General features: G+C 64.2%; 203 protein-coding genes, 6 tRNA genes and 1 riboswitch (2 of these 210 cut by a window edge). Of the genes, 90 read left to right on the top strand and 119 right to left on the bottom strand.

The window, feature by feature from the left end; genetic code table 11:
- On the top strand, positions 1-72 hold the 3' end of the coding sequence (guaD, locus tag ACS13N_RS03685) for a guanine deaminase (RefSeq protein WP_438930404.1). The gene continues 1263 nt to the left of window position 1, outside the view; only the last 72 of its 1335 coding nucleotides appear in the window; its start codon lies beyond the left edge, outside the window; it ends in the stop codon at positions 70-72.
- Between the two features lie 13 nt (positions 73-85).
- A riboswitch (yybP-ykoY riboswitch) is annotated at positions 86-204 on the top strand.
- Positions 205-324: 120 nt separating this feature from the next.
- Entirely contained in the window at positions 325-894 is a 570-nt protein-coding gene (locus ACS13N_RS03680) for a TMEM165/GDT1 family protein (protein WP_438930403.1), read from the top strand.
- A 34-nt stretch (positions 895-928) separates the two neighbouring features.
- On the opposite strand, the gene ACS13N_RS03675 is transcribed toward ACS13N_RS03680, so the two are convergent.
- The 3 genes from ACS13N_RS03675 to uraH form a co-directional block, all read right to left on the bottom strand.
- Positions 929-1549: an HAD-IB family hydrolase gene (locus tag ACS13N_RS03675; protein ID WP_438930402.1), complete on the bottom strand. Its 621-nt coding sequence runs from the start codon at positions 1547-1549 to the stop codon at positions 929-931.
- 196 nt (positions 1550-1745) lie between these two features.
- Positions 1746-2993 carry a urate hydroxylase PuuD gene (locus tag ACS13N_RS03670; protein WP_438930401.1) on the bottom strand — a complete coding sequence of 416 codons (1248 nt, stop codon included), beginning with the start codon at positions 2991-2993 and terminating at the stop codon, positions 1746-1748.
- 19 nt (positions 2994-3012) lie between these two features.
- Entirely contained in the window at positions 3013-3366 is a 354-nt protein-coding gene (uraH, locus tag ACS13N_RS03665) for a hydroxyisourate hydrolase (protein ID WP_438930400.1), read from the bottom strand.
- Positions 3367-3753: 387 nt separating this feature from the next.
- Between uraH and ACS13N_RS03660 the strand changes: the two genes are divergently transcribed.
- The 7 genes from ACS13N_RS03660 (at position 3754) to ACS13N_RS03630 (ending at position 11051) form a co-directional block, all read left to right on the top strand.
- The gene (locus tag ACS13N_RS03660; RefSeq protein WP_438930399.1) at positions 3754-4509 is read left to right on the top strand and encodes a GntR family transcriptional regulator; all 756 of its coding nucleotides are present in this window, start codon (positions 3754-3756) and stop codon (positions 4507-4509) included.
- 99 nt (positions 4510-4608) lie between these two features.
- Positions 4609-6018 carry a nucleobase:cation symporter-2 family protein gene (locus tag ACS13N_RS03655; RefSeq protein WP_438930398.1) on the top strand — a complete coding sequence of 470 codons (1410 nt, stop codon included), beginning with the start codon at positions 4609-4611 and terminating at the stop codon, positions 6016-6018.
- A 16-nt stretch (positions 6019-6034) separates the two neighbouring features.
- Positions 6035-7453 (top strand): 8-oxoguanine deaminase, encoded by a 1419-nt coding sequence (locus ACS13N_RS03650; protein ID WP_438930608.1) that lies wholly within the window; start codon positions 6035-6037, stop codon positions 7451-7453.
- Positions 7454-7564: 111 nt separating this feature from the next.
- The gene (puuE, locus tag ACS13N_RS03645) at positions 7565-8539 is read left to right on the top strand and encodes an allantoinase PuuE (protein ID WP_438930397.1); all 975 of its coding nucleotides are present in this window, start codon (positions 7565-7567) and stop codon (positions 8537-8539) included.
- Complete coding sequence (gene uraD, locus ACS13N_RS03640) at positions 8536-9057, top strand: 2-oxo-4-hydroxy-4-carboxy-5-ureidoimidazoline decarboxylase (RefSeq protein WP_438930396.1); 522 nt, start codon at positions 8536-8538, stop codon at positions 9055-9057. Before puuE ends, uraD (ACS13N_RS03640) begins: the two co-directional genes overlap by 4 nt.
- A 303-nt stretch (positions 9058-9360) precedes the next feature.
- On the top strand, positions 9361-9843 hold the full coding sequence (gene uraD / locus ACS13N_RS03635; protein ID WP_438930607.1) for a 2-oxo-4-hydroxy-4-carboxy-5-ureidoimidazoline decarboxylase: 483 nt from the start codon (positions 9361-9363) through the stop codon (positions 9841-9843).
- A gap of 137 nt (positions 9844-9980) precedes the next feature.
- On the top strand, positions 9981-11051 hold the full coding sequence (locus tag ACS13N_RS03630; RefSeq protein ID WP_438930395.1) for a porin: 1071 nt from the start codon (positions 9981-9983) through the stop codon (positions 11049-11051).
- A 207-nt stretch (positions 11052-11258) separates the two neighbouring features.
- Here ACS13N_RS03630 and ACS13N_RS03625 read toward each other — a convergent pair whose 3' ends face one another.
- Both ACS13N_RS03625 and ACS13N_RS03620 read right to left on the bottom strand, forming a co-directional pair.
- A complete protein-coding gene (locus ACS13N_RS03625) occupies positions 11259-13580 on the bottom strand; it encodes an NADP-dependent malic enzyme (protein WP_438930394.1) in 2322 nt (773 codons plus the stop codon).
- A 304-nt stretch (positions 13581-13884) separates the two neighbouring features.
- Positions 13885-14538 carry a DUF4136 domain-containing protein gene (locus tag ACS13N_RS03620; RefSeq protein WP_438930393.1) on the bottom strand — a complete coding sequence of 218 codons (654 nt, stop codon included), beginning with the start codon at positions 14536-14538 and terminating at the stop codon, positions 13885-13887.
- Between the two features lie 155 nt (positions 14539-14693).
- Here ACS13N_RS03620 and pepN point away from each other — a divergent pair, with 155 nt between their 5' ends.
- From pepN to ACS13N_RS03605, 3 genes are all read left to right on the top strand, one after another.
- Positions 14694-17396, top strand: a complete 2703-nt coding sequence (gene pepN / locus ACS13N_RS03615; protein ID WP_438930392.1) for an aminopeptidase N — start codon at positions 14694-14696, stop codon at positions 17394-17396.
- Between the two features lie 52 nt (positions 17397-17448).
- Entirely contained in the window at positions 17449-18456 is a 1008-nt protein-coding gene (locus tag ACS13N_RS03610) for a class 1 fructose-bisphosphatase (protein ID WP_438930391.1), read from the top strand.
- Positions 18457-18528: 72 nt separating this feature from the next.
- Positions 18529-18604: transfer RNA gene (locus tag ACS13N_RS03605), tRNA-Thr, on the top strand.
- A 59-nt stretch (positions 18605-18663) separates the two neighbouring features.
- On the opposite strand, the gene lysM is transcribed toward ACS13N_RS03605, so the two are convergent.
- Positions 18664-19149 (bottom strand): peptidoglycan-binding protein LysM, encoded by a 486-nt coding sequence (gene lysM, locus ACS13N_RS03600; RefSeq protein WP_199029109.1) that lies wholly within the window; start codon positions 19147-19149, stop codon positions 18664-18666.
- Positions 19150-19437: 288 nt separating this feature from the next.
- Between lysM and ACS13N_RS03595 the strand changes: the two genes are divergently transcribed.
- Positions 19438-20484, top strand: coding sequence for an extracellular catalytic domain type 1 short-chain-length polyhydroxyalkanoate depolymerase (locus tag ACS13N_RS03595; protein WP_438930390.1), 1047 nt, complete (start codon positions 19438-19440; stop codon positions 20482-20484).
- A 9-nt stretch (positions 20485-20493) separates the two neighbouring features.
- Here ACS13N_RS03595 and ACS13N_RS03590 read toward each other — a convergent pair whose 3' ends face one another.
- The 3 genes from ACS13N_RS03590 to gcvA all read right to left on the bottom strand — a co-directional run bounded on the left by ACS13N_RS03590 (position 20494) and on the right by gcvA (position 22353).
- The gene (locus ACS13N_RS03590; RefSeq protein WP_438930389.1) at positions 20494-20802 is read right to left on the bottom strand and encodes a hypothetical protein; all 309 of its coding nucleotides are present in this window, start codon (positions 20800-20802) and stop codon (positions 20494-20496) included.
- Between the two features lie 105 nt (positions 20803-20907).
- The gene (locus ACS13N_RS03585) at positions 20908-21345 is read right to left on the bottom strand and encodes a YXWGXW repeat-containing protein (protein WP_438930388.1); all 438 of its coding nucleotides are present in this window, start codon (positions 21343-21345) and stop codon (positions 20908-20910) included.
- 72 nt (positions 21346-21417) lie between these two features.
- Positions 21418-22353 (bottom strand): transcriptional regulator GcvA, encoded by a 936-nt coding sequence (gcvA, locus tag ACS13N_RS03580; RefSeq protein ID WP_438930387.1) that lies wholly within the window; start codon positions 22351-22353, stop codon positions 21418-21420.
- A 142-nt stretch (positions 22354-22495) separates the two neighbouring features.
- Here gcvA and ACS13N_RS03575 point away from each other — a divergent pair, with 142 nt between their 5' ends.
- The gene (locus ACS13N_RS03575) at positions 22496-23329 is read left to right on the top strand and encodes an EamA family transporter (protein ID WP_438930386.1); all 834 of its coding nucleotides are present in this window, start codon (positions 22496-22498) and stop codon (positions 23327-23329) included.
- A 22-nt stretch (positions 23330-23351) separates the two neighbouring features.
- On the opposite strand, the gene greB is transcribed toward ACS13N_RS03575, so the two are convergent.
- Positions 23352-23915, bottom strand: a complete 564-nt coding sequence (greB, locus tag ACS13N_RS03570) for a transcription elongation factor GreB (RefSeq protein ID WP_438930385.1) — start codon at positions 23913-23915, stop codon at positions 23352-23354.
- 125 nt (positions 23916-24040) lie between these two features.
- Between greB and ACS13N_RS03565 the strand changes: the two genes are divergently transcribed.
- Together ACS13N_RS03565 and ACS13N_RS03560 are read left to right on the top strand one after the other, a co-directional pair.
- Positions 24041-24117: transfer RNA gene (locus ACS13N_RS03565), tRNA-Arg, on the top strand.
- Positions 24118-24340: 223 nt separating this feature from the next.
- Positions 24341-24417, top strand: a tRNA-Arg gene (locus ACS13N_RS03560).
- A gap of 155 nt (positions 24418-24572) precedes the next feature.
- Here the strand turns inward: ACS13N_RS03560 and ACS13N_RS03555 are convergent.
- The 4 genes from ACS13N_RS03555 to ACS13N_RS03540 form a co-directional block, all read right to left on the bottom strand.
- The gene (locus ACS13N_RS03555; protein WP_438930384.1) at positions 24573-26999 is read right to left on the bottom strand and encodes a RelA/SpoT family protein; all 2427 of its coding nucleotides are present in this window, start codon (positions 26997-26999) and stop codon (positions 24573-24575) included.
- A 249-nt stretch (positions 27000-27248) separates the two neighbouring features.
- Positions 27249-27452: a DNA-directed RNA polymerase subunit omega gene (gene rpoZ / locus ACS13N_RS03550; protein WP_004630929.1), complete on the bottom strand. Its 204-nt coding sequence runs from the start codon at positions 27450-27452 to the stop codon at positions 27249-27251.
- Positions 27453-27589: 137 nt separating this feature from the next.
- Positions 27590-28255 (bottom strand): guanylate kinase, encoded by a 666-nt coding sequence (gene gmk / locus ACS13N_RS03545; protein ID WP_438930383.1) that lies wholly within the window; start codon positions 28253-28255, stop codon positions 27590-27592.
- A 26-nt stretch (positions 28256-28281) separates the two neighbouring features.
- Positions 28282-29217, bottom strand: coding sequence for a YicC/YloC family endoribonuclease (locus ACS13N_RS03540; protein ID WP_438930382.1), 936 nt, complete (start codon positions 29215-29217; stop codon positions 28282-28284).
- A gap of 157 nt (positions 29218-29374) precedes the next feature.
- Between ACS13N_RS03540 and ACS13N_RS03535 the strand changes: the two genes are divergently transcribed.
- The 6 genes from ACS13N_RS03535 (at position 29375) to ACS13N_RS03510 (ending at position 34298) form a co-directional block, all read left to right on the top strand.
- Positions 29375-30400 carry a serine/threonine protein kinase gene (locus ACS13N_RS03535; RefSeq protein WP_438930381.1) on the top strand — a complete coding sequence of 342 codons (1026 nt, stop codon included), beginning with the start codon at positions 29375-29377 and terminating at the stop codon, positions 30398-30400.
- A gap of 108 nt (positions 30401-30508) precedes the next feature.
- Positions 30509-31423 (top strand): PP2C family protein-serine/threonine phosphatase, encoded by a 915-nt coding sequence (locus ACS13N_RS03530; RefSeq protein ID WP_039597809.1) that lies wholly within the window; start codon positions 30509-30511, stop codon positions 31421-31423.
- A 95-nt stretch (positions 31424-31518) separates the two neighbouring features.
- Complete coding sequence (gene rph / locus ACS13N_RS03525; protein WP_438930380.1) at positions 31519-32241, top strand: ribonuclease PH; 723 nt, start codon at positions 31519-31521, stop codon at positions 32239-32241.
- Positions 32242-32252: 11 nt separating this feature from the next.
- Complete coding sequence (gene rdgB, locus ACS13N_RS03520) at positions 32253-32858, top strand: RdgB/HAM1 family non-canonical purine NTP pyrophosphatase (protein WP_438930379.1); 606 nt, start codon at positions 32253-32255, stop codon at positions 32856-32858.
- Between the two features lie 6 nt (positions 32859-32864).
- Entirely contained in the window at positions 32865-34133 is a 1269-nt protein-coding gene (gene hemW, locus ACS13N_RS03515) for a radical SAM family heme chaperone HemW (RefSeq protein WP_438930378.1), read from the top strand.
- Positions 34134-34208: 75 nt separating this feature from the next.
- Positions 34209-34298 (top strand) — tRNA-Ser (locus tag ACS13N_RS03510).
- Between the two features lie 20 nt (positions 34299-34318).
- Here ACS13N_RS03510 and ACS13N_RS03505 read toward each other — a convergent pair.
- Positions 34319-35476: an FAD-dependent oxidoreductase gene (locus tag ACS13N_RS03505; protein ID WP_438930377.1), complete on the bottom strand. Its 1158-nt coding sequence runs from the start codon at positions 35474-35476 to the stop codon at positions 34319-34321.
- On the bottom strand, positions 35469-35909 hold the full coding sequence (locus ACS13N_RS03500) for a hypothetical protein (RefSeq protein ID WP_438930376.1): 441 nt from the start codon (positions 35907-35909) through the stop codon (positions 35469-35471). Before ACS13N_RS03500 ends, ACS13N_RS03505 begins: the two co-directional genes overlap by 8 nt.
- A gap of 156 nt (positions 35910-36065) precedes the next feature.
- Between ACS13N_RS03500 and ACS13N_RS03495 the strand changes: the two genes are divergently transcribed.
- The 3 genes from ACS13N_RS03495 (at position 36066) to ACS13N_RS03485 (ending at position 38514) form a co-directional block, all read left to right on the top strand.
- The gene (locus ACS13N_RS03495; protein WP_438930375.1) at positions 36066-36914 is read left to right on the top strand and encodes an AraC family transcriptional regulator; all 849 of its coding nucleotides are present in this window, start codon (positions 36066-36068) and stop codon (positions 36912-36914) included.
- Between the two features lie 67 nt (positions 36915-36981).
- Complete coding sequence (locus tag ACS13N_RS03490) at positions 36982-37614, top strand: DUF2968 domain-containing protein (RefSeq protein WP_438930374.1); 633 nt, start codon at positions 36982-36984, stop codon at positions 37612-37614.
- Between the two features lie 186 nt (positions 37615-37800).
- Positions 37801-38514: a hypothetical protein gene (locus ACS13N_RS03485; RefSeq protein ID WP_438930373.1), complete on the top strand. Its 714-nt coding sequence runs from the start codon at positions 37801-37803 to the stop codon at positions 38512-38514.
- Positions 38515-38552: 38 nt separating this feature from the next.
- On the opposite strand, the gene pcp is transcribed toward ACS13N_RS03485, so the two are convergent.
- The 8 genes from pcp to ACS13N_RS03445 form a co-directional block, all read right to left on the bottom strand.
- On the bottom strand, positions 38553-39200 hold the full coding sequence (pcp, locus tag ACS13N_RS03480) for a pyroglutamyl-peptidase I (protein ID WP_438930372.1): 648 nt from the start codon (positions 39198-39200) through the stop codon (positions 38553-38555).
- A gap of 77 nt (positions 39201-39277) precedes the next feature.
- Positions 39278-40312 (bottom strand): TRAP transporter substrate-binding protein, encoded by a 1035-nt coding sequence (locus ACS13N_RS03475; protein WP_438930371.1) that lies wholly within the window; start codon positions 40310-40312, stop codon positions 39278-39280.
- Positions 40313-40455: 143 nt separating this feature from the next.
- Positions 40456-41412, bottom strand: a complete 957-nt coding sequence (locus tag ACS13N_RS03470) for a DUF979 domain-containing protein (RefSeq protein WP_438930370.1) — start codon at positions 41410-41412, stop codon at positions 40456-40458.
- A 3-nt stretch (positions 41413-41415) separates the two neighbouring features.
- Positions 41416-42141 carry a DUF969 domain-containing protein gene (locus tag ACS13N_RS03465; protein ID WP_438930369.1) on the bottom strand — a complete coding sequence of 242 codons (726 nt, stop codon included), beginning with the start codon at positions 42139-42141 and terminating at the stop codon, positions 41416-41418.
- A 61-nt stretch (positions 42142-42202) separates the two neighbouring features.
- Entirely contained in the window at positions 42203-42946 is a 744-nt protein-coding gene (pxpA, locus tag ACS13N_RS03460) for a 5-oxoprolinase subunit PxpA (RefSeq protein WP_438930368.1), read from the bottom strand.
- 19 nt (positions 42947-42965) lie between these two features.
- Positions 42966-44051: a biotin-dependent carboxyltransferase family protein gene (locus ACS13N_RS03455; RefSeq protein ID WP_438930367.1), complete on the bottom strand. Its 1086-nt coding sequence runs from the start codon at positions 44049-44051 to the stop codon at positions 42966-42968.
- Entirely contained in the window at positions 44048-44695 is a 648-nt protein-coding gene (pxpB, locus tag ACS13N_RS03450) for a 5-oxoprolinase subunit PxpB (protein ID WP_438930366.1), read from the bottom strand. Before pxpB ends, ACS13N_RS03455 begins: the two co-directional genes overlap by 4 nt.
- A 261-nt stretch (positions 44696-44956) precedes the next feature.
- Positions 44957-46171: a multidrug effflux MFS transporter gene (locus tag ACS13N_RS03445; RefSeq protein WP_438930365.1), complete on the bottom strand. Its 1215-nt coding sequence runs from the start codon at positions 46169-46171 to the stop codon at positions 44957-44959.
- Between the two features lie 510 nt (positions 46172-46681).
- Between ACS13N_RS03445 and ACS13N_RS03440 the strand changes: the two genes are divergently transcribed.
- The 5 genes from ACS13N_RS03440 (at position 46682) to ACS13N_RS03420 (ending at position 51945) form a co-directional block, all read left to right on the top strand.
- Positions 46682-48196 carry an ABC transporter ATP-binding protein gene (locus ACS13N_RS03440; RefSeq protein WP_438930606.1) on the top strand — a complete coding sequence of 505 codons (1515 nt, stop codon included), beginning with the start codon at positions 46682-46684 and terminating at the stop codon, positions 48194-48196.
- A complete protein-coding gene (locus ACS13N_RS03435) occupies positions 48189-49298 on the top strand; it encodes an ABC transporter permease (RefSeq protein WP_438930364.1) in 1110 nt (369 codons plus the stop codon). The genes ACS13N_RS03440 and ACS13N_RS03435 overlap by 8 nt, the downstream gene beginning before the upstream one ends.
- A gap of 22 nt (positions 49299-49320) precedes the next feature.
- The gene (locus ACS13N_RS03430) at positions 49321-50241 is read left to right on the top strand and encodes an ABC transporter permease (protein WP_438930363.1); all 921 of its coding nucleotides are present in this window, start codon (positions 49321-49323) and stop codon (positions 50239-50241) included.
- 71 nt (positions 50242-50312) lie between these two features.
- Entirely contained in the window at positions 50313-51470 is a 1158-nt protein-coding gene (locus ACS13N_RS03425; protein ID WP_438930362.1) for a BMP family ABC transporter substrate-binding protein, read from the top strand.
- A 166-nt stretch (positions 51471-51636) separates the two neighbouring features.
- Positions 51637-51945 (top strand): YkvA family protein, encoded by a 309-nt coding sequence (locus ACS13N_RS03420; protein WP_438930361.1) that lies wholly within the window; start codon positions 51637-51639, stop codon positions 51943-51945.
- A 9-nt stretch (positions 51946-51954) separates the two neighbouring features.
- Here the strand turns inward: ACS13N_RS03420 and ACS13N_RS03415 are convergent, their stop codons facing one another.
- Genes ACS13N_RS03415 through ACS13N_RS03400 form a run of 4 tightly spaced genes read right to left on the bottom strand, consistent with a single transcriptional unit; the run spans position 51955 to position 55119 of the window.
- On the bottom strand, positions 51955-52929 hold the full coding sequence (locus tag ACS13N_RS03415; RefSeq protein ID WP_438930360.1) for a quinone oxidoreductase family protein: 975 nt from the start codon (positions 52927-52929) through the stop codon (positions 51955-51957).
- The gene (locus tag ACS13N_RS03410; protein ID WP_438930359.1) at positions 52926-53357 is read right to left on the bottom strand and encodes a methylglyoxal synthase; all 432 of its coding nucleotides are present in this window, start codon (positions 53355-53357) and stop codon (positions 52926-52928) included. The genes ACS13N_RS03415 and ACS13N_RS03410 overlap by 4 nt, the downstream gene beginning before the upstream one ends.
- A gap of 9 nt (positions 53358-53366) precedes the next feature.
- On the bottom strand, positions 53367-54158 hold the full coding sequence (locus tag ACS13N_RS03405) for an SDR family oxidoreductase (RefSeq protein WP_438930358.1): 792 nt from the start codon (positions 54156-54158) through the stop codon (positions 53367-53369).
- 22 nt (positions 54159-54180) lie between these two features.
- Positions 54181-55119, bottom strand: a complete 939-nt coding sequence (locus ACS13N_RS03400; protein ID WP_438930357.1) for a DMT family transporter — start codon at positions 55117-55119, stop codon at positions 54181-54183.
- A 184-nt stretch (positions 55120-55303) separates the two neighbouring features.
- Here ACS13N_RS03400 and ACS13N_RS03395 point away from each other — a divergent pair, with 184 nt between their 5' ends.
- Positions 55304-56785, top strand: coding sequence for an NCS1 family nucleobase:cation symporter-1 (locus ACS13N_RS03395; RefSeq protein ID WP_438930356.1), 1482 nt, complete (start codon positions 55304-55306; stop codon positions 56783-56785).
- A 73-nt stretch (positions 56786-56858) separates the two neighbouring features.
- Entirely contained in the window at positions 56859-57509 is a 651-nt protein-coding gene (upp, locus tag ACS13N_RS03390; RefSeq protein ID WP_438930355.1) for a uracil phosphoribosyltransferase, read from the top strand.
- A gap of 103 nt (positions 57510-57612) precedes the next feature.
- Here the strand turns inward: upp and ACS13N_RS03385 are convergent, their stop codons facing one another.
- Both ACS13N_RS03385 and ACS13N_RS03380 read right to left on the bottom strand, forming a co-directional pair.
- Positions 57613-57765, bottom strand: a complete 153-nt coding sequence (locus ACS13N_RS03385; protein WP_438930354.1) for a DUF3149 domain-containing protein — start codon at positions 57763-57765, stop codon at positions 57613-57615.
- A gap of 159 nt (positions 57766-57924) precedes the next feature.
- Positions 57925-59502 carry a helicase HerA-like C-terminal domain-containing protein gene (locus tag ACS13N_RS03380; RefSeq protein WP_438930353.1) on the bottom strand — a complete coding sequence of 526 codons (1578 nt, stop codon included), beginning with the start codon at positions 59500-59502 and terminating at the stop codon, positions 57925-57927.
- Positions 59503-59685: 183 nt separating this feature from the next.
- Here ACS13N_RS03380 and ACS13N_RS03375 point away from each other — a divergent pair, with 183 nt between their 5' ends.
- The 8 genes from ACS13N_RS03375 (at position 59686) to rng (ending at position 66940) form a co-directional block, all read left to right on the top strand.
- Entirely contained in the window at positions 59686-60411 is a 726-nt protein-coding gene (locus tag ACS13N_RS03375; protein ID WP_064802317.1) for a YebC/PmpR family DNA-binding transcriptional regulator, read from the top strand.
- Positions 60412-60495: 84 nt separating this feature from the next.
- Entirely contained in the window at positions 60496-61764 is a 1269-nt protein-coding gene (gene purD, locus ACS13N_RS03370) for a phosphoribosylamine--glycine ligase (protein ID WP_438930352.1), read from the top strand.
- Between the two features lie 149 nt (positions 61765-61913).
- A complete protein-coding gene (gene hemF / locus ACS13N_RS03365) occupies positions 61914-62822 on the top strand; it encodes an oxygen-dependent coproporphyrinogen oxidase (RefSeq protein ID WP_438930351.1) in 909 nt (302 codons plus the stop codon).
- Positions 62819-63529 (top strand): nicotinate-nucleotide adenylyltransferase, encoded by a 711-nt coding sequence (locus tag ACS13N_RS03360; RefSeq protein ID WP_438930350.1) that lies wholly within the window; start codon positions 62819-62821, stop codon positions 63527-63529. Before hemF ends, ACS13N_RS03360 begins: the two co-directional genes overlap by 4 nt.
- Before the next feature lie 64 nt (positions 63530-63593).
- Positions 63594-64235 (top strand): ribosome silencing factor, encoded by a 642-nt coding sequence (gene rsfS, locus ACS13N_RS03355; protein ID WP_438930349.1) that lies wholly within the window; start codon positions 63594-63596, stop codon positions 64233-64235.
- 21 nt (positions 64236-64256) lie between these two features.
- A complete protein-coding gene (gene rlmH, locus ACS13N_RS03350) occupies positions 64257-64727 on the top strand; it encodes a 23S rRNA (pseudouridine(1915)-N(3))-methyltransferase RlmH (RefSeq protein WP_027680941.1) in 471 nt (156 codons plus the stop codon).
- On the top strand, positions 64724-65347 hold the full coding sequence (locus ACS13N_RS03345) for a Maf family protein (RefSeq protein ID WP_438930348.1): 624 nt from the start codon (positions 64724-64726) through the stop codon (positions 65345-65347). Before rlmH ends, ACS13N_RS03345 begins: the two co-directional genes overlap by 4 nt.
- A 123-nt stretch (positions 65348-65470) precedes the next feature.
- Positions 65471-66940 carry a ribonuclease G gene (rng, locus tag ACS13N_RS03340; RefSeq protein WP_438930347.1) on the top strand — a complete coding sequence of 490 codons (1470 nt, stop codon included), beginning with the start codon at positions 65471-65473 and terminating at the stop codon, positions 66938-66940.
- Between the two features lie 24 nt (positions 66941-66964).
- On the opposite strand, the gene ACS13N_RS03335 is transcribed toward rng, so the two are convergent.
- From ACS13N_RS03335 to mdlC, 4 genes are all read right to left on the bottom strand, one after another.
- On the bottom strand, positions 66965-68356 hold the full coding sequence (locus ACS13N_RS03335; protein WP_438930346.1) for an MFS transporter: 1392 nt from the start codon (positions 68354-68356) through the stop codon (positions 66965-66967).
- 182 nt (positions 68357-68538) lie between these two features.
- On the bottom strand, positions 68539-69474 hold the full coding sequence (locus ACS13N_RS03330; protein ID WP_438930345.1) for a ketopantoate reductase family protein: 936 nt from the start codon (positions 69472-69474) through the stop codon (positions 68539-68541).
- Positions 69475-69481: 7 nt separating this feature from the next.
- Positions 69482-70966, bottom strand: coding sequence for an aldehyde dehydrogenase (locus tag ACS13N_RS03325; protein ID WP_438930344.1), 1485 nt, complete (start codon positions 70964-70966; stop codon positions 69482-69484).
- Entirely contained in the window at positions 70966-72555 is a 1590-nt protein-coding gene (gene mdlC, locus ACS13N_RS03320; protein WP_438930343.1) for a benzoylformate decarboxylase, read from the bottom strand. The genes ACS13N_RS03325 and mdlC overlap by 1 nt, the downstream gene beginning before the upstream one ends.
- Positions 72556-72656: 101 nt before the next feature.
- Here mdlC and ACS13N_RS03315 point away from each other — a divergent pair, with 101 nt between their 5' ends.
- A complete protein-coding gene (locus ACS13N_RS03315; RefSeq protein ID WP_438930342.1) occupies positions 72657-73556 on the top strand; it encodes a LysR family transcriptional regulator in 900 nt (299 codons plus the stop codon).
- Between the two features lie 6 nt (positions 73557-73562).
- Here ACS13N_RS03315 and ACS13N_RS03310 read toward each other — a convergent pair whose 3' ends face one another.
- Positions 73563-74159, bottom strand: a complete 597-nt coding sequence (locus tag ACS13N_RS03310; protein ID WP_438930341.1) for a peroxidase-related enzyme — start codon at positions 74157-74159, stop codon at positions 73563-73565.
- 52 nt (positions 74160-74211) lie between these two features.
- Complete coding sequence (msbA, locus tag ACS13N_RS03305; protein WP_438930605.1) at positions 74212-75879, bottom strand: lipid A export permease/ATP-binding protein MsbA; 1668 nt, start codon at positions 75877-75879, stop codon at positions 74212-74214.
- Positions 75880-76169: 290 nt separating this feature from the next.
- Between msbA and ACS13N_RS03300 the strand changes: the two genes are divergently transcribed.
- The gene (locus ACS13N_RS03300) at positions 76170-76952 is read left to right on the top strand and encodes a glycosyltransferase family 25 protein (protein WP_438930340.1); all 783 of its coding nucleotides are present in this window, start codon (positions 76170-76172) and stop codon (positions 76950-76952) included.
- 16 nt (positions 76953-76968) lie between these two features.
- Here the strand turns inward: ACS13N_RS03300 and ACS13N_RS03295 are convergent, their stop codons facing one another.
- From ACS13N_RS03295 to dnaE, 5 genes are all read right to left on the bottom strand, one after another.
- On the bottom strand, positions 76969-77811 hold the full coding sequence (locus ACS13N_RS03295; protein WP_438930339.1) for a glycosyltransferase family 2 protein: 843 nt from the start codon (positions 77809-77811) through the stop codon (positions 76969-76971).
- On the bottom strand, positions 77798-78571 hold the full coding sequence (locus tag ACS13N_RS03290; RefSeq protein WP_438930338.1) for a glycosyltransferase family 2 protein: 774 nt from the start codon (positions 78569-78571) through the stop codon (positions 77798-77800). Before ACS13N_RS03290 ends, ACS13N_RS03295 begins: the two co-directional genes overlap by 14 nt.
- A 12-nt stretch (positions 78572-78583) precedes the next feature.
- Positions 78584-79864, bottom strand: coding sequence for an O-antigen ligase family protein (locus ACS13N_RS03285; protein ID WP_438930337.1), 1281 nt, complete (start codon positions 79862-79864; stop codon positions 78584-78586).
- Entirely contained in the window at positions 79864-80928 is a 1065-nt protein-coding gene (locus ACS13N_RS03280) for a glycosyltransferase (protein ID WP_438930336.1), read from the bottom strand. Before ACS13N_RS03280 ends, ACS13N_RS03285 begins: the two co-directional genes overlap by 1 nt.
- 84 nt (positions 80929-81012) lie before the next feature.
- Complete coding sequence (gene dnaE, locus ACS13N_RS03275) at positions 81013-84558, bottom strand: DNA polymerase III subunit alpha (protein ID WP_438930335.1); 3546 nt, start codon at positions 84556-84558, stop codon at positions 81013-81015.
- 150 nt (positions 84559-84708) lie between these two features.
- Between dnaE and ACS13N_RS03270 the strand changes: the two genes are divergently transcribed.
- Positions 84709-85557, top strand: coding sequence for a sulfurtransferase (locus ACS13N_RS03270; protein ID WP_438930334.1), 849 nt, complete (start codon positions 84709-84711; stop codon positions 85555-85557).
- Complete coding sequence (locus ACS13N_RS03265; RefSeq protein WP_438930333.1) at positions 85554-85679, top strand: hypothetical protein; 126 nt, start codon at positions 85554-85556, stop codon at positions 85677-85679. The genes ACS13N_RS03270 and ACS13N_RS03265 overlap by 4 nt, the downstream gene beginning before the upstream one ends.
- Positions 85680-85743: 64 nt before the next feature.
- On the opposite strand, the gene ACS13N_RS03260 is transcribed toward ACS13N_RS03265, so the two are convergent.
- Both ACS13N_RS03260 and ACS13N_RS03255 read right to left on the bottom strand, forming a co-directional pair.
- Positions 85744-86316, bottom strand: a complete 573-nt coding sequence (locus ACS13N_RS03260) for a flavodoxin family protein (RefSeq protein ID WP_438930332.1) — start codon at positions 86314-86316, stop codon at positions 85744-85746.
- 78 nt (positions 86317-86394) lie between these two features.
- Positions 86395-87093, bottom strand: a complete 699-nt coding sequence (locus tag ACS13N_RS03255) for a pirin family protein (RefSeq protein ID WP_438930331.1) — start codon at positions 87091-87093, stop codon at positions 86395-86397.
- Between the two features lie 106 nt (positions 87094-87199).
- Here ACS13N_RS03255 and ACS13N_RS03250 point away from each other — a divergent pair, with 106 nt between their 5' ends.
- Together ACS13N_RS03250 and gluQRS are read left to right on the top strand one after the other, a co-directional pair.
- Positions 87200-88102, top strand: a complete 903-nt coding sequence (locus ACS13N_RS03250; RefSeq protein WP_438930330.1) for a LysR substrate-binding domain-containing protein — start codon at positions 87200-87202, stop codon at positions 88100-88102.
- 67 nt (positions 88103-88169) lie between these two features.
- Entirely contained in the window at positions 88170-89114 is a 945-nt protein-coding gene (gluQRS, locus tag ACS13N_RS03245) for a tRNA glutamyl-Q(34) synthetase GluQRS (protein ID WP_438930329.1), read from the top strand.
- A 51-nt stretch (positions 89115-89165) separates the two neighbouring features.
- Here gluQRS and ACS13N_RS03240 read toward each other — a convergent pair whose 3' ends face one another.
- The gene (locus ACS13N_RS03240; protein WP_438930328.1) at positions 89166-90647 is read right to left on the bottom strand and encodes a DEAD/DEAH box helicase; all 1482 of its coding nucleotides are present in this window, start codon (positions 90645-90647) and stop codon (positions 89166-89168) included.
- Positions 90648-90901: 254 nt separating this feature from the next.
- On the opposite strand from ACS13N_RS03240, the gene ACS13N_RS03235 reads away from it, so the two are divergent.
- Complete coding sequence (locus tag ACS13N_RS03235; protein WP_438930604.1) at positions 90902-91717, top strand: MBL fold metallo-hydrolase; 816 nt, start codon at positions 90902-90904, stop codon at positions 91715-91717.
- On the opposite strand, the gene ACS13N_RS03230 is transcribed toward ACS13N_RS03235, so the two are convergent.
- Positions 91701-92411: a TetR/AcrR family transcriptional regulator gene (locus ACS13N_RS03230; protein ID WP_438930327.1), complete on the bottom strand. Its 711-nt coding sequence runs from the start codon at positions 92409-92411 to the stop codon at positions 91701-91703. The genes ACS13N_RS03235 and ACS13N_RS03230 overlap by 17 nt on opposite strands.
- A 201-nt stretch (positions 92412-92612) precedes the next feature.
- On the opposite strand from ACS13N_RS03230, the gene ACS13N_RS03225 reads away from it, so the two are divergent.
- Genes ACS13N_RS03225 through ACS13N_RS03215 form a run of 3 tightly spaced genes read left to right on the top strand, consistent with a single transcriptional unit; the run spans position 92613 to position 98965 of the window.
- Positions 92613-94316, top strand: coding sequence for an AMP-binding protein (locus ACS13N_RS03225; RefSeq protein ID WP_438930326.1), 1704 nt, complete (start codon positions 92613-92615; stop codon positions 94314-94316).
- A 15-nt stretch (positions 94317-94331) separates the two neighbouring features.
- Complete coding sequence (locus tag ACS13N_RS03220) at positions 94332-97649, top strand: carboxyl transferase domain-containing protein (RefSeq protein WP_438930325.1); 3318 nt, start codon at positions 94332-94334, stop codon at positions 97647-97649.
- A gap of 38 nt (positions 97650-97687) precedes the next feature.
- A complete protein-coding gene (locus tag ACS13N_RS03215; RefSeq protein ID WP_438930324.1) occupies positions 97688-98965 on the top strand; it encodes a branched-chain amino acid ABC transporter substrate-binding protein in 1278 nt (425 codons plus the stop codon).
- Positions 98966-98969: 4 nt separating this feature from the next.
- On the opposite strand, the gene ACS13N_RS03210 is transcribed toward ACS13N_RS03215, so the two are convergent.
- From ACS13N_RS03210 to rpoD, 8 genes are all read right to left on the bottom strand, one after another.
- On the bottom strand, positions 98970-99998 hold the full coding sequence (locus tag ACS13N_RS03210) for an MBL fold metallo-hydrolase (RefSeq protein ID WP_438930323.1): 1029 nt from the start codon (positions 99996-99998) through the stop codon (positions 98970-98972).
- 126 nt (positions 99999-100124) lie between these two features.
- Entirely contained in the window at positions 100125-100634 is a 510-nt protein-coding gene (locus ACS13N_RS03205; protein WP_438930322.1) for a hypothetical protein, read from the bottom strand.
- A 108-nt stretch (positions 100635-100742) separates the two neighbouring features.
- Positions 100743-101234 carry a hypothetical protein gene (locus ACS13N_RS03200; RefSeq protein ID WP_438930321.1) on the bottom strand — a complete coding sequence of 164 codons (492 nt, stop codon included), beginning with the start codon at positions 101232-101234 and terminating at the stop codon, positions 100743-100745.
- A gap of 112 nt (positions 101235-101346) precedes the next feature.
- A complete protein-coding gene (locus tag ACS13N_RS03195) occupies positions 101347-102171 on the bottom strand; it encodes an OmpW/AlkL family protein (RefSeq protein ID WP_438930320.1) in 825 nt (274 codons plus the stop codon).
- 86 nt (positions 102172-102257) lie between these two features.
- Positions 102258-103517: a DUF2957 domain-containing protein gene (locus tag ACS13N_RS03190; RefSeq protein ID WP_438930319.1), complete on the bottom strand. Its 1260-nt coding sequence runs from the start codon at positions 103515-103517 to the stop codon at positions 102258-102260.
- 75 nt (positions 103518-103592) lie between these two features.
- Positions 103593-105188: a DUF2957 domain-containing protein gene (locus ACS13N_RS03185; protein WP_438930318.1), complete on the bottom strand. Its 1596-nt coding sequence runs from the start codon at positions 105186-105188 to the stop codon at positions 103593-103595.
- Between the two features lie 694 nt (positions 105189-105882).
- A tRNA-Ile gene (locus ACS13N_RS03180) sits at positions 105883-105961 on the bottom strand.
- A 122-nt stretch (positions 105962-106083) separates the two neighbouring features.
- Positions 106084-108342 carry an RNA polymerase sigma factor RpoD gene (rpoD, locus tag ACS13N_RS03175; RefSeq protein WP_438930317.1) on the bottom strand — a complete coding sequence of 753 codons (2259 nt, stop codon included), beginning with the start codon at positions 108340-108342 and terminating at the stop codon, positions 106084-106086.
- 61 nt (positions 108343-108403) lie between these two features.
- On the opposite strand from rpoD, the gene ACS13N_RS03170 reads away from it, so the two are divergent.
- Positions 108404-108796, top strand: coding sequence for a hypothetical protein (locus ACS13N_RS03170; RefSeq protein ID WP_438930316.1), 393 nt, complete (start codon positions 108404-108406; stop codon positions 108794-108796).
- A 92-nt stretch (positions 108797-108888) separates the two neighbouring features.
- Here the strand turns inward: ACS13N_RS03170 and dnaG are convergent, their stop codons facing one another.
- The 3 genes from dnaG to ACS13N_RS03155 form a co-directional block, all read right to left on the bottom strand.
- Positions 108889-110688, bottom strand: a complete 1800-nt coding sequence (dnaG, locus tag ACS13N_RS03165; protein WP_438930315.1) for a DNA primase — start codon at positions 110686-110688, stop codon at positions 108889-108891.
- Positions 110689-110728: 40 nt separating this feature from the next.
- Entirely contained in the window at positions 110729-111178 is a 450-nt protein-coding gene (locus tag ACS13N_RS03160) for a GatB/YqeY domain-containing protein (protein ID WP_252684493.1), read from the bottom strand.
- Positions 111179-111310: 132 nt separating this feature from the next.
- Positions 111311-112534, bottom strand: a complete 1224-nt coding sequence (locus ACS13N_RS03155) for an NAD(P)/FAD-dependent oxidoreductase (RefSeq protein ID WP_438930314.1) — start codon at positions 112532-112534, stop codon at positions 111311-111313.
- 94 nt (positions 112535-112628) lie between these two features.
- On the opposite strand from ACS13N_RS03155, the gene tsaD reads away from it, so the two are divergent.
- On the top strand, positions 112629-113672 hold the full coding sequence (gene tsaD, locus ACS13N_RS03150) for a tRNA (adenosine(37)-N6)-threonylcarbamoyltransferase complex transferase subunit TsaD (RefSeq protein WP_438930313.1): 1044 nt from the start codon (positions 112629-112631) through the stop codon (positions 113670-113672).
- 45 nt (positions 113673-113717) lie between these two features.
- Here tsaD and folE2 read toward each other — a convergent pair whose 3' ends face one another.
- The 4 genes from folE2 to ACS13N_RS03130 form a co-directional block, all read right to left on the bottom strand.
- On the bottom strand, positions 113718-114524 hold the full coding sequence (gene folE2 / locus ACS13N_RS03145) for a GTP cyclohydrolase FolE2 (RefSeq protein ID WP_438930312.1): 807 nt from the start codon (positions 114522-114524) through the stop codon (positions 113718-113720).
- Between the two features lie 243 nt (positions 114525-114767).
- Complete coding sequence (gene dxs, locus ACS13N_RS03140) at positions 114768-116678, bottom strand: 1-deoxy-D-xylulose-5-phosphate synthase (RefSeq protein WP_438930311.1); 1911 nt, start codon at positions 116676-116678, stop codon at positions 114768-114770.
- Between the two features lie 64 nt (positions 116679-116742).
- Positions 116743-117642: a polyprenyl synthetase family protein gene (locus ACS13N_RS03135; RefSeq protein ID WP_438930310.1), complete on the bottom strand. Its 900-nt coding sequence runs from the start codon at positions 117640-117642 to the stop codon at positions 116743-116745.
- On the bottom strand, positions 117639-117926 hold the full coding sequence (locus ACS13N_RS03130) for an exodeoxyribonuclease VII small subunit (protein ID WP_438930309.1): 288 nt from the start codon (positions 117924-117926) through the stop codon (positions 117639-117641). The genes ACS13N_RS03135 and ACS13N_RS03130 overlap by 4 nt, the downstream gene beginning before the upstream one ends.
- A gap of 424 nt (positions 117927-118350) precedes the next feature.
- Here ACS13N_RS03130 and ACS13N_RS03125 point away from each other — a divergent pair, with 424 nt between their 5' ends.
- The 3 genes from ACS13N_RS03125 (at position 118351) to ACS13N_RS03115 (ending at position 121451) form a co-directional block, all read left to right on the top strand.
- Entirely contained in the window at positions 118351-119448 is a 1098-nt protein-coding gene (locus tag ACS13N_RS03125; protein WP_438930308.1) for an aromatic ring-hydroxylating oxygenase subunit alpha, read from the top strand.
- 96 nt (positions 119449-119544) lie between these two features.
- Complete coding sequence (locus ACS13N_RS03120; protein ID WP_438930307.1) at positions 119545-120534, top strand: DMT family transporter; 990 nt, start codon at positions 119545-119547, stop codon at positions 120532-120534.
- A 29-nt stretch (positions 120535-120563) separates the two neighbouring features.
- Positions 120564-121451 (top strand): sulfurtransferase, encoded by an 888-nt coding sequence (locus tag ACS13N_RS03115; protein ID WP_438930306.1) that lies wholly within the window; start codon positions 120564-120566, stop codon positions 121449-121451.
- 74 nt (positions 121452-121525) lie between these two features.
- Here ACS13N_RS03115 and ACS13N_RS03110 read toward each other — a convergent pair whose 3' ends face one another.
- From ACS13N_RS03110 to polA, 4 genes are all read right to left on the bottom strand, one after another.
- On the bottom strand, positions 121526-122332 hold the full coding sequence (locus ACS13N_RS03110) for a ZIP family metal transporter (RefSeq protein WP_064802240.1): 807 nt from the start codon (positions 122330-122332) through the stop codon (positions 121526-121528).
- Between the two features lie 156 nt (positions 122333-122488).
- The gene (locus ACS13N_RS03105; protein WP_438930305.1) at positions 122489-123367 is read right to left on the bottom strand and encodes a dienelactone hydrolase family protein; all 879 of its coding nucleotides are present in this window, start codon (positions 123365-123367) and stop codon (positions 122489-122491) included.
- A gap of 105 nt (positions 123368-123472) precedes the next feature.
- Positions 123473-124798, bottom strand: coding sequence for an NAD(P)/FAD-dependent oxidoreductase (locus tag ACS13N_RS03100; RefSeq protein WP_438930304.1), 1326 nt, complete (start codon positions 124796-124798; stop codon positions 123473-123475).
- Between the two features lie 179 nt (positions 124799-124977).
- Positions 124978-127794: a DNA polymerase I gene (gene polA / locus ACS13N_RS03095; RefSeq protein ID WP_438930303.1), complete on the bottom strand. Its 2817-nt coding sequence runs from the start codon at positions 127792-127794 to the stop codon at positions 124978-124980.
- A gap of 4 nt (positions 127795-127798) precedes the next feature.
- Between polA and ACS13N_RS03090 the strand changes: the two genes are divergently transcribed.
- The 4 genes from ACS13N_RS03090 (at position 127799) to ACS13N_RS03075 (ending at position 131097) form a co-directional block, all read left to right on the top strand.
- Complete coding sequence (locus ACS13N_RS03090; protein ID WP_438930302.1) at positions 127799-128707, top strand: TIGR00730 family Rossman fold protein; 909 nt, start codon at positions 127799-127801, stop codon at positions 128705-128707.
- Between the two features lie 83 nt (positions 128708-128790).
- Positions 128791-129213, top strand: coding sequence for a hypothetical protein (locus ACS13N_RS03085; RefSeq protein ID WP_438930301.1), 423 nt, complete (start codon positions 128791-128793; stop codon positions 129211-129213).
- Between the two features lie 91 nt (positions 129214-129304).
- Entirely contained in the window at positions 129305-130309 is a 1005-nt protein-coding gene (locus tag ACS13N_RS03080; protein WP_438930300.1) for a homoserine kinase, read from the top strand.
- Positions 130300-131097: a BPSS1780 family membrane protein gene (locus ACS13N_RS03075; protein WP_438930299.1), complete on the top strand. Its 798-nt coding sequence runs from the start codon at positions 130300-130302 to the stop codon at positions 131095-131097. The genes ACS13N_RS03080 and ACS13N_RS03075 overlap by 10 nt, the downstream gene beginning before the upstream one ends.
- Positions 131098-131121: 24 nt before the next feature.
- On the opposite strand, the gene ACS13N_RS03070 is transcribed toward ACS13N_RS03075, so the two are convergent.
- Positions 131122-133485, bottom strand: coding sequence for a UvrD-helicase domain-containing protein (locus ACS13N_RS03070; protein WP_438930298.1), 2364 nt, complete (start codon positions 133483-133485; stop codon positions 131122-131124).
- A gap of 154 nt (positions 133486-133639) precedes the next feature.
- Here ACS13N_RS03070 and ACS13N_RS03065 point away from each other — a divergent pair, with 154 nt between their 5' ends.
- On the top strand, positions 133640-136516 hold the full coding sequence (locus ACS13N_RS03065; RefSeq protein WP_438930297.1) for a valine--tRNA ligase: 2877 nt from the start codon (positions 133640-133642) through the stop codon (positions 136514-136516).
- 39 nt (positions 136517-136555) lie between these two features.
- Entirely contained in the window at positions 136556-137428 is an 873-nt protein-coding gene (gene galU, locus ACS13N_RS03060; RefSeq protein ID WP_438930296.1) for a UTP--glucose-1-phosphate uridylyltransferase GalU, read from the top strand.
- A 126-nt stretch (positions 137429-137554) separates the two neighbouring features.
- On the opposite strand, the gene ACS13N_RS03055 is transcribed toward galU, so the two are convergent.
- The 3 genes from ACS13N_RS03055 to ACS13N_RS03045 form a co-directional block, all read right to left on the bottom strand.
- A complete protein-coding gene (locus ACS13N_RS03055) occupies positions 137555-138550 on the bottom strand; it encodes a hypothetical protein (RefSeq protein WP_438930295.1) in 996 nt (331 codons plus the stop codon).
- A gap of 470 nt (positions 138551-139020) precedes the next feature.
- Entirely contained in the window at positions 139021-139239 is a 219-nt protein-coding gene (gene infA / locus ACS13N_RS03050) for a translation initiation factor IF-1 (protein ID WP_004631109.1), read from the bottom strand.
- Between the two features lie 360 nt (positions 139240-139599).
- Positions 139600-139893, bottom strand: a complete 294-nt coding sequence (locus tag ACS13N_RS03045) for a hypothetical protein (protein WP_039597728.1) — start codon at positions 139891-139893, stop codon at positions 139600-139602.
- A gap of 314 nt (positions 139894-140207) precedes the next feature.
- Between ACS13N_RS03045 and ACS13N_RS03040 the strand changes: the two genes are divergently transcribed.
- Entirely contained in the window at positions 140208-141314 is a 1107-nt protein-coding gene (locus ACS13N_RS03040; protein ID WP_438930294.1) for an endo alpha-1,4 polygalactosaminidase, read from the top strand.
- Here ACS13N_RS03040 and pobA read toward each other — a convergent pair.
- Positions 141292-142533 carry a 4-hydroxybenzoate 3-monooxygenase gene (pobA, locus tag ACS13N_RS03035; RefSeq protein WP_438930293.1) on the bottom strand — a complete coding sequence of 414 codons (1242 nt, stop codon included), beginning with the start codon at positions 142531-142533 and terminating at the stop codon, positions 141292-141294. The two genes, ACS13N_RS03040 and pobA, sit on opposite strands and share 23 nt — an antisense overlap.
- Positions 142534-142652: 119 nt before the next feature.
- On the opposite strand from pobA, the gene ACS13N_RS03030 reads away from it, so the two are divergent.
- A complete protein-coding gene (locus ACS13N_RS03030; RefSeq protein ID WP_438930292.1) occupies positions 142653-143630 on the top strand; it encodes a LysR family transcriptional regulator in 978 nt (325 codons plus the stop codon).
- A 140-nt stretch (positions 143631-143770) separates the two neighbouring features.
- On the top strand, positions 143771-144940 hold the full coding sequence (locus tag ACS13N_RS03025) for an ABC transporter substrate-binding protein (protein ID WP_438930291.1): 1170 nt from the start codon (positions 143771-143773) through the stop codon (positions 144938-144940).
- Positions 144941-144953: 13 nt separating this feature from the next.
- Here ACS13N_RS03025 and ACS13N_RS03020 read toward each other — a convergent pair whose 3' ends face one another.
- The 10 genes from ACS13N_RS03020 to ACS13N_RS02975 form a co-directional block, all read right to left on the bottom strand.
- On the bottom strand, positions 144954-145655 hold the full coding sequence (locus tag ACS13N_RS03020; RefSeq protein ID WP_438930290.1) for an ABC transporter ATP-binding protein: 702 nt from the start codon (positions 145653-145655) through the stop codon (positions 144954-144956).
- On the bottom strand, positions 145648-146421 hold the full coding sequence (locus ACS13N_RS03015; protein ID WP_438930289.1) for an ABC transporter ATP-binding protein: 774 nt from the start codon (positions 146419-146421) through the stop codon (positions 145648-145650). The genes ACS13N_RS03020 and ACS13N_RS03015 overlap by 8 nt, the downstream gene beginning before the upstream one ends.
- Positions 146418-147452 carry a branched-chain amino acid ABC transporter permease gene (locus tag ACS13N_RS03010; RefSeq protein ID WP_438930288.1) on the bottom strand — a complete coding sequence of 345 codons (1035 nt, stop codon included), beginning with the start codon at positions 147450-147452 and terminating at the stop codon, positions 146418-146420. Before ACS13N_RS03010 ends, ACS13N_RS03015 begins: the two co-directional genes overlap by 4 nt.
- The gene (locus tag ACS13N_RS03005; protein ID WP_438930287.1) at positions 147449-148318 is read right to left on the bottom strand and encodes a branched-chain amino acid ABC transporter permease; all 870 of its coding nucleotides are present in this window, start codon (positions 148316-148318) and stop codon (positions 147449-147451) included. Before ACS13N_RS03005 ends, ACS13N_RS03010 begins: the two co-directional genes overlap by 4 nt.
- An 82-nt stretch (positions 148319-148400) precedes the next feature.
- Positions 148401-148796, bottom strand: a complete 396-nt coding sequence (gene pcaC / locus ACS13N_RS03000) for a 4-carboxymuconolactone decarboxylase (protein WP_438930286.1) — start codon at positions 148794-148796, stop codon at positions 148401-148403.
- Positions 148789-149601, bottom strand: coding sequence for a 3-oxoadipate enol-lactonase (gene pcaD / locus ACS13N_RS02995; RefSeq protein ID WP_438930285.1), 813 nt, complete (start codon positions 149599-149601; stop codon positions 148789-148791). The genes pcaC and pcaD overlap by 8 nt, the downstream gene beginning before the upstream one ends.
- A 22-nt stretch (positions 149602-149623) precedes the next feature.
- The gene (locus ACS13N_RS02990; protein ID WP_438930284.1) at positions 149624-150985 is read right to left on the bottom strand and encodes a 3-carboxy-cis,cis-muconate cycloisomerase; all 1362 of its coding nucleotides are present in this window, start codon (positions 150983-150985) and stop codon (positions 149624-149626) included.
- A gap of 7 nt (positions 150986-150992) precedes the next feature.
- Complete coding sequence (pcaF, locus tag ACS13N_RS02985) at positions 150993-152195, bottom strand: 3-oxoadipyl-CoA thiolase (RefSeq protein ID WP_438930283.1); 1203 nt, start codon at positions 152193-152195, stop codon at positions 150993-150995.
- A 29-nt stretch (positions 152196-152224) separates the two neighbouring features.
- Positions 152225-152887: a CoA transferase subunit B gene (locus tag ACS13N_RS02980; protein WP_438930282.1), complete on the bottom strand. Its 663-nt coding sequence runs from the start codon at positions 152885-152887 to the stop codon at positions 152225-152227.
- On the bottom strand, positions 152884-153573 hold the full coding sequence (locus ACS13N_RS02975) for a 3-oxoacid CoA-transferase subunit A (protein WP_438930281.1): 690 nt from the start codon (positions 153571-153573) through the stop codon (positions 152884-152886). The genes ACS13N_RS02980 and ACS13N_RS02975 overlap by 4 nt, the downstream gene beginning before the upstream one ends.
- Positions 153574-153887: 314 nt before the next feature.
- Here ACS13N_RS02975 and ACS13N_RS02970 point away from each other — a divergent pair, with 314 nt between their 5' ends.
- From ACS13N_RS02970 to ACS13N_RS02945, 6 genes are all read left to right on the top strand, one after another.
- On the top strand, positions 153888-154679 hold the full coding sequence (locus ACS13N_RS02970) for an IclR family transcriptional regulator (protein ID WP_438930280.1): 792 nt from the start codon (positions 153888-153890) through the stop codon (positions 154677-154679).
- Between the two features lie 90 nt (positions 154680-154769).
- Positions 154770-155372, top strand: coding sequence for a hypothetical protein (locus tag ACS13N_RS02965; RefSeq protein ID WP_438930279.1), 603 nt, complete (start codon positions 154770-154772; stop codon positions 155370-155372).
- A 397-nt stretch (positions 155373-155769) separates the two neighbouring features.
- Complete coding sequence (locus ACS13N_RS02960; protein WP_438930278.1) at positions 155770-156615, top strand: ABC transporter substrate-binding protein; 846 nt, start codon at positions 155770-155772, stop codon at positions 156613-156615.
- A gap of 58 nt (positions 156616-156673) precedes the next feature.
- On the top strand, positions 156674-157369 hold the full coding sequence (locus ACS13N_RS02955; RefSeq protein WP_438930277.1) for an amino acid ABC transporter permease: 696 nt from the start codon (positions 156674-156676) through the stop codon (positions 157367-157369).
- Between the two features lie 2 nt (positions 157370-157371).
- Complete coding sequence (locus ACS13N_RS02950; RefSeq protein WP_438930276.1) at positions 157372-158064, top strand: amino acid ABC transporter permease; 693 nt, start codon at positions 157372-157374, stop codon at positions 158062-158064.
- A complete protein-coding gene (locus ACS13N_RS02945) occupies positions 158061-158810 on the top strand; it encodes an amino acid ABC transporter ATP-binding protein (protein ID WP_438930275.1) in 750 nt (249 codons plus the stop codon). Before ACS13N_RS02950 ends, ACS13N_RS02945 begins: the two co-directional genes overlap by 4 nt.
- 71 nt (positions 158811-158881) lie before the next feature.
- Here ACS13N_RS02945 and ACS13N_RS02940 read toward each other — a convergent pair whose 3' ends face one another.
- The 9 genes from ACS13N_RS02940 to ACS13N_RS02900 form a co-directional block, all read right to left on the bottom strand.
- Entirely contained in the window at positions 158882-159808 is a 927-nt protein-coding gene (locus ACS13N_RS02940) for a glutamate/aspartate ABC transporter substrate-binding protein (protein ID WP_438930274.1), read from the bottom strand.
- A gap of 103 nt (positions 159809-159911) precedes the next feature.
- Positions 159912-161180, bottom strand: a complete 1269-nt coding sequence (locus ACS13N_RS02935) for a D-amino acid dehydrogenase (protein ID WP_438930273.1) — start codon at positions 161178-161180, stop codon at positions 159912-159914.
- A 150-nt stretch (positions 161181-161330) separates the two neighbouring features.
- Positions 161331-162701, bottom strand: a complete 1371-nt coding sequence (gene pelG, locus ACS13N_RS02930) for an exopolysaccharide Pel transporter PelG (RefSeq protein WP_438930272.1) — start codon at positions 162699-162701, stop codon at positions 161331-161333.
- Positions 162701-164308, bottom strand: coding sequence for a GT4 family glycosyltransferase PelF (gene pelF, locus ACS13N_RS02925; RefSeq protein WP_438930271.1), 1608 nt, complete (start codon positions 164306-164308; stop codon positions 162701-162703). The genes pelG and pelF overlap by 1 nt, the downstream gene beginning before the upstream one ends.
- On the bottom strand, positions 164305-165291 hold the full coding sequence (locus ACS13N_RS02920; protein WP_438930270.1) for a tetratricopeptide repeat protein: 987 nt from the start codon (positions 165289-165291) through the stop codon (positions 164305-164307). Before ACS13N_RS02920 ends, pelF begins: the two co-directional genes overlap by 4 nt.
- Positions 165292-165308: 17 nt before the next feature.
- Complete coding sequence (locus ACS13N_RS02915) at positions 165309-166763, bottom strand: PelD GGDEF domain-containing protein (protein WP_438930269.1); 1455 nt, start codon at positions 166761-166763, stop codon at positions 165309-165311.
- Positions 166763-167323: a transporter gene (locus tag ACS13N_RS02910; RefSeq protein ID WP_048934655.1), complete on the bottom strand. Its 561-nt coding sequence runs from the start codon at positions 167321-167323 to the stop codon at positions 166763-166765. The genes ACS13N_RS02915 and ACS13N_RS02910 overlap by 1 nt, the downstream gene beginning before the upstream one ends.
- Positions 167324-167414: 91 nt before the next feature.
- Positions 167415-171461, bottom strand: coding sequence for a tetratricopeptide repeat protein (locus ACS13N_RS02905; protein WP_438930268.1), 4047 nt, complete (start codon positions 171459-171461; stop codon positions 167415-167417).
- Positions 171448-174288, bottom strand: a complete 2841-nt coding sequence (locus ACS13N_RS02900; protein ID WP_438930603.1) for a bifunctional glycoside hydrolase 114/ polysaccharide deacetylase family protein — start codon at positions 174286-174288, stop codon at positions 171448-171450. The genes ACS13N_RS02905 and ACS13N_RS02900 overlap by 14 nt, the downstream gene beginning before the upstream one ends.
- Positions 174289-174791: 503 nt before the next feature.
- On the opposite strand from ACS13N_RS02900, the gene ACS13N_RS02895 reads away from it, so the two are divergent.
- Positions 174792-176108: a hemolysin family protein gene (locus tag ACS13N_RS02895; protein ID WP_438930267.1), complete on the top strand. Its 1317-nt coding sequence runs from the start codon at positions 174792-174794 to the stop codon at positions 176106-176108.
- Here the strand turns inward: ACS13N_RS02895 and ACS13N_RS02890 are convergent.
- From ACS13N_RS02890 to ACS13N_RS02880, 3 genes are all read right to left on the bottom strand, one after another.
- Positions 176048-176533 carry a carboxymuconolactone decarboxylase family protein gene (locus ACS13N_RS02890; protein ID WP_438930266.1) on the bottom strand — a complete coding sequence of 162 codons (486 nt, stop codon included), beginning with the start codon at positions 176531-176533 and terminating at the stop codon, positions 176048-176050. The two genes, ACS13N_RS02895 and ACS13N_RS02890, sit on opposite strands and share 61 nt — an antisense overlap.
- A complete protein-coding gene (locus tag ACS13N_RS02885; protein ID WP_438930265.1) occupies positions 176463-176981 on the bottom strand; it encodes a MerR family transcriptional regulator in 519 nt (172 codons plus the stop codon). Before ACS13N_RS02885 ends, ACS13N_RS02890 begins: the two co-directional genes overlap by 71 nt.
- Positions 176982-177124: 143 nt before the next feature.
- Positions 177125-177355, bottom strand: coding sequence for a signal peptidase (locus ACS13N_RS02880; protein WP_438930264.1), 231 nt, complete (start codon positions 177353-177355; stop codon positions 177125-177127).
- A gap of 395 nt (positions 177356-177750) precedes the next feature.
- Here ACS13N_RS02880 and ACS13N_RS02875 point away from each other — a divergent pair, with 395 nt between their 5' ends.
- On the top strand, positions 177751-178026 hold the full coding sequence (locus tag ACS13N_RS02875) for a hypothetical protein (RefSeq protein ID WP_021195584.1): 276 nt from the start codon (positions 177751-177753) through the stop codon (positions 178024-178026).
- A 97-nt stretch (positions 178027-178123) separates the two neighbouring features.
- Here the strand turns inward: ACS13N_RS02875 and ACS13N_RS02870 are convergent, their stop codons facing one another.
- Complete coding sequence (locus tag ACS13N_RS02870; protein ID WP_438930263.1) at positions 178124-179860, bottom strand: alkaline phosphatase family protein; 1737 nt, start codon at positions 179858-179860, stop codon at positions 178124-178126.
- Positions 179861-180075: 215 nt separating this feature from the next.
- On the opposite strand from ACS13N_RS02870, the gene ACS13N_RS02865 reads away from it, so the two are divergent.
- The 3 genes from ACS13N_RS02865 to ACS13N_RS02855 all read left to right on the top strand — a co-directional run bounded on the left by ACS13N_RS02865 (position 180076) and on the right by ACS13N_RS02855 (position 182371).
- Positions 180076-180870 carry a MipA/OmpV family protein gene (locus tag ACS13N_RS02865; protein WP_438930262.1) on the top strand — a complete coding sequence of 265 codons (795 nt, stop codon included), beginning with the start codon at positions 180076-180078 and terminating at the stop codon, positions 180868-180870.
- 33 nt (positions 180871-180903) lie between these two features.
- Positions 180904-181626: a haloacid dehalogenase type II gene (locus tag ACS13N_RS02860; RefSeq protein ID WP_438930261.1), complete on the top strand. Its 723-nt coding sequence runs from the start codon at positions 180904-180906 to the stop codon at positions 181624-181626.
- A 274-nt stretch (positions 181627-181900) separates the two neighbouring features.
- Positions 181901-182371 carry a hypothetical protein gene (locus tag ACS13N_RS02855; protein WP_438930260.1) on the top strand — a complete coding sequence of 157 codons (471 nt, stop codon included), beginning with the start codon at positions 181901-181903 and terminating at the stop codon, positions 182369-182371.
- A 75-nt stretch (positions 182372-182446) separates the two neighbouring features.
- Here ACS13N_RS02855 and ACS13N_RS02850 read toward each other — a convergent pair.
- The 6 genes from ACS13N_RS02850 to speB all read right to left on the bottom strand — a co-directional run bounded on the left by ACS13N_RS02850 (position 182447) and on the right by speB (position 188129).
- Positions 182447-182536: transfer RNA gene (locus tag ACS13N_RS02850), tRNA-Ser, on the bottom strand.
- 81 nt (positions 182537-182617) lie between these two features.
- Positions 182618-183934, bottom strand: coding sequence for a serine--tRNA ligase (gene serS / locus ACS13N_RS02845; protein WP_438930259.1), 1317 nt, complete (start codon positions 183932-183934; stop codon positions 182618-182620).
- Between the two features lie 75 nt (positions 183935-184009).
- A complete protein-coding gene (locus tag ACS13N_RS02840) occupies positions 184010-185317 on the bottom strand; it encodes a replication-associated recombination protein A (RefSeq protein WP_438930602.1) in 1308 nt (435 codons plus the stop codon).
- A gap of 85 nt (positions 185318-185402) precedes the next feature.
- Entirely contained in the window at positions 185403-185717 is a 315-nt protein-coding gene (locus ACS13N_RS02835; RefSeq protein WP_438930258.1) for a helix-turn-helix domain-containing protein, read from the bottom strand.
- Positions 185718-185818: 101 nt separating this feature from the next.
- On the bottom strand, positions 185819-187126 hold the full coding sequence (locus tag ACS13N_RS02830) for an MFS transporter (RefSeq protein ID WP_438930257.1): 1308 nt from the start codon (positions 187124-187126) through the stop codon (positions 185819-185821).
- Between the two features lie 43 nt (positions 187127-187169).
- Positions 187170-188129, bottom strand: coding sequence for an agmatinase (speB, locus tag ACS13N_RS02825; protein WP_438930256.1), 960 nt, complete (start codon positions 188127-188129; stop codon positions 187170-187172).
- A 130-nt stretch (positions 188130-188259) separates the two neighbouring features.
- Here speB and ACS13N_RS02820 point away from each other — a divergent pair, with 130 nt between their 5' ends.
- Positions 188260-189156 carry a LysR family transcriptional regulator gene (locus ACS13N_RS02820; RefSeq protein WP_438930255.1) on the top strand — a complete coding sequence of 299 codons (897 nt, stop codon included), beginning with the start codon at positions 188260-188262 and terminating at the stop codon, positions 189154-189156.
- Between the two features lie 16 nt (positions 189157-189172).
- On the opposite strand, the gene ACS13N_RS02815 is transcribed toward ACS13N_RS02820, so the two are convergent.
- The 3 genes from ACS13N_RS02815 to ACS13N_RS02805 form a co-directional block, all read right to left on the bottom strand.
- The gene (locus ACS13N_RS02815; RefSeq protein ID WP_438930254.1) at positions 189173-189592 is read right to left on the bottom strand and encodes a hypothetical protein; all 420 of its coding nucleotides are present in this window, start codon (positions 189590-189592) and stop codon (positions 189173-189175) included.
- 35 nt (positions 189593-189627) lie between these two features.
- Complete coding sequence (gene lolA, locus ACS13N_RS02810; protein WP_438930253.1) at positions 189628-190275, bottom strand: outer membrane lipoprotein chaperone LolA; 648 nt, start codon at positions 190273-190275, stop codon at positions 189628-189630.
- A 100-nt stretch (positions 190276-190375) separates the two neighbouring features.
- Positions 190376-192721, bottom strand: a complete 2346-nt coding sequence (locus tag ACS13N_RS02805) for a DNA translocase FtsK (RefSeq protein ID WP_438930252.1) — start codon at positions 192719-192721, stop codon at positions 190376-190378.
- A gap of 212 nt (positions 192722-192933) precedes the next feature.
- Here ACS13N_RS02805 and trxB point away from each other — a divergent pair, with 212 nt between their 5' ends.
- From trxB to ACS13N_RS02790, 3 genes are all read left to right on the top strand, one after another.
- A complete protein-coding gene (gene trxB, locus ACS13N_RS02800) occupies positions 192934-193890 on the top strand; it encodes a thioredoxin-disulfide reductase (protein ID WP_438930251.1) in 957 nt (318 codons plus the stop codon).
- Between the two features lie 114 nt (positions 193891-194004).
- Positions 194005-194670: a Smr/MutS family protein gene (locus ACS13N_RS02795; protein ID WP_438930250.1), complete on the top strand. Its 666-nt coding sequence runs from the start codon at positions 194005-194007 to the stop codon at positions 194668-194670.
- 43 nt (positions 194671-194713) lie between these two features.
- Positions 194714-195337 (top strand): trimeric intracellular cation channel family protein, encoded by a 624-nt coding sequence (locus ACS13N_RS02790; protein WP_438930249.1) that lies wholly within the window; start codon positions 194714-194716, stop codon positions 195335-195337.
- A gap of 35 nt (positions 195338-195372) precedes the next feature.
- On the opposite strand, the gene glnK is transcribed toward ACS13N_RS02790, so the two are convergent.
- From glnK to ACS13N_RS02775, 3 genes are read right to left on the bottom strand one after another with little or no spacing between them, the layout of a single operon-like run.
- The gene (glnK, locus tag ACS13N_RS02785; protein ID WP_039597077.1) at positions 195373-195711 is read right to left on the bottom strand and encodes a P-II family nitrogen regulator; all 339 of its coding nucleotides are present in this window, start codon (positions 195709-195711) and stop codon (positions 195373-195375) included.
- A gap of 14 nt (positions 195712-195725) precedes the next feature.
- Positions 195726-196352, bottom strand: coding sequence for a class I SAM-dependent methyltransferase (locus tag ACS13N_RS02780; RefSeq protein WP_438930248.1), 627 nt, complete (start codon positions 196350-196352; stop codon positions 195726-195728).
- 19 nt (positions 196353-196371) lie between these two features.
- Positions 196372-198009 carry an NAD+ synthase gene (locus tag ACS13N_RS02775; RefSeq protein WP_438930247.1) on the bottom strand — a complete coding sequence of 546 codons (1638 nt, stop codon included), beginning with the start codon at positions 198007-198009 and terminating at the stop codon, positions 196372-196374.
- Positions 198010-198064: 55 nt separating this feature from the next.
- Here ACS13N_RS02775 and ACS13N_RS02770 point away from each other — a divergent pair, with 55 nt between their 5' ends.
- Positions 198065-199279: a GNAT family N-acetyltransferase gene (locus ACS13N_RS02770; protein ID WP_438930246.1), complete on the top strand. Its 1215-nt coding sequence runs from the start codon at positions 198065-198067 to the stop codon at positions 199277-199279.
- Positions 199280-199347: 68 nt separating this feature from the next.
- Here ACS13N_RS02770 and ACS13N_RS02765 read toward each other — a convergent pair whose 3' ends face one another.
- On the bottom strand, positions 199348-199545 hold the full coding sequence (locus ACS13N_RS02765) for a hypothetical protein (RefSeq protein ID WP_438930245.1): 198 nt from the start codon (positions 199543-199545) through the stop codon (positions 199348-199350).
- 303 nt (positions 199546-199848) lie between these two features.
- The gene (gene ppa / locus ACS13N_RS02760; RefSeq protein WP_021195606.1) at positions 199849-200376 is read right to left on the bottom strand and encodes an inorganic diphosphatase; all 528 of its coding nucleotides are present in this window, start codon (positions 200374-200376) and stop codon (positions 199849-199851) included.
- 158 nt (positions 200377-200534) lie between these two features.
- On the opposite strand from ppa, the gene ACS13N_RS02755 reads away from it, so the two are divergent.
- Together ACS13N_RS02755 and ACS13N_RS02750 are read left to right on the top strand one after the other, a co-directional pair.
- On the top strand, positions 200535-201971 hold the full coding sequence (locus ACS13N_RS02755) for an aldehyde dehydrogenase family protein (RefSeq protein ID WP_438930244.1): 1437 nt from the start codon (positions 200535-200537) through the stop codon (positions 201969-201971).
- A 37-nt stretch (positions 201972-202008) separates the two neighbouring features.
- A complete protein-coding gene (locus ACS13N_RS02750; protein ID WP_438930243.1) occupies positions 202009-202767 on the top strand; it encodes an SDR family oxidoreductase in 759 nt (252 codons plus the stop codon).
- Between the two features lie 40 nt (positions 202768-202807).
- Here ACS13N_RS02750 and ACS13N_RS02745 read toward each other — a convergent pair whose 3' ends face one another.
- From ACS13N_RS02745 to ACS13N_RS02725, 5 genes are all read right to left on the bottom strand, one after another.
- Positions 202808-203584, bottom strand: coding sequence for a fimbrial biogenesis chaperone (locus tag ACS13N_RS02745; RefSeq protein ID WP_438930242.1), 777 nt, complete (start codon positions 203582-203584; stop codon positions 202808-202810).
- A gap of 29 nt (positions 203585-203613) precedes the next feature.
- Positions 203614-204591, bottom strand: a complete 978-nt coding sequence (locus tag ACS13N_RS02740; protein ID WP_438930241.1) for a fimbrial protein — start codon at positions 204589-204591, stop codon at positions 203614-203616.
- Between the two features lie 42 nt (positions 204592-204633).
- Positions 204634-207210 carry a fimbria/pilus outer membrane usher protein gene (locus ACS13N_RS02735; RefSeq protein WP_438930240.1) on the bottom strand — a complete coding sequence of 859 codons (2577 nt, stop codon included), beginning with the start codon at positions 207208-207210 and terminating at the stop codon, positions 204634-204636.
- A gap of 96 nt (positions 207211-207306) precedes the next feature.
- A complete protein-coding gene (locus tag ACS13N_RS02730; RefSeq protein WP_438930239.1) occupies positions 207307-208050 on the bottom strand; it encodes a fimbrial biogenesis chaperone in 744 nt (247 codons plus the stop codon).
- 92 nt (positions 208051-208142) lie between these two features.
- Positions 208143-208676: a fimbrial protein gene (locus ACS13N_RS02725; RefSeq protein WP_438930238.1), complete on the bottom strand. Its 534-nt coding sequence runs from the start codon at positions 208674-208676 to the stop codon at positions 208143-208145.
- Positions 208677-209020: 344 nt separating this feature from the next.
- Here ACS13N_RS02725 and ACS13N_RS02720 point away from each other — a divergent pair, with 344 nt between their 5' ends.
- The 3 genes from ACS13N_RS02720 (at position 209021) to ACS13N_RS02710 (ending at position 211313) form a co-directional block, all read left to right on the top strand.
- On the top strand, positions 209021-210343 hold the full coding sequence (locus ACS13N_RS02720) for an MFS transporter (protein WP_438930237.1): 1323 nt from the start codon (positions 209021-209023) through the stop codon (positions 210341-210343).
- A gap of 165 nt (positions 210344-210508) precedes the next feature.
- Positions 210509-210775, top strand: a complete 267-nt coding sequence (locus ACS13N_RS02715) for a PepSY domain-containing protein (protein WP_438930236.1) — start codon at positions 210509-210511, stop codon at positions 210773-210775.
- A 16-nt stretch (positions 210776-210791) separates the two neighbouring features.
- A complete protein-coding gene (locus ACS13N_RS02710) occupies positions 210792-211313 on the top strand; it encodes a cytochrome b/b6 domain-containing protein (protein WP_438930235.1) in 522 nt (173 codons plus the stop codon).
- 31 nt (positions 211314-211344) lie between these two features.
- Here the strand turns inward: ACS13N_RS02710 and ACS13N_RS02705 are convergent, their stop codons facing one another.
- From ACS13N_RS02705 to hemC, 3 genes are read right to left on the bottom strand one after another with little or no spacing between them, the layout of a single operon-like run.
- Positions 211345-212538 (bottom strand): heme biosynthesis protein HemY, encoded by a 1194-nt coding sequence (locus ACS13N_RS02705; protein WP_438930234.1) that lies wholly within the window; start codon positions 212536-212538, stop codon positions 211345-211347.
- A gap of 2 nt (positions 212539-212540) precedes the next feature.
- A complete protein-coding gene (gene hemDX, locus ACS13N_RS02700) occupies positions 212541-214616 on the bottom strand; it encodes a fused uroporphyrinogen-III synthase HemD/membrane protein HemX (protein WP_438930233.1) in 2076 nt (691 codons plus the stop codon).
- Between the two features lie 15 nt (positions 214617-214631).
- A complete protein-coding gene (hemC, locus tag ACS13N_RS02695; protein WP_438930232.1) occupies positions 214632-215648 on the bottom strand; it encodes a hydroxymethylbilane synthase in 1017 nt (338 codons plus the stop codon).
- Positions 215649-215808: 160 nt separating this feature from the next.
- Here hemC and ppc point away from each other — a divergent pair, with 160 nt between their 5' ends.
- The gene (ppc, locus tag ACS13N_RS02690) at positions 215809-218826 is read left to right on the top strand and encodes a phosphoenolpyruvate carboxylase (protein ID WP_438930231.1); all 3018 of its coding nucleotides are present in this window, start codon (positions 215809-215811) and stop codon (positions 218824-218826) included.
- 7 nt (positions 218827-218833) lie between these two features.
- On the opposite strand, the gene ACS13N_RS02685 is transcribed toward ppc, so the two are convergent.
- Positions 218834-220261, bottom strand: coding sequence for an MFS transporter (locus tag ACS13N_RS02685; RefSeq protein ID WP_438930230.1), 1428 nt, complete (start codon positions 220259-220261; stop codon positions 218834-218836).
- A 125-nt stretch (positions 220262-220386) separates the two neighbouring features.
- Here ACS13N_RS02685 and ACS13N_RS02680 point away from each other — a divergent pair, with 125 nt between their 5' ends.
- Positions 220387-221271, top strand: coding sequence for a LysR family transcriptional regulator (locus tag ACS13N_RS02680; RefSeq protein ID WP_438930229.1), 885 nt, complete (start codon positions 220387-220389; stop codon positions 221269-221271).
- A 31-nt stretch (positions 221272-221302) separates the two neighbouring features.
- On the opposite strand, the gene ACS13N_RS02675 is transcribed toward ACS13N_RS02680, so the two are convergent.
- Entirely contained in the window at positions 221303-221908 is a 606-nt protein-coding gene (locus tag ACS13N_RS02675) for a ferritin-like domain-containing protein (protein ID WP_438930228.1), read from the bottom strand.
- Positions 221909-222108: 200 nt separating this feature from the next.
- Between ACS13N_RS02675 and ACS13N_RS02670 the strand changes: the two genes are divergently transcribed.
- The 3 genes from ACS13N_RS02670 (at position 222109) to argH (ending at position 224986) form a co-directional block, all read left to right on the top strand.
- On the top strand, positions 222109-222756 hold the full coding sequence (locus ACS13N_RS02670) for an RNA polymerase sigma factor (protein ID WP_438930227.1): 648 nt from the start codon (positions 222109-222111) through the stop codon (positions 222754-222756).
- Positions 222756-223475 carry an anti-sigma factor gene (locus ACS13N_RS02665; RefSeq protein WP_438930226.1) on the top strand — a complete coding sequence of 240 codons (720 nt, stop codon included), beginning with the start codon at positions 222756-222758 and terminating at the stop codon, positions 223473-223475. The genes ACS13N_RS02670 and ACS13N_RS02665 overlap by 1 nt, the downstream gene beginning before the upstream one ends.
- Positions 223476-223570: 95 nt before the next feature.
- Positions 223571-224986 (top strand): argininosuccinate lyase, encoded by a 1416-nt coding sequence (gene argH, locus ACS13N_RS02660; protein WP_438930225.1) that lies wholly within the window; start codon positions 223571-223573, stop codon positions 224984-224986.
- A 102-nt stretch (positions 224987-225088) separates the two neighbouring features.
- Here argH and ACS13N_RS02655 read toward each other — a convergent pair whose 3' ends face one another.
- From ACS13N_RS02655 to ACS13N_RS02645, 3 genes are all read right to left on the bottom strand, one after another.
- Positions 225089-225598 (bottom strand): hypothetical protein, encoded by a 510-nt coding sequence (locus ACS13N_RS02655; protein ID WP_438930224.1) that lies wholly within the window; start codon positions 225596-225598, stop codon positions 225089-225091.
- A gap of 179 nt (positions 225599-225777) precedes the next feature.
- Complete coding sequence (locus ACS13N_RS02650) at positions 225778-226365, bottom strand: TetR/AcrR family transcriptional regulator (RefSeq protein ID WP_438930223.1); 588 nt, start codon at positions 226363-226365, stop codon at positions 225778-225780.
- Between the two features lie 225 nt (positions 226366-226590).
- Positions 226591-226717, bottom strand: the 3' end of a protein-coding gene (locus ACS13N_RS02645; protein ID WP_438930222.1) for an Orn/Lys/Arg decarboxylase N-terminal domain-containing protein. 2153 nt of this gene lie beyond the right edge of the window; the window shows 127 of its 2280 coding nt (coding positions 2154-2280); its start codon lies beyond the right edge, outside the window; it ends in the stop codon at positions 226591-226593.

The raw sequence follows: 226717 nt of genomic DNA, 5'->3' as shown, positions 1-226717 counted from the left end.
GAAGACCGCGCGGTATCCGCCACCTATATCCAGGGCGAACCCGCCAAGTTTGCGGTTGGCGCCAACGCCTGATCCTCTTATAATCCCCGCTTCCATTGGGGAGTAGTCGCCCGAGGTTGAGACCTCGGGGGCCACGTCAACAGACTTGACCACCGCTGCAACGGCAGGTGGTTATGGCGTGGTCAGCAGCCACTCAGGGTGCCCAGTATCGAAAGATGCGTGACACCTTGGTGACGCGCCTGGCGAGACCGATGACACACCTCTGCGGATAGGGCCGGCAGCGGTGCGTCATTGGTTCGCACACGGCCCGGACACCACAAGAACATGGAAGCCTTTCTCGTCTCCACCGGTATCGTCGCCCTCGCGGAAATCGGCGACAAGACCCAACTGCTGTCGATCCTGCTGGCCGCGCGTTTTCGCAAGCCAGTGCCGATCATCATCGGCATCTTCGTCTCCACCTTGGTCAACCACGCACTCGCCGGTGCCGTTGGCGGTTGGATCACACATGTGCTCGGTGAGAACGTGTTGCGCTGGATTCTCGGCGCCGCCTTTATCGCCATGGCCGGTTGGATGCTGATTCCCGACAAACTCGATGACGAAGAAGCCCCCAAGGACACGCGCGGCCTGGGCATCATCGGCACCACCATCGTCGCGTTCTTCTTTGCCGAGATGGGAGACAAGACGCAGATCGCCACCGTGGCGCTGGCGGCGCGCTTCCATGACATCGCGTGGGTAGTCGCCGGTACGACCTTCGGCATGATGCTGGCCAACGTGCCCGCGGTGCTGATGGGCAACAAGTTCGCGTCGCGCATGCCCATCAAGCTGGTGCATCGGATTGCTGCGCTGATTTTCCTAGTGTTGGGTGTGCTGGCGCTGCTGGGCGTGGGCAAGTAAATCGGTAGCGACTGCGGTGCGGGCCGTCGATCTTTCAACGATCGATCGGCGGCATCGCGCCATGCCCGCGAATCCACGCCCAATTGGCGAGCTCGGCCATTTCTTGATCGCCACGACTGTCGCCATAGGCAAACAATTTCAGTGGTGGACGATCCGCCCACCACTGCCGCAACCGCACAACCTTCTGCGGCCCCCAACAGTTCTCACCATCGAGCTGACCGGTAAAACGATGCTGCTCGAATGCCAACTCAGTCGCCAGCACGGCGTCGAAGCCGGCGGTGACCGCCCATTTCTTCAGATAGAGCGACGGCGATGCACTGACCAACACCAGTGCATGACCCCGCATCCGGTGTTCTTGGATACGTAGCAACATCTCCGGCCGCACGAGGTGTGCAAGATGCCTGTCGACAAAGCGCTGCGCCCATTGATCGAGCACGGATTCCTCGATGGGCCCCAGCGCAAACCATGCAAACTTGGCCTTGGCCGCACCGCGTGAGATCAGCCCGATCTTCATCGCGCCGATCCAGGGCAATGCGCGCAGCCCAGCCCACAAAAAGCGCCGAGCACCAACCGCCCGCCAGACGAAATGGCGAAAACTGTCGGCGGTCGTGATGGTGCCGTCGAAATCAAAGGCGGCGATGATGCGGTCGGTCATAGGCGAGAGCCGAACGAAAATGAATGGCCCGGAAGATAGCAGACGTGCGGGCAGCGTGACGACCACCCGCAATCGGTGTGCGACCGGCAAAAAAAACGGGGCCGTAGCCCCGTTCAACCCTCACCGGTCATGTCACCCGCTAGGGAACGAATGACATGCTCCGATAAACCTCTCTGTTGTCGATCCGGCGTGCGCCTCAGTTGGTCTTGGCGCCGCCTTCAAACCACTTGGCGATGATCGCGCGCTCGTCGTCGGTGATGTTCGTGACGTTACCCAGCGGCATCAGCTTCTGCTGCACGGCCTGCTGATACACAAGCTGCGCATGCTTGACCAGTTCGTCCGGCGTATCGAGCAACACGCCCTTGGCCGGCGAAGGCATCAGGGTAGGATGAGCCGAGTGACATTGGTAGCACCGCGCGGTAAGGACTGCCTGTACTTTGGCGAAGTCGGAGCCGCCAGCGGCTGCCGGAGTGGCCGCCGCCGCGGTACCTGCGGCTGCCGCAGCCGGAGCGCTTTCTGCCACAGGAGCCGCCGGACGCGATACCGGAGCCAGCCACACCGCCACACCCAGCAGCACAGCCACGCCTGCTGCCGGATACGCCCAGTTCACCACGCCCTTGTGCTTCAGGATGAAGAACTGACGGATCAGCACGCCAGCCACCATGATCAGGATCAGCACAGCCCAGTTGTACTTGAAGGCGTACGTCATGCTGTAGTGGTTCGACAGCATCGCGAACAGCACCGGCAGCGTGAAGTAGGTGTTGTGCACGCTGCGCTGCTTGCCGCGCTTGCCGTGGATCGGGTCCGGCTTTTCGCCAGCCTTGAGCGAGGCCACCACCTTGCGTTGCCCCGGGATGATCCAGAAGAACACGTTGGCGCTCATGATGGTCGCGATCATCGCGCCGATCAGCAGGAATGCCGCACGGCCCGAGAACAGGTGGCATGCCGCAAACGCAGCCAGCGCCACATAGATCGCCACCAGAATGCCCACCACGCGGTCGTTCTTGCCGAACACGCGGCAGATGGTGTCATACACCAGCCAGCCGACCACCAGGAAGCCGAGCGCCAGCAGCACCGCCGTCGTCGCCGTCATGTCGAACACGCTGCGATCGATCATGTAGACGTTGGCATTGAACAGGTACACCACCGTCAGCAGCGCGAAGCCCGACATCCAGGTGGAGTACGACTCCCAGTAGAACCAGTGCAGATGATCCGGCAGTTGCTTCGGCGCCAGCAGGTACTTTTGCGGGTTGTAGAACCCGCCGCCGTGCACGGCCCACAGTTCACCGTCGACGCCCTTGTCTTTCAGGTCCGACGCTTCCGGTTTGGTCAGGCTGTTATCGAGCCAGACGAAGTAGAACGACGAACCGATCCACGCGATCGCGACGATCACGTGCAGCCAACGCAAGAGCAAGTTGGCCCAGTCGAGGATATAGCCTTCCATGATTCGCTCCCCTCCGCCCTTAGCTGCCGCGATAGGTCGAATACGACCACGGCGAGACGAGCAGCGGCACGTGGTAGTGCGCGCTGGTATCGGCCACGCCAAAGCGCAGCGTTACCACGTCGAGGAACGCGGGCTCGGGGAGTTTGACGCCGGCTGCGCGGTAGTACTCGCCCACGCCGAAGTCCAGTTCATAGACGCCAGCTTGGAGCGCGTCGCCTTCCAGCAGCGGCGCATCGCAACGGCCATCGTGATTGGTGCGAACCGATTTCACCGGTTGGCGTTGATTGTCGACAATCTTGAACAGAGCGATCGCCAGGTTTTGACCCGGCGTGCCTGCAGCGGTGTCGAGCACATGGGTAGTCAAGCGTCCCATTTGTCTTCCTCTGTAGTTCGAATTTTCAGAAGCGCCGCTGCCTCCACTTGCACCTCGCGCCGAACCCTTTTTTCCCATGTGGGATAAGGGCTGGCACCGGGGCCCGCTCGGTACGTGCTGTGCACGCATCCCGGCGCGCGTCCAGCCGGTTTACGCCTGCCCTCCATCTGGGGAGGAGCATGCCAAACCGGCAAAGCCGTCGCTCGTCCTGGGTTCCGACTCCTTGTCTCCGCCGTGTCCCTAGACCGGTCTTGAAACAGGGATTTCCCTAGTTTGTCGGATTCCCGAACGCATTTTGTTGACAATATTGAAGGTGCCCACGAATAATTGTCAACAGATTTTCGCAGTTGCTTATGCTGCGTTGCGTTACTTAAAGGCGGGTCTGCCATGTCCAAAAGTCTCAAGCTGGTCTCCTCCGAAACGGTGTCGAAGTCGGGCGCCAAAGCATCGGGAGCAACGCGTATGTCGGTCGAAGAACGGATGTACCACGAGATCTACGACGCGATCATGGAGCACCGCCTGCCCCCGCGCACCAAGCTGACGGAGCATGCGCTTTGCGAAATCTATGCCACCGCACGTCATACGGTGCGCAAGGTCTTCTCTCAACTGGCCGCGGATGGCCTGGTTGATCTGGAACCGAATCGCGGTGCCTTCATCGCCGCGCCTTCCATTGATGAAGCGCACGCCATGTTCGAGCTGCGCCAGATCCTGGAGCGCGCCGTGCTCGACAAGGTCGGCCACAGCCGCAATCCCAAGGCGGCCATCGCGCCCCTGGTGGAACTCGTCAAGCAGGAACGGCAGGCCTTCGTCACGCAGGATCGTCCGCGCTGGATTCGCCTGTCGGCGGAGTTTCACGTGGCGCTGGCCGAACAGTCGGGCAACCCGCTGGTGGTGGAAATGATGCGCCGCCTGGTGTCGCGTACCACGCTGATGATTGCCAGCGTAGAAGCCCCGGGCAACAACGCCTGCTCGTTCGACGAACACCTCGACATCCTCAATGCGCTGGAGCGCGGCGACGCCGCTGCTGCCCAGGCCCACATGGCCCAGCACTTGCAATGCTGCGCAGACCGCGTGCGCCCAGAGGCGCCCGCTGATTTCGATCTGCGCACGGTATTGGGCCCGCGCGGCACGGAGAAAGGCTAAGTCTAGAACCGGTTTTGCTGTATTGGGCGAGCTGGCACGACAGAGGCCGGCCGCCACAAGCCGGACGCCCGTCCGGCTCACCACCCGAAGGAGACCTTCATGACAAGCAGCACCATCGCCGCCCCCACGGCGGATCTCACCAATGAGCGCGTGGCGTACGGACGCCTGCTCGCCTTGGGCCTGCAACATGTATTGGTGATGTATGCAGGCACCGTGGCGGTGCCGCTCATCGTGGGCGGCGCACTACATCTGCCCAAGGAGCAGATGGCTTTCCTGATCAATGCCGACCTGTTTGCAGCCGGTCTTGCCACGCTCATCCAGGCGTTCGGCATTTGGAAGTTCGGTATCCGCATGCCCGTCATGATGGGCGTGACCTTCGCCTCCGTCGGCCCGATGATCGCCATCGGCACCGATCCCACCATTGGCTTGCTGGGCATCTATGGCGCGGTGATCGCGGCGGGGATATTCGGGATCATCGTCGCCCCGCTCATGGGGCGCGTGCTTGGGCTCTTCCCGCCGGTGGTAACGGGCACGGTCATCACGCTGATCGGCATGTCGCTGATGGGCGTGGGCATCAACTGGGCCGCAGGCGGCCAGCCGACGAAGAAGGCTGTGGTGGACGGCGTGCTGCAGACGGTGCCGAACCTGGAGTACGGCAACCTCGGCAACCTGGCCATCGCGGCAGCTGTGCTGGTCATCATCCTGTTGCTGACGAAGTACGGCAAAGGCCTGATCGGCAACATCGCCGTGCTGCTGGGCATCGTGATCGGCACGTTCATCGCCATGGCCTTCGGCAAGGTGAACTTCGCCGGCATGGCCGATGCCGACTGGGTGGCCGTCATCACGCCGCTGCACTTCGGCATGCCGACCTTCCACTTCGGCGCCATCGCCTCGATGTGCATCGTGATGATGATCACGCTGGTGGAATCGACCGGCATGTTCCTGGCGCTGGCCGAGATCACCGGCAAGAAGCTCTCCACCGATGACCTGACCCGTGGCCTGCGCGCTGACGGCCTGGGCACCGTGATCGGCGGCGTGTTCAACACGTTCCCGTACACCTCGTTCTCGCAGAACGTGGGCCTGGTGACCGTGACGGGCGTGCGCTCGCGCTACGTGGCAGCCATGGGCGGCATCATCCTGATCGTGCTGGGCCTGTTCCCGAAGATGGCGCACATCGTGGCTTCGGTGCCGTCCTTCGTGCTGGGCGGTGCGGGCATCGTGATGTTCGGCATGGTGGCTGCAACTGGCGTGCGCATCCTGGGCTCGATCGATTTCAACAAGTACCGCCACAACCTGTTCATCGTGGCCATTTCGATCGGTTTCGGCATGATCCCGACGCTGGCCCCGACGTTCTTCCAATACCTGCCGCATTGGCTGGAGCCGGTCACGCACAGCGGCATCGTGCTGGGCACGCTGGTCGCCGTCACGCTGAACCTCTACTACAACGGCATGCAGTCCGCCGAGCACGCCATGCGCGACGCTGCTGCCAACACCCACGGCACGGAGTGATCGGATGACCGAGCGCATGAACCCCACTGTCACGCAGAACGACCCGCTCCTGATCGCCCGTCATGCCGACGTGCTGGTCACCATGGATGCGCAACGCCGCGAGATCCCCGACGGCGCCCTGGTGGCGCGCGGTGGCGTGATCGAATGGGTGGGCGCCACGGCCGATCTGCCGCCGCAGTATCGCGATGCGATCGGTCAACCCAACGTGCGTGTGATGGAGCTGCGTGACCACGTGGTCACGCCCGGCTTCGTCAACACGCACCACCACATGTATCAGAGCCTGACGCGCGCCCTGCCCGCCGCGCAGGACGCTGAGCTGTTCGGCTGGCTCACGAACCTGTATCCGGTGTGGGCGGGCCTCACGCCCGAGATGGTGCGTGTGTCGACCCTCACCGCGATGGCGGAACTGCTGCTCTCGGGCTGCACGACTTCCAGCGACCACCTGTACCTCTACCCCAACGGCAGCCGGCTGGATGACTCCATCGAAGCCGCGCAGCAGATCGGCATGCGCTTTCACGCCGCGCGCGGCAGCATGAGCGTCGGCCGCAGCCAGGGCGGGCTGCCGCCGGACCGCGTGGTCGAAGGCGAAGAGGCCATCCTCAAGGAAACGCAGCGCCTGATCGAAACCTGGCACGACGCCGATCGCCATTCCATGCTGCGCCTGGTGGTGGCACCGTGCTCACCCTTCTCGGTCTCGCGCGATCTGATGCGCGAGTCGGCCAAGCTCGCGCGCAGCTACGGCGTGTCGATGCACACCCACCTGGCCGAGAACGACAACGACATCGCCTACTCGCGCGAGAAATTCGGCATGACGCCGGCCGAGTATGCGGAAGACCTCGGCTGGGTCGGCCACGACGTCTGGCATGCGCACTGCGTGAAGCTCGACGCGCACGGCATCGACGTGTTTGCACGCACTGGTACCGGCGTGGCGCACTGCCCGTGCTCGAACATGCGCCTCGCCTCGGGCATTGCGCCCATCCGCACCATGCGCGATGCCGGCGTGCCGGTCGGCCTGGGCGTAGACGGCAGCGCCTCGAACGACGGCGCACACATGCTCGGCGAAACACGCCAGGCGATGCTGCTCGCGCGCGTCGGCTTTGGCCCCGCGGCGATGAGCGCGCGTGAAGCGCTGGAAATCGCCACACTTGGTGGCGCCCGCGTACTCAACCGCGACGACATCGGCGCGCTCGCCCCCGGCATGTCCGCTGACTTTGTCAGCTTCGACCGCCATCAAGTCAGCTTTGCCGGCGCAGACCACGACCCGGTCGCCGCGCTGGTGTTCTGCGCCCCGTCCAACGTGGCGCACAGCGTGATCAACGGGCGCGTGGTCGTCGAAGACGGCCGCCTGACCACGCTGGAACTCGACGCCCATCTCACGGTTCACCGGAGGCTCGCGCTGGAACTGGCGCAGGCTGCCCGGGCAGTCCCGGTCTGACGTGATGGCGCTTCTTCTCGTTCATGACACCTCGGTGATGTCGTGAATTCGAAAAACCGCATTCCGCAGTCTGGCCGGTGTTGTATGAAGTCTCCTCGACATGAAAAAACCATGACAAACAATAACTACCCGCGCGATCTCATCGGATACGGCAAGAACCCGCCCAATGCCAATTGGCCGGGCGGCGCGCGCGTGGCCCTGCAGTTCGTCCTCAATTACGAAGAAGGCGGCGAGAACTGCGTGCTGCACGGCGATGCCGGCTCCGAGCAATTCCTCTCCGAGATCATCGGTGCGGCCGCCTACCCTGCTCGCCACATGAGCATGGAGGGCATCTACGAATACGGCTCGCGTGCGGGCGTGTGGCGCATCCTGCGCGAGTTCGAGAAGCGCGGTCTGCCGATGACGATCTTCGGCGTGTCGATGGCCCTACAGCGCCATCCGGACGTGACGCAAGCCTTCGTTGATCTGGGGCACGAGATCGCCTGCCATGGCTGGCGCTGGATCCACTATCAGAACATCGACGAAGCCACCGAGCGCGAGCACATGCGCATCGGCGTCGAGATCATCCGCCAGATGACCGGCAATGCACCACTGGGCTGGTACACCGGCCGCGATAGCCCCAACACGCGCCGTCTGGTGGTCGAGCACGGCGGCTTCGCCTACGACGCTGATTACTACGGCGACGACCTCCCCTTCTGGACCGAAGTGGAAACCTCGGCCGGCCAGACCAAGCCGCATCTGGTGGTGCCGTACACGCTCGACACCAACGACATGCGCTTTGCGAGCCCGCAAGGCTTCAACACGGCCGACCACTTCTATCAGTACCTGAAGGACGCCTTCGACGTGCTGTACGAGGAAGGCGACCCCAACGGCCTCGCCCAGCCGAAGATGCTGTCGATCGGCATGCACTGCCGCCTGCTGGGCCGCCCGGGGCGCTTCCGCGCACTGCAGCGCTTCCTGGATTACGTGCAATCGCATGACAAGGTCTGGATCTGCCGACGCATCGACATTGCGCAGCATTGGATCCAGAACCACCCCTACGGCCAACAACCGGCCAAGCAACCCGTTTTGAGCACCGCAGCATGAGCCAGACCACGTATTCCCTCTCCCAGCTCAACAGCATGGACGCAGCACAATTCGTGCAAGTCCTGGGCGGCATCTACGAGCACTCGCCGTGGGTGGCCGAGCAAACCGCCACGCAGCGCCCGTTCGCCTCGGCCGATGCGCTGAAGGCTGCCATGCGCAACGCCGTGGATACCGCTGGCATTGACCCGCAACTTAAGCTCGTGCGCGCTCACCCGGAGCTGGCAGGCAAGGCCGCCGTGCGCGGTGAACTGACCGCCGAGTCGACGCGTGAGCAAAGCGGCGCAGGCCTGAACCAGTGCACGCCAGAAGAGTTCGCACGCCTGCAGGCGCTCAACGCCCAGTACAACGAGAAGTTCGGCTTCCCGTTCATCCTGGCCGTGCGCGGTTACGACCGTCACGGAATCATCGACAACTTCAGCAAGCGCGTTGAAAACGACCGCGACACTGAACTGCGTACGTCGCTGGAACAGATTCATCGCATCGCCGGTTTCCGTCTGAACGATTTGATTTCAGGCTGACAGCACGACGCTGCAAATGTAGCGAGCACGGGGCGCTGCCCGGCCGGAATGCCTGACCGGCCGGTCCGCGATTGCACCAGAGAGTGCAGCGTGGTGTGCGGCACAAGACCTCACACAGGAGACAGAAACATGCAGTGGATCATCAAGCGCAGTGTCGCGACGCTTGCAGTAGCGTCCGCGTTCGCGGTGTTGAGCGCAGGCGCCATTGGCCAGTCGCCCGCACCGCAGCCCGTTGAGCAGCCCAGTCAGCAGGCGAGCGCCAAGAAAGCGCACGCCACCTACTCCGTTGCGCAACTCAATGCGATGGACAACACGCAGTTTGTGCAGGTGCTCGGCGGTGTCTACGAACATTCGCCGTGGGTTGCCGAGCGTGTCGCTGCGCAACGCCCGTTTGCCTCGGCCGACGCGCTACGCGCAGCCATGCGCAGCGTGGTCGCCAACGCTGGCGAAGCCCAACAGCTCAAGCTCGTACGCGCCCACCCAGAGCTAGCTGGTCGTGCCGCCGTGCGCGGCGAAATGACGGCCGCCTCCACTCGCGAGCAAGGGGGCGCAGGTTTGAACCAGTTGACACCCGAGGAGCTTGCACGCCTGCAAGACCTCAACAAGCGCTACCAAGAGAAATTCGGCTTTCCGTTCATCATGGCCGTGCGCGGCTATGACCGGAACGCCATCTTCGCGGCCTTGGACTCGCGGCTAAACAACGACCGGGAAACCGAGTTGAAAAACTCGCTGGAGCAGGTGGACCGTGTGGTCGGTTTCCGCCTCAACGATTTGATTTCAGGTTAATCAGTACAAAACGCTGTGGGCGCGGTGTCATGGGGCATGGGACACCGCACGGCATGGAACCTGACCAGCCGGCCTGTGACCGCATCAAAGAATGCAGCACAGCCCACAGTGATCTTCAACAACAAAGGAGGTAGCAAATGCAGTCGAAATTCAAGCGTGGCGCGGCCGCGCTCGCAGTGGCATCCGCGCTGGGAGCCTTGAGCGCCGGTGCACAAGCGCAGTCGTCCGTCACACTGTACGGCCAGGTGGATGCCTGGGCCGGCATGACCAAGAACCTGGGCGCGTCTGACCGCGCAGCGGTTGTCAACTCGGGCGGCATGTCGACGTCGTACTGGGGCATGAAGGGCAGCGAAGACCTGGGCAACGGTCTGAAAGCCATCTTCACGTTGGAAGCGTTCTTCCGCCCCGACACCGGCAAGGCCGGTCGCTTTGACGGCGACACGTTCTTCGCCCGCAATTCGTTCGTGGGCCTGCAATCGAACTCGTGGGGCTCGATTAAGCTTGGCCGCCTGACGCCGCCGTACTTCGTCTCGACGATCCTCTTCAACCCGTTCGGCGATTCGTACACCTTCTCGCCCATGGTGTTCCACACCTACCTGGGCAACGGCCGAACGGGTGCAGCCGGCATCTCGGGCCTGGTGGGCGATTCAGGCTGGAACAACGCGATCATGTACTCCACGCCGGACTTCAACGGCCTGACCGGCAACGTCATCTACGGCGCGGGCGAGCAAGCCGGCCACAACGGCCAGAACAAGTGGGGCGGCAACTTCCTCTACTTCCACGGCAACTTCGCAGCCACGGCGGCGTTCCAGCAAGTGCGCTTCGATTCGAACCCGGGTGACCTGAACGCATTGGTGGCCGGCTTCCAACGTCAGTCGGCGGCGCAACTTGGCGCTACGTATGACTTCGGCGTGGTCAAGCTGTACGGTCAGTACCAGTACATCAAGAACACGATCGCCACGGGCGATGCGAAGAGCAATGGCGGCCAACTGGGTGCGTCGATTCCGCTGGGCGCAGGCAGCATCCTGGCGTCGTACGCCTACACGAAGACCTCGGGTGCAGCGGACGTGAAGCGCAACACCTGGGCAATCGGCTACGACTACTCGCTGTCCAAGCGCACCGACGTGTACGCCGCGTACTTCCGCGACAAGGTGTCCGACCTGAGTTCGGCTGACACCTTCGGCGTGGGCATCCGCGCGAAGTTCTAAGCGGTTGCTTTCCTTGTCACCGCCCGCGTATCGACAGCGCGGGCGGATCATTCAAACGGCGTTCCGGGCTCGGGCGCCGTTTTTTTTTGCCCATCGCCCCCCTTATCCCGAACCCGCCATAGAAAAACGGCGCCTGAATTGCTTCAGGCGCCGCTGTTCATTCGGGCCACCGCACGCGGCGGCAGCCCAGGTTTGGCAGTCAACCGATCAACGGTCCGCCGACACGTCTGCCACCGCCAGTGCCGTCATGTTGACGATACGGCGCGATGTGGCCGACGGGTTCAGGATGTGCACCGGCTTGGCCGCTCCCAGCAGGATCGGGCCCACCGTCACGCCCTGCCCGCCCGTCATCTTGAGTACGTTGAACGTGATGTTGGCCGCATCCAGCGTCGGCATCACCAGCAGGTTGGCGCTACCGGCAAATGCGCTCTTGGGCAGGAAGTGGTGACGGATATCTTCCGACAGCGCCGCATCGCCCTGGATCTCGCCTTCCACCTGCAGCTCGGGCACCTCAGCCTTCAGCAGGTCATACGCCGCACGCACCTTGCGCGCCGACGCGCTCTTCGACGAACCGAACATCGAGTGCGACAGCATTGCCACCTTCGGCTCCTGACCAAAGCGGCGCACTTCTTCCGCGGCCAGCTTGGTGATGTCGGCCAGCTCTTCAGCGGACGGGTTCTCGTTGACGAACGTGTCGGTGATGAACAGCGTGTGCTTCTCGAGCATCAGGCCGTTCATGGCGGCGAACACCTTGGCGTTCGGGGCCAGGCCGATCACGTCACGCACGTGCTCCAGGTGCGCGTCGAAGCGGCCAACCGTGCCGCACAGCATCGCATCGGCATCGCCCAGGCGCACCAGCATCGCGCCGATCAGCGTGTTCGAGCGGCGCAGTTGCGACTTGGCCATGTCCGGCGTCACACCGTTGCGGCCCATCAGCTCGTGGTAAGCGGTGTGGTACTGATGGAAACGCGGGTCATCTTCCGGGTTGATCAACTCGAAATGCACGCCCGGCTTCAGGCGCAGGCCTGCCTTCTGGATGCGCATCTCGATCACGTGCGGGCGGCCGATCAGGATCGGGTGGGCCAAGCCTTCGTCCACCACCGTCTGCACGGCACGCAGCACGCGCTCTTCTTCACCTTCGGCATAAACAACACGCTTCGGGTTGGCCTTGGCCGCCGAGAACACCGGGCGCATAGTCAGGCCCGTGTGATACACGAAGTCGCTCAGTTGGGCGCGATAGGCGTCCAGATCCTTGATCGGGCGCGTGGCCACGCCGGACTCTTCCGCTGCCTTGGCAACCGCCGGGGCGATCTTCTCGATCAGGCGCGAATCGAACGGCTTCGGAATGATGTAGTCCGGGCCGAAGTTCAGGTCCTGGCCGGCATAGGCCTGGGCCACGGCGTCGTTCGTTTCGGCTTCGGCCAGTTCAGCGATGGCCTTCACGCACGCCAGCTTCATGGCTTCCGTGATCTTGGTGGCGCCGCAATCGAGCGCGCCACGGAAGATGTACGGGAAGCACAGCACATTGTTGACCTGGTTCGGGTAGTCCGAACGGCCCGTGGCGATAATGCAGTCCGGGCGCGCGGCCTTGGCCACTTCCGGGCGGATTTCCGGCTCAGGGTTGGCCAGCGCCAGGATGATGGGCTTCGGTGCCATGGTCTTGACCATGTCGGCTGTCAACACGCCGGCAGCCGAGCACCCCAGGAAGACGTCGGCATCGCGCACGATGTCAGCCAGCGTACGAGCCGAGGTGTCCTGCGCATAGCGCGCCTTGTTCGCCTCCATCTTGGCGTCGCGGCCAACGTAGATCACGCCCTTGGAGTCGACCACGTAGACGTTCTCGCGCTTGACGCCCAGGCCGACCATCACGTCCAGGCAGGCGATTGCCGCAGCGCCGGCGCCCGACACCGCCACCTTCACCTTGGCGATGTCCTTGCCAACCACCTTCAAGCCGTTGAGCAGCGCCGCCGACGAGATGATCGCCGTGCCGTGCTGGTCGTCGTGGAAGACGGGGATGTTCAGGCGGTCACGCAGCTTCTGCTCGATGTAGAAGCACTCCGGCGCCTTGATGTCTTCGAGGTTGATACCGCCCAGCGTCGGCTCCAGCGAGGCAATGATGTCGACCAGCTTGTCCGGATCGCGCTCGGCCAGTTCGATATCGAACACGTCGATGCCGGCAAACTTCTTGAACAGGCAGCCCTTGCCTTCCATCACCGGCTTGCTGGCCAGCGGGCCGATATCGCCCAGGCCCAGCACGGCTGTACCGTTGGTGATCACGCCGACAAGGTTGCCGCGCGAGGTGTACTCGGCCGCCAGCGCCGGATCCTGCTCAATCGCCAGACACGGATACGCCACGCCCGGCGAGTACGCCAGCGACAGATCACGCTGGTTGATCAACGCCTTGGTCGGGCGCACCTCGATCTTGCCGCGCGTCGGGGCGCGGTGGTATTCAAACGCGGCGCGGCGCAGTTCGGCCTCGGCGCCTTGGTCTTGGGAATCGGGCGAGGCGTCGTGAAGCTTGTCGTTCATGTCGATGAATCCTGATGGAGCCTGAGGAGGAGTTCCGCAGATGAGACGCACATGCGCTCAGGCAGAAACTCCCTGAGACGAAGTGGCAAAAAACAGTGGAAACAGAGAGAAACCGGGAGCGAGGCCGCACGCGTTGCGGGGCACCGTCAGGAGGGTAGCGACGGGGCGCGGGCAGCGCCGGCCAGGGGTGGCGGTCGGCGCGAGATGGGATGGAGTGACAACGCTCAAGCGGGGTACGGCTGGCGGCCTACAAATTAGGTCGTACATTCTAACGTAGACCGCCTGCCAAACCCACTCGGGCACACTACTTAGCCGCTGGTTTCACCGATGGATCAACGGGCAGTTCCACGAGGATGGGCTGCGCATTTGGTGCCGGGAAATTAGCGAACGCGCTGCGGACGAGGTACGGCATCACCGCGGTCAGCGAACCGTCCCCGCCTTGGGTCTGCGCGGTCACCTGATAGACACGCTTGCCCGATGCCGCTTCTTCAATTTCGACGTGATAGGCATAGAACGGCACTTGCACATTGGTGTCGACATACTGCGGACCCCATGGGCCCCAGGGCCCCCACGGACCACGCCACGGCCCCCACGGGCCGGGGCCCCAGTACGGATCGGGGTACACGGGCTGGCGCACCTGCACCAGGCGCATGGCGGTCGAATAATCCAGGCGGACCAAGTAGCGTGCGCCCGCACGTGGCGCACTGGTAAAGCCATGCGCGGCCAGTTGGTCGGACGTCCAAGCCTCGTAGGTCTGGCGCTCCAGGTCGTTTTGCTGCGCTGCAGTGTGCTCAAACGCGTAGGTGCGCGGCGGCGCGTCTTGCCAGCCGGGCTGCTTGAACGCCGTGACCTGGCTGGTGACGGTGCTGGCGCAACCCGCCAGCAGGCTGGTGGCCATCAGCGCACCGGCTATCGGCCAGATGCCGGATGCTTTGATCCTCTTGGCCCAATTCCACATAGAACCCCCCCCCCAAATCTCCAATCAGACAGATTTCGGCGCACACGCAAAGCGTTGCAGCCAACCTTTTACTCAGAGTCCCCCTGCGCGCCGAAGATTCCCGCCAAGCGCCTGAGTACAATGGTCTTTTGCGTTCCGCTACGAGGATGTTACCGATGTTGCGCACCGATACCGCCGTGACGATTTACCGCAAGGATTACGCCGCCCCCGCATTCCGCATCGATGAAGTGGCCCTGGAGATCGACCTCGTGCCCGAGCGCACCCGCGTCGTCAACCGCATGCGCATGACCCGCACGGACGCCGGCAAGCCGCTCGTGCTGGTGGGCGAAGGGCTGGAACTGGCGGGCGCAACCGTCGACGGCCAAGCCCTGTCTGGCTTGCAGGCCAATGGCGACACGCTCACCATCGATACCGTGCCGGCCGACGTCGGCACCAGCTTCACGCTGGAACTCACGACGTACTGCAACCCCGCGGCCAATTCGTCGCTGATGGGGCTGTACGTTTCCAACGGCAACTTCTTCACGCAGTGCGAGGCCGAGGGTTTCCGCAAGATCACCTACTTCCTCGACCGCCCGGACGTGATGACGGTCTACACCGTCACGCTGCGCGCCTCGAAGGCGGACTACCCGGTGCTGCTGTCCAACGGCAATCTCGTGTCGGAGCGCGACCTGCCGGATGGCCGCCACGAAGCCGTGTGGCACGACCCGTTCAAGAAGCCGTCGTACCTGTTTGCGCTGGTGGCGGGCAAGCTCGAATGCATCGAAGAGCGCATCCAGTCCGCGTCGGGCAAGGAAAAGCTGCTGCAGGTGTGGGTCGAATCGCAAGACCTGGGCAAGACGCGCCATGCGATGGATTCGCTGATCCACTCGATCCACTGGGACGAGCGCCGCTTCGGGCTGGAGCTGGATCTGGACCGCTTCATGATCGTCGCCGTGGGCGACTTCAACATGGGCGCGATGGAGAACAAGGGCCTGAACATCTTCAACACGAAGTACGTGCTGGCCAATGCGGAGACCGCCACCGACGTAGACTTCGCCAACATCGAATCGGTGGTCGGCCACGAATACTTCCACAACTGGACGGGCAACCGCGTCACCTGCCGCGACTGGTTCCAACTGAGCCTGAAGGAAGGCCTGACGGTGTTCCGCGACCAGGAGTTCTCCGCCGACATGGCCGCACTTGCAGGCAATGAAGCTGCTGCCGCAAGCGCCCGCGCCGTCAAGCGCATCGAAGACGTCCGCCTGCTGCGTCAAGCGCAATTCCCGGAAGATGCCGGCCCGATGGCCCACCCGGTGCGCCCCGACAGCTACGAAGAGATCAACAACTTCTACACCGTCACGGTGTACGAAAAAGGCGCCGAAGTGGTGCGCATGTACCAGACCCTGCTCGGCCGCGACGGCTTCCGCAAGGGCATGGACCTGTACTTCCAGCGCCACGACGGCCATGCCGTCACCTGCGACGATTTCCGCGCCGCCATGGCCGATGCCAACGGCCGCGACCTCACGCAATTCGGCCGCTGGTACAGCCAGGCCGGCACGCCGGTCGTTGCCGTAGAAGGCCACCACGATGCGGCCACGCACACCTACACACTCACGCTGCGCCAGCGTTGCGAGCCGGTCGGCATCGAAGTGAACAGCGGCATCCAGAAGCAGCCGTTCCACATTCCGTTCGCCGTGGGCTTGATCGACAGCCAGGGCCGCGACCTGCCGTTGCGCTTGCGCGGCGAAACCGCATCGCCCTCGCCCGCGACCACGCGCGTGCTCGACTTCACCGAGACCAAGCAGACCTTCGTGTTCGAAGACGTGGCCGAGGCACCGCTGCCCTCGCTGCTGCGTAATTTCTCGGCGCCGGTCGTCGTCGAATACGGCTACACGACCGAGCAGCTCACGTTCCAGCTCGCGCACGATTCCGATCCGTTCAACCGCTGGGAAGCCGGCCAGCGCCTCGCCACCGACACGCTGCTGCGCATGGTGGCTGACATTCAGCACGGCCGCGCGCCGGTGGTCGACCCGGCGCTGGTGGAAGCGCTGCGCGCGGTGGTAGCAGACAGGTCCCTCGACCCCGCCTTCCGCGAGCAGATGCTGATCCTGCCGGCCGAGAGCTACCTGGCCGAGCGCATGGACGTGGCCGATCCGGCAGCCATTCACACCGCACGCCGCACGCTGCGCCGCACGCTGGCGGAAAAGCTCAACACCGAGCTGACGCACGCCTATCAGGACAACCAGACCGAAGGCGCCTACACGCCCGATGCCGTATCCGCCGGCAAGCGCGCGCTCAAGAACATCGCGCTCGGCTATCTGGTGGAAACCGAAGCCCCTGAAGCGCTGGCCCTGGCCGAACAGCAATACGCCCGCGCCACCAACATGACCGACCGCATGGGCGCCCTTTCGGCGATGGTCGCCAGCTACGCCCCCGGCCGTGAGGCCGCGCTGGCCGACTTCTACACGCGCTTTGCCGACGACGCGCTCGTCATCGACAAGTGGTTCTCGCTGCAAGCCGTGCAGCCCGGCGGCGCCGGCAAGCCGACGCTGGAAACCGTGCGTGCACTGATGGCGCATCCGGCCTTCACGCTGCGCAACCCGAACCGCGCACGTTCGCTGATCTTCAGCTTCTGCTCGGGCAACCCCGCGCAGTTCCACGCGGCTGATGGTTCTGGCTACGCGTATTGGGCAGAGCAGGTGCTAGCGCTCGACGCGATCAACCCGCAGGTGTCCGCACGCCTGGCGCGCGCGCTGGACCGCTGGCGCAAGTACGTGCCGGCGCTGCGCGACGCCATGCAGGACGCGCTCAAGCGCGTGGCGGCCCACCCGAGCCTCTCGCGCGATGTGCGCGAGATCGTCGGCAAAGCGCTGGCGTGATGCAGTCTGTTACCCAGTGTGTCGTAAAATCGCGCCCGTCTCAGGAGAACCCATGAAGCGCATCAACCTCACCCGCTACCTGATCGAAGAGCAGCGCGAACACAACACCATCCCGGCCGAGCTGCGCTTGCTGCTCGAAGTCGTGGCGCGCGCCTGCAAGGCGATCTCGCACAGCGTCAACAAGGGCGCCCTTGCCGGCGTGCTCGGCTCGGCCGGCACCGGCAACGTGCAAGGCGAAACCCAGCAGAAGCTGGACGTGATCGCCAACGAAGTCCTGCTCGAAGCCAACGAATACGGCGGCAACCTGGCCGCCATGGCCTCGGAAGAAATGGAATCGTTCTACGAGATTCCGCACCGCTATCCGAAGGGCGAATACCTGCTGCTGTTCGATCCGCTCGACGGCTCGTCCAACATCGACGTGAACGTGTCGATCGGCACGATCTTCTCGGTGCTGCACATGCCCAAGGCCGGCGAAACCGTCACCGAGGCTGATTTCATGCAGCCCGGCGCCAAGCAGGTCGCCGCTGGTTACGCCGTGTACGGCCCGCAGACCACGCTGGTGCTGACCGTCGGCAACGGCGTGCACATGTTCACGCTCGATCGCGAAGTCGGCAGCTTCATCCTGACCAGCCGCGACGTGAAGATCCCCGCCGACACGAAGGAATTCGCCATCAACATGTCGAACATGCGCCACTGGGCCCCGCCCGTGCGCCGCTACATCGACGAATGCCTGGCCGGCACTGAAGGCCCGCGCGGCAAGGATTTCAACATGCGCTGGATCGCCTCGATGGTGGCCGACGTGCATCGCATCCTCACGCGCGGCGGCATCTTCATGTACCCGTGGGACAAGCGCGAGCCGGGCAAGGCAGGCAAGCTGCGCCTGATGTACGAAGCCAATCCGATGGCGTTCCTGGTGGAACAGGCCGGCGGCGCGGCCACCAACGGCGAGCAGCGCATCCTCGATATCCAGCCGGAGAAGCTGCACCAGCGCGTGGCAGTCGTCCTGGGTTCGAAGAACGAGGTGGATCGCGTCACGCAGTACCACCTTGAGGCCAAGTAACGACGTTTGACGGTGTTTTTCAGCGATTGTTGCAGGGCGCCAAAAAGTTCTGTTAGAATCGCTGTTTCCGACGCCGCTGTAGCTCAGTCGGTAGAGCAGCGCATTCGTAATGCGAAGGTCACCAGTTCGATTCCGGTCAGCGGCACCAGAATTCAAAAAGCCCAGTCTTCATCGACTGGGCTTTTTGCTTTGGTTCTAAAGAACCGATCAGGCGGCCGGGATGCGCAGCTTCTGCCCCGGATAGATCTTGTTCGGGTCCGACAGCATCGGCTTGTTCGCCTCGAAAATCACCGGGTACTTGTTGGCATCGTCGTAGAACTTCTTGGCGATGGCCGACAGCGTATCGCCGCGCTCCACCGTGTGCCATTGCGATTCTTCCGACTCGGTGTTGACCGACATCTGGTCATCCACCGACTTGATACCGTCGACGTTGCCGCAGCACAGGATGATCTTCTCGCGCGTGGGCTGATCAGGCGCCACACCAAACACCTTGGCGGCATCGCCTTCCACTTGCACCGACAGTGCGGTGGCGCTCAGACCCTGCTGAGCAATGTAATCCTGAATCGCCTGGCCCTTGGCATCGTCGGCTGCCTTGGCGGCATCTGCGTCTGCGGATGCATCAGCGGGCGCAGCTGCGGCGCTACCGTGGAACAGCTTTTCGCCAGCTTCTTTGATGAAGTCAAAAAAACCCATAACGACCTCCATAAGTACACAACGGGGAACGGAAAAGCATCAGGCGCGTGACAGTTGGGGCGCGCCCGTCGCCGCAGTGTAGCCGCTCACATGCGGTGTCTCCATGACAGGCCGGGCGCAAATGCAAACTTTGCTGCACGCAGAACATGCAGTTACACCGATTACTTCGCGTTGCTGCGGCGCAGCAAATTCACTGGCACAATGGTCCGTAATCCGAACCTACAATGCGCCGGAGGGAGCGCATACTGCCGCCCCGCCCGAGCCCCCGCCACCATGCACCGTACGTGGATGAAGTCCATCTCCCGGCTGGTTGACGCGTTGACCACACCGGATTTCGGTCGCCAGTCGTGGCCGCCCAAGCCGGTCAAGCCACCCAAAGCCGGCACCCGCCGCGACGGCTCTCGTCGCGTGCGCGTGCCCGCCGTACCGACGCCTACCGCCGGCACCTTTGCACGCGAGCAATTCATCTACGAGCCCGAATCACCCGCCGTGGTGGCACGTCGCCCGGAATACTGGCTCTACACACCGCCCACGCGCGGGAGCAAGCCACCCGCGCTGATGGTGATGCTGCACGGCTGCAAACAATCGGCCGAAGTGCTGGCACACGGCACGCGCATGAATGCGCTGGCGGACCGCGAGGGTTTCATCGTGCTGTATCCGGAGCAGCCGCGCCGCGCGCATCCGCAATGTTGCTGGCACTGGTACGACCCCGAGCACGTGGGTGCGCGCGAGGCGGACGGCATCTGTCGGCTGATCGAACAAACGCTGAAACAGACCGGCGCCGACCCTTCACGCGTGTATCTGGCAGGGCTGTCGGCTGGCGCAGGATTGGCTGGCCTGATGGCGCTGCGCCATCCGAAATTGTTTGCCGCGCTGGCGCTGCACTCCGGCCCGGCACTGGGCATCGCGCGCACCCCCGCCTCGGCGTTGAACCTGATGCGCCGCGGCGCCCGCGTGGATCCGCTCGATGCGCTATCGGCGGTGGTGGACGTGGCCACCTACCCCGGCATGCCGACGATGATCCTGCATGGCCTGCGCGATGACGCCGTCAACCCGGCCAACCAGGCGCAATTGGCCTCGCAGTTCCGTGCGCTGAACCACCTGGGCGATGCTGCCGGCATGTCTCGCGAAACCTCGCGCGGCGACGGGTTCGTCCTGCGCAACGACATGCGTAACGGTGAATGCGTCGTCAGCCTATGCCAACTCACAGCAACCGGCCACGCATGGAGCGGCGGCGACCCACGCTATGCCTTCCACGCACCCGGGCCGGATGCGACCTGGCTGTGGTGGCAATTCGCGCGACGCCACGCACGCGAAGCCGCGCTGGCTGCGTAGGATGGTTCATCAGAGATCAATCGACTGCTGAACGCCACCACGCCCCAGCAGCTCGTCGATCAGGCCGTAGCCGCGCGCGAGGCCGGCATCCTCTGCCACTTCGCGCGTCGGCAATGGGCGCTCGTCATGCGAATGCGCAACCAGCGTTTCGACGGCCGTCGGGTCTGCGCCTGATTCGCAGATGCGCACGACGAAATCCCACAGCGCTGGCGCCTCAGCACCACCCTTGCCCGCCGGGCGCGCTGCACGCGGGATGGCCAGTACGTACACGTCGAAATCCTTGTACACCTCGGTGCGCCAGTTCGATTCCACGGTCATGTTGCCTCCTCGGAGCGCCGGCATGTCGTGGCACAGTGTGTCGACATTGAAAGCGCGCCCGAAAAAAAATACAGGCCGGTACATGACCGGCCTGTCTTCACAGCATCAGCATTCGCCCTTCTTGGCGTGACCCGGAGGGCAATGGTAACGATCATCGCGGTCGCGACGACCGTGGTCCCAGTCGCGATCCCGATCACGGCCACGCCAACGGCCATCATCGCCGCGATCCCAACCGCCCTCATGCATCTGCCAACCGCGCGGACCTTGCTCCCAACGCGGCTCGCGCCAGTGATAGCCGTCACGGCCGTGCTCACGATAGCCGCGACGCCAGACATAGCGACCATCGCGCCATTGCCAGTAACCCGGCACCCATACGTAGCCCGGCTCCATGACCGGCACGGGTTCATATTGCGGCGGCGGCGGCGCATACGTCGGACCAATCTGCACACCAATGGACACCTGCGCCTGCGCGGGCAATGCGATCGACGCCACCACACCGGCCGCAGTCAGGCATGTGGCGAGAATCCATGCGTTCTTCTTCATCTGAGACCTCCTTCCTCTGCAATCGAGCTTGATTCGATCCTAGCATCGGCCTGCGCCGCGATCTCTAGGGTGTTACGCGGCGTTACCTTCGTTACCGGATGCCGAAATTGTGTTCACGTTTGCGTGACGCGGCCCGCGCGCCTCTTCAAGCCATGCACAGAACGCCTGCACCACCTCGTCGCCGAGATTGCGTGCCGGGCAATACCAGTAGTAGCTGCGCGCGGCCAATGCCAAATCTGGGAACGGTGCAATGAGACGCCCTTCCTCCAGGTCTTCTGCGATGAGCGCCGACGGCCCCATCGCCACCCCAAGCCCATCAATGGCGGCCTGGATCGATAGGTAGAAATGCTCGAACGTGAGCGCATGCGCGGGCCGCAGGTTGGGCACACCTGCCAGCACGAGCCAGCTCGGCCAGATCGAAGGCAGCGTGTCGGAATGCAGCAGCGTGTGTCGCCGCAAATCCGACGGCGCCACCAGCGGCGCGCGCTTGAGCAGTGCCGGACTGCATACGGGAAAGCGGCTTTCACCCAGGAAGCGCCCTGAACGAAAGCCCGCATGGATTTCCGGCCCGCCGCGGATGATCACGTCGAAGTTGTCGGGCAGATCTTCAATCTCCTCAATGGACGTGGTTAGTCGCACCTCCACGCGCGGAAACCGCATCTGAAAGGTCGATAGACGCGGAATCAACCAGCGCATCGTGAAGGTCGGAATGCTGTTCACGCGCAGGATGCGCGCCGCATCGCGATCGCGCACCGACTGGCTGGCCGCGCTGATGCGATCCAGCGCCACACCAATCTCCGAGAGGTAACGCTGCCCCGCGTCAGTCAACTCCACACGCCGGTTCAGGCGCCGGAACAGCGGCACATCCAGCCACGCTTCCAGCACCTGAATCTGCCGGCTGATCGCGCCATGCGTGACGCTCAACTCTTCGCCGGCACGCGTAAAGCTCAGGTGGCGCGCCGCAGATTCAAACGCGCGCACGGCATTCAACGGGGGCAGCTTGCGCATATCGCGTGAGTTTTTTGCACAGATCAGGTCAGTATATATCGATTGTTGATCACAATCCGTGCCGATACGCTGTCGCCTTCTTGCTCATCCCGATACATCATCGGGTGAGAAAAATCGACTCGACTTCGTCTGCCCTCCCATCGTGACCCCCGTCGTCATCGCCCTGGTTCTGTGCGCCGCCCTGCTCCATGCTTCATGGAATGCGTTGCTGAAAAGCGGCTCCGACCGCCTGCGCGCAATCACGCTGATGACGCTGGCTTCCGGGGTGGCCGCCATCCCGATGGCAGTCGCACTTCCGCTACCGGCCCCGGCTGCCTGGCCATACGTTGCGTTGTCTGCCGTGCTCCACGTCGGCTACAACGTGTTCCTGGCACGGGCCTATCGGTTTGGGGAGTTCGGACAGGTGTACCCAATCGCACGCGGCTCGTCGCCACTGCTGGTGACGATGGGCGCCGCACTGTTTGCGGGTGAGATGCCCGGCGCGATTGCGCTCGCCGGCGTCGTCCTGGTAAGCGCCGGCATCCTGAGCCTGGCACGTGGCCGCAAGGCAGACCTCGGCTCCACGCTCGCCGCCCTCACGACCGGCGTGTTCATTGCGTGCTACACGGTGTGCGACGGCATTGGCGCACGGTTGGCGGGTAATGCGAACGCGTATTCGGCATGGCTATTCATGCTCGACGGCCTGCCGATGGTGCTGCTGTATCGCGTGTGGAAGGGCCCGTTGAACGTCGACGTGCGCGATGCCGATACGCTCAAGGCCTTCGGCGGCGGCGTGGTCTCGCTCGTCGCCTACGGCATCGTCATCTGGGCCGTGACGCTCGCGCCAATGGGGCCGGTATCCGCCCTGCGCGAAACGTCGGTGGTGTTTGCCGCGTTGCTCGGCCGCCTCTTCCTGAAGGAATCGCTGACTGCGCGGCGCCTGTCGGCGTGCTCGGTCATTGCCTTCGGCGCCTACTGCCTCGGACACCCGGCATAAGCACGGCGCGCATGCGGCGCGTTCAAGCAGCGCGCGGCGGGTATTTGACTTCGAGGATGTCGATCTGCTCAACACCCGCAGGCGTGCGCAACGGTACCGTATCCCCCTCGCGCGCCTTGATCAGCGCACGTGCAATCGGAGAGATCCAACTCACGCAGCCCTTATCAAGATCGACCTCGTCCATACCGACGATGGTGATGGTTGTTTCGTCACCGGCCTGGTTGATGTAGGTGACCGTGGCGCCAAAGAAGATCTGATCGTTATCGCCCTGCAGACTGGCGTCGACCACTTCGGCTTTCTCAATGCGGCGTGTGAGGAAGCGGATGCGGCGATCGATCTCGCGCAGGCGCTTCTTGCCGTAGAGGTAGTCCCCGTTCTCGGAGCGATCGCCGTTCGATGCGGCCCACGATACGATGCCGACCACTTCAGGTCGCTCCGTGTCGATCAGGTGCATCAACTCCGTGCACAAGCGCTCGTAGCCGGCGGGCGTGATGTAGTTCTTGGAGCCCGGTGGCAGAGGCGCGGTGCCCTCCGGCAGATCATCTTCATCGTCGCCGGAGTCTTCCCGGACGAAAGCCTTGTTCATGGTGCGAGCAACGGTTGTTCAGGACTCCATTATAGAAAGTTGGCCCTATCGACGCCCCCGCCAAGAAAAAGTGAAGAAGGGGGTTCACAAGATCGAAAATCTCTGTATAATTTCATTTCTCGGTTGCGGCTGTAGCTCAGTTGGATAGAGTACTTGGCTACGAACCAAGGGGTCGTGGGTTCGAATCCTGCCAGCCGCGCCAACCCGATAAGAACAAAAAGGGCTTCCAGAAATGGAAGCCCTTTTTGCTTATCCGCTTGCTTGTCACCTCTTAGCAGCAAACTGCGCACGAGCCACAAGCGCGAGGCGTCGATAAGAAGAACGAGCGCAACAAGTCTCCCCTCCTCATTGCATCATGCATGTCGCAATGCATGATTCGCCACTAGACTCTCCGCGGATCACATGTATAATCGCGCCCTTCGGTTGCGGCTGTAGCTCAGTTGGATAGAGTACTTGGCTACGAACCAAGGGGTCGTGGGTTCGAATCCTGCCAGCCGCGCCACCTGATAAGAACGAGAAGGGCCTCCAGAAATGGAAGCCCTTTTTGTTTGCCTGTGCGCCACGCAACACAGAAGCGATGTGCTGCGCGCGCGGGTCACAAACAAAAAAGGCGAAGCCAGCCGGCATCGCCTTTTTTGCGTCTGCGTCCTACGCTAGCTAGTCGCCACGGTCTCGCGCAATCCGGATCACATCGGGGTTGCGCCGCAACGCCCGCATCACGTCGGCTAGATGCACACGGTCGTGCACCTGGATCAGGAAGGTCATGTACGTCGCCTCCTGATCGCCCTCCTGTTCCATCGACACGTGCGCCACGTTGGCATCAGCCGAAGTCAGGTCCGCCGCCACGCGCGCGAGAATGCCCTTCGTATTGCGCACCAACACCTTGATTGATACGTCGAACGCGCGCGTGGTGTGCTCTGCCCACATGACGTCGATCCAGTGCTCTGGATCCTTGCTGTGCAGACGCTTGGCCACGCGGCATTCCTGCGCATGGATCTGCAGCCCTTCACCCTTGCCGATATAGCCCACGATGGAATCGCCGGGGATCGGCCGGCAGCACGACGAAAACACCATGGCCATGCCTTCATCACCGCTGACGGTGACGGCGGGCGCCTCTTCATTGGCAAAGGTGTGCACGGCAGCCATCAGAGCCTCGTCACCCTCGTGCCCGCCCTCTTGCAGCACGATCTCGATGCGGCGCGCGATCACAGCCGGCACACGGCGGCCAAGCGCGAGGTCCGCAAAGACATCTTCACGCGTCTTGTTGCCGGTCCACTGCACGATGCGCTCCCACACCGGCGCAGGTACCGCCTTCATGTCGATGCCGAGCTGGCGCAGCGCCTGCTCCAGCAAGCGCTCGCCAAGCTGAATCGCTTCGTCAAGCTTGGCGGTCTTGAGGAAATGGCGGATCGCCGCGCGCGCCTTGCCGGTGCGCACGAACGTGAGCCACGCCGGGTTCGGCTTCGAGTACGGCGCCGTCACCACTTCGACGATGTCACCGTTCTTCAGCTCCGTGCGCAGCGGCAGCAGCTCATTGTTGATCTTGACCGCCACACACTGGTTGCCCAGATCGCTGTGCACCGCGTAGGCGAAGTCCAGCGCCGTAGCGCCGCGCGGCAGTGCGCGGATCTCGCCCTTGGGCGTGAACACGTAGACGGCATCCGGGAACAGGTCGATCTTGACGTGCTCCAGGAACTCCTGCGAATCCCCCGTCTGGCTCTGAATATCGAGCAGCGACTGCAGCCACTGGTGCGCCTGCTGCTGTGCGCGATCGGGCTCGTCGTGGTGTTGCTTGTACATCCAGTGCGCGGCCACGCCGGCTTCCGCAATCTGGTTCATCTCGCGCGTGCGGATCTGGAACTCGACCGGCGTGCCAAACGGCCCCACCAGCGTCGTGTGCAGCGACTGGTAACCGTTGATCTTCGGGATCGCGATGTAGTCCTTGAACTTGCCGGGCATCGGCTTGTACAGACTGTGCAGCGCACCCACGGTCATGTAGCACTGCATCTGCGTATCGACCACCACGCGGAAGCCATACACATCCAGCACCTGCGAGAACGACAATTGCTTGTCGTGCATCTTGCGGTAGATGCTGTAGAGCGTCTTCTCGCGCCCGGTGAGTTCCGCCGGGATGCCAGCATCAGCCAGTGCGCGTTGCGCCGTCTCAAGAATGCGCGTCACCACCTCACGGCGGTTGCCTCGCGCGGCCTTCACGGCTTTCTCGAGTGTCGCGTAACGGAATGGCGAACCGATACGGAAGCTCAGTTCCTGCAGCTCCCGATACGTCGTATTGAGGCCGAGTCGGTGTGCGATCGGCGCGTAAATCTCCATCGTCTCGCCCGCGATGCGGCGGCGCTTTTCGGGCGGCACGTGGTCGAGCGTACGCATGTTGTGCGTGCGGTCGGCCAGCTTGACGAGAATCACGCGCACATCGCGCGCCATCGCCAGCAGCATCTTGCGGAAGCTCTCCGCCTGCGCCTGCTCGCGACTCTGGAATTCGAGCTTGTCCAGCTTGGTCAGGCCGTCGACCAGTTCCGCGACTTTGGGGCCGAACTTCTCGGCCAGCTCGCTCTTCGTGACACCCTGATCTTCGATCACGTCGTGCAGCAGCGCTGCCATGATCGATTGCACATCCAGCTTCCAGCCCGCGCAGATCTCTGCCACGGCCACCGGGTGCGTGATGTACGGCTCGCCGCTCTGGCGATACTGGCCGAGGTGCGCCTCGTCGGAGAAATGAAACGCTTCCTTCACCAGCTTGATATCAGCCGGCTTCAGATACGACGACAGCTTCTCGGTCAGCCCTGAGATGGAGACGACCTGCTGACGCGGTGGCGTAGCCGGCTGCGAGGTTGGGCCGAACAGATGCCGATAGGTCTGCTCCAGCACCGCATCGATGAAGAGCTTGTCGCCGGTCGCGTCAGGATTGGCCTCTTGCGCGGCACCTTCAGCTGCTTGCGCCTTGGGCGTTTTGGGCGCTTTCGGCACTAGCGCAGACCGCTCGCCTACCAGGTCCGCACCACGCGGGTCAGGCAGGTTCGGCGCCCCCGTGCGAGGCGACGCGGGGCCGGAAGCGGAAGTCGGCATGGAAACGAAGGAAGCGGTGGAAGACCCAGGCAGCGGTGTGGAAGCACTCGCCGCGTCCGACGCGTTGCCGGACGACTCCACCGGCGGCACGTTGTGCTCGTGCGTGGCGGAGCGTTGATCCCTGGGCGAAGAAGAAGCGGGCGAGGTAGGCATGCCGGGGTCTTGTGCGTTCGCGGCTTTCACATCCATGAAAGATCGCAAGAACGATCAGTGACCAAGGCAGCGTACCACGCCAGGTAATGCGTCAGCTCAGGACGGAACCTTCTTGAGCATCTCGATACCGACTTGACCGGATGCGATTTCGCGCAGCGCGGTCACGGTCGGTTTGTCCTTGGCATCGACCTTGGGCGTGTGGCCCTGCACCAACTGACGCGCGCGGTACGTTGCGGCCAGCGCCAGTTCGAAGCGATTCGGAATCTGTTTCAAGCAATCTTCGACGGTAATACGCGCCATGAAAACTCCACCTGGTGGCAAATCTTGTTGATCTCGGTATTTTAGCAGCAGCGCGGCACTCGGCCCGGATTGCACCTTGGCGCGGGCGCTACCACACTTTTACAAAAGCGCCGGAAAACACCGACGCTTCAGGTCGTTCAGTGAATGCCCAGCTCGACGAAAAGCTCGCCGTGGCGCGCCTTCTGCGCACCAAAGCGCAGGCGTGTGGCCTGCACCACTGTGCGCAATTCAGTGAGCGCGATTTCGAACACTTCGTTGATGATGATGAAGTCGGCCTCGGGCGCATGTGCCATCTCGGAACCCGCAGCAAGCAGGCGGCGCACGATCACGTTCGGTTCGTCCTGACCGCGCTTCTTCAGGCGATCTTCGAGCGCCGTGAGCGACGGCGGCAGGATGAATATCTCGACTGCATTGGCAAAACGTTTGTGCACCTGCTGCGCGCCTTGCCAGTCGATCTCAAGCAGCACGTCGGTACCGGCGCGCATCTGTTCTTCGATCCACACGCGCGAGGTGGCGTAGTAGTTGCCATGCACCTCGGCCCATTCGAGAAACTCGCCGCGGTCACGGCAGGCCTTGAACTCATCGACGGTCATGAAGTTGTATTCGCGGCCGTGCTGCTCGCCGGGGCGCGGCTGGCGCGTGGTGGCCGAGACCGACAGGCGAATCGACGGGTCCTGCGCCAGCAGCGCATTCACCAGCGTCGACTTGCCGGCGCCGGACGGTGCCACGACCATGAACAGGCTGCCCGGGAAATGGTTCTCGATGGGCGTATCGACGGCAGAGTGCGCTTGAGGGGATGGCATGTTCTGGTTCTGTTGTTCTAGGGGTGTTATTCGAGGTTCTGGACTTGCTCGCGCATCTGCTCGATCAGCAGCTTGAGCTCCATCGACGCATCGGCCAGTTCCTTGGCGGCAGCCTTGGAGCCCAGCGTGTTCGCCTCGCGGTTGAGCTCCTGCATCATGAAATCCAGGCGCTTGCCGAGCTGGCCGCCCTTCTCCAGGAGATGGCGTGTTTCGCGCAGGTGCGCCTGCAGGCGCGAGAGTTCTTCAGCGATGTCGATACGGATGCCGTAGACGGTGGCTTCCTGGCGGATACGCTCGGACAGCTCGTCGCGCGTGAGGGCGGGCGTGCCTTCAGGCGCTGCCAGCCCAAAGGCCTCGCGCAGGCGCTCGGTCAGCTTGTCCTGATGTTGCTGGATCAGGTTCGGCACCATGGGCGACAGCTCTTCAACGATCTTGAGCATGGCGTCAACGCGGTCCAGCAGCATGGCCTTGAGCGCTTCGCCTTCGCGGCGACGAGATTCCAGAAGTTGCTTGAGCGCCTCTTTGGCGGCGTCGACAACGGCTTCGCGCAGCGCATCCTGGGTCAGCTCGGGTTCAGCCAGCACGCCGGGCCAGCGCAGGATTTCGCCCATGCGCAGCGAGCCCGACGCAGGCAGATAGCGCGTGACTTCCTGTTCCAGCTTGGCCAACTGTTGCAGCACGCCGACATTGAGCGCCGCGACGTCGCTGGCCGCTTCCTGGCGTTGCAGGTTGATCCGGCATTCCAGCTTGCCGCGCGACAGTGCGCTCATGAGCATCTCGCGCAGGGCCGGCTCGAAGGCGCGGCACTCTTCCGGCGCGCGGAAGAACAGGTCGAGAAAGCGCGAGTTGACGGTGCGGAACTCGACCGACACGGTGGCGACGTTTCCGCTCGGTGCACCATGGGCGTCGGTAAAGGCTGCCTGGCGTGTAGCAACGCCGTAGCCGGTCATGCTGTGGATCATGAGATCGAGGTGTCTTCCTAGGAGTGCTGGATGCCCGGCGTGCCGAAACGCATGCTGCGGCACGCTGAGAATTGGCGGGGAATCCCCCACCTTTTGTCGCTTTACAACGTGTGGACGGGTCAGGGAAAATCCGACAGCCATTTCGCCACACAAACCCATGACAGAGTCAAAAGGCTCAGGACAGCCACGCAGTGCACCGTTGCCGGTCGGCACCCTGCTGTCCAATTACCGTATTGTAAAGAAGTTGGCCAGCGGGGGGTTCAGCTTCGTCTATCTCGCCACCGACGAGCATGGGACGCCGGTGGCCGTGAAGGAATATCTGCCGTCTTCGCTGGCCCGTCGCTCGCCCGGCGAGTTGATTCCCGTCGTGCCGGAAGAAAGCGCGAGCGCGTTCCGTCTCGGGCTCAAGTACTTCTTTGAAGAAGGCCGCTCGCTCGCCCGCATTTCTCACCCCGCCATCGTGCGCGTGCTCAATTTCTTCCGGGAAAACGGCACCGTCTACATGGTGATGACGTACGAGCAGGGCAAAACGCTGCAGGAGCACATCCTCAACGCGCGCCAGCAAGGCAAGCTCAAGATGCTGCGCGAGCGCTTCATCCGTCAGGTCTTCCATGACCTGATGAGCGGCCTGCGCGAAGTCCATATCCACAAGCTGCTGCACCTCGACATCAAGCCGGGCAACATCTACCTGCGCGAAGACCATTCGCCGATCCTGCTCGACTTTGGCGCCGCGCGGCAGACGCTCACCGCAGAGGCCTCACGCTTCCAGCCGATGTACACGCCGGGTTTTGCTGCACCGGAGCTGTACCGCAAGCACAACGAGCTGGGCCCGTGGACGGACATCTACAGCATCGGCGCGACCATCTATGCCTGCATGGCCGGCACGCCGCCGCAGGAAGCCACGCAGCGCGAGAAGGACGACAAACTGGAGGAAGGCCTGGAGCGCCTGCGCAAGGTCTACACGGCCAGCCTGATCGATCTGGTTGGCTGGTGCCTGAAGATGAAGCCGGAAGAGCGCCCGCAGAGCGTGTTCCGCCTGCAGAAGGTACTGCGTGAAGAAAGCAACGCGCTGACCGAGCTGCAAGCCCTGACCGCCGTCACCCAGGGCGGCCCAGTGCCGGAAGAAAAAGAGGCGTTGACGACGCGTTTCATGAGCCGCCTGTTGCGCCGCCGGGACAGTTGAGCACGCAGTTGCCCGCTGTAGGCGGAGTATGATTCCAAAACGGTGCAGCGCTGATCGTCGGGACCAGCCGTCACACCAAATACCCTCACCGAATACTCAATAGCCGCAATGCGATTCTCGGTCTATCAAGAAAGCAAAAAAGGCGCTCGACGCGTCAACCAGGACCGCATGGGGTACTGCTTCACGCGCGATGCCATGCTGATGGTGCTGTGCGATGGCCTGGGTGGACACTCGCTGGGCGAAGTCGCAGCCCAACAGGCGCTGCAGACCATGGCACGCCAGTTCCAGCGTCACGCACGCCCGTCGATCCGCAATCCGCACGACTTCCTGCACGAGAGCATCATGCTCGCGCACCGCGACATCCACCGCTATGCCGAAACCAACGGCCTGCCGGATGCGCCGCGAACCACTATCGTCTGCGCGCTGGCGCAGCGCGGCTCGCTGCATTGGGCGCACGCGGGTGATTCGCGCATGTACCTGATGCGCAAGGGCGAACTGGTGACGCGCACACGCGATCACTCCAAGATCGAGAACCTGCTGCAGCAGGACCGCGTGCTGCCAATGCAGGTAGCCAACCACCCTGAGCGCAACAAGATCTACAACTGCCTGGGCTCGCCCAACCTGCCGCTGATCGACATTGGCGGCCCGACCAACCTGGAGCCGGGCGACGTCGCCATGCTCTGCTCCGACGGCCTGTGGGGCAGCGTGCAGGAAGACGAACTGGTCGACACCTGCACGAGCTTCTCGGTCACGCAGGCAATTCCGGAACTGATCGCCCGCGCGCTGCGCAATGCCGGCGACACCGCTGACAACACCACCGCCATCGCCATGATGTGGGAGCTGGACGCGGTGACCACCACGCAGGATTCGGTGCAGACCGACACCCTGCCGCTGAACGCCTTCACCACGTCTATCCTGGATGCACCCAGCGGTGAATCGGGCCTGATGTCGGAAGAGGAGATCGAGCGCTCCATCGCCGAGATCCGTGCCGCCATCGACAAGACCAGCAATCTGACGCGCTGAGCGTCTCCGAGCCGTCCTCAACCGGCCCGCCCTGCCGAGCGCAGCGCGGGCCGGTATCATGTCGGGCTATCCGTTTTCTCAAGCGAGACCCCCACATGCGTCCCAGCGGCCGTCAGCCCGACCAACTCCGCCCCGTCACCCTCACCCGCCACTTCACGCGCCACGCCGAAGGCTCGGTGCTGGTGTGCTTTGGCGACACCCAGGTGCTCTGCACGGCCAGCGTGCTGCCCAAGGTGCCGCCGCACAAAAAAGGCAGCGGCGAAGGCTGGGTGACCGCCGAATACGGCATGCTGCCGCGCTCGACGCACACGCGCTCCGACCGCGAAGCCGCACGCGGCAAGCAAACCGGCCGCACGCAGGAAATCCAGCGCCTGATCGGCCGCGCGATGCGCTCGGTGTTCGATCTGGCCGCGCTGGGCGAATACACGATCCACCTCGACTGCGACGTGCTGCAAGCGGACGGCGGCACGCGAACAGCCAGCATCACCGGTGCATTCGTGGCGGCGCATGACGCCATCTCTGCCATGCGCGCAAAGGGCCAGTTGCCCGAGGGCGCACAGCCGATACGCGACTTCGTCGCTGCGGTGTCGGTGGGCGTGGTCGACGGCGTGCCGGTGCTCGATCTGGACTACCCGGAAGACTCCGCCTGCGACACCGACATGAACGTCGTCATGACCGGCAGCGGCGGCTTTGTGGAAGTGCAAGGCACGGCTGAAGGCACGCCCTTCACGCGCGCCGAGATGGACGCGCTGCTGGGCCTGGCCGACCAGGGCATCCGCACGCTGATCGGCCTGCAGAAACAGGCGCTGGGCCTGTGAGCAAGGTCGCCATGCGCAAGATCGTTCTCGCTTCCAATAACGCCGGCAAGCTGACGGAGTTCAATGCACTGCTCGCGCCCCTCGGGTTCGACGTGACGCCGCAGGGCGCGCTCGGCATTCCCGAGGCGGAGGAGCCCTACGCGACCTTCGTCGAAAACGCGCTCACCAAGGCGCGCCACGCGAGCCGTGCTTCGGGCCTGCCCGCACTGGCAGACGATTCCGGCATCTGCGTGCACGCGCTGGATGGCGCGCCGGGCGTGTACTCCGCGCGCTATGCGCAACTGGCCGGCGAAGAGAAATCGGACGCCGCCAACAACGCTCGCCTCGTGCGCGAACTGGCTGGCAAGGTCAACCGCGGCGCACACTATGTTTGCGTACTGGTCTACGTCCGCCACGCCGATGATCCGCAGCCCATCATCGCCGAGGGCAACTGGTTCGGCGAGGTGATCGACGCACCGCGCGGCGACGGCGGCTTCGGCTACGACCCATATTTCCTGCTGCCCGATCTCGGCAAGACTGCCGCTGAGTTGTCCAAAGCGGAAAAGAACAGTGTGAGCCATCGCGCACAAGCGCTCGCGCAACTGGTCGAGCGGCTGCGCCTGTTTGAGAACGCCTGAGTTTCGATGATCCCGATTCACCCTGCCGGCGCAGCCAAGATGCCTTCCGCAACCGCTGCTGAGACCGGTGACAAAGTCACCTCCGTCTTCCTACAGCCGGGCAAGATCAGCTTGCCAGGCTCGCCGCCGCTGTCTCTGTACGTGCACGTGCCATGGTGCGTGCGCAAGTGCCCGTACTGCGATTTCAACTCGCATGCGGAACCCGATCAGGGCATTCCGGAAGAACGTTTTCTCGCGGCCGTGCGGCAGGACCTAGAGGCAGCCCTGCCGATGGTCTGGGGCCGTCATGTGCATACGATCTTCATCGGCGGCGGCACACCCAGTTTGTTATCGGCGCAGGGGCTAGACCGGCTGCTGTCGGACATCCGCATGCTGCTGCCCGTCGATGCCGACGCCGAGATCACGATGGAAGCGAACCCTGGCACGTTCGAAGCCGAGCGCTTCCGCAGCTACCGCGCCAGCGGCGTGAACCGCCTGTCGATTGGCATCCAGAGCTTCAACGACGCGCACTTGCAGGCGCTCGGCCGTATCCACAGCGCCGCCGAAGCGCGTGCGGCCATCGACATCGCCCGCGCGCACTTCGACAACATCAACCTCGATCTGATGTTTGCCCTGCCCGGCCAGACACTCGCCGAGTGCGAGGCCGATGTGGAAGCCGCGCTGTCGTTCGATACCAACCACGTGTCGCTGTACCACCTGACGCTGGAGCCGAACACGTACTTCGCCAAGTACCCGCCCGCGCTGCCGGATGACGACACGGCGTTTGCGATGCAGGACTGGATTCACGCACGCCTCGCAGCAGCGGGATACGAGCACTACGAGGTGTCTGCGTACGCCAAGGCGGGCAAGCGCTGCAAGCACAACCTGAACTACTGGCAGTTCGGCGACTACCTCGGCATCGGGCCGGGCGCGCACGGCAAGCTGAGCTTTCCGCACCGGGTCATCCGCGAGATGCGGCACAAGCATCCGGACACGTATCTGCGCCAGGCCGAAAGCGCAGGTGGCGCAGCGGTCGTCCAGGAGCAGCGCGAAGTCGACGCGGCTGATCTGCCGTTCGAGTTCATGCTCAACGCGCTGCGGCTGACGGAAGGTTTCCCGGTCACGCTGTTCCAGGAACGCACCGGCCTGCCGCTTCGCACGATCGAGCGCGAACTCGATGCCGCTGAACAACGCGGCCTGCTCTCGCGCGACCATGTGGCGATCCGCCCAACCGAGTTGGGACAGCGATTCCTGAACGATCTGCAGGAATTGTTCTTGGCCGACGACGAAAACTAACGGTTACCCGGTGCCAAGTTGCGCCGGGTACCGTTACAATGGCGGCCTTGCGCGCAACGTGCATGGAAGTCCCAAGGAAGCGTGGCCGAGTGGTTTAAGGCAGCAGTCTTGAAAACTGCCGATGGGGTGACCCATCCGTGAGTTCGAATCTCACCGCTTCCGCCAGTCTCTTTTCCACCTCCCTTTCAAGCCACCGCCCCGAGCAGCACATCTGTGCCTTTTCGCGATGCCTCAATCGCGCGGGCAGTCGTCTCTCGCAGCACGGCCTCGTAACCGGCGATTGCCGCATCGAGCCCCACGCGTCTCTGCCGCACCTCACCCAGCCACGCCGCCAGATTGGCCGCGTCCGCCAGGGCCGTGTTGGCGCCCAGGCCCCCTGCAGGGCTCATCGCGTGAATTGCATCGCCAAGCAGGGTGACGCGGCTGCTGGCCCATGGTGCCAAAGGCTGCGTGGCGCGCACCGGCAGCATGACGGTCGCAGTCGCATCCCCGTAGGCAAACAGCGCACGCAGCCCCCGCGCCCAGCCTAGGGAGAGCGCGGCGATGCACGCATCGGCACTGCCCCCCACACCCAGCCGATGGTTCTGTGCAATTACCGCCCAGTACAAATACGGCTCCACGTCGCTCAGCCCGGCCTGGAGCTGCGCAGGCGACACGGCAAAACGCATGGCATCGATGATCACCGCCTGCGCATCGCCAAAGACGATCGTCGTATTTCCCAGCAACTGATCGTCGATGCGCGCCAGCGCGGCGGGCGTCAGATACGTCTTGCCGTAAATGACGGAGGCGTCGGTCAATACGGGTTCAGCCTCCGGCAGCCGCTGCGCACGCACGCCTGAGTGCACGCCATCGGCGCCGACCAGCACGTCGGTGACAAGCATAGAACCGTCGCCGAACGTCACCTCGATGCGCCCGTCTTCGCGCAGCCGGTGGCGAACATGCCCGTGCCCGAAGTGCACCCACTTGCCGATGCCGTCGAACAGCACCTCGCGCAAGGTCTGGCGATGGGCATTCAGGTCTGCTGGCTCGTCAGCATCGTCATCACGCCACGACTCGACCCAGCGGCCGCCAACAGGGCGCAGATGCGGATCAAGCAGATTCACGCAGCGCGCCGGCACGGCGCACGTCTTGCGGAACAACGTGTAGCGCGCCGGCGGCAGGCAGGCCTCCAGCGCCCGCTGCCCAGCGGCATCGATGCGGATGCGATAACCCTGCGGACGGCTGCCCATGGCGGCATCGCGCTCGAACACGTCGAAAGCGATGCCGCGGCGGCGCAGCCCCTGTGCGAGACACAGTCCCCCCAGTCCCGCACCAATGATGGTCACATGCAATGGTTCAGACATCGGCCCACTCCGCAAACGGCATCGATTGATCGGAACCCTCACCCAGCGCGCGTCGGGCGACATCCAGGGCCACGTCAAAACTGGCGACGACCACCATCGGCACCTTGAACGCCTGCACAGCGATCACCGCCTGCGCACGCACGGCCAGCCGCTGCACAGGATCGGGCTCGACGTGCACCAGCGCACGGCACTGTGCGGCCAGCGGTGCCTTGTTCTCCTTCAGCCAGATGGCGCGCAACCGGCGATCTTCGTGCGCCTCGTCTGCCTGCTGAACGCCGTGGATCACCACAAACGGCTGGCTGCGCGCCAGCAATGCGTCCATCTCACGCGCCCACTGCGGCGCATACCCGGGCGCCTGGGCGCCACTGCGCAGCATCACGATCGGCCATGCCGAGATGTCGTAGATGCGGAATGTGTCCAATGTTTCTGCCATGTTTCCCCCTGCTGGGATTGCGGTACATGAGTGGCCCCTGTGGGCCGTGGGGTCACTATCGCGCAGCGCAGCAAAGACGTGATAACGTGGTTTGGACAGAAACTATTGAAAACTCGCCAACCGAACATGCGTGCCCAGCCCCGCTCCAGCGACGCCATGCCAGCCCGCCCCATGGCCGAGCTGATCACCCTCAAGGCCTTCAGCGAACGCACCGACGGCCCGGAGATCGTCGCCGTGGTGGGTACCGCCGAGAGCAACGACCGGCTCCAGTTCGGCACGCGTGAAGTCGACTGGCATAGCCATCTGCGCGGCCAGATCTTCTGTGTGGACAGCGGCCTGATGCACGTGCGTACACGCCATGGCTCGTGGATCCTGCCACCGCATCGCGCCGGCTGGATTCCACCCGGGGAGATGCACAGCGCCACCATCAGCGGTGTGATGAGCGGCTGGTTCGTGCTGGTCGCGCCCGCGTGCTGCGCCGATCTGCCCGACCGGCCGTGCGTCGTGGGCATCAGCGACGTCATGCGCGCGCTTGTGCGCCGCGCCGTCACCTGGCCGGTGGACGACCTCCTGACACCGGAATGCCAGCGTATCGCCGCGGTGCTGCTCGACGAGCTGCGCCACGCCCCGCGTGAGCCGCTGCACCTACCGCTGCCCACCGATCGGCGCCTGGCACGCATCGCGCAAAGTCTTGTCGACGCCCCAGGTGACACGCGCACGCTGGAAGCCTGGGCAGAATGGGCCGGCGTGTCGCCACGCACGGTCAACCGGCTGTTCCTGGCGGAAACCGGTATCGGCTTCGCACAATGGCGCCGCCAGGCTAGGCTGGTACATGCGCTCGAACGTCTGGCCGCCGGTGAACCGGTTGCCAACGTAGCTGACGCACTGGGTTACGCCACGCCCAGCAACTTCATCGCCATGTTCCGGCAGTACTTTGGGCAATCCCCCGCGCGCTACTTCGGACGACGCGAATTGTCTGCTGCCGCATCCGCTGACGATGCGTAACTGATCCCACCGGAATCCGCAGGCAAAGCTGATATAGTCGCACCGGCTCCGATTTCTGATTCTTGCGATGTCTCTCGTCTTCCGCCGAACCGTTCTCATGTTTGCTGCCGCAACTGCAGTTGCAGGCACCGGATTGGCCCATGCCCAAACTGCGGCACCGCAAGCGCCGGCCGCCGTCACGGCTGCCTCTGCCGGCACCGTGGCCGAGCTGCAGCAGCTCCTGGCGCAGAAGCGCCTGACCGAACTGCGCACCACCTATAACGGCGACTACGGCACGAGCCTGCTGCTGGTCAACGAAGACACCACCGCCTACGTCGCGCTGTCGTATCGCAAAGAATTGTGGCGCGTGTACAAGTTCGCGTCGGTAGCACCGGCCGAAGGCGCATACGACACCCTGGCGCGCCAGACTCGTGTCTGGGCCGAAGATGACCTGCGCCGCGCCGTCACCGCCGGCCAGAAGGCCCAGCTCGAACGCGAAGCTCAGGCCGCAGAGCAACGTGCCGCCTCGCTCGGCCAGGAAGTCCGCATCATGCAAGCGCAGCGCCAGAAGATGCTGGAAGAACAGCAGACGGTGCGCCAGCAAACCCAGGCGCTGGACGTCGAGCGCCGTGCCTACAAGGCACAGGTTGACTCGCTGCAACGGCAGATTCGTCTGCTGGAAAAACAGCTCAACGATCCTGGCTGGACGCCCGCTCAGTAAGACCCCCGACTCCGTTTTCCCTAGCCTGCGGTACACATGCCGCGGGCTGGCGGCCGCCCTGTCGCCGACACAGTACGCAACAGATTTAGGATAAGTCTGATCGACCGCCTCCCGACAGGCTCTTAGCATGTCGACTGTTCCCGCAAGCGGCCAGTGCGCCCTCTGCGGCTATCAGCGGAGGCGGGCGTGGATTCTCTCAACTTCACCATCGACGGCGACCTGGGCCTGCCGGGCTTCGTGCGCGTGCCACCGCCGTTTGGCACGCGGCGTGACGCGGTGCGGGCGATCCACGCCACGCTGGCTCGCGTAGAAGACGAGGCTCGGTTAGCCACAGCTGCAGTCGAGCGCCATGCGCTACGTGCCCGATGGCGCCAGCGTTTGACGGTGGTCGCTATCGGGGTGGCGTGCACAGCGGTCGCGGCGCTGATCGGCTTGCATACAGGCAAGCGTCAGCACCCCCTACCTCACGTCGACCAGGTGCAGCACGCTGCCATCGCGCAGGTGCCCACGCCAAGCGCATCACCGGAAGTGTTTGCAACGGACACCGCACCGGCCGTCGCTGCCGGCGCAACAGCGGACAGGCTTGAAGCCGCAGCGGGTAAGACCGAGGCCGTACCTGCTGTCACCGCGGCGGCTACACCGCAGACGCAAGCGGCGCCCGCACCCGCCCTCTCCAAGCCACTGGCGACGGCCACCAAGCCGCGTACGCTTGCGCGTGGTGCCGGCCGTACGGCAGCACCGGTGACCCCGGCGCGACCGGCCGCCAGGACCTACGATGCGCCGGTGGCGATCGAAAGCTACGGTGCACTGGACGATGCGACGCCGGCCACCTCCGGCTTTGTCACACCGGGGACTTCGGCGCATATCGAACTGCAACGCCACACGCGCCTGACCGACTGATCCGGCATGCTCCACCACCCCAAACGGGCGGCGGCTGCCTAGTGCAGTTGGCCGCCCGTTTCGCGTACGTCGTGCAGCGTGCGCAGCGTCGTCTCGATGGCGATGCGCAGCCCGGCGACAATCGTGTCATGCGCCATGCTCGGCTGCCCCGGATGCTTGGCCGCCTGCGACGGCAGATACGGGATGTGGATGAAGCCGCCACGCGTGGGCAGCTTGTGACGGGCGATGACATGCATCAGCCCATAGAAGACGTGGTTGCAGACGAAGGTTCCCGCCGTCTGTGAGACCGACGCGGGAACACCGCCCGCGCGCAGTTCGCGCACGATGGTCTTGATCGGCAGGGTCGAAAAATACGCCGCCGGCCCATCACTTGCGATGGCGATGTCGATGGGCTGCTTGCCAGCGTTGTCGGCAATGCGCGCATCGTCCACGTTGATGGCGATGCGCTCGATGGCCATCTCGGACCGGCCGCCGGCCTGGCCCACGGCGATCACCACATCCGGCTGCAGCGTCTGCAGCAGCTTGCCGAGCACCTTGTTGGATTCGCCAAAGATGGTCGGCAACTGGCGCGCGATGATCTCGGCGCCAGCGATCCCCTGACCGTCGAGCGTGCGCACGGCTTCCCACGACGGGTTGAGGGGCTCGTTCTCGAACGGATCAAAACCGGTGACGAGGACGGTAGGCATGACGTTCTCCTGCAACTACGTAAGACAAAAACGATGATAAACGTCTGTCGAACATCATGCCCAAGTGCGCGTTGGCGTCAGTTCGCCTTGCTGCGCTTGTTCTCGAAGTTCAACAGGATGTCGACTTCTTCCGTGCCCGCCGTATGCAGCCATTCGCGTGTCAGACGCTCGCCCAGGCGGCGCATGTCGCCCTGCAGGTTCACGTCGGGGTTGAGCACGCGCACGCCGCTCTTGGCGAGTTCGGCTTCATCGCGCTCGTAGGTCTGGCGGCTCGAATCCCAACCGCGCGCCTCGTAGTCCTTGGCCAGCTTCAACACGGTCTGCTGGGTGGCGGGCGGCAGCTTGGCAAAACGCGCTTCATTGACGAACACGGCGTTCTTCGGAATCCACGCGTTGACCTTGTAGTAGTAGGTCAGGCGCTGGCCGGCCTTGGTTTCCAGACCGGTCGACGGCGAGGTGACCATCGTGTCGATACGCCCGGCGCCGATGGCGGCGGCCAGGTCGGCTGCCTCCACCTGCACAGCCTGCGCACCGTACAGCTCAGCGATGCGTTTTTGCGCGGCGTTGTACGTGCGCAAACGATGGCCCTTCAGGTCAGACAATCGGGAAATCGGCGTTTCGGAATACAGGTTCTGCGGTGGCCAGGGCACGGCGTACAGCAAGCGCAGGCCATTGGCCTTCATCAGCGCCTCAATGCGGCTGCGCGAGGCATCCCACAGCAGGCGCGCGTCGTTGTAGCCCGAGACCACGAAGGGAATCGAATCCACACCGAACAGCGGATCGCGCTGGGCCAGTGTGGAGAGCATCACCTCGCCCGCTTCAGCCTTACCGTCTTTGACGCCGTCAAAGATCGCGGCGGCCTTTAGCAGCGTGCCGTTCGGGGACACTTCGAACTTGAGGCTGCCGTTGGTGGCCGTGTTCACGGCGCTGGCAAAGGCCTGCAGGTTTTGCGTATGGAAATTGACGGCCGGATACGGCGTGGCCACGCGGAACGTTTCGGCGTGCGCCTGCGTAACAGACGTCAGCGAGATCAGCGACAGAGCGCTGGCTGCAAGAACACTAAGGAAGCGGCGTCCCGACACGGAACGGCCGCTCGTCATCTGGCTGCTCATGAATCCCCCCGGAGAAGAGCGCGATGCGAGGTCGACGACCGCACACCCCGATACCCTCCCCGGGCGGCGATCACGTTGGGTGGCGCACGCCGACAACCGATCCGCCGACGTGACGCACACCGCACGCGATGCATTAGACACGATTAGTGCAGCATCAGGAAGTAGAGCAACACGATATTGGCTGCAAGCAACAGTAGCGCGGTCGGGACTTGCGCTTTGATCACAGCGTTCTTATCGGACAGTTCCAGCAGTGCGGCCGGCACGACGTTGAAGTTGGCCGCCATCGGGGTCAGCAGCGTGCCGCAGTAGCCCGAGAACATGCCGATGGCCGCCATGACCGCCGGGTTGGCATGGAACACGCCCACCAGGATCGGCACCCCCACGCCGCCCGTCATGACCGGGAAGGCCGCAAAGCCATTGCCCATGATGACGGTAAACAGCGCCATGCCCACGCAGTAGACGATCACCGCAACCAGGCGATAGTCCATGTTGATGTAAGCGGTGGTCAGGTGCGCCACGGCCTTGCCCACACCCGCGTCGGCAAAGACCAGGCCCAGCATGGCCAGCATCTGCGGCAGCACCAGCGCCCAGCCAAGCGATTCCGTCAGCCGGCGCGATTCACGCATGGCTTGCACCGGCGTATCACGCGTCAACCAGCAAGCCAGCGCGAGCGAGATGATGCAGCCCAGGCCCAGCGAGACGAAGGTCTGGTTCTTCGGGTCCAGCAGCAGATCGCCGCCGATCTTGATGTCCTTCAGGAACACGCTGCCAATGACGGTGACCACCGGAATGGTCAGCGCCGGAATGAAGAGACGGTTGCCCAGGCGCTTGGCCGATGCGCGGCGTTCTTCCACCGGCAGTTCGCCATGCTTGCCCAGCGTCACGCCGCCCATGCCAGCCAGCAGCGCCATCACCACGGCGCCCGCGCCCACCACGATCGGCGGAATCTTGTCGCCGACCAGGAAGATCACGGCGAAGATCGCCCAGAACAGGCCCGTGGTCCAGCGACGCGGGTGGTCCTTGTCGGCAAAGGTCATCAGCGCGGTAATCGTCAGGATGATCCCGGCCAGCCAGTACAGATAGTTGATCGACAGAATCATGGCTTACCCCTGCTTGGCCGCGGCCGTGTTGGTGTTACCAGCAGCGCCCATCTCACGGGCCAGCCAGCCGTCCAGGCGCTTGAGGCGCACGGCATGGATCAGGAACGCGCAGACCGCGGTCGGGATCCCCCACACGGCAATGTGCAGCGGCTCCACGTCAATGCCCGAGCCGAGCAGGAACGTGTGCATCAGCGCGATGGCGCCGAAGGCCACGAAAATGTCTTCGCCGAAGAACAGGCCGACGTTGTCGGTCGCGGCGCAGAACGCCAGCAGGCGCTCACGCACCGGTGCCGGCAGCTTGCCGAAGCGGTTCTCGGCAGCGCCTTCGGCCATCGGGGCCAGCAGCGGACGCACCATTTGCGGATGGCCGCCGAGGCTGGTCAGGCCTGCCGCAGCCGTCAGCTCGCGCACGGCGAGGTAGACGATCAGCAGACGACCCACCGTGGCCGATTGAATGCGCGCGATCCAGTTCTGCGCGTGTTCACGCAGGCCGTGGCGCTCGAGCAGCCCCACCACTGCCAGCGGCAGCAGGATGATCAGCGGCAACGTGCGCGTTTTGATAATGCCCGTCCCGATCGCCGTCAGGATTTGGTCAATGGACATCGATGCCGCAAAACCGGTGGCGATGGCGGCCACGGCCACCACCAGCATCGGATTAAATCGCAGGACGAACCCCGCGATGATGACGACCACCCCGATCAGCGGCCATAGATTCACTGCCGTACTCATGTGGTGTTTCCTCCCCCCAAGTTGCTAAAAAAAGCCCCGCATGGAAGGTGCGGGGCGTGCTTCAGGCACCGGCGCCGACAGCGATCCCTTCGCTGCCGAGCCGTTCCCGGATGCGTCGCGCGAACGCCAGCGCGTGTGCGCCGTCGCCGTGCAAACAAACAGTTTGCGCGTGGATTGGAACCCACGTGCCATCAATCGCCTTCACGCGCTGTTCGCGCACCATGGTCAGCGTCTGGTCGAGTGCAGCGGCTTCGTCGTCGATCAGTGCGCCGGGCGTGCCGCGTTTGACGAGCGAGCCGTCGGCGTTGTAACCGCGATCAGCAAACACTTCTTCCTTGGCTTGCAGGCCCAGCTCGCGCGCGGCCTTGACCAGCTCACCGCCGGCAAGACCAAACACCACCAGCGAAGGATCGAAATCACGCACCGCGCGCACGATCGCTGCCGCCAGCGGGCGGTCACGCGAGGCCTGGTTGTACAGCGCGCCGTGCGCCTTCACGTGGGCCAGCTTGCCGCCCTGCGCACGCACGATGGCCGACAGGCCGCCGATCTGGAACAGCACGCCGGCGTAGATCTCGTCCGGAGGCAGGTGCATCTCGGTGCGGCCAAAGTTCTCGCGATCCGGAAAGCTCGGATGCGCGCCGATCGACACGCCTTCGCGCAGTGCCCACGCGGTGGTCTGGCGCATCGTGTTGACGTCGCCAGCGTGCCAGCCGCAGGCGATATTGGCAGAGCTCACCAGCGCAAGCAGCGCCTCGTCGTTGTCGCAACCCTCGCCGAGGTCGGCGTTCAGATCAATCGTGGTCATGATGTTGTCTTCCGATGCTTCAGGCATTCAGTCGCGCGCTGGGTAGCGTTTTGGCGGTACGCCGCGCGGTCGACAGAATGCCCTGGCGCTGCCAATCCAGCGCGGTTTCGATTTGCTGCAGATAGCGCGTCACCTCTGCGCGCGCGGCTTCGGCCTCTTCCAGCGTCACGCGCTCGAAGCGGATGCGCGTGCCCAGTGGAATCTGCGCCAGGCGCCATTGATCGGCCAGGATGACACTGCCGATCTTGGGGTAGCCACCGGTGGTCTGCGCGTCGGCCATCAGCACGATGGGCTGGCCCGATGGCGGCACCTGGATCACGCCCGGCACCACGCCGTGCGAGAGCAGATCGCCGCTCTGCTGCTTCTTGCGCTTGAGTTCCGGCCCTTGCAGGCGGAAGCCCATGCGGTTGCTGTTGGGGGTGAGCGTCCAGTCCGATTCCCAGAACGCGGCTTGCGCGTCGGCCAGGTAGTCGTCGTATTCCGGCCCCGGCAGCACGCGTATCACTGGGCGCATGGACTCACCGCTGCCTTGCGTGCGGTCGAACGTCCAGCGCGCGGCCTTCACGGCAACGGCGTCCTTGCTGATGTCGGGGGCGTGCGAGGTATCGGCGGGCAATACGGGCAGCCTGTCGCCGTCCTTGAGCGGGCGGCCTTCAAAGCCGCCAAAGCCCGCCTTCAGGTCAGTGCTGCGCGAACCCATCATCTCCGGCACATCGATGCCGCCGGCTACACACAGGTACGCACGCACGCCGCCCTGCGCCACACGCAAGGTCAGCGTCTGGCCGCGCTGCACGGGGATGGCGCGCCAAGCGTGCACGGGCGTGCCGTCCAGCGTGGCACGGCAATCGGCGCCCGTCAGTGCGATCAGGCCGTTGGCCTGGAAGCGCAGCGTCGCGTTGCCGAGCGTGAACTCGATGCCGGCCGCATCACTGCGGTTGCCGACCAAGCGGTTGCCCACATACAGCGACAGCGGGTCGAGCGCACCCGCCGTGCACACGCCAAAGCGGCGATAACCGGTGCGGCCCAGATCCTGCACGGATGCGAGCACGCCGGCCCGCACGATCTCGATCATGGCTTGAGCGGATTGGGATTGGCGGGGGCTCATGTGCGCACCTTCGAGGCAACGAAACGGATGCGGTCTCCGGGTGCCAGCAGCGTGGGGGGATCGCGCTGCGGCAGGAAGAGCGCCGCATCCGTGCGGCCAAGCAGTTGCCAGCCGCCGGGGGACGCGGCCGGGTAGATGCCCGTTTGCTCGCCGCCAATGCCAACCGAGCCGGCAGGCACGGCCATGCGGGGCTCCGCGCGGCGCGGCGTGGCAAGCGATTTGTCCAGGCCGCCCATATAGGCAAAGCCCGGCTGGAAACCGAGGAAGTAGACGATGTATTCAGGCGCGGTGTGGCGGCGCACGACTTCGGCAGGCGTCAGGCCGGTGTGCTTGGCAACGTCACGCAGGTCGGGGCCATCGTCACCGCCATAGGCGACTTCAATGTCGACCAGCTTGCCGTCGGCCACCAGTGCTTCGCTGTCCTCCCACGCTTCGCGCAGCAGGGTTTCGAGCACGCGCGCGTCGGCCATCGGGCCAAACACGAGCGTGAGGTTGTTCATGCCGGGCACCACGTCAATCACGCCTGCCCAGTTGGACGCGCGCGAGGCCATGGCCCAGATACGCTGCTGGCAATTCAGGGTCGCCGGCGGTGGCACTTCGCACAACAGCGCCAGTTCGCCCAGCCGGTGAATCGTGCACTGCAACTTAACCCCCGGTCTCGAAAGCACGCTCGTTGCGACGTGCGGATGAAAACGAAAGCGATACGTTAATAAAACGTTGATAAATTCTGTATAAGAAGTAACCCTTAGACGCGCAGGGCCCGGTCGCGTCTGATCGTGGTCCGGTGCCCTCATGATAGGCGTCGGACACGATCAGCGTGACTGGCATGTTATGCCAAAGTCATATGAAAGGATGAAGACGCCTCTAGATCAAGAGGCGTAGATGCATAGTGGGAATCGCGGGAATCAGGCGCCGGACACTTCGCGCGTGGCGCGCAGCCCCAGGATAAGCGCCCCGACGGCACAGATGGCCATCATGCCCAGCAGCGGCAGCGCGCTCTGACCGATGGCCGCGACCACCGTGCCCGTCACCATGCCCAGGCCGAACTGCATGGCACCCATCAGCGCCGAGCCGGTGCCGGCGCGCGCACCCTGCCCCGCCATCGCCAGCGCGCCTGTATTGGGCGAGATGCAGCCGATCGATGCGATGTAGCAAAACAACGCCACCAGCACGAGCGGCAGCGGCGTGAACCCAGCCGCCGCAGCCGCCGTCGCCAGCACGCTGGTCACGACCGGAATCCACAGCGCCCGGCGCAGCACGCGTGCCGGCGAATACTTGCGCACCAGCCGCACGTTCACGCGCGAGGCCGCGATCATTCCCGCAGCATTGCTGCCGAATACCCAGGCGTAGTGCGACGGCGACAGGCCATAGCCGTCGATCAGCACGAACGACGACACGGTGATGTAGGCAAACATGCCCGACAGGAACACCGCGCCGCACCACATATAGGCGGCGTAGTGGTGGTCGCGCAGCAGCTCCCAGTAATCACGCAGCACATGGCTGACCGCCAGCTTGCGGGCTTTCTCCGGGGCCAAGGTCTCGCGCATCAGATAGTGCACCGCCAGCAGCGACAGCACGCCGAAGGTCGTCAGCAGCGCAAAGATGATCCGCCACGAACCCACTTGCAGTACCGCCCCGCCGATCATCGGCGCGAGGATGGGCGCCACGCCCATCACCAGCATCAGCGTGGAATACGCCTGCGCGGCACCGGCCGGGTCCATGCGGTCACGCACGGCCGCGCGCGCGATCACCATGCCTGCGCAACCGCCAAAGCCCTGCACGCCGCGCAGCACGGCCAGCATGGTGGCGTCCTTGGCAAACGCGCAGCCGATCGAGGCCGCCACGTACATCGCCAGGCCGATGTAGAGCGGCGGCTTGCGGCCAAAGCGATCGCTGGCCGGGCCGTAGATCAGTTGGCCGATTGCCAGGCTGATGAGGAAGACCGTCAGCGTGAGCCCTGCCGCGGCCGACGAGGTATTCAGGTCGCGCGCGATGGTCGGCAGGCTCGGCAGATACATGTCGACCGACAGCGGGCCAACGGCAGTCAGCATGCCAAGCAGCAGGAGCCAGCCAGGAATCGGACCGGGCAGGCGGGATCGTGCGGGAGCGGGAGCAGTCATGGGAGGGAAACACAGCGCGGCAGTGGACATGACATCCCTGCCGAAGCAAACCGCGAACTGTAGCGCAAAGTAACAGATCGCGCCCAGGCACCGGGTAGGTGCATGCCGCCGGCCACTCGGCCCGTCCGCCCCACACGGGGGACACACACGCAACCTGCATACCCCGACATAACAAGCTGATGACCGCAAATCGGCCAAATCGGGCCGGCACGGGATTTGCACTCTCACCCCCCTCGTGAGAGGCAGGTGTAAACACGCTCCACACGCGCCGTCCGCGCCATCTGGCGTTGCGCCGGAAGATATAATTCATGTTTGATGAAAAGCATCACCAACCCATGATGATTGCTGCGATGCGTCGGCGCGAATCTGCGACGGCATCGCCTGTTGTGAAGTGTCGTCAACGCCCATAAGAGACCGCCTCCGCCAGAGCCTTGCGCTCGCGGTGAGCGGCACGAAACCACGAGCCCATCTGTTGTGACACCACTCCCACCGCGCCTGTCGCTGACAGGCATGACCAAGCGCTACCCGAGCGTGGTCGCCAACGACGGCGTGAGCCTCACCGTCGCGCCGGGCGAGATCCACGCCGTGCTGGGCGAAAACGGCGCCGGCAAATCGACGCTGATGAAGATCATCTTCGGCGCCGTGCAGCCCGACGCCGGCGAGATGTTGCTCGACGGCCAGCGCGTCGAGATCGCCAACCCGCATCAGGCGCGCGCGCTGGGCATTGCCATGGTGTTCCAGCACTTCTCGCTGTTCGACACGCTCACGGTGGCCGAGAACATCCTGCTCGGCCTGCCCACAGGCACCGACCTGCGCGACGTGGCCGAACAGGTGCGCACCACCGGCGACAAGTACGGCCTGCCGCTGGAGCCGCATCGCCATGTGCACACACTGTCCGTGGGCGAACGCCAACGCGTGGAAATCGTGCGTGCGCTGCTTACCAAGCCGCGCCTGCTGATCCTCGACGAGCCGACTTCGGTGCTGACACCGCAAGCCGTCGAGAAGCTCTTCGTCACGCTGCGCCAGCTCGCGGCCGAAGGCACCAGCATCCTCTACATCAGCCACAAGCTCGACGAGATCCAGGCGCTGTGCCATACCGCCACGGTGATGCGCATGGGCAAGGTCACGGGCGTGTGCGATCCGCGCCAGGAAACGGCAGCCTCGCTCTCGCGGATGATGATCGGCGGCGAGCCTCCGCGCGAACTGCGCGCGCAGACCACGCCGGGCGAAGTGCGCATGGAAGTGGCTGGTCTGTCGCTGCCCAAGGCACACGCGTTTGCGACCGAGCTGCGCGACATCGCGCTGCAATTGCGCAGCGGCGAGATCGTCGGCATCGCGGGCGTGTCGGGCAACGGCCAACAGGAGTTGCTGGCCGCGCTGTCGGGCGAAGACACGCGTGCTCCTTCGCAAACCATTTCCATCGGCGCCGAGCCGGTCGCCAAGCTGGACCCACGTGCGCGTCGCAAGCGCGGGCTGTCGTTCGTGCCGGAAGAGCGCCTGGGTCGCGGCGCGGTGCCGTCGCTATCGCTTGCTGCCAACACGCTGCTGACGCACCAGCGGGCGCCGCAAGTGCGCGGTGGGCTGATCGACAAGACCGCCGCCGCCAAGCTGGCCGCCAAGATCATCCAGCGCTTCGGGGTGAAGGCCGGCGGGCCGGACGCCCTGGCCAAGAGCCTGTCGGGCGGCAACCTGCAGAAATTCATCGTCGGCCGCGAAATCGAATGCGCGCCGCGCGTGCTCATCGTCGCGCAACCCACCTGGGGCGTGGACGTAGGCGCCGCAGCGCAGATCCACAACGAAATCCTCGCGCTCAAGGCCGGGGGCTGCGCCATCCTGATCGTGTCGGAAGAACTCGACGAACTCTTTGCGCTGTGCGATCGCCTGCACGTGATCGCCAATGGGCGCCTCTCCCCTTCCACCCCCACGCACGCCACCGACCGTGAACAGATCGGCCTGTGGATGAGCGGCATGTGGGACAAGACCGGTGCAGCTTTGACCACGACTTCGGAGGTGGCCCATGGCTGATGTCATGCATGGCAGCCGCCTGGCGCTGCCCATCTCGCTGGAGCTGCGCGCGATTCCGTCGCGCACCATGGCCTACGCCTCGCCGCTGATCGCGCTGGTGCTAACGATGGCGTTCGGCCTGCTGCTGTTCGCGCTGCTGGGCAAGGACCCGGTGGCCGGCCTGCGCGTGTTCCTGGTCGAGCCGCTGGTCAGCAAGCGCGCGATCGGCGAGGTGCTGCTCAAGACCGTGCCGCTGGTGCTGTGTGCGCTGGGGCTGTCGGTGTGCTACCGCGCCAACGTGTGGAACATCGGTGCGGAAGGGCAACTGATCGTCGGCGGCATCTTCGCGGCGGCCACGATCATCTATTTCGATACGCCCACACCGGCGATCCCGGGCGGCTTTGCACTGGTGCTCGCCATCATCGCGGGGCTGGTCGGCGGGGCGTTGTGGGCGGCAATCACCGCCCTGCTGCGCGATCGCTTCCACGCCAACGAGATCCTCGTCTCGCTGATGCTCACGTACATCGCGCAGTTGCTGCTGCTGTACGTGGTCAACGGGCCGCTCAAGGACCCGAACGGCATGAACTTCCCGCAGTCGATCGTGTTCGACAGCGCGTTCGTGTTGCCTACGCTGATGGCGGGTACGCGCCTGCACGTCGGCTTCCTGTTCATGCTGGTGATGACGGCGGTGATGACGCTGTTCGTGTTCCGCAGCTTTGCGGGCTATCGCCTGCAGGTGGGCGGGCTGGCACCGCAGGCGGCGCGCTATGCGGGCTTCTCGTCGCGCAAGGCGCTGTGGACGGCGCTGTTGATCTCCGGCGGGTTGGCAGGCATTGCCGGCGCGTTCGAGGTAACGGGCCCGATCGGGCAGTTGCTGCCGTCCATCTCCCCCGGCTACGGCTTTGCCGCCATCGTGGTGGCCTTTGTCGGCCGCCTGAATCCGGTGGGCACCGTGCTGGGCGCGATCGTGATGTCGCTGTTCTACATCGGCGGCGAACTCGCGCAATCGCGCCTGGGGTTGCCGTCGGCCATTACCGGGGTGTTCCAGGGCATGCTGCTGTTCTTCCTGCTGGCCTGCGACACGCTCATCGAATACCGCCTGCGCTGGCGCGCACATCACTGATCGGGCTGAGAGAAACAGAAACATGGAAAGTCTTGCTCCCCTGATCGCCGCGTCGATCAACGCCGGCACCCCGCTGCTGCTGGCTGCATTGGGCCTCTTGATGAACGAACGCTCCGGCGTGCTCAACCTGGGCGCCGAGGGCATGATGCTCGTGGCCGCCGTGGTCGGCTTCATGGTCGGCTACCAGACGCAGATTCCGCTGCTGGGCTTTGCCGCCGGCGCGATTGCCGGCATGGTGATGGCCGCCCTGTTCGCCTGGCTCGCGCTGGTCCTGGTGACGAATCAGGTCGCCACGGGCCTCGCGCTGTCGATCTTCGGCACCGGGCTGTCGGCCTTCATGGGCCAGCGCTTTGTCGGCATGTCTTTGCCGGCGCAGGCGCACGGCATTCCTGGGTTGGAGTCGATTCCGTTCGTGGGCCCTGCCCTGTTCGCGCACCACTGGATGGTCTATTTCAGCCTGCTGCTGTGCGGCGCCATCGCGTGGTTCCTGTTCAAGACACGCGCGGGCCTGACGCTGCGCGCGATCGGCGAATCGCCAGAGTCTGCGCATGCGCTGGGCTATCCGGTGCGCACCATCCGCTTTGGCGCGCTGCTGTTCGGCGGCGCGTGCTGCGGGCTGGCGGGCGCGTACCTGTCGCTGGTCTACACGCCGATGTGGGTCGAGAACATGGTCGCCGGGCGCGGCTGGATCGCCCTCGCGTTGACCACCTTCGCCACCTGGCGCCCGATGCGCATCCTGTTCGGCGCGCTGCTGTTCGGCGGCGTGACAATCCTGCAGTTCCACCTGCAGGGGATCGGCGTGTCGGTGCCGTCGCAGATTCTGTCGATGCTGCCGTTTGCCGCGACGATCGTCGTGCTGGCCATCATCTCGCGCAATCCGGACTGGATCCGTCTGAACATGCCGGCGTCGCTGGGCAAGCCGTTCCGCCCCGGTTCTGCCTAAGCTGTCTGCATTCCGCTTTTTTTTGCTTCAAGCTTCAACACAGTCAACGAGCCACACAACAGGAGAAATCGATGAACGTTACCCGCAGGATCACGCTGGCCGCGCTGGCCGCCGGCGCTGCCCTCACCCTCTGGGGTTGCGGCAAGTCCAACGACAACGCGGGCGGCAATGCCGCTCCGGCCGCATCGTCGGCCCCGGCTGCTGCCGCACCGGCACCGGCCAATGAGCCGCTGAAGGTGGCGTTCGTCTACGTCGGCCCGGTGGGCGATGCAGGCTGGACGCACGCCCACGACGACGGCCGCAAGGAAGTCGAAGCCAAGTACGGCGACAAGGTGAAGACCAGCTTCGTCGAAAGCGTGCCCGAGAGCGCCGCCGATGCCGAACGCGTGTTCCGCGACCTCGCCACGCAAGGCAACAAGGTCATCTTCGGCACCAGCTTCGGTTTCATGGAGTCGATGCTCAAGGTCGCCAAGGAATTCCCGGACGTGAAGTTCGAGCACGCCACCGGCTTCAAGACCGCCGACAACCTCGGCCAGTACGACGTGCGCACGTATGAAGGCGCGTACCTGGCAGGCGTGGTGGCCGGCAAGCTGAGCAAGTCGGGCAAGCTGGGCGTGGTGGGTTCGGTGCCCATCCCCGAGGTGATCCGCAATATCGACTCGTTCACGCTGGGCGCGCGCAGCGTGAACCCGAAGGCCACGACCCGCGTGGTGTGGGTCAACAAGTGGTTCGATCCGGGCAAGGAGCGTGAAGCGGCAACCACGCTGATCGGCCAAGGCGTCGACGTGCTGATGCAGAACACCGACTCCGCCGCCGTCGTGCAGACCGCGCAGGAAAAAGGCGTCTACGCACTCGGCTGGGACAGCGACATGACCAAGTTTGGCGAGAAGGCCCACCTGGCTGCCTCGATCAACAAGTGGGGCGTGTACTACACCAAGGTCATCGGCGACGTGCTTGAGAACAAGTGGAAACCGGAAACCGTGTGGTGGGGCCTGAAGGAAGGCGCGATCGATCTGGGCGCGTACAACGCCGTGGTGCCGGAAGACGTGAAGACGCTGGTCGAGACCCGCAAGAAGGGCATCATCGACGGCTCGGCTCCGATCTGGAAGGGTCCGCTGAAGGACAACACCGGCAAGGAAGTCCTGCCCGCCGACAAGGTTGCCGACGACGGCTTCCTGCACGGCATCAAGTTCTACGTGGAAGGCGTGGAAGGCAAGATTCCGGGCTAAGACCACCCCGCTGCAACAAGAAGCCGGCACCTCGCGAGAGGGCCGGCTTTTTTCATGGGCGTTGGACGCTCAAATCTTGAAAACCGGGCCGTTTCCCCAAGCTGATACGATGGTCCGCCGGTCGATTCACCTCATGTGACGCCGGCTTTTCATCAAGGAGCCCGCGATGTTCGGACGACTCTTCCGCCTGTGGAGCGTAGTGCGCAATGACGTGCGCCTGCTGTGGTTTGCGCTGCGCCATCCGGGCGCACCGTGGTGGCTCGCGCCTGCTGCGTTGCTGCTGGTGGGCTATGTGGTATCGCCGATTGATCTGATTCCGGACTTCATCCCGGTGATCGGCTGGATGGACGACATCGTGCTCGTCCCGCTGGCCCTGCACTTTCTGCTACGCGCCCTGCCCGAACGCGTGCGCGAAGATGCGCGCTTTGCCGCCGCCCGGCGTCGAGTGTCGCCAACCGGGCCGAGCGGGCGGTAACGCCACTTCTTACGGCAAGAGGATCGTCGAACCGGTCGTCTTGCGCTCTTCCAGATCGCGGTGCGCCTGCGCCGCGTCCAGCAGTTCGTAGCGCTGGTGGATCTCGATCTTCACCTTGCCACTGCCCACCACGTCGAACAGGTCGGCCGCCATCGGCTCCAGCAGATCGCGTCGCGCCGTGTACGTCATGAGCGTCGGGCGCGTGAGCTTGAGCGAGCCCTTCGCACCCAGCACGCTGATGTCGAACGGTGGCACCGGCCCCGATGCATTGCCATAGCTCACCATCATGCCGCGCGGTGACAGGCAATCCAGCGACCCCGTAAACGTGTCCTTCCCGATACCGTCGTAGACCACCGGCACGCCCTTACCGCCGGTGATCTCACGCACGCGCTCAGTGAAATTCTCGCGCGTGTAGACGATGGTGTGGTCGCAGCCGTGCGCGCGAGCCAGTTCTGCCTTGGCGTCGCTGCCAACGGTGCCGATCACCGTGGCGCCCAATGCCTTGAGCCACTGGCAGGCAATCAGGCCCACGCCGCCGGCCGCCGCGTGGAACAGCACCGTATCGCCCGGCTGCACGCGGTAGCTGTCGCGGATCAGGTATTGCGCGGTCATGCCCTGCAGCATCATCGCCGCGCCGGTTTCGAAATCGATGGTGTCCGGCAGGCGCACCAGGATGTCGGCCGGCATCGTGCGCATGGCGGCGTAGGCGCCGGTCGGGCGGCCCGCGTAGGCAACACGGTCGCCCGGTTTGACGTGGGTCACGCCCTCGCCCACCGCCTCCACCACACCAGACGCTTCCATGCCGATGCCGCCCGGCAGCGGCTGCGGATACAGCCCCGTGCGGAAGTACACGTCGATGTAGTTCAGGCCGATGGCGTGCTGGTTGATGGTGGCCTCGCCGGGGCCGGGCCGGGGCACGTCAACATCGACGTACCGCATCACTTCCGGGCCGCCGGTTTCAAAAATGCGGATGGCTTTCGTCATGCGTGGATCTCCTTCGGGTCAGGCTGCACCAGTTGCAGGGCGGACATCACCAGATCGGCGGTCGCCAGGTTGGTAGCACAGGGAATGTTGTGGACGTCGCAGGCGCGGACCAGCGCGTTGATGTCGGGTTCGTGCGGCTGCGGCGTCATCGGATCGCGCAGGAAGATGACGGCATCGACGCGGCCTTCGGCAAGCTGTGCGCCGATCTGCAGGTCGCCGCCCCACGGGCCGGACAGCATGCGCTGCACGGACAGGCCGACTTCCGCCTCCAGCCGGCCGCCGGTGGTGCCGGTCGCCAGCAAATCGCATTGCGCCAAGTAGGCCTGATGCGTCTGCGCAAAGGCGATCATGTCGTCTTTCTTGTGGTCGTGCGCGATCAGGGCAATGCGGCGCTTTTTCGCTGCGCCTTCGGGCGTAATGGTGGTCATGGTCTGGGCTTAGAAAGTGCCTGGGAAAGCGCCGCCATCCAGCAGGATGTTCTGCGCGTTCAGGTAACCCGCGTGCTGGCTGCAGAGGAAGGCGCATACGGCGCCGAATTCGGCCGGCTGGCCGAACCGCCGCGCTGGGTTGCCCTGGCGCTTGCGGTCAAAGTTGTCTTCTGCGCTGATGCCGGACGCTTTGGCGCCAGCCTCCAGCGTTTTGGTCAGACGGTCGGTCTCGAACTGGCCAGGCAGCAAGTTGTTGACAGTCACGCCGTGCTTGGCCACCTCGCGCGCGAGACCTGCCACAAAGCCGGTCAGGCCCGAGCGCGCGCCGTTGGACAATCCCAGCACATCAATCGGCGCCTTCACCGCACCGCTGGTGACGTTGATGATGCGGCCCCAGCGGCGCTCGATCATCTGGTCGACAGTTGCCTTGATCAGGTCGATGGGTGTGAGCATGTTGGCGTTGAGCGCGGCATTCCACGCATCACGATCCCAGTCGCGGAAATTGCCCGGCGGCGGACCGCCCGCGTTGTTGACGAGGATGTCGGGCGAGCCGCCCAGGCGCTCGCAGGCAAGCAGTGCTTCGGCCCGGCCTTCCGGCGTGGTGATGTCGGTGGCGACCGCTTCAACGCGGACACCATGTGCGCTGCGAATACGCTCGGCTGCTGCCAGCAGTGCTTCAGCGCCACGGGCGACGATCACGACATCCACACCCTCTGCCGCCAGCGCATCAGCGCAGGCGAAGCCCAATCCCTTGCTCGCGCCGCATACCAATGCGCGCTTGCCCTTCAGTCCCAGGTCCATCCTGTCTGACTCCTTGTGATCGTTATTTGGATTGGCTGCTCAGTCGGCTGGCATCACGCGACAGCAGCGCCATGCCGGCCAGCACCAGCGCGCTGCCAGCGATCTGCCACACCGTGATCGGCTCACCCAGCAGCCACCAGCCCAGCAATAGCGTCGACATCGGTCCGATCATGCCCGCCTGCGACGCCACCGGCGCGCCCACACGCGCCACCGCCATCATCGTGAGCGTAACCGGCGCCACCGTACAGAACACTGAATTGATGGCCGACAGTCCGTACACCTGCCAAGGCAGCACCAGCGCCGACACCGGCCGCAGCACCAGAAATTGAATGATGCAGGCCACGGTAGACACACACATGGCATAGGCCACCAGCCGCATCGACCCCACGCGCTTGACCAGCTCACCGCTGGCCAGCAGATAGATACCGTAGCTGATGGCGCTGGCGAGTACCAACCCGCCGCCCAGCCACACGTTGTTGCCGCCCAGGTTCAGGTCGTGCGCGAACACCAACACGATGCCCGCGTATGCCAACGCCAGAGACACCCATTGCAAGCCGGTGATGCGGCGCTTGAACACCGTCGACGTAATCAGCAGCACGAACGACGGCGTGAGGAACAGAATCAGCCGCTCCAGCCCCGCCGTGATGTATTGCAGGCCCAGGAAGTCGAGAAAGCTGGAGAGGTAGTAGCCGATGATGCCCAGGCCAACAATGCGCCAGCGATCCGACGGAGCCAACGGCGCCGCGCGTCGCGACTGCCACCACCCCATCGCCATGAACAGCGGCGCGGCCAGCAGCATCCGCAGGGTGATGACCATGACGGCATCCACCTGATAGCGGTACATCAGCTTGGCAACGATGGCCTTGGCAGAGAACAGGACGGCGCCCACCGAGGCAAGCAGCAGGCCGCCGGTGTCGGTGGTTCGTGCGGAGTTGGAAGACGCAGAAGACGCGGTGGTCACAACGGAGCGCGAGAGAGGCGCAGGACGTGTTGGAGGGCGCCGTCGATTGTATTGGAATTCAACAAAACGTTCCGACGACAGGTGCGCTGCACGTGGCACGGCTTTCGCTTGGGCGCACCCCGGACCGCCGTACAATCGCGCCTGCATTCCGAATATCTACAACGACAACGGATTCCACATCGAAATGAGCCAAGCCACCTCCCCCGCCTTCTCCGCGGGCGTCACCACCGGCACACCCGACCCGACCCTCTGGAACGAGGACCTCAACCCCACCCCGCAGGCCGCCCGCACCTGGACAGCCACCAACTACGCCGCACTGTGGATATCGATGGTGGTATCGGTGCCGGCCTACATGCTGGCCTCGGGTCTGATGAGCGAGGGCATGAACTGGTGGCAGGCCGTGCTGACGGTGTTCCTGGGCAACCTGATCGTGCTCGTGCCGATGGTGCTGGTGGGCCACGCGGGCACCAAGTACGGCATCCCCTTCCCCGTGCTCGTGCGGGCATCGTTCGGCGTGCGCGGTGCGCAACTGCCGGCCATCCTGCGGGCCATCGTGGCGTGCGGCTGGTTCGGCATCCAGACGTGGCTGGGCAGCCAGGCCATCTACACGATCCTGAACGTCGTCACCGACAACATGCTGGTGGGCAGCAACATTCCCGGCCTGGGCATCAACCCCGGCCAAGCGTTCTGCTTCCTGCTGTTCTGGGCGCTGCACATCTGGCTGATCACCAAGGGCCTGGAATCGATCAAGCGCTTCCAGGCGCTGGCCACGCCGCTGTTGATTCTGGCGGCGCTGGGCCTGGTCTGGTGGGCCTACGTCAATGCGGGCGGCTTTGGCCCGATGCTGTCGGCGCCGTCGGCATTTGCGGAAGGCGGCAAGCGTGCCGGCGAGTTCTGGGGCTTCTTCTGGCCTTCGCTGACCGCCATGGTCGGTTACTGGGCCACGCTGGCGCTGAACATTCCCGACTTCACCCGCTTCGCGCGCAGCCAGCGCGATCAGCTCGTCGGCCAGGCCATCGGCTTGCCGCTGCCGATGGGGCTGCTGGCGCTGGTGGCGGTGCTCGTTACGTCGTCTACCGTGGTCATCTACGGCCAGGCCATCTGGGACCCGGTCACGCTGGCCGGCAAGATGACGGGGCCGTCGGTCATCGTCGCGCTGCTGGCGCTGATCACCGCCACGCTGATGACGAACATCGCCGCCAACGTGGTGTCGCCGGCATATGACTTCTCGAACCTCGCGCCGCATCGCATCTCGTTCCGCATCGGCGGCTACATCACGGCGGGCATCGGCCTGGCGATGATGCCGTGGAAGATCCTGGAGACAACCAAGGGCTACATCTTCACGTGGCTGGTCGGCTATGGCGCGCTGCTGGGCCCGGTGGCCGGCATCATGATGGTCGACTACTTCCTGGTGCGCCGCACCGTGCTCAAGACCGGTGAGCTGTTCCGCGTGGACGGCCCCTACGGCTACGGCAACGGCTGGAACGGCCGCGCCATCGTCGCGCTCATCATTGGCGTGCTGCCGAACCTGCCGGGCTTCTTCAAGCAGGCGGGCTTCGTGGCCAGCGTGCCGGACGTGTTTGAGGCGCTGTACACGTATGCGTGGTTCGTGGGGCTGGCGATTTCGGCCGTGGTGTACATCGTCCTCATGCGCGGCCGCCGTTAAGCTTTACCTGACCATCGGCTCAAGGGGCGCGCCGGTACAATGCGCCCCACTACCGAATCCCTCGCTGTCCGCCATGAAACAAGATCCGCGCTTTCCGAACCTGTTCATCCTCAATCACCCGCTGATCCAGCACAAGCTGACGCACATGCGCGACAAGGACACGTCCACGCGCACGTTCCGCGAGCTGCTGCGTGAGATCACGCTACTGATGGGCTACGAGATCACGCGCAACCTGCCGCTGACCAACCGCCACATCGACACGCCGATGGGCCCGATGGACGCCCCCGTCATCGCCGGCCGCAAGCTGGCCGTGGTGCCGGTGCTGCGCGCAGGCGTGGGCATGAGCGACGGGCTGGTGGAGTTGATCCCGTCAGCGCGCATCGGCCACATCGGCGTGTACCGCGACGAACACCATCGCCCGGTGGAATATCTCGTGCGCCTGCCGGATCTGGAAGACCGCACCTTCATCCTGTGCGATCCGATGGTCGCCACCGGCTACTCGGCCGTACACGCGATCGACGTGATGAAGAAACGCGGTGTACCTGATGAGAACATCCTCTTCCTGGCGCTCGTCGCCGCACCGGAAGGCGTGGAGGTGTTCCAGAAGGCGCATCCGGGCGTGAAGCTGTTCGTGGCGTCGCTCGATTCGCACCTGGACGAGCACGCCTACATCATCCCCGGCTTGGGCGATGCGGGCGACCGCCTGTTCGGCACGAAGAACTGATCGCACTGCGTTGTACGCAAACAAAAACAGCCGGCATTGCCGGCTGTTTGCTTTGGTGCACGCGATGGCTGCGAAGTGGCGGGGGAGCCGGTGGCGGCACTGATCAGGCTTGGCGCTGCCTGGCGGCGCGCTCTTCTTCGCGCATCTTGCGCACGAAAAGGCGCCAGAAAAACGCGCCCATGCCGATGAGAAAGCCGATGACGGCGAGGCTCGCCAGGCCGGTATCGGTCGTGAACAAGATTTTGAGTGCGGTCATATGCCAGATCTCCCGGATTGAGGGCCGCGGCACCGGATGATGCCTCGGCCCGATGTAGTCTAGGGAGACCGGCGCGCCAGGTATTGCGTGCGGTCAAGCGCAGGGGCGGTCTCATCCTGCGCACGGCTTGTTACCTGACGAAGGTCAGAAACGCTCAGCTCAGCGCTTCTTCGAGCCCCCCAGGATGCTGCCCAGTACGCCGCGCACGATCTCGCGCCCGATGGTCGAGCCGATCGTGCGTGTTGCCGATTTGGCCAGCGTTTCGACGATCGAATCGCCGCGACCGGTACGGCCCGTGCCCTTGGTCAGGATCGAGCCAACCTCGCCGAGCCAACCGCTGCCCTCTTGCGCGGGTGCGGGTGCGGGTGCGGGTGCGGGGGCCTGTGTGGATGCCGAACCTGAGGAGGCACCGAAATCCGTGCCGATAGACCCTGGTGCCTGCGCAGGTGCTGCCCCGCCCGTCGCCACGCGCCCGGTCAGGATTTCGTAGGCGGATTCGCGATCGATTGCCGTGTCATAGCGCCCCGCCACCAGCGAGTTGGCAAGCAGCGCACGGCGCTCGTCGTCCGAGATCGGTCCGATGCGCGATGCGGGCGGCACGACAAACGCACGCTCCGTAATCTCCGGGCGGCCACCTTCATCCAGCATGGAGATCAGCGCCTCGCCCACAGCCAATTCGCCGATGGCCTGTTCGATGCTGAACTCCGGGTTCGCGCGCATCGTGGTGGCCGCCGCCTTCACGGCCTTCTGATCGCGCGGCGTGAAGGCGCGCAATGCATGCTGCACGCGGTTGCCGAGCTGACCGAGCACGGTGTCGGGCACGTCGGATGGATTCTGCGTCACGAAGTACACGCCCACGCCCTTGGAGCGGATCAGCCGCACCACCTGCTCCACTTTCTGCAGCAGCGACGGCGGCGCGTCGTTGAACAGCAGGTGCGCCTCATCAAAGAAGAACGCCAGCTTGGGCTTGTCCAGATCGCCCACTTCCGGCAGGTGCTCGAACAGCTCGGAGAGCATCCACAGCAGGAACGTCGCGTACAGCTTGGGCGCGTTGAGCAGCTTGTCAGCCGCAAGGATGTTGATGACGCCCTGGCCGCGCACGGTCTGCATCAGGTCGTTGATGTCGAGCATCGGCTCGCCGAAAAACTGGTCGGCGCCCTGTTCTTCCAGCGCGATCAGGTTGCGCTGGATGGCCCCGATGCTGGCCGACGAGATGTTGCCGTACTTGTTCGTGTACTCCGACGAGTGCTCGCCCACGTGCTGCAGCATCGCGCGCAGGTCCTTCATGTCGAGCAGCGCGAGGCCGGAGTCGTCTGCAATCCGGAAGACGAGATTCAGCACACTGGTCTGAATGTCGTTCAGCTCCAGCATGCGAGACAGCATCAGCGGGCCCATGTCGGACACGGTCGCGCGCACGGGGTGGCCCTTCTCGCCGTACACGTCCCACAGCGTGACGGGGCAGCCGGCCCATTGCGGCTCTTCCAGGCCGCGCTCCTGCAGGCGCGCCTTGAGCTTGTCGTTCGACTGGCCGGGCTGCGAAATGCCGGTCAGGTCACCTTTGACATCAGCCAGGAAGACCGGCACGCCGATCTTCGACAGGCCCTGTGCAATGGTTTGCAGGGTGACGGTCTTACCGGTGCCGGTGGCGCCGGTGATCAAGCCATGCCGGTTGGCGAGCTGGGGAAGAAGCATCAGCTCAGCTTTGGCGTTCTTGGCAACGAGGATGGGATCGGTCATGAGGTTCTGACGAGGATCAATCGGGGGGATGCCACACCCGCGGCTCGACCAGATGGACGGGGCGGCGAGCGTGTGCAGCATGCTAAAATCTGCGACCGATTATAGAGCGTGCAGGTGGCGTCAAACCGCCATCTGGGCGCCAGATTCCACAGCATTTCCACCGCATTCCGCTCGGAGAGTTTCATGGCCGGTCATTCCAAATGGGCCAATATCAAGCATAAAAAAGCCGCTGCCGACGCCAAGCGCGGCAAGATTTGGACGCGCCTGATCAAGGAAATCACCGTGGCGGCCCGCCTGGGCGGCGGCGATGCCGATTCCAACCCGCGCCTGCGTCTGGCCATGGACAAGGCCACCGACGCCAACATGCCCAAGGACAACATCCAGCGCGCCATCCAGCGCGGCGTGGGTGGCCTGGAAGGCGCGAACTACGAAGAAATCCGCTACGAAGGCTACGGCATCAATGGCGCCGCCATCATCGTCGACTGCCTGACCGACAACCGCACGCGCACCGTGGCTGAAGTCCGCCACGGCTTCGACAAGTACGGCGGCAACATGGGCGTCGCCGGCTCGGTGGCGTTCCTGTTCGACCACGTCGGGCAGTTCATCTTTGCCCCGGGCACGCCGGAAGACAAGCTGATGGACGCCGCGCTCGAAGCCGGCGCCGACGACGTCGTCACCCATGAAGACGGCGCGCTCGAAGTCATCTGCCCGCCGCATGATTTCACCAAGGTCAAGACTGCACTGGAAGCCGCCGGCTTTAAGGCGGAGCTGGCCGAAGTCATCATGAAGCCGCAGAACGAAGTCGAGTTCACCGGCGAAGATGCGGTCAAGATGCAGAAGCTGCTCGACGTCCTGGAAAACCTGGACGACGTGCAGGAAGTCTTCACCAACGCGGTCATCGGGGAATAAGCCCGAGACGCGCGCACAACGGCGATCGAACCAACCGATCGCCGTTTTTGTTTTTCAGATTTCGAATCTTTAAGCAGGTACAGCATGAAAGTGATGGTGGTCGGTTCGGGCGGTCGAGAGCACGCCCTGGCATGGAAGCTGGCTCGCTCGCCCAAGGTGCAGGTGGTGTATGTAGCGCCGGGCAACGGCGGCACGGCACTCGACAAACGCCTGCAGAACGTGCCGATCACGGACCCGGAAGTGCTGGCCGCCTTTGCCGAGCGCGAAGGCATCCACTTCACGGTGGTGGGCCCGGAAGCGCCGCTGGCTGCCGGCATCGTCGACCTCTTCCGCGCCAAGGGTCTGCGCATCTTCGGGCCGACCAAAGCGGCTGCACAGCTTGAATCGTCGAAGGATTTCGCCAAGGCGTTCATGCATCGCCACGGCATTCCGACTGCCAAGTACCAGACCTTCAGCGATGCAGCGCAAGCGCACGCCTACATTGACCAGGAAGGCGCCCCCATCGTCATCAAGGCCGACGGCCTGGCTGCCGGCAAGGGCGTGGTGGTGGCCATGACGGCCGAAGAAGCGCACAGCGCCATCGACATGATGCTGGCCGACAACCGCCTGGGCGACGCCGGTGCGCGCGTGGTGATCGAAGAATTCCTGGCCGGCGAAGAAGCCAGCTTCATCGTCGTGTGCGATGGCAAGAACGTGGTGGCGCTGGCGACCAGCCAGGACCACAAGCGCCTGCTCGACGGCGACGCCGGCCCCAACACGGGCGGCATGGGCGCCTACTCGCCCGCGCCGGTGGTCACGCCCACGCTGCACGCCCGCACGCTGCGCGAGATCATCATGCCGACCATCCGCGGCATGGAAAAAGACGGCATCCCCTACACCGGCTTCCTGTACGCCGGCCTGATGATCGACGCCGAAGGCAACCCCAAGACGCTCGAATTCAACTGCCGCATGGGCGACCCGGAAACGCAGCCGATCATGGCGCGCATGAAGACCGACCTGTACGACGTGCTCGACCGCGCCATCGACGGCAAGCTCGACGGCATGGAGCTCGACTGGGACCGCCGCACCGCGCTGGGTGTGGTGATGGCTGCCCACAACTACCCGGACACGCCGCGCAAGGGCGACGTCATCACCGGCATCCCGAAAGAGACGGAAGACAGCGTGACCTTCCACGCCGGCACCACCCTCAAGGATGGCGTACTGACCACCAATGGCGGCCGCGTGCTGTGCGTCGTTGGCCTGGCCGACACCGTCAAGGCCGCCCAGCGCGCCGCGTACGGTGCGATCGAGCAGATCCAGTTCGACGGCGCCCAGTACCGTACCGATATTGGCCACCGTGCCATTCGTCACTAAACCTGCTAGTTGACCGCGCCAATGCCCCCAATAGGGGGCAGGCGCGGCATCCGTCACCCAGGGTGATCCCCACCAAGCCCCAAGCGGCTCGCCCGCTACAATGGTGACAACCGCATGACTCGGCCGCACGAACGGCCCCTCCCGACCTGATGGATACCCAAGCCGTCCGCGCCTACCTGCTGGACCTACAGGACCGCATCACCACCGCTGTCGGCGCACTCGACGGCGGCACCTTCGCCACCGACGCGTGGGATAAGCCGCCCACCGAGCGCCTGCGTGGCAGCGGCCGCACCCGCATCCTGGAAGGCGGCGCGCTGCTGGAGCGCGGCGGCGTCGGTTTTTCGCATGTGATGGGCGACACCCTGCCCCCCTCGGCCACCGCCAACCGGCCCGAACTGGCCGGGCGTGGTTTCGAGGCGATGGGCGTGTCGCTGGTCTTCCACCCGCGCAACCCGTACGTACCGACGGTGCACATGAACGTGCGCTGCTTCGTCGCCGTGCGGCCCGATGCCGAGCCCGTTTGGTGGTTCGGCGGCGGCATGGACCTGACGCCCTACTACGGCTTCACCGAAGACGCCACGCACTTCCACCGCACCTGCCAGGGCGCCCTCGCCCCCTACGGCGACGAGCTGTATCCCCGCTTCAAGCAGTGGTGCGACGACTACTTCTATCTGAAGCACCGCAAGGAAGCGCGCGGCATCGGCGGCATCTTCTTCGACGACTTTGCTGAGCTCGGCTTCGAGCGCAGCTTCGAGATGATGCGCGCCGTTGGCGACGCCTTCCTGCCCGCCTGGCTGCCCATCGCCGAGCGACGCCACGCCACGCCCTATGGCGACACCGAACGCGACTTCCAGGCCTACCGCCGTGGCCGCTATGTCGAATTCAACCTGGTGTTCGACCGCGGCACGCTGTTCGGCCTGCAAAGCGGCGGCCGCGCGGAATCGATCCTGATGTCGATGCCGCCCGTGGCCAACTGGCGCTACGACTGGCAGCCCGAACCGGGCTCGCCGGAAGCGGTGCTCTACACCGATTTCCTGCCGGCGCGCGATTGGGTATGACGCTTCCCACGTTCGTGCGCCCCGACCTCGACCGTCCCTATCGCCTCGGCTTGCTGGGCGGCACGTTCGATCCGCCGCACGTCGGCCACATCGCCCTGGCCGAACTGTGCATCGCCCGGCTCGACCTGGATGAACTGCTGTGGATTCCAACCGGCGTGTCGTGGCAAAAGGCCGCCGACATCACGCCCGCCCCGCTGCGCTTCGCCATGACGCAACTGGCCGCCAAGGCGGTACGCGGCGGGCGCGCCCGGGTTCACGTCAGCAGCATGGAAGTCGACCGCCACGGCCCGAGCTACACCATTGACACCGTGCGCGAATTGCGCGGCGTCTACGGGCCGGAAACCTCGATGGCGTGGCTGATGGGCGCTGACCAGCTCGTCGGCCTGGACACCTGGCATGGCTGGCAAGACCTGTTCGAATACGTGCATCTGTGCGTCGCCACGCGCCCCGGTTTCGACCTGAACGCCTTGCATGTGCCAGTGCAGCATGAACTCGATGTGCGCCGAGGCGACACGGCATTGGTACAATGCGCACCCGCCGGTCACATGTGGATCGACCAGACCCTGGCCGTCGACCTGTCGTCCACCCGCCTGCGCCAGCAGCTTGCCACCGGCGCGCGCTGCGACGCCGACCTGCCCGCCGGTGTCGCCGACCTGATCCAATCGCATTCGCTGTACCGCCGTGCCAATGGCACGGTCAGTGCCTGACCGCGCTTCCCAAAGCGCTTTTTTGACCTTTTTTCTCGCCTTTTAAACGTTCTTCTCACTCAGTATGGATATTCGCAAACTACAACGCGTGATCGTCGACGCGCTCGAAGACGTCAAGGCGCAAGACATCAAGGTCTTCAATACGACGCACCTGACCGAACTGTTCGACCGCACGGTCATCGCCAGCGGCACGTCCAATCGCCAGACCAAGGCCCTGGCCGCGTCCGTCCGAGACGCCGTCAAGGAAGCCGGCGGCCACGTCATCGCCGTGGAAGGCGAAGACGTGGGCGAATGGGTGCTGGTCGACTGTGGCGACGCCGTGGTCCACATCTTCCAGCCGCAACTGCGCCAGTACTACAACCTGGAAGAAATCTGGGGCGACAAGCCGGTGCGCGTCGAACTCGGCGGCACCAGCAAGCGCGGTCTGCCCAAGGCCAGCGAAGGCTACGACGACGAGGAAGACGAAGCCGAAGAGGTCACGCCGGCCAAGCGTCGTACCACCAAGCCGGCGCTGGCCGGTGAGCGCCCAACCAAGGCAGCGGCACCGACCAAGAAGGCTCCCGCCAAGACCGCTGCCAAGAAGCCTGCCACCAAGCGCGCAGCCGGCACCGGCAAGCCCGCCACGAAGGTCGCAAAAACAGCCGCCGCAAAAACGGCGACCAAGACGGCAGCCAAGCGCGCTCCGGCCAAGAAGCGCGCGGCGTAACCTCGCGCAGGCAGTCTCGCCATGCAGTTGTTGATCGTTGCCGTCGGGCACAAGATGCCGTCCTGGATCGAGGACGGCTTCTCTGAATACGCCAAGCGCATGCCGCCCGAGCTGCGCATCGAACTGCGCGAGATCAAGCCCGAGCAGCGCTCGGGCAGCCGCACCGCCGCCACCGTCATGCAGCTTGAGGCCGCGCGCATTGAAGCCGCGCTGCCCAAAGGCTGCCGCATGATCGCGCTGGATGAGCGCGGCAAGGACCTGACCACAGTCGCGCTCGCCGAATCCCTCACCGGCTGGCAACAGGAAGGCGGCGACATCGCCTTCGTGATTGGCGGCGCAGACGGGCTCGACCCGGCGCTCAAAGCCAAAGCTCGCACGCTGATCCGCCTGTCGAGCCTGACGCTGCCGCACGGCATGGTGCGCGTGCTGCTGGCCGAGCAGCTCTATCGCGCGTGGAGCATCACGCAGAACCACCCATACCACCGCGTATGACCATGGATGCCCCGGGCGCGCCACACCTCTATCTCGCCTCGCAAAGCCCGCGCCGGCAGGAGTTGTTGCGCCAGATCGGCACGCGCTTCGAGCTGCTGCTGGCCGATGGTGATGAGGATGCCGAAGCGCTCGAAGCTGTGCTCCCCGGCGAAACGCCCGACGACTACGTCCAGCGTGTCTGCGCATTAAAGGCGCAGGCCGCGGTGCGCCGCCGCATTGCCCGCAACCTCCCTGCCCTGCCGATCCTCACATCCGACACCACGGTGTGCCTGGGCGGCGAGATTCTCGGTAAACCCACGGACGCCGCCGACGCCCACCGCATGCTGCGCGGCATGTCCGGTCGCGAACACCGCGTGCTGACCGCCGTCACCGTCGTCAAAGCCGATGGCACGCCCATGCACGCGCTGTCCATTTCCGACGTGCGCTTTGCCGTGCTGACCGACAACGACATCGCCCGCTACATCGCCAGCGGCGAGCCGTTCGGCAAGGCTGGCGCGTACGGCATCCAGGGCCGCGCGGCCGCCTTCGTGGCCCATATTTCGGGAAGCTATTCGGGTATCATGGGCCTACCCTTGTTCGAGACTGCCGCACTGCTCGCACAGGCGCAGATCACGCTGTAACTCGCCCCTGACCGGCCGCTGACGCACGCCCCGGACAGCGTGCGGGGGCCGGTTTCAAGACACGCTTCGGGCAACCTGTTCAGCCCAGAGGCGGGTGCTGAAACCCGCTCTCCAGGTATCCCCATGTCCGAAGACATCCTCGTCAATATCACGCCGCAAGAAACGCGCGTGGCCATCGTCCAGCAAGCCGCCGTTCAGGAACTCCACATCGAGCGCACACTTACGCGCGGCCTGGTTGGCAACATCTATCTCGGTAAGGTGGTGCGCGTGCTGCCGGGCATGCAGTCGGCCTTCATCGATATTGGGCTGGAGCGCGCGGCGTTCCTGCACGTGGCCGACATCTGGCACCCGCGCGATGCCAAGGACGCACCGCCCACGCCGCAGGTCGCGATCGAGAAAACGCTCTTCGAAGGCCAGGCGCTGATGGTGCAGGTCATCAAGGACCCGATCGGCACCAAGGGCGCGCGCCTCTCGACGCAGGTCAGCATTGCCGGCCGCACGCTGGTGTATCTGCCGCAGGACCCGCACATCGGCATCTCGCAGAAGATCGGCAACGAGGCCGAGCGCGAAGCACTGCGTGCTCGCGTGACAGCCATGGTGCCAGCCGACGAGCGCGGCGGCTTCATCGTGCGCACCATCGCCGAAGAGGCGAGCGACGAAGAACTCGCCAACGACGTCGCCTACCTGCGCAAGATCTGGGCGACCATCCGCCACAACGCCACCACCCTGCCCGCCCCGTCAATCCTGTACCAAGACTTGAACCTCGCCCAGCGTGTGCTGCGTGATTTCGTGACGGACGAAACGCGCAGCATCCAGGTCGATTCGCGCGAGAACCATCAGAAGCTCGTCGAGTTTGCGCAGGAATACACACCGGCCGTGGTCGAACGTCTGACGCACTACACCGGCGAGCGGCCGATTTTCGACCTGTACAACATCGAAGCAGAAGTCGAGCGTGCACTATCGCGCCGGGTCGATCTGAAATCGGGCGGCTACCTGATGATCGACCAGACCGAGGCGATGACGACCATCGACGTCAACACCGGCGGTTACGTGGGCGCGCGCAACTTCGACGACACGATCTTCAAGACCAACCTGGAAGCCGCGCACACCATCGCTCGGCAACTGCGGCTGCGCAATCTGGGCGGCATCATCATCATCGACTTCATCGACATGGAGTCGGCGGAGCATCGCGATGCGGTGCTGGCCGAGCTGCGCAAGGCGCTGTCGCGTGACCGCACACGCATCACGGTCAACAGCTTCTCGCAGCTTGGGTTGGTGGAGATGACGCGCAAACGTACGCGGGAATCGCTGGCGCACGTGCTGTGCGAGCAGTGCCCGGTGTGCCAGGGCAAGGGGCAGGTGAAGACGCCGCGCACGGTGTGCTACGACATTCTGCGCGAGATCATGCGCGAGTCGCGGCAGTTCAATCCGCGCGAGTTCCGCATCCTCGCGTCGCAGTCGGTGATCGACCTGTTCCTGGAAGAAGAGAGCCAGCACCTTGCGATGCTGGGGGACTTCATCGGCAAGCCGATCTCTCTGCAAGTGGAATCTTCGGCGGCCAGCCAGGAGCAGTACGACATCATCTTGATGTAGCACTGCCCAAAGCGAGCACGACCGCTACGGTTTGGCGGGGCTGCCGTGCGGCACCGGTGCGGCGGTAACCATATGGGTGGCGCGCGCGGTCAACCGTGGAATCTGCTCCCGCATCACCAGCAATGCGCCCAGCACCACCAGCATGGCGATCCCCAGCATTGCCAGGTAAGCGCTCGAACCACCTGCCGTGATGACCATGGCACCGGCGAACGCGCTCAAGATCGCGCCCAGACGCCCGAACGCCACGGCTGAGGCAGTGCCGGTAGCGCGCACTGCCGTCGGGTAGACGAACGCGCATAACGCATACATCGTCGACTGCACCGCGTTGACGAACAGGCCATGCAAGCCCAAGCCGACGATCAACAATTGCGTGCTCTGCCGGGCATCCACCCCCTGCATGGCGAACGCGCTCAGCGCGGCGCCGATGCAGCACAGTGCCATGGGCCAGCGCGAACCCCAACGCGCAATCGCCACAGCACATACAAGCGCGCCAATCACGCCACCCAGGTTGTAGGCCGTCAAACCTTGCCCCGCCACGGCCACACTCAACCCCTCCGAGGCCAGCATGGTCGGCAACCAGCTGAACGCCGCATACACCGCCAGCAGGCACATGAAGAACGCCGCCCACAGCGCCACCGTGTCACGCGCCTGCCCCGGTGCAAAGAGCGAGCGGAAGCCCGCGTGCTGGATGACTTTCTGGCCGGCTAAATCGATAAACGTGGCATCTGCCGGCGTGGTGCGCTCCATACGCGTCAGCAGCTTCGCCAATTGCGTCCAGTGTGACTGGCGACGCGCCAGGAACCGAGGCGACTCCGGCAGCGCGGCAACGAGCACGAAGCCGAGTACCAGCGGCAACGCGCCGCCAATCCAGAACAACCCGCGCCATCCGTAGATTGGCAGCACATGGCCGGCAAACATCCCCGCCAGCATGCCGCCCAGGGGCACGCACACGATGGTGGCGGTCACGGCCAGCGTGCGACGCCGGGCCGGTGTGAACTCCGCCGTCATCGTCGTCGAGCTTGGCAATGCGCCGCCAATGCCCAGGCCCGCAATGAAGCGCAGCGCGGCGATCGTCGCCACGTTGGGTGCGAAGCCGATCATGCAGGTCGCCACACCAAACACGAACACGCTGCCGATCAGGGCCCAGCGTCGTCCGAAGCGATCGGCAAACAAGCCGGCCAGCGCGCTGCCGATGCCCATGCCGATCAACCCGGCCGCCACCGCCGGCGCAAATGCGTTACGCGTGATGCCCCACTCCTTGATGAGCACGGGGATGGCAAAGCCGATCAGCTGGCCATCAAATCCATCCATGACGATGGCAAACGCCGCAAGCAGCACGGCGGCCTTCTGGGCAAATGAGAATGGCCCATCGTCCAGGACACTGCCGATGTCGATGGGCGCGCGATCCTGGCTCATGTCGGCCTCCCTTCGGAGGTTGAACGGCCGCAGGGCCAATCCGTCGCGTACGCCTGTGCAAGCGCGCTAGACGCGCCCGCCAGTCTGAAGCAGCACAGCATGTGGTTGTCTCCATTGGGCTGGCGTCTGCGCGCCATTTATTTAACATGTTAACAATATAGGCGGACCCGCCTCCTGTTCAACTAGGGTGTTTGCGGATGCGTGGGTTGCGCTTGCACCAGTCGCACCAACTGCATCAGCGTCTCGGTGTGTGGCACGCGCACGCCATGGCGGCGCGCCGCCACAATCACGGCCCCGTTGATCGACTCGATCTCCGTCGGGCGTCCTGCAAGTACGTCCTGCAGCATCGACGGCTTATGCCCGCGATGCGCGACGATGGCATGGCGCACGTTGTCGCTTACCTTGACGGCATCGACGCTGACACCGCTCGCGCGGGCCACCGCCAGCACCTCTTCAACGATGGTCAGAGCGAGTGCCGGCCCGTCCTCCACCGCACCCAGCGCATCGACTGGGCGGTTGAGCACCGTGCACAGCGGATTGAGTGCCGCATTGAAGGCGACCTTCTCCCAGACGGCGCCCCATACGTTGGCGTCCACCCGGCACTGCAAGCCCGCGTCGGACAATGCATGTACGACTCGTTCCAGCATCGGCCGATCGGCGCCGTCCGCCGTCATCATGCGGATCACACCGGCGCCATGCGAGCGCACGTGACCGGGCCCCGCCAGATCCGCTGGCCACGTCGTCACGCCAACGAGGATGCGTTCCTGCAGCACCACCGAGCCTAGCGCCTCCACGTTGCCCAGACCGTTCTGCAACGTCAGCACATAAGTAGACGGCCCGATGAGTTGGCGCACACTCGCCAGTGCGGCACGCGTATGCATTGCCTTCGTGAAGACGATCAGCAGATCCGGCACCTGCGTTGCCTGGCTCGGGCGAAGCACCTGCAAGTTGCGCACGCAACGGTCGCCCGCACCGGTTTCCAGTCGCAAGCCGTGAGTGGCAATCGCACCGAGGTGCGCGTCGTTGATATCGAGCAGCGTGACCTGCTCGCCCGTTTCCGCCAGCACCCCACCGAACAGCGAGCCCATGGCGCCCGCACCAAGAATGGCAATCTTCATGCGCATCTCAGAACGGATAGTGACGCGGCGTGGTCTGCACTGTCATCCACCGCAACTCAGTGAACTCGGCCACGCCCGCACTGCCACCAAAACGCCCGAAGCCGCTCGCCTTGACGCCACCAAACGGCATCTGCGCTTCGTCATGCACGGTCGGACCGTTGATGTGGCAGATGCCGGATTCGACACGACGTGCCACGTTCATGGCACGCGCCACGTCGCGGCTGAAGACGGCGGACGACAGGCCGTATGCATTGTCGTTGGCGCACGCGATGGCAGCATCATCACCGCTCACACGCACGATGCCCTTGACCGGACCAAACGACTCTTCTGCGTAGATCAGCATGTCGGGCGTGACGTGATCGAGCAGCGTGGCGGGCATCAACGTGCTGGTGGCCTTGCCGCCGCACAGCAGCTTCGCGCCCTTGGCGAGCGCATCGTCGATCAGGTGATTGCAGCGTTCGACCGTGCTCATGTCGACCACCGAGCCGAGCACCGCCGGCCCCTTGCGCGGATCCCCCAGCGGCAGCGAAGCGGCCTTGGCGGCCAACTTGGTGACAAACGCATCGGCGATGGCCTCATCGACGATGATGCGTTCGGTGGACATGCAGATCTGGCCCGAGTTGGCGAACGCACCGAACGCTGCGCCGTCCACCGCAGCATCAATGTCCGCATCGGCCAGCACCAGCAGCGGCGCTTTGCCGCCCAGTTCCAGCACGGCAGGCTTCAAATACGTTGCACACGTCTGCGCGATGATGCGTCCCACGCGCGTCGAGCCCGTGAAGTTGACACGCCGCACTGCCGGGTGCGCAATCATCGCTTCCACGATGGCGCCGGCATCGGCTGGCGCGTTCGTCACGAAGTTGACGACGCCCCTGGGCAGCCCCGCTTCCTGCAACGCTTCGATGATGAGTCCGTGCGTGGCAGGCGATATCTCCGAGCCCTTGAGCACGACGGTATTGCCGCACGCCAGCGGCAGCGCGATCGCACGCACGGCCAGGATGACCGGTGCGTTCCACGGCGCAATGCCGAGCACCACGCCCGCAGGCTGACGCACCCCCATCGCAAGGCTGCCAGGCACGTCGGAGGGGATGATCTCGCCGGCGATCTGCGTGACCATGGCAGCCGCCTCCTGCAAGCCGCTGGCGGCAAGGTGCACGTTGAAGCCTGCCCACAATACGGAGGCGCCAGTCTCCGCAGCCATGGCAGCGGCAAACGCTGCACCCTTGGCTTCGAGCGCCTGTGCAGCGCGCATCAGCAACGCGCGACGCTCAGTCGGCCCCATGGCAGCCCAGCCGGGGAACACCGCAGCAGCGGCATCGACAGCGCGGCGTGCATCCTCCACCGTGGCCGCCGGCGCGCGCGTTGCGACAGAACCATCCAGCGGGTTGCGACGCTCGAAAACCGCGCCATTGCCGGCTTGCACGCGCTCGCCGTTGATCAGCATCGAGATGATTTGCGTCCCCTCCAGCGGGGCGACATTCGTGTTCGTCATCAGGCAATCTCCACTTCAATCAAAGTTGGTCCGGTGGATTGCAGCGCGGTGCGCAGCGTGACCTCAAGCATTTGAGGGTCGGTCACGCGCTCGCCGGCACAGCCCATGGCGCGGGCCAACCCGACGAAGTCGATGCCGTGCAGGTCCGTGCCCTGCACTGGGTCATTGGGTGCGAAGCCGAATACCGGCGCAAAATCCTGCAGGGCAGCATAGCGACGGTTGTTCAGGATCACGAACGTCATGGGCAATTTGAGCAGCGATGCGCTCCACAGCGCCTGGATGGAATACATGCTCGATCCATCGCCAATCAGGCCGATCACACGCGTACCCGGCTTGGCGAGCGCCACACCCACAGCGGCAGGCATGCCGTAGCCCAATCCCCCGCTATCCATGGTGTAGAAAGCCCCCGCGCGACGCATCGGCAGATACGCCTGCATGACGGAACGCGCACTGGGTGCCTCTTCAACGACGATGTCTGCTTCGCCGCGCACGGCATCGAGCGCCTGCAGAACGAAGGCGGTTGACATGGGAGACGTCGGCTCCGCTCGCGGCGATTTGACGCGGGGTGCCGGCAGCGGCCGAGCGGGAGGCGCGGGCCTTGCGAGCAAGTCCTGCACACCGAGGCGGATGTTGCCGACTGCCGAGATGCCCTCGGGCGTCCACGAAGCCGTGGCTGGATCATCGACCAGTTGTACAAGCCTGGCACCCACCGGCACGTGCGGCCCGTGCCCTTCCACGTGATACGTGAACGCCGGCGCGCCAAGCGCGAACACCACGTCGTGCCCCTGCAGCAGCGCGACAATTTTTCCGCGCATGGCCGGGAGGAAACCGGCGAATAGACGGTGGTCTTCCGGAAAGGCGCCACGCCCCGCCATTGGCGCTGTGAACACGCGTGCGTTATGCGCCTCGGCCAACTGCACAACGGCATCCCAGGCGCCTGCCCGGTCCACTGCTGCGCCCACGACAAACGCCGGCCGCTGCGCCGCATCCAGCGCGTCACCAATGCGCGCGAGCGTTGCGGGATCAGGCCGCACCGCGTACGCCACTTCATGCACGGCGACAGGCTCGGTCAGTTGATCCCAGTCATCAACGGGGATCGACACCAGCACAGGCCCGCGCGGCTCCTGCATGGCGACGTGATACGCGCGGGCCAGCGCCAGCGGCACGTCCTGCGCACGTGCCGGCTCGATGCTCCATTTGACGTACGGCTTGGGCAGCTCGGTCGCCTGATTGGAGGCGAGAAACGGATCGAACGGCAGGATGGACCGCGCTTGCTGCCCTGCGGTGATCACCATCGGTGTGCGGTTCTTGAAGGCCGTGAAGATGTTGCCCATCGCGTTGCCGACACCGGCCGCCGAATGCAGGTTCACCAGCGCGGCGTTGCCAGTCGCCTGCGCGTAGCCATCGGCCATGCCGACCACCACGGCCTCCTGCAGGCCAAGGATGTAACGGAAGTCTTCCGGAAAGTCGCGGAACATCGGCAGCTCGGTCGAACCCGGATTGCCGAACACGTGGGTCATGCCAAGCCGGCGAAGCAGCTCGATCGTGGCGTCGCGCACCGTGACAAGCGCGAGCGAAGTGCGGGTCATGCAGCGTCTCCTTATGTTTCGCCTTGCATTGGCCGCTCAGTATGGGAGTCGCCCACCTTGCGCGATATTGAATTTTTAGGAGAAAGTCATTACCTTTTTGCATGCCTTTCGATCTGCGCCAATTGCGCGCCTTCACCACCATCGTCTCGGCCGGCAGCCTCGGGCGCGCGGCAGAGGTCCTGCACGTCACCCAGCCGGCGCTTAGCCGCATCATCAAGCGGCTGGAGGACGAGGTCGGTGCGCCGCTGTTCGAGCGGCACTCCAAGGGCATGCAGCTCACCGTCATCGGAGAGGCGCTGCTGCCGCACGCCACACTGCTGCAGCGCGAGGCCGATTACGCACGTGAAGAGATCGATGCGATGCGCGGGCTCGCCAAGGGCACCATCCGCGTGGGCGCGGTGGGCAGCATCGCGAGCTACGTCCTGCCGCTGGCGGTCGGCACGGTGGTGGCCCGCTGGCCGAACCTGCGTGTGGAGATTCTGGAAGGCGTGTGGGACCGGCTGGCCGAGGGACTGGTCAAGCACGAGATCGACCTCGCGCTCTCCATGGCGATGCCAGATACAGACGAGATCATCGCGATTGCCGACTGCCGCTGGGAAGACGCGAGTTTCGTGGTCGCGTCGCCGGAGCACCCGTTGCGCAAGCGCCCTGCCCTGACACTCGCCGATACGATGTCTGCGCCATGGGCCATCCCGCCGCGCGGCACCGGCCCGTACGAGCACATGCGGCAGGTGTTCGAGGCAGCCGGCCTGGGGCTGCCCAACATCGTGGTGGAAACACGCTCGGTCACGGCGCTCAAGAGCCTGGTGGCACGCTCGGGCTTCCTGAGCTGGATGGCCGAGCCGATGATCGACGCCGAACGCCGCGCCGGTGTAATCGAACCGCTGCAGATTCCCGGGCTGGCGGCGCGCCGCACGCTTACCGCGTTTCGGCGCCGCCACGGCATCCTGCCCAGCCCCGCCGTCAAGCTGCTCGAAGCATTGCGCGAACTGACGGCCTAGCGCTGCCTATTTCTTCTCGCGCGGCAGACGCCCCATCAGGAAGAACTCTTCGTTCGGCCGCATCGAAATCACGTTCGCCATGCGGTTCGACAAGCCGAAGAAGGCCGTGATGCCGGCGATGTCCCAGATGTCCTCATCGTCAAAGCCATGCACCCGCAATGCGTCGTAGTCGGCTTCATTGACCGTGTGCGAGGCGGTGCAAACCTTCATCGCAAAGTCGAGCATGGCGCGTTGGCGCGCGGTGATGTCGGCCTTGCGGTGGTTGACGGCAACCTGATCGGCCACCAGCGGATTCTTCTCGTAGATGCGCAGGATGGCACCGTGCGCAACCACGCAATACAGGCACTGGTTGGCGCCGGACGTGGCCACCACGATCATCTCGCGCTCACCCTTGGTCAGGCTGCTGCCTTCGCGCAGCATGAGTGCATCGTGGTAGGCAAAGAACGCGCGGCACTCGTCGGGCCGGTGCGACAGCGCAAGGAAGACGTTCGGCACAAAGCCGGTCTTCTCCTGCACCTCGAGGATGCGCGCACGGATGTCTTCGGGAATATCGGCCAGTTCAGGAACGGGGAACCGGCTGATGGGCGGCGTGGTGGTCGTCATGATGTCTCCTTTGGTGTGAGCATCACGAGCACGCCGCCCGGAAGTGAACTGCTTACTGAGTGGCGAACTGGATGCGATGCAGTCCAGCATACAACCCATCGCGGTCGATGAGTTCACGGTGCGTGCCGGCCTCGGCAATCTTGCCGTGCTCCAGCACGATGATGCGGTCAGCGTTTTCGATGGTCGACAGGCGGTGTGCGATCACCAGCGTCGTGCGGCCTTCCATCAACCGTTCGAGCGCAGCCTGCACCTGGCGCTCGGATTCCGAGTCCAATGCGGACGTCGCTTCATCCAGGATCAGGATCGGCGCGTCTTTGTAGATGGCGCGCGCAATCGCCAAGCGCTGGCGCTGGCCGCCAGACAGCTTCGAGCCGTTATCGCCGATGTTGGTGTCAATGCCTTCCGGCAGGTTATCCACCATGTCCGTCAAGTAAGCGGCTTCCAGTGCACGACGCACGCGCGCCATGTCGATCTCGGATGCGTCACGCGCGCCATACGCCACGTTGGCGGCGATGGTGTCGTTGAACAGCACCACGTCCTGGCTCACGAAGGCGATCTGGCGACGCAGATCCTGCAGCGACAGGTCAGCCAGCGCGTCGCCGTCGAGCGAGATCGTGCCCGAGGTCGGATCAAAGAAGCGCGGCATCAGGTTCACCAACGTGGTCTTGCCGCTGCCGGAGGGGCCAACAAGCGCAACCACTTCACCTGGCTTCACATGTAGGTCAACATTGTCGAGCGCGGCCTTGCCATCCGCGCCGTAGCGGAAGGTCACACGATCGAAGCGGATGTCGCCGCGGGCGCGGTCGATGTGCTTGCCGCCCTCCTGGGGCTCGATCGGCGTATCGATCAGACCGAAGATGAACTCGGCGGCAGTCAGGCCACGCTGCAGGGGTTGATTCACGTCCGTCAGGTGCTTGAGCGGCGAGATCAGCAGCAGCATCGCCATCACAAAACCGGTAAAGCCACCGACCGTCGTCTGGTTGGCCTGCGCCTGCATCATGGCGATCGCCAGGATGATGGACAGCGCCAGCGCCGCCAGGAACTGCGTCACCGGTTGATTCAGGCCACCGGCCACGGCCACGCGCATGGCATAGCTGCGCAGGCGATTGGTCATGGCGTTGAAGCGCAGCGATTCGTAAGCCTCGCCGCCGTGCAGCTTGACGACCTTGTAACCACCGACGGCCTCTTCCACCACGTAGGCAGCCTGGTTGGTCAGGTTCTGGCTCTCGCGGTTGAGCGAGCGCAGGCGGCGGTTGATACGCGACATCAGCAGGCCGATGATTGGCAGGATCACCGCAACCACCAGCGTCAGGCGCCAGTTGGTATAGAAGAGGAAGACCAGCAGCGCCAGCACCGTCATCGAGTCGCGCACCATCGTGATGAACACGCCGGTCAGCACCTGCAGGACCTGGTTTACCTCGAAGATCACCGCGTTGATGATCGACGCCGCCGTGTTCTGCTGGTAGTACGACGCCGGCGCCTGCAGCAGCCGCTCGAACATCTTCACGCGCAGGTTCAGCAGCACCTTGTTCGACACCAGGCTCAGCAGGTACGTGGATGCAAACTGCGCCACGCCGCGCACCACGGCAATGCCTACCAGCATGGCCGGCACCTGCCACAGCTTGCCGGCGTATTCACCGCCAAAACCCTGGTCCAGCAGGTCTTTCACGACCTTGGGGATGATCCCTTCCGTGGCCGCCACCACGCCCATGGCAACCATAGACAGAATGAACGCGGTGAGCTCAGGACGCAGGTACGTCCACAAGCGCTTGAGCAACGGCTTGGAGGGGTCTTGATGGTCAGACTTTGCTTGTATACTCACGGCGTTTTCAAATAAGGGTGGGCAGATTGCACCGCATTGCAACGGGCACTGCCGACAACATGTGCACGGCGCGCCTGCCATCCAACGGATGGGCGACCCGGCATTTTACGGCAATCGTCTGTTTCGGCCCATCCTGGCAGCACAATCCACAGCCAAGGCGCCATTGCCGCGTCACCTGATTCCTCCGCATGAGTTCGCGCGTTCCCACGTTCTTCATCAACCTCGAGCATGACGTCAGCCGACGCGAAGCGCTCGAAGGTCAACTCGACGCACTTGGCCTGCCGCACACGCGCTTTCCCGGCGTGTACGGCAAAGCACTCCCGGCCGACCAGCTGGCGCGCCACTACGATCACACCCGCGCCGTAGCCGAAAGCCGCGAACTGACCGTCGGCGAAGTCGGCTGCGCCCTGAGCCACCTGGGCGTCTACCGCGCGATGCTGGAACAGGATCTGCCCTACGCGCTCATCCTGGAGGATGACGCGAAACTCGGGCCGGACGTACCTGCGGTACTCGATGCACTGGTACAGCAGGTCTCACCGGACGAGCCCGTGGTGACGCTGCTCACGTATATCAACCGTTACTACAAACGCAGCGCAAAGCCGCTCGATGCCAGCCACGACGTGGTAAAGCTGGCGAACTACCAGTGGTTGGCGCACGGCTATTTCGTTACGCGCGCAGCGGCCAAACGCATGGTCGAACAGCTCTACCCCGTGTGGCTGGCGGCCGACTACTGGCACAAGTTCGAGCGCGAAGGCATCGTGCAGATGCGCGCGGTCGTGCCGTACGTGATCAGCGTGCAGGATTTCGACAGCGGCTCCAACCTGGAAGCCGATCGCGCCATCAAGAGCCGCGAAGCCGATGAGGAGCGATGGCTCAGCCACCGCCTTCACCTGATCTTCGTGCACAAGTTCCTGTATCAGATCTTCGTGCGGCCGTTCCGCGGGATCGCCAAGCAGAAGAAGACGTGGTGAGCGCCGAGGCGCCAGTTCAGGCGCCTTGTCCGCGCAACTCTGCCAACCCCGCCTCCGCGCGGATGACATCCGTATTGCGACGCGCCATCATGCGCCGGTAGTTGGGGCTTTCCTGCTCGCGGGATTGTTCGCGGTGCCACAGGTGGAAGACCTCGGTGGCGCAGAAACCGCGCTTGCGCCGGACGCCTGCGTTGTACAGGCGCACGGCCAGGTCCGCATCTTCATGGCCCCAGCCGACGAAGCTCTGGTCGAAGCCGTTCACGCGCTCGAAATCGCTGCGCCAGACGCCCAGGTTGCAGCTCTTGATGCCGCGCAGGCTGGTGTCCTTGAACGTGCGCGGCAATGGCAGGCCCGGTACCAGCAACGGCAGGAACTTGTTGATGCGGCCAGCGCGCCAGGCACTGAACCAATAGGCGAGATCCTTCAACTGGATGTCGGTTTGCTGCGCGACAACCTCTCGCGTCATCTCCTCGCTCAGCAGGATGCGGCTGCCGGATAGCAAACGTCCCGGCTCTGCCAGCGCCCGATGCCGGGCGACGAAGTCCGGGCGCGGCACGCAATCGCCATCGAGAAAGACGAGGTAGTCGGCATCGGTAGCTAGCACACCGCGATTGCGGATTTCCGCCGCGCGGAAGCCGTCGTCGGGGTGCCAGACATGGCGCAGCGGATACGTTGCCGTCTTGGCAGCGGTTTCTACCGCCAGACGTGTTTCGTCACGCGAGCCATCGTCGGCGACGATCACATCAAAGGCGGTGTCCGTCTGCGCACCGCAACCGGCCAGTACGCGAGCGAGCGCATCGGGGCGGTTATACGTCGTGACGATCAGAGCGACACGATGCGGGCATTCAGCGCTTGCCATGACGGTGCAGCATCATCAGCTTGATATAGCGGTAGTACGTGCCCTCTGCGTTGGACACGGCCAGCATGAAGCCTTCCGCGCCATCCAGGAAACCGCGCTGGATGATGTAGGTCCGAATGAACGCCCACAGCCCGTGACCGATCGCACTGCCCAGCGATGCACGCTTGCCCTTGGCATAGGCTGCGGCAGCACCGGCCGTCGAGTAATCGTTGGCCTTGTCGAGCGCAGCCTTCAGATCGGGAATCGAGTAGTGGATGATCGGCGCCTGAAAATCGCCGACGGTGCCCTGAAACACCAGATGCGAGTGCACCGGCGCATCGAAGAACGTCACCTGCTCACGCTTGAAGAAACGGCGGATGCGGTCCGGCCACCAGCCCGAATGCTTCATGAAGCGGCCGCAGAAGCTGGAGCTACGCGGCATGGAATACACCGTATGCGTGCTGCCCGATTCAAGCACGGCGATCATCTCGGCGCGCAGTTCAGGGCTGATGCGCTCGTCGGCATCCAGCGACAGGACCCAATCGGTGCGCGCCTCGCGCAGTGCGCGGTTGGACTGCTCGCCATAGCCCGGCCAGTCCGTTTCGAACACACGTGCACCCAGCTCGCGGCAGATGTCTTGCGTGCCATCCGTGCTGCCGGAATCGAAAACGATGACGTCATTCGCCCAATCGCGCACCGAGCGGATGCAATCGCCGATGTCGGCGGCTTCATTCTTGGCGACGATGATGACGGCGAGCGTGGCTCGATTGGATGCGGGCATGCGAAGACGATCTCAGAGAACAGGGTTGGCGCCAAGCTCTTGGCGGCGCCGGTGGATATGCGCGGTGAACACGGCCACCATCACGCTGTAGAACACCACGGTCTGCGCGATGATGAGCATCACCTCGGTCAGCCCAAACAGCATGAAACCAACGCAGAGTGTGAGGCCCATGGCCCCGGTGGTCCGGAGGACGCGGTCATCGCACAGCGCGGCGCGCAGGAAGTACGCGGCAGGCACCAGATACAGCGCCAGCAATGCGCCAATGCCCAGCACGCCAAGCGTGGCGCCATTGTATAGAAGTTCGTTGTGGGCATGCTCGAAGGCGGTGGCCTCCTGCGTGATCACACCTTCGGCATGAATCGCCTGCAAGCTATTGTGAAACTGGCCCCGGCCGACGCCAGCCAGCGGGTGATGCGTGAGCATCAATGTGGCCGCCTTCCAGAGTTGGAAACGGACGCCGATCGAAGTGTTGGCACGGCCAGCCTCGTAGGCATGAATATCATTCACCGCCTCATCAAAGCGAGCACGGACGATACTCGACGACACACTGACGGCCGCCAGCAATGCAAAAAACGCCAGCAACGCAATGACTCGCTTCTTCCAACTGACATGGCGCAGCGTCATCACGGCAATCAGCAGCAGCACCGGAATCGCAATCCAGCCGCCTCGGGACTGCGACAGATAGGACGCGTAGAGCCCTGCAGCGCCCCCCACCAAACGCAACGCGATGAGCTGCCAACCGTCATTGCGTGCCCAGCCGATGGAGATTAGCGAGAACAACCCCAGGAGCAGCGACACGTTGCCGAAGGGAATGGTGTTGGAAAAGGCACCCACCATATTCGGCCGATCTCCGCGCAGTTCCAGATACGCCCACACGGCTGACGCAATGGCACCGGCTACACAGCCCCACTGCACATTCTGCAATCGTCCAGGCTGCAGTTGTAGCAGCCCAAACAACACGAAACCAAATAGCCACAGCCGTCCATAGGCAAACGGCACACCGCGTGGCGCCGCCGGATTCAGCAGCGAACTTATCAGCATTGCTGTTGGCATTGCCGCCATAGCCAGAATCAGCCAGCGATGCTCGTGCCACATCGCACGCATCCGCCCCATCAACTCCGAAGGCGTCGCTAACATCAACCAAAGCGCTGTCGCCAACAGAAGCAAGAACGCCACAAACGCGGCGCTGTGTACAGACAACATGAAAGCCGGCAGGACGGTAATCCCCAGCACGGCTAGACCGACCGGCACGCTGGAGACCAGTGACCGGCCGCGTTGCACTACCCCAGTCATCACAGTGCCCCCACGCCGGGTGCCAAAGCTAGCAACGCGTCAATGTGGGCGCGGATGCCCGGGTCATAACGCAGATGCTCGCGCGGGTTAGCCAAGCGCGCCTGCCCGGCCTGCGCACGTTCCACCGCCGCCTCGATGGTGCGGGCAAGCGTGGCCGGATCGTTCACGTTGAAGGTCGGCGCGCCCTCGTCGGAAATCACCTCGGTACAGGCGATGTTGCTCGCCAGCACGGCGGGCGTACCGCACAGCACGGATTCCACCCCGATCAATCCGAACGGCTCGTAGTGCGAGGCAAGGATCGTATAGTCCGCCGCCCGATAGACGTTCTCGATGTCCTTGCGATAACCGAGGTAGCGGATGTTGGGCGAGGTTGACGACACCGGCCGCCCGATCACCGCCAGCTGTACCGGCAGGGTTGTCTTGGAGAAGAACGCCTCCAGCATCGGATAGCCCTTGCGCTTGTGGCTCGACGACGGAAACACGAAGGTAATGCGGTCACGGGCGAAACCCAACTCGTCACGCAGGCGCTGGCGCTCAGCCTCATCCACCAGCGAGAACTTGGCCTCGCTCACCGGCGGGTACACCGTCTTCACCTTGGCTTCAGGAATATCGTAGTAGTCGAGCACCTCCTGCGCCATCAGCTTCGAGTGCGCGACGATCACGTGCGAGCGCGCGTAGTCGCGACGCTCCAGCGCGATCTGCTGGCGATCCCAGAAGGCCGGCGCCTTGGGAAAGCTCTTGAGATAGCCGATATGTGTGCCACCGCAGATGGCAATGTCCGATGCCCCGGTGCGATTGCATCCGATCATCAGGTCGACATGCTCGCGTTTGGCCAGATGGCGCACCAGCCAGCCGAAGACATGGTCGTTGAGCTTGCCCGTCAGCTTGCGCGTGGGCAGTGCGATGGCCTTGACCTGGGCATATTCAGGAAGCGCCTTATCGACTGTTTTGGCGAAGAACACGGGACGGATGGCGCGCTCATGCAGGCCGCGGACCAGATCCATCGCATAGCGCTCGCTACCGCCGCTGTAACCCAGCGCGTTGCACGAGATTCCGACATTCATGGGTGCTTAGGGTGTAATCGTGTGAAGTCTGCTGTGGTGCCGGGCCCGCGCCCGGCGAGGGCGCCCCCAGGCACCCTCTTCGAATCAGTCGTACATCGTGAGTACGTTCTCGGCATCCAGCGCCTGACGCAGCGCCGCGATCGCCTCCTCGCTTGGCACGATGCGCCAAGCATCGCCCAGCACAGCCTCGCAGCGAGCCTGCTCGCCGATATAGCTGATACGCACTGGTAGGCCCTCATCCGGGCGAAGCGGTCCACCCGCCAGATGCGGCGTAAGTAGATCCCGCAACTTGGCGGGTGTCGAATTGCCGTTCATCGACAGCCGAATGGCGCGGGCAAACTTGGCGCGCGCCTGGGTCATGTCCATGACCGACTCGGCCGTCACGCGCACGCCGCCGGTGAACATGTCATGGCGAGCGCTGCCCTGCACGATCAGCACTTCGTCTTCCTTGAACAGCGCACGGTTGGCTTCGAAGACTTCGTTGAAGACCGTCACTTCGGTCGCTTCGCTGGCGGAGCCGTCGTCGAGCATGACGATCAGCATCTTGCCGCGCTGGGTCATCTGCGTACGCTGGCCGACGATCACGCCGGCCACTGTCTTGTTGCGTGCGTCGCGATTGCCATAGCCGCCGCCCCCACCGCCGCCGTTGCCCTTGTTCGTCACTTCCTGGGCAAGATCAGCAAGCGTCGTACGTGCAAAGCGGCGTACTTCGTCACGGCATTCGTCGAACAGGTGGCCCGACAGGTAGAAGCCCAGCGCCTGCTTTTCTTCCTGCAGCTTGCGCTTGGTGGTCCAGGCCGGCTCATCGACAAGCTCCGGACCATGCTGCTCGGCGTCGTCACCGCTCATCAGGTCGAAGAGCGAGACTTGGTTGGCAGCGGCCGCCTTCTGTTCTGCCGCCTCCATCGCCAACCCGATCGAGGCCAACAACTGTGCGCGGTTGTCGTTCAGGCTGTCGAAGGCGCCGGCACGCACCAGCGCTTCGATCGTGCGGCGATTGACCTGGCGGCGGTCTACTCGCTCGCAGAAATCGAACAAACTCTTGAACGGACCCGCCTCTTCCCGCGCGCGCAGGATATCTTCAATGGCACCCTGCCCGCTGCCCTTCACCCCGCCCAGGCCGTAGCGAATGGTCTTGGCATCCGTCGGCGTGAAACGGTACAGGCTGGCATTGATATCCGGCGGCAGCACCTTCAGGCCGTTCTTGCCGACAGCATCGTCGTAGATGATCTTCACCTTGTCGGTGTCGTCCATGGCGAGCGACATGTTGGCTGCCATGAATTCGGCCGGGTGATGCGCCTTGAGCCACGCGGTGTAGTACGCCAGCAGCGCATACGCCGCCGCGTGCGACTTGTTGAAGCCGTAGCCCGCGAACTTCTCCATCAAGTCGAAGATTTCGTCGGCCTTTTCGGTAGTCAGGCCATCCTTGGCCGCACCCGCGCGGAACAGCGCGCGGTGCTCGGCCATTTCTTCGGCCTTCTTTTTACCCATCGCGCGGCGCAGCAAGTCGGCGCCGCCGAGCGAGTAGCCGCCCACGATCTGCGCCATCTGCATCACCTGCTCCTGGTAGACCATGATGCCGTAGGTCTCCTTGAGCACCGGCTCGACGCGCGGGTCCGGGTACTCCACCTTCTCGCGGCCGTGCTTACGCGCGCAGAAGCTGGGGATCAGGTCCATCGGGCCTGGGCGATACAACGCCACGAGGGCGATGATGTCCTCGAAGCGGTCAGGCTTGGCGTCCTTCAGCATGCCCTGCATGCCGCGGCTTTCCAGCTGGAACACGGCGACCGTGTTGGCCGTCTTCAGGATGTCGAACGCCGGTTTGTCGTTCAACGGAATATGGCTGCAATTCCAGTCCGCCTTCGACGGATCGAGCATGCGGATGTAGCGCTCGGCCCAGTCGAGGATGGTGAGCGTGGTCAGGCCCAAGAAGTCAAACTTGACCAGGCCGACGGCTTCCACGTCGTCCTTGTCGTACTGGCTGACGACGCCGGCGTCTTCGCCGCCCTGCGTGTAGAGCGGGCAGAAATCGGTCAGCTTGCCCGGGGCGATCAGCACACCACCCGCGTGCATACCGACGTTACGCGTCATGCCTTCCACACGCTGGGCGAGTTCCAGGAGCTGTTTGACTTCTTCTTCGTTGGCTTCGCGCTCGGCCAGCAGCGGCTCTTCCTTCTTGGCTTCTTCCAGCGTGACGAGCTTGCCCGGCTTGAACGGGATCAGCTTGGCCACACCGTCGACAAAGTTGTAGCCGAGGTCGAGCACACGGCCGACGTCGCGCACCGCAGCCTTGGCGGCCATGGTGCCGAAGGTGGCGATCTGCGAGACGGCGTCCTTGCCGTACTTCTCTTTCACATACTGGATGACGCGGTCGCGGCCGTGCTGACAGAAGTCGATATCGAAGTCGGGCATCGACACACGTTCCGGGTTCAGGAAACGCTCGAACAGCAGGTTGTACTTGAGCGGGTCCAGATCGGTAATGCCCAGCGCGTACGCCACCAGCGAGCCTGCGCCCGAACCCCGGCCCGGCCCCACGGGCACGCCGTTGTTCTTGGCCCAGTTGATGAAGTCCGCCACGATCAGGAAGTAACCCGGGAAGCCCATCTTGATGATGGTGCCGGTCTCGAACTCCAGGCGGGCGTAGTACTCCGCGCGCTTGGATTCGCGCACCGCCTCGTCAGGGAACAGCACTTCCATGCGTTTCTCGAGGCCTTCCTTGGCGAGCTGGACAAGGTAGTCGTCCAGCGACATGCCGTCAGGCGTCGGGAACAGCGGCAGCTTGGGCTTGCCCAGTTCCAGCGTCAGGTTGCAGCGCTGCGCGATCTGCACCGCGTTGGCCAGCGCAGACGGGATGTCGGCAAACAGCGCGCACATCTCGTCCTGCGTCTTGAAATATTGGTCCGTCGTAAAGCGCTTGGTACGACGCGGGTTGGCAAGCAGCTCGCCTTCCGAAATGCACGTACGCGCTTCGTGCGCCGTGAAATCGTCCGGCGTCATGAACTGCACCGGATGCGTGGCGACCACTGGCAGGTGCATGGCCGCAGCCAGCTTCACAGCCTGTTGGACGTAGGCTTCGGTGCCGGCATGGCCTGCGCGCTGCAATTCGATGTAGAACGCGCCCGGAAACACGCGCGACCAGTTCGTCGCCAGCTTGTGCGCCAGCGCTTCGTTGCCGTTGGCCAACGCCATGCCGACATCGCCCGCCATGCCACCAGACAACGCCAGCAGACCCGTGGCAAGCGGCGCATCCTCTACGCCCGGCTCGTCAAACCATTCGGGGGCAATTTCCGCGCGGCCGCGATGCTGGTTGGTCAACCACGCCCGCGCCAGCAACTGGCACAGGTTCAGGTAACCCTGCTTGTTACGCACCAGCAACAGCAGGCGCGCCGGTTTGTCGCGCTCTTCGTGATTGGTGATCCACACGTCGGCGCCGACGATAGGCTTGACGCCCTTGCCGCGCGCTTCCTTGTAGAAGCGCACCAGGCCGAAGGCATTGGCGAGGTCGGTCAGCGCCAGGGCGCCCATGCCATCTTTGGCGGCGGCCTTGACGGCATCGTCCAGACGGACATTGCCATCGACGACGGAGTATTCGGAATGGAGACGGAGGTGGACGAAGCGCGGCGAATTCATCCGCGTATTGTACCGGGTGCCACCTTCCGTAAAGCATTTGCCGCGCGCCGGATTGACCATCAGCAACCCCGCATCGATGCTTGGGCCGCTATAATTTCGGCTTACAAATCAACGGGTTATCCAGGCGCCTCAAAAATGGCGCGGCAGCACATGCAGATCGTCAATATTTCCGCTTACAAATTCATCACCCTCGATGACCGCGAAACCCTGCGTCCGGCGCTGCTGGCCGAATGCCGGGCGCGCGAGCTCAAGGGCACTGTGCTGCTGGCGCCTGAGGGCATCAACATCTTCCTGGCCGGCTCGCGCGAGGCCATCGACGGCATCGTCGGCTGGCTGCGCGCCGACCCGCGCTTTGCCGATCTGGCCCCGAAGGAAAGCCTGTCCGACCACCAGCCGTTCCGCCGCCTGCTGGTGCGCATGAAGAAAGAAATCATCACCATGCGCCACCCGCTGATCCGCCCGGAAGATGGCCGCGCACCGTTCGTCACGCCGCCGGATCTCAAGCGCTGGCTCGACCAGGGCCATGACGACGAAGGCCGCCCGGTGGTGATGCTCGACACGCGCAATGACTATGAGGTGGCGGTTGGCACCTTCAAGAACGTCGTCGAATACAACCTGAAGAAGTTCACTGAGTTCCCGCCCGCCATTGCTGCGCACAAGGACGACTTTGCCGGCAAGACGGTCGTGTCGTTCTGCACCGGCGGCATCCGCTGCGAAAAGGCGGCAATCCACATGCAGGAGGTCGGCGTCGAGCGCGTGTACCAGCTCGAAGGCGGCATCCTCAAGTACTTCGAAGAAGTTGGCGGCGACCACTACGATGGCGACTGCTTTGTCTTCGACCACCGCACAGCGCTCAACCCGGAGTTGCTGCCGGCTGGCCCCAAACAGTGCTTTGCCTGCCGCGCCGTGGTGACGCCGGAAGAACAGCAATCGCCCAATTACATCCCTGGCCAGCGCTGCCCGCATTGCGCCGAGCACCAGGCCCAGGCTGCTGCATGAAGCGCCTCGCCGCCGCCCTCCTCGCCATGACGCTGTGCCTTGCGGCATTGGGCGGCTGCTCGACCAGTTGCGCTGGCGGCTCGAACCGCGGCATGTTCTGCGGAACCGGCACGCGGTTCTGATCCCCCCACCACAGCCAACAAAAAACGCCGGACATGCCGGCGTTTTCCTTTACGCGGTCCGTGCTTACCGGCGGCCGAGCACAAACTGGTTCGTGACAGCGGCAATGCGCTCACCAAACAGCTTGGCGGTTTCCAGGTCGCCCGGCAGCGGGCCTTCTTCGGGGCTGGCATCCGACGGCGATTGCGCCAGCGCGCCACCGAAGCCGGCCAGGAAGTTGATGTCGTTTCGCGTGGCCGCCTTGCTGTTGGCCGGCATCATGCCCGTGCCCACCCAGATCATTCCGTGCTGCTGCGACAGCGTCCACAGGTACTGGATCGACGAATACTTGTCGCCGTTCATCGACGCCGAATTCGTGAAACCTGCGGCGATCTTGTCCTTCCATGCGCCCGTGAACCACGCCTTGGACGAGGCATCGGCGAATTTCTTGAAGTCGCCCGACACGCCACCCATGTAGGTCGGCGCACCGAAAACGATGGCGTCAACACCAGCCAGCAGCGCCCAGGTGTCATCGTTGACGTCCGTAACCGAGATCAGGTGCGCCTCGGCGCCAGCGTTCTGCACGCCCGCAAACACGGCCTCGGCCTGCTTCTTGGTGTGGCCATAACCGCTGTGATAAACGACTGCAACTCGTGCCATGGGAATCCTCTTGGGGTTGGGGTAACGGCGGGGGAAAACAGACAAGAAAAACGGCGCACAGAGCGTGCGCCGCGAACATTACGGCAGATCGAACACCAGCACTTCGCTATCCTCACCGCCGGAAAGCGTCACCGCGCCTTCCTGCGTTAGCTTGGCTGCATCGCCGCCCGACAGCGGCTTGCCGTTGACGGCGACTTTGCCGCGCACGACGTGCACATAGGCGCGACGGCCATCGGCGATGGGCAGCGTGGCGGCCTCAGTGCCGTCGAACTTGCCGGCATACAACGCCATGTCCTGATGCACCTTGACCGAGTCGTCGCGGCCATCGGCACTGGCAATCAGGGCGAGCTTGCCGCGCTTGGCCGCCGCATCGAAGTGGCGCTCTTCATAGCCGGGCGTGAGGTTCTGCTGCTCGGGCAACACCCAGATCTGCAAGAAGTGCGTGGTCTGATCCTGCGCATGGTTGAACTCGGAGTGACGCACGCCAGTCCCAGCCGTCATGCGTTGTACGTCGCCGGGGCGCAGCACGCTGCCGTTGCCCATGCTGTCCTTGTGCGCCAGCTCGCCGTCGAGCACGTAGCTGATGATTTCCATGTCGCGGTGGCCATGTGTGCCGAAGCCCATGCCGGCGGCGACGCGGTCTTCATTGATGACGCGCAACGGCCCGAACTGGACGTGTTCCGGGTCCATGTAATCGGCAAACGAGAAGCTGTGATACGACTTCAGCCAGCCGTGGTCTGCGTAACCGCGGTCTTGAGAGGGGCGGATTTCAATCATTTTGATGAATCTCCTATCAAAATTGCTGCGTTGATGTGTGAATGGTACGCAGATTGGCTATAGTTGCGCGGTACGGCTTTGATTCATTTCATCAAAAATTCTGAATATGGCGCTGTCGCTGGAATCCCTGGAAGTCTTGGACGCGATTGAACGCAAGGGCAGCTTTGCCGCCGCCGCGCATGAACTTGGCAAAGTGCCGTCCGCGCTCACGTATGTCGTGCGCAAGCTGGAAGACGATCTGGATGTGCTGCTGTTCGACCGTCGCCGCCACCGCGCAGAACTGACGCCCGCCGGCCGCGCGCTGCTCGATGAAGGCCGCCACCTGCTGCAGGCCGCCGATGACCTGGCCCGCCGCGTCAAACGCCTGGCCACCGGCTGGGAGGCCACGCTGACCATCGTGCTGGACAACTTGGTGTATTTCCGCGCACTGCTGCCGGTCATCCAAGACTTCTACGCCGAGAACACCGCCACCCGCCTGCGCTTCAGCCGCGAGGTCCTGGGCGGCACGTGGGATGCACTGCTCTCTGGTCGCGCCGATCTGCTGTTGGGTCCCGCGCATACGGCGCCGGTGCAGGGTGTGCAGACGCGCACGCTCGGCGCCATTCCATTCGTCTTTGCGGTGGCGACGCACCATCCGCTCGCGCAGGTGCAGGAGCCGGTCCCCGCAGCGGCCATCGCGCGCCATCGCATCGTTGCGGTGGGTGATACGTCACGCAATCTGCCGGCACGCACGATTGGCGTCATGGCGGGCCAGGACACGCTGGTGGTGCCGACCATGGATGACAAGATCCAGGCGCAGATCCGAGGATTGGGCTGCGGTTGGCTGCCGGTGCCGCTGGCGCAACCGTATCTGGATTCCGGCGTGCTGATCGCCAAAGAAACGACCGAAGATCGCCGCCTCGGCACATTCCAGGTGGCGTGGCGCAACAACATGCGTGGCAAGGCGCTGCAATGGTGGGTGGAGAAGCTGGAAGACCCGCGCCTGGCGCAGGCGCTGTTGATGCAGTAACGGCAACCAGCAGAGGCAACGAGGCAAAATCGCGCAAAATAGCGACATCCGCGCCTGGAGCTTTGCGTTGTCCCAAGCCAATCTCGATTTTCCCGACACTTCCGTCGCGCCGGCGCGCGGCACGTACCGTGGCCGCTTCGCACCCTCGCCTACGGGGCCGCTGCATATCGGCTCGCTGGTCACTGCGCTGGCAAGCTGGATGGATGCGCGTGTGCACGGCGGCACGTGGCTCGTGCGCATTGAAGACATCGACTTCCAGCGCAACGTGCCCGGCGCCGATCGCGACATCCTCGCTGCACTCGAAACGCTTGGCCTGGCCCCCGATGAGGCGCCGCAATGGCAGAGCGCACATCTGCACCGCTTCGAAACCGCGCTGGCACAACTGCAGGCCGTCGATCGCCTCTACCCGTGCGGCTGCACGCGTCGCGAGATTGCCGATTCCGTCACCACCATCGATGCGAACGGGCGCCTGCGGCATCAGACGCTCATCTACCCGGGCACCTGCCGCAACGGCTTGAACGGGCGCCAACCGCGCGCCTGGCGCGTGCGCGTGCCGGAGGCCGACACCGCCACAATCTGCTTCAACGACCGCTGGCAAGGTACGCAGTGCCAGAACCTGGCCGAAGCCGTGGGCGACTTCGTACTCAAGCGCGCCGATGGCATGTGGGCGTATCAGATTGCAGTGGTGGCAGACGATGCCGCACAGGGCATCACCGATGTCGTGCGTGGGGCGGATCTGCTCGACTCGACGCCGCGCCAGATCTATCTGCAGCAACTGCTCGGACTCCCACCCGTGCGCTATATGCACGTGCCAGTAGTGGTCAACGCTGACGGTGAAAAGCTCAGCAAGCAGACCGGCGCGCGTGCCATCAACCGCAGCCAGCCGCTGGCCGCACTGACTGAAGCGGCACGGCATCTAGGGCTGGAGATTCGGGCGGGAGATTTGGAGGGGTTTTACCGGGACGCTGTCCCGGCCTGGGCCAATCGCCTTGCACGATTGGCAACCGCGTGATCCCGGCGGCACGACTGCTGCAATGTCGGCCGCCGTTTTCAACAGCCTGGCTTAGCGCTTGCGCGGCACGCCACCGAGGAGTGCAGCGATCGGACGCTTGGCGCTGCGCGGGTGACCGGCCGGTTGCGCCGGCTTGGCAGCCTCTGCCGACTCTGCCGGCACAGCGGATTCGTACGGGCGGTTGAAGAACGGATCATCCGATGGGCGGAACGCAGGACGCACGATGGTGTGATCCAGCACGCGGGCGCCGTTGCGCTCATCGCGCTCGCGGGCGCGGCGGACTTCACTGCGGGCACGCTTCTCATCGCGCTCGCGGCGCTCACGGTCACGAGCCTGTTCGCCGGTCGGGTCGAAATCGGTCAGTTGTTCGCGCGGCAGACTGCGCTTGATCAGCTTTTCAATGTCGGCCAAGAAACGTTCGTCACCTGGCGCAAACAGCGAGAGAGCATCGCCCGAGGCACCGGCACGGCCCGTACGGCCAATGCGGTGCACGTAGTCTTCGGCATTGAACGGCAGGTCAAAGTTGATCACGCACGGCATCTGCGAGATGTCGAGGCCGCGCGCGGCCACATCGGTGGCGACCAGTACGTCGACGGTGCCTTGCTTGAAGGCTTCGAGCGTTTGCATACGCTCGGTCTGCGTCTTGTCACCGTGGATGGCGTTGGCGTTGATGCCTTCGCGTTCCAGCGCGCGCGCCAGACGCGAGCAGCCGATCTTGCTGTTGGAGAACACGATGCACTGGCGCGGCAGGCCTTGGTCCGCACGCTGCTTCAACAGATGCACGAGCGCGGCCTGCTTGTGGTTGTCGGGCACCGTGTAGATGACCTGGCGGACGTTCTCTGCGGTGGCATTGCTGCGCGCCACTTCGATCGTCTGCGGATGACGCAGATAGCTGGAGGCCAGCTTCTTGATCTCGGGCGAGAACGTGGCCGAGAACAGCAGCGTCTGGCGATGCGCCGGCAGCAGGTTGATGATGCGCTGCAGGTCGGGCAGGAAGCCCATGTCAAGCATGCGGTCGGCTTCGTCCAGCACCAGCATGCGCACCTGCGAGAGGTTCACGCTGCGCTGCTGCACGTGGTCGAGCAGGCGGCCCGGCGTGGCGACGAGGATTTCCACGCCACGACGCAGTTGCTCGGTCTGCGGATTCATGTCGACACCACCGAACACAACGGCGCTACGCAACGCCGTGTACTTCGCGTACTTGGCGACGTTGTCGTACACCTGGTCGGCAAGTTCACGCGTGGGCGTGAGAATCAGCGCCCGCACCGGGTGGCGTGCCGGCGACGCGCTCGTATTGGCGTCGGGCAGCAGGTTGTGGATGATCGGCAGCGAGAAGCCGGCGGTTTTGCCGGTGCCCGTTTGCGCGGCGCCCATGACGTCGCGGCCGGCAGTGACCACCGGAATGGCGGCAGCCTGGATGGGCGTGGGCTTGGTGTAACCGCTTTCGGTCAGCGCGCGGAGGACGTCCGGATGCAGGCCGAAGCTGTCGAATGTCACCGATTCATTGGCCGGTGCTTCAGACGCTTCAGACATCGTTGCAGTATTCATAGGGGAGATGCGGCATGCCGATTGGCATGGCGGCGCGCCAGACCCAAGCGGAAAATCCCGCGTGCGGCTCGCGCAAAGCGTTAAAAATCAAAAGTTTATCACGTGAGACCTGTCCCAGGACGGATGATCGGCACGCCCAGGCCAACGCCGACACCACACCTGCCTTGACACGGATCAAGTGCGTCGGGCATGCGCTGCGCCACCATCAGGGCATTCCAACCTGCGCCCCGCTCTCTCCGATGGTCACCACGCTCTATGAAACGCCCTCGCATGTCTGCCTGATGTTTTCCGATTTGGTCGACGATCACGATGACCTGCCCGTGCAGACCAACCAGTTCCTGATCGTCGATCACGGCCACGGCGCGCTGATCGACCCAGGCGGCCAGATGACGTACAACGCGCTCTATCTGGCGATGAACAGCTACTTTCCGCCCAAGCAGCTCGACTACGTGCTCGCCTCGCATGCGGACCCGGACATCGTCGCCTCGGCGGGACGATGGCTCACGAGTTCAAGCTGCGACATCCTGATCTCGCGCGTGTGGGAACGCTTTTTGCCGCACTTCTGCAATGTGGGCAAGACCGAGGGCCGCATCGTGCCGATTCCGGATACGGGCATGGCGATCCCGCTGGGGCAGTCGCACCTGCTGGCGGTGCCGGCGCATTTTCTGCACTCGGAGGGCAATTTCCAGTTCTACGATCCGGAGTCGCGCATCCTGTTTTCGGGGGACCTGGGGGCATCGATGGTGCACGCCAACGTGGCCGCCAAACCGGTGGAGGACTTCGACGCGCACCTGCCGCTGATGGCGCCCTTCCACCGCCGCTACATGAGCGGCAACCGGGTGTGCCGTCTGTGGGCTCAGATGGTGCGTGGGCTGGATATCGAATGGATCGTGCCGCAGCACGGCCAGGCTTTCCGCGGGAAGGCCATGGTCAATCGATTCATTGATTGGGTGGAAACGCTCGACTGCGGCATCGATCTGATGACGCCGGAGATCTTCCGCCTGCCCGCCATGCCCAAGACACCGGCAGGCGCGGCGCTCAAGACGCGGGCGTAGCCGCCGGGCTGGGGGCTGCCGGCAGGATGATCTTCATCATGGCGCTCGACAATTCGTGCGCCAGCACACCGGCGTCGATGCGCGACGGATCGTGCCACGTGTACATGAAACCCATCACGCCGCCCATCGAGTGCGCGGCGACGCGCGCATCGCCAAAATCGAACACACCGGCACGCTTGCCCTCATCCAGCAAGGCATAGAGATCGCGGTAGTAGCCGCGCGACATGCCATGCAGCCATTCCACCGTTTCGGGGCGCAGGTATTGCCGGTCACGGTAAGTGAGCGCTGCGGCGTAGTGGCAGTCGATGCAGCGGCGCGCCATCTCCAGCAGGCAGGCCTGCAGGCGCTCCCGCACGGGCAGCGCCGGGTCGGCCGTCTCACGAATGGCTGACAGACAGATCTGCGCAGCCTCGCGGCACAGGATGTCGAAGATCTCGTACTTGTCGGTGAAGTAGTAGTACACCGCCGGCTTGGTTACACCCAATGCGCTGCACAGGTCACTCATCGTCATACCCGCATAGCCCTTGGTAAAGAAGAGCTGGGCGGCGGTGTCGAGAATCTGCCGGCGGCGGGCCTCTTGGCGCTCGGCAATATGCGGGCGCGTAGCTGGCGGTGTGACGCCTGGGGCTTCGGGAGCCTCGGTTTCAGCAGACGATTGCACGTCAGAAACGGCAGATTTGCGGACGATGGACATGGTGCGCATTCTCGCATGCCGCCTTTGGATTCGCCGTGGTGTCTGCGCATCTGAGCGGCATCACGCCGTTGGAATGCTTGACGCATCAAGCGGCGCTTTCTATATTTCTACCCATTGGTATAAAAAATTACCTATCAGTATAGATAGCGCGGCGCCACTTTGCGCACGCACTGCACAACCCAACGGAGACAAGCTTTGGCGATGGACGAGTCCGAGTATCTCGGCCGCGTTCGCGCGCTCTGGGCGCGCGCATGGCCGGTCGATACCCCCCGCGAGCCTCACTACCCGATCGGGCGCGCACCCCTCACCGAATATCTGCGCCACTGGGCGCGCACCACGCCAGACAAGCCGGCGATCCATTTCTACGGGCACGACACCACGTTCGCCCAGCTGGATGATCTGTCCGACCGCATTGCCGCTCTGCTCGCGCAGCACGGCATTGGCGTGGGCGACCGGGTGGCGGTGTTCCTGTCGAACTGCCCGCAGTTCAATGCGGTGTTCTTCGGCATCCTGAAACTGGGCGCCGTGTACGTGCCGATCAGCCCGCTGTCGCAGCGCGCCGAGCTGATGCATGCGCTCACCGATGCCACCCCGCGCGCCATCGTCACGCTGGACCGCCTGATGCCGCTGGTGCGCGACGTACGAGCCGAGACATCGCTCGAGCACATCTTCGTAACGCGTTATGCGGATGTCGTTCCCGCGCAGCCGACACTGCCGCTTCCAGCGATGCTGACCGAGCCGCCGCTGGCCTGCGACGACGCGATCGACCTGCTGCCCGCACTGGCACAGACCACGCCGATCGCCCTGCCGCCCGTCTCGCTCGACGCCACGGCCGCGCTCAACTACACCGGTGGCACCACCGGTCTGCCCAAGGGCTGCATCCACACGCAGAGCGACATGGTGGACATGGCTGCCGCGTTCTCGGCCGTGTCGCTACGTGCCGATACCGACACCGTCATTCTCAGCTTCTACCCGCAGTTCTGGATTGCGGGCGAGAACACCGGACTCATCCTCCCCGTCTTCCTTGGTGTGCCGCTGGTTCTGCTCGCGCGCTGGGATGCCGAGGCCTTCATGGCCGGCGTACAGCACTACCGCGTGACCAACGGTTCGATGCTGGTCGACAGCGCGGCCGAGGTGATGGCGCACCCGCGCGTGCATACGTACAACCTGCGCTCGCTGCGACACACTGGGGTGTCGTCGTTCGTGAAGAAGCTGAACCCCGAATACCGCCGCGCATGGCGCGAACTGACCGGCTCGATGATGGCCGAGAGCGCCTGGGGCATGACGGAAACGCAGACCTGCAACAGCTTCACGGTCGGCATGCAGACGGACGATTTCGACCTGCGTTCGCAGCCAATCTTCGTGGGCCTGCCGGTGCCGGGCACCGACTTCAAGATCTGCGATTTCGACACGCACGCGCTGCTGCCCATCGGTGCCGAAGGCGAGTTGTGCGTGCGCACGCCAACGCTGCTCAAGGGCTACTGGAACAAGCCCGAAGCCACCGCGCAGACACTGCGCAACGGCTGGTTCCACACCGGCGACATCGGCTGCATCGACGAGCACGGCTACATCCACTACCTCGGCCGCCGCAAGGAGATGCTCAAGGTCAACGGCATGAGCGTGTTCCCCGCGGAAATCGAAGCCATGCTCGGCAAGCACCCGGCGGTGCTCGGCTCTGCCGTGGTGGGCCGCGCCGATGAACAACGCGGTCAACTCCCCGTCGCCTTCGTGATGCTGCGGCCCGAAGCCATCGGCACGCTGGACGACGCCACGCTCACCAGCTGGTGCCGCGAGAACATGGCCGTCTACAAGGTGCCCATCGTGCGCATCGTCGATGCCCTGCCGCTCACCGCCACCGGCAAGGTCCGCAAGCAGGATCTCGCACCGCTCGCAGAACAGCTCTAACCCACGCTCCGCTCCATGACGTTTCGCAAACTGCTGATCGCCAATCGCGGCGAGATCGCCATTCGCATTGCCCGTGCGGCCGCCATGATTGGCTTGCCTTCCGTGGCGATCTATTCCGAAGACGACGGCGACGCACTGCACGTGCTCCGCGCTGATGAAGCCGTGCCCTTGCCCGGCACCGGCCCGCGCGCCTACCTCGATGGCCAGGCCATCCTCGCGGCCGCACGCGCCGTGGGCGCCGATGCCATCCACCCCGGCTACGGCTTCCTGAGCGAGAACGCCGCGTTCGCGCGCCAGTGCGCACAGGCCGGCGTGCAGTTCATCGGACCGGCACCGCACGTGCTCGACCTCTTCGGCGACAAGGCCCGCGCACGTGCGCTGGCACATGAGGCAGGCATCCCCATCGTCAACGGCACGCGCGGCGCGACTTCACTCAAAGATGCGCAAGCGTTCTTTGCCGCGCTGCCGCCCTCGCACGGCATGATGATCAAGGCCGTGGCCGGCGGTGGCGGGCGCGGCATGCGTGCTGTACATGAAGCACAGGCGATTGTCGAGGCGTATGCGCGTTGCGTATCGGAAGCCACCGCCGCATTCGGCAGCGGCGATGTGTATGTCGAAGCGCTGGTGCCCGCGCCACGCCATATCGAAATTCAGATCGTGGCCGATGCGCAGGGCAATGTCTCGCACCTGGGCGAACGCGAATGCAGCCTGCAGCGCCGTCACCAGAAGCTGATCGAGATCGCGCCCAGCCCGGCGCTGGACGATGCGCTGCGCGCGCGCATCGCTGATGCGGCCGTCACACTCGCCAAGGCCTCGGGCTACTGCGGCATCGGCACGTTCGAGTTCCTCGTGGAAGGCGCCGGCACACCGCACGCCACGTTCTACTTCATGGAGGCCAACCCACGCGTGCAGGTCGAACACACCGTCACGGAGATGGTGACGGGCGTCGATCTGGTGGTGACGCAACTGGCGCTGGCGCAGGGGGCATCGCTCGCGGATTTGGGGCTCGATCAGCCGATCACGCCGCGCGGTCATGCCGTACAGGTGCGCATCAATGCAGAGACGCTCGATGCGTCGGGCCAGCCGCACCCTTCCACCGGCACGCTCACCGCGTTCGAGCCGCCCAACGGCCCCGGTGTGCGCGTCGACACCTGCGGCTACGCCGGCTACCGCCCCAACCCGCGCTTCGATTCGCTGCTGGCCAAGCTGATCGTGCACGCGCCGCGCGGCACCTATGCGCAGACCCTGGCGCAGACGTACCGCGCGCTGTGCGAGTTCCGCATCGAAGGGTTGGTGACCAACAAGCGCCTGCTGCAAGACTTGCTGAGTGATGCACACGTGCAAGCCAACGCCGTGCACACGCAGTTTCTCGACGAGCGCTTGGCCGAACTGGTGACCGCCAGCGATGGTGCGCATCCCGCGCTCCATGCCTCTGCTGGTGCTGCAGCCGACCCCGAGACCGAGTCGGGCGAATCGCTGCTTGACGCGTTGCCGGACGATGCCGAACTGCTGACCGCACCCATGGACGGCGCGCTGATCCAGCTCAACGCCCAACCCGGCGACGCCGTGGCGCGCGGGCAAGTGCTGGCCGTGATTGAAGCGATGAAGATGGAGCACGTGGTACTCGCGCCGGCATCTGGACAGGTACTGCAGGTGTGCGCGCAACCCGGCGCCACGGTGCGCGATGGCCAGCCGCTGGTGGCACTGCTCCTGAGTGATGCGGAACATCACGCCGAGTCCGCTGACGCCGAGATCGACCTCGACCGCATCCGCCCCGATCTGCAGGCCGTCATCGACCGCCATGCCTTCGGCCTCGACGAACACCGCCCCGACGCTGTCGCCCGCCGCCGGAAGACCGGCCAGCGCACCGCACGCGAAAACATCGCCCACCTGTGCGACGCCGACTCCTTCATCGAATACGGCGCGCTGGCCATCGCCGCGCAACGTCAGCGGCGCGCGCTCGACGACCTGATCCGTTCGACGCCGGCCGACGGCATCATCACCGGCATCGGCACCGTCAATGGCATGCACTTCCCCGACCAGGACGCGCGCTGCATGGTGCTCGCCTACGACTACACCGTGCTGGCGGGCACGCAGGGCACCTTCAACCACAAGAAGACCGACCGCGCGCTGGAACTGGCGCAGCAATGGAAGCTGCCCGTCGTGCTGTTTGCCGAGGGCGGTGGCGGCCGGCCGGGCGATACCGAAAAGCGCGGCGTCAGCGGTCTGGATTGCCCGACGTTCATCCACTTCGCGCGGCTGTCGGGGCTGGTGCCGACCGTCGGCATCGTGTCGGGCCGCTGCTTTGCCGGCAACGCAGCGCTGCTCGGTTGCGCCGACGTGATCATCGCCACGCGCGACGCGACCATCGGCATGGGCGGCCCGGCCATGATCGAAGGCGGCGGCCTGGGCGTGTACGCGCCCGAAGAGGTGGGCCCCGTCAACATGCAGGCGCCCAATGGCGTGATCGACGTACTCGTCGAAGACGAGGCCGAAGCCGTGGACGCCGCTCGCCGCTACCTGAGCTACTTCCAGGGACCACTCACCCAATGGGAAGCCGGCGACGCGCGCCACCTGCGTCACGTGATCCCCGAAAACCGCATGCGCAGCTACGACATGCGCGCCGTGATCGAAGCCCTGGCCGACACCGGCTCGGTGCTGGAGCTGCGGCAGGCGTTCGGCGTCGGCATCATCACCGCGCTGATCCGCATCGAGGGCCGCGCGTTCGGTTGCATCGCCAACAACCCGCGCCATCTGGGCGGGGCCATCGATTCAGCCGCGGCCGACAAGGCGTCGCGCTTCATGCAGCTGTGCAACGCGTTTGATCTGCCCATCGTCTCGCTGTGTGACACGCCGGGCTTCATGGTCGGTCCCGAAGCGGAGAAGACGGCCACCGTACGCCATGTCAGCCGCATGTTCGTGACGGCCGGCAACCTGCGCGTGCCCTTCTTTACCGTCGTGCTGCGCAAGGGCTACGGCCTGGGTGCGATGGCGATGGCGGCCGGCGGTTTCCACGCGCCGTTCTTCACGGCGTCATGGCCGAGCGGCGAGTTTGGCGGCATGGGCATCGAAGGCGCCATCCGCCTCGGCTACCGCAAGGAACTGGAAGCCGTAGCAGACCCCGCCGAACGCGAAGCGCTGTTCCGCAAGATGGTCGACGCCGCCTATGAAGAAGGCCGCGCCCTCAACATCGCCAGCTATCTGGAGATCGATGCGGTGATCGACCCCGCCGACACGCGCCGCTGGCTGTTGCGCGGGCTGCAATCGGCGCCGCCCGCACCGCCGCGCCACACGCGCGACCCGGCCACGCGCCGCTTCATCGATACCTGGTAGACGAGAAGACAGAACGCCCCACACAACAAGGAGGAGACATGCCCGCATCGACCCGCTTTGCCCGTCCGTTGTCCGCGCTGGCCTGCGTGACTGCGGTGCTATTTGCACCGCTGGCAAACGCCGCAGATCCGGCACCGATCAAGGTGGCGTTCATCGACCAGTTGAGCGGGCCTTTGTCGAATGTGGGCGAGCAGTTCCTCGCCAATCTGAAACTCGGCATTGACGATGCCAACGCGCAGCCGCAAGGCGTGTTGAACGGCGCGCGCTACGAGCTGACCACCTATGACAACAAGCTGTCAGCGCAGGACAGCCTCTCCGCGTTGCAAAGCGCCATCGATGCCGGCGCAAAGATCGTCTTCACCGGCGGGTCTGGCTCATCCGTAGTGGCCGCCATGGTGGACGCGGCCACCAAGCACAACGAGCGCAACCCAGACAAGCGCGTGCTGATCATCAACTACGCTTCGATCGACCCCGACCTGACCGGCGCGCACTGCAGCTTCTGGCATTTCGCGACCGAGGCCAACACCGCCATGAAGATGCGCGCGCTGGCCAACTTCGTGAAGACGCAGCCTGACATCCGCAAGGTCTATTCGTTGAACCAGGACTACGCGCATGGTCGGCTGTGGGCGTCACTGGGCAAACAGATGATCTCCGCCGCGCGGCCCGACGTGCAGTTCACGGGGGAAACGCTGCACCCGATCGGCAAGGTGAAGGACTTCGCGCCCTATGTCTCAAAGGCCAAGGCAACCGGCGCGGACACGCTGCTCACCGGCAACTGGGGGCAGGACCTGAACCTGCTCGTCAAGGCGGACGGTGACATGGGCTACGACGTGCGCTATCTCAACCACAGCGGCGCGGGTGCACCGGGCACGGTGCTGGCGGTGTCGCAAGCCAAGATCGGTAAGGTGACGTGGGTGTCCGAATGGACGCCCGGCAACGGCAACGCACAACTGATGCAGATGGATGCGCGCGTGCGCCAGACGCCGGCCGGGGAACACTTCGCGCCGCGCACCGTGCTCTCCGTCGAACTGGTCACCGACGCCATCCGCAAGGCCAACTCCACCGACCCGCTCAAGATCGCGCTGGCGCTGGAGGGCATGCAGAAGCAGAGCGTCCTGGGCGAGGTGACGATGCGCAAGGTTGATCACCAGTTGCTGCTGCCACAGGTGGTATCGACGATTGCGCCGGTGGACGGCAAGACCGTCAAGGTCGGCTACGACGGCACGCAGTGGGGCCACAAGACCGAAAGCACGACCGCCGCCAAAGATCTGGACCTGCCGACCACTTGCAAGATGAAGCGGCCGGCAGGCGTGTGACGGCTTAGTCTGCGCGGTCCGTACGCAAGGGGCCGTACTCGATGGGCACCCACGCGAAGGCACGACCGTCCTTGCGCACGTGTCCGAGGCCGGGGAACGGCAGGTGCGCCCCGGCCACCCAGAGCTTGTCCTGCGCCGCTTCGGCAAACAGCTTGCGGCGCGAGGCAACGGCCTGCTTCTGGTTCACGTCGTACTCGAACGCAACCTCGGGGTGCAGGAACTGCACGGCGTGGCTGTGCACGATGTCCCCCCACACCAGCAAGCTTTTGCCCTTGGAGGCGAACAGGTAGCCGCTATGGCCCGGCGTATGACCGTTGGCGACCACCGAGCGCACACCCGGCACCACCTCATCGCCAGGCTTGAATTGCTTGAGCTTGCCGGCTGCTGCATACGGCGCCACCGAATCGCGCGCCATCTTGAAGAACGGCTGCATGTCCTTGGGCTTGGAGGCAGCAATCGTTTCGCTCAGCCAGAAATCGGCTTCCGGAGCGGCCACGTAAACCTGCGCGTTCGGAAAGGCGGGTTGCCCTTGCGGTGTCAACAAGCCACAGGCGTGATCCGGGTGCAGGTGGGTCAGCAGTACGGCGTCGATCTGCTCGGGCTGATAACCCGACGCGCGCACGTTGCCGGCCAAGCCACCCATGGTCGGCCCAAAGCACGTGCCCGACCCGGTATCGACCAGAACGCGCTGGCTGCCCGTATCAATCAGATAGCCATTCACCGCCGTCTGCATGCCGGGCGTGCTCGACACGAACATCCGCGCCAGCAGGCTCTGCACAGATTGCGCGCTCATGCCCAGCAACGTCTTGGCGGGCAAATCAACGTAGCCGTCATAGAGCGCGGTCACGACGTCGTCGCCAAGTGCCATGCGGTAGTAGCCGGGCACTTGAGCGCGTTGTAGCGTGGCGGTGGGTGCGGCCGCTGCTGATGTTGCAGCAGGCGCCGAGGTCTGGGCGTGGGTGCATCCGATGGACGCGGCCAACGTGATGGCGCATGCAATCCGTTGAACGGCAGGCGTGGCGAGCAAACGCATGTCTTGGCTCCTGGGGGAAAACCGCTGCCCCGTTGCAGCGGCGGAAGCCGGATCATGCCACTCCCAATGCACATGCGTTGTCGCTATTAGCGACAGGGGTATTGCTTCATTCCGAAACGCACGGCATTACTGAACGAAAAACCTGGGCGACGTTGATAGCGTTCCCCAGGTGGTGCAGTCCGGAGTAAGGAACGTATTGTTGTTGAACGTCATGGACGAAGCACTGTTGTTCCAACTCAAAATCACCCTGTTCGGGCCACACGAGCCCAACAGCGCGATGGAGACCTCCATTCTGTTGATCGTCAGTTGCGTTGCATTGTCGAACTGCCCCGTCCATGGCTGAACGTGACTCGCCACACCGCTCAGCAAAGCGCACGGCCCGTTGCCGCTGTATGTCGCGGAAGTGATCTCCACGGAGCCAGCTGATGTCACCGTCCCAACCACAGTGGCAAGGCACTGCATGGAAACCGAGCCCTTGTAGAAGGCAACCGGACCCCACGCCGTAAAGCTCTCACCGGTCAGGCTCATCGGCTGACCATCGGCTCGAACCACGGTCGCCGCCACAGCCGGTGCGGCACCCGCCATCGACAGACTCAACGCAAGCGCTGTCGCTACAACCATTCGCATGTTGTTCATGGTCTTGAGAAATCGGGAAGAATGAAAAAGAAAAGGCCCGACATGCCGGGCCTTTGCTTCATGCCGATCAACCGCGGCTGCGCAACCGCAGGTCAACCGGGCACGTGCTTATTGCACGTGGAACGCCGGCGTGGACACCACCTTGCCGTCCACCGTACAGTCCGGCGTCAACGTGGCATTGCTGAACGTCAACGACGATTCCAGGTCGTTCCAGGTCGTCACGACCTTGCTGGGGCCGCAACTGCCCAGCAGGAATACGTTGACGCCAGCGTTGTTGATCGTCAGCTGCGTGGTGGAGTCAGCCTGCCCCGTCCAGGGCGTGGCACCGCTGATGAAACCGCAGAGCGTACCGCCCGTGAACGACGTCGACGTGATGTTGACGACGCCGGTGGGCGTGATCGTGCCGGTAAAGGTGGCCTGGCACTGCGCGACGGTCGAGCCCTTGGTAAGGTTGGTCGAGCCGGTGACCGAGAACGGCTCGCCGCTCGGGTTCATCGGCTGGTTGTCCGCGCGCGTTACGGTCACGGCAAATGCGGGTGTGGCTGCTACGGTGGCAAGTGCGAGTGCAACTGCAAGAGATACGACTTTACGTGTGCTCATTTATTGCCTCACTAGAACTGACGGTTGAAACCGCCTTAAGAATGCGGCGCAAACAGGTTCCCGCTCGGTTCACGCCGCGCCAATTAGCCAGGCGCAGACAGCCGACGTCTGGCTAAAACTTGTACGACACCCCAATGAACGTGACGAGCGGATTGGCCTTGAGCGTGGTCTTGGTGGTGGCCAGCGTGGTGCCGTCCGCCGCCTTGATCACGGTAGCCGCTTCCGTCTTGAGCGGCATGTACGACACCGTGGCCGTCAATGCCCAACGATCGGTAATGGCATAGCTCGCGCCCAGGTTGAAGATGGCCGACCACGACGCCGACGATTTCCCCTCCACATACGTCGGCCCGGGCTTGCCGGCCCCCGCCGCCAGCACGCTGCCCAGCTCACGGTTCACCGCCGCCGCGAAGTTGGGGTTCAGCTCGATATTGGTGAAGAAGCTGTAGACCACCCCCACACCCACGAACGGCCGGAACTTCGACTGTGCGTGCCCGAAGTACCACTGCAGGATGACCCCAGGGCTCCACTGGCGTGCCTTGCGCACCGCAGGCTGGTTGGACGGGTCATCCAGATCGACGTGGCCGAGTGCACCCGCCGGCCCAGGCGCGCGGATCACGCCGTGCCCGGTCAGCTTGAATTCGGGCGGCACGCCGGCAATGGTGGTCAGCGCGATGTTGTCGGTAAAGAAATGCGTGAGCGTGAGGCCCAGCGTGTTGGCGTTGCTCACGCGCAGCCCGCTGTTGGGCGACGTAAAGCTGCCCGGCATGCGTAGCGGATCGTTGATCGGCGCGTTGATCACGCTGGTGGTCAGGTTGTTGCTCGAGTCCTGCGGCATGATGTGGAACCAGCCCACCGTTGCCACGTTGTCACCCGCCTGCTGCGCCATGGCCCCTGCGGATGCGCAGGCCGCCACCAATGCGACAGTCAGTTTCTTCATGATGCTTCCTCCTGTTGTTCTGAGCGGGGCGCGGCGCGATGTTGGGTCAGGCTGGCCGCGCCCCGTGGCGTGTTATTCCGGAAACGTCACTGCACGAAGGCGCCCACGGTGAAGTACGGGTTCTTCGTATCGCTCATATCCAGGAAGCCGAAGGTCTTGCCAGTGAAGATCAGCTTGCCGGTCGGGGCCGAGCCAGCCGGTGCGCTCGTCTGCGTGGTGCGGATCACGCCGGGTACCGATTGCGTGAAGTCCAGATTCAGCGGACGCGTGAGCGCAGCCTGCGACGCGTTGAACGGATCGAGCATCGTGGCCTGTGCACCCATCAGCGCGGTGGCGCGATAGTTGAACGTGCTGTCCACGCCCGTGTACTCGCCGTTCTGCGAACCCAGCGCGATGTTGGTGGTCGGCGCCAGGAACGAGATGCCGGACTCGTCGTCCGCCACGGGCGGGCCGGCAGTCAGATTCGAATTGGCAGCCCCCACGCGGATGAAGATCGGCACGAGCTGGTTGTACAGCTTGCCCACGATCAGCACGCCCTTGCCGGCCTTGCTCGGGTCAAGCGATGACAGCGTGGCCGGCACCTGCGGCTGGTAGTTCAGCGTGGTGAAGGCAGACGCGTCCGCACGCAGCGTCAGCTTCTGGTTGACCGTCGCGCTGGAGGTCAGGCACGCACCGCCGTTCTTCACGCCCAGGTTGTCGCACTCGGTGTAGGTGCCGTCCGCGTTGATGGTGAAACGCGCATCGACTGCCTGCTGCGAGAAGTTCTGCGACGGCACCTGGTGGTAGCCGAGCTGGTTGTAGTTGCCCGCGATCTTGGTCAGGTCCGTCTCGGTGTTCGAGAAACTGATGAACGGGTAGTACGGGAACGTGGTCTTCGGAATCTTGCCCACACCGACAATGCCGTCGAACTGGATCGTCGCCCCCGGAATCGTGCCGCCCAGCACGCCCTGACCCAGGAAGAAGCGCGCCGGCCGACTTGCATCCAGGCTCGCGTTGTTCAGGCGGAACGCACACTGGTTGAGCTTCTCGGTCGGCAGTGCGGTTTCCTGCGTCAGCGTGCCGGTCTGCACGTTGTTGGGTGCGGTATCACGCGTGGGGGCCACCGTGCCCGTCGTTACCGGAATCGGCGACGCCAGATACGTGATCTGGTACGTCATCTTCGTGGTATCGAGCTGCACTTTCACCAACTCGCCCGAACCGGAACCGCCTGTGAAGACGGTGTTGTAGTCGATGGCCTGCGGACACAGGCGCTGGATCACCGGGGCCGGCGAATCATCTCCGCCACCACCGCACGCTGTCACGATCGGTGCGCACGCGAGCGCGACCAGCCATTTACGCCATTGCATTTGCGTCTCCTCCATGTTGTTTTTCAAGCGCGGCAGCGCCGGGCGCCGCCGCGGGTTGTTGCATTGATGCGTGCATCACTGGACGAACGCGCCGACCGTGAAGAACGGGTTGTACTTGTTGTTGTTCATGAGCATTGCGTACACGTTGCCCACCTTGACCGCAACGCCCTTGTCGCCCGCCTTGAACAGCGCGACGTTGCCGCTGGCGCCCTGCGCGTTGAAGTCGTTCTGCGCGGTGACGAGCAACTTGCCCGGCGAGGTTTGCGTGTAGTCGAGCGAGAACTGCGCCGTCACACGCGAGTTGAACGGGTTGATGAAGGCCGCGGTGCCGTTCTGGAACAGCGTTGACGTGTAGTTGGCGGCCAGCGTGGAGACAGCGGTGCCGTCGGTGCAGTTACCCACCCAGGTGTGGAAGGTGCCGCTGGTAAAGCTGCCAGACAGTTCAGGATGGTCGACAGTTGAGTTCAGGCCATTGAGGCTGGCGGGGAATCCACTCGGACCGTTGGAGGTCACGACCCCGCACGCCGATGCACTGGTCGCACCGATGTAGCCACCCGCGAGTGCATTGGTGGGAATGGTCGCTACAGGTGTCAGGATAGAAATGCCGATCTGGTCATCCGCCGAGGCCGCCAGCAGGTTGGAATCGACATGCACATAGCCCACACGGATCACCACCGGTACCACCTGGCCATTGAGCTTGCCCGCGATCAGAATCCCCTTGGCCTGGTTTGAAGCAAGAGGCATCACCAGCGGCGCGACCTGGCCGACGTACGCATAAGGCACGTTGGCAGCCTTGGGATTGCTCACGAACACGTTGTCCTGCGAACCATCCGCGTTCAGACGCCGCGTCCACGGCGTGCCCGTCGTGTGGCATGAGTAGTCGATGCCCTCGGCTGTACATGTACCGTCGGCATTCAACGTTTGCGTCCAGTTGACAGCATCGGGCTCCCAGCCTTGCGGCCCCGTTGTCTGATTGCTAGACCCAGTGGGCGTGACATGTACGCCCACTTCGTTGTAATGCCCGGCCACTTGTGTGAAGTCGGTCACCGTCTGTGAGAAGCCCAGGAACGGATAGAAATCAAACGAGCGCGAAGGCACCGCGCCAATGACCAGACCCGGGAACGGCTGAATACCGTTGAACTGGATCGTCGCGCCCGGAATGCCGCCGCCCACGATGCCCTGCCCAACAAACAGCGTCGGCGGGTCTTGCGGGTTGACGGTGATCGCGTAGCTGTTGTCTGCCGTCTTGCCCGACTGCAGCACGAAGGCGCAGCGGTTCTGCTCGGGCGTCGGCAGGTTGGTCGGGTGCACAAAGTTGCCGTTGATGGTCAGCCCCTTACGCGTGTTGTTCACCTGCCCCGCTGAGGTCGGCACCGACGACTCGATGAACTGCATCTGATACGTGTTCTTGCTCGTGTCAAACTTGACCTTGATGTACTCGCCGCTGCCCGAGCCGCCGGTGTAGGTGGTCGTGTAATCCAGCGCGGCGGGACACAGGCTCGTCGGCGTGGTTGGCGTGGTGTTTGGCCCGCTCGGCGGGCAAGAGCTACCCGAGCACTGCGCAACGTCCGACGAGCCCGGATCGTCCGCACCGCCGCATCCACCGATGAACGGCATCGCGACGATGCAACTGGTTGCCATGACAACAAAAAGATGACGTCGACTACCCATGGTTGTCTCCTCACGTTCTGGAACTTGTTGTGTTTTTGCCGGCAAGTGCCGGCCGATACCCCCGCCTGTCGGCGTACGACAGCCGACAGCGCACGACCTGCCCCGGCGGCAGATCAATCCTGCAAATCAACAGAAACGACGGACGTGTTTTGTCGCGCGCGTTAACTCGCGTAACGCACTAATCGGTTGGGTGCCGATGTCAAAACCAGTCGGGGTGTTGCAGCTAACGCGAGAAACCCGGCTCGCTGCGATGATGGCGATGGCGGTGACGCGCGTGGGCACGCGCAAAAGCGGAATGCTGGAAAGGCCCGTTTTGAATGCGTAACATCCTGTGTCTCCGAAGGTACGCTACTGGCTATTTACTTGTCGTTATGCGTGCCACTATGGTCTGCACAGACTATGAAGTAAATAGAGATTTCATTCAAAACATTGCCTGCAATGCCTCGCACAAGCAGGCGCGGCGCCATTTGGCAGCATTTCAAACGAGGGAATGAATTCGTTTCGTTTGAAGTGTTTTAAACTCCTCCCCTCGTTCGTGGGGGAATGTCGGGGGGGTGCAAGATATATCGAATTATGTCGAAACGGATATATTTGCCGGAATATACGCGCCAGCAAAAATCAGTCCCGCCACAGCTTTGCGCAAAATAATAGAAAGCTGTTCAACAGAAAGATTTGCGCAAATCGGGAGAAAGAATGGTGGGCCCCCCGGGAGTCGAACCCGGCACCAACGGATTATGAGTCCGCTGCTCTAACCAAGCATGAGCTAGAGGCCCAAAGAGCGGCGCCTGAACAGGCAACCGACAAAAAATTGACCCGGCGGGTTAGGCCGGGCCATCTATGCGATTTTACTCGAAAGTGGGCCAGAACCCACCTTCGGGCATCAATCCGCTACTGATTAGCTACCTTCGAGGAAGCTCTTCAGCTTGTCCGAACGGCTCGGGTGACGCAGCTTGCGCAGTGCCTTCGCCTCGATCTGACGAATACGCTCGCGGGTCACGTCGAACTGCTTGCCGACTTCTTCCAGCGTGTGATCGGTGCTCATTTCGATACCGAAACGCATGCGCAGCACCTTGGCTTCGCGCGGCGTCAGCGAGTCGAGTACATCCTTCACCACGCCGCGCATGGAGCCATGCAGCGCCGCTTCGGCCGGGGCCAGCGTGTTCGTATCCTCGATGAAGTCGCCCAGATGGGAGTCGTCGTCGTCACCGATCGGCGTTTCCATGGAGATCGGCTCTTTGGCGATCTTCATGATCTTGCGGATCTTGTCTTCCGGCATCTCCATTTTCTCGGCCAGCGTTGCCGGATCCGGCTCATTGCCGGTTTCCTGCAGGATCTGACGCGAGATGCGGTTCATCTTGTTGATCGTCTCGATCATGTGCACCGGAATCCGGATGGTGCGCGCCTGGTCGGCGATCGAACGCGTGATGGCCTGACGAATCCACCACGTGGCGTACGTCGAGAACTTGTAGCCGCGGCGGTATTCGAACTTGTCCACCGCCTTCATCAGGCCGATGTTGCCTTCCTGGATCAGGTCGAGGAACTGCAGACCGCGGTTCGTGTACTTCTTGGCAATCGAGATCACCAGACGCAGGTTGGCCTCGGTCATCTCGCGCTTGGCTTCACGCGCACGGCGCTCGCCTTCCGACATCTTGCGGTTGACGTCCTTCAGCTCCGACAACGGCAGCACCACGCGCGCCTGCAGGTCGATCAGCTTCTGCTGCAGTTCGTGCACGGCCGGCACGTTGCGCTCGACGATGGTGCTGTACGGCTTGCCGTCAGCCACCACGGTCTCGATCCACTTCAGGTTGGTCTCGTTGCCCGGGAAGCGCGAAACGAAGTCGCCACGCGGCATGCCGCACTTGTCGACCACGATGTTCAGGATGGCGCGTTCCAGCTTGCGAACTTCGTCCACCTGGCCACGCAGCGTGTCGCACAGACGCTCGACGTTGCGTGCGGTGAAGCGGATGCACATCAGCTCGGCCTGGATGGCTTCCTGCGCCTTCACGTACGACTTGGACTTGTAGCCTTCCTTCTCGAACGCACGACGCATCTTGTCGAACTGGTCGGCGATCACGCCAAACTTGACCAGCGCAGCCTGCTTGAGCTCCTCGAGTTGACGGGCCGAAGCGGCGGCAGCGCCAGCACCTTCATCGTCCTCGTCTTCCTCTTCGTCGGCTTCCTCTTCGGCTTCTTCTTCCTCGAAGTCCTCTTCTTCCTCGGCTGCAGCGGCAGCATCGGCTTCAGCGTTCGGGTCGATCAGACCGTCGATGTACTCGTCGATCTTGGCTTCGTCGTTGGCGACGCGCTCGCCCATGGCGAGGATTTCCGAAATGGTGACCGGGCAGGCCGAGATGGCCATGACCATGTCTTTCAGGCCGGCTTCGATGCGCTTGGCGATGACGATTTCGCCTTCGCGCGTCAGCAGCTCAACCGTGCCCATTTCGCGCATGTACATGCGCACCGGGTCGGTCGTGCGGCCGAATTCGGAGTCAACCGTCGACAGCGCGGCTTCGGCTTCTTCTTCCGCCTCTTCTTCCGTGGTCACGGAAGGCGCGTTGTCGTTCAGGAGCAGCGTTTCGGCGTCCGGGGCCTGCTCGTACACGGCAACGCCGATGTCGTTGAGCGTGGCGACCAACGTTTCCAGCGACTCCACGTCGACCATGTCGTCGGGGAGGTGGTCGTTGATTTCGGCGTAGGTCAGGTAGCCGCGCGATTTGCCCAGCTTGATCAGCGCCTTGAGCTTCTGGCGGCGAGCCTCGAGCTCTTCTTCCGAACCGCCTTGCTGCGAGGCAGCAAATTCCTTGAGCAGGGCTTTTTCCTTGGCCTTGCGGTCGCGGGCCTTCAGCTTTTCGGTTTTCGGTGCCGGAGCGGCGGGGGTATCAAATTCTTCAGTCACGTCCGTGCTGCTGTCGTCATCTGCCTGCGTTTCTGCCTTGGGCTTGCGGCCGCGCTTCTTGGGCTCGGCTGCTGCCGCGGCGTGGGCCGCAGGAGGAGTTGTGGGGGTGGCCTCTACCTGGGCGGCGCGCTTGGTGCCTTCCGCGGTTGCCTTGGCTGGCTTGGCTGCGGTGCTGGTACGAGCGGTACCCGTTTTGGTTGCGCTTGCGCTGGCAGGGGTCTGCTTGCTCTCGACTTCGGTAGCTTTCGATTTCGCCACGGTGGTTGTCTTGCCCTTGAGTGCGACTGAAGCGGCTGTTTTGCCGCCAGGTCTGGCGCTCGTGCTGATCGACGTCGAGACCTTGTCTGCAGTTGAAGACTGGATTGCGTCTTTTGCGCGCGCTACTGCCTTGACGGGCTTGGCGGCAACGGTAGTCTCGGCGGTCTGGCGCGGCTGGGCTTTCCCCGTCTTTGCCGGCACAGTAGCCTTTGTTACCGCCTGCCCCATATGGCTCCGACCATTCGCGACTTTCACCGTTTCCGCTGCGGTCTTTCCTCCTCCGGCGCCGCGCGCCGATGAGGATCGCGTGGCAGAAACAGAAGCAGGACTGGCCTTGGAACCGGCCTTCGCGGAGGTCTTCACCTTCACCATGGGCACGCTCACTCCCCCAAAATGGGAAAAAGATATTGCAATCCGAACCGGCTATTCTAGCACGCCAGACCAGCCGGTCTAAGTGAAAATCGGGTTTTCGCCTGAAAAATCAAGGGGCTACCCGCAATCGCCCGCCCCAGTTAGGTTTGTGCTGGGACGTATGCGCTACTCAAGCTACCGGCGGCTGGTCTCACTTAACAGCCAACGCATACGCTCTCTATCGTCATCGCTGGCGTGACCGCTTTCTACCTTGCGCAGCAACATCTCAAGCTCGCGCTTGTGCGACGCAAGAAGCATCTTTTGCACAGCGCTGTCGAATTCCATGGTTGCCGGCTCCAACTCGATGTCGTCTTCGAGCACAGTCACGCGCAGTCCGGCGAAGGCATCGGCATACGGCGTCTGGCCGAGGCGCTCGACGAAAGCGCCAAAGTGCATCTCAGGGCTCGCCGCGTCGCATTCGGCAAGCAGCCCTGCCAGTACCTCACCTTGGGGCAATTCCGGCGCCGTCAACTGGGCACGTGCATCCGCATCAAGGCGGGTTGCCAAGGCGGGATAACGCATCAGCAAGCGCAGCAGTTTCTGCTCTAGCGCAGTCGGTGCAGTGCGCGCCACACGCGGGCGCTTCTGCGTCATGCGGCCTGCCTGGGCGGGATCGCTGCGCAGGCCGCAGAGCGCTTCGATGTCGGCGGGTGTGGTGCCAGTCATGTCGGCTAGGCCCCGCACGATCTGTAGGCGCAGGCCGCCGGATGGCATGGCCGTCAGCAGCGGCTTGGCCTCATATTGGGCACGGGCTCGGCCCTCAGGCTGGCGTAGGTCGAGGTCCTCGGTCACGGCCTGCAGCAGAAAGCGCGACAGTGGCATCGCGTTGTGCACTTCGCGGGCGAAGGCTTCTGTGCCCTCTTCGCGGACGAAGCTGTCCGGGTCGTGCTCCGACGGCAGGAACAGGAACTTGATCGTTTTGTTATCCGTGGCGTGCGGCAGGCAGGCTTCCAGTGCGCGACGCGCAGCCCTACGCCCGGCGGAATCCCCATCGAACGAGAAGATGACGGTATCGACCTGCCGCAGCAGCTTCTGCACGTGGATCGGTGTGCAGGCCGTGCCCAGCGTGGCGACGGCATTGGCAAACCCAAGCTGCGCCAGCGCGACGACGTCCATGTAGCCCTCGACGACCAGCACGTAGTCGAACTCGCGGATGGCGTTGCGCGCCTCGAACAGGCCGTACAGCTCGGTGCCCTTACTGAACAGCGGCGTCTCGGGGGAGTTGAGGTATTTCGGCTCGCCCTGCCCCAGCACCCGGCCGCCGAAGCCGATCACCACGCCCTTGGTATTGCGGATGGGGAACATGATGCGATCGCGGAAGCGGTCGTAGCGGCGGTGCGAGCCGTCGGCGGATGTCTTCTCGCTTTCGATGACGAGGCCGGCTTCGATAAGCGGCGCGGCAGTAGCGTCTTCTCGGTACGGACCGAACACGCCTTCGAGCGATTGCCAGTCGTCCGGCGCATAGCCGAGGCCGAAATGCGCGGCAATCTCGCCGGTCAGGCCACGGCCCTTGAGGTACTGGATGGCGTTGGCGGCACTGCGCAATTGCTTGCGATAGTGCTCGCAAGCGCGGGCCATGACGTCGCCGAGGGCAACCGTCTTGGCTTGCTGCTCGGCGCGGGCAGCGGGCGGCAGGCCACCGCGCTCTTCGGGCACCACCATGCCGACGGACTGCGCGAGGTCCTTGATGGCCTCGACATACGACAGCCCGGAAAACTCCATCAGGAAGCCGATCGCCGAACCGTGCGCGCCGCAGCCGAAGCAGTGATAGAACTGCTTGGTCGGCGACACCGAGAACGACGGCGACTTCTCGTTATGGAACGGGCACAGCCCCATGAAGTTGGCGCCACCCTTCTTCAATTGCACGTAGCGGCCCACCACGTCGACGATATCGACGCGGTTGAGCAGGTCGTCAATGAACGGCTGCGGGATCACGCGGGGTGCGCCCCTTGGGGGTTGCGGGTGGGAAGGGGGATCAGGCGCCGGTCAAGGCTGCCTTCACGCGGGCCGAGACTTGGGTCATGTCGGCGCGGCCAGCCAGGGCGGGCTTGAGGATACCCATGACCTTGCCCATGTCCTGCGGGCCGGCGGCGCCAGCCTTGGCCACGGCGTCACGCACGGCGGCGTCGACTTCGGCTTCCGACAGTTGTGCCGGCATGTAGACCTGCAACACGGCAATCTCAGCCGCTTCCTTGGCAGCCAGATCTTCGCGGCTGGCTTGCTGGAACGCGGTGATGGAGTCCTTGCGCTGCTTGATCATCTTGTCGACCACGGCCAGCACGGCGGCGTCATCCAGCTCGATGCGCTCATCCACTTCACGCTGCTTGATGGCGGCCTGCAGCAGGCGGATCGTGCCCAGACGATCCATTTCCTTGGCGCGCATGGCGGCCTTCATGTCTTCCGTGATCTGGGCCTTCAACGACATCTGGGACATTCCGAACTCCGATAAACGGCAAAACCCGCTCGGGCGGCTGGCCCAGCGGGTTGCAAACTTGAAAAAGTGGATCGCTGATCGTAGCACAGAACCCAGGCGGCTCTTGCCTCGATCGGTGGGGGGTCAACTCGCGGAAGCAGCCTCCCCCGCCGCAACAGCCGAGGCCCAGGCCCACTGGAAGTTGTAGCCGCCGAGCCACCCCGTCACATCGACCACCTCGCCGATGAAGTACAGGCCCGGCGCGGATTGCGCCTCCATGGTGGCGGACGACAATGCGCGCGTATCGACCCCGCCACGCGTGACTTCGGCCTTGCGGTAGCCCTCGCTGCCTGAGGGCGTCAGCTCCCAGCGGTTCAGTGCGCCACCGATCGCACGCAGCAACTTGTCGGACAGTTCGGCAATTGGCGCGTGCGGATTGGCGCCATGCGTGGCGCACCAGGCTTGCGCGACGCGTTCCGGCAGCCGCTGCGCCAGCACCGTCCCGAGTTGCTTGCGCGAGCCGGATTTCTCATCGCACAACCACTGGGCGGCATCGGTGTCTGGCAGCAGATCGATGGCGAGCGGCTGACCCGAATTCCAGAAGCTTGAAATCTGCAAGATGGCGGGGCCAGACAGGCCACGGTGCGTCAGCAGCAAATCTTCGCGGAACGTCGTGGCGCCTCCTTTCCGGCCGCCCTTACCGCCGGGCTGCGCCACCGTCACGTCCACCTCCAATGACACGCCCGACAGCGCCGAGAACGGCGCCCAATGCTCCGCATTGAACGTGAGCGGCACCAGCGCCGGGTGCGTCTCGACGATCTTCAAGCCAAACTGCCGCGCGGTCCGATACCCAAAATCCGTCGCCCCGATCTTCGGGATGGACAGGCCGCCCGTGGCGATCACCAGCTTGTTGGCGACGATCTCTCCGGCGCTGGTCGATAGGCGATAGGCATCGCCATCCTTGCCCACCTCTGCGATCGAGCAGCCGGTGCGCCAGATGACATTGCCCTTCTCGCACTCGACCTCGAGCATGCGGATGATGTCCTCCGCACTGTCGTCGCAGAAGAGCTGGCCCTTGTGCTTCTCGTGATACGGAATGCGGTAGCTGGAGACGAGGCTGACGAAATCCTGTGCCGTGTACCGTGCCAGCGCCGAGCGGCAGAAATGCGGGTTGTTCGACAGGTAGTTGGCCGGCGCCGCGTTGATGTTGGTGAAGTTGCAGCGTCCGCCGCCGGAGATGCGGATCTTCTCAGCCAGCTTGGTGGCGTGGTCGATCAGCACCACGCGCGCGCCGCGCTGCCCAGCCACGGCCGCACACATCATCCCGGCCGCGCCCGCGCCGATCACCGCTACATCGCACCGCATCATGATCGTCGCGCCGCCTCTGTCTATGCTTGAAAACCGCGCATTTTAGCTTGTGCTATCTTCGGCGCCTTCCTACGGATTTCTTCCCTCACTCGCCATGCTGGTCCTCGGCATCGAATCCTCCTGTGACGAAACTGGCGTCGCGCTGTACGACACCGATGCCGGCCTGCGCGCGCATGCGCTGTATTCGCAGATCGCCATGCACCGTGAATATGGCGGCGTGGTGCCCGAGCTGGCCTCGCGCGACCACATCCGCCGCGTGATTCCGCTGCTGGAAGAAGTTCTCGGCAAGGCTGGCGCCACGCGCGCAGACATCGACGCGATCGCCTATACGAAAGGCCCCGGATTGGCTGGTGCGCTGCTGGTCGGCGCCTCGGTGGCGAATGCGCTGGCGTTTGCACTAGGCAAGCCGCTAGTGGGCGTGCATCACTTGGAGGGGCATTTGCTCTCCCCGCTACTGGAAGCGGATCGGCCCGAGTTTCCGTTCCTGGCGCTGCTCGTCTCTGGCGGCCACACGCAGCTGATGCGCGTGGATGCCGTCGGCCAGTACACGTTGCTCGGCGAAACGCTCGACGACGCCGCCGGCGAAGCCTTTGACAAGACCGCCAAGCTGCTCGGCCTCGGCTACCCCGGTGGCCCTGCCGTCTCGCGCCTGGCTGAATTCGGCAACCCGGGCGTGTTCGATCTGCCCCGCCCGATGCTGCATTCAGGCAATTTCGATTTCTCGTTTGCCGGCCTGAAGACGGCGGTGCTCACACAGGTACGCAAGCTCAACCTGACCGACAGCGAGACCTGCGAACAACCGCGCGCCGACCTGGCCCGCGCGTTTGTCGATGCCATCGTCGAAGTGCTCGTCAAGAAGACCCTGCGCGCCGCGCGCGAGCATGGCCTCAAGTGCATCGTCGTGGCCGGCGGTGTGGGCGCCAACCGCCAGTTGCGCGAGGGCCTGAACGCCGAGGGCAAGAAGCGCGGTCTGCGCGTCTATTACCCCGACCTGCAGTTCTGCACAGACAACGGCGCGATGATCGCCTTTGCCGGCGCAATGCGGCTGCAGGCTGATCCGACGCAGGTGCAGGACGGCTACGGCTATGGCGTCACGCCGCGCTGGGATCTCGAAGACATCCGCATCCAGCAAGCATGAAAAAAGCCGCTCGGTTGAGCGGCTTTTTCTTTGCTACGGCGTCGATTACTTGTCGAGGCGCTTGTCACGCTCGATCAGCGCATAGGCGCTGTGGTTATGGATCGACTCGAAGTTCTCGGCTTCCAGCGTGTAGGCGACGATGCGGTCGTCCTGATTCAGGCGCATGGCGATGTCGCGCACCAGGTCTTCCACGAACTTCGGGTTCTCGTATGCACGCTCGGTCACGAACTTCTCGTCCGGGCGCTTGAGCAGGCCCCACAGTTCGCACGAGGCTTCTTCTTCGGCCATGCGGATCAGCGATTCGACCGGCGTATCGGCCGCCAGCTCGGCGTCGATCGTGATGTGCGAGCGCTGGTTGTGCGCGCCGTACTGCGAGATCCTCTTCGAGCACGGGCACAGACTCGTCACCGGCACCAGCGCCTTGACGCGGACCTTGGTGTGGCCGTCGCGCACTTCGCCGATCATCGTCACCTCATAGTCCATCAGCGACTGCACACCCGACACCGGGGCCGTCTTGCTGACGAAATACGGGAAGTGGACTTCGATGCGGCCGGCGTCGGCTTCGAGCTTTTCCAGCATCTTTTCCAGCAGCAGCTGGAATTGCGCCAGGTTCAGCGGCTCGCGCTCTTCTTCGAGCAGCGCGACGAAGCGCGACATGTGCGTGCCCTTCTGATCAGCCGGCAGATGCACATCGAGGTTGTAGGTGCCGACGGTGTTCTGCACGCCCGACGGGGTCTGCAGCGACATCGGGTAACGCACACCACGCACGCCCACGCGTTGGATCGGGATCTGGCGGGTGTCGTGGCTGGCCTGCACATCCGGCATCGCAAAAGCCGGGTTCATATCGTTCATGATCGGTTTCCTTTACGGTCGCCCGGCCATCGCAGTCGGCCGGTACGCAACGAGTGTGAAACCGCGGAACCTGGCTGATCGAGACCACCCCTCAAGTGATCGAATCAACCCATCCCGCGACTGCGCACACAATTCATAAATTTGACTGGCGGAGTGTAAGGGAAATTTCCTACCTCTGCAGTCAACTACTCAAACCCGCAGATGCAATGCGGGTGATTGATTCTGCCTATTGCTGGAAGTGCTTTAGGCTACACGCGGCGCCGCAGCGCGCGGCTGCACATCGAAGCGTTCACGGATGGACGCAAGGATGCCGTTGGCATCGAGCCCGCATTGCGCCAGCAGCGCAGCATGGTCTCCATGATCGACAAAGCGGTCTGGCAAGCCCAGTTGCAGCACAGGCGTTGCGACACCGGCGGCGACCAGCGCTTCCACGCAGGCACTGCCGGCCCCGCCCATCACGCAGCCCTCTTCCACCGTGACGACGTAATCGTGCGTGCGTGCCATTTCCAGCACGCAGGCCACGTCCAGCGGCTTGACGAAGCGCATGTTGACGACCGTGGCGTCCAGACGCTCCGCAGCGGCCGCAGCCGGAGCGACCATCGAACCGAATGCCAGGATCGCCACGCGCTGGCCCGCCGGGGCTGTTGACGCGCGACGCACTTCGGCCTTGCCCAGCGGCAACGGCTCCAGCGTCGGCTGCACCGCCACGCCGGTACCGGCACCACGCGGATAGCGCACCGCCGTCGGGCAATCCTGCGCGAAGGCGGTGCTCAGAAGCTGGCGGCATTCGTTCTCGTCAGCAGGCGTCATCACCATCATGTTCGGGATGCAGCGCAGGTACGCAATATCGTATGCACCCGCGTGCGTCGCACCGTCCGCTCCGACTAGACCGGCACGATCTAGCGCAAAGACCACCGGCAGGTTCTGCAGTGCGACGTCGTGGATCAGTTGGTCATAGCCGCGCTGCAGGAAGGTCGAATAGATCGCAACGACAGGCTTCAAACCCTCACATGCCATGCCGCCGGCAAACGTCACGGCGTGCTGCTCGGCGATGCCGACGTCGTAATAGCGATCGGGAAAGCGCTGCTCGAACTCCACCATGCCGGAGCCTTCGCGCATGGCGGGCGTAATGCCGACCAGGCGCTTGTCGGCGGCTGCCATGTCGCACAGCCATTGGCCAAACACCTGCGTGTACGTGACCTTGGCGGGGCGGCCGGAAGGCTTGATGCCCTCTTGCGGATTGAACTTGCCCGGGCCGTGATAGAGGATCGGGTCCGCCTCGGCCAGCTTGTAGCCCTGCCCCTTCTTGGTGACCACGTGTAGAAATTGCGGTCCGCCACCTTCCAGCGCACGCCGGCGGATATTCTGGAGCGTCGGGACCAGCGACTCGAGATCGTGTCCGTCAATCGGGCCGATGTAGTTGAAGCCGAATTCCTCGAACATCGTGGCCGGCACCAGCATGCCCTTGGCGTGCTCTTCGAAACGCTTGGCGAATTCGAGCACCGGCGGCGCCACCGACAGCAGCTTCTCCACGCCCTTCTTGGTGGCGGCGTAGAACTGTCCGCTCATCAGGCGCGCGAAGTAACGATTCAGCGCCCCCACCGGCGGCGAAATCGACATGTCGTTGTCGTTGAGCACCACCAACAACGGCAGATTCTTGTAGATGCCCGCGTTGTTCATGGCCTCGAAGGCCATGCCAGCCGTCATCGCGCCATCGCCGATCACGGCAATGGCGACACGATCTTCACCGTTGGTCTTGGCGCCCAGGGCCATGCCCAGCGCGGCGGAAATCGACGTGGACGAATGCGCCGTACCGAATGTGTCATACGGGCTCTCGCTGCGGCGCGGGAAACCGGAAATGCCGTCCAGCTGGCGCAGCGACCCCATCTGCTCGCGGCGGCCGGTCAGGATCTTGTGCGGGTAGCTCTGGTGGCCGACGTCCCACACGATGCGGTCTTCCGGCGTGTTGAAGACGTAGTGCAGCGCGATGGTCAGCTCGACCGTGCCCAGGTTCGACGACAGGTGGCCGCCCGTCTGCGAGACGGAATCGAGCACGAAGGCGCGCAACTCGCTGGCCAGGGGGCCGAGCTGGCGGCGGTCCAGTCGACGCAGGTCGGCCGGATCGTCGATGGTGTTGAGAAGTTCGTACGTCATGTGGGACCGCCGCTCAGGCGCTAAAGCGTTTGGGCAAAGACTTCTACCGTCGATGCAATGTTGTTCAGTGACCACGCCGCACGATCAGATCGGCCATCTCGGCCAACCGAATGGTGCGCGATTCGCCCAACTCACGGGCCAGTTGCGCGACTGCCGCGTCCGCTGCGGCGTGCAGCTCATCGGCCAGCACCCGGGCCTTGTCCAGCCCGAGGATGGACACGTAGGTCGGCTTGTCGTTGGCCTCGTCCTTGCCTGCAGTCTTGCCCAGCGTGGCGGTGTCAGCCGTCACGTCGAGGATGTCGTCCACCACCTGGAATGCCAGGCCGACGGCACCCGCATAGGCATCCACCTGCTCCAGCGCAGCGGCAGTCACTCCAGCACACAGCGCACCCATGCGTAGGCTCGCGCGCAACAGTGCGCCGGTCTTCATGCGGTGCATCGCTTCCAGTTCGTCCTGCGACAGCGCAATGCCGACACTCTGCAGATCAATCGCCTGACCACCCGCCATACCTAGCGAACCGGACGCACGCGCCAACTCGCCTACCAGCACGGCGCGGGTCGCCGGGCTCACCGGGCCCCGTTCAGCCAGCACGATGAAAGCCTGCGTCTGCAGCGCATCACCCACCAGCAGCGCAGTCGCTTCATCATAGGCGCGATGCACAGTTGGACGGCCACGGCGCAGGTCGTCGTCGTCCATGCAGGGCATGTCGTCGTGGACCAGCGAGTAGGCGTGGATCATCTCCACCGCGCAACTCACGCCGTCGAGTGCTTCGGGCGAGGCGTCACTCAGCGCACCGGCGGCATGCGCCAGCAGCGGACGTACCCGCTTGCCGGCACCCAGCGTGGCGTAGCGCATGGCAGCGTGCAGGCGTTGCGGTACCACGGTCTCGGCCGGCAGCGCGCGCTCCAACGCGGTTTCCGTCCGTGCAACCACGGACGCCATCCATTGAGCAAAGTCACTCATGCGTCGCCCTGCTCGTTCGCATTGCTGTCGTCGGCCAACGGTTTCAGGGCGTCTCCGTCGAGCACACGGACCTGCTGTTCGACGCGCTCCAGCACCTGCTGGCAATACTTGACCAGTTCGGCTCCGCGGCGATACGCCGCAAGCGAGGCCTCCAGCGGCAGTTCGCCTGATTCCATGCTGGCAACGAGGGTTTCGAGTTCGGCCATGGCCGCTTCATAGGAAGCCGGCGTGGCGGATGGGGAGGCGGACGCGTCGCTCGAAGCAACGCCTGGGGCACGGGGCATGCCGGTTGTGAATCAGAAAAGGACAATCCAGCATTTTACGGCAATTCCGCGTGCGTTCTGCGCACTTCCCGCAAGGCGCCGAGTGGCGGTTCGCGGCGCTCAGAGGAGCCGCCGTCCAGCTGAGGGCCGACTGACTGGCGGCCGAAAGATGTCGAAAATCAGGGACTTATCAAATCCCCTGGGGTACAATCGCCCCCTTTCCTCCAAAGGCCGGGCCGGCGCACGCCGTTCCGTACGATGGTTTGGGTCTGTTGGCCCAAAAACGTATGGTCGCAGGCCCAAGCGGGGGCCAGCAGCGCTCGTTTCCTACCTCAACAGACCCTAGGCCACCTGCCGATGGCGTCCTGTCCCAAATCGAATTTTTCGTCGAATCTTTCGATGGTTGGGTTGTTCACTACTTTCACCGTTATTGGGAGTGGGGATAATGTCCAATCTCAGCGCCGCACTGAACCTGGTGCCGTCTGAAACCCAGCTGCCCGTCTCTGCTTACTTTGACGAGGCGCTGTATCAAACTGAAATCGAACGTCTGTTCAAGCATGGCCCCGGTTACGTCGGCCATGAGCTGATGGTCCCGGAAGTCGGCGACTATCACACGCTTGCCGCCGAGGCCGAAGGCCGCGTGCTGGTGCGCAATCCGAACGGCGTCGAACTGCTCTCCAACGTGTGCCGGCATCGGCAGGCCATCATGCTCAATGGGCGCGGCAATGCCCAGAACATCGTTTGCCCGCTGCATCGCTGGACGTACGACCTCCAGGGCGACCTGCTGGGCGCACCGCACTTTGAGCAGCAACCGTGCGTGCACCTGTCGCGCTCGCCGCTGCAGAACTGGAACGGCCTGCTGTTCGAGGGCAAGCGCGACGTGCGCGAAGACCTTGCTCGCCTGGGCGTGGCGCGCGATCTCGACTTCTCCGGCTATATGCTCGACCACGTCGAGGTGCACGACTGCAACTACAACTGGAAGACCTTCATCGAGGTATACCTCGAGGACTACCACGTCGTGCCCTTCCACCCCGGTCTCGGCCAGTTCGTCTCGTGTGACGATCTGGAATGGGAATTCGGCGAGTGGCACAGCGTGCAGACGGTCGGCATCCACGCGAATTTGCGCAAACCAGGTACACCGGCGTATCAGAAGTGGCACGACGCCGTCCTGCGCTTCAACAACGGCGAGATGCCCAAGTACGGCGCGGTGTGGCTGACGTACTACCCGAACGTGATGGTCGAGTGGTATCCGAACGTGCTGGTGGTGTCAACGTTGCATCCGTTGGGCCCGACCAAGACGCGCAACGTGGTCGAGTTCTACTACCCGGAAGAGATCGTCCTGTTCGAGCGCGAATTCGTTGAAGCCGAGCGCGCCGCCTACATGGAAACCTGCATCGAGGACGACGAGATCGCCGAGCGCATGGACGCCGGCCGCCTGGCGCTGATGAAACGCGGTGTGAGCGAGGTCGGCCCCTATCAGTCGCCCATGGAAGATGGCATGCAGCACTTCCACGAGTGGTATCGGCGCGTGATGAGCTACTAACGGACGTTCGGCCGTAGGCATCCGCCGCCTTCCGCGTCACAATACGAACGGTGCAGCCCGCGTGGCCTGCACCGTTTTTTTCGCCCCGCCCTCGCCATGTCTGCCGATACCACCACTGCTGTTCAAACGGCCGCCCAGACGGCCGACAACTCGTCCCGCCAATCGCTGTGGATGATTCTTGCCGCATTCGCCTTCTCGGCGATGGGCGTGTGTGTAAAGCTCGCGTCGGCGCACTACAGCACGGGCGAGATCGTCTTCTACCGCAGCGTGATCGGCATGATCGTGATGGGTGCGATTCTGGCCAACACGGGCGCTGGCATTCGCACACCGTATCTCACGTCGCATATCAAGCGCAGCGTGTTTGGGGTGACCTCGCTGCTGCTGTGGTTCACCTCCATCAGCCTGCTGCCGCTGGCGACGGCCATGACGCTGAACTACATGTCGCCGGTGTGGATTGCGCTGATCATCGGTGCGGGCGCGGCCATGGCCGGCAAGGCTGGCGGAGCCGACCGCAAGATGGTGGTGGCGATCCTGATGTCGTTCGTTGGCGTGATCTGCTTGCTGCAGCCAAGCGTGGGAGTGGGGTCGTCGCAGCTTGCTGGCGGCATGGTCGGGCTGGTGTCGGGCGTGTTCACCGCCCTCGCCTATGTGGAGGTCCGCCAACTGGGCGACCTGGGCGAGAACGAGGCGCGCATCGTGTTCTATTTCTCGCTGATCAGCGCGATCGCTGGTGGCGTATGGATGCTGATTGGCGGCATGCAAGCGCACACGTGGCACACCGCGGGGCTACTGCTGGCGGTGGGCCTGCTGGCCACGCTGGGCCAGACCGCCATGACGCGCGCCTACAAGCGCGGCAACACGCTACTGACTGCCAATCTGCAATACACCGGCATCGTCTTTGCGAGCGGTTGGGGTATGTTGCTGTGGAGAGATCACCTGAACGCGCTGTCGTGGCTGGGCATGGCCCTCATCATCGGCAGCGGCATCGTCACCACAGTCATGCGTGCCCGCCAGTCAGGCACGGAGCATCCGACCCCGCAGACTGCTGTGTCCGGACCGGAAGCCGAGATTCACCCGGAAGTTTGATTGCTAGTCGACCCCTGGAGATTGCTGATATGAGCGAACGCGCTCGCTACGCCACCCTGATGACCGCCCCGCAACTGGCCGCGTTGCAGCAAAGCGCGCCGGACAGCTTGGTCATTGTCGATTGCAGCTTTGACCTCGCCAACCCGGCAGCCGGGCGTGACGCGTACCGCGCCAGCCATATTCCGGGCGCGTTCTACCTGCACCTGGACAACGAACTGTCCGGCCCCAAGACCGGCACCAATGGTCGCCACCCGCTGCCCGATGCTGATGCGCTGGTCGCACGCCTGCGTGCACTGGGCGTGAACGACGACACGCAGGTCGTCGCCTACGACCGCCAAGGCAGCATGTATGCGGCACGGCTGTGGTGGCTGCTGCGCTGGGTGGGACATGCGGATGTTGCTGTGCTGGACGGCGGCCTGAACGCATGGGAGGCTGCACACTACCCCGTCAATAAGATCGTGCCCGACGAGCCGCAGCTCAACGCCACGCCCGGCAACCTGACACGCAAGCCGTCGCTCGCGGCGCTGGTGAATGCCGACATCGTGCAGAAGTACCTCGGACATGCCGACAAACCCGTCATCGACGCCCGCGCCCCCGATCGCTACCGCGGCGAGAACGAAACGCTAGACCCCGTTGGCGGCCACATCCCCGGCGCACGCAACCGCTTCTTCCGCGACAACCTGCAGGCCGACGGCACCTTCAAGCCGGCCGAGCAACTGCGCGCGGACTTCACTGCTGTGCTGGCCGACGCCAAACCCGCCGATGCGATGTTGCAATGCGGCTCGGGCGTGACCGCCTGCCACAACGCACTGGCGATGGAAATTGCCGGCCTGACCGGCGCCGCCCTCTACGCAGGCTCGTGGAGCGAGTGGTGCAGCGACCCGGCACGACCGGTGGCAACGGGGCCCAATCCGTAACCCGCTGCACATCTCGCGCACAGCAAAAAGCCCGGCATCCACCGGGCTTTTTTTTAGGGCGTGAGCGATGTGTCTCAGTGTGCGTGACCATGCAGGCCATTGGTCAGCAGGAAGATCATCGCGACGCCCGCTGCGATCAGCGCAACCTGGATCGCCGACTCTTGCTTGCGCGGCCGGCGCTTCATCTGCGGCATCAGATCGCACACGGCGATATAGATGAAGCTGCTGGAGGCTACCACCAGCACATACGGAATCCACGACGTCAGGCGATCCAGCAGGTAGTAGCCGAGCACCGCGCCCACCAGCGCGCAGACGCTGCAGATCAGGTTGTAGACAAACGCACGCGTCTTCGAGAAACCAGCGTTGAGCAGCACCATAAAATCACCGATCTCCTGCGGGATCTCGTGCGCGGCGATGGCCAGTGCGGTGACGATACCGACCTTGGTATCCGCCAGGAACGCAGCGGCAATGACAATGCCATCGGAGAAATTGTGCAGGCCGTCACCCACCAGGATCATCATGCCGCTGCGACCGGCTTCCTGGCGATCGTGTCCGTGGTGATGGCCATGCCCGTCACCCTCATGATGGTGCGAGTGACGGAGCAGTGAGACTTTTTCCAACAGGAAGAAACCCAGCAGCCCGGCCAGCAGCGTGGCGAACAGCGCATGCGTGTTCGGCTCGATACCGTTATGCGCCTCAAAGGCCTCGGGCAGCGAGTGCAGCAGCGACGTTGCCAGCAGCACCCCGACGGAGAAGCTGACCATGCGGTCGACCACGCGCGACAGCACGGTCAGCGACAGCACGGCAGCGCCCGCCATGCTGCCGATGCCGGACAGCGCGGTCGCCAGAAGAATGCCTAACAGGGTGGTATCGAGGGTCATGCCGAGCGTGGCGCCACAGCGGATGCTGTCAGCGCCGATAAACGCAACAGAGTTGCAAGAAGAGGCGCATTGTATGCGCCTTTGTGAACCTTTGCCAGCGCAGCCCAAAAAACAAAAGGCCCACATGGGGCCTTTGTTGTGCGAAGCGCGATGCGCCTACTCGACGCCGTGGTCTTTGAACCAGGCGAGGCACTTCTTCCAGCCGTCTTCGGCATCGGCCTTCACATAGCTGGGCCGGTAGTCGGCATGGAATGCGTGACCGGAATTCGGGTAGACGATGATGCGCGATGCACGCGCCTTCGGATTCTTGGACTTCGTCAATGCTTCCTTCAAGGCGTCGCGGGCGTCCTCCGTGATGACGGTGTCCTTTGCGCCGTACAAGCCAAGTACGGGTGCCTTCAGGTCGCTCACCTGATCGATCGGGGCGCCCGGCTGTAGCGGGGTCGCGTTGCCTTTTAGCGGCCCGTACCACACGACGGCTGCCTTGATGTCGGGATTGCGCTCGGCTGCCAGCCAAACCTGGCGCCCGCCCCAGCAGAAACCGGTGATGCCGATGCGCGCCGGATCGCCGCCGTTCTCCTTGGCCCAGGCGATCGTGGCATCCAGGTCCCCCGCCACCTGTGCATCCGGCACCTTGGAAACCACGTTGGCGACGGTTTCCTGAACCGTGCCGTAGGCGCGCGGGTCGCCCTGGCGCACGAACAGCTCGGGCGCGATGGTCAAGTAGCCGAGCTTGGCAAAGCGCCGGCAGACATCAGCGATGTATTCGTGCACGCCAAAGATCTCGCTGACGACGATCACCACTGGCAGCTTGGTCTTGCCCTCGGGCTGGGCACGATAGGCAGGCATCTTGAAGTCGCCGACGGGCACCGTCACCTCGCCCGCCGTCAGACCATTGAAGTCCGTCTTGATGGTCTGTGCCGACACGGGCAGCACCGCCGCCGCAAATGCCGAACCCAGCGCCGTCTTCATGAAGCCGCGGCGGTCAAAGTTGCGGCCCGGCACCAGACACTCCACTTCTGCATCCAGCTGCATCGCACTCTCCTAACGCCCGAAGGCGGTGACGGTGAACGAAGCGGTTAGTCTACCGAAGCCAGCCCATCGGTGCCGAACGCAGCGCCGTGCAACGCGGCGTGAAGATCAGTGCAGCTTGACGCGCGGATTCGTCTTGCTGCGCAGCCAGTGCGTGACCGTGTCGAGCGACATGCGCACCCAGCCGTGCAGCGCCAGCACGTGCATGCGGTACAGCGACGTGTACATCAGCCGCGCCATCAGGCCCTCGATGAACATCGAGCCGCCGATCAGCCCGCCCATCAGGCTGCCGACCGCGCTGAAGTGGCCGAGCGACACCAGCGAGCCCAGATCCTTGAACGCGAACGGCCCGACGGGCTTGCCGTCCAGGCGGTTGCGCAGCGCGTTGTACAGGTACGTCGCCTGCTGGTGTGCGGCCTGCGCGCGCGGCGGCACGCTGGTGGACGCTTCTGGCCACGGACAACTGGCGCAATCGCCAAACGCGTAGATGGAATCGTCGCCTTCCACCTGGAGCGTGCGTGAAACAACCACCTGCCCCAGCTTGTTGACCGGCAACCCCAGCTCGCCCAGCACAGATGGCGCGCGAATGCCTGCCGCCCACACGGTCAGATCGGCGGGGATGGATTTGCCGCTGGCCGTGTTGACCGCATTGGCGGTGACTTCCGTTACGCGCTCGCTGGTGATGACATCTACATCGAGCTTCTGCAGCAGTTCGGTGGTCGCCGCCGAAATGCGCTCCTTAAGCACCGGCAGAATGCGCGGGCCGCCCTCGATCAGGTGGATGCGGATATCGTGGCGCGGGTCCAGCTTGTGCAGGCCATACGCAGACAGCACATGCGCCGTGTTGCGCAATTCCGCCGACAACTCCACGCCCGTCGCACCCGCGCCAACGATGGCGATGTCCACCTGCGGCCGCGCATCGCTCACGCCATTCTGCGCGCGCATGCACGCGGAGATCAGCTTGCGGCGGAAGCGCTCGGCCTGCCATGCGGTATCGAGTGCGATGGCGTGCTCCGCCGTGCCCGGTACGCCAAAGAAGTGCGTCACGCTGCCAATGGAGAGGACGAGCGTGTCATAAGCGATGGCGCGCTCGGGCAGTACCTCCGTGCCATCGGCATCGAAAAAACCCGAAACGGTGATGGTCTTGGCGGCACGATCAAGGCCCTTCAGCTCGCCCTGCTGGAACTCGAAGCCGTGCCAGCGCGCCTGCGCGGCGTATTCAAGCTGATGCGTGTTCGGGTCCATGCTGCCGGCAGCGACTTCGTGCAGCAGCGGCTTCCAGATATGGGTCGGGTTGCGATCCACCAGCACGACCTGCGCAGCGCCACGCTTGCCGAGCTTGTCGCCCAGGCGCGTTGCCAGCTCCAACCCGCCAGCGCCGCCGCCGACCACTACGATGCGCGGTCCGCCCGCGCCATCCGTCTGCCCTGCCATACGTCTCTCCTGAATCACGTGACCGTTCAGATGCAGTCTGCTGCATTGCAAAATCCGCTGCAACCCCAGTCAGGCAGATATCACAGATCATTAAAAGCGCATGGCATCGCCATCCACAGCCTGCCTCGGCAAGCAAAGCGGCGCCGCGCCTTGTATTGGCGCGGCGGTCGCGCTGCATATCAGTGAGCTTCTTCCCAGTTGGCGCCCACGCCCACCTCGGCCACCAGCGGCACGCGCAGTGCCGCGACGCCGCACATCAGTTCGGGCAGGCGCTCGCGCACCACGGCCAGTTCATCCTGGGGCACTTCGAGCACCAGTTCATCGTGCACCTGCATGACTAGGCGCGAGCGCATGGCTTCGGCTTCCAGCCAGCCTTGCACGGCCAGCATCGACAGCTTGATCAAGTCTGCCGCCGTACCCTGCATCGGCGCGTTGATGGCGGCACGCTCGGCAGCCTGACGGCGCGGGCCGTTGCCGCCGTTGATGTCCGGCAGCCACAGGCGGCGGCCGAAGACGGTTTCCACGTAGCCGCGTTCGCGTGCAGTCTGGCGCGTTTCGTCCATGTAGCGCGCGGCGCCGGGGTAGCGGGCAAAGTAGCGGTCGATGTAGAGCTTAGCGGCGTCGCGGCCAATGCCCAGGTTACTGGCCAGCCCGAATGCGCTCATGCCGTAGATGAGACCGAAGTTGATGACCTTGGCTACGCGGCGCTGGTCAGCGGTCACCTCCAACGGCGTCACGCTGAACACTTCGGCAGCGGTCGCACGGTGCACGTCCTGGCCTTCCTGGAAGGCACGCATCAGGCCTTCATCCTGCGACAGATGGGCCATGATGCGCAGCTCGATCTGCGAATAGTCGGCCGAGATGATCACGCTGCCTTCCGGCGCGATGAAGGCCTCGCGGATGCGCCGTCCTTCTTCCGTGCGCACCGGTATGTTCTGCAGGTTCGGATCGGTCGAAGCAAGACGCCCGGTGACCGCCGTGGCCTGGCCGTAAGTCGTGTGCACCCGACCGGTGTTCGGGTTCACCATCTTCGGCAGCTTGTCGGTGTACGTGGACTTGAGCTTAGCCAGGCCCCGGTAATCAAGCAGCAACTTGGGCAGCGGGTAGTCTTCGGCCAGCTTCTGCAGTACCTCTTCGTCGGTTGACGGCGCGCCGCTGGCGGTCTTCTTGACGACCGGCAGCTTCATCTGGTTGAAGAAGATCTCGCCAATCTGCTTGGGGGAACTCAGGTTGAACGGTTGACCGGCCAGCGCGTGCGCCTCCGTCTCCAGCTCCAGCAAACGCTTGCCGATTTCCGCGCTCTGCTTGGCCAAGCGCTCACCGTCGATCAGCACGCCGTTGCGCTCCATCTTCTGCAGCACGATGGAGGTGGGCATCTCGATCTGCTCGTAGACGTAGTCCAGCTTGTCGTCGGCCTCCACTTTCGGGAACAGCGCGCGGTGCAGGCGCAGCGTGATGTCAGCGTCTTCAGCGGCGTACTCGGTGGCGCGATCCAGCGGCACTTCGTCAAAGCCGATCTGCGAAGCACCCTTGCCGCACACCTCTTCGTAGGTGATGGTCTTCAGGCGCAAAACACGCTCGGCCAGCGCATCCATGCCGTGGTTGCGGTGCGATTCGAGCACGTACGATTGCAGCATCGTGTCGTGTTGGATGCCGCGCAGCGCGATGCCGTGGTTGGCAAACACATGCGCGTCGTACTTCAAATGCTGACCGACCTTCTTTGATGCATCGTCTTCCAGCCAGGTCTTCATGCGGGCGAGCACGGCCTCGCGCGAAAGTTGGGCCGCAGCATCCAACCCCGCCACGTCCGGCCCGCGGTGCGCGACCGGGATGTAGCACGCTTGGCCCGGCGTGACCGACAGCGAGATGCCGACCAGTTGCGCCTGCATCGGATCAATCGATGTCGTCTCGGTGTCGATGCAAACGAGGTCGACCTCATCCAGCCGTTGCATCCACGATTCGAGCTGCGCCTGCGTGGTCACGGTCTCATACTTGACCGCCTCGGGCGGCGCTTCGACATCGAACAGGCTGGCCTGGGCTTGTTGCTGTGCCACGGCTTCGCCAGCGTAATTCTTGACGGGCGTGGCCGCCTTGCGCGCGGCACCCACGCTGCGCGTGTCGGGCAACGCCTCGCCGGTGGCCTCACGCAACCAGGTCTTGAAGCCGTAGCGACCGAAGAAATCGGCCAGCTCGCCCTTGTCTTCGCCCCCGTCAATCAGCGCATCGAAATTCGGCACCTCCTTGGACAGATCGCAGTCGAGCTTCACAGTCAACAACTCACGGCCCTTGGGCAGCCACTCAAGCGTGTTGCGCAGGTTCTCGCCCACCACGCCCTTGATCTCGGCCGCACGCGCGATGACGTTGTCGAGCGTGCCGAATTCGGTCAGCCATTTCACGGCGGTCTTCGGGCCCACCTTGGGCACGCCCGGCACGTTGTCAACCGTGTCGCCAATCAATGAGAGATAGTCGACGATGCGCTCGGGCGGCACGCCAAACTTGGCTTGCACGCCGGCCGGGTCGAGCGTCTCGTTGGTCATCGTGTTGACCAGCGTGACGTGATCGTTCACGAGTTGCGCAAGGTCCTTGTCGCCGGTGGAAACGATGGTGCGAACGCCTTCCCGTGTCGCCCGTTCGGCCAGGGTACCGATCACGTCATCGGCCTCTACGCCGTCAACCACCAGGATGGGCCAGCCCAGCGCGCGCACAGCTTCGTGGATCGGTTCGATCTGCGCACGCAGGTCGTCCGGCATGGGCGCGCGATGCTCTTTATAGGCGGGATACAGGTCATCGCGGAACGTCTTGCCTTTAGCGTCGAAAATGCAAGCGCTATACTTGGCCGGGTAGTCGCTGCGCAGTTTGCGCAGCATGTTCACGATGCCGTAGATGGCCCCCGTAGGAAACCCTTCTCCGTTACGCAAGTCGGGCAGTGCGTGATAAGCACGGTACAGATAACTCGAGCCATCGACGAGCAACAGCGTTTCTTGACTTTCCGACATTCCCATGGACTCTAATGTGACTGGAACGCCCGAAGGCGTTTCCAACAATGGCGACGCCGCTCATGGCGACGTGAAGCAGGCTGCTGGTGCATCCACGGCTGACATGGACGTCAACGTGACGGTGGGTGTGGACCGCACGGTGGAGATTGCCTCCACCAAATCCGACGCTGCACACGGCCGCACCGACCGCAAGATGATCCCCAGCCTGCGGGCACTCGCCGACGAGGAACGCGCTACCGCAAAGAAAGCACGCGCCTCCTGGCAGATGTTCACGATTATGGCAGAGTTCATCGAGGCGACGGAGTACCTCTCGGAGATCCGCCCAGCCGTCTCGATCTACGGCAGCGCGCGCCTGCGCGAGGATTCGCCGTACTACGAACGCACCATCGAAATCGCCCGGCTGTTCTCGGACGCAGGCTTCGCCGTCATCTCCGGCGGCGGCCCCGGCATCATGGAAGCGGCCAACAAGGGCGCGCACGCGGGCAAGTCGGCCAGCGTCGGCCTGAACATCGAACTGCCGCACGAGCAGCAGGGCAATCCGTATCAGGACATCTCGATGCGGTTCCGCCATTTCTTCACGCGCAAGGTCACCTTCGTGAAGAACTCCGACGCGTTCATCGTCATGCCCGGCGGCTTCGGCACACTTGATGAACTGGCCGAAGTGCTCACGCTCGTGCAGACGGGCAAGTCGCGCAGCGTGCCGGTGGTCATGTTCGGCAGCCACTTCTGGAAGGGCCTGCTGGACTGGTTCCGCTTTACTTTGCTGCCGATGGGCCTGATTGCCGAGCACGATCTCGACATCATGCGTATCGTCGACGAACCGAAAGACGCGCTCGACGCTGTCTACGAGTTCTACGAAAAGCGCGAAGGCACCTCGCCGATTCCGCCCAAGGAAGAGATGTTCTACCTGTGACATTCAGCGCCATCCGGATGGACGATGGTGGGATGGCCGGACTGCTAGAATGGAGGGTCCCGGATCACTCGCTGGAGTCCATCATGGATTCGCTGTTTCACCCGCCTGCCGCCCGCCGTTTTGCCACCGCCGCGCGCCTGATGCGCCACGCGGGGCTGGCCGCAGGTGCCGCCCTCTGCCTGGCCCTGCCCGTGCACGCCGAAGTGACGCAGGACAGCGCCGGCCTGGACCTGCCGGACGTCAAGGCGATCAACAACCAGCCGCTGGCCAAGCCGACGCACGGCTCAATCCACCACGAAACCGTCAAGCCGAGCTTCGAATACCGCGACAACGACGGCACGCAGGTCGAGGAATACCGTTTCCAGAAAGGTCAGGCACCGGACATCCATGTCAAATCGGGCATGGGCACGTCCTACAACCTGAGCAAGCCTGAGGACAGCTCGCCGCGCATCCGTGAGCGTGGCGACATTGATCGCGTACCCTCGGTCAACGTCCTGAAGTTCTGAATTCCCGCGCCCGGAAGGCGCATCGGCACACCGGCGCGGTGGCATCAGTTTGCCGCGCCGCCTCCTTTCACCCGTTTCCCATTTCTGAAGCATGGCTGTTTTCACCCCGGTCTCCGACGCCGAGATCGCTCTCTGGCTGGATCAATACGATGTGGGCGCCGTCCGCGCGTTTCGCGGCATCCCCTCCGGGATCGAAAACTCCAACTTCTTTCTGACTACCGAGAAAGACGGGCAAACGCACGAATTCGTGGTCACGCTGTTCGAGCGCCTCACGTTCGAACAGCTGCCGTTCTATCTGTACCTGATGCAGCATCTGGCGCAGCACAGCATCAGCGTGCCAGCGCCGATTCCCGGACGTGACGGCGAGATCCTGCGCACGCTCAACGGCAAACCGGCCACCATCGTGACGCGCCTGGCGGGTCGTTCCAACCTAGCGCCGACAGTATCCGAGTGCGCCATCGTGGGCGACATGCTCGCGCGCATGCACCTGGCGGGGCGTGATTACTCGCGCCACCAGCCGAACCTGCGCAGCCTGCCTTGGTGGAACGACGTGGTGCCAGACGTGGTGCCTTTCGTACACGGCGACACGCGCGCATTGCTGGAGACCGAACTCGCCCACCAGCAACGCTTCTTCGCCAGCGCCGACTATGCCGCGCTGCCTGAAGGCCCGTGTCATTGCGACCTGTTCCGCGACAACGTGCTGTTCGAGCCGGCCGCCGATGGCCAGCCGGAACGCCTCGGTGGCTTCTTCGATTTCTACTTTGCCGGCGTCGACAAATGGCTGTTCGACGTGGCTGTGACCGTCAACGACTGGTGTATCGATCTCGCCACCGGTGTGCTGGATACCGAGCGCGCGCGCGCCATGCTGCATGCGTATCACGCCGTGCGTCCTTTCACCGATGCCGAAACGCGGCACTGGCAAGACATGCTGCGCGCCGCGGCCTATCGTTTCTGGGTATCGCGCCTGTGGGATTTCTACCTGCCGCGCGATGCCGAACTGCTCAAGCCGCACGACCCGACCCACTTCGAACGCGTACTGCGCGAGCGTGTGCGGGCGGCAGGGCTGACTCTGGACATTCCTGAACAATGCAACTGATCGAAGTCTCCGGCAAGCAAGGCTACGTCTGGCTGCGCCAGGGTGCGTGGCTGTTCCGCAAGAACCCGATCGGGTTTTTGCTGCTGCTGTTCATCTACCTGTTTGCAGTCAACCTGCTGATGCTGCTGGTGCCGCCTGTTGGCGTGTTTGCCATCCTGCTGGTCAATCCGGCCATCTACGTGGGCTTCATGTCGGCGTGCCGCGATACGGTGGCGGGTAAGCGCGTCGGGCCAGCCTCGCTCGTCGCAGGTTTCCGCTCCTACGGCAAAGACGCCCTGCGTGGCCTGCTCAAGCTCGGCGGTATCTACGGTGTGCTGGTGCTCGTTGTCAGCGGCATTCTGATGACGATGGTGGATACCGACACGCTCATGGCCGTGTTCAGCGACAAGCCGCCCACCACCGAGGCCATCCGTGAGTTGTACCTGACGATGGTGATGGGCGCGGTACTGTACATCCCGGTGGCGGTGCTGTTCTGGTTTGCGCCGTTGCTGGTGGCCTGGCACGGCATTCCGGTGGGCAAGGCGCTGTTCTTCAGCTGGATGGCCGTGTGGCGCAATCGCGCGGCGTTCATCCTGTACGGGGCGCTGGTCGGGATCCTGTTGATCGCCGTCCCCCTGTTCATCGACGCAGCGTTCGCTTCGAGCGGCGCCAACAACATCGCCCCGATTATCGCTACGCCGTATCGGATTCTCGTGATGGCGGTGCTGTATTGCTCGTTCTACGCCACCTATCGCGGCTGCTTCAATGTGACGCAAGCCGCCGGCCAGACCACCGATACGACGGCCTGACCCGCACACCGACCCGATCGATACTCAGTTGATCGGGTCCAGCTTGGCGATGCCGAGCGCCAGCACCTTCACGCCGTGGCGGTTGAACTTGATGCTGGCACGCGCATCGGCGCCCTCGCCTTCCAGCGCCGTGATGACGCCTTCCCCGAACTTGTTGTGAAACACCGATTGGCCGACGCGGAAGCCCGTTGCCTCCGCGCGCTTGGCATCGGCGTAGTTCTTGCCGGTGTCCATGCCGCCCGTTGGGCGCGTGCCGGTGTACGACTCCTCATCGCCGCGCTGCGGGCGCTTGAACCAGTCGTTGCCCCAGGCGCTTTCACCTTGCGTGCGGCGCGTGGCGGTGTAGCCCGATTGCTGCGGCGTGAGCCACTTCAGCGTCTCTTCCGGCAGCTCATCAAAGAAGCGTGAACGGATGTGGTAGCGAATCTGGCCGTGCAGCACGCGGCTTTGCGCGAACGACAGATACAGCCGCTCGCGCGCCCGGGTGATGGCCACGTACATCAGGCGGCGCTCTTCCTCCAGGCCGTCCTTCTCCATCTGGCTGTTTTCGTGCGGGAACAAACCCTCTTCCAGCCCGGTGATGAAGACGACGTGGAATTCCAGCCCCTTGGCTGCGTGCACGGTCATCATCTGCACGGCATCCTGACCAGCCTGGGCCTGGTTGTCGCCGGCCTCAAGCGAGGCGTGCGTGAGGAACGCGACCAGCGGCGTCATTTCCGCAGGCGTTTCGTCGATAACGAGTTCGGAGACGGTATCGATCTCGCCGCCTTCGATGCGCACCATGGCGTCGTGGCGCACCGGCAGCACAGTCGCAATGGCATCCACTCCGTAGCCTTCTTCGGCCACAAAGGCCTGCGCGGCGGTCACCAGTTCCTGCAAGTTCTCGATGCGGTCCTGGCCTTCCTTCTCGCCCTGGTAGTGCGTAATGAGGCCGCTGGCATGGATCACGTGCTGAACGATCTCCGGCAGCGTCATCTGGCGCGTGTCGGCGCGCATCTGCTCGATCAGGCGCACAAACGCCGACAGCTTGGTGCCCGCCGCGCCCGTCAGGTACGGCACCGAAGCCGCCAGCGAAATGCCGTACAGCTTGGCGGCATCCTGCAATAGTTCCAGCGAACGTGCCCCGACGCCACGCGCTGGGAAGTTCACCACACGGCCGAACGCGGCGTCGTTATCCGGGTTCTCCAGCAATTGGATGTACGCCAGTGCGTGCTTGATTTCCGCGCGTTCAAAGAAGCGCAAACCGCCGTACACCTTGTAGGCGATACCGGCCGAGAACAGCGCATGCTCGATCACCCGCGACTGCGCGTTGCTGCGATACAGGATGGCGATTTCCGAACGCGACATGCCGGTGGCGATGCGGTCGCGGATCTCATCGACGATCCAGCCAGCTTCCTGGCCATCGGTGGCCGCCTGATAGACGCGCACCAGTTCGCCGTGGCCGGCGTCGGTGCGCAGGTTCTTGCCCAGGCGACGCGAGTTGTGCGAGATGAGGTGGTTTGCCGTATCGAGAATGTTGCCGTGCGAGCGGTAATTCTGCTCCAGCTTGATACGGTGTTCCACGCGGAATTCGCGCTCGAAGTCGACCATATTGCCGACATTGGCACCGCGAAACGCGTAGATGCTCTGGTCATCATCGCCCACCGCAAAGATGGCGTTGGGGGTGACACCCGGCTCACCCAGACCAGCGAGCACTTTCAGCCAAGCATATTGCAGCTTGTTCGTATCCTGAAACTCGTCGACCAGGATGTGCTTGAAGCGGCGCTGGTAATGCGCGCGAATCGCGTCGTTGTAGCGCAGCAGTTCGTAACAGCGCAGCAGCAGCTCGGCAAAGTCGACCACGCCTTCGCGCTGGCATTGCGCGTCGTAGGCGGCGTAGAGATCGGCCATGCGGCGGTCGTATTCGTTGGCAATTTCCAGATCGCCCGCGCGCAGGCCCTGCTCCTTGGCCCCGTTGATGAAGTACTGGACGTTCTTGGGCGGAAATTTCTCGTCGTCGATGTTGAGCGACTTGAGCAGGCGCTTGACGGCGGAAAGCTGGTCTTGCGTATCCAGAATCTGGAACGTCTGCGGCAGGCCCGCATCGCGGAAGTGCGCGCGCAGCAAGCGGTTGCAGAGGCCGTGGAACGTGCCGATCCACATGGCACGCGTGTTGATCGGCAGCATGGCCTGCAGGCGGGCCGTCATTTCCTTGGCCGCCTTGTTCGTAAACGTGACGGCCAGCACACCCGATGGTGACACGCGTGCGCTCTGGATCAGCCAGGCGATGCGGGTGGTCAGCACGCGTGTCTTGCCACTGCCCGCCCCCGCCAGGATCAGCGCCGATTCATCGGGAAGCGTAATGGCAGCGCGTTGTTCGGGGTTCAGATTGGCGAGCAGGTCGGACATGCGGGGGAAGCCTTAGCAGAATCCGGAAATTATACCGGCGCCCTCCCTCGCCTCGGCCGTGGCGGACACGGACAAGTCGTATAATTCCAAGCTTTCGCCCAGCATTTTTCCCGGGCCAAACGTCTTTTTGCGCGGATTTGCGCCCCCAGTCAGCATGACCGATCAAAACCAGTCCCTCGCCAAGAGTTTCGAACCCACCACCATCGAGCAGAAGTGGAGCGCAGCGTGGGAAGCGATGGGCGTCTCCCGTGCGACGCTCGAAGCCGGCAAGCCGGATTTCTGTATCCAGCTGCCGCCGCCGAACGTGACGGGCACGCTGCACATGGGCCACGCGTTCAACCAGACCATCATGGACGGCCTGACGCGTCATGCACGCATGTCGGGCGCCAACACGCTGTGGGTGCCGGGCACCGACCACGCCGGCATCGCCACGCAGATCGTCGTCGAGCGCCAACTGGATGCGCAAGGCGTGTCGCGCCACGACATGGGCCGCGAGAAGTTCGTCGAGAAGGTCTGGGAATGGAAAGAGCAATCGGGCTCGACCATCACGCGCCAGGTGCGCCGCATGGGCGCCTCGATCGACTGGGAGCGCGAATACTTCACGATGGACCCGAAGATGTCGCGTGCCGTCAGCGACGTGTTCGTGCGCCTGTATGAGCAGGGCCTGATCTACCGCGGCAAGCGCCTGGTCAACTGGGACCCGGTGCTCGGCACCGCCGTGTCCGACCTGGAAGTGGTGAGCGAAGAGGAAGAAGGCTCGCTGTGGCACATCCGCTATCCGCTGGCCGAGCCGGACGCCGTGCGCGGCCTGACACACCTGACGGTCGCCACCACGCGGCCGGAGACGATGCTCGGCGATACGGCCGTGATGGTGCACCCGGAAGATGAGCGCTACGCCCACCTGATCGGCAAGTTCGTGCACCTGCCGCTGACCGATCGCCAGATCCCCGTGATTGCTGACGAGTACGTCGACCGCGAATTCGGCACTGGCGTGGTCAAGGTGACGCCAGGCCACGATTTCAACGACTACGCGGTGGGCCAGCGCCACAAGCTGCCACAGCTGTCGATCCTGACGCTCGACGCGAAGATCGTCGCCGATGCCCCGGCCGCCTACGCCGGCATGGACCGCTTCGACGCGCGCAAGAAGATCGTCGAGGACCTTGAAGCGCAAGGTCTGCTTGCCGAGGTGAAGAAGCACACGCTGATGGTGCCGCGTGGTGACCGTACCGGCGTCGTGATCGAGCCGATGCTGACCGACCAGTGGTTTGTCGCCATGAGCAAGCCGGCGCCGGAAGGCACGCGCTTCCCGGGGCGCTCCATCGCCGAAGTGGCACTGGACGCCGTGCAAGGCGGCAAGATCAAGCTGGTGCCCGAGCAGTGGGTCAACACGTACAACCAGTGGCTGAACAACATCCAGGACTGGTGCATCTCGCGCCAACTGTGGTGGGGCCACCAGATTCCGGCGTGGTTTGATGAAGCTGGCAACGTCTACGTTGGCCGCACGGAAGAAGAGGTTCGCGCCCAAGCCGCAGCCAAGGGTTACACCGGCGCGCTCACGCGTGACGAAGACGTGCTCGACACGTGGTTCTCGGCGGCACTGGTGCCGTTCTCGTCGCTGGGCTGGCCCGCCGATACGCCGGAGTTGAAGCATTTCCTGCCCTCCACCGTGCTGGTCACGGGCTACGACATCATCTTCTTCTGGGTGGCGCGCATGGTCATGATGACCCTGCACTTCACCGGCGAAGTGCCCTTCCACACCGTCTACGTGCACGGCCTCGTGCGCGATTCGGAAGGCAAGAAGATGAGCAAGTCCGAGGGCAACACGCTCGACCCAGTCGACCTGATCGACGGCATTGCGCTGGAGCCGTTGCTGGCCAAGCGCACGACAGGCCTTCGCCGCCCGAAGGACGCGCCCAAGGTCGAAAAGCGCACGCGCAAGGAATTCCCCGAAGGCATTCCGGCGTTCGGCGCCGACGCGCTGCGCTTCACGTTCGCATCGCTCGCCACACTGGGCCGCAGCATCAACTTTGACCCGGGCCGCTGCGAGGGCTACCGCAACTTCTGCAACAAGCTCTGGAACGCCACGCGCTTCGTGCTGATGAACACCGAAGGCCAAGACTGCGGCATGCAGGAATGCGTCGGCGATTGCGGCCCCGAAGGCTATCTGGACTTCTCGCAGGCCGACCGCTGGATCGTCTCGCTGCTGCAGCGCGTGGAAACCGAAGTGGAGAAAGGCTTTGCCGACTACCGCTTCGACAACATCGCCAACGCCATCTACAAGTTCGTCTGGGACGAGTACTGCGACTGGTACCTCGAACTCGCCAAGGTGCAGATCCAGACCGGCACGCCGGCCCAGCAACGCGCCACGCGCCGCACGCTGCTGCGCGTGCTGGAAACCGTGCTGCGCCTGGCCCACCCGATCATCCCGTTCATTACCGAAGAGCTCTGGCAGAAGGTCGCGCCAATGGCTGGTCGCGCCAAGGGCGACGGTTCTGAGAGCCTCGCGCTGCAGGAATACCCGCGCGCCGCGCTCACGAAGATCGACGAGCAGGCCGAACAATGGGTCCAGCAGCTCAAGGCCCTGGTGGATTCCTGCCGCAATCTGCGTGGCGAGATGAACCTCTCCCCGGCGCAGCGTGTGCCGCTGTACGCCAATGGCGAAGCGGAATTCCTGCAAGCCGCTGCACCGTACGTGCAGGCGCTGGGCAAGCTGTCGGAAGTGAAGGTCTACACGGACGCCGCCGCCATGGAACAGGATGGTGCCGGCGCCCCGGTCGCCATCGTCGGCGAGAACAAGCTGCTGCTGAAAGTCGAGATTGACGTGGCTGCTGAACACGCACGCCTGAGCAAGGAAGTCGACCGTCTGCGCGGCGAGATCGCCAAGGCTGAAGGCAAGCTCGGCAACGAATCCTTCGTTGCCCGCGCGCCGGCCGCCGTGGTGGAACAAGAACAGAAGCGTCTGGCGGATTTCAAGGCCACGCTCGCCAAGCTGGAAGCCCAGGTTGCACGCCTGCCGGTGCAGACCGCCTGAGCACACCAGCGAACCTATATCGATACGAAGGAAACCACGATGCAACGCGTTACCAAAGCCGTCTTCCCGGTCGCGGGTCTGGGAACCCGCTTTCTGCCGGCCACCAAGGCCAGCCCGAAGGAAATGCTGCCGGTGGTGGACAAGCCTCTGATCCAGTACGCCGTGGAAGAAGCTATGGCCGCCGGCATCACCGAGATGATCTTCGTGACGGGCCGCAGCAAGCGCGCCATTGAAGACCACTTCGATAAGGCCTACGAACTGGAAGCTGAACTCGAAGCCAAGCAAAAGACTGCGCTGCTGGAAGTCGTACGCTCGATTAAACCGTCGCATGTGGATTGCTTTTACGTGCGCCAGCCGGAAGCGCTGGGCCTGGGCCACGCGGTCGCGTGCGCCGAAAAGCTGGTCGGCGATGCGCCCTTCGCGGTCATCCTGGCAGATGACTTGCTGGATGGCACCCCGCCCGTCATGAAGCAGATGGTCGACCTGTACGACCACTACAACTGCTCGGTGATCGGCGTGGAAGAGATCGACCGCGAGCAGAGCCGCTCGTATGGCGTGGTTGACGGCCGCCCGTGGGAAGAGGATGGCAGCGTGATCAAGATGTCAGGCATCGTCGAGAAGCCGGCACCGGAGAATGCGCCGTCCAACCTGGGCGTGGTGGGCCGCTACATCCTCACGCCGCGCATCTTCGACCACATTCGCAACCTGAAGCCCGGTGCGGGCGGCGAGCTGCAACTGACGGATGCGATCCAGTCGCTGCTGTCGGCCGAGCAGGTGCTGGCCTATCGCTACAAGGGTGTGCGCTACGACTGCGGCAGCAAGCTGGGCTATCTAAAGGCCACCGTCGAACTGGCACTCAAGCACAAGGAAGTTGCCGACGACTTCCGCGCGTACCTCGCTGCGCGCGGCTAAGTTTCATCTGCCCATAGAAAAACCCGCGCAGCGCGAGCTGACGCGGGTTTTTTGTTGGCCGGAAGGCCGAAGCCTTGGCCGGCCAGGTACGCCCCCTTCTGATGCAGGCGCAGCAGCTTCTGTGTCTTATTGCGGTGCTGCCAGCGGCTTGATGGTGTTGTTCAGCAGGTTCCAGTACGAGCTGGTGCTGTACGGCAGCATCTGCTCGGCGTAGTTCCACCAGAAATAACCGCCGATAAAGCGCGGGTCGGCTGCCATCTTCGTATTAGCCATCGGATAGTACGACTTGATCAGGTTCTGCTGTACAGAGGTCGGCGCTCCCGTGCTCGACGTACCGATCTCACCAAAACCGACCTTCGCCGCCGGGAAAATGGACTCCAGCAGCTGGAAGTCGCTGGTCCAGTTCGGATACAGGCCCGGGCAATCCTGGTACGGGTAGTAGCTGAACAGTGCGTAGTCTGCACCTTGGCGCACACGTGCGGGCAGGTAGGTCTGTGCCCAGGTCTGCCAAGCATCCATCGGCAGTTGCCAGCAGTTGTTGCCCTTGCGGTCGTCGTTGTAGTACATCGTCACGGCGGTCAGGCCACCGTTGGCTTTCACGATGTCGTGGGCAGCTGCCACCATGTTGCCGATGTCCTGCTCTTCCTGTGCAGCCACCGCGTTCGGGCCGTTCGAGTCGACGCGCAGCCATTCGCCGTTGATCTCGTTGGCGATTTCCCACACGTCCACCACGTTCTTCAGCGTGCCGACCAGTTCATTGGTGCGGTCCGTGTACGTTTGCAGATCGCTCGGGAAGTAGTAGGAGTCCATGATTTCACCCATCACGTAGGCGACGGCATGGAGCTTCACGAGTGCGGGGTAGTACTGTGCTGCGGTCGTGCCCGGATCGAACACCACGCGCACGGTCGGCTTGTACGGCAGGTGCGTGAGCGACGCCACGATCGCGTTGATGTTGCTGACGTCGTCCAGCGTAACGCCGTAGATGGGTGCCTTCGGGCGCGTGGCCTGCGCCGAGGCGGTTTGCATACCCAAGCCCGTCAGCGCTGCTGCCGCCATCAGGCCCATCATGACGCGCCGGCTCGCGCGTGCCACGCTCTGTGCTGCTTTTGTGGTTTCCAACATTGTGATTTCTATTCCCTCGGACGCAAAAACGTTACGCCCAGATTTCGATGGACAAGCGCCGTCCTACCCGTGCGGTATCTCGATGTGGTGTGACTCGGTTGGCACACTGAGCACCGAACGGGTGCGAGCGTCAGATGACGCCCCGGTCGGCGAATTGAATGCGCGATTGGAAGCCTCAGCCGAGGTTATCGGCGGGCCGTGCGCTTATTTGAGGACTGGTACAGCTGGCGCGCGCTCACCCAAAATTGCGAAGGAGAGGCGTGGCTTGACGAGAGGAAAAGCCCTGCACTTCAGTTGATCGCTGACTGCGTTTCCCCCCGTCAGCGATCGATGGGGATCATACCCCATCCAGGTGACACGCCAATGAATATTACCGATCGCTAACGATTGGCGAAAGAAAAAAACCGCGGGCCATGCGTGCTCGCGGTCTCTTATGTGTCTTGCTGGGCGCTTTAGTGCTGTGTTGCTCGTTACTTGTGTCGATAGTTGATGCGACCTTTCGTGAGGTCGTACGGCGACATTTCCAGCTTCACGCGGTCACCAGCCAAGATGCGGATACGATGCTTCTGCATCTTGCCCGAGGCATATGCCCAGATTTCCACGCCGTTTTCCAGTTGCACGCGAAAACGATTGTCGGGCAGTGCTTCGGAGACCACCCCTTCAAATTCAATCAGTTCTTCCTTAGCCAAACTCGTTCCTTTGTATGCAGCACACGGCTGCGTCAATGGTTGCAATAGTGTGATGACCCACCCGAACCACGCCGCACGCCTAGTGTAGTGGGCATGCAGCGGCATCGCCGCGATCATCGGCCCGCACAGCGGGCTTGGGGGGTACCGAGTTGCACCCAACGCAGGTTGCGCCCGCCAGTGGCGCGCGCCTCGTTTCGTACGTTTAGTGCAAGCGAGGAATGGGTGGCGGTCGCAGATAGCGCGCCGCCCGGCTCGACGCGGGGGGAACCCCGGTGCTGGACTCGGCTGCACGGGCCATGACAGGCCCGGCGGCAAGCCGGATTCGCCCGCTATTCTATCACGGACGAGAGCGGTGACGCTTCAGACCTTGTCAACCGCCAATGACAGGTCTGGCACGTCGCCGTCGATGATGCTCTCAGCAAAGCGCAAAGCTGCCACGCGTGCATCCCCGACGTTGCTGAACTGTTGCTCCCCCGACAGGCGGAAGACCTGGGTCTGCCCTGGCTCGGGCGACTCCCCTGCTCTGCAGATCATCACGGCGGCGTTGTAGCTGCGGTCCTCCCGGGCCTCGGGCCAGCGGGCCGTGCGTTCGTGCTGGAAAGCCAACGGATAGATGTCGAAGCCTTTGTATTGGCCCGCCGGCGAAGTGTCCATCGCAAATGCCCCCTCTTGAAGGTCGAGTGCTGTCCGACTATACACCCGCGCACTTTGCGTGGCGATGAAAGCGCCGCCAACCTTTGATCTACCTCCGCTGGGGGCTTGCAAGCGGGCCCGATCTCTCAGCCAAGCAGATCGAAACCTGTTCTTAAGAACTTTCAGTGCGCGCCCCCTCTTTCGTAGGGATCGCGGGCACAGGCTTGTGCTAGCGTGCTCGCCGTGCTCCTCGCAAACGTTTCATGTTTGCCGCAGACCGGGCACGCAGGACCGCAGCATTCCCTTCAGGTCGTCCCACTCTCTCAAGACCAATCATGCGACTGTCCAACACCTCTCTCGCGCTTGCTTGCTCAGCCCTCATGCTGTCCGCCTGTGGAGGCGGCGATGGTGGCAGTTCTCTGTCCATCCAATCCGCCGTGGCTGCTCCGACAACCACTGCCCCCAATGCCAAAGCGCCGGCACCGGCCAAAGCCGACACCCTGTGCGGCGCGAATAGCACGTCGCCGCTTGCGGGCGTGCAAACGTGGATGTACCAACTGCAGGACCTTCAGACCGACGCGCAGATCGATGCGCTCGATGCCCAACCGTACGACATGGTCGTCGTTGAGGCCGGCAACACGGTCAAGGGTCAGGAGACATTCAATACGGCCGGCATGGTCACGCGCCTGCGCACCAAACCCGATGGCTCGCCGCGCAAGGTGATTGCCTACATCGATATTGGCCAGGCAGAGAGCTTCCGCACGTACTGGAGCGGCTGGAAACCGCCGACCGCCACCAAGCCCGGCACCCCCGATTTCATCCTGACGGCAGACCCGGACGGCTGGAAGGATGACTACCCGGTGGCGTATTGGGACATGCGTTGGCAAAACCTGTGGCTCGGCCCCAACGGCGCGGTGGCACAGCTCGCGCGCGAGGGGTTCGACGGTGTGTATCTGGATTGGGTGGAAGGCTACGCCAACGCAAAGGTAGCGGCTGCGGCCAGGAAGGCCAGCGTGAATCCGGCCAAGGCCATGGTGGATTTCATCACCAGGATCCGCGCGGCAGGTCGCGCGATCAACCCGCAGTTCGCGGTGATCCAGCAGAATGCGCCGGAACTGATCGATGCGGTCGGGGCAGCCAACCTGCTGCCCAATCTCGATGCGATTTCGCAGGAAGACACGTGGTTTGGCGGCGAGGCCGGCGCAAGCTGGAGCGATCCGAACGGCACCGACCAAGCTGCTGCGTCCGAAGACACGCAGTGGACCATCGCGCAACTGCAAAAGCACTGCATGGGCGGCCTGCCGGTCTTCACGATCGACTACGCTCTGACGGCCCCGAACCCGCAAACGGTGTACACCGCCTCGCGCGGGCAGGGCTTCCGCCCGCTGGTGTCACGTGTCGCGCTGTCCAAGCCGACGACTACGCCACCCTGGAACGACTGACGCGATTGACGTTACCCACTGCGCTCAGCGCACTCGCCGGCGCATCGGCAAAGGGCAGGCCGACGTAGTTTTCGGCCAGCACACGCGCCGCGGCTGGCGAGGTTGTCACGTAGTCCAGTTCAGCGCGCTGCAGCCGCTGCATGAACGGTGTGTGGTCGTCAAAGCGATGCAGCATCGACGTCATCCACCACGAGAAATGCTCCGCACGCCAGATGCGCTGCAGGCAACGCTCTGAGTAGCCGGCCAACTGCGTTGCATCGTTCTGCTGGTAACGCGCCGTGAGCGCCTGTGCCAGCACACGCACGTCGGCTACGGCCAGGTTCATGCCCTTGGCGCCGGTGGGCGGCACGATATGCGCCGCGTCCCCTGCCAGGAACAGGCGGCCGTACTGCATCGTCTCGCAGACGAAGCTGCGCATCGGCGTCACGCTTTTCTGCAAGATCGGGCCTTCTTTGAGATGCCAGCCGTCGTTGTTCTCCAGGCGCGTGTGGAGTTCGTCCCAGATGCGGGCGTCGGACCATTCGGCCAGGTTCTCATCGGGCTTGCACTGCAGATAGAGCCGCGTGATCTTGGGCGAGCGCATGCTGAACAGCGCGAAGCCGCGGTCGTGACTCGCGTAGATCAACTCGTCGGCGGCCGGCACGGCCTCGGCCAGAATGCCCAGCCACGCGAATGGATAGACGCGCTCGAACACGGCCTGCCGCTGTGCAGGAATCGCTGGCCGGCAGATGCCGTGAAACCCGTCGCACCCAGCGATGTAGTCGCATTGCAGTGTCTGCGGCACACCATCGTGCACGAACTGTACCGAAGGCGTGGCCGACTCAATGTCGTGCACTGACACGTCGCTCACATCGAACAATAGCGGCGCGCCCTGCCCTACGCGTGCGGCAATCAAATCCTTCACCACTTCGTGCTGCCCGTAGACGGTGATGGCGCGTCCGCCCGACATCGTCGTCAGGTCAATGCGATGGCGCTTGCCGCCGAACAATAGATCGATGCCGTGGTGCACCAGCCCTTCACGGCGCATGCGCTCACCCACACCGGCTTCATTGAGCATGTCGACGGTGCCTTGCTCCAGTACGCCTGCGCGGATGCGCTCTTCCACGTACGCGCGGCTCTTGGTTTCGAGGATGACGGCATCGATGCCGCTACGGTGCAGAAGCTGCCCGAGCAGCAGGCCCGCGGGGCCCGCGCCGATGATGGCGACCTGGGTGCGCATGGTGGTTGTCTCCAGACGGATTGGAATCGTTCTGGCAAGCATTGTTGGCCCGCGCCCTGATATCGCACAATGCAATATCGGCGATAAACTTTATCGCTCATTCAAATAGTGCTATCGCGATGTCCATCCTGCCCGACTTTGATCTGAACCTGTTGCCGATCTTGCTGGCGTTGCACGATGCACGCAGCGTGAGCATGGCCGCACAGCAGCTCGGTATGAGCCAGCCGGGCGTGAGCACGGCACTGGCCAAGCTGCGCGCAGCGTTTGACGACCCGTTGTTCGTGCGCACCTCGCGCGGCATGGAGCCCACGCCGCGTGCGCTGGCGCTCATTCCCGCAGCGCGCGACGTGTTGGCACGTGTGCAGCAGGGCATTCTGGAGACGGGCGCGTTCGACCCAGCCACCACGACGCATCTGTTTTCGATTGCCCTGTCGGACGTGGGCGAGATGGTGTTCCTGCCGCGCATCATCGAGGCGATGGCGCGGGAGGCGCCACGTGCATCAGTGCAGTCCGTATCGCTGCCGCCAGCGCAGATCGAGCGTGCACTGGAGACCGGTTCACTGGACCTTGCTGTCGGTTACTTTCCCGACCTGAAGAAGAACAACTTCTTTCAGCAGCGGCTGTTCACGCACTACTTCACGTGCATCGTGCGAGCGGACCACCCCGTCACGCGTGGCGGCAACACCAAGCTGTCGATGGCGCAGTTCCTGGAATACGGCCACGCCGTGGTGCGCGCGGAGGGGCGCAGCCAGGAACTGTATGAGCGCTTCCTGGAGCGCAAGCGCATCCGCCGTACGCCTGCTTTGCTCACGCCGCACTTCATGAGCATCCCGTTCATCCTCGCGCGCACGGACTTGATTGCTACGGTGCCGCATGCGGTGGGCCTGTCGTTCATGCAATCGCACGCCAACATCTGCGTCATGGAACCCCCACTGGAGCTGCCCAGCTTCGACCTTAAGCAGCACTGGCACCGCAAGTTCCACAACGATGCGCGCAGCCAGTGGTTCCGCACGCTGGTGTCATCGCTGTTCAACGACGAGGCGGATGAATGGCGAGAGCCCGGTCACCTGCCGGCCAAGCGCAAGCACACAAAATAGCGACCTTACGACGCATGTTCACCATACGAACACTCGGTTGCAATGCGAACACGAAGCCTTTAGGATCGTCGCCACGCGCAGGCGACGCCGCTGCCCCGAGTTTCCGGCCCACGCTTGCCGATCAACCTTTGGAGACCTTCATGAAACGTCGTGTGCTGCTGCTGACTGCCGTTGCTGGTGCGTTGATGACCGCGTTGCCTGCCGTTGCGGACGAGCCGATCAAGATCGGCCTGATCGCGCCCTTCTCCGGCCCCTTCGCCGACTACGGCAAGCAGATGGAAGACGGCATCAAGGCGTATCAAAAGCTGCACGGCACGACCGCTGGCGGACGTCAGGTGCAGATCATCATGAAGGACACCACAGGCCCGGTGCCGGACGTTGCCAAACGCCTGGCGCAAGAGCTGGTGGTGCGTGACAAGGTCGACTTCCTGGCGGGCTTCGGCCTCACGCCGGAGGCGCTGGCCGTGACGCCCATCGCGCAGCAGGCCAAGAAGCCGATGGTGATTTTCAACGCCGCGTCTTCATCCATCACCACCAAGTCGGACTATGTGACACGCGTGTCGATGACGTTGCCGCAAGTCTCCGCGCCGATTGCCTCATGGGCGCTGAAGAACGGTATCAAGCAGGTGGCGACCGTGGTGGCCGACTACGCGCCCGGCATCGACGCAGAAAACGCCTTCAAGCAGACCTTCACCGCAGGCGGTGGCCAGGTCGTGGAGGCCGTGCGTGTGCCGCTGCGCAATCCGGAGTTCGCGCCGTTCATCCAGCGCGTGAAGGACACCAAGCCGCAGGCCGTGTTCGTCTTCCTGCCGGCCGGCGAGCAAGGCGTGGCGTTCATGAAAGGCTTCCGCGAACGCGGGCTGGCGCAGGCCGGCATCAAGGTCATCGCCACGGGCGACCTGACGGATGACCACGTGCTGCCGGCCATGGGCGACTCGACGCTGGGCGTAATCACGTCGTTCCACTACTCGGCAGCGCACGACTCACCCCAGAACAAGACCTTCCTGAAAGCCTTTGCCGATGCCAACCCCGGCGCGGGCCGCCCCAACTTCATGGCGGTGGCCGCGTATGACGGCATTGGCGCGATCTACGACGTCATCAACAAGCTCGGCGGCAAGATCGACGGCGACAAGGCCATGGCCGCCTTCAAAGGCATGAAGATCGACAGCCCACGCGGGCCGATCACCATCGACCCGGCCACGCGCGACGTGGTGCAGACGGTCTACATCCGCAAGGTCGAGAAGATCGGTAGCGAGCTGTACAACGTCGAGTTCGACAAGTTTGCCGACGTGAAAGACCCGGGCAAGTAAGCCGTCTTCGGCCTCAGGAGACCGCCACAAGCCGCTGCAGCAGCGGCTTGTCGGCGAGCAGGTCTGCGCTGCTCGATGCGTGGACGATGCGCCCGCGATCAAGCACCAACGCCCGCTGTGTCAACTCCAGCGCCAGGCGCGCGTGCTGCTCCACCACAATCACCGCCATGCCGCCTTCATCGACGAGCGAACGGACGGCGCGACCGAGTTCCTGCACGATGATCGGGGCGAGACCTTCCATCGGCTCATCCAGCAACAGCAGTGCGGGATTCGTCATCAGCGCGCGGGCGATGGCAACCATCTGCTGCTCCCCGCCCGACAGCTGATTGCCGAGATTGCGGCGCCGCTCCTGCAGACGCGGGAACGTTTTGTAGACGCGCTCCACATCCCACGGGCCGGGCCGAGCGACGGCGGTCAGGTGTTCCTCCACCGTGAGCGATGGAAACATCCACCGCTCCTGCGGTACCCATCCGAGCCCAGCCCGCGCGCGCCGATGCGGCGTCATCTTGCCGATGTCCGCGCTCTGCCAGCGGATACGCCCACCGTGCAGGCGTGTGAAGCCCATCAGCGTACTCAGCAGCGTGGTCTTACCAACGCCGTTGCGGCCCAACAGCGCGAGGCTGCCGCCCGCATCCAGCGAGAACGACACGTCGTCCAACACGATGGCGTTGCCATAGCCGGCGGTCACGTTTTCGAACGAGAGCAACTCAGGCATGTTCCGCCTCCCCCAGATAAACCTCGCGCACGCGCGGGTCGGCGGCGATCTCCTGCGGCGTGCCTTCGGTCAGCACACGGCCGGCCACCAGCACGCTGATCCGCTCGGCAAAGCGGAAGACGAGGTTCATGTCGTGCTCGATGAAAAGGATGGTGATGTCGCGCGGCAGGCTGGCGATCACCTCGAACAGCTCAGCGCTCTCTGCGGCGGGAATGCCGGCGGCAGGCTCGTCGAGCAGCAGGATGCGTGGATGCGTTGCCAGCGCCAGCGCAATCTCGACGAGTCGTTGCTTGCCGTAGGGCAGCGCGTGCGTGGGCGACAGCGCATCGGCACCGAGCTGCAAGCGGCCCAGCAACGCCATCGCCTCGTCACGCGCCTCCTTATGTGCAGCGACCGTGCGATGCCATTGCCACGACACACCCGTGCGCTCGAAGATGGCGAGCATCACCGATTCCAGCACCGTCAACCCCGGAAACAGCGTGTTGATCTGGAACGTGCGCGTGATGCCACGCTTGACGCGCTGGTGTGCAGGCAGGCGCGTGATGTCCTCATCGCCAAGCAGCACCTCGCCAGACGTCGGTGCGAACGCACCGGTCAGCAAATTGATGAAGGTCGTCTTGCCCGCGCCGTTCGGGCCGATCAACGCATGGCGCGCGCCAGGGATGAACGAAAGCGAGATGTCCGAATTGGCGTGAAAGCCCCCCCAGCGCTTGGACAAACTGCGTGTGCTGAGCATCGGCGTGGGATGCATCATCGGTGCGTTCATGCCGCACCTCCCTTGCGAGCGCGCCACGCCTTGATGGCGGAGATCGCCGCCTCCAACCCACCCAACAGGCCGCCACGCGCGAACAGCACGATCACCATCAGCAGCAGCCCAATCCAGAACTGCCAGTAGACCGGGTTGATACCGGACAGCACGTCCTGCGCCACCATGAACACCGCAGCGCCGATCAGCGCGCCGTACAGCCGGCCTGCACCGCCCAGCACCAGCATGATCAGCAACTCGGCCGAGCGCGAGAAGCCCAGCGAATCCAGCCCGACGAACTGTGTCGTCTGCGCGAGCAATCCACCGGCAACACCGGCAATCGCGGCACTCACCGTAAACGCCGCCACCAGGCGCATGCGCACGTTCGCGCCAATCGCCGGCATCCGCTTCGGCCCCTGCTGAATACCGCGCAGCGACAACCCGAATGGCGAACGCACCAGCCTGCGCAGCAGTACGAACACGACAAACAGCACGACCAGGCTATAGACGTAGGCCGTGCGACCGGCCAGATCGAATTCGAAGGTGCCGAGCAGGTTGTTCATCGCCACGCCCGAGAGACCATCGACCCCGCCCGTCAGAAACGCCATCTTGTTGGCTGCCTCATACAGCATCAGGCCGATACCAAGCGTGACCATCAGCCGCGTCAGGTCCTGCCCGCGCACCACGAGAAAGCTCACGCAGAAGCCACCCAGCGCAGCGACGATGGCGCCTGCGGCCAACCCTGTCAAAGGCTCACCCCAACCGTGTGCCGCCAGCAACCCCGCCGTATAGGCGCCCAGACCGAAGAAGCCAGCATGCCCCAGCGATACGATGCCCGCGTAGCCGAGCACCAGATCGAGCGACAGCGCGAACAACCCCACGATCAGCACCTGGCTGCCGAAGACAAGGTAGTCCGGAAAGAAGAAGAACACGGCGATCGGCACGCACCAGAACGCTATTTCCAGCATTGACCAGCGCGCATCGGGCAAGCCGTGCGCCAGCGTGCTCTCGGCAGGCTGCGAGGTGCGCATCAATTGCTGCAGCATGCTCATGCGCGCCTCCCTAGCAGACCGCTCGGGAAGAGCACGAGCAGCACCACCATCAGCCCATAGATGACGAACGCGCCAACGTCCGGCACGTAGTACTTACCTGCCACATCGAACACACCCAGCACCAGCGCTGCGAGCAACGTCCCCTTGATGGACCCCGCGCCACCCACCGCGACCACGAGCAGGAAGTACACCATGTACTTGATCGGGAAAGACGGATCGAGCCCGAGCACGTCGATACCCAGCCCACCACCCAACCCAGCCAGCCCGGAACCCAATGCAAACGTGACGGAAAACACCAGGCTCACGTTGATACCCAAGCCGGCGGATGCCTGCTGGTTGTCCACCGATGCCCGCACCTGCGCGCCAAAGCGCGTGCGCTCGATCAGCCAGGCGAGCAGCACCGTCAGCACGATCACCACGCCGATCAGGAAGAGCCGATAGCGCCCGACCTCTAGCGCGCTGCCGAACACGCTCAGTTGGCCGCGCAACACCTCCGGCAGCTCGATGGGTTGCTGCGCCGGCCCCCACACGTAGGTCGCTCCTGCCATCGCCATGAAGACGAGTGCGATGGAAAACAGCGCCTGATCCAGCGGGCTCGCGCGATAGAGCCGCCGGTACAGCGTGCGCTCCAGCACAAACCCGATTGCCGCGGTGACGAGGAAAGCGATGGGCAGCGTCGCCAGGAATGGCACGCCGAGGCGGTTCATCAGCACCACGCACACGTAGCCGCCCGCCATGGCAAACGCACCATGTGCAAGGTTGATGAAGTTCATCAGGCCCATCGTGACCGACAGGCCGATGCTGATCAGGAACAGCAGGCTGCCGTAGGCCAGCCCGTCAAACAACACACCCAATGCGCTGAGCATGGGGTCTCCTCCTTGGGTCTCCGGCTCGGCGGCCAGTTTGCCCTGTCTGTGTTGCGTGGCGTCTCCCCCGAGACGATATGTCCTACTTGCCTGCAGCCTCCGCATCCATCTCGGCAAACACCGTCTGCGCAAGATGGAAAGCATGGTTGGCCGCCGGCACGCCGCAGTAGATGGCGGTCTGCAGCAGCGTTTCCTGGATTTCGTCGCGCGTGACGCCGTTGTTGGCGGCGGCGCGCAGGTGCAGGCGCAGTTCGCCGTCACGGCCCAGCGCCACCATCATCGCGATCGTCAGCAAGCTTCGCGTATGGCGCGGCAAGCCGGGGCGCGTCCAGATCTCGCCCCAGGCATAGCGTGTAATGAGGTCCTGAAACGGCGCGGTGAGGTCGGTCTGCGCGGCGTTGGCGCGGTCGACGTGGGCGTCGCCCAGCACGGCGCGCCGCACCTGCATGCCGGCGGCGTGGCGTTCACGATCATCCATGGGCAACCTCGCGTGCAACGCCGGTGGTCAGGAAGCTGACCAGCGCTTGGGTGTAGCCGTCGGCTTGCTCCCAGTTGGCGAGATGGCCGGCAGAGAGTTCAACATACTGCGCACCCGGCACGCCATCCGCGATGAGCTTGGTCTGCGCGGCGGGCGTGGAGATATCGTGCGTGCCGCCAATCACCAGCATCAGCACACGGATGTTCGGCAGTTGCGCGCGCAGGTCCGCATCGCGAATGGCGCCGCAGTTGCCGTTGTAGCCGGCGTCCGGCGTGGACAACAGCATCGCCTTGACGATGTCGACACGGCTCGCGTTGGTATCACGGTAGCCCTGCGTGAACCAGCGCTCCAGCACCGTCTCGGTCACACTAGCCATGCCGCCCTGCTCCACCTGGGCGATACGCGTGTTCCAGCTTTGCTGCGTACCGATCAGCGCCGCGGTATTGCTCACCACCATGCGCGGGAAACGCTCGCCGTGGTACGCAGCCAGCCACAGGCCGGTTAAGCCACCCATCGACAGGCCGCAGAACAGCGCAAGCTCGATGTCGTAGTGATCCAGCAGCGCGAGCACGTCGCCACCAAGCTGCGCCACGCCGAACGGCGCATCGGGCACACTCGACTGGCCATGACCGCGCTGGTCATAACGCAGCAGGCGGAAGTGCTGGCGCAGCGCATCCAGTTGCGGCACCCACATGCCGAGATTGGTACCGAGCGAGTTGGACAGCACCAGCACCGGCTTGCCCGCCTCGTGTGTGTCGTCGAATTCGTGATACAGGCGGACATTGTCGTGTTCGAGCCAGGGCATGGTGTCTCCGTGGATGTCGTGTTCAGGGGTGGCGGCGGGCGTGCTCGGCCAGCACGCGATCAACGGCGGCGCCCGCGTCCCCCAGATAGTGAGAGGGATCGAGCAGCGCATCGAGCCGTTGCGGCGCGGCACTGCCCCAGATGCGCAGGACGTCGGCATCTTCGGCCAGCACGTCACGCAGCGTTGTGTTGTCCTGCACGGCCTTGCGGCTGGCAGCCTCGACCACGTGATGCGCCTGCAGGCGGCCAAGGTCTGCGCCGAGTGCCAGCATCACGGCTTCACCGAGGATCAGGCCGTGTGTGAGATCGAGATTGGCGCGCATGCGTGCCGCATCGACGTGCAGGCCTTCGACGATGTCGCGCATGCGGTCGAGCGCACCGGCAGCCAGACACACCATCTCGCGCAGCGTCGTCCACTGCGCCTGCCAACCACCGAGCGCGCGTTCGTGCTCCTGCGGCAACGCGGACAACAGCGTGCTCGCCAGCCCCGGCATCCGCGTGGCCGCAGCCAGCACCGTGGCACAGCCGACAGGGTTGCGCTTGTGCGGCATCGTGGAAGAACCACCCTTGCCTGCGCCCGACGGTTCGGCAACTTCGCCCACCTCGGTCTGCATCATCAGTGAGAGATCACGCGCGAAGTGGCCCAGCGTGCCAGTCAACAGCGCGAGCGTCGTGCCGATGTCCGCGATGCGATCCTGCTCGCCGTGCCAGGACAGCGTCGGCAGCGGCAAATCGAGTTCGTGCGCCAGCGTCTGGGCGACAGCACGCGCGTGCTCGCCCAGGCTGGCGAGCGTGCCCGCCGCCCCGCCAAATTGCAGCGCCGGCACGTGCGCACGCAGCGCCGCAAACCGATCCTGCGCGCGATGCACCGCTTCCAGCCACCCGCCGACCTTGCGGCCAAACGTCGTCGGCAATGCCTGCTGCAACCACGTGCGCGCCACCATCGGCGTATTGCGATGGCGTTGCGCCAGCGCCGCCAGCGCATCGGCAAGCTTCTGCAGATCGGCTTCGATTAACGCAGCCGATTGCTTCCACTGCAGCATGAGGCCGGTGTCGATGACGTCCTGGCTGGTTGCGCCCCAATGCACGTACCGCGCGGCGTTTTCGTCGTGCTGCGCAACGGCAGCGGTCAGTTGCTTGACCAGCGGAATCGCAAGGTTGCCCGCAGTAGCAGCTGCACCACCAAGCGCCACCAGATCGAGCGCCGCCTTGGCACACACCGCGCGGATCGGTGCCACGGCCTCCACCGGAATCACGCCGACGGCACCTTCGGCCTGCGCCAGCGCCGCCTCCACGTCCAACATCGCGCGCACGGTGGACGCATCGGACCACACCGCCAGCATGGCCGGCGTGGAGAACGCGCGATCGAGCAATCCGCTGGTCATGGCCGCATCAAACGCGTTCGATCACCAACGCGATGCCTTGGCCGACGCCGATACACATTGTGCACAGTGCATAGCGGCCGCCGGTGCGATGCAGTTGGTACATCGCCGTCGTCACCAGGCGAGCGCCGCTCATGCCGAGCGGGTGGCCCAGCGCGATCGCACCGCCGTTCGGGTTGACCCGCGGGTCGTCATCGCGCAGACCCAACTGGCGCGTCACCGCTAAACCTTGCGCGGCAAACGCCTCGTTCAGCTCGATCACATCCATCTGATCGATCGTCAGGCCAAGCTGCTTGAGCAGCTTCTGCGAGGCCGGTGCCGGACCGATGCCCATCACACGCGGCGGCACACCAGCGGTGGCCATGCCGACGATGCGTGCACGCGGCGTCAGGCCAAAGCGCTTGGCCGATTCTTCATTGGCGAGCAGCAGTGCGCAGGCGCCATCGTTCACACCCGACGCATTGCCAGCGGTGACGGTGCCGTCCGGGCGCACCACACCCTTGAGCTTGGCCAGCGCTTCCATGGTGGTCGCACGGGGGTGTTCATCGCGGTCCACCACGATGGCGTCACCCTTCTTCTGCGGAATCGTCACCGCAGTGATTTCCTGCGCGAGCGTGCCGTCTTCCTGCGCGCGGGCGGCGTTGGCCTGACTGCGCAGTGCGAAACGGTCCTGGTCTTCGCGGTTGACGTTGTAGTCGGTGGCGACGTTCTCGGCAGTCTCAGGCATCGAGTCGACGCCGTACTGCGCCTTCATCAGCGGATTGATGAAGCGCCAGCCGATGGTGGTGTCATAGATATTGGCGTCGCGCGAGAAGGCGCTCGCGGCCTTGCCCATCACGAACGGTGCGCGGCTCATGCTTTCCACGCCACCAGCGATCATCAGTGATGTTTCACCGGCACGGATGGCGCGTGCAGCGGTGCCAGTCGCATCCATGCCCGAGCCGCACAAACGGTTGATGGTCGAACCCGGCACGCCCTCGGGCAGCCCAGCCAGCAGCGACGACATGCGCGCCACGTTGCGGTTGTCTTCACCGGCCTGATTGGCGCAGCCGTAGATCACGTCATCGATGGCCGACCAGTCGACCTGCGGATTGCGCGCCATCAGCGCCTTGAGCGGCACCGCACCCAGGTCGTCCGCGCGCACCGAAGACAAGCTGCCGCCATAGCGGCCGATGGGGGTGCGGATGGCGTCGCAGATAAAGGCTTGCGTCATGATGGTTCTGTCTCCAATAACCGTTCTATTTATGCACGACGCAGCGACGCGGCCGTCAGCGTCTGCAGCGTATCGAAATCGAGGCCGTCGGCCATTTCACGCACCACCAGCCCCTCGGGCGTGATGTCGATCACGGCGAGGTCAGTGTAGATGGTATCGACACAGCCAATGCCCGTCAGCGGGTAGGTGCACGACTGCACGATCTTGCTGTCGCCCTGCTTGGTCTGGTGCTCCATCATGACAAAGACCCGCTTGGCGCCAATGGCCAGATCCATCGCCCCGCCCACGGCAGGAATCGCGTCCGGTGCACCGGTATGCCAGTTGGCCAGATCGCCCGTGGCCGACACCTGGAAGCCGCCGAGCACGCAGTAGTCGAGATGGCCGCCTCGCATCATGGCGAACGAATCGGCGTGATGGAAGAATGATGCGCCGGGCTTGATGGTGACCGGCTGCTTGCCAGCGTTGATGAGGTCTTCGTCCTCATCGCCCGCTGCGGGTGCAGGGCCCATGCCAAGCAGGCCGTTCTCGGTGTGCAGGATGATTTCGCGATCAGCCGGCAACTGGTTGGCGACCAGCGTCGGCAGGCCGATCCCGAGGTTGACGATCGAACCGTCGGGAATGTCGCGCGCCACGCGGGTGGCAATCTGATCGCGTGTCCAGCGCTTGAACTGGGTGGTTGCTTCGGCGCTCATGCGGCCTCCTTCGCAACGTGTTCGGCGCCGAGTTGCACGACGCGCTTGACGAAGATCCCCGGCGTGACGATGTGCTCGGGGTCCAGCTCGCCCAGTTCCACGGTCTCGCTCACTTGTGCAATGGTGCACTTGGCTGCCATGGCCATCACCGGGCCAAAGTTGCGCGCGGTCTTGCGATAGACGAGGTTGCCCCAGCGGTCTGCACGCAGGGCCTTGATGAGCGCGTAGTCGGCGGTCAGCGGCAGTTCGAACACGTACGGCTTGCCGTCGATGATGCGCGTTTCCTTGCCTTCGGCCAATTGCGTGCCATACGCGGTCGGGCAAAAGAAGCCGCCAATGCCTGCGCCCGCGGCGCGGATGCGCTCTGCCAGGTTGCCTTGCGGCACCAGTTCCAGTTCGATGTCGCCGGCGCGATAGAGCGCGTCGAATACGTACGAATCGGCTTGGCGCGGGAATGAGCAGACGATCTTGCGCACGCGGCGCGCCTTGAGCAGCGCGGCCAGGCCCGTCTCGCCGTTGCCGGCGTTGTTGTTGATGATGGTGAGTTCTCGCGCGCCGTGGGCGATGAGCCCGTCGATGAGCTCGGAAGGCATGCCGGCGGTACCGAACCCGCCGATCATGATGGTGGCACCGTCAGGGATATCGGCCAGCGCGGCCTCCACAGACGGACAAATCTTGTTGATCACGTGCAGTCTCCGGCAAGGGCACCACGCTTTTTTGGCTTGGCGCCGCTCGGAGCATCGCCGGACCCTTGCAAAAGGCCCAGCCGCAAGGTGCGGCCTGCGAGTCTCCGGATTGACGACTGGATCGACACGGGCCCTTGCTGTCCGGCCCACGCTCCCTTTTGTTCGCTAAACGAACTCACGTTCGATCCAAGAACTAATCTACGCCTCCCATCCGGACCATGTCAAGACGTACGCATAGCGATCAGGCGTTCGAGTAGCGAAACACGAGGATTGCCAGTAGTCTTGAGGCCAGTACTCCGCTTTCGCTTGCCTGCATGTCCGCCGCCGAACTACCAACCGAAAAACCCAGCGATTCCTACGTGCAATCCTTTGCACGCGGGTTGTCCGTCATTCGCGCGTTCAATGCGGAGCGGCCCGAGCAGACGCTGTCCGAAGTTGCCGAAGCAACCGGCCTCACACGCGCGGGTGCCCGCCGCATCCTGCTCACGCTGGTCAGCCTGGGCTACGTCAGTTTTGAGGGACGCCTCTTCCGGCTGACGCCCAAGATCCTCGACCTCGGTTTCGCTTATCTGACCTCGATGCCGTTCTGGAACCTCGCCGAGCCGGTGATGGAAGAGCTGGTGCAGACGGTGCACGAGAGTTGCTCCGCCTCGGTGCTCGACGGCACGGAAATCGTCTACGTACTGCGCGTGCCCACGCAAAAGATCATCGCGTTGAACCTGGCGGTCGGCAGCCGCCTGCCGGCGTTCTGTACATCGATGGGGCGCGTGCTGCTGTCAGGCCTGCCGGAAGACCGGCTCGACATCGTGCTGCGCGAATCCGATCGACGTGCGCGCACGCAACGCACCGTCACCGAAGTCGATGCATTGAAGGACATCATTGCCGGCGTGCGCCAGCAAGGCTGGGCACTGGTCGACCAGGAGTTAGAGGAAGGGCTGATCTCGTTGTCGGCGCCGATCCGCAACCGGGCGGGCGATATCATCGCCGCCATGAACATCAGCGGACAGGCCAACCGCACTTCGGCCAAGCAGATGACCAAGCAATTTCTCGAACCATTGCAGGCAGCGGCCGAGCGCATCTCGGCGATGGTGCGTGTGCGGACCTGATCGCAAACAAGTTGCGTGCAAGTGAGTGCATTAGGCGCCTCGCATCCCGGTGGTTTTTTCAATAAAATTGTGGCTCCGTGGGCAAAGAGGATGTCTGTGACTCAACACGCCGCCATTCGGACCGGTCTGGATGTGAAAGGCCGCCAGCGCTGCCGTCAGACGAGTGGTCGGGCAAGCGCTGCGCGCACCCTGGCGATTGCCCTGCCGTTGCTGGCCTGCCCCCTGTGGGCACAAGCGCAGTCCTTGACCGGAGCCGCTGCCCTGCAGGAGCTGACCCCGCTGGCACGCATGCTGGTTGGCGCCGCCACTGGCCGCAGCACCGCCGCGGCTGGCGTGCCTGCCCTGACCGGCCCGGCCCGCAATACCGACCGGGCGCTCACCCAGGCTTGCACGGAAATCAACCGTTTCACCCCCATCCCCCTCGACCGGGAGACCGCGCTTGTGCAATGCACGCTGGCGCAGAAGAAGAACCTCGTCTTCCTCATCACGCTGACCAACTACGCGGCGCACTCGGCTGCATCGCAAGGTTTCCGGCTGAACTTCGTACCGATCCTGCAGAAGAACATCTGCAACAACGGCGACGTGCGCATCCTGACGCGCCTGGGCCTGAGCCTGGTCTACCGCTATCGAGGCAACGATCATGAAACGGTTGGCGACGTGCCCATCAACGAAACCATCTGCGGCGCCCTGTAAGACAAACATCCGGCACCGGGAATCCCCCGATGGAGCCGGGTCGGTTGCCATGTCATTAATGGCGACCAATGTCTTCTTTGCATAACAACAAGCAGGCCGTACCTCAGCCCCGCCGCGCCATCATCGCGGGCCCAATGGTTTACCGATGGCGCCGTGCCTGCGTTTGCGCCACCGCAGGCAGCCCCGGCCACCCAGAAACCCCGCCTGTGCAATCCGCCCCAACCCGTTTGCCAGCCTGCGCTTGTGCCGTTCGGCATGGTCTATAGTTGGGCGGCCTATGCTGCCGTCATATGGTTATCCGGATAGCGAGCAGCCAAGCCAGTCGCACGCCTGTATGCTCGCGGTCGATCTTGATTCACGCACTGCCACCCACCCAAGTCGTCAAGGAGGAAATCCGATGAAAACAAGCCGACGTCTGACACAAGTTACCGGCGCAGCCATCCTGGCCGCTGCCACCCTGGTCGCCACGACCGCCCATGCTGACCAGCTTGCCGACATCAAGAAGAAAGGCGAGCTCGTCTGCGGCGTGCTCGGCACCGACGAGCCGTTCAGCTTCCTGAAAGACCCGATGAGCCGCGAGATCGTCGGCTACGACGTCGATATGTGCGACGCTGTGGCCAAGAGCATCGGCGTGAAGCCCGTGCTCAAGCAACTTGCCGTGGCCGCACGCCTGCCCGAGCTGCAGCAAGGCCGCGTGGATCTGCTGGCCGCCTCGCTCACGCACAACAAGGAACGTGAGGCGCAGATCGACTTTTCGGTGTCGACCTTCATCACCGGCCAAAAGGCGATGGTGAAGAAAGACAGCGGCATCACGTCGCTTGCCCAGCTCGACGGCAAGAAGCTCCTGACGGTCAAGGGCTCCACCATGGAAGCCAACATTGCCAAGGCCATCAAGAACGCTGACGTCGTCTCGTTCGACAACAGCCCGCAGGCGCTGCTGGCCCTGCAGCAAGGCAAGGGCGCCGCCTACGTGAACGACGAGACCACGCTGATCGGCAACATGGCCAAGATGGGCCCGGTGGCGAAGGACTACGCGATCCTGCCGCAGAACCTGTCGACCGAGCACATCGCCCTGGGTATCCGCAAGGGCGAGCCGGCCTTCAAGCAGCAGGTCGATAAGGTGCTGCTGGGCATGGAAGCCAGCGGCGAAGCGCAGAAGCTGTTCGACAAGTGGTTCGGCCCGACCACGAAGATGGCCTTCCCGCAGCGCACCTTCAAGATTTCCACCGACAAGATCGACTAATTACACGTCGGGCCGCCCGGACCGGGGTTTCAACCTCGGCCGGGCGGTATGAATCTCCATGCCCCAATTCAATTTGTCGATGCTGCTCTCAGGGCAGTATCACCAATGGCTTGTCAGCGGTTTCTTCCTGTCGATCAAGCTGTCGCTGCTGGCCTTCGTGCTGGCGTTGCCGCTTGCCATCGTGGTGGCGCTGCTGCGCCTGTCGCCCGCCGCGCCGCTGCGCGCCATCGGCCAGACCTACGTTGAAGCCATCCGCAATGTGCCACTGCTCGCGCATATGCTGTTCTGGTATTTCGGCGCGCCGCAGATCCTGCCGCAGTTCATCAAGGACTGGCTTTACAGCCTGAACTACGAAGCTGCGAGCGCGGTCATCGCGCTCGTGCTCTATACCGCCGCCTATATGGCGGAAGACATCCGCAGCGGCATCCGCTCGATCCCGAAGGAGCAGCTGGAAGCCAGCCGCGCGCTTGGCCTCTCGTTCCTGCAGGCGATGCGGCTGGTGGTGCTGCCGCAGTCGCTGCGCGTGACGGTGCCGCCGCTGGTCAGCCAGACGCTGAACCTGTGGAAGAACTCCAGCATAGCCATGGTGATCGGCGTAGCCGAGCTGATGTATCAGGCACAGCAGGTGGAGAGCGCCACCTTCCGCGGCTTTGAGGCGTTTGCGTTTGCCACCGTGGCCTATCTGACCATCTCGATTGCGATCACGGTGTTCTCGGCCTGGTATCAGCATCGCTACCCTGTCCGGACGCTGTAGCCATGCTCGACCTCATTCAAACCTACGGCGTTTACTACCTGATCGGCCAGTATCCGAACGGCCCGCTGGGTGGCCTGGCGCTGACGTTCCTGCTGGCGTCGGCCGGCCTGATTCTGGCGTTGCCGGTGGGCATCGTGCTGGGCCTGTGCCGCGTGAGCCCGATCGCCGCATTGCGCTGGCCGGCTACGGCGCTCGTCTACGTGGTGCGCGGCACGCCGCTGCTGATGGTGATCTTCTGGGCGTACTTCCTGTTGCCCACCATCACTGGCCAGCGTACGGACCAGTTCAGCACCATGCTGACCGCGCTGGTGATCTTTGACGGCGCGTACCTGGCCGAGATCGTGCGCGCCGGCATCCAGGCCCTGCCGCGCGGGCAGATGGAATCCGCCCGCTCGCTCGGCCTGTCGTACATGCAGGCAATGCAGCGTGTGATCCTGCCGCAGGCACTGCGCAACATGCTGCCTTCGCTGGTCAACCAGCTCGTCTCCACCATCAAGGAAACCTCGCTCGGCTACATCATCAGCCTGCCCGAGGTGTCATTCGTGGCCGGCCAGATCAGCACGGCTGTCATGGTGAAATCCGCCGAGGTCTACGGCCTGCTGGCGATCAGCTATTTCGTGATGTGCTTCAGCCTGACCCGCGTGGCGTTCTTCCTCGAGCGGCGCCTGGCAGCGCGCGCTCCGCTCAAACCATGAACATGATTACGATCGAACACGTCGACAAGTGGTATGGCGAGTACCACGCCCTCGTCGACATCAATGAAACCATCGCCAAAGGCGAAGTCGTGGTGGTGTGCGGGCCATCAGGCTCGGGCAAATCGACGCTCATCCGCACGCTGAACCGGCTGGAGGCCATCCAGAAAGGCCGCGTCACCGTCAACGGGCAGGATGTGCACGCGCACGGCGTGAACGTGAATATCCTGCGCAGCGGCATCGGCTTCGTGTTCCAGCAGTTCAACCTGTTCCCGCACCTGACGGTCATGCAGAACTGCACACTGGCGCCGGTACAGCTCAAGCGCATGCTGCCGCAGGAAGCGAAGGATTTTGCGATGCGCCTGCTCGAACGTGTGGGCCTGCCGCACAAGGCCGATGCCTACCCCGGCGAGTTGTCGGGCGGCCAGCAGCAACGCGTGGCGATTGCCCGCGCGCTGGCGATGAAACCGCCGGTCATGCTGTTCGACGAGCCCACCTCCGCGCTGGACCCAGAGATGGTGAACGAAGTGCTGCTGGTGATGAAGGACCTCGCCCGCGACGGCATGACCATGGTCTGCGTCACCCACGAAATGGGCTTCGCACGCGAAGTGGCGGACCGCGTGATCTTCATGGACCAGGGCCAGGTGCTGGAGCGCGCCAAACCCGAAGACTTCTTCCTGCGCCCGCAGCATCCGCGTGCGCAGCGCTTCCTGGCGGACATCCGCTCACCTTGGGCCCAGCCAGCCTGATCCGAGGCGTCGCACAATAAAAAACGGGGGACGATGATGTCCCCCGTTTTTCGTTTGTGCTGCTAGCGCGCTTACTGAATCGCCTTGTCGTTCGGGTGTGCGTACAGATCCTTCATGCCCGTCGTCAGCGGGTAGTTCAGGTTCAGGTTCTTCGGCGGGATCGGCGACATGAACCACTTCTTGTACAGCTCGTTGGCCTTGCCCGACTTCATCAGGTCGGCAATCACGTCATCTGCCACCTTCTTGAACGCCGGATCGTCCTTGCGCATCATGCACGCGTAGGTTTCGGTCTGCAGCGGCGTGCCGACCACCACCCAGTCGTTCTGGTTCTTGGCCTTGGTGCGCTCGCCGTACAGCAGCGGCTCATCCATCACGAAGGCCACGGCGCGGCCCGACTCCAGCGTCAGGAACGCCTGGCCGTGATCCTTGGCGAGGATCAGATTCATCTTGTCGGCGTCCTTCGCTTCGCCGTTCATCTTCTGCAGGATGCGGTCTTCGGTGGTGCCGGCGGTGGTCACCACGGTCTTGCCCTTCAGGTCCGGGAAGTCCTTGATGCCCGAATCCTTCTTCACCAGCATCAGCATGCCGTAGATGAAGATGTTGTTCGAGAACGCGACCTGCTTCTGGCGATCAAGGTTGTTGGTGGTCGAGCCGCACTCGAAGTCGATCGTGCCGTTTTGCAGCAGCGAGATGCGGTTCTGCGAGGTGATCGGCGTGAGCTTGACCTGCAGCTTGGGCATACCCAGCTTCTTCTCCACACCGGCGACGATCAGGTTGGAGATCTCCTGCGAATAGCCGGTGATGGTGTTGGCATCGGCCTGGTACGAGAACGGAATCGACGACTCGCGATAGCCGACCGAAATCACCCCTGATTGCTTGATCTTCGCCAGCGTGTCGTTCGACTGCGCCTGCGCGCCGGTCGACAGCACCGCCAGCGTGCCAGCCGCAGCCAGCGTCAATCCGCACAGGATACGTTTGGTCGAATGCAATGTCTTCATGCTTCCCCTCCTTTGGGTGTGTTCGCTCCAGACTACTTTGCTTACCAATTGGCGCAAGCGATCAAGCTTGCACGCTCGGTCTTTTGAATCTCTTGTGCTGCTGTTACGCGGCCAATGCGTAGGGTGCGGGAGAAATCACCGGCTTGCGCCCGGCGATCATATCTGCCAGCAGCCCTGCACTACCAAGTGCCAGCGTAAAGCCCAAGGCGCCATGGCCGACATTCAGCCACAACCCCTCCACTGGGGATGCGCCGACTACCGGCACACCTGTCGGCGTCGCAGGACGCATGCCTGCCCACGGTGCGGCATCGGCGCCTTCGTCATTGGCACGCATGGCGCCCGGAAACAGCGCACGGGTCTCGTCGTACAGGGTCTGCACGCGGCGGGTGTCGAGCGCGGTCGACCAGCCGACCAGATCGGCCATGCCGGCCACGCGCAGCGTCTGTCCGATGCGCGCATAGACAATCTTGCGCGCTGCGTCCGTCACGCTGATGACCGGAGCGGCATCGCCCTCACCCAGCGGCAGGCTGATGCTGTAGCCCTTGAGCGGATACAGGCCGGGGTCGATACCCAACGGGCCGAGCAGCTTGGCACTCGTCACGCCGGCGGCCATGACCACCGCATCGGCCGCCAGTTGGGCTCCATCGGCCAGCGTCACACCGCGCACGCGACAGCCTTCCGTCCACAACGCGTTGACGCCGGTGTTGAAGCGTAACGTGACGTTTGGCATCTCGCGCAGCCGGTTGAACAGGCCGACGCAGAGCTGGTGGCAATCGGCCACGTCTTCATCCGGCGTATAGATGGCGCCGACGATCTGGTCGCGCACCCCGGCGAGTGCGGGTTCGTGGGCGATGGCCTCGTCGGCTGACAGTGCATGCTGCTCGCAACCGAGCGTGGCCTGGTAGCCGACCTGGGCGCGGGCGGACTCGAATGCGGCCGCATCGCGGTGCACCACCAGCTTGCCGCGCCGGGCAAAGCTGAAGGCCAGTTCGGGCGATGCCTCGCGCAGGGCTTCCATGCGGGTGCGGCTGTAGAACGACAGGGCGAGCAACTCGCGCGTGGTGCGGTCGGCACGCTCGCGATTGCAGGCCGCAATGAAACGCAGACCCCAGCGCAGCAGGGCCGGGTCCAGCGAAGGCTTCAAACGCAGCGGTGAATCGCGACGCAGCAGCCAGCCCGGCACGTGGGAGAGCACGCCGGGGCCGGCCAGTGGGGCCACATAGCTGTAGCTGAGCTGACCGCCGTTGGCGTAGCTGGTGCCCTCGCCCGGGCCCGGGTGGCGTTCGATCAGGGTGACCTGATGACCTTCCTGGGCCAATGCGATTGCGGTGCTGATACCGATGATGCCGGCGCCGACGACTGCGATTTGCATGAAGAAGCTTCGACTTAGAGAAATGTTGTCGGCAGCTTAAGGAGGCGGGGGGCGGTTGCGCAAATGCGGAGTTGTTGGGGGGGATGTTGTGGGGCTATAGGCTTTTCTGGACCGGGATGGACCACCAAGGCCCAAACACCCCCCAAAACCCTACTGCAACATAAAAGTCTCGTACTCCAACCGATCCAACTTCCGATCCAGAATCACAAGACTCGCCATCACCACCAGCAGCAACGACACGGCAAACCCATACCCATACCAAGCCGGCCCCAGCTGCAGCGTGATCCACGTCAGCACGCCGTTGAGCACGACAAACGCAGCCGTCAGCCCCAGCACCACGCGCCGCCGATCCAGGTAGAAGAAGATATTCAGCACGCCCAGAAACACCACCTGCAAGCTCGCAGCAATGGTGTCGACGTACAGCAGCGGCAAATACAGCTCGGAGATATGCAGCACCCGCAGCACCGAAGCGCCCACGGCAAACAGCACCAGCGCCGCCATGGCCTGAATCTTTACGATCTCGTACAGGCCCGCGCGGATGGTCTGCACCATCGTGTTGCGCATGTCTTCGATGTGCTCCAGCGATGCCCCGCCCCGCACGGCGTCGTAGAAAGCATCGTAGTACTCAACGAAATCCGTCTCGATGCGCACCAGGAACACAGCCATGCCGGGAATGATCCCCAGGTACGCCAGGAACACTGGAATGTCATAGATGACCGACGCATGCAGCGGCCCGATCACCTGCTGCCCCGTGCCCGGCGCATACCAGAACATGAACTTGTCGAGCCAGATGCCGAGGTTGTACAGCAGCCCGATCAGCATGAGCGACGGATACGCAAACCGCTTGTCGAACACCTCGAACGACAGGAAGCGCCGTCCGCTGAAGTTGCGGTAGATGAGCCCCGCCATGCCGATCAGCAGACACAACTGCCCCAGTACGAAGCCCAGCAGAAGCCCCTCCAGCCCTACGCGATTGAACAGCAGTGCCAGCAGCACCGTGAGCGTGTAGCCGATCAGGAAAATCCACACGATCGCCTTGTACTGCTTCATGCCCGACAGGAAGATCACCGCGATCCAGATGTTGGCCATGACCACGAAGCCCGCAAGCATCAACACCCGGTAGATGGCCGACTGCTGCCCGAACGCGAACAGTATGACGACGAGCCCCAAGCCACCCGCCACCAGCGTCATCACAAGCGACACGGCGTGGTAGTTGGGCAGGACGAGGTCGTCCCGCTTCTCGAACAGGCGGTCGGACGTGAAGCGCGTGAAGGCCAGCTGCAGCGGCCCCGTCAATATCAGGCTCACCGCAATCAAGTAAGTGACCGACACCTGGAACTGTGTGATGAGCGAGCCGGGAATCACGAACGGCAGGCTCAGGATACCGATCAGCAGAATCCCGACGATGGAGAGAATCCACGGTCCGGAGCTGATGATGCCGGCGTAGGTGTAGGCGCGCAGCAGCCCGAGCAGGCTGTCGCGCTTGAGCATCTTGCGCAACTCGAAACCGATGCCTGCCATCAGCGTGCTCCCTGCTGCTTGGCCTGCCCGGCATGGTGTGGGCAGGCTGCCGCGGCGGCCTTGCCCGTGGCCTCGGTGGACAGATCAGGTAGCGTGCGCAAGCGGTCGTACAACTCGCGATAGGCGCCGACCATCATCTCCTGCGTGTAGTAGCGCTCCACACGGGCAATGCCGGCGGCCTGTGCCTCATGCCAGCGCGATTCGTCGCCCAAGAGCGTCAGCACTTCGGCTGCCAGTGCGGCCGGATCAGCAATGCGCACCACGGCGCCAGCGGCGCCCAACGCGGCATCGTCGCCTTCCAGGCCGAACAGCAACTGGCGGCACGACCCCACATCGGTGGTGACCGAGGGCACGCCCGCGGCAAACCCTTCCAGCACCACCAGCGGCAGCGCCTCACTGATGGAGCTCAGCACCAGCACACCCACCTTGGGCAGGATGTCATCGATCTTCTGGAAGCCGAGGAACTTGATGCGGTCACCCAGGCCCAGGCTCTCGGCCAGGCTATGGCATTCGTGCGCGTATTCCGGATCTTCGTCTTCGGGGCCGGCAATCCAGCCTTCGGCGTCGGGCATCTCGCGCGTGACGGTCAGCATGGCGCGGATGAAGGTCTTCACGTCCTTGATGGGCACCACCCGGCCGATCAGGCACATCACGCACGGTACCTTAGCCGGGCGCTTGTCGCGCAGCGCGGCCAGGCGCGGCAGGTTGATGCCGTTGGGGATGCTGCGCGTCTTCTCGACCGGCGCGCCGTCGATCACCTGCCGCAGCCGGTTGCCCTCGTACAGCGCGGTGATCTCTTCGGCGGCGTCGTAGCAGACGCGGCCCATGGTTTCAAAGAAGCGCACCCACAGGTCACGGAAGTAGCTGATCTGCGCGATGTCCTTCTCGAAGATGCTGCGGTTGTCCCGGATCCACTGGCTCTGGAACAGATCGATCTTGCGTTCCTTGGTGTAGATGCCGTGCTCCGACACCAGCAGCGGTCGCCCGCGCTTGTAGCGCAGCAGCGCGCCCAGGAAGCCTGCATAGCCGGTCGAGATGGTGTGGAACACCTTCACCGGGATGAGGTTCTCGGCAATGCGCACGAGCTGCCAGAGCGGCTTGTGCATGATGCGCACGGTCCAGAAGTAGTCCGTGAATGACGGGTCGGTGCAGTAGCGCCGGTAGTAGTCCGTCATCATGTCCCACGCGCGGTGGCTGTAGAGGAACTGCTCCTCGGCCAGCGGGCCGTCGTCGCGCAGATCGGCGATGGACGCGCGGATCAGGTCGGCTGTCTCTTCCTTGTGCGCGGGGTTGCGCAGTGCCTCGTGCAGCTTGCGCGAGCGCTCGAAGGCCGCCGCGTCACCGCCGCTGGCCTGTACCAGCGGCGGCGCCGGAAAGTCGTACAGATAGTGGCACTCCACGTGCACCACATTGTCGGGGATGGCGTAGACGGGCTTGCCGTAGTCTTCGCGGCGGCTGCCGATGAAGACGACGGCAAAGCGGATGTCCGGAAACGCCCGGATCATCTGGTTGACCCAGCTCGACACCCCACCGCTCACATAGGGGAATGTCCCTTCGAGCAGCAGCGCGACGTCGGCGGACTGGGCGCGTGGAAATTGGTCGCTCATGATGTCCAGTAGCGCAGCAACGGACGCAGCAATGGCAGCGGCGAGCGGTTGGAGAATTGCGCCAGGGCCGCCCGTGCACCGGCATAGTCGCCGCGCAGGTAGCAGGCCTCGGCCAGCGGCGGCAGCAGGCGGTCACGCGGAAAGCCAAGCCGCTCGGCCTCGCGCAGGTGTGACTCAGCCACGTCGGGTTCGCGGCGCGACAGCGCCAGCCGGCCGCGCATGTACCACAGCGCGGCGTTGTCGGGCTGGATGGCCAGCGCGGCACTGGCGTAGCGCTCGACCTGCTCGGCGGTGTAGCGGTACACATCGCCCTGCACGAGGTTCTGGTAGATCAGTTCCCAGTACAGGTCGGCCAGGCGCTTGTTGATGTCGTAGCGGGCCTCGGGCGTGATGGCCTCTTCCAGGCGCGGCAACTCGGCCAGGATCTTCTGCATCAACACCTTCTCGGCGTTGTCGAGCATGCCGTAGGCCAGCAGGCGGATGTCGTCCACGGGATCGGCCAGCAGGTCGCGCAGCACGGGGCTGGCGGTGCGCGTGGGCATCGACTGCATGGCCACCAGCGCGGTCATGCGGCTCTGCACCGGCGCGCGTTCATTGCTGAGCTGCGCGCGCAGCCGCGCCCCACCGCCGTGCGTCACGCGCGAGATCAGGTGCGCCACAAACACCGGCAAGCCCACATCGGCGATGTCCTTGTCGTCTTCCGGCTTGGGGAACAGCTTGCCGAGCAGCAGACTGCCCAGCACCAGCAGACACCCCGCCACCGGCACAAAGAAGCAGAGAGCGACGAGGTAGCCGTACGTCCAGACAAACGGCACGCGATAGCGGCGCGGCAGCAGGCGCCACGCGGCCAGCCCGATCAGCGCGGCGGCGGTGCCCTGCAGCAGCAGGCACGACAGCAGCAGCGCCAGGCTGTTGCCGGCGTGCAGCACCATCACCACCGCTGCAATCTGGGCCGAGATGCCGCTGAGCGTGAGCTTGAACATGGTCGCGCGCCCTCGCTTCAGCCATCCAGGTGGCAGCGCGCGATGAAGCGCACCAGCGCCTCACCAGGGTGCTCGCCCGTCACGTGCAGCGTCTGCACACCGATGTGCGACTGCTCGAAATCGACGCCAAACTGTGCACGCAGACTGTCTTCAATGCGCACGAGATAGGCCGACACGGCACCCGCGCCCGACAGCGGCATTAGCGTGACGATGGCGCGACGCGTCTTGCCACGCGCCTGCCAGACCACGTCCAGCGCACGGCGGCTGCGCAGCACGCTCTCGAACGGTGCATCGCTGGCTTCGTCCTGATCAAAGATGAGCGCGACTACCGACGAGTCGATGCCGGTATCGCGATGCAAGCGCGCCAGACGGCCAAGGTCGAGTGCGAACTCGTACGGCGCATCGGGCACGAGGTCGAGAATCTCGGAGCTGACGGTCAGGTGGCGCACGCCATCGGCGTAGTAGCCGAGCAGCACCAGCAGGAACTGCAGGTTTTCGTACGACAGCGACAGGAACGGCATCTGCTGCACAACCACGATGCCGATCAACTCGTCGGCACCCGACAGCACCGGCGCGCAGGCCACGTAGCGCGAGCTGCCTTCATGGCGCAGCTCGGGCGCCTGCGGGTGGCCCAGCGTGTGGGTGTCGATGCAGTGGCGGATCAGCGGGTCGTCAGCCACGATGTCGAACGGCGTGCCGACGCGGGCCACCGGTTCAGTGTCGACCTGGTTACGTGTCACACGCACCATCGCGGCCACTTCCAGCTGGCAGGCCTGCGCCGTCCATTGCAGAAACTGCACGGCACCCGGCAGTTGTGCCACGTCGGGCTGGTTGGTGCCGTCGCCGTGTTCGCGTGCGGCCAGTGCCAGGTTGCGCAGTTGCGTGAGCGTGTCGCGCAGCGTGGTCGGCTTGGCCAGCAAGTCGTTCTCCAGCCGCTCGTGCGAAAGACGCAGCAGGAAGTGGTTCTTGGTGAGCGCAGCCAGCCGGTCGTTCAAGTAACCGTTGACGGTGCGCGCACGTGAGAGCCGCGCGCCCCAGATGTCACCGAACTGCCCGCCGATCAGCACGAACATCAGCCCGCCAAGAAAGTACATGCGCGGGAAGGCACCCGCCGCAGCCGTCTGCCCGTAGAACGTCCACCATGCGCCCAGCACCACCAGCGCGGCGGCCGCACCCAGCAGCGTGCCGTAGCGCAACGCCAGAATGAGCGGCACCAGCCAGATCCACGGGAAGCCGTAGCCGAGCAGCAGCGGATTGTCCGGCACGAACAGCCAGACGATGCCGATGGCGACGATCGTGGCGCCCAGCGTTTCCAGCACCGCGCTCGGGCTCGACACGGCCGGCGCGATCAGGCGCCCATACCACGACGATGCGCCGATGCCCTGCGCATTGCGCCGACGATCGCGACCGCGCGCCTCCGCGGCGGCGGACTGTGTGCCCGGCTGCGTACCCTGCGCCGCTTCGGTTTTCATCAGCCTCGGCCCAGCGGCGAGAGCAGCTCGCGCAGCAGCTTCTGCGCCACGGCCGAGACGGCATCGCGGCTCCAGCCGGTGCGGCTGCCGGCCGCGCTCCAGATCACGTTGCCGCTCTGCACGTCAATCACCTGCAGGGTGATGCCGACGGCGGGTTCGCCATCCACGCCCACCTTGTAGCGCCATTCATCCACGGCGCCGGTCAGGGCATAACGGGCCTTCTCGCCGCGCGCCCAATCCAGCGCGCGGGCCACGGCCTCGCGCTCGGCTGGCTCGAACAGCGATTCGCTGTTCAGGTTGGCCGGATACTGCTTGAGATTGGTAAAGCCGCGCGCCTTCAGGATGCTGGTGGCGATGGTCTCGGCACGCAGCCCGGCCTGGGGTGTTTCGGTGTAGTTGACGATGGGCAGCACGACCCACGCGTCAGACGCGCTGGTTGCCGGTGCGCGGCCGCTGTCGACCACGGCACACGCGGACAGCGCGAGCGCCACACCGACGCCTGCAGCGGCGGCCAGCCAGCGGCGGCGGCCGGCCTTCATCTTGTCGAGCAAGGGTGTCATCGCTTTCTCCTGGATGCTTCCGTTGTTCTTCATGCTGTTCTTTCCCCGTTTCATCTTGTTCGTCGTGTTCGTCGTGCTTGTCGCTTGCGCATCAGTAAAGCCAGCGGTAGCGCAGGCCGATTTCCGTCAGCGGCGATGTGCCTGACCGCGTGATCGATTGGTGTTCGATGTATAGCGCCAGATGGTCATTGCCAAAGACGCTGCCCGCCACCCCAAGCTGCGCCTGCACGCCCCATCCTTCGCGGTTGTCGTGCAGCATGCCAACATCCATGAACGGCCGCCAGGCGCGGGTGTAGCGATCCAGATAGTCCGTGCCGAAGCCAAACAGCATGCCGAACTGCGAGAACGAGCGCGGCATGATCTGGTTGACGTCCGGCGTACCGTCGCCCGGCAGCAGGCGCGCCATCAGCGGGCTGACCGTGCCCGACGCGTTGTAGCGCGCCACCGTGCCCACCACGCGGATCGTGTAGTCAGGATATTCCACCCGGAAGCGATGGCCGATCTCGCCATCGAACACCATACCGCTGCCCAGGAACGAGCGGTCCTGCGCATAGAAGCGGTCACCCTCGACCCGGGCACGCACATACTCGTTCTGCGTCAGGCGCCAGTTGTTGCCGATCGAGAACAGATCCTTCACACCGCCGATACGCAATTGCGGCGTCTCGTTGGCCGGCTGGTTGCGGCCGATCGACAGCTCGGCGCCCAGCGGCCCGACCTGCCCAAGTAGCCCATCCAGCCGAAACGCATAGAACGACGCCAGCCCCTCACGCCAGCCCACGGTGCCCTTCCACTGCGTGCTCTGCGTCTGGTACTGCGAGATCCAGTCCAGCTTGCGGTCCTGCGCCGGCACGCCGGTGAGCTGCGTATCGTCGGTCGAGCGCTGGTTCCGCTGCGTGGCGCGCACCAGCATGCTGGTGTGGTCGGTCAGGCGCATGCCGGCCGCGGCACTGGTCTCGAAGTACGTGAGCGGCGCCTGCTTGAACCACGTCTCGCGCGGCTCCAGTGCCTGCGCGTTGGTCAGCAGCGTCTCCTGTACGCGCTCGTGCAGTTGCCCGTCGTCGGGTGCCGTGGTCAGGCCCTCGAAGGACAACCGCTGCGCCTCACCCAGGCGGTCCGTCATCACATTGGCGTCGATGCGGTTGTAGAGCGGGATGCGGTCGGGCGTGTCATCCAGCAGGCGGTTGAGCGTCTGCAGATCGCGCTCGGCCAGGGCGATGGAGATGTCGGCATAGGCCGGACGCGTCATGCGGCGCGTGTATTGCTGCAGCAGCCATGCACGCGCCAGGTCATTCGCCTCCTGCGACAACGCCCAGCCCAGCGCCGCCTCCTTGGCGACCGCGGAGACGAGCTGATCGCTCACGCGGGCCTGCTTGCGCTTGTCGGTAAGCGTTTCCGGCGGCTCGGGCGGCAGCGTATCGATCTCGCCCAACTCGGATTTGTCCATCGTCGAGCGACCACCTTCGCGTGCCTGCTTCGTGGTACGACGGTCATCACGCAGCAGTTCGATCAGCAGGCGCTGCGACAGGTCGCCCGACCCGAACGTTTGCGCCAGCGAGACGCGTCGGGCGCGCAGTTCGGTACGGGCGTCCTCTTCCAGCGGTACGGCATCATCGTCGCCCACCGTTACGCGCGTACCGACACGACGGCCAGCCGGTGCCTTGGCCTTGCCACTCCCGGTCTTGTCCTCCGCACGCCACAGCAGCCACCACGCCTCGCGGCGCAGGGCCCAGGCGGCATCGGCCTGACCGGCCATCTCGCGCGCATCGGCGTAGGCAAGCAGCCAGAGCGGATCAGTCTGCATCGACTTGCCCTGGCGCCCCAGGAAGCGCAGTGCGAGGTTGGCGTCGAACAGTTGCAGCCCGGCCGCAGCGTATGCGCCCCAGTAGGCGGAATCGTTCTCGGCCTCGCCGCGCCACAGGGCCAGGGCGCGCTTGAGCTCGGCGTTCTGGCCGGAGTCGAGCAGGCCCCAGAGGAAGGCGGCGCGTACATCGCTGCCGGCATCGGGCAGTGAGGCAGCACGGCGCAGGTCGCGCATGGCGGCATCCCACTGGCCGCTCTGGCGGAGGTACTCGGCACGTGCGCTCAGCACGCCGGCGGATTGCTCTGCGGCCTCGCGCTGCTCCGGCGTAAGCGAGGCCAGCAGCCCTTCGATGCGGCGGAAGGCGCGCGCCCGCGTGTAGTAGTAGATGGCCTGCTGCAGGTGAACCATCGTGCCGTCCTTGCGGAAGGCGAGCTCGGACAGGCGGCCGGCGTCGATGGGGCTGGCGTCGTAGAAGGCGATCATCGACGTCAGGTCGTCAGCCTCGGCCTTGCCACCGATCAGCAACTGGCGATAGGCCTCGCGCGCCAGATCGTCGCGCTGGGTCAGGCGGGCAAGCTGGGCGAAGGTGCGCCAGTAAAGATCGTCGGTGGGTGTGGCCGCCTTGCTGGCCGCCTGCATGGCGGCGAGCGCCTGCTCGAATTGCCCGCGCACGTACAGCATGTTCGCCAGCTTGAGCGCGTATTGCGTCGCTTTTGGCGTATTCAGGCCGAACTCCTTCTGCAAGCGTACGTAGGTGTCGTAGGCCTGATCGTCCTTGCCGGCGCGCTCGGCCAGACTGGCATAGCGCTCCAGCACCGCCTGCCGGTGGGCTCCACGCGCAATGCTGTTCAGGTACGCCAGCCCTTCCACCGGCTCGCCCAAGCGCTCGTACGCGGCAATGATCTGGTCGAGCAGCTTCATGTCACCGGGCTGGCGGCTGGCCTGGTAGCGCAGGCCGGCCAGATAGGCGTGGTCTTCGTTGAGCGCGGGCGCCAGGCGCAGCACGTGCTGCCAGGCCGCATCGTCGCCGGTGGATTGCGCGTACGACAGCCAGTAGTTCAACGCGACCATCGGCTGGCGGTTCCACTCGGCCACCTGGGCGGCGCGTTCGGTCCAGATCTTCAGGTCGGGGCGCTGGCGCACGGCGGCCTCGGCCACGCGCATGGCGTCGTTCAGGTTGCCGCTGCCCATGAAGACCTGGAAAGCGAGATCGTAGTCATCCGCGTTGAACGGCGCGATGCCGCGCACGATGGCCTGGGCGCCCTTCGGTTGCGAAGACGATGCGGCATCGTCGGCCTTGTCCGCCACATGGCGGATGCGTGCGGCATGCCGCTGGCGGCGGGCCAGGCCTTCCGGGCCATCCATGAATACGACATCCGCCGGGCTCGGCAGCGGTTCGGGCCGGCCTGCAAACGCCCAGTCATGACGTGCGACGCCTGCCGCCAGGGCAATGCCCTCGTTCGTCTGACGCCGCGACAGGTGCAGCAGGCGGCGTGCATATTGGTCCGCCAGATCGGGACGGTTGCACGCCTGCGCCAGGCGCGTAAGAAAACGCAGCGTTTCAGTATCGTCGATCAGCAGGCCGACGCGACGTTGCGCTTCGGTCATGGCATCGTCGAGCAGGTTGCCGCCCTGCAATGCCTTCAAGCCGGCGATGAAGTAGCGGCGCTGCTCGTCAATCGACCTGGCGGTGTCCAGCGCAGCAAAGTTGGCGGCGGCGGCAGCGCGGTATTCACCCACACCCAGCGCAATCTCAGCCGTGCGCGCCTGCCATTGCGCGGCTCGGGCCACGTCCTGCTTGGCCAGGCGCTGATAGAACTGCATGGCCATCGCGCCCTGATCCAGCCCGCGGGATTTGGCTGCGAGCATCTCCAGCTCGGCCGCAGTCCAGCGGTAGTCCAGCGCTTGCTTGAGCAGAGCACGCAGGTCAACAAGCATGGCCGCGCGCTGCGGATCATTCGGTTGCAGTGCATAGGCACGCTGCTCGCGGATGGCGATATCGAGCAACAGCGCTTCACGGTCGAGCGACTTGTCATGCAGCGCGCGCATGCGGGCAACGATCGCTTCGGCCTCTTCCAGCCGGCCGGTGCGCACGTACTGGGCGGCCAGCACGCTGAGGAATTCCCCATCGTTCGGGCGCACGCGCAGCCAGGCTTCCAGGTAGGCCACCGACAGCGCATCAACCTTGCCGCCCGCATTGGCCCCATCAAGCAGGCGCGCCTCCAGGCGCTCGCGCGGGAACATCAAGGCGAGCGCCAGCCCGATCAGCGCACCAAGCGTGCCGATCAGCCAGGCAGGCAGCAGCCGTTCACGCGGAGTCAGGTCAGCAGACCACATCGACACGTTGGTAGGTCACGGTTTGAGCAGCAGCTCCAGTCAGGTCGACGCGCACGGTGTTGTCCTGTGCGCGGGCGGTGCTGGCGGGATTGCCGTTGACCTTCACGCGGCAAGCGCCGGCGTTGGCCAGACGAACGAACGGCTTGTAATAGCCGCCCGCCTCGAAACTCAACTCACTACCGTTTCGTGCGAAATTGCGCACGAAGGCAGCGGCTTCCGCAATGTACGCGGGCGTGATCGACTCCGCCTCCGGCGCAACAGTAAAACGCGCTGCACCCTCGTCGAGGTGGATATAGATGCCGCCAGCTGCCTTGTCATAGCCGACCACGCCTTGTGCGTCGGCCAGGCGCGGCGTGCCAGGTGCCATCCAGCGCAGTTCGCGCAGGTCGCCATCGCCGCGCACGACCCAGGTGTTGCCGTCATCGACATCGCGGGCGATGGCCATGTTGCGGAAATCCAGCACCTTGACCACGTACTCGGTGGAATAGATCGGGAACACCGGCTGCGACAGCGCGTAGTCGTAGACCTTCTTCAACGCCTTGAGCGACGCAAGCTTGGTGCCCGAATACATGTGGTAGTAGATATTGATGGGCTTGAGGCGGTACGGCGTGTCGGTCATCTGCAGCGTTTCAATCAGGCGCTCGAAACCGTAGAAAGGCCCGGTCCAGTCATTGGTATAGACGTTTTCGTTCTGATTGGGTGCGAACACCTGGTAAGCGCCCGGGCCCTTGTCGATGCCCAGCGGCGCAATGGCCGTCCACGATGGCGAGGTGCGCTTAATGGTGGTATCGCCACCATTGATGTTCAGGACACCTGCATCCCAAGCCATACGCACGGCGACAGCCGGCGGCTCGCAGTCGCCCGACCACTGCAGAATCTTCACCCGCTTGCCTGACGGCGCCAGACGCTCGTTGATGTAGCGGATGGAGCCCGCGATTTCGCGATCGAGGCTGAACGTGTAGTTCGGAATGGAGAGCGCGAAGGCAGTGTCGCCACCGCCCTTGTCGACGCCGGGGCCTTCCTTGGCCCGATCGCTGGTGGTACCCGCCGGCACCGTGCGGCTCCAATCAAACGGGTGCGAATAGGTATGCGTGCCCAACTCGACGTACGGCAGTGCAAACATCTTGCGGGCGATCGCCTCGAGGCGCGGCGTCAGCTTGGGATACAGGCCGCTGGAACCCACCTCTCCCTCGATCACCGACAAGGTGGTCGGGATACGGTATTTTTCCCACACGTCCTGCAGCAGCACCTCTCCAGAGTACTCCGGCCCCGGAAACTCCGCGCGTGAGGCGAAGCCGTCGCCATCCACATGCACGAGCATCAGGCGACGGCCGTTCTCAGACGTCACATCCGGGATCGGCATATTGGGCAACGCCAGCGCGCGGCGCAGGAATTCGATCGGCGGCACCACCCAACGCGCCTGCTCGATGGTGTCCATCGAAAACACTGCGTACGGGCTGAGCACGTAACCACCCCAATCGGTAATAGCTGCGGCGTCAAATTCGAAGTTGCCCGACTTCAGGCGCAGCAGCGACTGTCCGCTAGCGCCCAAGTGAATGGGCTGGGCGTCGCGGCGCTCGGGCCGGGGGGCCATCTCGAAGCCCATCATCGGATCCTGCGACACCACCGATAAGGGCCCCGCAGGCCGCCCGCGCACAAGCTGCAATTTGAGCATCTCCGCCATGCTGCTGTCCGCCGGCAAACCAAACGCGTTCATGAAGGCGATACGCACCCCATCATGAAGGCGCTGCCGCACCCATGACGAAAGCGATGCCGGCTGCTTGATCGGGCTCGTGTTGACCCACACCACCACGCCCGCATAGCGGTCAGGCGGCACAGAATCTGGCAGTGGCTTGTCGAGGTCGGCGTATTCGACGTCGTAGCCCAGAAAATTGAGCGGCATGGCAATGAAGCGCACCCCCTGGCTCTGGTCGAGAGTCACGCGTGAGTCTCGGTCCTGCAGGATCAGCACCTTGCGCGGCAGCACCTCGATGCGCCCCACGCCAATGGTCGACAGGTCCGGATCAGTCACGTACGGCACCAGCCCCTGCGCCTTGATGCGCTTGGCTGTGTCGCGCGCGCAGGCGCGGTCGGCCGGTGGGCAGTAGTCGATGGCGATCACGGGCAGGTGGTACTCATCGCGAATCGTACGCACATGGCCCATCAGCCATTCGCGGTCGGCATCGCTGACTTGCCGGTACTGCTTGCTGCCCTGGTCCCAGCCGCGATACAGCGATTCAAACGCCACCGCATACGCCAGGTCATGCACCTGCGGCAGGATCTCAAAGCCGCGGTTGAAGATCAGCTTGGCATCCGGATAGCGCGCCTTGATCGCGCGAATCGTGCGCACCATGCCGGCCTCTTGCTCCGCACGCGCGGCGTCATCCTTGGCGATGAGCTGGTACGAGTCGAGCGTATCGAGAAAGAAGCCGCGATAACCCTTGTCCCACAGCGGCTTGATGACGTGATCGACATAGAAGGCCGGCCAGTCGGGCTGGGCCTGGTCCACCACGCGCGACGCCCATGCCGCGTTGCGGCCGGACAGCCAGGCCTTGGGCAGATCCTTATACCAACTGCGCTCGGGCGTGACCTCGCCCACGCTCACGTAGGCGTACCACTGTGTTTTGGGTGTCTTGAACTGTGATGGATCGAAGCCGTGGTCCGGCTCGATGACGACCGCGTCGAAGGCACGCAACTGCGCCACGGGCGGCTTGTCGCCGTAATACCACGCGATGTTCGGCGCATTGGCCGAGATCGAAGGTGTAACCCCTGACGCACCGGACCCGGTGGTGGCAGACGCTTGTTGAGCAAGCGTCACACAAGGCATCGACACAAGTGCGGCCGCAACCCACGCTGCAAACCTAGCCACAACCCGTCCGACCGTCCCTGCCGTATTCCCCCGTTTCCCCCCGGTGCGCCGCTGCTGTACGCGGCTGAGAACCCACATGACCTACCACTCCTATGCAACTGTGTGCACACAACTGCGTGTCCACACTGGCCGATCTGCGCCGGCACTGAGATAGTGGCGCCGATACTTGCGCCAAACGGGACATTTGCCGTTTCTCGGATTGCCACCTGCAAACACAGGCCCCGTAAGGCAAACCAGGACAATATGTTCCCAGGCTGCAAGTATCACCCATGGTGTGGGTACGCGGCAAACCACTTTTCGATGGCTGCGCGCCACAGTGGGGCATAGACAATTGTTTAACGTACGCCCTGGCATGCGTGATTCGTGCGTCGGTTTGACAAAGCGATCCTGGCTGCACCATGATCGTCCGCAGCCACATTCCAAGCGGCCTTGCAGTGCAACGGCACGCCTGCCCCGCCACCATGTCCGCCTTCATCCTTGTCGCGCTCATCCTGATCAGCGCCTTCTTCTCTGCCTCCGAGATCGCGCTCACGGCCTCGCGTCGCACCCGCCTGCAAACGCTGGCCGACGACGGCGACACCCGTGCCCTGCGCGTGCTGCAGCTCAAGGACACGCCCGGCAACTTCTTTACCGTGGTGCAGATTGGCGTGAATGCGGTGGCGATCCTGGCCGGTGTCATCGGCGACAGCCAGATCTCGGGGCCGCTGGCAACATGGCTGGGCGACTGGCTACCGGCCGCCCGCGCTGAGCGCATCGCCAGCATCGCGGGTTTCATGATCGTGACGGGGCTCTTCATTCTGTTTGCCGACCTGCTGCCCAAGCGCCTGGCGGTGCTCTACCCCGAGCGCTGTGCACTGGGCGTCATCGGCCCAATCCAGACGTGCCTGCGCGTGCTGCGGCCGGTGGTCTGGCTATTCAACGGCGCGGCCGATCTGTTCCTAAAGCTGTTTGGCGTGCCCACGCACCGCGTTGAGCAGATCACCACGGAAGACATCGCCGCCATGGTGGGCGCAGGCGCCGAAGCCGGCGTGCTGCGCAAGCACGAGCTGGCCGTGATCGAGAACGTGTTCGAGCTGGAATCGCGCACCGTCACCTCAGTGATGACCGTGCGCGACGAGGTCGTCTACTTCACCATCGACGAGCCGCTGGAATCGATCAAGATGAAGATCATCGCCCAGCCGCACGCGGAGTATCTCGTCTGCCGCGACGACATCGACTCAGTGCTTGGCTTCATCGCCTCGAAGGACATCCTGAAGCAGATCTTGTCGGAGGAATCCGCCACGGTGATCCGCAACCTGGCCAAGCACTTTGACAAGAACCTGCTGGTGCTGCCCGACACGCTCAATCTTTCGCAGGCGCTCACGCGCTTTCGCGAGATGCACCAGAGCTTTGGTGCGGTGATCAACGAGTATGGGCTGGTGGTGGGCGTGGTCACGCTCGACGACATCGTCGGTGCGGTGATGGGCGACATCCTCTACCTGGGCGAAGACGAGCAGATCGTGCGCCGCGACGACGGCTCCTGCCTGGTCGACGGCGTCACACCCATCGGCGACGTCAAGCGTGCCTTCGACCTCGACGACCTGCCCGGCGAGCACCACATCGAAACCATTGCTGGGCTGGTCATCTACGCGCTCAAGCGCATTCCCAAGAAGAGCGAAAGCATCGACATTGGGCCACTGCACATCGAGGTGCTCGACATCGACAACCACCGCATCGATCAGTTGCTGGTGTCGCGGCGCATCGATCCGCCTGCCTCGCCCGTTTCCTCCGCGTCGTGAGCGGCAAACACATCCTTGGCGGCAAACATGCCGTTGAGCGCCGCCGGAAAGCCCGCGTATAGCGCCATCTGCAGGATCGTCTCGGTAATCTCGTGGCGCGTGAGCCCCACGTTGAGCCCCGCGGCAATATGTACCTTCAGCTGCGGTGCCGCGTTGCCCAGCGCCGTGAGCGCGGCAATGGTGGCGATCTCACGCTCGCGCAGCGTCAGGCCCGGGCGGCTGTAGACATCGCCAAACCCGAATTCGACGACGTAGCGGCCAAGGTCGGGCGAGATGTCGGCCAAGGCCTCGACCACGCGTTCGCCGGCCACATCATCGACTTCCTTCAGCTTTTGCCAGCCCCGGGCATAACGGTCACGATTCGAGTCGTCCTGCAGGTTGGCGTGGTTTGCGGCTTGCGGTGCGGCTTGTGCGATCTGAGTCATGTGTATCCTCGTTCGATAGGCGTTTCGGTTTTCGAGATGAGGAAGCGGAACCCAGCGCGCTTTCTGCGGCGGCAATCCTGGCCCGGATGCCGTCGTAGTTGACGATCTTCTCGCGCAGCACGGCCAGTGTTTCGGCCCGCGCGCGCTGCTCCGCCTCCAGCGCCGCGGCATGCAACTCCAGCAAGCGTTGGCGCGCCGACACGCTCTCCAGACTGTCGCCCTGCCGCCGCAGCGCCGCGTACTGCAGCATCTGCGCAATCGGCATGCCGGTATCGCGCAAGCGCAGCAAAAACGCGAGCCACGTCATGTCTTCCGCACGGAAGACGCGATGGCCGTTTTCGCGCCGCTGCACGCTGTCGAGCAGACCGATGCGCTCGTAGTAGCGCAGCGTATGTGTCGACAGGCCGGTGGCTTCTGCAACTTGGGCGATAGTCAGGAAAGTGGTCATGAACGGAGCTTAGAAGTTAGAGCGCACTCTAAGTCAAGCAACTTTAGCGCAATTTCGCGCCAGTCCGACGAACGGCCCAAAACAAAACGCCGGCCCCCTTTCGAGGGCCGGCGCCTTGGTGTGCAGAAAAACCGGGAAACCGGTTAACCGCCCTTGCCGAACTCGCTCGGGCTCGCCACCTTCGGACGGTGGTCGCGCTTCTTTTTCTTCTTGTGGTGGTGTGCCTTCTTGTGGCCTTCAGCCGGAGCCGAGGCGGCAGGCGCCGGAGCCGCAGCAGGCGCGGCCGGAGCAGCCGGTGCCGCAGGAGCGGAGGCCTGCGCAAATGCGCCGGCGCTGAAGACAGCAGCCACGAGGGCAGCCAGGAGCTTGTTCATCGTGTTGTCCTTATGAATAAACGGAGATGCGGCGTGCCCGGAAACCGGGATGAGACGTGACCCGATACGTCCCCGCCACTGCCATTCAACGCACGACCCCGTCAACGGGATGACGCGCGCATCACCGCGCAGTGTGGTGCAGGTGCGGGCCAATGTCCACCGGAAGCCTGACGATACGCCAATATGCACATCGCAGCCTTGATGACACTCAACACAAATTGACAAACGTTGCATGACATGACTTCTACAGTGTTACGCGCGCTTACATCGTGGGCAAAACGCTTACAAACAGCGGTACACGCACTCACGATGTGGAGCGTTTTTGGAGGCATGGATCGCACATGGGACGAGATCCATGTATCTGAAGTCCCGCAATATCCTCAAGGAGTTTCACCATGAAAGTCGCTCAATCCCTGGCCGCTCTGATCGTTGCTGGTGCTTTTGCCGCCCCCGTGTTTGCCGCTGGCACCGCGTCCGCACCGGCTGCTGCCCCCGCACCGGCCCCGGCCGCTGCGGCGACTGCCACCGATGCCGCTTCCGCCCCGAAGGCTGAAGCCAAGCACGAGAAGAAGCATCACGCGCACAAGAAGGCGCACAAGGCTGCAGCCAAGTCGGAAGCCAAGACCGATGCCGCTTCGGCACCGAAGGCCGCTGAACCCGCCAAGCAATAAGGCGACAAGCGCGATGAAGAACGCCGGGGATTCCCCGGCGTTTTTTTATGCCCGCTCGGAACCGGCGCCCTGCTCCCGCGCCGGTCCCGCAACCACATCAGCGCAGATGTGGCAGACGTTTCGTGCCTTCGATCTGCACAGCTTGCAGCTCATGTGGCTTGAGGCCCAGCACGCTCAGGATCGTCGGTGCGATCTGGTTGGTGTCGACATGCTCGTCCACCACGTCGGAGCCGATGCCTGCACCCCACACCACGATCGGCACGTGGCGATTCTCCGGGCGGAAGCCACCATGTTCGGCGATCTTCGACAGCTTGCTGCCGGCCCATACTGTGCCCTGCTGCGCAATGCCGACCACATCCGGATAGCGGTCATCACTGGGCCGCACGCCAAAGAAGTCGGCGACCTCCTCACCCACCACAAAGCGGCTCGCACCGGCTTGCGTGAACGGCTTGGCGACGGCGTCGCCAGCCGCATCCGAACCCACGCCCGTGCCCGAGTAGCCGAGCAGGAACTGCTTCGTGAACTGCAGCGCAGCCGGTGAGCGGTCGTTCAGCCACAGCAGGATACCGTCGTCGTCCATGGCATGCGCGACGAGGTGCGGCTTGGTCGCTTCCTTGCAGGTGGCGGCGTACTTTTCCCACGCGCAGTTGAGCGCGTCGATCATGTCGCCGTCGTTGACGATGGTGAGGTCGGCGCGGCTGTTGGGCGATTGGCCATGCTTGGCCGACACGATCACGACCGTGTTGGACGGGTCCACCGCCTTGACCAGCTCACCCAGCTTGTTGTCGACAAAGGTGAGCGCGCTCTGCAACACCGGGCCCGGCACCGCGCCGTTGTTCGTGTAGCCGCCCAGGCCGCCCGACACCTTGTTGGCGGTGTTCGACGGGTCCGGGTAGTACGCCGACTTGTTCAGCTTCTGCGCGGTCGACACCGCCTGGAAGTTCATGCCCAGGATGGCGGGCACACCGGGCGTGCCGTTGCCGGCGTGGTCATGCCCCTTGAGCCAGTTCAGCACGGCCAGCACCTTGAAGCTGTCGTAGCGCTGCGTGTTCGTGTTGTCCTTGGTCCAGTCCGGGCCGGGGCCGGCAGGCAGCGACGGGTCGGTCACCGAGCTGTTGATCTCGGGCGCGAACAGGTCGTCAATGCCCTGGCCGCTCGGACCGTTGAGGATTTCGTAGGCAGCATGCTTGTCCGACCACGCCGTGTGCAAGCCATGCTTGCGCGCGACTTCAAACACGGTGTTCACCTTCAGGTACTGGTGCGGATACACCGGCGTGCACGTGGTGGGCGAGACCGGCAGGAAGGCCGGGTCGATCAAGTCCTGTGCATGGCCAGTCAGTTGCGAGATCTTCGATAGATCGGCGTATAGGCCGGGGATGCCCTGGCCGCTGTCGAGGCGATTCAGGTCGCGGGCGATGACCTCGGCGTAGAACACCTCGGCGCCGGGCTTGGTGGTGTGGCAGTTGGCGGCCGTCGTGCCGGCTGGCAGCAGGCTGCGGCTGTACGCATCGTCGTAGTAGATGCCAGTGGTCTTCGGGTTGCCGCCGGTCACCTGGCCGACCATGCCGGGGAACGAGTCGGACGGAAACGGCGTGCGGGCATTGCGGTAGCTCACGCCCTGATGCACGAGGCGTGCGAGCGTGGAGCCCGGATGGTTGCCGACATACCAGTCGAGGTCGTTCTGGTGCAGACCATCAACGGAGATCAGCAGGACATGCTTGGCGTGCGCGTGCCGCACATCATGCGCATCATCGTCATCGGCATACACATGCGCAGACAGACCGCATGCGAGCGTGGAGAGCACAGCAAGAACGAGGTATTTCTTGGGGGACACGGGATTCTCCTCTGGGATACCGCCATGAGGCGGCCCGGTCACGCTATGCCCCCTGTATGTCTGTGCGGCGACCCGTGCATGTCGCTCCCGTGACAAATGTAACGTTCCCTCCACTGCCCGGTTGAGCCAACGTTTGCACTGTCATCGGCCGTACGGATGATTCCACTAGAATGGCGTGCCCATCGCTTTTTCCCGACCCACACCCGCTCGAATCCATGTTCTCTTCGCCTGCCCTGCCCCGCTTCGCACTCGCCTGCCTGCTGGCCCTGGCCGGCTCCATCGCCGCGGCCCAGACCATGCCCGCTGCCAGCGCAGAACCCAGTGACTGGAGCGTCGCCGTCGGCCCGTCCATCTATGTGGCACCGAAGTATCCAGGCGCAAAGTCGAGCTTCGTGTTCCCGTGGATCGATCAGGAGATCGAATACAAGCACCGGTATTTCTCAAAGGGCATGGACTTCCTGGGCGCCTACCTCGCCAACGACGACACGTGGCAGGTGGGCGGTAACTTCCAGTTCGATCCGACCTGGCGCCATGCGCATGACGACGCGCGCTTGAACGGTCTCGGCAACGTTAACGCCACGGTGCGTGCCAAGGCGTTCGCGCAATACACGGTGTCATTCCTGACGCTCTCCACCGATGCAGAGCAGGACATTCTCGGCAACCGCCAGGGCCTGATCGCCAATGCCGACGTGTACGCCAGCGCCCCGCTCGGCCGCTGGCTCTTCAGCCTCGGCACCGGCGTGTCGTGGACCAACAGCCAATACATGCGCACCTTCTTCGGTGTAGATGGCAGCCAAAGCACAGCATCCGGCCTGCCGGTGTTCGCCACGCACGCCGGCGTGCGCGACATCCACTTCAACGCCATCGTCACCTGCAAGCTAGACGATCGCTGGACGGCCAACGGCTCGCTCACGGTCGCACGCCTGCGCGGAGACGCCGCCGATAGCCCGATCACGCAACGCCGCCAGCAGACCACGGCCATGGCATCGCTCACGTACCGCTTCCGCTAAACCTGCTGCGCGTGTTTCCGAGGAGAGCCACGCATGACCTTCGACCCGTCTTCACTGAAAGCGCTGTGCTTTGATGTGCAGGGCACGCTGGTGGACTTCACGACGCCGCTCATCGAGGCAGGCGTTGCATTGGCCACGCAACGCGGGTTCGTCGCCGACTGGCCGGAAGTCATTGCGCGCTGGCGCGCCGGTTACCGCACGGGCATGGACGCATTCCTGGCCGGCAAGCGGGGTTGGATTTCCACCGACACGATCTATCGTGAAGCATTGGACGCGCTGCTGCGCGACTACCCGTGGGCGCAGCACGTCAACGCAGAAGACCGCGACGCGCTCAACACGACCTGGAGCCGGCTGCGACCGTGGCCGGATACCCAGCGCGGCCTCAGCCGATTGCGCTCGCGCTATCTGACGGCAGCGCTATCGAACGGCAGCATGGCTTCGGTGATCCGCATTGCGCGACATGGCGCACTGCCTTTCGACGTCATCCTCACGGGCGAACTCGTGCAGTCGTTCAAACCTGATCCGAAGGTCTATGCCCTCGCCGTCCGTTCGCTAGGTGTGGCACCCGACGAAATCATGATGGTCGCATCGCACAAGTACGACCTGGTGGCAGCCCGTGCACAGGGTTTTCGGACGGCATTCATCGCGCGTCCGCTGGAATTCGGACCGGGCGCTGCCATTGATGTCACGCCGGATCCGGCGTTCGACTGTAACGTGACTGACATGGAGGACCTTGCAAACCGGCTTGGCGCCTAGCGCAATCGGTTGCGTTGATGCCAAACCCGCCGTGGCAGGTGCTTCAGCACGGGACAAACACCTATCAAACCAGAACACCCGCCGCGCGCCTCTCCCCCAAAAGGACCATGCCTCCTTTTAGCAACAGGCGTGTTTGCAATCGCCCTCAACCGTCGTGAATTTTTTTGGTAGTCTGTTTTGCAAGCAGACGATCGCTTTCCGATCAACGCGCGCGGGCAGCGACCGATGTCTTCAAACAAGTGGATGAACACTTGCAAGACAGGAGGGCCTCACCATGTTGCGATGGATTGCACACTGGGCGATGAATCATGCTCCGTCTCCGGAGAAGCAAGCCGAGCGCGCGTTGAACGAACTGCGCATGGAGCTGTATCAGGCGGAACAGCGCGTGATGGACGCGCAGATGCATGCGGACTACTACCGCGCGCGCATCACCTTCCTGGAAGACGTCGTCAAGAAAGGCATTGAACGGGTTTCCGATCAACGCAAGGGCAAGCAGGAAAATGCGCATGCCTTGCGCGCCGGACTCAAGTTCACGGCCGAGCTGTGGCGCGAATCGCAAGCCCAGTCGCGCGACTCTCATCTGCTGCGGCGACGCACAGCGATGTCGTTCCTCGATCCGCAAGATGCCTCGGTCGATACGCACCGTGATCCGAAGATTCATCACCTCTCAGAGCTTCCCGCAGGCTCACATTTCGATAGCAACCCATTGCCGCAGGCCAAGCACGTTGCTTCTGAGAAGCTGTAGCGTTCCTGCTCCTTCGGATACGCATGACAAACAAAAAGCCCCTTGGCCGTGAGACCAAGGGGCTTTTGCTACTGCTGGCGGAGAGGGTGGGATTCGAACCCACGGTACCGTCGCCGGTACGCCTGATTTCGAGTCAGGTACATTCGACCACTCTGCCACCTCTCCGGTAACTGGGTCGCTGAATCGCGAAACCGCGACTATAACAGAGTTTCGCCGCCGCAATCAAGAGGGGGCGACGCAACTCCATCAAACCGCCGGTTTCAGCACTTCCTGGCCGCCCAGATACGGGCGCAGCGCCGCCGGCACCGTCACAGAGCCATCCGCGTTCTGGTAGTTCTCCAGCACAGCCACCAGCGTGCGGCCCACGGCGAGGCCCGAGCCGTTGAGCGTATGCACCAGCTCCGGCTTGCCCTGAGCGTTGCGGAAGCGCGCCTGCATGCGGCGCGCCTGGAAATCGCCCATATTCGAGCACGAGCTGATCTCGCGGTACGTGTTCTGCGCCGGGATCCAGACTTCGATGTCGTACGTCTTGGTGCTGCCAAAACCCATGTCGCCCGTACACAGCACGACGGTGCGGAACGGCAGTTCCAGCTTGCGCAGGATGTTTTCCGCGCAGTTGGTCATGGCGTCCAGCGCGGCAAACGACGTCTCGGGCTGCACGATCTGCACCATCTCGACCTTGTCGAACTGGTGCTGGCGGATCATGCCGCGCGTGTCCTTGCCGTACGAGCCGGCTTCGGAGCGGAAGCATGGCGAATGGGCCGCGAACATCATCGGCAGCGCATCACCGGGGACAATCTCGTCGCGCACGAGGTTCGTGAGCGGCACCTCGGCGGTCGGGATCAGATAGAAGTTCTCGACGTGCTCGCCCGCCTCATCTTCGGCGCCATGCCCCATCTTGCGCGGCACGCGGAACAGGTCTTCCTCGAACTTCGGCAACTGGCCGGTACCACGCATCGACGCGGCGTTGACGATGTACGGCACGTACGCCTCGGTGTAGCCGTGCTCGAGCGTGTGCGTGTCGAGCATGAACTGCGCGAGCGCGCGATGCAGGCGCGCCACCTGCCCCTTGAGGACAGTGAATCGCGCGCCCGACAGCTTGGCACCGGCGTCAAAATCCAGCCCCAGCGCGCTGCCCAGATCCACGTGATCCTTGACCGGGAAGTCGAATGCACGCGGCGTGCCTTCACGGCGCACTTCCACGTTCTGCGTTTCGTCACGGCCGGCCGGCACGCTTTCGTGCGGCACGTTCGGAATCGACAGCATCAGGTCCTGCAGCTTGGCCTGCACCACGTCGAGTTGCGCAGCGGACGCCTTCAACTCGTCGCCAATACCGGCCACCTCGGCCATCACGGCCGATGCATCCTCGCCCTTGCCCTTGAGCATGCCGATCTGCTTGGACAGGCTGTTGCGGCGGGCCTGCAGTTCTTCGGTGCGGGTCTGGATGGCCTTGCGTTCAGCCTCAAGCGCGGCGAAGCCGGCCACGTCGAGCACGTAGCCGCGGTCTTTGAGGCGCGCGGCGACGGCGTCGATGTCTTTGCGCAGCAGTTGGATATCAAGCATGGTGGGGAGAAAACTCTGGGGACGAACGATCCGAAGGATCGAAAAGGCCGATTTTATCGCACCGGCCCGTGAGTCTTATTTGCTGCGAGAGGATTTGTCCTGCTCGGCGTGCCACTGCGCATCCAGTTCGCGCAGGTGCCGCAGCTTGTCGCCAATCTTGCCCTCCAAGCCGCGCGGCGTTGGCACGTACCAGTTCTGTGCGGGCAGATCGTCGGGGAAGTAGGTTTCGCCGGCAGCGTAGGCCTCTGGCTCGTCGTGGGCGTAGCGGTAGGCGTGCCCGTAGCCAAGCTCCTTCATCAGCTTGGTCGGCGCGTTGCGCAGGTGCACGGGCACGGCGCGCGACTTGTCCTGACTGACGAACGCGCGTGCCGCGTTGTAGGCGTTGTAGCCGGCATTGGACTTGGGTGCGATGGCCAGGTAGATCAGCGCCTGGGCCAACGCCAACTCCCCTTCCGGCGAGCCGAGGCGCTCGTACGTCTCGGCCGCATCCAGGGTGATACGCCCGGCGCGCGGGTCGGCCAGACCGATGTCTTCCCATGCCATGCGCACGATGCGGCGGGCGAGGTAGCGCGGGTCGGCGCCACCGTCGAGCATGCGGCAGAACCAGTACAGCGCCCCATCCGGATCGGAGCCGCGCACGGACTTATGCAGCGCACTGATCTGGTCATAGAAGGCGTCGCCACCCTTGTCGAAGCGGCGCAGGTTTTCCGACAGCGCGGAGGCCAGCAGCGCCTCGTCGACCGCCGGGACGGCGTCGCCCTCGGCTTGTGAGCGCGCGGCGCGGGTGACGATCTCGATGTTGTTGAGCAGCTTGCGGCCATCGCCATCGGCGGAGGCGACGATGGCATCGAGTGCGGCGGGCGTCCACTCCAGGCCGCCCAGCTCTTGGCGTGCGCGTTCGGCCAACTGTTTGAGCTCATCGTCCGACAGGCTCTTGAGCACGTAGACGGCGGCACGCGACAGCAATGCGCCATTCACCTCGAACGACGGGTTCTCGGTCGTCGCGCCGATAAAGGTGAACAGGCCGCTTTCCACGTGCGGCAGGAAGGCGTCCTGCTGGCTCTTGTTGAAGCGGTGGACTTCATCGACGAACACCAGCGTGCGACGGCCGTTGGCCCGAAACTGCTCGGCGCGCTCGACCGCCTCGCGGATGTCCTTCACGCCCGACAGCACAGCAGACAGCGCGATGAACTCAGCGTCAAACGCATTCGCCATCAGCCGCGCCAGCGTGGTCTTGCCCACACCCGGCGGGCCCCAGAGGATCATCGAATGCGGCTCGCCGGACGCAAAGGCCACGCGCAGCGGCTTGCCCGGCCCTAGCAGATGCTGCTGGCCGATCACATCATCAGCGGAATGTGGGCGGAGGCGCTCGGCCAACGGCATGTGGGCGGGCGCATCCGGGAAGAGAGAAGCAGAAGCGTTCATGCGGAGGATTGTCGCAGAAACGGCGGTACCGCCCTGCCGGCCACTATGCCAAGTCGCCATCCTTCAGGCGCTTGAGCAACTGGGCACGCTCGCGGTCGGACAGCGCGTGCCACAACAGCAGCATGTCAGCGGTCTGGTCGGTGCTGGCGTAGAAGTATTCGACCGGCACATTGAGCGCACGAGCCAGTGCGTCTGCGATCTCGTACTTCGGTTGATGCTTACCGGTCTCGTATTGGCTCATCCGTGCGCTCGCTGAAAATTCGTCCAGCCCCGCCAGCGATGCAAGCGCTTCCTGACTCAATCCGGCAGAAAGACGCACGGCGCGCAAGCGCCGGCCGAAGGGGGGATCAACGTTCACGGTGAAATCCAGAATCCTAGAGAACTAAGACATTCTTAGATTTCACCTGCGCATACTCTAAATTTTCCTTAGAATTCGGTCAATCGAGACAAATCTGATTCTTAGGCTTGAGCAACAGCGTGCGAAGACATGCTGACGGACTGCCTCCGCCCAATCCAAACAACACACACCAGCGAAAGCGCCGCAAACCCTGCATAGAACACCGCCATCGGCCACCACTGCGGGAAGAACTGATCCGCCAGCACGGTCGCCAGCAGCGGCGTGAGGCCCCCGGCAAATGCGCCACACACCTGATACGACAGCGAGATCGCCGTATAGCGGATACGCGCCGCAAACATCCCGGTGACAAAGCCCGCGATGACGGCGTAGTAGCCCGACTCAGCCAGCGTGGCGATGGCAACGCCTGCAAACACAGTACTCGGCTGCCCCATGCGCACCAGCGGCAGCATGATGAACGGCACAACGATGGCAAAGGCGGCCAGGATCGTCAGCATGCGGCGCGTGCCGAAACGGTCGGCCAAGTACGCTGCACCCAGCTGCACGAAGAACTGCAGCACGGCCACCCAAAACATGCAGTCGAGAATCATCGCGCGATCCAGCTGCAGGTACTGCGTGGCGTACGAGATCATGAAGATGTTGCTGAAGTACACGCCTGCGATGCCGTACACATTGGCGCCAATGGCCAGCACGATCAGAGGCCATGCCTTGAGGGCTTCGGCCAGCGGCTGTTTGGCCACATCGCCCGTCGCCTGCATCGCCTCGAACTCTGGCGATTCGTTGACCGACGTGCGGATCACGAAACCCACCGCCAGCAGCACCGCACTGGCCAGGAACGGCAGGCGCCAGCCCCACGCCATGAAGGCATCCGGCTCCAGCCGGCTGACGGCGGAGAACGCCAGCATCGACAGAATCAGCCCGCCCGCGCTACCCAGTTGCGCGAATGACGCAAAGAACGTGCGCCGGCCCTTGGGCGCATGCTCGCCTGCCAGCAACACTGCCCCGCCCCACTCTCCGCCGACGGCAATGCCCTGCAGCACGCGCAGCGCCACCAACGCCACCGGCGCGATCCAGCCGGCCTGCGCGTACGTCGGCAGGCACCCGATCAACACAGTCGCAATCGCCATCAAGGTGAGCGTGCCCATGAGCGCGCGCTTGCGGCCAAGACGATCGCCAATGCGGCCGAACAGCATGCCGCCAACCGGTCGCGCCAGAAAGCCGATGGCAAACGACCCGAACGAGGCCAGCAGGCCCAGCAAGCGGTTCTCGCCCGGGAAGAACAGCGGCCCGAAGACGAGTGCCGCAGCGGTGGCGTAGCTGTAGAAGTCGTACCACTCAATGGTGGTGCCGATAAAGGACGCCATCGCGGCGCGGCGTGGCTGGCGAACGGATTGGGATTGGGGGCCTGTCATCGTGTCTCCTCGTTGTTGTTATGGGCGCGTTCTGGTCGATAGGTCAGGCGCGATATTCGACGCCCGGCAGCACACACAGCAGCTCGAACGCGAGGTTGGCGCCCAGCAGCGCGGTCGTGCCAAACGGGTCATACGGCGGCGAAACCTCAACGAGATCCGCGCCGACGATGTCGAGCCCGCGCGCGCCGCGCACGATCTCCAGCGCCTGCGGCACGGTCAGCCCACCGACCTCGGGCGTGCCGGTGCCGGGCGCATAGGCGGGGTCGATGCCGTCGATGTCGAAGCTGATGTAGACCGGACCACCCTGCACGCGTGCGCGCACCTCTTCCATAAGCGGCGCAAGCGACTGGTACCAGCACTCCTCGGCCGTCACCACGCGAAAGCCCTGCTGGCGGCACCAGTCGAAATCCTCAGCTTCGTAGCCGGTCCCGCGCAGACCGATCTGCACCACGCGGTTGCAGTCCAACAGCCCCTCTTCCACCGCGCGGCGGAACGGCGTGCCGTGGGCAATCTTCTCGCCGAACATGGTGTCGTTCACGTCGGCATGCGCATCCACGTGAATCAGGCCGATGCGGCCGTACTTGGCGTGCATGGCGCGCAGGATCGGCAGCGTGACGGTGTGATCACCGCCCAGGCCAATGGGGCGGCAACCACCGGCAATGATGTCGCGGTAAGCCGCCTCGATGCGCTCGATTGAATCGTGCAGGTTGTACGGATTGGTCGCCACATCGCCAATGTCCGCCACGCGCAGCGAATCGAACGGCGCCGCGCGCGTAGCCATGTTGTACGGGCGCAGGAGGACGGATTCCGCCCGGATCTGGCGCGGCCCCATGCGCGCACCGTTGCGGTTGGAGGTGCCCAGATCGAACGGCACGCCCACAAAGCAGGCGTCCAGACCGGCGGTCGATTCAGCGGCGGGCAACCGCATCATGGTGGCGATACCGCCAAAGCGCGGCATAGCGTTGCCGGACATCGGCTGGAGGAATTCGGCGCGGTCATTCATGGCAGTCGATTCGTCACATCGCATTGAGGCGATGCGATTTGTTGAGGTAGTACAGATTCTTGCTGATCAACCCTGCGCGTAGAATGCGAAATCTCCGAATTAAACATCGATAAAAATCGATGTATCGACCGTGCTTGGACAACCTTCCGATCTGGATCTGCGGCTGATCCGCGTCTTCCTCGCCGTGGTGGACGCGGGCGGTGTGACGCCGGCGCAGGCCACGCTCAATGTCGGCCAATCAACCATCAGCACGCAGCTCTCAACGCTGGAGACACGCCTGGGCTACCGGCTATGCGAGCGCGGGCGCAGCGGATTCCGATTGACCGCGCGTGGCGAACAGTTCGTGGATTCAGCCCGCAAGCTGCTGGCCGCGCTCGACACGTTCAGCGCAGAGGCGCGCAAGGTGGGCCGCACGCTGGTCGGCACGCTCAACCTGGGGCTGATCGGCCATGCGCCAGTCAACGCCAACGCGCGCATCAGCCAGGCTATCGAGCGCTTTCGCCAGCGGGATGAATCGGTGCATTTCACGGTGTCTGTGCGGCCGCCGGGCGAGCTGGAGGGGTTGTTGCTCGATGGCAAGATCCACATGGCCATCGGCTATTTCTGGCATCGGGTGCCGGCGCTGGAGTACACCACGGTCTTTCACGAGACGCAGCTTGCGTATGCGGGGCGCGGGCACCCGCTGTTCAGCAAGACTGGAAACGTGTCACCGAAAGAGGCCCTTGCCCACGCGTGGGCGTGGCGCAGTTATCCGCTACCGGAGGCAGCAGGCTCACCGGCCGAGCGGCTGGTGACAGCGGTGGCAGACAACATGGAAGCGGTGGCGATGCTGGTGCTGTCAGGCCGGCATCTCGGCTATCTGCCCGAGCACTTTGCGGCGCCTTATGTGGCGCAGGGCCTGCTGGCCCCACTTGCACCGGAAGCGATGCGCTACGACGTGCCGTTCGACATGGTGGTGCGCCGAGATGCACGACGCAACGATCTGCTGGCCGCCTTCATTGCCGACATGAAGGCCGCCCACGCGTGAGCGATTGGCTGCGCGCTCAGTTCGACGCGCGCTGCACCAACCCCATGAACTCCTTGGTCGGTAGCGGGCCGTGGCACGACTGCACGCCTTCAGCCCCACGCAGCAGCAACCACACACTCTCGCTGCCCGGCGGCTCAATCACAAACGGCTTACGCGATGCGGCGTCGGGACTACGCGGATCCGGCGAATAAGGCAACGCAACCACTTGCGCAGCATGCCCCTTGACCAGCGCCGCACACTCCGCGTCCGGCAACTTGGTAGCGCGCAGGAAATCCTTGTTGACCACCACCTCGGATAGCACGGTATCCGGCGCGGTCAGGAACGAATCGACATCGAAACGGGACACGCCTGTCGAGGCGCATCCCGCAAACACCGCCGCCGCTGCTGCTGCAACGATGGCCGCACGCTGCAGTGATGTGGTGAACGGCAAAGGCATGGTCGGTCTCCTTGTCGAAAACCGGCCCTTATGCGTTACTGCTTGATAACGTCAGCCCCCTTGGGCGGCACGAAGCGGAACGCGTTGGCCGGCAGTTGTGGATTCTTCTGAATGTTCGAGAACGTCAGCAGCGTGGTGTTCCCGAAGGCGTCGCGCAGCTCCATCCCTTGCAGCTCGCCGCTGCGAAAGCCGATGGCAATGCGCTCGAACTGCGTGTCCTTCGCCTTGGGTGTGAGTTCAACCCAGTCGATACCGTCCTTGGTACCGCCCTCCTTGAGCGTGAAGTTCTTCGCCAAGTCATTGCTGCCAAACAGGATGGCGGCCGGGCTGGAGCCGAGCGAGGCGTCGAGTTTGCGCTCGGTCACCTGGCTCAAGTCCTTGTCGTAGATGTAGAGCGTCTGGCCGTCGGCCGACAGTTGCTGCTCGTACGGCTTCACATAGCGCCAGACGAAGCGGCCCGGGCGCGAGAAGGTGAAGTCGCCGCTGGAAGTGCCCGCCAGGCGCAGCGGGTTGCCATTGGTGCCGCCCTTGACCTGGCGCTGGACGAACTCGCCGCGCGCAGTGGTGACGTTGCTCACAAAGGCGTTGAGCTGGTCAACCGCGCCCGCATAGGCACCGGCCGACCACGCCGCCAGCGATACCAGCCCAGCGGCCATCAGGTGACGTGCTTTCAACACAAACATAGGAATCCCGGTTTTCAGTTGATCTTGTAGTTAGTGGCCGGCCGCGCCGGAACATTCCACCGACGCGGTAACGCGATGTAACCGCAACATGCGGGCAGCGTCATTCTTCTTCGACGACGTTGCCGTTGCGGTTGGGCGCCAGAATTTCGCGGTTGCCGTTGCCGGACATGGCAGAGACGAGCCCCGCCTTTTCCATGTCTTCGAGCAGGCGTGCGGCGCGGTTGTAGCCGATGCGCAAGTGACGCTGCACCAGCGAGATCGACGCACGGCGATTCTTGAGCACCACGTCGACCGCCTGGTCGTACAGCGGGTCTGCTTCGCCGCCGCCAGCGCCGACAAGACCGGCACCGCCGCCAAAGCCATCGCCACCACTTTCACCGTCAACCACACCGCCTTCGAGGATGCCCTCGATGTAGTTCGGCTCGCCCTGGGCTTTGAGGTTGTCCACCACGCGGTGCACTTCGTCGTCCGAAACAAACGCACCATGCACGCGCACTGGGAGGCCGGTACCGGGCGCCAGGTAAAGCATGTCACCCATGCCCAGCAGCGCTTCAGCGCCCTGCTGGTCCAAGATCGTGCGCGAGTCGATCTTGCTGCTGACCTGGAAGGCGATCCGCGTCGGCACGTTGGCCTTGATCAGGCCGGTGATCACGTCCACGGATGGACGCTGCGTCGCCAGCACTAGATGGATGCCGGCCGCACGCGCCTTCTGCGCAATCCGCGCGATCAGCTCTTCGACCTTCTTGCCGACCACCATCATCAGGTCGGCCAGCTCGTCGATCACGATCACGATCATCGGCAGCTTGTCGAGCGGCTCCGGCGCATCGGGCGTGAGGCTGAACGGGTTGGGAATCTTTTCTTCGCGCGCGGCGGCTTCTTCAATCTTCTTGTTGAAGCCGGCCAGGTTGCGCACGCCCATCTTGCTCATGAGCTTGTAGCGGCGCTCCATTTCGCCCACCGCCCAGTTCAGGGCGTGGCCGGCCTGGCGCATGTCGGTCACCACCGGGCACAGCAGGTGCGGAATGCCTTCGTAGATGCTCAGTTCGAGCATCTTCGGGTCGATCAGGATCAGGCGCACCGCGTCGGCCTTGGCCTTGTACAGCAGCGACAGGATCATCGCGTTGATGCCGACCGACTTACCGGAACCCGTGGTGCCCGCCACCATGCAGTGCGGCATCTTGGCCAAGTCCGCCACCACCGGCTTGCCGGCGATGTCCTTGCCGAGTGCCATGGTGAGCTGCGACGCGCTCTCGTTGTAGACCTGCGAGCCGAGGATCTCCGACAGGCGCACCGCCTGACGCTTCGGATTCGGCAGCTCCAGACCCATGTAGTTCTTGCCCGGAATCGTCTCCACCACGCGGATGGACACCAGCGACAGCGAGCGCGCCAAGTCCTTCGCCAGGTTGACGATCTGGCTGCCCTTCACACCCGTAGCGGGCTCAATCTCATAGCGTGTGATGACCGGGCCCGGATAGGCCGCCACCACCTGCACTTCCACGCCAAAGTCCTTGAGCTTCTTCTCGATCAGGCGCGAGGTGAATTCCAGCGTCTCGGCGCTCACGGTTTCCACAACGGGCGGGATCGGGTCGAGCAGCGCCAGCGGCGGCAGGTCGGAATCCTCGATGTCGACAAACAGCGGCTGCTGCTTCTCGCGCTCCACGCGCTCGCTCTTGACCACGGCGGTCGGGCGCACGATCTGCACGGGCGGTGCTTCTTCGATGCGCACGCGGCGGGTTTCGACCACCTCTTCGCGCTCGACCTTGGCCGCCTCGCCGATGGCGCGGTCCTGCTTGCTCTCGCGGCGCGTCTTGAAGCCGACGAACAGCATCTCGACACCCGCGCCGATCTGCTCGGCCAGGTTCAGCCACGAAAAATGGAAGAACAGCGACAGCCCCACCGTAAACATCAGCAGCAGCACCAGCGTGCCGCCGGTAAAGCCCAGCGAGTGCTGCATCGCCCCGCCGATCAGGTCGCCCAGCACACCACCCGGCGCACGTGGCAACTTCATGTGCAGCGTGTACATGCGGATGGCTTCCAGCCCCATGCTGGAGGCCAGGATGAGCGCAAAGCCGATCCAGGTGACGCTGGCATCCACACGCGGCATGGCGGCGCGCGGCAAGCGTTCATCCGACATCAGCTCGCGCCAGCCACGCCAGACGCGACGTACCAGCAGCAACGCCCACCAATAGGCGGAGGCGCCAAAGACGAATAACAGCAGGTCTGCCAGCCACGCCCCCACGCGGCCGCCCAGGTTGCGGATCTCGTCGACCTGGCTGGCGTGGGTGAAACCGGGGTCGGCCCGGTTGTATGACAGAAGGATGATCAGGAAGGCGATGGTCACCGCCAGCAACAGGAACCAGCGGACCTCGCCCAGCAGCCGCCCAATACGGGAGGGCAGCGCGGCAGGGTCGGTACGGGTTGTCGGAGTGGTGGAAGCTCGGGCCATGCGGGAGACGGGTGCGCCGCTTGGGCGAGGCCCGCGCGGCTTAAAGACAGCACAAATGCGATGCCAAGGATTGTAACGCGCCCCTATCACTGCCATTGGAATTTACAACCGGGCGGACGAGGGGGTGCCACTTTATAATGTCGCCCGTCACCCTCACCTACCCTGCACGGCGATCGCTTCACCCCACACGCCGCGCAACTACGGAACGCATCATGGCAAAACACGCAAAAGTGCTGATCCTCGGCTCCGGCCCCGCTGGCTATACGGCCGCCATCTACGCCGCCCGGGCCAACCTGAACCCGGTGCTGGTTACCGGCCTGGCCCAGGGCGGTCAGCTCATGACCACCACCGACGTGGAAAACTGGCCCGCCGACAAGGAGCACCTGCAAGGCCCTGAGCTGATGCAGCGCTTCCTGGAGCACGCAGAACGGTTCAACACTGAAATCGTGTTCGACCACATCCACACCGCGCACCTGAACGAAAAGCCGATCCGCCTGGTGGGCGATTCGGGCGAGTACACCGCCGACGCGCTGATCATCTCCACCGGCGCCTCGGCCCAATACCTGGGCCTGCCGTCGGAAGAGAAGTTTGCCGGCCGCGGCGTGTCTGCCTGCGCCACCTGCGACGGTTTCTTCTACAAGGGCCAGGAAGTGGCCGTGGTGGGCGGCGGCAACACCGCCGTGGAAGAAGCGCTGTACCTGGCCAATATCGCCAGCAAGGTCACGCTCATCCACCGCCGCGACAAGTTCCGCGCCGAGCCGATCCTGATCGACCGCCTGCATGAGCAGGAGAAGAAGGGCAAGATCGAGATCAAGACCAACATGGTCCTCGACGAGATCCTGGGCGATGACTCCGGCGTGACGGGCGCCCGCCTGAAGGGCACGAACGCCAACGAGGGCAAGACCGAAGAGCTGAAGGTGGCAGGTGTCTTCATCGCCATCGGCCACAAGCCGAACACCGACATCTTCCGCGGTCAGCTCGACATGAACGAGACGGGCTACATCACCACGAAGAGCGGTCTGGCCGGCATGGCCACGGCCACCACGATCCCGGGCGTGTTCGCCGCCGGTGATGTGCAGGATCACATCTACCGCCAGGCCATCACCAGCGCCGGTACGGGCTGCATGGCCGCGCTGGATGCCCAGCGCTACCTCGAAAGCCTGGAATAAGCGCAACGCGTTTCCGCCGCCAAGGCAACGGCCGATGGGACACCATCGGCCGTTTTGTCATGCGTGGCGCATTCGTATAATCGACGCACGCTCCACCCTGATTCGCCAGTCGCCATGAAACGCGCTCCCACCCCCGCCACCAAGCTCAGCCTGACCGACCTGGGCAAGCTGCGCGAACAGCTCAAGCACGAAACCGAGGCACGCGAGGCCGAACGCCAGCGCGCCGAAGCCGCCGCCCGCAAGGCCGTGGAAGAGGCCAACGTGTTCCGCGCCAATGTCGGCGAGGTGAATGCGCTGCGCAAGAACAAGCGCGTCGAGCATCCACGCAACCCGCCTGCCCCCGACCCCGTACATTCGCGTGCGGAAGACAAGCGCGTGCTGGACGCCTCGCTGTCGGACGAATTCGACGTCGACAACTTGCTGGAGACCGACGACACGCTCTCCTACCGCCGCCCCGGCATCGGCGAAGACGTGCTCAAAAAACTGCGCCGCGGCGAATGGGCCACGCAAGACCAGATCGACCTGCATGGCCTGCGCCGTGAAGAAGCCCGCGAGGCGCTGGCCGCTTTCTTGCGCCGCGCCGTGCAGCGCGGTATTCGCTGTGTGCGCGTGGTCCACGGCAAGGGACTCGGCTCACCCGACAAGACACCGGTGCTCAAGGGCAAGGTGCGCTCGTGGCTGGTGCAGAAGGAAGAAGTGATCGCCTTCGTTGAGCCGCGCAACACGGCCGGTGGTGCCGGCGCGGTGCTGGTGCTGCTGCGCCAGCCGCACGGTTCCTGACACCCAATCAGCCCCAACCCACCAACAACAAAAACAACACCCCATGCACGTAACCCGCCTGCAGTTGGTGATGCACTGGATGGAGATCCTCGCGGTCTTCTCGTTCGCCATCTCGGGGCTGGCCGAGGCCAAGCGGCGCCGGCTCGATGCCGTGGGCGCATTCATCGTGGCCTTCCTGACGGCGTTTGGCGGCGGCACACTACGCGATCTGCTGCTCGATCGGCGGCCCTTCTATTGGGTCGAGCACGAGCACTACCTGCTCGCGCTGTTCATCATGAGCCTGTGTGCCAACTGGGTGATCCGGCTGGTGAGCCAACTGGTGTCCGACCGCGTGCTGATCGTGGCGGACGCCATCGGCATGGGGCTCTTTGGCGTGCTGGGCACGCAACTGGCGCTGGATGCGGGCGTGCCGATCTTCGTGTCGGTGATGATGGGCGTGATCACAGCGGCCTTCGGAGGCCTGCTGCGCGATGTGGTCTGCAATGAGGTGCCCATGCTGCTGCGGGACAACCATCCGTACGCGACCTGCGCGTTTCTCGGGTGTTTCCTCTACGTCGGGCTGACGTTCACGGACTTGCTGCCGAGCGTGTCCGTGGTGATCGCCACGCTGGCGATCGTGATCGGGCGGCTGGTGACACTGCGCTGGAACATCACCCTGCCGCGCTGATCGGCCAGCGCAGGCGCGCCGGCCAGAAGCCCCGCTTAGACCGCGGCTTCGTCCTTCTCGCCGGTGCGGATGCGGATCACCTGCTCCACCGGCATCACAAAAATCTTGCCGTCGCCGATCTTGCCGGTCTTGGCGGCCTTGACGATGGTGTCGATCACGTGTTCGACCTGGTTGTCGGCCACCACCACCTCGATCTTGATCTTCGGCAGGAAGTCGACTACGTATTCCGCGCCGCGATACAGCTCGGTGTGGCCCTTCTGGCGGCCGAAACCCTTGACCTCGGTGACGGTCAGGCCAGTCACCCCCACGTCGGCGAGCGACTCGCGCACTTCGTCCAGTTTGAAGGGCTTGATGATGGCGGTGATCTGTTTCATGGGTGTCTCGCTAACTAGTTGGTGAGGTATTCAAGCGTCCAATAATACTGGAGCCGGTTAATGCGCACATCCTGGGCGATGCCGGCCACGGTCTCGAGCAGGGTCCGGTCATCGGGAAAATTCTTCAGCACATCGTGTTCGCTGCCGTCCTGCAGGGGGCGGCGCTGCCACGTGTTGCCATGTTCGTCGTTGTAGGCGACGGGTGTGCTGGAGCCGAACACATACTGGTTATCAAACCACAGCACGCGCACCCCGGCGCCGAGCACGCCGTGCAGGCGTTCCACATGCGCGCGCAGGTGCTGCAGTGGCACGTGCGACCACCAGCAGCCGGCCGTCATCACGTCAAACGCGCCAGGCGCAAACGGCAGCGCATCGTTGTCGGCCCGCACGAACGATGCCCCCGCGATGCCCTTGCCGTGCGCAATGCGCAGCACGGTGTCGTTGTAGTCCGCCCCGACGATGCTACGCGCATCCGTCATCGCTTCAGTCCAGAAACCAGTGCCACAGGCCAAATCCAGCACCCGTGCACTGCGCGTCACGTCGCTCACGCGCGCCTTCAACCACGCCAAATCGTCCTGCCGTTCCGGCTTCGCATAAATGCGTTCGTATTCGGGGGCGCGTTTGGCGTAGTAGTCGAGCATGGTGATGGGCGCTCTCGGCTTATTCTTTGAAGCGCGAGGTGATCGGGTACCGCCAATCACGCCCAAACGCGCGCTGCGTCACGCGCACGCCTACCGGAGCCTGGCGCCGCTTGTACTCGTTGATCTTGATGAGGCGCACAATCTTCTGCACATCGGCTTCGGCAAACCCGGCGGCGATGATGTCGCTCACGCGCTGGTTCTGCTCCATGTAGCGCTGCACGATGGCGTCGAGCGCATCGTATTCGGGCAGGCTGTCCTGGTCGGTCTGGTTCTCGCGCAGTTCGGCCGACGGGGCGCGCGTCAGGATGCGCTCCGGAATGACGTCCGACAGCGTATTGCGGTAGCGGCACAGCCGGTAGACCAGCGTCTTGAAGATGTCCTTGATGACAGCGAAACCGCCAGCCATGTCGCCGTACAGCGTGCAGTAGCCGACCGCCATTTCGCTTTTGTTGCCGGTGGTCAGCACGATGCGGCCGGACTTGTTGGACAGTGCCATCAGCAGCGTGCCGCGAATGCGCGCCTGGATGTTCTCTTCCGTCGCATCTTCCGGCAGACCGCGGAATTCCTCCGCCAGCGCACCCTTGAACGCGTCGAACATCGGCGCGATGGAGATTTCGTCATACTGCACGCCCAGGCGGGCTGCCATGTCACGCGCATCGACCCACGAGATATCGGCCGTGTAGCGCGAGGGCATCATCACCGCGCGCACGCGATCCGCGCCCAGCGCATCGACGGCAATTGCCAGCACCAGCGCCGAATCCACGCCGCCTGACAGGCCGATGATCGCGCCCGGGAAGCCGTTCTTGCCGAGGTAATCACGCACGCCCACCTTGAGCGCTTCGTACACCTGCGCCTCCAGCGGCGCCTCGGGCACGATCGTGCCGGGCAATGCCTTGCCGCCGTCGAACTGCACGGTGCCGACGCCCTCGACAAACTGGCCCATCTGCACGACGACCTTGCCGTCGGCATCGAGCACGAACGAGCCGCCGTCAAACACGAGTTCATCCTGCCCGCCGACCAGATTCACGTACACATGCGGCAAGCCCGATTCCTTCACCCGCGCACCGATGATCTGCTCGCGCAGGTCTTCCTTGTCCAGGTGGTACGGCGAGGCATTGGGAATCAGCACCACCTGCGCACCGGCCGCCTTCGCGTAGGCCGTGGCGGTGGCGTACCAGGCGTCTTCACAGATGATGATGCCGAAGCGCGTGCCGTCCACTTCGAACACGAAGGGCTCGGTGCCGGGCTGGAAATAGCGCTTCTCGTCGAAGACCTCGTTGTTGGGCAGCTCCAGCTTGTTGTAGCGACCAAGCACGCGGCCATCCACAGCCACGGTGGCGCTGTTGGTGGGCTTGGGCAGTACGCCGGGCGCCGGGGCCTCCAGCGAGATCTGCGGATGCCCGATCAGCACGTGCAGGCCCGGAAACGCTGCCAGCTCGGCAATCAGCACGTCGAGCGCGCGAGCGCTGGCGTCGATAAAGGCCGGGCGCAGCAGCAAATCTTCGGGCGGATAACCGGTGAGCGACAACTCCGGCGTGAGGAGAATGCGCGCACCAGCCTGGTGCGCCTCACGCGCAGCAGCGACGATGCGGGCAGCATTGCCGGCGAAATCGCCGACGGTGCAGTTGATCTGGGCGAGAGCGACAGTGACAGTCATGGGGGCAATATGAGATGCAAGCGCAGCACCCCAGGCTGGAATTAGAATCGGCGGCATGACCTCCCGACCCCTCGCTCCCGAGCCCGAAACCCGCGCCGGATCACACCATTATCGCACGCGACTTGTGACCGATCTGCGCGACATCGGCCGCGATACGTGGGACGCCCTGCTCGCCCAGCAGACCGAGGCGACGCCCTTCCTGCGCTACGACTTCCTGCATGCCCTGCACGAGAGCGGCAGCGCATCGCCCGACACCGGCTGGTCACCGCAATACCTGACGCTGTGGGAAGACGGCGCGCACGGAGAAACGCTGGCCGCCGCCACGCCGCTGTACGTGAAGGGCCACTCCTACGGCGAGTACGTCTTCGACTGGGCCTGGGCCAATGCGTATGCGCAGCACGGGCTGGAGTACTACCCAAAGTGGTTGTCCGCCATCCCCTTTACGCCGGTGCAAGGCGCACGGCTGCTGGCGCACAGCGCCGACGCGCGCGCTGCGCTGCTCGACACGCTGCTGACAGTGGCGCAGCAAAGCGAGCTGTCTTCGCTGCACGTGCTGTTCCCGACCGCAGACGAAGCGGAGCAGATGCGCGCCGCCGGCATGTTGCTGCGGCAAGGGGTGCAATTCCATTGGTGCAATACGGGCTTTGGCAGCTTCGACGATTTTCTTGCCGCCCTGGAGCAGAAGAAGCGCAAGAACATCCGTGCCGAGCGCCGCCGCGTGCACGATGCTGGCATCACGTTCCGCCACGTCCCGGGCGCAGCAGCCACCGATGCCGACTGGCGCTTCTTCCACCGCTGCTACCGCACGACCTACCGCGAGCACCACTCCTCGCCCTATCTGAACCTGGAGTTCTTCCGCCAGATCGGCCAGACGATGCCGGAGAACCTGCTGCTGGTGATCGCTTCGCGCGCGGGGAATGACATTGCCAGCGCGCTGCTGGTCGTCGACGCGCGACCTGAGGCCTCAGTCATGTACGGCCGCTACTGGGGTGCGGTCGAGCATCACCCCTGCCTGCACTTTGAGACTGCGTACTACCAGCCGCTGGCGTATTGCATCGAACACGGCATCCGCACTTTCGAAGGCGGCGCCCAGGGTGAGCACAAGATGGCACGTGGCTTTGAACCGGTGGCAACGCTGTCAGCGCACTGGCTTGCGCATCCGGCCTTTGCCGACGCGGTGGGCCGATTCCTCGACCGCGAGACGGCCGGCATGGAAGCGTATCTGGACGAACTGACAGACCGCTCGCCGTTCAGGCAGCGTCCGGAGTAGAACCACCGAGGGAAAGACCGCGAAGGCGGGAGAGACAGCGTCCGCAACGGCAGCGGACGCGCAGAGACTTATCGCGCAGCGAGCTTCTGTGCGGGGACAGGGCACTGCGTCGGGCAGGCACCCGTCGTCGGCAGAACACCAACCGGCGCGACGCCACGTTCGCCAGCATGCGCGGCATCAGCCGGGCCAGCAAGCAACGCCCACACGGTAAAGGCGGTCATGGCCATGAGAGACAGCACGGGAACAGCAACGGTCTTGTTCAACATCGCAGTACCAGGGGTTGGAGTCAAACTTGACCGGGAGTCTAGAGGCGCTGTTTCCGACGGGCAAATGAGCGTTACTTAAATCTCTGTATAGCGGGATTGCGCTGCCCCATTTATGCACTGCGCGCGACAACGCATCGAAAAATGCATGATCTGCTATTCACTCACCGCAAATGGCGGTGTGACGCGGGTTGGTAGGAGATGCAACATTGCAGTCATTTCACCCGTGCAAACAAAAAATCCCGGCCATCCTTGCGGATGCCGGGATCTTGTCTGAGCAGACGTACGGCAAATTACTAAGGTTTCTTACTTCTTGTAATTGGCCACGCCGTCGACGATTTCCTTGTGGGCTTCTTCAATGCCGCCCCAGCCTTCGACCTTGACCCACTTGCCGGCTTCCAGCGCCTTGTACTGCTCGAAGAAGTGCTTGATCTGGTCCAGCAGGTTCTGGCCGATGTCCGACAGGTCGGTCATGTGGGCCGTCGCCGGGCTCAGCTTGTTGACCGGCACGGCGACCAGCTTGGCATCCACGCCGGACTCGTCCGTCATCTTCAGCATGCCCAGCACGCGGCAGCGCACCACGCAGCCATGGATCAGCGGGAACGGCGTGACGACCAGCACGTCCACCGGATCGCCGTCGCCCGACAGCGTCTGTGGGATGAAGCCGTAGTTGGCCGGATAGCGCATGCCGGTACCGACGAAGCGGTCCACGTGCAGCATGCCGGTTTCCTTGTCGGCTTCGTACTTGACCGGGTCGCTCTGCGCCGGAATCTCGATGATGACGTTGAAGTCGTTGGGGATGTCCTTGCCCGGCGAGACGTTGTTGAAGCTCATGGAAATGCTCCGGAATGCGCGAAATGCGTAAAAAACGCGACGCGAATGGTTGAAAAGAAGCTCGAAAACTGTCGGCGGGCATTATAGCGCCTGACACCCGGCAACCCTGGCGTACCCGTGCGAAAATCGCGCGTTGCCGATCTTTGCAGGAACCCCTTATGCACGCCCAGCACTTCATCGCCAACCGTTTGATGTCGCCCGATTCGGGTATGCGCATCAAGGTGTTCGACCCGTCTGACGGCCTGCCTTTTGCCGAGATCGCGCGCGGCAACGCCACCGACATCAGCGTGGCCGTGCATGCCGCACGGCGCGCTTTTGAGGGCGTTTGGGGCCAGTTGAGCCCCGCCGAGCGCGGCCGGCTGCTCATGCGCGTGGCCTTGCGCCTGGCCGATCACGAAGAAGAACTCGCCCGCCTGGAAGCCCGCGACACCGGCAAGCCGATGCGCCAGGCCCGCGCCGACGCTCGCGCCATCGCCCGCTACTTCGAGTTCTATGCCGGGGCAGCCGACAAGCTGCATGGCCAGACCATCCCCTATCCGGCCGATACCACCGTGCTGACCGTGCGCGAGCCGCATGGCGTGACGGCGCACATCATCCCGTGGAACTACCCGATGCAGATCTTCGGGCGCAGCGTGGGCGCCGCATTAGCCGCAGGCAACGCGTGCGTGGTCAAGCCGGCCGAAGACGCCTGCCTGTCGATTCTGCGCGTGGCCGAACTGGCTGCCGAGGCAGGGTTGCCCGACGGCGCGCTCAACGTGGTGACCGGCTACGGCCATGAGGCGGGTGCGGCACTGGCGGCACATCCGGGCATCAATCATGTGTCGTTCACCGGCTCACCAGAAACGGGCAAGGTGATCGTTCGCGCGGCGGCCGAAAACCACGTGCCCGTTACGCTGGAACTGGGCGGCAAGTCGCCCCAGATCCTGTTTGCCGATGCCGATCTGGAGGCAGCGATCCCGGCCGTGGTCAACGGCATCATCCAGAACGCCGGGCAGACGTGCTCGGCTGGCAGCCGTGTGCTGATCGAGCGCAGCATCTACGAGACCGTGCTGGATCGGCTCGCCAGCGTGTTCGAATCGATCAAAGTCGGCCCTGCATCGCTGGACCTGGATTGCGGCCCGCTGATCAACCCGAAGCAGCAGCAGCGTGTGTGGGATTTCGTCTCGGATGCACAGCACGCCAACATTCCGGTGATGGCGCAGGGGCAGGTCGTGCCGGAGGCGCCCGAGACCGGCTACTACCAGGCGCCGATGCTGTTGCGCGACGTACCGCACACGCACCGCCTGGCGCAGGAAGAGGTGTTTGGCCCGCTGCTGGCCGCCCTGCCCTTCGACAGCGAGGCCGAAGCGCTCACACTCGCCAACGGCACGCCCTACGGGCTGGTGGCCGGCGTATGGACGCGCGACGGCGGGCGGCAGCTTCGCTTGGCGCGCAAGCTCAAGGCCGGCCAGGTCTTCATCAACAACTACGGCGCAGGTGGCGGCGTGGAGCTGCCCTTCGGCGGCACGGGCCAATCGGGCCACGGGCGCGAGAAAGGCTTCGAGGCGCTGTACGGCTTCACCACCTTGAAGACCATCGCCATCCGCCACGGTTGAGCTGACACAGACAACACCAACACAACGAGGAGACACCATGCGGCTTGCCGGCAAGATCGCCATCGTCACAGGCGCGGGTTCGGGTTTTGGCGAGGGCATCGCCAACACGTTTGCACGCGAAGGTGCGCGCGTCGTCGTCAACGACTTGAACACCGAGGCCGGCGAGCGCGTGGCCAATGCCATCCGCGTGGCCGGGGGCGATGCGCATTTCGTGCACGCTGACGTGTCGGACGGTGACTCGGTCGCCAAGCTGCTCGGCGCCACACTCGCGCGCTACGGCGACCTGCACATCGTCGTGAACAACGCCGGCACCACGCACAAGAACAAGCCGCTGCTGCAAATCACCGAAGACGAGTTCGACCGCGTGATGGCCGTCAACGTGAAGAGCATCTACTGGACGGCGCGCCACATGGTGCCGCACTTCCGCGAGCGCGGCGGCGGTGTGTTCGTCAACGTGGCGTCCACCGCCGGCATCCGGCCGCGGCCGGGACTGGTTTGGTACAACGCCAGCAAGGGCGCCGTCATCACGGCCAGCAAGGCGATGGCAGCGGAGCTTGGCCCCGACAAGATCCGCGTGAATTGCGTGAACCCGGTGATGGGCGCCACGGGCCTCATCGAACAGTTCATGGGCATGCCCGATACGCCCGAGAACCGTGCGCGCTTTCTGGCAACGATTCCGATGGGGCGGCTGTCCACGCCGCAGGATGTGGCTAACGCATGCCTGTATCTGGCATCGGACGAAGCCGAGTTCATCACGGGCACGTGCCTGGAGGTGGACGGCGGCCGCTGCGTGTAAAGACTACCGAAAGCCCGAGCCGCGATTCGGGCGTACCGGCTCAAGGCGAGGCTTGCGCCGACACCTCCACCGGATGGGGATTCCCCACGTCGTCGATCCATTGCGCCTGTAACGGCAGCGCCTGTCCTGACGATGGCGTGATGCCACGAAGTTGCAGGCGCGTTTCGGAAAGCGGTGCGATCGTTCCCGCAGGTAACTGAGCGAGCAGGTCCCGCCCCTGCCCTTGCAGGGCATTGAGGCTGACATGCCAGGGCGTCGGGTTGCTGATAACCAGCGTTACCACTCCATCGGCGCCCTCCTGCTGCCAGCGCCAGCGTAATGCGTCTACGGCCTGTGCCGGATCACCCGCCAGCCCCTCCGGCCGATAGAACAGCTTGATGCGAGAACGGATGGTGACCGCCATCCGCTGATCACCCGACACGGGCTTCACGCTCCCCTCTGCAATGCCGCGCACGTTGAGCCAGAACATGGACTCGCGGTCAGCCGGCAGCTTGGCGTTGGTAAGCCGTGCGATACGTACGACGCGCTGGCTGTTGGGCTCGACGCGCACCAAGGGCGGCGTCACGGCAAACGGGGCTTTGCTGAGCTCCGGCGGCTGGTTTGGATCCCCCTCATCCACCCAGAGCGTGACACGCTCAGCGGGACCATCATTGCCCAGCGTCATGGAGACATCGGCGCGACTGCCGTCAAACACGACACGCGTGGTGGGCAGCAAGACAACGGCCTGAACGGATGACGACACAATCGCCACCCACGCCCCCATCAGAAGGGCGCACCAGGTGGCGCGGGATGGGCTATCTGCAAAGCGCGAACGCACGAAAACGACTCCTCGAGACAGAAACGAGCTCAGTTATAGGTGAAGGTGTAGGACACCGTGGCGTTGGCGGAGCCTGCTTGCGCAATCGGCCCGGTCTGGATGTAGCGCGCACGGAAGTCGACCTGCTCGCGGCCGCCGGTCGATGTAATACCGGCGCTGAACGTCTGGCCCAGGGTCACCGGGTTGCTGTTGTAGAGCAACTGCAGGCCAACGCCCCGTGCCGTGGAGGCGGGCGTCAGCGCCACGGTGCCATTCTCGGGCGCCCCCACCCGCGTGCCATCGAGTGCAACCGAGAGCCGCGTGCCGGCATCGCACATCATGGCGATGAAGAACGGTGTCTCTCCGGCAGTGGTGCCCACGCCGTGGAAGTCCATCGTCGTGGTGCGGTTCATGGGGATGTTGAAGGCGGTGGATACCGGCTGGCATGCCACCTGGGTAATGCTGCCGCCAGTCAAATTGCCTTGCGCAACACTCAGGGTGCCGCCACCCGTCTGCGGCACCGTCCAGCGGAACCACTGCGTAGGCGTCGGGGTGCCGCTGGTGATGGGACCGGTTTTCACCAAACGAATGCGGAACGGGCCAGGAATGAAATAGTTGGGACTGAACTGCCACAGCGTCGCCGGGTTGGTGAATTGGCGATCTGCCAGACCGGTCGGATAGTCCACCCGCACGGCGACCCCACTATTGAGAAATTGAGACATGCTGGTGTTGTAGTAGCCAGCCATGCCCGTCACAGCTCTGGCGTTGGGGAGCGCCATGAAACTGTTCTGCCCATTGCCGGTACCCGTGCAGTTCAAGAGCGTCAGGTTGTACTGCGCAGATGTCAGATCACGGTCCAACAGCACCGTCCCCACCGGCGCATCACGCTGCACGACGATATTGCCGATGTTGATGTTCCACACCAGCTCAGACCTTCCCGGCGCACGTGTGCAAGAGGCCTGCGCAGCCACCTTCGTGCAGGTCATCAGCAGCAGGATCGCAATGGCGGCTGGGTATCGCTTGTGCATAGGCAAATCCGGTTGAGAAGCCGGGGCGGTAGTTGGGGGAGCTTAGTCTGCGCTGCACTGGCTGACCACCATGTCGCCACTGGCTACGCCGGCCAGATTGTAGTTGACCGCACATTGCTGCGTGGCTTCCTCGCCCCAGCGCACGAACAGGCGCCCGCGCTCTTCCACGCCACGCACCCACAGGCGACTGGCCTGGCCGACCACGCCGATGACCTCGCCGGCTTCGTTCGTCACGTCCACGCCGAAAGGCAGCGGCTGGCCGTCCGGGCGCACTGCCTCGATCAGCGCGGTTCGGCCGCTGCTGGTCGGCACGACCACGCGCACTACTGCACCGGCGGTCGGCACGGTGGTGACGGAGGCGCTCTTGAGCTCCACATCCAGCGGCAGGCCCTTCGGGTCGATCGTCACTTCGTTGCGACGATACGGGCTCAGGTACGGCACGACCGCATACCCGCGCGCATCGGTCTTGACGCCAATCCCGTTGCCAACGCCTGCCCCCGGCGCGTCGGGCACGTGCACGATGCCAACGGTGTCGCCCATCTGCTGAGAAAAGGCCACGCCATCGCCATGCACGACCACGCCGCCCGATGCACTAAGCGAGAGCTGCTGGCTACCTTGGCTGCTGCTGATGCCGGCGCTCAGGTTGGCCACCGACGTCGTGTAGTTGACGTCGCCATTGAAGCGCGCACCCGCGTCCGAACCGTGGTTCGCAGACACGTTGTAGTTGCCTTGGCGCAGCTCGCCAAAGCTGCCGGAGACACCCACACGCGCATTCTGGCGACCATCGCTGTCGCGATCCATGCTGGTGCTCAGGTTCGGGGCATCGCCCGCCTTGCCCAGCGGGATGCTCAGGCTGAGGTTGATGCTGTTGGTCTGGCGCGATGCCTCGTTGCCGTACAGCGAGCGCTCCATCGTGCGCTGCGCCGAGATGCTGTAGGTGACCGACTTCCAGGTGTTGCTGTAGCCCACCGAAAAGCTGGTCGCACGCTGGCCGCGGTTCCAATAGTCCGCACTGCTGGCGTTGACGAACAGCGAGCCGCCTTTTTCACCCAGGCGCTGGTTGACGGTCAGATCCAGCCGGCCGCGCTGGCGCGCCACGTCTTGCCCGCTGAAGCCCTCGCGCAGGTCACCGCGCACACGTGCGGCGTCCGTTAGCGACAGATAGCCCTGGGTGGAATACCGATACGCCGCCACCGTGATGTTCGTGTTCGTGGCCGGCAGATCTTTGCTATAGGTCAGCCGATACGACTGGCCGCTCATGTTGCTGCCAAACCCCGGCAGCTCACCCGGCAACTGCGTTCTGGCGACAGTGACGTCACCAGAGAAGGCGCCGATGGTGGTATTTAGGGCACCGCCGACGAGCACGGCACCATAGCCATTCGACGCCGTCACACCGCCAAACAGCGTGACCTGATCGCTCACACCGCGGCGCAGGGTGGCTTCGACAAACTGAGTGCTATTGGGCAAGCCCGGGTCGCGCAGTTGGCCCACCGTCATGCTGTAACGCTGCTGACCATTGCGCAGCAACTGCGGCACGGCGGCAAACGGCACCACGAAGCGCTGCACGCGGCCGTCGGCTTCGATCACCTCGACATTCAGATCACCGCTGGAGGCGGTGCCATACAAGTCGCTGATCTCGAACGGACCCGGCGCCACCATGGTTTCGTAGATGACGTTGCCACGCTGGCGGATAACCACACGGGCATTGCTCTGCGCCACGCCGCGCACGGTGGGCGCGTAGCCATTCTGCGAATCGGGCAGCATGCGCGCATCGGTGCTCACACTCACGCCGCGGTAGTTCACACCGTCGAACAAGTCGCCCGTGGTCGACGCTTCGCCCAGCGTGAGCTGTGCGTCCATACCCGGCAGATCACGCTGAACCAGCGTGCGGCCCGCGCGGTAGCTGCCGCCAGTTTGGCTGTCGTAAGCAAAGTAGCCGTCGTGGCGAAAGCGCCAGGCGCCAATGTTCACGCCGGTGTTGAGCAATGCGCTGGTGGTGTTGCGGGTGGCGTAGCCGCTGCTGCTCTGCAACTGATGATTGACGCTGTAGTTCAGGCGCGCGGCATTGATACCGTTGTCGCGCAGCTCGGGGCTGACCCAGCCGCGCGGATCGCGCGCCAGATAGGCCTGCGGGATGCTGATGTCCAGCACCTGCTCGCCAGCGTCAAAGTTGACGGTGACGTCGGGCACATAGTTGGACAGGTCATCGCAAAACACCTCGGTCGGCAGCGGGCGTAGCGACTTGCCCGAGGCAGCGACGCGCTTGGCGTCCAGGCCGACCTGATCGAACAGCGCCGGGTCCAGGCAGACCTGCGTGCGGCCATCGTCAGTGATCTGCACGTCGATATCGCGCCGCATCACGAACGTGCCGTTGATGCGAATGTCGGCGCCGTAGGTGCCCGCCACGGTGTCATTGCTGGCGAAGCGGCTCCAGTTTGTGTTGCTGGCTGATTCGCCGTAGATCAGGCGCGGGTCAAACTCCACCGCCGTGCTCGCCAGCGCCACGCCCGGCAGCACGCCAGCCACCAGAGCCGCGATGAGGCGGCTCAGGTAGGCAGGCTGCAGAGGACGACGGTGGCGAGGGTTCATGGCACGAAAGCGATCGGTGGACGGACGCATCCCCCCTCAGCCCGTCCTGAAAGACGGTCTGGGCGGATGGCACAACGGGGAAAAACGGACTGCGGCGCGCGCGGGTGCGGCGTTGGACTGGCGCGGTTACGGCGCCGTCAGAGATGCAGAGCGGGCGAGGTTGGCACCCTGGTCATTGACGTACACGTACTGCACGTCGCCCTTGGCCGGCTTGCCGTTAAGCCCGCGCAGCGCAAAGGTTGTGGAGGCCAGCGGCGGCACCATACCAATGTCCGGGTGGCTGTATTCCTTGCCGTCCACCTGCAAACCGATCTTGCTGAAGTTGACGTAGTACGGCGTGGGATTGCTTGCTTGCAGCGCCCAGCCCTTGCCTTCCGGCACCACCGTCCAACTCAGCTTCTCGTGCGCCACTTCAGCAGCCTTGGCGGTCAAGCCCTTCGGGCGGTAGAAGATCTTGATGCGGGTGCGCACGCTCAACTGCAGGAAGTTGCCGCTGGGCACCTTGTCGGCAGATGGCGTAGGCGGGATATCCAGCGCATTGAACCAGTAGAGGCTCTCGCGATCCTGCGGCAGCGAGGCGCCGGTGAACTGCATCCGGATCACCTGGCTCTTGCCAGCATTCAGGCGAAACACGGGCGGGCGCAACACGAACGGCGTGTTGGCGGTCTCCGGCTTGGAATCGAGGCTGCCGTCATCCGTCCAGGTTTGCACAAGGGCCGGGCGTGCAGCGGTGTTCTGCAGGCGCACAGTGACTTCCCGCTCGTTGCCCGGAAAGATCACTCGCGTGCCATGGACGATGACCTGGGCCTGCGCAGAGACGGCGGCAAAGGCCAGCACACCAATCAGGGTGGCGCGGATCGTAGTGTTCATGGTCGGGTTCCTCCGTAGCGGTTACGTGCCTGGGCACCTGAGAGCAGCCAGAAGCGCGAGCCTCTGGCCTATGTCATCGCGCACTGCTGTGATCACGGGTAGACGATCGAGTATTCGACGCCGGTTTTCACCGTACCGGCACCCGCTGCGCCCGTGGCGTAGTACTGGCCGAAGAAATCGAGCTGAGCCTCGCCACTCACGATGGGCACGATTTTCGAGTTGGTGTTGTTGCTGAGATTGATGACATCGTGGTCGGAGTTGAGCAGCACAACGTTGACGTTGGCGGCGCCGGTCGGCTCATTGTTCAGTCGGCCCGCAGCGTTGACGTTGCCGCGGTTGTGGAAGTACGCCTGCACGTTGTTCTGGGTGCACGGGCTAGCCGCAGAGCCAATCTTGATGCTGAACGGCGTGTCGCCAATACGGGCGCCGTCAGCTTTCAGCGAGTTTTGAGCCACCTTCGGCAACTCAACGGTTGCGTCGGCGCCAGTGGTGCCGCCCGCCTCGATAACACAGCTGGTGGCAAGCACCTCGCCGTTAAAGGTAATGGTGCCGTCAGACTGCGCCTGAGCGGTAGCAGCAGCGCCGAGGGTCAGAGCACCCGCGATAGCAATAGCGATTTTTTTCATGGTTGGAAGATCCTTTTGAGTTGACATGGAGAGGCGCTGCTCTTGCAAGACGACCGCAGCGTTGGCCTGAGGGCGTTTGTGTTTTCCCTTCAACACAAGGTTACTTTTTGGACCCAAACCGATAAATGAGACTGCTCCTAAATCGTCAATCACTGTTACGCAGCCTCGGCTCTTGCGAGCGTGACAGGGCTGCGTAGGCGGGCGCTTGGCGACATAGGCCAACCAAGCGCACAATGCGCGAGCGGTACATCGGACCAGTCCTATTCTGTCGACAAGCCAGGTTGGGAATCGCAGCGTTGTCGAAGAACAAGGTCGGCCCGCTTCATAACAACTCAGGAGACCCGATGGCCCTCACCACTCCACCGCTGGGTAGCGCGAGCACCCTGCCGCAATCTGCAAGTGATTTCGAAGAAGCCACCTACCGCAAGGTGACGTGGCGGCTGGTTCCGTTTCTGCTGCTGTGCTACGTGGTCGCGTATCTGGATCGTGTCAACGTTGGCTTCGCCAAGCTGCAGATGCTCAACGACCTGAAGTTCAGCGAGACCATCTATGGGCTGGGCGCGGGCATCTTCTTCATCGGCTACTTCCTCTTCGAGGTGCCGAGCAACGTGATCCTGCATCGGGTGGGCGCGCGTATGTGGATCGCGCGGATCATGATCTCGTGGGGCGTCATCTCGGCGGCCATGATGTTCGTGACGACGCCGGCCATGTTCTATGTGATGCGTTTCCTGCTGGGGCTGGCCGAGGCTGGCTTCTTCCCGGGCATCATCCTGTATCTCACCTACTGGTATCCGGCCCAGCGGCGCGGGCGCACCACCACGTTCTTCATGACGGCGGTGGCGCTGTCAGGCGTGATCGGCGGGCCGCTGTCGGGCTGGGCAATGACCGCCTTCGCAGGCAAGTACGGCCTGGCCGGCTGGCAGTGGATGTTCCTGATTGAAGGCATTCCGTCGGTCATCGTCGGCATCGTCGTGCTGCTCTATCTGGATGACCGCATCAGCCACGCCAAGTGGCTGACCGATGATGAAAAAGCCCTGCTCGCCCGCAACATCGCCGCGGAAGATGCCGAGAAAGAAGACCCGCCCATCGGCACGGTCCTAGCCAGTCCGCGCATGTGGCTGATGAGCGGGATCTACTTCACCTTCGTGATGGGCTTGTATGGCGTGAGCTTCTGGCTGCCGACGCTCATCAAGCAGACCGGTGTGGCCGATCCGTTCTCGGTGGGCCTGCTGACGGCGATTCCGTATGGCGCGGCCGTCATCGCCATGATTCTGGTCGCCCGCAGCGCAGACCGCACCCGCGAGCGCCGCTGGCACATCGCCATTCCGGCCGTGGCGGGCGCAATCGGGCTGGTGCTCTCGGCCGTCTGGCACACCAACACCACGCTGGCGATGGCTGCGCTCACGCTCGGCACCATGGGCATCCTGACCACGCTGCCGCTGTTCTGGAGCCTGCCGACCGCCTTTCTGGCCGGTACGGGCGCTGCGGCTGGCATTGCGCTCATCAACTCGCTGGGCAACCTGGCGGGCTTCATCAGCCCCTACGCCGTGGGCTGGCTGAAGGACGCCACCAAGAGCACCGATTCGGGCATGTACATGCTGGCCGCGTCGATGGTGCTGGGGGCAATCCTCACGCTGTCGGTGCCGGCATCGAAGGTGAACAAGTAGGCGCCATCTGTCTGACGCCACCGCCGCGCGCGGTGGCGTTGTCCTTCCCGTTTCCTTTCCATCGCATTACGGCCAGCCGTGCTCTACGGAATTCCCGTATTGCGAATCATTCTTGTTTACTCTAGCCTGCCGTCTCCTTGAACCGTCATGCACCAGGAGACCCGCATGCTGAAGATCACCCTGGCCACCCTGGCCCTCGTCTGCTCCACCAGCGCCCTTGCCGGCGCCAAGTGCACCAAGCACCCGAAGAGCGAGTGGATGCTCGAGGCCGATGCCCAAGCCAAGATCAAGGCCGAGGGCACCACCATCAAGAAGTTCAAGGTGGACGGCAACTGCTACGAGATCTACGGCACCAACAAGGACGGCAAGAAGGTCGAGATCTACTACGACACCAAAACATTGGAGATCGTGAAGTCCGAGATCGAGAAGTAAGCGCGTGGCACCGGAGTTGCCAACATCCGTACTGGTGTGGGATCGGGTGGTCCGCATCACGCATTGGAGCGTAGCGGCATTGGTACTGTGGGATCTGTTCGAAGATTCGGGCGGTCCCCTGCACCGCAATCTCGGCTATGCGGCCGCTACGTTGGTCGCCGTGCGGCTGGTGTGGGGCTTCGTCGGCAGCAAACCCGCGCGCTTTGCGACGTGGTGGCCTCGCCTGCCGACCTTGCGCCACCATGCGGCGTCGCTGCGCGCCGGCAAGCCGATGCGGTTCGCGAGCCACAACCCCATTGGCGCGCTGGGCATGCTGGCAATGTGGGGGCTGATCCTTGCGCTCGGCTTGACGGGCTGGCTATCGCGGCTCGATGCCTTCTGGGGCGAAGACTGGCCACAAGACGTGCACGCCTGGCTGGCGTACGCACTGGCCGCATTGGTGATCGTGCACGTGAGCGCGGCCATCCTCATGAGTGGGCTGCATCAGGACAACCTCATCCTTGCCATGCTCACGGGCAAGAAAAAACGCCACGACTAGCGTGGCGTCCTTCCTGATCGACTTGGCTTGATTACTTGACCGCCAGCAGTGCGCTCTGGCGGTAGTGGCGCTGGGCCTCTTCCGGCCGCTCCGTCTGCTCGTACATCTGGGCGAGTGCCAGATGTGCGTGAGCGCGCAGGTTGCCATGGTGATCGGCATCCGCATACTTCAAGGCCGACTCCAGGCTCGACTGGGCCTTGCCCCAGAGCTGCTCCTTGAAGCACAGCATGCCCAGCGTGTAGAACAGGTCCGCATCCACCGGATGCTGCGTGAGCCATTTCTCTGCTTGCTGAATCAGCGGCAGCGCCTTGCCGGGCACCGCGCAGTCCGCATAGCGGCGGATCAGACGGCCGTCCCAATGCGCCTTCAAGCCTTCTTCGACGATGCGCTTGGCATCATCCGTACGGCCCAGTTGCGCGAAGTACAGTGCGGCCAGCGAAGCGATGCGCGGCGAGCGGCGCTCCTCTGTCGTCAGTTCACGCCAGAAGGTATGGAGCGCGTCGGCGTCGTTGCGGCGTTCGGTCAGCAGCGTTTCGCATGCCATCTGCTTGAGGCGCGCCGCCAGCACGGCGTGGATGGCGTTGCGCTTTTCCAGTGCGCGCGTCAGGCGCAGCACCTCGGTCCAGTTCTTCAGATGCTGATGCGCGCGCAGGGCGATCCGCTGCGCTTGAATCTGCCGGGCCCCCTGCGATTGCAGTTGTGCAATCTTCTCCAGCGCGCCGTCCGCATCGCGCGCATCGACCAGCAGTTCCGCCATCGATACCAGCTTGGCCTGTTCGCGATCGGGCGACTTCACCTCGGCCATCCAGGCATCGCGGCGCTCGGTTTCCTGCATGCGGTGTGCGGCACGTGCGCCGATCAGCGCAGCAGTTTCGCGCTGCGCATCCCAGGCCTGGGCTTCGCGCGCCTGGCGCTCGGCATGGCCAAAGCGGCCGGCAAACAAGCTCTCCATCGCTTCGCGCAGCGCGGCGGAGGCCTTCAGGATACGGTTGCGCTCGCGGTAAGCCGCTGCGCGTGCCGGCATGCCCGCCACATGGTGGAACAGGCGCATCACCAGATGCAGCACCACGAACGTCACCAGCAACGCGGCCAGCACGAAGTTGAGCGACATCTCCACCCGGTACGGCGGGTAGAACAGCACGACGTTGCTCAGATTGAGTTCAGTGAACAGCGCCAGCCCGACGGCGGCGGCAAACAGCAGCGCAACCCAGAATACCCAGCGCATGCTCACTCCTTGCCCTGACCGCGCGCGGCGGCAAGGCTGTCGGCCAGCGTCGGTACCTCCAGCGTGCCGACCGTCGTGCGCACTTGCGCCAGCAGGTTCTGCACGGCGCCCACACGCGGCGATTGCGTGTCGAAGTAGCGCGCGAGCAGCGTGTCGGCGCGACCCAGGTCGGCGCGGAACACGGCATCGTTGCGCGAGAGAAGTGCCAGGCGCGCGTTCATCAGGCGCAGCTTGAGGTTTTCGCGCAGGAACCACGCCTGATCCGACGACAGCAGAAGCGCCTCGGTCTGATCCACACGGCGTACCTGCACGATCTGGCCCAGTTCATCACGCACGTCACCCCACAGGCGGCCCCACCAGGCGCGCACGCCGGCCGACCATCCGGTGCCGGCTTGCGTCGATGCCGCCGGTACCGAAGCCGGTGCAGCCGCCGCGGCCTTGGCATTCTTCGCCGAGCGCACCTTCGGTGCCTGCGCAGCCTGCTCGGCATCCAGCGGCTGGGCCGACGACACCAGCGGCAACGTATCGATCCCGTTGATCGCGTCATCCAGGCGGATGGCCGCGCCGCTCAGGTCGACCGACGGCATGGCCTTGAGCTTGGCAATATCGCGTGCCACCGCACGGCGCAGAACGTTGAACTGCGGCTTGTTGAGCGATGCCAGACGGGCATCGACCACCTGCAGCGCGGCCAGCGCACCGCTGACGTTGCCGGTGAGCTGAAGCTGCTCGGTGGCGACTTCGAGCGAGCGTTCGATCTCAGAGCGCTGCCAATCGTCGCGGTTGCGCAGCAGATCCTGGCTGGCCTGCTCCAGCGCGCCCTGGCGGTCACGGGTTTCCGTGGTGCGGGCATCCAGCGCGCCGAACTTCTGCTGCAGTTGACCAACCGCATCCTGGTCTGCGCGCGACAGCACGCGCATCTCCTGCGCCAGCGCCTCGTTCTGCTGCGCGTGCTGGCGGATGTCACGCGCCAGGCGTTCGTTGCGCACCTGCAGCGCGGCCATCGCAATCACGACAACGGCCAACACGGTCCAGATCAACCAGCCGCCGCGTCGGGGAGCATGGTTGACGGTCATGGTGGGCGCGAACGGCGCGGGCGCCGGACTCGGCTGGGCAGCCGCAGGCTTCGCGGCGGGAGCGGACGAGGGAGCGGGAGTCTGCGTCACAGTGGAAGAAGAAGGAGAAGTATTCGATTCAGCCAGCGCCGTTGCTGGCGTGGATGCAGGCGCTGCCGCAACTGGGCCAGCCCAGGCCAGCACCCCCGCCAGCAGGCGGTCATCGCCTGCGCCGGTGAGCTTCACGTCGCGAAAACCGAGCGACTCAGCCTGTTCAACGATGCGCGCGTGCGGCGCAAAGCACGGTGCGCCGTGCAGCGCATTGACCTCGGCGGGCGTCAGGTTGGCGCGTGCCAGATCGTCGAGATTGCGTACGGCTTCGGAGCTGGTGAGCGTCCAGGCATGGCGGCCTGCCAGCACAGCCCGCAGCGCAACCCAGGCGGCCATGTCGGGCACGGGCACGCTTCGGCGATAGGCCTCAACTGTGCGCACGGAAACACCGGCTTCGCGCAGTTGGTCGGCCAGCCACTCGCGGCCGCCGTTGCCACGCACGATCAGCACTTCACGGCCGCGCAGCGATGGCACATCCAGCCGCGCGTACAGCGCTTCGGAATCCTGGCGCGCGTCGTCGGCGTGCGTGTCGGGCTTGATCACGCGATAGGCGGGCGGCGCGACGCCATGTGTGGCCAGGGCCTGTGCACTCGCCGGGCCCACCACGGCCACTGGCACTTCCTGCGGCCAGCGGAACCCTTCGGGCATGGCGGCAAACGCCTGCTGCACGGCATTCGGGCTGACAAACACCACGAGCGCATAGCGCGACGGATCGCCCAGTGCGGCGCGCAGGTCGTCCAGATTCGGCGTCGGCGCGATGTCGAGCAGCGGGAACTGGTGCGTACGCAGGCCGTGACGTTCAAGCGCCGTCACCAGCATGGGCGCCTGTACGCGCGGACGCGTGACCACCACCACGGGTGGTTCGGCAGACGGCGCGCTAGGTGAAGGCGACGAAGGTGACAAGCGATCGTCCATGGCGAGCCGTGGGAGTTAGGTAGCGGGCGGGGCGTCGGCGCCCAGCATGGCGAGAATCTCGCGTGCACCGCCGTTCAGCATCTGCTGGGCGACCTGCACGCCAAGCGCATCGGCCTCTGCCAGCGTAGACGGTGTGGCTTCGCCATCTGCGGCGAGCTTGCGGGTGCCATCCTGCGCACCAACGAAGGCACGCAACCGCAGCGTGCCAGCCTCCGACCACTGCGCAAACGACGCCAGCGGCACCTGGCACGAACCGCCCAGGATGCGGGACACGGCACGTTCGGCGGTCACGGCCAGCGCGGTGCGCCTGTCGTGCAGCGGTGCGAGCGCGGCCTGCACGTCAGCGCGATCGGCGCGAATCTCGATACCGAGCGCGCCCTGCCCTGCTGCCGGCAGCGATTCTTCCGGCGCGATGGTCGAACGGATGCGCTCAGCCAGCCCCAAACGCTTGAGCCCGGCGGCAGCGAGGATGATGGCCGCGTAGTCGCCACGATCCAGCTTGCCCAGGCGCGTATCCAAATTGCCGCGCAACGGCTGGATCACCAGATGCGGGAAGCGCGCGCGCAGCGAGGCCTCGCGGCGCAGGCTGGAGGTACCCACCACGGCGCCGGTCGGCAGCGAGGCCAGATCGGCGTAGTCGTTGGAGACAAAGGCGTCGCGCGGGTCCTCGCGTTCGAGAATGGCCGCCAGCGTGAAGCCTTCCGGCAGTTCCATCGGCACATCCTTGAGCGAATGGACGGCCAGATCGGCACGCCCCTCGGCCAGCGCGACTTCCAGTTCCTTCACGAACAAACCTTTGCCCCCCACCTTGGCGAGGGAGCGGTCGAGAATCTGGTCGCCGCGCGTGGTCATTCCCAGGATGGACACGTCGCACGCGGGATAGTATTTTTGCAATGCAGCACGCACGTGTTCGGCTTGCCAAAGTGCGAGCCGGCTTTCGCGCGAGGCGATGACCAGCTTGGTCGGCGCCTGGGCTGCAGGAGTCGTTGCAAGCTGGGATTCGACGGAGGTCGGTCGGGTAGCGGAAGACATGCGGCAATGGTAGCACGCAGCTTTTTCGCCACACTGGGCCTGTCATCCCATGAAACGTGCGCGCGCACGTTTCATGGGATGACAGGCCCGACTATCACGTCGGGATGATGCAGAAAAGAGGGCCGTTCAGGCACCTTACCGATCCAACCTAGGAGACACCATGACGCAGCCCGCCGCGCGCCGCGCTTCCTCGCGCGCGACCCCCGCCCGCAAGGCATCCGCCGCTCCCGCCAAGACCACCAAGGCCACAAAGTCCATCAAGACGGCCAAGCCCGCCACCAAGCCAGCGGCCAAAGCCAATGGTGCGGACGAGGCCAACGGTGCATCACTCGGGCCCGCGTTTAGCCCCATCGCACGTCGCTCGTCGGGCAGCGCTGCGGCCAAAGACCAGCCGCTGAAAGAGGACATCCGCTTTCTGGGGCGCCTGCTGGGCGACGTGCTGCGTGATCAGGAAGGCGGCACCGTCTTCGAAACGGTTGAGACTATCCGCCAGACGGCTGTGCGCTTCCGCCGCGACGGCGACCGCCAGGCCGAGCAGGAACTCGACCGCCTGCTGAAAACCCTGTCGCGCGACCAGACCACGTCAGTCGTGCGTGCGTTCAGCTATTTCTCGCACCTCGCGAACATCGCGGAAGACCAGCACCACAACCGCCGCCGCCGTGTGCACGCGCTGGCCGGTTCGCCGCCGCAGCCGGGCAGCCTGATGCGCGCCCTGCTGTCGGCCGCCGATGAAGGACTGTCGGGCGATGTGCTGCGCCGCTTCTTTGAGACCGCGCTGATCGTGCCGGTGCTGACTGCCCACCCGACTGAAGTGCAGCGCAAGAGCACGCTCGATGCGCAACGCGATATCGCCCGCCTGCTGGCCGAGCGCGATGCGCCGCTCACCACGCGCGAACGCGAGCGCAATACCGCGCTGCTGCGCGCCCACGTCACCAAGCTGTGGCAGACGCGCATGCTGCGCACCACGCGCCTGATGGTGGCCGACGAAATCGAAAACGCGCTGTCGTACTACCAGACCACGTTCCTGCGCGAAATTCCCGCGCTGTACCGCGAGCTGGAAGAAGACGTCGCCACCGTGTTCCCGCGCCGTGGCGCACGCGGTACGCCGGCCCCGCTTCCCGCCTTCTTCCAGATGGGCTCGTGGATCGGCGGCGACCGCGACGGCAATCCGTTCGTCACCGCAGCGACGTTGCGTGATGCGGCACGCAAGCAAGCGAGCGTGATCCTCGCGTGGTACCTGGAAGAGATCCACGCGCTGGGCGCCGAGCTGTCGATGTCGACCTCGCTGGTGGATGTGAGCGCCGAGCTGCAAGCCCTGGCCGAACGCTCGCCCGACCACTCCGAGCATCGCAAGGACGAGCCTTACCGCCGCGCACTGATTGGCGTGTACGCGCGCCTGGCTGCCACTTGCCGCGAGCTGACGGGTGAAGATGCCGGCCGCCATGCCGTCGGCCCCGCCCCGGCCTACAGCAGCGCGGAAGAGTTGCGCGCCGATATCCAGATCGTCATCGACTCACTGGCCGCGCATCACGGTGAAGTGCTGGCCGATGCCCGACTGGCATCGCTGGCACGTGCGATTGATGTGTTCGGCTTCCACTTGTCGTCGATCGATCTGCGGCAGGTGTCGGATGTGCATGAAGCGACGGTCGCCGAACTGCTGAAGGTGGCCGGCGTGGAAGGTGCGTACGCGGCGCTATCGGAAGCCGACAAGCGCACGCTGCTGCTGCGCGAGCTGCAACAGCCGCGCCTGCTGACGCTGCCGTTCCACGCGTACAGCGAGCAGACGACGTCCGAAATCGACATCTTCCGCGCCGCGCGTGAGGTGCGTGCCCGCTACGGCAACCGCATCGTGCGCAACTACATCATCTCGCACACCGAGACGCTGTCCGACCTGCTGGAAGTGATGCTGCTGCAGAAGGAAGCTGGCATGTTCCGCGCGAACGCCAACGGCGCCGGCGTGGGGCTCGACGTGATGGTGATCCCGCTGTTCGAGACCATCGAAGACTTGCGCAACGCCCCCGAAATCATGGGCGACCTGCTCGCCCTGCCCGGCTTCGACGCTGTACTGGCCGCGCAGGGCAACGAGCAGGAAGTCATGCTCGGCTATTCGGATTCCAACAAGGACGGCGGCTTCCTCACTTCCAACTGGGAACTGTACAAAGCCGAACTGGCGCTGGTGGAACTGTTCGAGCGCAAGGGCGTGCGCCTGCGCCTGTTCCACGGCCGCGGCGGCACGGTTGGCCGTGGCGGCGGCCCGACCTACCAGGCCATCCTGTCGCAGCCGCCGGGCACGGTGAACGGGCAGATCCGCCTGACCGAGCAGGGCGAAATCATCTCCAGCAAATTCGCCAACCCCGAGATCGGCCGGCGCAACCTGGAGACCATCGTTGCGGCCACACTGGAAGCCACGCTGCTGCCCACGCGGAATCGCCCGAAGGGCCTGGAAGAATTTGAAGCCGCCATGCAGGCGCTGTCGGACAACGCCTTTGCGGCGTACCGCAACCTCGTCTACGAGACGCCGGGCTTCAAGGACTACTTCTTCGCCACCACGCCCATCACCGAGATTGCCGATCTGAACCTCGGTTCGCGTCCGGCCTCGCGCAAGCTGATGGACAAGAAGCACCGCAAGATCGAAGACCTGCGCGCGATTCCGTGGGGCTTCTCGTGGGGTCAGTGCCGTCTGCTGCTGCCGGGCTGGTTCGGCTTTGGCAGCGCCGTGCAGCGCTGGCTGGACGATGCCGACAGTGCGAAGGCCAAGGCCGCACGCCTGGCCACGCTCAAGCGCATGCACAAGCAATGGCCGTTCTTTGCGAACCTGCTGTCGAACATGGACATGGTGCTGTCCAAGGCCGACCTGAACGTGGCCTCGCGCTACGCGCAGCTGTGTGACGACCGCAAGCTGCGCAATGCGGTGTTCTCGCGCATCTCGGCGGAGTTCACGTTGACCGAGCAGATGCTGGCGGCCATCACGGGGCAATCGGAACGACTGGCAGACAACCCGCTGCTGGCGCGTTCGATCAAGAACCGCTTCCCGTATCTCGACCCGCTGAACCACTTGCAGGTCGAGTTGCTCAAGCGCTTCCGCTCGGGCAAGACTGGCAGTGATGACATGCGCGTGCGGCGCGGCATCCACCTGTCGATCAACGGGATTGCCGCAGGCCTGCGCAATAGCGGTTAAAGGCTAGTCAAGCAGCCAGCGCGGTGGCGGCCGGACGACGGCTGATCCACGCCATCGCCATCGCGCCGGCGTAGGACACCGTCATCAGGCCGAACACCGCCGGCGAGGCGCGCACCAGATCGGGCATCACCGTGACGACCGCGCCCGCCGCCGCCACGCCCAGCAGGCTGCCGGTCTGCCGCGCGGCATTGAGCAAACCCGATGCCGTGCCGGCCAACTCGCCCGGCGCGGCAGAGAGGATGGTGGACGTCATGGGCGCGATGGCCAGCGCGGTGCCGCCGCCGTAGGCCATCATCGTCGCGCTGGCCACCCACAACGGCGCATGCCCCGTAAGCGCGGCCGACGTTGCCAGCAAACCCAATGCGCCGATCACGAGACCGCTCAGCATCATGGTGGGCGTGGAGAAACGCGCCATCAGCTTGCCCGCGAAGATGTTGCCCGCCGACAGGCTCACCGCCATTGGCAGCATGACCAAGCCGGTCTGGCGTGCGCTCAGGTGTTCGACGTTCTGCAGGTACAGGCTCAGCACGAACAGCGCGCCGTAGTAGCCGAAGTTCAGCAGGAACCCCACGCCGTTGACCGCGCCCAGCGTGCGGTGCCCCAGCCAAGCCAGCGGCACCAGCGGTGCAGGCGCCCGGCGTTCGGCCAGTACAAACAGCACGCCAGCGACCAGCATCAACAGCGCGGCACCCCACACCCACGGCGACTGCGCACCGCGCACCGGCCACTCAATCGCGGCAAAGCACAGCGCGGCAAGCATCACGGCGCTGGTCACCTGCCCCGCCCAATCAAACGGCCGGGCACGCGCAGGCTGCACGCGGCGCACGATGCCCCACGTGCCCAGCATGCCCACCACACCCAGCGGCACGTTGATGAGGAAAGCACTGCGCCAGCCGTACGTGTCGACCAGCACGCCGCCTAGCGCGGGGCCCACGGCGGCGGCCGTTGCCACAATGGCACCCCACAGGCCAATGGCCCAGGCGCGCTCGCGCGGGTCTTCAAACGTGCTGCGGATGAGCGATAGCGAACTCGGCAGAAACATCGCCGCACCCACGCCCTGCAAGATGCGTGCGGCAATCAGCGTGGTCACCGAAGGCGCCAGCCCGCAGCCAGCCGACGCCACGATGAACACGGCCATCCCCGCCATGAAGACGGTGCGCGCGCCAATACGGTCGCTCAGCAAGCCACCCGTCAGGATGAAGGCGGCAAAGGCCAGCGTGTAGGCATCGACGATCCAGGCCAACTGCGCGACGCTGCTGTGCAGGCTGTCGCGCATGGCGATGAGCGCCACGTTCACCACGGTGGTGTCGAGCACCGCCATGAACACGCCCGACGTGAGGATGCCCAGCGTGGCATTGCGGCGCCACCGGCTGAGATCAGGTTGCAAGTCCGGCTGAGAAGCAGCACAGACAGCGTTGGCATTGCAAGAGGACATGGCAGAACCGTTTGGCGATTTCATGCGGCCAAGTGTAGGCTGGGGAATGCATGCAAAAAAGCAGCGTTTTTGCATCGCAATACTGCAAAAATGCATCACCTGCCGACGAACCTCTGGAGCCGAACTTGAACTGGGACAACGCGCGCTTCTTCCTGGCCGTGGCACGCACCGGCACGCTGCGTGGTGCCGCGCAGCGTCTGGGCGTGGATCAGGCCACGGCCGGCCGCCGCATTGCTGCGCTGGAAGAAGAACTGTCGGCCAAGCTGTTCCTGCGGACATCAACGGCGCTGGTGCTCACGCCCGCCGGTGAAGCGCTGATTGGCCCGGCGGAAGCCATGGAACAGGCGGCGCACACCATCGAGCGCCGTGTCGCAGGCACCGACGAACAGCTCGCCGGCACCATCCGCCTGGCCACCACCGACACGATGGCAGCCACCTTCGTGCTGCCGGCCATCGCACAGTTACGGCAGCGGCACCCCGGCATCGACGTCATCTGCATGGCCTCCAAGAGCATCGCCAACCTGACCAAGCGTGAAGCGGACGTGGCTGTTCGCACGCTGCGGCCAAACTCGCCGGATCTCATTGCGCGGCGCATCGGGCAACTAGAAACCGGCGTCTATGCAAGCCACGACTACGTTGCTGCGCGCGGTGCGCCGGAGGAAGGCAGCGCCTTTGCGGGGCACGACTTGGTGCTCTACCCGCGCAACGAAGTGCCGTGGATGTGGGACGACCTCTGCGGCGAGCCGATCACGCGCGGGCGCGTCGTCCTGCAGAGCAATTCAGCGATGGCGTTGTTCGAAGCCGTGGCCGCAGGCATCGGCATCACCGAGCTGGTCTGCCGCCGCGCTGAGGCCTATCCGCAATTGGTGCGCGTGATGCCCAACCGCCGCAGCATGCAGGACGTCTGGCTCGTCACACACACCGATCTGCACAAGACCGCACGCGTACGGGCACTGCTCGACTGCATCATCGAAGCCTTCGACGCGCACAAAAAAACCGCCACGCCGTAACGAGACACCAGCGCGGCGGCCCAACCCATCTTCAGCTGATGAATGCAACCGGCACCGGGTCTTCACCCAGCACCGAGAGCAGCACCGCCCAGTGCATCGCTTCGTCGCCTAGGATGCTGGCGGCGGCCTTGGTCAGGTCACGCGTGTAGAAATTCGGCATCACGCCCAGGTAGGCGGAGGTGGCGCCCTTCTCCAGCCCGGCGGCAAAACGCAGCACGTCAGCCTGGTTCTTCAACTGACTGACGGGGAAGTTGTACTCCGCCACCTTCTTTTCCATGACCGGCGTGCCACCCAGCTTGGACACCGTGCCCGACAGCACCGACGCATGCGCCTTGTGGTGGCCCTGAAATTTCACCGCTGTGGCCAGCACCGGCTTTTGCAGCAGGCCGCTCTCCGCCCCCACCTGATAGGCCGCGATGGCTTGGTACTCCAGCCCGAGCGCCACGTTCAGGATGTTGATGTCGTCTTTCACGCTGCCCGATTGGGTCTGTGCCCAGGCCGGCATCGACTGCCCCAGCGACATCGCCGCCAGCGAACCCAGCGCCATCAGCCCCGGCGCGCGTAGCAGCACGCGGCGACGCACGTCAATGCGCGGGCTGTCGCCATCCAACAGATCCATCTCTTTGGTCGTATCCATCGTCGATCTCCTTGCATGTGGGGAAGAAGCACGACCCGCGTGATCCCGTCGCGCTGATCGTCGGCGTTTGTCCAGCGCCTGACCGCTTATACGAAGGGCAGACCCAACTGGATGCAAACCGCAGCGCCGCCCACGTGAATTCCCCCGGCGGCCGAGGTTTCTTCCTACACTTTGGGCAGACCCCTCCACACTACCGCCCCGTGCTCACCTTCCAGCGCAGCGCCGCCGACCGTGCAAGGCAAGACGCCAGCGAATCGCCTGCGGCTGCAGCGGGCCGCCCGCCAAGCGCTGACGCAGAAGAGCTGGCCGCCCTCCTGCAGCGCATCGGCCTGGGCGACCGTGATGCTCTGCGCACGCTCTACACGCGCTGCGCGCCGAAACTGTTTGGCCTCGCGCTGCGTATCTTGGTCAGGAAAGATTGGGCCGAGGACGTCTTGCAAGAATGCTTCGTCAACATCTGGCGCCACGCCGGCGATTACCGCCCGCATCTGGCCGCCCCCATGACGTGGATGACCACCATCGTGCGTAACCGCGCACTCGATTGCCTGCGCCGGCAGCATGCCGAACGCGTGCAGGAATCGGTGCCGCTGGACGAGACGCACGCCGAGGTGCTGGCCGACCACGCCCCCGGCCCGGCCGACCTTGCGCTCGCCGGCCAGCAGGCACGCGCGCTGGCCGAATGCCTCAAGCGCCTGGACCCGAAGCAGCGCGAAGTCATCTCGCTCGCCTATCTGCGTGACCTGTCGCACAGCGAGCTGGCGCAAGCGCTGTCGCTACCGCTGGGCACCGTCAAATCCTGGATGCGGCGCGGGCTGGACCGCCTGCGCGAATGCCTGGGAGCGCCCTGATGGACCTGCGCCGCCACCCCGATCTCGTCGACAAGCTGGCCGCTGAGTACGCGGTCGGCACATTGCGCGCGGGCGCTCGCCGCCGGTTTGAGCAGTGGATCCGCCGCCATGACGACATCCGCGTGACGGTGGAGCGCTGGGAGCGTTACCTGGCCGACCTGCCCGCGCTCCAGCCGGCCACGGCACCACTGCCGGAAATCCTCTGCCGCGTCGAAGTGCAGCTCGGCTGGCGCGAACCTGCGCCGCCACAGCAAACGCTCTGGCAGAAGCTGTGGCAAGGCACGAACTTCTGGCGTGGTGCCACAGCGGTTGCCGCGGTCATCGCGGCGGTGGCCATCGGGTTGAACCTCCGGCTATCGCAGCAGTTGCGCGACGCGCCTGTTGCCAACGCTGTGGCGGTGCTGCAGGACGCGCAGGCGCAGGCCGCCGTCCTCGTCACCTGGGATGCGCGGACCGGTACGCTGTCACTCAAGCGGCTGGATGCGACGCCGCTGACCACGGAGCAAGCGCTGCAGCTCTGGGCGCTGCCACCGGATGGGCACCCGCAGTCACTTGGTGTGATCGGGCATCAGCGCGCGATGCGGCTGGTGGTGACACAGCCGCTGCGGCAGGTGCCAGCGCTGGCCATCAGCGTGGAGCCGCGCGGCGGCTCGCCCAACCCCGATGGGCCGACCGGGCCAGTGGTCTTCAAGGGCGCACTGATCGACAGCACGCTGTAGCTGGAGGGCTGGCGGGGCCAGCCGGCGATATAATCGCGGTTTCCTGAATTTGCGGCCCGTGCACCCTGCTGGCCGCCCTCCTCAGCTGTCCGCCCATGACCTCCCAACTCGCCAAGAAGGCCGAAGCGTGGTCCGCCCGCTTTAACGAACCGGTGTCTGACCTCGTCAAGCGCTATACCGCGTCGGTGTTCTTCGACAAGCGCCTCGCGCTGTTCGACATCCAGGGCTCGCTCGCGCATGCGGCCATGCTCGCCAAGCAGGGCATCATCGCCGAAGCTGATCGCGCCGCCATCGAGAAAGGCATGGCGCAGATCCGCCAGGAGATCGAAGCCGGCACGTTCGAGTGGAAGCTGGACCTGGAAGACGTGCACCTGAACATCGAAGCGCGCCTGACCGCCATGGCGGGCGACGCCGGCAAGCGCCTGCACACCGGCCGCTCGCGCAACGATCAGGTCGCCACCGACATCCGCCTGTGGCTGCGCAGCGAGATCGACAACATCGTCGGTCTGCTCAAGGCCCTGCGCGGCGCGCTGCTGGACTTGGCTGAACAGCACACCAACACCATCGTCCCCGGCTTCACGCACCTGCAGGTTGCGCAACCGGTCGTGTTCGGCCACCACCTGCTGGCCTATGTGGAAATGTTCACGCGCGACACCGAGCGCATGCTCGATTGCCGCAAGCGTGTAAACCGCCTGCCGCTGGGCGCCGCCGCACTGGCCGGCACGAGCTACCCGATCGACCGCGAATTCGTCGCGCAGCAACTCGGCTTTGACGGCGTATGCCGCAACTCGCTGGATGCCGTGTCCGACCGTGACTTCGCCATCGAATTCTGCTCTGCGGCCGCGCTCATCATGACGCACGTCTCGCGCTTCTCTGAAGAGCTGGTGCTGTGGATGAGCCCGCGCGTCGGCTTCATCGACATTGCGGACCGCTTCTGCACCGGCAGCTCGATCATGCCGCAGAAGAAGAACCCCGACGTGCCGGAACTGGCGCGCGGCAAGACCGGCCGCGTCAACGGTCACCTGATCGCCCTGCTCACGCTGATGAAGGGCCAGCCGCTGGCGTACAACAAGGACAACCAGGAAGACAAGGAGCCGCTGTTCGACACGGTCGACACCGTGGTCGACACGCTGCGCATCTTTGCCGACATGGCGACGGGCATCACCGTCAAGGCCGATGCCATGCGCGCCGCCGCGCTGCAGGGCTACGCCACCGCCACCGACCTGGCCGACTACCTGGTCAAGCGCGGCCTGCCCTTCCGCGATGCGCACGAAGCCGTGGCCCACGCCGTGCGTGCGTGCGACGACCTGCGTTGCGATCTGGCTGATCTGTCCGTCGCACAACTGCGCGACATCAGCGGCCTGGGTGACAAGGCCAACCTGATTGGCGATGACGTGCACGCCGTGCTGACGCTGGAAGGCTCGGTCGCTTCGCGTAACCACATCGGCGGGACCGCGCCGGAGCAGGTCAAGGAAGCCATCGCGTTTGCGCGCGCTGCGCTGGCCGAGTAAATCTCGGCACGCTCCAAACAAAAACGCCGCGCTGATCTAGCGCGGCGTTTTGCTTTGTGCGGCGACTGCTTCGTAGCGCGCAATCTGGAGATGCCGGTTCATCTAGATGGATGCACGCACCACGCGCCTGTTGCGCGAATAGATCACCCAACATTGCGCAGTAAATCCCACAAGAAATAGTCCGAACCAGACCAGCAATGTGTGCAGTACCAGTGGGGACAGAGGCGCATCGGCCAGTGGGTGCGAGAGCGGTACTCGGGTCAGCGTTTCGTTTGTGCCAGGAACCAGCGACAAGAGAAAGCTGAAAGAGAGCCCGAATACAGATAGATACGGTCGAAGCCCGCCCAGGAAGGTGAGTTTGGTCGCGAATATGCCGCCGAAGGCGACAAGAAGAATCACGACGCCAAACGCATGCCCAGGATTCAGGCCACCCGTACTCGACACACCGAAGGAAGTGACTACCGACAGCACTAAACCAATGAGGTAAATCTTGCCGGAGCGCGTCGCCGTGTCAATCTTGCGATAACGGACAAAGCTGTAGATGCCCGCAATGATGGGAACCAAGCTGATAACGGTATGGACCGCGCCTAGAGGCGAGATGGGATGCGTCATGGGATACCTCTCTCAAAATCGCTGACAAAAATCAGCACCGTGTCAGCGGTGCCGGAAAACTCGCCGCAGTTCGGATTTCCGAGAACTGGGCTACATACAGCAAAATTATATCTACTAGTTGGTAGGCAACGTAATCCAAAAAAAATCGACCCTCGGTCTCATTGATCTTCCAGGGCAGCTCAGGCTGCCGAGGTCAACCTGTCAATCGCCAATCGAACGAGCGCCTGGAAGGTTTGGGGATCACCGGAACCTCGCGCGGCCAGCATTGCACCATGTACTGCGGCCATGAGAGCTTTGGCTTCGATCGCTGGACTGCCTTGCAGGTGGAATTGTCCCTTGGCCTTGCCCTTTTTGAGAACGGAGGTGAGCCACGCGGTCAGATCCTGAAAATGCCCGCGAACTTCATCGGCAATCTCGCCGGGGATGGTCGGCAGTTCCATGGCCAGCATCGCGCAAATGCAAAACGAAGACGTGCCCCCACGGATGCACGTAGACCAATAATCCGCATAGGCATTGAGTTCTGCCAACGGATCAGCAAGCTGCTGGTCGAGTGCGGCCATGCCCTCCCGTGCTTCCTCGCGATACCGAGCAACCACAACCCGCACCAACTCAGTCTTGCTTGGGAAATGATGATGGATGCTCGCCTTGCTGATATGCACCCGAGCAGAGATATCGGCATAGCTGAAGCTGTTGTAGCCACCAGCTTCAAGCAATGATCGCGCATGCGCGACGATCTCAGCGGCCTTCGGGGAAAGCTCAACGTTCATAACAGGGTTGCATCAAACTAATGGGCGGATTTAGGCGTCTGCAAGCACACAATGCAATGCGCACTGCGCGCCAATCTACTAGTAGGTAGACATTCTGTCAAGCACCACTGAAGCAGAAGCCCGCAGTGCAATTCGCGGCGGGTGGACGAAGAATGGTTCGCCGCACGCTCCAAACAAAAACGCCGCGCTAACCAGCGCGGCGTTTTGTTTTTGTGCGGCTGAAAGTCAGCGCACGCAATCCACGAAGTACCCCATCTTACCGTCGACTTCCTCCTCGACCAGCCCGTGGATATCCGTCTCAAAGCCCGGGAACAGCTTGTTGAACTCACGTGCAAACTGCAGGTACTGCACG

The organism is Ralstonia sp. 24A2 (assembly GCF_051783885.1).
Lineage (GTDB): Bacteria > Pseudomonadota > Gammaproteobacteria > Burkholderiales > Burkholderiaceae > Ralstonia.
This window is presented reverse-complemented; position numbering and strand designations above follow the sequence as displayed.

Excerpts from the sequence above, each read along its gene's own strand:
- pepN (WP_438930392.1), top strand. The coding sequence starts at position 14,694 with ATGTTGCGCACCGATACCGCCGTGACGATTTACCGCAAGGATTACGCC.
- pcaC (WP_438930286.1), bottom strand. The coding sequence starts at position 148,796 with ATGGATGATCGTGAACGCCACGCCGCCGGCATGCAGGTGCGGCGCGCC.
- ACS13N_RS03260 (WP_438930332.1), bottom strand. The coding sequence starts at position 86,316 with ATGGCACGAGTTGCAGTCGTTTATCACAGCGGTTATGGCCACACCAAG.
- ACS13N_RS03015 (WP_438930289.1), bottom strand. The coding sequence starts at position 146,421 with ATGAACGCACCGATGATGCATCCCACGCCGATGCTCAGCACACGCAGT.
- ACS13N_RS02735 (WP_438930240.1), bottom strand. The coding sequence starts at position 207,210 with ATGCGTCCGTCCACCGATCGCTTTCGTGCCATGAACCCTCGCCACCGT.
- ACS13N_RS03075 (WP_438930299.1), top strand. The coding sequence starts at position 130,300 with ATGCAACTGATCGAAGTCTCCGGCAAGCAAGGCTACGTCTGGCTGCGC.
- ACS13N_RS02970 (WP_438930280.1), top strand. The coding sequence starts at position 153,888 with ATGTCCGCCGCCGAACTACCAACCGAAAAACCCAGCGATTCCTACGTG.
- ACS13N_RS02905 (WP_438930268.1), bottom strand. The coding sequence starts at position 171,461 with ATGTGGTCTGCTGACCTGACTCCGCGTGAACGGCTGCTGCCTGCCTGG.
- pcp (WP_438930372.1), bottom strand. The coding sequence starts at position 39,200 with ATGCCTACCGTCCTCGTCACCGGTTTTGATCCGTTCGAGAACGAGCCC.
- ACS13N_RS03105 (WP_438930305.1), bottom strand. The coding sequence starts at position 123,367 with ATGCAGCTGGATGCAGAAGTGGAGTGTCTGGTGCCGGGCCGCAACTTT.
- ACS13N_RS03675 (WP_438930402.1), bottom strand. The coding sequence starts at position 1,549 with ATGACCGACCGCATCATCGCCGCCTTTGATTTCGACGGCACCATCACG.
- msbA (WP_438930605.1), bottom strand. The coding sequence starts at position 75,879 with ATGGTTGCCATGGGCGTGGTGGCGGCCACGGAAGGGATCATCCCCAAG.
- ACS13N_RS03065 (WP_438930297.1), top strand. The coding sequence starts at position 133,640 with ATGACCGATCAAAACCAGTCCCTCGCCAAGAGTTTCGAACCCACCACC.
- ACS13N_RS03080 (WP_438930300.1), top strand. The coding sequence starts at position 129,305 with ATGGCTGTTTTCACCCCGGTCTCCGACGCCGAGATCGCTCTCTGGCTG.
- ACS13N_RS03045 (WP_039597728.1), bottom strand. The coding sequence starts at position 139,893 with ATGGACACTTCGCCGGCGGGCCAATACAAAGGCTTCGACATCTATCCG.
- ACS13N_RS02920 (WP_438930270.1), bottom strand. The coding sequence starts at position 165,291 with ATGTTCAAGCTCACGCTCAGCGGCATCTCGGCCCAGATTGCAGCGGTG.
- ACS13N_RS03375 (WP_064802317.1), top strand. The coding sequence starts at position 59,686 with ATGGCCGGTCATTCCAAATGGGCCAATATCAAGCATAAAAAAGCCGCT.
- trxB (WP_438930251.1), top strand. The coding sequence starts at position 192,934 with ATGGCAAAACACGCAAAAGTGCTGATCCTCGGCTCCGGCCCCGCTGGC.
- ACS13N_RS02860 (WP_438930261.1), top strand. The coding sequence starts at position 180,904 with ATGACCTTCGACCCGTCTTCACTGAAAGCGCTGTGCTTTGATGTGCAG.
- ACS13N_RS03405 (WP_438930358.1), bottom strand. The coding sequence starts at position 54,158 with ATGGACCTGGGACTGAAGGGCAAGCGCGCATTGGTATGCGGCGCGAGC.
- ACS13N_RS03455 (WP_438930367.1), bottom strand. The coding sequence starts at position 44,051 with ATGAGCCCCCGCCAATCCCAATCCGCTCAAGCCATGATCGAGATCGTG.
- ACS13N_RS03100 (WP_438930304.1), bottom strand. The coding sequence starts at position 124,798 with ATGGCAGGGCAGACGGATGGCGCGGGCGGACCGCGCATCGTAGTGGTC.
- ACS13N_RS02980 (WP_438930282.1), bottom strand. The coding sequence starts at position 152,887 with ATGAGCGCCGAAGCAACCACCCAGTTCAAGCGCTGGACACGCGATCAG.
- ACS13N_RS03185 (WP_438930318.1), bottom strand. The coding sequence starts at position 105,188 with ATGGGTAGTCGACGTCATCTTTTTGTTGTCATGGCAACCAGTTGCATC.
- ACS13N_RS02770 (WP_438930246.1), top strand. The coding sequence starts at position 198,065 with ATGACCTCCCGACCCCTCGCTCCCGAGCCCGAAACCCGCGCCGGATCA.
- ACS13N_RS03330 (WP_438930345.1), bottom strand. The coding sequence starts at position 69,474 with ATGAAGATTGCCATTCTTGGTGCGGGCGCCATGGGCTCGCTGTTCGGT.
- ACS13N_RS03070 (WP_438930298.1), bottom strand. The coding sequence starts at position 133,485 with ATGTCCGACCTGCTCGCCAATCTGAACCCCGAACAACGCGCTGCCATT.
- ACS13N_RS02775 (WP_438930247.1), bottom strand. The coding sequence starts at position 198,009 with ATGACTGTCACTGTCGCTCTCGCCCAGATCAACTGCACCGTCGGCGAT.
- ACS13N_RS02655 (WP_438930224.1), bottom strand. The coding sequence starts at position 225,598 with ATGACGCATCCCATCTCGCCTCTAGGCGCGGTCCATACCGTTATCAGC.
- ACS13N_RS02675 (WP_438930228.1), bottom strand. The coding sequence starts at position 221,908 with ATGGATACGACCAAAGAGATGGATCTGTTGGATGGCGACAGCCCGCGC.
- speB (WP_438930256.1), bottom strand. The coding sequence starts at position 188,129 with ATGAATGACCGCGCCGAATTCCTCCAGCCGATGTCCGGCAACGCTATG.
- ACS13N_RS02880 (WP_438930264.1), bottom strand. The coding sequence starts at position 177,355 with ATGAACAAGCTCCTGGCTGCCCTCGTGGCTGCTGTCTTCAGCGCCGGC.
- ACS13N_RS02790 (WP_438930249.1), top strand. The coding sequence starts at position 194,714 with ATGCACGTAACCCGCCTGCAGTTGGTGATGCACTGGATGGAGATCCTC.
- ACS13N_RS03270 (WP_438930334.1), top strand. The coding sequence starts at position 84,709 with ATGCAGATCGTCAATATTTCCGCTTACAAATTCATCACCCTCGATGAC.
- ACS13N_RS02705 (WP_438930234.1), bottom strand. The coding sequence starts at position 212,538 with ATGCGCTGGGTATTCTGGGTTGCGCTGCTGTTTGCCGCCGCCGTCGGG.
- ACS13N_RS02840 (WP_438930602.1), bottom strand. The coding sequence starts at position 185,317 with ATGCCGTTGGCCGAGCGCCTCCGCCCACATTCCGCTGATGATGTGATC.
- ACS13N_RS03010 (WP_438930288.1), bottom strand. The coding sequence starts at position 147,452 with ATGAGCATGCTGCAGCAATTGATGCGCACCTCGCAGCCTGCCGAGAGC.
- ACS13N_RS03680 (WP_438930403.1), top strand. The coding sequence starts at position 325 with ATGGAAGCCTTTCTCGTCTCCACCGGTATCGTCGCCCTCGCGGAAATC.
- ACS13N_RS02805 (WP_438930252.1), bottom strand. The coding sequence starts at position 192,721 with ATGGCCCGAGCTTCCACCACTCCGACAACCCGTACCGACCCTGCCGCG.
- ACS13N_RS03345 (WP_438930348.1), top strand. The coding sequence starts at position 64,724 with ATGACCATGGATGCCCCGGGCGCGCCACACCTCTATCTCGCCTCGCAA.
- argH (WP_438930225.1), top strand. The coding sequence starts at position 223,571 with ATGACCTCCCAACTCGCCAAGAAGGCCGAAGCGTGGTCCGCCCGCTTT.
- ACS13N_RS03395 (WP_438930356.1), top strand. The coding sequence starts at position 55,304 with ATGAGCCAAGCCACCTCCCCCGCCTTCTCCGCGGGCGTCACCACCGGC.
- ACS13N_RS03155 (WP_438930314.1), bottom strand. The coding sequence starts at position 112,534 with ATGATGCGGTGCGATGTAGCGGTGATCGGCGCGGGCGCGGCCGGGATG.
- ACS13N_RS03440 (WP_438930606.1), top strand. The coding sequence starts at position 46,682 with ATGACCAAGCGCTACCCGAGCGTGGTCGCCAACGACGGCGTGAGCCTC.
- ACS13N_RS03610 (WP_438930391.1), top strand. The coding sequence starts at position 17,449 with ATGAAGCGCATCAACCTCACCCGCTACCTGATCGAAGAGCAGCGCGAA.
- pelF (WP_438930271.1), bottom strand. The coding sequence starts at position 164,308 with ATGAGCGACCAATTTCCACGCGCCCAGTCCGCCGACGTCGCGCTGCTG.
- dnaE (WP_438930335.1), bottom strand. The coding sequence starts at position 84,558 with ATGAATTCGCCGCGCTTCGTCCACCTCCGTCTCCATTCCGAATACTCC.
- ACS13N_RS03325 (WP_438930344.1), bottom strand. The coding sequence starts at position 70,966 with ATGACGAACACGAATGTCGCCCCGCTGGAGGGGACGCAAATCATCTCG.
- ACS13N_RS03435 (WP_438930364.1), top strand. The coding sequence starts at position 48,189 with ATGGCTGATGTCATGCATGGCAGCCGCCTGGCGCTGCCCATCTCGCTG.
- rpoZ (WP_004630929.1), bottom strand. The coding sequence starts at position 27,452 with ATGGCGCGTATTACCGTCGAAGATTGCTTGAAACAGATTCCGAATCGC.
- ACS13N_RS03385 (WP_438930354.1), bottom strand. The coding sequence starts at position 57,765 with ATGACCGCACTCAAAATCTTGTTCACGACCGATACCGGCCTGGCGAGC.
- ACS13N_RS03590 (WP_438930389.1), bottom strand. The coding sequence starts at position 20,802 with ATGACCGTGGAATCGAACTGGCGCACCGAGGTGTACAAGGATTTCGAC.
- ACS13N_RS03465 (WP_438930369.1), bottom strand. The coding sequence starts at position 42,141 with ATGAGTACGGCAGTGAATCTATGGCCGCTGATCGGGGTGGTCGTCATC.
- ACS13N_RS03310 (WP_438930341.1), bottom strand. The coding sequence starts at position 74,159 with ATGACGACCACCACGCCGCCCATCAGCCGGTTCCCCGTTCCTGAACTG.
- folE2 (WP_438930312.1), bottom strand. The coding sequence starts at position 114,524 with ATGAACGATATGAACCCGGCTTTTGCGATGCCGGATGTGCAGGCCAGC.
- ACS13N_RS03655 (WP_438930398.1), top strand. The coding sequence starts at position 4,609 with ATGACAAGCAGCACCATCGCCGCCCCCACGGCGGATCTCACCAATGAG.
- ACS13N_RS03115 (WP_438930306.1), top strand. The coding sequence starts at position 120,564 with ATGAGCGAACGCGCTCGCTACGCCACCCTGATGACCGCCCCGCAACTG.
- gmk (WP_438930383.1), bottom strand. The coding sequence starts at position 28,255 with ATGCCATCCCCTCAAGCGCACTCTGCCGTCGATACGCCCATCGAGAAC.
- ACS13N_RS03110 (WP_064802240.1), bottom strand. The coding sequence starts at position 122,332 with ATGACCCTCGATACCACCCTGTTAGGCATTCTTCTGGCGACCGCGCTG.
- rng (WP_438930347.1), top strand. The coding sequence starts at position 65,471 with ATGTCCGAAGACATCCTCGTCAATATCACGCCGCAAGAAACGCGCGTG.
- rph (WP_438930380.1), top strand. The coding sequence starts at position 31,519 with ATGCGTCCCAGCGGCCGTCAGCCCGACCAACTCCGCCCCGTCACCCTC.
- ACS13N_RS02865 (WP_438930262.1), top strand. The coding sequence starts at position 180,076 with ATGTTCTCTTCGCCTGCCCTGCCCCGCTTCGCACTCGCCTGCCTGCTG.
- pcaD (WP_438930285.1), bottom strand. The coding sequence starts at position 149,601 with ATGCCCTGGCTCGAACACGACAATGTCCGCCTGTATCACGAATTCGAC.
- galU (WP_438930296.1), top strand. The coding sequence starts at position 136,556 with ATGCAACGCGTTACCAAAGCCGTCTTCCCGGTCGCGGGTCTGGGAACC.
- ACS13N_RS02935 (WP_438930273.1), bottom strand. The coding sequence starts at position 161,180 with ATGCAAATCGCAGTCGTCGGCGCCGGCATCATCGGTATCAGCACCGCA.
- ACS13N_RS03030 (WP_438930292.1), top strand. The coding sequence starts at position 142,653 with ATGTCCATCCTGCCCGACTTTGATCTGAACCTGTTGCCGATCTTGCTG.
- ACS13N_RS02900 (WP_438930603.1), bottom strand. The coding sequence starts at position 174,288 with ATGCCTTGTGTGACGCTTGCTCAACAAGCGTCTGCCACCACCGGGTCC.
- ACS13N_RS03255 (WP_438930331.1), bottom strand. The coding sequence starts at position 87,093 with ATGATTGAAATCCGCCCCTCTCAAGACCGCGGTTACGCAGACCACGGC.
- ACS13N_RS02855 (WP_438930260.1), top strand. The coding sequence starts at position 181,901 with ATGTTGCGATGGATTGCACACTGGGCGATGAATCATGCTCCGTCTCCG.
- ACS13N_RS03500 (WP_438930376.1), bottom strand. The coding sequence starts at position 35,909 with ATGGCAGAAACATTGGACACATTCCGCATCTACGACATCTCGGCATGG.
- ACS13N_RS03240 (WP_438930328.1), bottom strand. The coding sequence starts at position 90,647 with ATGTCTGAAGCGTCTGAAGCACCGGCCAATGAATCGGTGACATTCGAC.
- ACS13N_RS02990 (WP_438930284.1), bottom strand. The coding sequence starts at position 150,985 with ATGACCAGCGGATTGCTCGATCGCGCGTTCTCCACGCCGGCCATGCTG.
- uraH (WP_438930400.1), bottom strand. The coding sequence starts at position 3,366 with ATGGGACGCTTGACTACCCATGTGCTCGACACCGCTGCAGGCACGCCG.
- ACS13N_RS03020 (WP_438930290.1), bottom strand. The coding sequence starts at position 145,655 with ATGCCTGAGTTGCTCTCGTTCGAAAACGTGACCGCCGGCTATGGCAAC.
- ACS13N_RS02965 (WP_438930279.1), top strand. The coding sequence starts at position 154,770 with ATGTCTGTGACTCAACACGCCGCCATTCGGACCGGTCTGGATGTGAAA.
- rsfS (WP_438930349.1), top strand. The coding sequence starts at position 63,594 with ATGGATATTCGCAAACTACAACGCGTGATCGTCGACGCGCTCGAAGAC.
- uraD (WP_438930607.1), top strand. The coding sequence starts at position 9,361 with ATGGACAACACGCAGTTTGTGCAGGTGCTCGGCGGTGTCTACGAACAT.
- pcaF (WP_438930283.1), bottom strand. The coding sequence starts at position 152,195 with ATGACGCAAGCCTTTATCTGCGACGCCATCCGCACCCCCATCGGCCGC.
- mdlC (WP_438930343.1), bottom strand. The coding sequence starts at position 72,555 with ATGACCCGCACTTCGCTCGCGCTTGTCACGGTGCGCGACGCCACGATC.
- ACS13N_RS03130 (WP_438930309.1), bottom strand. The coding sequence starts at position 117,926 with ATGCCCCGTGCCCCAGGCGTTGCTTCGAGCGACGCGTCCGCCTCCCCA.
- ACS13N_RS03535 (WP_438930381.1), top strand. The coding sequence starts at position 29,375 with ATGACAGAGTCAAAAGGCTCAGGACAGCCACGCAGTGCACCGTTGCCG.
- ACS13N_RS03025 (WP_438930291.1), top strand. The coding sequence starts at position 143,771 with ATGAAACGTCGTGTGCTGCTGCTGACTGCCGTTGCTGGTGCGTTGATG.
- ACS13N_RS03235 (WP_438930604.1), top strand. The coding sequence starts at position 90,902 with ATGGTCACCACGCTCTATGAAACGCCCTCGCATGTCTGCCTGATGTTT.
- ACS13N_RS03475 (WP_438930371.1), bottom strand. The coding sequence starts at position 40,312 with ATGAGCAGCCAGATGACGAGCGGCCGTTCCGTGTCGGGACGCCGCTTC.
- purD (WP_438930352.1), top strand. The coding sequence starts at position 60,496 with ATGAAAGTGATGGTGGTCGGTTCGGGCGGTCGAGAGCACGCCCTGGCA.
- ACS13N_RS03220 (WP_438930325.1), top strand. The coding sequence starts at position 94,332 with ATGACGTTTCGCAAACTGCTGATCGCCAATCGCGGCGAGATCGCCATT.
- ACS13N_RS02725 (WP_438930238.1), bottom strand. The coding sequence starts at position 208,676 with ATGAAAAAAATCGCTATTGCTATCGCGGGTGCTCTGACCCTCGGCGCT.
- ACS13N_RS03290 (WP_438930338.1), bottom strand. The coding sequence starts at position 78,571 with ATGCCCGCATCCAATCGAGCCACGCTCGCCGTCATCATCGTCGCCAAG.
- ACS13N_RS02955 (WP_438930277.1), top strand. The coding sequence starts at position 156,674 with ATGCCCCAATTCAATTTGTCGATGCTGCTCTCAGGGCAGTATCACCAA.
- ACS13N_RS03555 (WP_438930384.1), bottom strand. The coding sequence starts at position 26,999 with ATGCCGACTTCCGCTTCCGGCCCCGCGTCGCCTCGCACGGGGGCGCCG.
- polA (WP_438930303.1), bottom strand. The coding sequence starts at position 127,794 with ATGTCGGAAAGTCAAGAAACGCTGTTGCTCGTCGATGGCTCGAGTTAT.
- pelG (WP_438930272.1), bottom strand. The coding sequence starts at position 162,701 with ATGGCAGGCATCGGTTTCGAGTTGCGCAAGATGCTCAAGCGCGACAGC.
- ACS13N_RS02650 (WP_438930223.1), bottom strand. The coding sequence starts at position 226,365 with ATGAACGTTGAGCTTTCCCCGAAGGCCGCTGAGATCGTCGCGCATGCG.
- ACS13N_RS02765 (WP_438930245.1), bottom strand. The coding sequence starts at position 199,545 with ATGTTGAACAAGACCGTTGCTGTTCCCGTGCTGTCTCTCATGGCCATG.
- ACS13N_RS02915 (WP_438930269.1), bottom strand. The coding sequence starts at position 166,763 with ATGAAAACCGAAGCGGCGCAGGGTACGCAGCCGGGCACACAGTCCGCC.
- dxs (WP_438930311.1), bottom strand. The coding sequence starts at position 116,678 with ATGACGTACGAACTTCTCAACACCATCGACGATCCGGCCGACCTGCGT.
- ppc (WP_438930231.1), top strand. The coding sequence starts at position 215,809 with ATGACGCAGCCCGCCGCGCGCCGCGCTTCCTCGCGCGCGACCCCCGCC.
- ACS13N_RS03125 (WP_438930308.1), top strand. The coding sequence starts at position 118,351 with ATGTCCAATCTCAGCGCCGCACTGAACCTGGTGCCGTCTGAAACCCAG.
- ACS13N_RS03005 (WP_438930287.1), bottom strand. The coding sequence starts at position 148,318 with ATGCTCAGCGCATTGGGTGTGTTGTTTGACGGGCTGGCCTACGGCAGC.
- ACS13N_RS03315 (WP_438930342.1), top strand. The coding sequence starts at position 72,657 with ATGCCTTTCGATCTGCGCCAATTGCGCGCCTTCACCACCATCGTCTCG.
- lolA (WP_438930253.1), bottom strand. The coding sequence starts at position 190,275 with ATGTTTGTGTTGAAAGCACGTCACCTGATGGCCGCTGGGCTGGTATCG.
- ACS13N_RS02875 (WP_021195584.1), top strand. The coding sequence starts at position 177,751 with ATGAAAGTCGCTCAATCCCTGGCCGCTCTGATCGTTGCTGGTGCTTTT.
- ACS13N_RS03660 (WP_438930399.1), top strand. The coding sequence starts at position 3,754 with ATGTCCAAAAGTCTCAAGCTGGTCTCCTCCGAAACGGTGTCGAAGTCG.
- ACS13N_RS02890 (WP_438930266.1), bottom strand. The coding sequence starts at position 176,533 with ATGACTCAGATCGCACAAGCCGCACCGCAAGCCGCAAACCACGCCAAC.
- ACS13N_RS03230 (WP_438930327.1), bottom strand. The coding sequence starts at position 92,411 with ATGTCCATCGTCCGCAAATCTGCCGTTTCTGACGTGCAATCGTCTGCT.
- hemF (WP_438930351.1), top strand. The coding sequence starts at position 61,914 with ATGGATACCCAAGCCGTCCGCGCCTACCTGCTGGACCTACAGGACCGC.
- ACS13N_RS02950 (WP_438930276.1), top strand. The coding sequence starts at position 157,372 with ATGCTCGACCTCATTCAAACCTACGGCGTTTACTACCTGATCGGCCAG.
- ACS13N_RS02665 (WP_438930226.1), top strand. The coding sequence starts at position 222,756 with ATGGACCTGCGCCGCCACCCCGATCTCGTCGACAAGCTGGCCGCTGAG.
- gcvA (WP_438930387.1), bottom strand. The coding sequence starts at position 22,353 with ATGCGCAAGCTGCCCCCGTTGAATGCCGTGCGCGCGTTTGAATCTGCG.
- ACS13N_RS03425 (WP_438930362.1), top strand. The coding sequence starts at position 50,313 with ATGAACGTTACCCGCAGGATCACGCTGGCCGCGCTGGCCGCCGGCGCT.
- ACS13N_RS02960 (WP_438930278.1), top strand. The coding sequence starts at position 155,770 with ATGAAAACAAGCCGACGTCTGACACAAGTTACCGGCGCAGCCATCCTG.
- ACS13N_RS02730 (WP_438930239.1), bottom strand. The coding sequence starts at position 208,050 with ATGAACACTACGATCCGCGCCACCCTGATTGGTGTGCTGGCCTTTGCC.
- hemC (WP_438930232.1), bottom strand. The coding sequence starts at position 215,648 with ATGTCTTCCGCTACCCGACCGACCTCCGTCGAATCCCAGCTTGCAACG.
- ACS13N_RS03530 (WP_039597809.1), top strand. The coding sequence starts at position 30,509 with ATGCGATTCTCGGTCTATCAAGAAAGCAAAAAAGGCGCTCGACGCGTC.
- ACS13N_RS02685 (WP_438930230.1), bottom strand. The coding sequence starts at position 220,261 with ATGTCCTCTTGCAATGCCAACGCTGTCTGTGCTGCTTCTCAGCCGGAC.
- ACS13N_RS02885 (WP_438930265.1), bottom strand. The coding sequence starts at position 176,981 with ATGACCACTTTCCTGACTATCGCCCAAGTTGCAGAAGCCACCGGCCTG.
- lysM (WP_199029109.1), bottom strand. The coding sequence starts at position 19,149 with ATGGGTTTTTTTGACTTCATCAAAGAAGCTGGCGAAAAGCTGTTCCAC.
- ACS13N_RS03445 (WP_438930365.1), bottom strand. The coding sequence starts at position 46,171 with ATGACTGCTCCCGCTCCCGCACGATCCCGCCTGCCCGGTCCGATTCCT.
- ACS13N_RS02815 (WP_438930254.1), bottom strand. The coding sequence starts at position 189,592 with ATGCCTTTGCCGTTCACCACATCACTGCAGCGTGCGGCCATCGTTGCA.
- pxpA (WP_438930368.1), bottom strand. The coding sequence starts at position 42,946 with ATGACCACGATTGATCTGAACGCCGACCTCGGCGAGGGTTGCGACAAC.
- uraD (WP_438930396.1), top strand. The coding sequence starts at position 8,536 with ATGAGCCAGACCACGTATTCCCTCTCCCAGCTCAACAGCATGGACGCA.
- rlmH (WP_027680941.1), top strand. The coding sequence starts at position 64,257 with ATGCAGTTGTTGATCGTTGCCGTCGGGCACAAGATGCCGTCCTGGATC.
- ACS13N_RS02715 (WP_438930236.1), top strand. The coding sequence starts at position 210,509 with ATGCTGAAGATCACCCTGGCCACCCTGGCCCTCGTCTGCTCCACCAGC.
- hemW (WP_438930378.1), top strand. The coding sequence starts at position 32,865 with ATGATCCCGATTCACCCTGCCGGCGCAGCCAAGATGCCTTCCGCAACC.
- ACS13N_RS03195 (WP_438930320.1), bottom strand. The coding sequence starts at position 102,171 with ATGAAGAAACTGACTGTCGCATTGGTGGCGGCCTGCGCATCCGCAGGG.
- glnK (WP_039597077.1), bottom strand. The coding sequence starts at position 195,711 with ATGAAACAGATCACCGCCATCATCAAGCCCTTCAAACTGGACGAAGTG.
- ppa (WP_021195606.1), bottom strand. The coding sequence starts at position 200,376 with ATGAGCTTCAACAACGTCTCGCCGGGCAAGGACATCCCCAACGACTTC.
- rdgB (WP_438930379.1), top strand. The coding sequence starts at position 32,253 with ATGCGCAAGATCGTTCTCGCTTCCAATAACGCCGGCAAGCTGACGGAG.
- ACS13N_RS03120 (WP_438930307.1), top strand. The coding sequence starts at position 119,545 with ATGTCTGCCGATACCACCACTGCTGTTCAAACGGCCGCCCAGACGGCC.
- ACS13N_RS02755 (WP_438930244.1), top strand. The coding sequence starts at position 200,535 with ATGCACGCCCAGCACTTCATCGCCAACCGTTTGATGTCGCCCGATTCG.
- ACS13N_RS02795 (WP_438930250.1), top strand. The coding sequence starts at position 194,005 with ATGAAACGCGCTCCCACCCCCGCCACCAAGCTCAGCCTGACCGACCTG.
- ACS13N_RS03360 (WP_438930350.1), top strand. The coding sequence starts at position 62,819 with ATGACGCTTCCCACGTTCGTGCGCCCCGACCTCGACCGTCCCTATCGC.
- serS (WP_438930259.1), bottom strand. The coding sequence starts at position 183,934 with ATGCTTGATATCCAACTGCTGCGCAAAGACATCGACGCCGTCGCCGCG.
- ACS13N_RS03380 (WP_438930353.1), bottom strand. The coding sequence starts at position 59,502 with ATGACCGATCCCATCCTCGTTGCCAAGAACGCCAAAGCTGAGCTGATG.
- ACS13N_RS02940 (WP_438930274.1), bottom strand. The coding sequence starts at position 159,808 with ATGAAGACATTGCATTCGACCAAACGTATCCTGTGCGGATTGACGCTG.
- ACS13N_RS03055 (WP_438930295.1), bottom strand. The coding sequence starts at position 138,550 with ATGTTGGAAACCACAAAAGCAGCACAGAGCGTGGCACGCGCGAGCCGG.
- puuE (WP_438930397.1), top strand. The coding sequence starts at position 7,565 with ATGACAAACAATAACTACCCGCGCGATCTCATCGGATACGGCAAGAAC.
- ACS13N_RS03650 (WP_438930608.1), top strand. The coding sequence starts at position 6,035 with ATGAACCCCACTGTCACGCAGAACGACCCGCTCCTGATCGCCCGTCAT.
- ACS13N_RS03420 (WP_438930361.1), top strand. The coding sequence starts at position 51,637 with ATGTTCGGACGACTCTTCCGCCTGTGGAGCGTAGTGCGCAATGACGTG.
- ACS13N_RS03040 (WP_438930294.1), top strand. The coding sequence starts at position 140,208 with ATGCGACTGTCCAACACCTCTCTCGCGCTTGCTTGCTCAGCCCTCATG.
- ACS13N_RS02780 (WP_438930248.1), bottom strand. The coding sequence starts at position 196,352 with ATGCTCGACTACTACGCCAAACGCGCCCCCGAATACGAACGCATTTAT.
- ACS13N_RS03300 (WP_438930340.1), top strand. The coding sequence starts at position 76,170 with ATGAGTTCGCGCGTTCCCACGTTCTTCATCAACCTCGAGCATGACGTC.
- ACS13N_RS03490 (WP_438930374.1), top strand. The coding sequence starts at position 36,982 with ATGTCTCTCGTCTTCCGCCGAACCGTTCTCATGTTTGCTGCCGCAACT.
- ACS13N_RS03670 (WP_438930401.1), bottom strand. The coding sequence starts at position 2,993 with ATGGAAGGCTATATCCTCGACTGGGCCAACTTGCTCTTGCGTTGGCTG.
- ACS13N_RS03630 (WP_438930395.1), top strand. The coding sequence starts at position 9,981 with ATGCAGTCGAAATTCAAGCGTGGCGCGGCCGCGCTCGCAGTGGCATCC.
- ACS13N_RS03430 (WP_438930363.1), top strand. The coding sequence starts at position 49,321 with ATGGAAAGTCTTGCTCCCCTGATCGCCGCGTCGATCAACGCCGGCACC.
- ACS13N_RS03335 (WP_438930346.1), bottom strand. The coding sequence starts at position 68,356 with ATGAGCCAGGATCGCGCGCCCATCGACATCGGCAGTGTCCTGGACGAT.
- pobA (WP_438930293.1), bottom strand. The coding sequence starts at position 142,533 with ATGCGCACCCAGGTCGCCATCATCGGCGCGGGCCCCGCGGGCCTGCTG.
- upp (WP_438930355.1), top strand. The coding sequence starts at position 56,859 with ATGAAACAAGATCCGCGCTTTCCGAACCTGTTCATCCTCAATCACCCG.
- ACS13N_RS03225 (WP_438930326.1), top strand. The coding sequence starts at position 92,613 with ATGGACGAGTCCGAGTATCTCGGCCGCGTTCGCGCGCTCTGGGCGCGC.
- ACS13N_RS03620 (WP_438930393.1), bottom strand. The coding sequence starts at position 14,538 with ATGTGGAATTGGGCCAAGAGGATCAAAGCATCCGGCATCTGGCCGATA.
- ACS13N_RS03495 (WP_438930375.1), top strand. The coding sequence starts at position 36,066 with ATGCCAGCCCGCCCCATGGCCGAGCTGATCACCCTCAAGGCCTTCAGC.
- ACS13N_RS03625 (WP_438930394.1), bottom strand. The coding sequence starts at position 13,580 with ATGAACGACAAGCTTCACGACGCCTCGCCCGATTCCCAAGACCAAGGC.
- ACS13N_RS03505 (WP_438930377.1), bottom strand. The coding sequence starts at position 35,476 with ATGTCTGAACCATTGCATGTGACCATCATTGGTGCGGGACTGGGGGGA.
- ACS13N_RS02750 (WP_438930243.1), top strand. The coding sequence starts at position 202,009 with ATGCGGCTTGCCGGCAAGATCGCCATCGTCACAGGCGCGGGTTCGGGT.
- ACS13N_RS03295 (WP_438930339.1), bottom strand. The coding sequence starts at position 77,811 with ATGGCAAGCGCTGAATGCCCGCATCGTGTCGCTCTGATCGTCACGACG.
- ACS13N_RS03085 (WP_438930301.1), top strand. The coding sequence starts at position 128,791 with ATGGATTCGCTGTTTCACCCGCCTGCCGCCCGCCGTTTTGCCACCGCC.
- ACS13N_RS03280 (WP_438930336.1), bottom strand. The coding sequence starts at position 80,928 with ATGAATGTCGGAATCTCGTGCAACGCGCTGGGTTACAGCGGCGGTAGC.
- ACS13N_RS02740 (WP_438930241.1), bottom strand. The coding sequence starts at position 204,591 with ATGCACAAGCGATACCCAGCCGCCATTGCGATCCTGCTGCTGATGACC.
- hemDX (WP_438930233.1), bottom strand. The coding sequence starts at position 214,616 with ATGGACGATCGCTTGTCACCTTCGTCGCCTTCACCTAGCGCGCCGTCT.
- greB (WP_438930385.1), bottom strand. The coding sequence starts at position 23,915 with ATGAACAAGGCTTTCGTCCGGGAAGACTCCGGCGACGATGAAGATGAT.
- ACS13N_RS03190 (WP_438930319.1), bottom strand. The coding sequence starts at position 103,517 with ATGCAATGGCGTAAATGGCTGGTCGCGCTCGCGTGCGCACCGATCGTG.
- ACS13N_RS03210 (WP_438930323.1), bottom strand. The coding sequence starts at position 99,998 with ATGCGTTTGCTCGCCACGCCTGCCGTTCAACGGATTGCATGCGCCATC.
- ACS13N_RS02720 (WP_438930237.1), top strand. The coding sequence starts at position 209,021 with ATGGCCCTCACCACTCCACCGCTGGGTAGCGCGAGCACCCTGCCGCAA.
- ACS13N_RS03205 (WP_438930322.1), bottom strand. The coding sequence starts at position 100,634 with ATGAACAACATGCGAATGGTTGTAGCGACAGCGCTTGCGTTGAGTCTG.
- ACS13N_RS03415 (WP_438930360.1), bottom strand. The coding sequence starts at position 52,929 with ATGACGAAAGCCATCCGCATTTTTGAAACCGGCGGCCCGGAAGTGATG.
- ACS13N_RS03285 (WP_438930337.1), bottom strand. The coding sequence starts at position 79,864 with ATGACTGGGGTAGTGCAACGCGGCCGGTCACTGGTCTCCAGCGTGCCG.
- ACS13N_RS03090 (WP_438930302.1), top strand. The coding sequence starts at position 127,799 with ATGGACTCTAATGTGACTGGAACGCCCGAAGGCGTTTCCAACAATGGC.
- ACS13N_RS02830 (WP_438930257.1), bottom strand. The coding sequence starts at position 187,126 with ATGACAGGCCCCCAATCCCAATCCGTTCGCCAGCCACGCCGCGCCGCG.
- ACS13N_RS03200 (WP_438930321.1), bottom strand. The coding sequence starts at position 101,234 with ATGAGCACACGTAAAGTCGTATCTCTTGCAGTTGCACTCGCACTTGCC.
- ACS13N_RS03470 (WP_438930370.1), bottom strand. The coding sequence starts at position 41,412 with ATGATTCTGTCGATCAACTATCTGTACTGGCTGGCCGGGATCATCCTG.
- ACS13N_RS03215 (WP_438930324.1), top strand. The coding sequence starts at position 97,688 with ATGCCCGCATCGACCCGCTTTGCCCGTCCGTTGTCCGCGCTGGCCTGC.
- ACS13N_RS03540 (WP_438930382.1), bottom strand. The coding sequence starts at position 29,217 with ATGATCCACAGCATGACCGGCTACGGCGTTGCTACACGCCAGGCAGCC.
- ACS13N_RS03135 (WP_438930310.1), bottom strand. The coding sequence starts at position 117,642 with ATGAGTGACTTTGCTCAATGGATGGCGTCCGTGGTTGCACGGACGGAA.
- ACS13N_RS03585 (WP_438930388.1), bottom strand. The coding sequence starts at position 21,345 with ATGAAGAAGAACGCATGGATTCTCGCCACATGCCTGACTGCGGCCGGT.
- ACS13N_RS03160 (WP_252684493.1), bottom strand. The coding sequence starts at position 111,178 with ATGTCGTTGAAGGCCCAGATCACGGAAGACATGAAGGCCGCCATGCGC.
- ACS13N_RS02945 (WP_438930275.1), top strand. The coding sequence starts at position 158,061 with ATGAACATGATTACGATCGAACACGTCGACAAGTGGTATGGCGAGTAC.
- ACS13N_RS02910 (WP_048934655.1), bottom strand. The coding sequence starts at position 167,323 with ATGACACCCTTGCTCGACAAGATGAAGGCCGGCCGCCGCCGCTGGCTG.
- ACS13N_RS03265 (WP_438930333.1), top strand. The coding sequence starts at position 85,554 with ATGAAGCGCCTCGCCGCCGCCCTCCTCGCCATGACGCTGTGCCTTGCG.
- ACS13N_RS03595 (WP_438930390.1), top strand. The coding sequence starts at position 19,438 with ATGAAGTCCATCTCCCGGCTGGTTGACGCGTTGACCACACCGGATTTC.
- ACS13N_RS03250 (WP_438930330.1), top strand. The coding sequence starts at position 87,200 with ATGGCGCTGTCGCTGGAATCCCTGGAAGTCTTGGACGCGATTGAACGC.
- tsaD (WP_438930313.1), top strand. The coding sequence starts at position 112,629 with ATGCTGGTCCTCGGCATCGAATCCTCCTGTGACGAAACTGGCGTCGCG.
- ACS13N_RS03410 (WP_438930359.1), bottom strand. The coding sequence starts at position 53,357 with ATGACCACCATTACGCCCGAAGGCGCAGCGAAAAAGCGCCGCATTGCC.
- ACS13N_RS02895 (WP_438930267.1), top strand. The coding sequence starts at position 174,792 with ATGTCCGCCTTCATCCTTGTCGCGCTCATCCTGATCAGCGCCTTCTTC.